This window comes from Luteimonas notoginsengisoli, from assembly GCF_042648885.1.
In the GTDB taxonomy this organism is placed as follows: Bacteria; Pseudomonadota; Gammaproteobacteria; order Xanthomonadales; family Xanthomonadaceae; genus Luteimonas; species Luteimonas notoginsengisoli.
On sequence record NZ_JBHRYF010000001.1, the window covers coordinates 112,922 to 341,800 of the forward strand.

Sequence of the window (228,879 nt, forward strand, 5' to 3'; positions counted from 1 at the left end):
ATGATGTCGAGCACTTCCGTTCTGGTGTAGTCGCGTGCCATCGCTTCATTCCCTTGGGTTGAGTACGGCATCGCTGCCGTGCGTGGTCAACCGGGCCCGTCCCTGGGCCTTCCTTGATCGGTCAACAGATCCTGTTACCGCTGCTGGTACTGCTTGCGGCCCTCGTCGTAGCGATAGTCGAGGGCCGTGCCGTCGAGGGTGCGGAGCCTGCCGTCCTCGCCGATCGTCGTGCCGTGCATCGCGACGCGGATCAGTGGCAGGTCGTGGCCGGCGTCGGCGATGAATTCGATCGTGCCGGTGCTCTTCGCGCAGGGCAGGCGGCCGGATTCGTCGTCGCAGGCGGCGCCATTGTCCTCGCCGACGACGAGGTTGCCCAGGTACGTCCAGTGCGTGTCGTCGACGTGCTGCAACTGTCCGGGATCGAACACCAGGACGTCGAACGATGCCAGCCGCGTGCCCGATTCGAGCGACCAGGTCGGGACCGCGAGCAGCCGCTTGCCGGCAGGCGTGGTGTAGTCGCGCGGCTTGCGGGATTCGTCGACGGCGTTGCCCTTCTCGTAGCCGCCGAACTCGCCGACATGGCGCTCGGCGCCTTCGAAAACCCAGGGCTTAGCCGCATCACCCGGAGCAAGCACGTAGGTCGCCTGCGCAAGCGTGACTTTGGCGTCCGGGTCCGGGTATTGCGCCTCGTCCGGCTTGCCGTAGTTGGCGGGCGTCTGGTACGCGAAGCCGGTGAAGTAGCGTTTGCCGCCCAGTTCGAAGGGATACCCGTACCAGTAGTGGGCCCAGCTCCCGTTTTCCACTTCGTACGACAGGGCGCCGTCGCCGTCCTTCTGGAAGATGAAGTACAGCACGCTGTCGGGCGCCGGCGGCGTGGTCGCGGACGGGGTGTGCAGATCGTCGGGCATGCTCGGAACATCCTGTCGTGTCGAAGGCGCGGCAACGCCTGCCGCTTGCGCGGGCGTGTCATGGGACGGTGTGGTGGCGGTCGGGGCGTCGGGCGCGCCAGCCGTGCAGGCGCCGACGAACAGGGCCGTCAATGCCAAAAGGGCGCGTTTCTCATGGGGCATGCCTGCTGTCCTTGTCCGGCTGGTGGCGGGCATCGGCCCCGTGCGCATGGCGCGCAGCCCTGGATGCCGATGTCGTGCAGGCGGCCGGGCCGATCCGTGCCCCGCTGGTCATGCGCCTGCTGCAGGCATCTTAGGCGGGCTCCGCCGGGCCAACAATCGCCCGCGCGCGCCAGGGAGTGGATTCGCGTCACGTTTCGCGACATCGGTTACGCCGTCGGCGCGCGCGTAGCACGGGTTGCGGGCTGCGGGGCGCGCCTTCGGAGCATTGGACTCGCGATGTCAGCCGCATCGTCAGGTTCCCCGCATCGATGCGGAGAAACCGAATGCCGATCCGCCGCCGGCGCGGCTCAGTCGATCGAAATGCCGGCCAGCTTCTGCAGGGCCTCGGCGTACTTGGCGCGCGTGCGCGCGATGACGTCCTGAGGCAGGCGCGGACCCGGCGCGGTCTTGCCCCAGTCCAGCGTTTCCAGGTAATCGCGCACGAACTGCTTGTCGTAGCTCGGCGGGCTGGTGCCCACGGCGTACTCGTCGGCCGGCCAGTAGCGCGAAGAGTCGGGCGTGAGCATCTCGTCCATCACGTACAGGCGGCCGTCGGCGTCGGTGCCGAATTCGAATTTGGTGTCGGCCAGGATGATCCCGCGCTGCGCGGCATAGTCGGCAGCGAACGCGTACAGCCGCAGCGTGGCGTCGCGCACCTGCTCGGCGAGCTCGGCGCCGATGCCGCGCACCATGGTGTCGAAGTCGATGTTCTCGTCGTGGTCGCCGACCGCGGCCTTGGTCGAGGGCGTGAACACCGGCTGGCGCAGCTGCTGCGCCTGGCGCAGGCCGTCGGGCAGGGTGATGCCGCTGACCCGGCCGGTCTTCTGGTAGTCCTTCCAGCCGCTGCCGATGAGGTAACCGCGCGCGATCGCCTCCACGGGCACCGGCTTGAGCCGGCGCGTGACCACGGAGCGCTGCGCGTACGGTGCGGCCTCGATGCCCGCCGGCAGCACCGAGGCGACATCGATCCCGGTCAGGTGGTTGGCGACGATGTGCGCGGTCTTGTCGAACCAGAAATTGCTGATCTGGCACAGCATCTCGCCCTTGCCGGGAATCGGGTCGGGCAGCACCACGTCGAAGGCGCTGAGCCGGTCGGTGGCGACCATCAGCAGCATCGGGTCGCCGTCGTCGCCGGGCAGGTCGAACACGTCGCGGACCTTGCCGCGGTGGCGCAGGTGGAGGCCGGGGAGGTCGGCTTCGAGCAGGGTCGTTGCCATCGTCGGAAGTTGCAGCCTACGGGCGGGCATTGTAGCGACGCGCGGCGGCGGGTGTGGGGACACGGCCGTGGCGCTTCAGGAGACGCTGGAATCCTTGTCTCCCCCAAGGGGCCTGCCCCAACGCCTTGCCTTGGCGGGAAGAGCTTCAGGCCGATGCCATCCAGCTGCGCGTGCGTGCCCTAGAATTGCCCCCATGAAACGCTGGTACGGAAAACTCCTCGGATTCATTGCCGGCTGGCTGCTGTTGCGCCACCCGGCGGGCGGGCTCATCGGCCTGCTGATCGGCCACGCGTTCGATTCGGACTGGTTCCGCGGCCCGCGCGAGGATCCCTGGCGCGTGCTCGGCCTGACCGACGCGGCCAGCGATGGTGAAGTCGACCTGGCCTATCGCCGCCTGATCACCCAGTACCACCCGGACAAGCTGACCGGCGCGGCGGACGAACTGCGCCGCAAGGCGGACGCGCGGGCGCGCGAGATCAACGCCGCCTACGATCGCATCAAGACGCTGCGCGGGCGCAGGTAGGCCCGCCATTGTGGCCACTGGCCACTCCCATGGCGCCGAGCGCCGACCCATCCTGCGCGAGAGCTGACATGCAATCGACCGTCATCGCCCCTTCCATCCTGTCCGCCGACTTCGCACGCCTTGGCGAGGAGGTCGACAACGTCGTCGCCGCTGGCGCGGACTGGGTGCATTTCGACGTGATGGACAACCATTACGTGCCCAACCTCACCATCGGGCCGCTGGTGTGCGAGGCGCTGCGCAAGCATGGCGTCACCGCGCCGATCGACGTGCACCTGATGGTCGAGCCGGTGGACCGGATCATTCCCGACTTCGCCAGGGCCGGCGCCACCGACATCAGTTTCCATCCCGAAGCCAGCCGCCACGTGCATCGCACGATCCAGCTGATCCGGGCGCAGGGCTGCCGCGCGGGACTGGTGCTGAACCCGGCCACCCCGCTGGACGTGCTCGACTACGTGCTCGAGGATCTCGACATGGTGCTGTTGATGTCGGTCAACCCCGGCTTCGGCGGGCAAAGCTTCATCGACGCGACCTTGCGCAAGATCGAACAGGTGCGCGCGCGCATCGACGCCTCCGGCAAGGCGATCCGGCTGGAGGTCGATGGCGGGGTCAAGCCGGACAACATCGCCGCCATCGCGAAGGCGGGTGCCGACACGTTCGTCGCCGGCTCGGCGATCTTCGGCCACGCCGACTACCGCGCGGTGATCGCGCAGATGCGCGAAGCGGTGTCGTCGGTGCGCTGAGCACCCCGCGGCTACAGCCGCGTCCTCGGCACTTGGGGGAGCGCCTTCGGTCGACCGCTCCGGTGACTGGCGCATGACAAGCGCGATTCACGCGCCGCCAACCCCGCGCTGCTAGCGTGTGCGTCCCCACGCGATCCGGATGCGCATGACCCCGCCACGCTGGTGCCTGATCCTCAATGGCAAGTCCGCCGGCGACGACGCCGTACGCGACGCGGTCGCCGCGATGCGCGAACGCGGGGTGCAGCTCGACGTCCGCGTGACCTGGGAGGCCGGCGACGCCGATCGCTACGTGGCCGAAGCGATCGAGAGCGGCGTCGATTGCGTGATCGCCGGCGGCGGCGACGGCACCCTGAGCGAGGCGGCCTCGACGCTCGCCCATCGCGATGAAGCGGCCGGGGCGCTGCCAGCGCTCGGGTTGCTGCCCCTGGGCACGGCCAACGATTTTGCCACGGCCGCCGGCGTTCCCGCCGAAGCGGCCGCTGCGCTGGCGCTGGTCCACGACCATCCGGCGCGTGCGGTCGACCTGCTGCGCCTGCAGGCGAATGGCGCCACGCACTGGGCCGCCAACCTCGCCAGCGGCGGCTTCGGCACCCAGGTCACGGTCGAAACCCACGACCGATTGAAGAAGGTGCTCGGCGGGCTCGCCTACCTGCTCACGGGGATGGCCAGGCTCGGCCGGATCGAGCCGATCGCCGCGCGGATGCGCGGGCCGGATTTCGCATGGCGGGGAGGCTTCATCGCCCTGGGCATCGGCAATGGGCGCCAGGCCGGGGGCGGGCAGGCGCTGTGTCCCGATGCGCTGGTCGACGACGGCCTGCTCGACGTCACCGTGGTGCCGGAACTGTCCGGAGAAATCGGCAGCACCCTGGCGACGCTGCTCAAGGACGGCAAGGAAGTCGCACTGGACCAGGTCGCGGTGCGCGCGCGCCTGCCGTGGCTGGAGATCGAGACCGACGCGCCGCTGGTGCTCAACCTCGACGGCGAGCCCGTGGAATCGACCCGCTTTCGCATCGATTGCGTGCCCGGGCGCGTGCGCATGCACCTGTCGGACGACAGCCCGCTGCTCTCTCCGGCCACGCTGGCGTGACGGCATCCGAAGCGGCTACAGTGGTGGCCATGGACTTCCGCGCACCCCCGCATCGCGTTTCCGCCGACCTGGGTTGGCGATGGTGGCTTGCAGCCGCCGTCGATCCCACCCGTCCGTCAGCACAGGAAACGCCGCGTGACCACGCCCGCATCGCCATCGCTTCGCACCCCGCACTCTTCCGCTAGCGCCAGCCCCGGGGCATATACCCGCGTGCCGGTCGTGCGCGAGGTCCTGTCTGATCTCGACACGCCGCTGTCGGTCTACCTGAAGCTCGCCGACGGCCCGCATACCTACCTGTTCGAATCGGTCGAGGGCGGCGAACGCTTCGGCCGCTATTCGATCATCGGCCTGCCGGCGCGGCGCGTGCATGCGTTCCGCGGCAGCACGCTCACGACCAGCGAATACGGCGAAGTGGTCGAAACCCGCGAGGTCGCCGACCCGCTGGCCGAGGTCGAGCGCCTGCGCGCGATGCATTCGGTGCCGAAGATCGAGGGCTTGCCGGGATTCACCGGCGGGCTGGTCGGCTGGTTCGGCTTCGAAAGCATCCAGTACATCGAACCGCGCTTCGCCGGCCCGCACGCGAAGGACGAGCTCGGCACGCCCGACATCCTGCTGATGCTCAGCGAGGAAGTCGCCGTGTTCGACAACCTCAAGGGCCGGTTGTACCTGGTCGTGCACGCCGATCCGCGCGAACCGCAGGCGCTGGCGCGCGCCAACCGGCGCCTGGACGAGCTGGTGCACCGCCTGCGCCAGGGCGGCGCCGGCTACCCGGAAATGCTGCAGCCGGCGGCGCTGGACGAAGCCGACTTCGTCTCCGGCTTCACCCGCGAAGGCTTCATCGCCGCGGTGGAGAAGTGCAAGGAATACATCCGCGCCGGCGACGTGTTCCAGGTGGTGCCGTCGCAGCGGCTGAGCGTGCCGTTCCACGCGCGGCCGGTCGATGTCTACCGCGCCCTGCGCGCGCTCAACCCATCGCCGTACATGTACTTCCTCGACGTCGGCGACACCCAGGTGGTGGGCGCCTCGCCGGAAATCCTCGCCCGGCTCGAATACGACGCCGCGGGGCACGGAACCGTCACCGTGCGCCCGCTCGCCGGCACCCGCCCGCGCGGCGCGACGCCGGAGCAGGACGCCGTGCTGGAAGCCGAACTGCTCGCCGATCCCAAGGAGCGCGCCGAGCACCTGATGCTGATCGACCTCGGCCGCAACGACGTCGGCCGCATCGCCGAGCCGGGCAGCGTGCAGGTCGGCGAGCAGTTCGTGGTCGAACGCTACAGCCACGTCATGCACATCACCAGCGAGGTGACCGGCACGCTGCGCGAAGGCCTGGGCTACGTCGACGTGCTGCGCGCCGCGTTTCCCGCCGGCACCGTCAGCGGCGCGCCGAAGATCCGCGCGCTGGAGATCATCCGCGAGCTGGAGCCGGTGAAGCGCAACGTGTATTCCGGCGCGGTCGGCTACCTCGGCTGGCACGGCGACGCCGACATGGCCATCGCCATCCGCACCGCGGTGATCCAGGGCGGACGCCTGCACGTGCAGGCCGGCGCCGGCATCGTCCACGACTCCGATCCGGAAACCGAATGGCAGGAAACCATGAGCAAGGGCCGCGCGCTGTTTCGCGCGGTGGCCCAGGCGGCGGGTGGTCTATGAGTGCGTTCGATGCCCCTGCCGGCGCGCGCGTGGCCGGGCGCGAACCAGTAGGCGCTGCGCGCGTAGCGAACGTGCCCGCCTCCTCGTGGGCCCGCGTGCTGCGCGGCTGCCTGCACTCAGGCCTTGATCACGAAATCGATGACGATCGCGCCCGCCTCGCGCTGGCGATAGACGATGTCGAGGTGGTCGCCGAAACGGTTGCGCAGCTGGTCGAGCAGCGGCAGCGGATCGTGATCGTTGACGAAGCGCATCGCCTCGCCGGGCTCGAGCGCGCCCAGCGCGCCGAAAATGGCCGAATGGCGGAAGCGGCGCGCGATGCCGCGGGCGTCGAAGGGGTGCGGCGTATAGGCGGCCGCAGGGGGTGCCGTGGCGGGGTCGGTCATGGAGGTGTCCCGGTTGACGTTGGAGCGCCAAGCCTGAGGCCACACATGCGCGGCCGCCCTGATCCAGGTCAGGATCGTCCGCGATCGCCAGGCCTTCCGTCGGTGGTCATCGGACTCGATCGAGCCGAAAGCCGAAGGCAGGCGCCGCCATGCTGCTGATGATCGACAACTACGACAGCTTCACCTTCAACCTCGTGCAGTACCTGCAGGCGCTGGGGGCGGAGGTGCAGGTGGTGCGCAACGATGCGTTGACGGTGGCGCAGGTCGCGGCGCTGCGGCCCGAGCGGATCGTGATCTCGCCGGGGCCGTGCACGCCGAACGAGGCGGGCATCTCGCTGGAACTGATCGAAACGCTCGGCGCGCGGATTCCGATCCTCGGCGTGTGCCTGGGCCACCAGGCGCTCGGCCAGGTTTATGGCGGCCGCGTGGTGCGCGCCGGGCGGATCATGCACGGCAAGACCTCGGCTATCCGCCACGCAGGCAAGGGCGTGTTCGCCGGCCTGCCCGATGGCTACGAGGCGACGCGCTATCACTCGCTGGTGGTGGAAAGGGACTCGCTGCCGGACTGCCTGGAAGTGACTGCATGGACGGAGAATGACGACGGCACCGTGGAAGCGATCATGGGTCTGCGCCACCGCGAACATCCGGTGGAAGGCGTGCAGTTCCACCCCGAGTCGATCCTGACCGAGCACGGGCATGCGCTGCTGAAGAACTTCCTGGAGCGGTGATCCACCGTTACCGCCCCTTCAAGGGGATTCCCGCCCGATCCAGCGAAGCTGACCGGGGCAGACACCACTCCTCCCCGAATCCGGGAGGTTCAGGACTTGAAGCCATGCCTATCACCCCGCAAGAAGCCCTGCAACGCACCATCGAGCACCGCGAGATCTTCCACGACGAGATGGTCGAGCTGATGCGCCAGATCATGCGCGGCGAGGTGTCGCCGGCCATGACCGCGGCCATCCTCACCGGCCTGCGGGTGAAGAAGGAGACGATCGACGAGATCGCCGGCGCGGCGACGGTGCTGCGCGAGTTCGCGCTGCCGGTCCCGGTGGCCGATACGACGCGACTGGTCGACATCGTCGGTACCGGCGGCGACGGCGCCCATACCTTCAACATCTCGACCGCCTCGATCTTCGTCGTCGCGGCGGCTGGCGCGCGCGTGGCCAAGCACGGCAACCGCAGCGTGTCGTCGAAGTCCGGCAGCGCCGACGTGCTCGAATCGCTGGGCGCGGCGATCGAACTGCAGCCCGCGCAGGTGGCGCAGTGCCTCGATGCCTGCGGCATCGGCTTCATGTTCGCGCCGATCCATCATCCGGCGATGAAGGTCGTGGCCCCGGTGCGCCGCGAGATGGGCGTGCGCACGCTGTTCAACATCCTCGGCCCGCTGACCAACCCGGCCGGCGCGCCGAACATCCTCATGGGCGTGTTCCACCCCGACCTGGTCGGCATCCAGGTGCGGGTGCTGCAGGCGCTGGGCGCGCAGCGCGCGCTGGTAGTGTGGGGGCGCGACGGCATGGACGAGCTGTCGCTGGGGGCCGCGACCCTGGTCGGCGAACTGCGCGACGGCGTGGTGCGCGAGTATGAGCTGCATCCCGAGGATTTCGGCATCGCCATGGCCGCCAGCCGCAACCTGCGCGTCAACGATGCCACCGAATCGAAAGCGATGCTGCTCGAAGCGCTGGGCAATACGGCGGGCCTGCCGCTCGAGATCGTGGCGCTGAACGCGGGCGCTGCGCTGTACGTGGTGGGGGTGGCCGGATCGATCGCCGACGGCATCGCACGGGCGCGGGAGGCGATTGCTTCCGGCGCGGCGCTGGGCAAGCTCCGCCAGTTCGTCGAAACCACGCAGCGCCTCGCCGCCGGTCACTGATCCCGGGAGGCGTTTTGTGGGAGCGGCTTCAACCGCGAGTTTCTCGGGGCAGGGCACGGGGAGGGGAAAGGCTCGCGGCTGAAGCCGCTCCCACAGATCTTTGGGGTCCCGGCCGCACGCCTGCCCGATGCCGGCCACCGCCGCAATGGTGCTATTTTGGCCGCCTGTTAGCCGCGCGCGTGATGCCGCGGCACCATCCATCAACAACGGGTCGCGTGCAGGCGCGTCGCCAGGAGCCAGCACCGCAATGTGTCCAAGCAGGGTCGCCGAGGGCGAAGAACGTGGCTGGATCGTCCCGATCGGCGGGGCCGAGGACAAGGAGATGCGGCGCCGCATCCTCAAGCGCTTCGTGCAGCTGTGCGGCGGCCGCGACGCGGACATCGCCATCATCCCCACCGCCAGCCGCCTGCCCGATACCGGCCGGCGCTACGAGGAGCTGTTCGACCGGCTGGAGGCCGGGCGTGCCCGCTCGATCGGCTTTGCGAGCCGCCAGGACGGCCAGCGCGACGACTACCTGCGCCAGCTCGAGACCGCCACGGGCGTGTTCTTCACCGGCGGTAACCAGCTGCGCATCTCCACCATCATCGGCGGCACGCCGGCGGCGAAGCTGATCCGTGAACGCAATGCGCACGGCGTGCACGTCGGCGGCACCAGCGCGGGCGCCAGCATCCTCAGCGAGCACATGATCGCGTTCGGCAAGGAAGGTTCGTCCCCGCGCGCGGGCAGCGTGCGGCTGGCACCCGGCCTCGGCCTCACCAACCGCTTCGTCATCGACCAGCACTTCCGGCAGCGCGACCGCCTCGGCCGCCTGGTCGCGGCGCTGGCGTTCAATCCTTTCGCGATCGGCATCGGCCTGGACGAGGACACCGCGGCGTTCATCCGCCCGGACAACGTGGTGGAAGTGGAGGGCAGCGGCGCACTGACCGTGGTGGACGCGGGCGACCTGCAGTTCTCCTCGATGGCCGACGCCGGCCAGAACCAGCCGGTCTGCCTGCTGGGCCTGAAAGTCCACATCCTGGTCGCGGGCGCGACGTTCGACCTGCATACGCGCTGCGCATCGCCGGGTACATTGGTCGACGACAAAAGCTGAAGAAGGGAGTGTCGATGCGTGTCCTGAACCGTTCCGTCTACGTCGGTCCGTCGCTGTACGCGCACTTCCCGGTCATCCGGCTGGAGCTCGACCTTGGTGCGCTGGAAGCCTGGCCGACCGCGAAGCTCGGGCCGGCATTCATCGACGCCCTGGTGGCCGCATTGCCCGGCCTGGCGGAACACGGCTGCTCCTATCGCGAGCCCGGCGGCTTCATCCGCCGGATGCGCGAGGGCGAGGGGACCTGGCTCGGCCACGTGCTCGAGCACGTGGCGATCGAGCTGCAGAACGCCGCCGGCGAGGACGTCACCTTCGGCAAGACGCGCAGCGTTTCCGAGGCCCGCCCCGGCGTGTACTCGGTGGTGTACGAGTACGAGCAGAAGGAGATCGGCATCGCTGCCGGCGAGCTCGCGCTGCGACTGCTCAACTCGCTGCTGCCCGAGTCGTTGCGGACGCCGGGCAGCCTGCCCGAGGGCTGGGATTGGGAAGGCGCGCGCGACGATTTCATCCGCTACGCGCAGCGCCGCGCGCTGGGCCCGTCGACCGCCTCGCTGGTGCGCGCCGCGGAGGAACGCAACATCCCGTGGCTGCGCCTGAACCAGCAGTCGCTGGTGCAATTCGGCCACGGCAAGTACCAGCAACGCATCCAGGCCACGGTCACCGGCAAGACGCCGCACATCGCGGTCGAGCTGGCCAGCGACAAGGAAGAAACCAACAAGATCCTCGGCTCGCTCGGCCTGCCGGTTCCACGCCAGGAACTGGTGTCGAGCCAGACCGACGCGCTCAAGGCGGCACGCAAGCTCGGCGGCTCGGTGGTGCTCAAACCGTACAACGGCAACCACGGCCGCGGCATCACCATCGACATCCGCGGCGACGACGAGATCCGCGAGGCGTTCAATGCCGCGCGCGAGCACTCGCGCTCGGTGATCGTCGAGACCTTCCAGCCCGGCGACGACCACCGCCTGCTGGTGATCAACGGCGAGCTGGTGGCCGCGACCAAGCGCACGCCCGGCCACGTCGTCGGCGACGGCACCCACACGATCGCCGAGCTGGTCGAGATCGTGAACCAGGACCCGCGCCGCGGCGTGGGACACGAGAAGGTGCTCACGCGCCTGGAACTCGACGCGCAGGCGAACCTGATGATGGAACGCGTCGGGCGCCACGCCGACTCCGTGCCCGAGGCGGGCGAGATCGTCTACCTGCGTTCCACCGCCAACCTGTCCACCGGCGGCACCGCCACCGACGTCACCGACATCATCCATCCCGACAACCGCGACATGGCGGTGCGCGCGGTGCGCGCGATCGGGCTGGACGTGGGCGGCGTGGATTTCATTACCCCGAACATCGCCGAGAGCTACAAGGCGATCGGCGGCGCGATCTGCGAGGTCAACGCCGCGCCAGGCTTCCGCATGCACGTCGCGCCCAGCGAAGGCACGCCGCGCGATGCCGCGGGTCCGGTGATCGAGATGCTGTTTCCACCGGGCACCCCGGCGCGGGTGCCGATCGCCGCGATCACCGGCACCAATGGCAAGACCACTACCGCGCGCATGCTCGCGCACATCACCAAGATGGCCGGCTACACGCCGGGCCTGACCACCACCGACGGCGTCTACATCGACGGCCAGCGCACGGTCGAGGGCGACATGACCGGGCCGGTCTCGGCGCGGATGGTGCTGTCCGACCCGCAGGTGGACATGGCGGTGCTGGAAACCGCGCGCGGCGGCCTGCTGCGCGCCGGCATGGGCGTGCGCCACGTCGACGTCGGCGCGGTGCTCAACGTCGCTTCCGACCACCTCGGCCTGAAAGGCATCGACACCCTGGAGCAGCTGGCCGAAATCAAGCGCGTGGTGGTCGAGGTCGCGCGCGAGTGCGCGGTGTTGAACGCCGACGACCCCAACGTGCTGCGGATGTCCGGCTACACCGATGCGAAGACCATCTGCTACGTGACCATGAATCCCTCGCATTCGCTGGTGCGCGAGCACATCCGCGCCGGCGGCCGCGCCTGCGCGCTGGAGGCCGGGGTCAACGGCCACATGATCACGCTCTACGACAAGGGCAGCCACATCCCGCTCATGTGGACCCACCTGGTGCCGGCCACCCTCGAGGGCCGCGCGCTGCACAACGTGCAGAACGCGATGTTCGCAGCGGCGATGGCGTATTCGCTGGGGATCAAGCTCGACGCGATCCGCCAGGGCCTGCGCACGTTCGACACCACGTTCTTCCAGGCGCCGGGCCGGATGAACGTATTCTCCGAACATCCGTTCAAGGTGCTGATGGACTACGGCCACAACGCGCACGCGGTCGGGATGATGGCCGACCTCGCGCAGCGGCTCGACGCAACCGGCCGCCGCATCGTGGTGCTGGCCGGCCCCGGCGACCGTCGCGACGAGGACCTGCATGCGATCGCAAGGGCGGTCGCGGGCAAGTTCGACCATTACATCGCGCGCCGCGACGATGCCCTGCGCGGTCGCGACGGCGACGAGGTGCCGCGGATCATCGCCGATGCGCTGCGTGGCCTCGGCGTATCCGAAGATGCGATCTCGATCATCCCCGACGAGCAGCAGGCCGTGGAGGCCGCGCTGCGCATGGGCCGGCCGGGTGACCTGATCCTGGTATTCGCCGATGCGCTGACGCGCTCGTGGAAGCAGATCACCAAGTTCACCCCCGACGGCGAAATGCCGCGGGCCGCGGCGAAGGCGGAGTTGCCGCCGCTGGAGGCGACGATGGACGAGCGCGCTGTCGCGGCGATGGGTGGGGTGGTTCGCGAGGAGCGCGGGCTGGTGTTCGAGCGCGAGGAAAGCGACTAGGGCCTTTGCCCGTGGAACGACAGGCCCTGCCGCATGACGACTGACTTCGACCCCGCGACCGAGCCGTACGAGGATTCGCGCCGGCTGACGGGCTGCAACGTCCATTTTTCGGGCACCGGTGCCGCGCTGGAGTCCGCGCCGGGCCTCGCGTTCGACGACGCGACGCTGACGCGCTGGCGCGACAACATCGCCCTTGCGCGCAAGGCGCTCCACTGGCCCGATGGCGCTGTGATCACGCGCCGCCATCGCAGCGGCGTCTCGCTCGCCTTCGCGGCGCCGCTCGACCGTCTCTACGCCGCCACCGAGGTCAACGAGTGGGCCTGGTGGTCGGCGGTCCTGACAGTGCCCGGAGTGTCGCGACCGGCCGTGGTCCCTGCTGCCCCTGAAGGGGAGCTCGCCAGAGCGGGCACGGCACGGACGGCGGGGGACGGCTCCGGGATGCCGCACGCGCCCGGTCATGCGGCCATGTCGGACGCTGATTCCGCATTGCACACCCTGCGCGCGCTGGCCGCCGCCGAGGCCCGTCCGGCCCTGCTGGCGCTGCAGACCGCGGCCACGGCGCGTGGCTTGCCGTGCCTGCCCGATGACGACACCGTCTCGATCGGTGCCGGCGAAGGCAGCCGCACCTGGCCGATCGATGCGCTGCCCGAGCCGGCCACCGTCGACTGGGCCGCGCTGCACGCCATCCCCACCGCGCTGGTGACCGGTTCCAACGGCAAGACCACCACCGTGCGCCTGCTGGCGGCGATGGCGCGCGCGCACGGCTGGCATACCGCGCACAGCTGCACCGATGGCGTGTTCTTCGACGGGCAGGCGCTGGAGTCGGGGGACTATTCCGGTCCCACCGGCGCCCGGACCGCGCTGCGGCAGCCGCGGGCGCAGGCCGCGGTGCTGGAAACCGCGCGCGGCGGCATGCTGCGACGCGGGCTGGCGCTGTGCCGCGCGAACGTCGCGGTGGTCACCAACGTCAGCGCCGACCATTTCGGCGAATACGGCGTGCACGATCTCGACGACCTCGCCGCGGTCAAGCTCACCGTCGCGCGTGCGATCGGGGGCGACGGATTGTTGGTTCTCAATGGCGACGACCCGGTGCTGCGTCGGCAGGCCGATGCGCTCGCCTGCCCGATCGGCTGGTTCGCCCGCGATTTCGACGCGCCGCTGCCGGGCGCGCATCGCGCGCGCGGCGGGGCGACCTGCGGCGTGCGTGGTGGACGCCTGCTGCTGTCGTTGGGCGGCGATGAACATGACCTCGGTGCGATCGATGCCATGCCGCTCACGCTCGGTGGCCGCGCCGGTTACAACGTCGCCAATGCCGCCGCCGCCGCGCTCGCGGCTGCCGCGATGGCCATCCCGGCGCCCGCCATCGCCGCAACCCTGGCGCGCTTCGGCAGCGGGCGCGGCGACAATCCCGGACGCCTGCAGCACTGGCGCTTCGGCGCGCTCGACGTGTATGTCGACTACGCGCACAACCCCGACGGCCTGCAGGGCCTGCTGCGCGCGGTCGGCGCCGACCGCCGCACGGGCAGGCTGGCGGTGATCCTCGGCCACGCCGGCAACCGCGAGGATGCCGACCTGCGCGCCGTCGCGGCCACGGCCGCCGGCTTCCATCCGGACCTGGTGGTGCTCAAGGACATCGGCGGCTACGAGCGCGGCCGCGCGTCCGGGGATATCGCGTGGATCATGCGCGACGCGCTGCACGAAGCCGGCCTCGCCGACGACGCGATCGAAATCCGGCTCGACGAGGTCGAGGCCGCAAGGCGCCCGCTGCAGTGGGCGCGCGATGGCGACCTGCTGGTGCTGCCGGTGCACGAGCTGGACGCGCGCGACAAAGTCGTGGCGTTGCTCGATACACTGCGCGCCTCCGACTGGCAGCCCGGGATGCCGCTGCCGCAGGACCAGGAAGAAGCGGAATGATCCAGCCAGCGGGCCCGCGCCCGGACGTGCTGCAGGCGATCCTGCGACGCAAGCATGAAGAAGTCGCCGAACGCGCCACACATGCGCCGATGCGCGAACTGTCCGCGCGCGCAGCCGATGCGCCGCCGACGCGCGGCTTCGCCGCCGCGATCGAGACGAAAATCGCCGCGGGCGCGCCCGCGGTGATCGCCGAGATCAAGAAGGCCAGCCCGTCGAAAGGCGTGATCCGCGGAGATGCCGGATCCGGATCCGGGGGAGGCTTCGATCCGGCGGCCATCGCCCGCAGCTATGAATCGGCGGGTGCCGCGTGCCTGTCGGTGCTCACCGACGTCGATTTCTTCCAGGGCGCCGACGCCTACCTGCAGCAGGCCCGCGCGGCCTGCACGCTGCCGGTGCTGCGCAAGGATTTCGTCGTCGATCCCTACCAGCTGGTCGAAGCCCGCGCGATCGGCGCCGACTGCGTCCTGCTGATCGTCGCCGCGCTCGACGACGACCGCCTTGCGGCGCTGTCGGAGCAGGCGCTGGACCTGGGCATGGATGTCCTGGTCGAGGTGCACGACCTGGCCGAACTGGAGCGCGCGCTGCAGGTGCCCGCGCCCTTGCTGGGGATCAACAACCGCAACCTGCGCACGTTCGAGGTGTCGCTCGACACCACGCTGGCGCTGCAGCACGCAGTGCCGGGCGACCGCCGCCTGGTGACCGAAAGCGGCATCCGCGGGCCGGCCGACGTGCAGCGCATGCGCGCGGCCGGCGTGGATGCCTTCCTGGTCGGCGAGGCGTTCATGCGCGAACCCGATCCCGGGGTCGCCCTGCGACAGATGTTCTTCGCCGCATGAGCAGCTTCGAGGAAGTGGCGGTACCGTACCGGCCGCTGGTCGTGTTCGATTTCGACCACACGCTCTACGACGGCGATTCGGGCAGCCACCTGGTGATGTGGCTGGTGCGGCGCCACTGGTGGCGCAAGCTGGCGGCGCTGCTGGCCGCGCCGGTGCTGCTGCCGATGGTGGCGTGGCTGCCGACGCGCCGGCGCGGCATTTCCGGCTTCCTGTGGATCGCCACCTTCGGCACCCACGGGCGCGCGCAGATGGATGCGCTGATCGACCGCTACGTGGCGGCGAACACCGCCGGCATCCGCGCGCGCCTGCTGCCGGCAGCGCTGAAGGTGCTCCACAGCCACCGCAGCCGCGGCGATCGCGTGCTGGTCGCCACCGGCGCGCCGCCGGAACTGGCTCGCGCGATCCTCGACTTCGTCGCCCACGAGGGTCTGCCGGTGATCGGCAGCCTGGGCAAGCCGTTCCTCGGCGGCTTCGTCACCGACCAGCATTGCCACGCCCGCAACAAGATGCGGATGATCTGGGACGCCGGCTACGATCGCATCGCGATCGCCTACAGCGACAGTCGCGCCGACCTGCCGCTGCTGCAGGCCGCGAGCCATCCGGTGGTGGTCAATCCCAAGCAGAACGCGGTGGAAGTTTTCCGTCGCGTGCTGCCGCCGGGCACGCCGGTCCTCAACTGGGGCTGCCCCGGACGCGCCGGAACGCCGGATGCCGGCCAGGAGACTCCGGTCGGGCGCGGGGCAGGGACGTCGTAACTTCGCGATCGAGACGCACCTGTGGGAGCGGCTTCAGCCGCGATCCTTTCGGATGGTCATTCCGGCAAAGCGCTCGCGGCTGAGGCTGCTTCCACGACTAAGCGACCGGCTCGCTAGGCGTCGCCCAACCGCTTGACGAAGCGCACCGACCGGTCGCCGTACCCGCAGGCGCGATAGAACGCGTGCGCGTCGGTGCGCTGCGAGCCGCTGGTCAGCTCCAGCCGGGCGGCGCCGGCGGCACGGGCGCGGCGTTCGGCTTCGCGCAGCAGCTGCCTGCCGAGGCCGCGACCCTGCGCTTCGGCAGTCACCACCAGCGCGGTGATCCGGCACGTGGTCGTGCCCAGCGGCAGGTAATACATGAAGTCCAGCGCCACCAGGCCGCAGACGCGGCCCTCGCAGCGGGCCACGACCAGGGCCTGGCGGTCGTTGTCGGTGATGATGGCGATGCGCTCGGCGGCTTCGCGCATGTCGCAGGGATAACCCAGTTCGCCGAGCAGTTCGGCGATGTCGTCGGCATCGAACAGCGACGCGCTGCGCAGGTCGGCGTCGGGAAGCGGACCACGGTCTGCGAAATGGCTCGACATCGTTCCGGCCAGGCGCGCGGGCCGTGGCCCGTCAGCGTGTCCCGTACAGCACGACGGTCTTGCCGCGCGCGTGCAGCTTGCCGTCCGCCTGCAGCTTCTTCAGTACCCGTCCGGCCATCTCGCGCGAGCAGCCGACCAGTCGTGCCAGCTCCTGGCGCGAGACGCGCAGCTGGGTGCCGTCGGGATGGCTCATCGCCTCCGGCTCGCGGGTCAGGTCGTGCAGCGTGCGGATGATGCGGTCGGTGACATCGAGGAAGGCCAGGCGCCCGGCCTTGCGGCTGGTGTCCAGCAAGCGGCGCGAGAGCTGCGCGCCGATCGCGTAGACGATCTGCGTTGCGTCGCCGATCAGCGAGCCCTCGAACAGCTGGTACAGGCGCTCGTAGCTGATCTCGGCCAGTTCGCACTGCACGCGCGTGCGCAGGATCACCTCGCGCACGTCGGACTGGATGAACAGGCCCATCTCGCCGACGAACTCGCCGGGGCCGAAATAACCCAGCACCAGTTCGCGGCCGTCGTCTTCCTCGGTAATGATGCTGACCGAGCCGCTGATGATGTAGTACAGCGTGCCGGCGGGATCCCCGGGTCGGAACACGTCGGTCCGGGTCGGGTAGCGGCGGCGGTGGCAGTGGGCCAGCAAGCGCTCGATCGTGGCCGCCGAGGGGGCCAGCGGATTCGAGTTGGCTCGATAATAAGGATTGATGAGAGCCACGGATGTCGGATTCATGAGCGGCGTCAACGGGGGATGCCCAAGAGTAGGCGGTCTCCGTTCATCCGGCAAACGCGGGCTTTCACCCTGATTCGCCCGATGGGCGCATAATTCGTCTTTCGCCCATCGAATCGAGAGGAATGACCGCCGTGGTCAAGCCGCTGCCGCGTTTGAAGCTCCAGGGCTTCAACAATCTCACCAAGGCGCTGAGCTTCAATATCTACGACGTGTGCTACGCCGTGTCCGAGGACGAGCGCCAGCGGTACATCGAGTACATCGACGAAGAGTACAACGCCGACCGGCTGACCCAGATCCTCACCGACGTGGCCGAGATCATTGGCGCCAACATCCTGAACATCGCGCGCCAGGACTACGACCCGCAGGGCGCTTCGGTGACGATCCTGATTTCCGAGCAGCCGGTGGTCGACAAGGCCGACGCCAAGGGCGTGATCTCCGATGCGGTGGTCGCGCACCTGGACAAGAGCCACATCACCGTCCACACCTATCCGGAAACGCACCCGCAGGCTGGCATCGCGACGTTCCGCGCCGACATCGACGTGGCAACCTGCGGCGTGATCTCGCCGCTGAAGGCCCTGAACTACCTGATCGAGAGCTTCGAGTCGGACATCGTCATCGCCGACTACCGCGTGCGCGGCTTCACCCGCGACATCAAGGGCAAGAAGCACTACATCGACCACAAGATCAATTCGATCCAGGATTTCCTGGCCAAGAACATCAAGGCCCGGTACGAGATGTTCGACGTCAACGTCTACCAGGAAAACATCTTCCACACCAAGATGCACCTGAAGGATTTCGACCTCGACCAGTACCTGTTCGAGGAAAAGGCGCGCAACCTGTCGTTCAAGGAACGGATGAAGATCGAGGCGCTGCTCAAGCGCGAGATCGAGGAGCTGTTCCACGGCCGCAACCTGGTCGAATAGGGCGGCGGTGACAGCCGTTCCAGGCACGCGGTGTAAAGCTGCGTGGCCCGGGACCCGGGCGGGACGACCCGCGCGGCGGAGGTTCGCCGATGGGACACAAGACCGACGACGGTCCGGCGCGAAAGCCCCGGGCCGTCGTTCTTTTCACCGTTGCGATTCTGATTTCGCAAGTTCGACATCTTAAGGAGGCCGCGATGGCCTGGATCTACCTGTTGCTGGCCGGCATGTTCGAGATTGGATTCGCGATCGGCCTGAAATACACCGAGGGATTCACCCGGCTGTGGCCGAGCCTGGCCACCGCGGCGGCCGCGGCGCTCAGCCTGTGGTTGCTGACCCAGGCGCTGCGCACGATCCCGGTGGGCACGGCGTACGCGATCTGGACCGGGATCGGTGCGGTCGGCGTGGCCACCCTGGGCATCGTGCTGTTCTCGGAAAGCGCCTCGCCGGGGCGGCTGGCCTGCATCGCGCTGATCATCGCCGGCGTAGGCGGGCTGAAGCTGGTGTCGGCGAACTGACCGCGTTGCCCTCGTGGGAGCGGCTTCGGCCGCGAGCTTTTGGCGCTGATCGCGGTGATCGCGGTGATCGCGGTGATCGCGGTGATCGAGCGAACTCGCGGCTGTAGCCGCTCCCACAAAAAAACCGGCGGCGCCCCGAGCTACATCCGGTAGGCCACGGTCTTCATCAGCTTCGAGGCGGCGGCCATGACGGCGGGGATCGGCTGCGGCAGGATCCGGGCGCCGGCCTGTTCGGCGTTGTCGGCGTGGCGGGCCTCGTCGGCCTTCATCGTGGTCAGGATCGCGCGGCTGCGCAGGTCCGCGCCCGGCAGGGTTTGCAGGTGCTCGTCCAGGTGGGCCTCGACCTGGCGCTCGGTCTCCACCACGAAGCCCAGGTTCCACCCGTCGCCGCGCAGGCCGGCCAGCGCGCCGATGGCGTAGCTGCCGGCGTACCACAGCGGATTGAACACGCTTGGTCGGCTGTCCAGCTCGCGCAGGCGGTCGGCGCACCACGCCAGGTGGTCGGTTTCTTCCTGGGCGGCTTCCATCAGGTGCGCCCGCGTCGCCGGATCGCGCGCCACCGCCGCCTGGCCCACGTACAGCGCCTGGGCGCAGACCTCGCCGACGTGGTTGATCCGCATCAGCCCGGCGGCGTGGCGGCGCTCGCCGTCCTCCAGGGCGACTTCGGGCGTGTCACCGGCCGGATTGGCGCGGGTCGCGGGCGGGTTGCCGAACACGGTCTCCAGCGCGCGCTGGGACTGGTCGAGCAAGCGATCGAGGGGGTGCTGCAGGCGGGGCGTGGACATGGCGTGGCTCGGTCGGCGAAGGGGCGTCCGGACGCGGCACTGCGGGGAAGCCCGGCGGATGCAGCCGCTGCCCCATTCTCGCCGCGCCCGGCCGGGCGCGCCAGCCGATCCCCCGCGCGCCGGGGTCGCGGGGGATCGGCGACTTGCGGCGCCCCGGCCGGACCGGTATCATTCCGCCTCTTTCGTCCCGCAATCGACATCGCGAGGCAAAATTCCGCCGCCAGCAGCGCGCCGGAATCCGCCCGACCACCGACCGAGAACCAGAGTTCGTCATGAAAACCTTCACCGCCAAGAACGAGACCGTCCAGCGCGACTGGTACGTCGTCGACGCCACCGGCAAGACCCTCGGTCGCCTCAGTGCCGAACTCGCGCACCGCCTGCGCGGCAAGCACAAGCCGGTCTACACCCCGCACGTCGACACGGGCGATTACATCGTGGTGATCAACGCCGAGAAGATCCACGTCACCGGCAACAAGCTGGCCGACAAGATGTACCACCGCTTCACCGGGTACATCGGCAACCTCAAGAGCGAAACCCTCGGGCAGGCGCTGCAGCGCCACCCGGAGCGCGTCATCGAAACCGCCGTCAAGGGCATGCTGCCGAAGAACCCGCTCGGTCGCGCGATGTACAAGAAGCTCAAGGTCTACAAGGGTGCCGAACACCCCCACGCCGCCCAGCAGCCGCAAGTCCTGGATATCTAACTCATGGCCATTTCGCAAAACTACGGCACCGGCCGTCGCAAGTCCTCCACCGCCCGCGTGTTCCTGCGCCGCGGCACCGGCAAGATCACCGTCAACGAGCGTCCGCTGGACGAGTTCTTCGGCCGCGAGACCGCGCGCATGATCGTGCGCCAGCCGCTCGAGCTGACCAAGAACACCGAGAGCTTCGACATCCTCGTGACCACCAGCGGCGGCGGCACCACCGGCCAGGCCGGCGCGATCCGCCTGGGCATCGCCCGCGCGCTGGTCGAATACGACGAGTCGCTCAAGGGCGAGCTGCGCAAGGCGGGCTTCATGACCCGCGACGCGCGCGAAGTCGAGCGCAAGAAGGTCGGCCTGCACAAGGCGCGCCGCGCCACGCAGTTCTCGAAGCGTTAAGCGCAATCGCCGCGAAGGCCCGCAGGTTGCACCGGCGGGTCTTCGAGGTCGATGCGATGCCGGGACCCCATCGGATTCCGGCGCTACAATCCATCCCATAGCCCCGTCGCCAAGCGGTAAGGCACCTGACTCTGACTCAGGCATTCGGAGGTTCGAATCCTTCCGGGGCTGCCACATCCACCGGTTCCGCCGCGTCGAGCGGCAGGCATCGGACAAGCAGGACTCCGCAAGCCCGCCTCGAGCGGGCTTGCGCATTTTCGGCCGCCGGCCCGCTCCGGCGATTGCATCCGGGCTTCGCGAGGCTATCGATGGTCGCCACCTTTCCCGCCCCGACCCTCCCCGCCAACGCGCTGCTGTCGGCGATGCGCGACCACGGTTATGCAGTGTTGGCCGCCGATGCGGTGGCCGCCCTGTGCAGCGTGCCACTCGCCGGCCTCGACGCCCTGAAGCACAGCTGGGACGACCTGCCCGCGGATCAGTACCTGCTCGACGGCGGCAGCTACCGTCGGCGGCGACACGCGTGCTTCATGGTGGACGGCGACCGGCTCGAGCGCGCGCCGCACCGCGCGCACTGGCAATCGAAGGACTACAACGCGCTGCATGGCGGCCTGCGGCGCTGGTTCGCGCCGATCGAGGGCGAGGTGGCCGACAGCGCGGCATGGTCGCGGCTGCTGCTTGGCCTGACGAGCCAGGTCGCGCAGATCGGCAACGCGCAGCCGTGGTACGTCGAGGCGCACCAGTTCCGCATCGATACCCGGGATGGTATCGGTCGCCCGACGCCGGAAGGCGCGCATCGCGACGGGGTCGATTTCGTTGCCGTGCTGATCGTCGACCGCAGCGGCATCCGCGGGGGCGAGACGCGCGTATTCGACGCAGACGGGCCCGATGGACAGCGCTTCACGCTGGAACAGCCGTGGTCGCTGCTGTTGCTGGACGATGCGCGGGTGATCCATGAATCGACGCCGATCCAGCCGGACGGCGAAGGTGGCGGCCACCGCGACACGCTGGTGCTGACCTGGCGCGCGGGCGGCTTCCAGGGCGACGACTGACCACCGCGTCGGCCGCTTCCGCGGCCTTTCCGCGTGCGTCAGGATCCGGCGGCAAAAGTTACAATCGAAACGATTTCCAGCAACCCGATCCGCGGAGTCCCGATGAAACTTGGTTCACTGAAGGAAGGCGGCCGCGACGGCACGCTCGTCGTCGTCTCGCGAGACCTGTCGCAGGCGGTACGCGCCACCGGCATCGCGCCGACCCTGCAGCGGGCGCTGGAAGACTGGTCGAACGCCGCGCCGCGGCTGGTGGCGCTGTCCGACGCGCTCAACGGCGGCACCGCCGACGGCGCCTTCGACCTCGACGTCTCCGCGCTGGCCGCGCCGCTGCCGCGCGCCTACGAGTTCGTCGACGGCAGCGCCTACCTGCCGCACGTCGAGCGCGTGCGCCGCGCGCGCGGCGCGCAGGTTCCCGAGAGCTTCTACACCGACCCGCTGATGTACCAGGCCACCAGCGCCGGCTTCAACGGCCCGCGCGACAACGTCAAGGTGGTCGACGAGGGCTACGGCATCGATCTCGAGGCCGAGATCGTGGTGGTCACCGACGACGTGCCGATGGCGGTCACGCCGGAACAGGCCGCGGCGCACATCCAGCTGGTCGGCCTGGTCAACGACGTCTCGCTGCGCAACCTGATCCCGGGCGAACTGGCCAAGGGCTTCGGCTTCCTGCAGTCCAAGCCGCGCTCGACGCTGTCGCCGGTGTTCGTCACGCCCGACGAACTGGGCGATGCGTGGCGCGGCAACAAGCTGCACCTGCCGATGCTGACCCACGTCAACGGCGAATGGTTCGGCGCGCCGGAGGCGGGCGTGGACATGCAGTTCGACTTCGCCCAGCTGGTGGCGCACGTGGCCAGGACGCGGCCGCTGGTCGCCGGCACCATCATCGGCTCCGGCACCATCGCCAACGAGGACACCAGCCTCGGCGCGTCGTGCTTCGCCGAGAAGCGCACGGTCGAGACCCTGGAGCAGGGCAAGCCGGTGACGCCCTTCATGTCGTTCGGCGACACGGTGCGCATCGAGATGCTGGATCGCGACGGGCATTCGATCTTCGGCGCGATCGAACAGCGCATCGAGCGGCAGCCGGCGCCGGACGCTTGAGTCCGGCACCCCGAACCGGGTGGCCGGCGGCCGAATGGGCCGCCGGCCGCGACGGGCGGTCTTCCGGTCGTTCGATGCGCACGTTAATGTGTGCGATTCCGCGCGGACGCGCGGTCGTACCGGGGGGAACGACGCGATGACGCCAGACCGGCTGTGCCTGCATTCGTACTGGCGTTCGAGTGCGGCCTATCGCGTGCGCATCGGCCTCAACCTCAAGGGCCTGCCGTACGACATCGCGCCGGTGCACCTGGTGCGCGACGGCGGCGAGCAGCATCGGCCGGAGTACGCGGAGGTCAATCCCCAGCACCTCGTGCCTGTGCTGCAGCACGGCCAGCGCCTGCTGCGACAGTCGCTGGCGATCCTCGAATACCTCGACGAAATGTGGCCGGCGCCGGCGCTGCTCCCGGCCACCGCGCGCGACCGGGCGCGGGTGCGCGCGCTGGCGCAGCTGATCGCGTGCGACGTCCATCCGCTCAACAACCTGCGGGTGATGCAGTACCTGGAACGGGACTGGGGCGTGCCGCAGGCGGAGCGCGACGTGTGGACGCGGCACTGGATGCAGGAAGGGTTCGCGGCGTTCGAGGCGTTGCTGCAGCATCATCCGTCCACCGGTGAATTCTGCGACGGCGACGCCCCGGGCCTCGCCGATTGCTGCCTGGTCCCGCAGGTCTACAACGCGCGCAGGTTCGGCGTCGATCTCACGCCGTACCCCACGATCGTCGCCATTGAACAGGCCTGCCTGGCCTTGCCGGCATTCGATGCCGCGCGCCCGGAGCGCCAGCCGGACGCACCCTGACGTTCGTTCGAGCCGCGGCTGTGCGTCGGGAGTGAAGCGCGCGGCGCCGACGCGGCTTCTGCTGCACGGCACGCCAGCGACGCGCGCGGGAATGACCTAATCGCGCGGCACCCACCGTGCCGGCTATCCGAACGCACGGCGCGCTGCGCCGGGCCGGAGGGATGGTTGGACGGTCGGCTCCGTCGCCGCGGCGGGTCAGTCAGCCGATCCGCGCTTGGCGCCGCAGTGAACGCTTTCGCCAAGCGGGACCTGCATGTCCCGCGACCTTCGGATTGCGTGCACCTCTGCGCGCGATCCGGACAACCCTGGGCGTTTGTCTCTACCCCGGATTACCCGCGTCGAACACATCCGCATACGGATCGTGCTCGCCGCTGCCGCCTTCGGAGAAGCGGAACTTCAACGCCAGGCCGTCGCGCGAGTCGGCGGCGCGCAGCGCGGTCTCGCGCTCGATCCTGCCTTCCTTGTAGAGCCGGAACAGGCACTGGTCGAACGATTCCATGCCTTCCTCCAGCGACTCCTCCATCGCCTGCTTGACCTCGTGCACGTGGCCGCGGCGCAGCAGGTCGCGGATCACCGGCGTATTGATCAGCACCTCGGTGGCCGGCATGCGACGGCCGTCGGTACCGACCACCAGCCGCTGCGACACCACCGCGCGCAGGTTGAGCGCCAGGTTCATCAGCACGTTCTTGTGCGCGGCCTCGGGGAAGAAGTTGAGGATGCGCTCGATGGTCTGGTCGGCGTTGTTGGAGTGCAGCGTCGCCAGGCAGATGTGGCCGGTCTCGGCGAACGCGATCGCCGCTTCCATCGTCGTTGCGTCGAGGATCTCGCCGATCAGGATCACGTCCGGCGCCTCGCGCATCGCGTTCTTCAGCGCGTTGTGGAAGGCGTGCGTGTCGAGGCCGACCTCGCGCTGGTTGACGATCGACTTCTTGTGCCGATGCAGGTATTCGATCGGATCCTCGATGGTGAGGATGTGGCCCGAGGTGCTCGAGTTGCGGAAGTCGATCATCGACGCCAGCGTGGTCGACTTGCCCGACCCGGTCGAACCCACGATCAGCACCAGCCCCCGCGGGGCCATGATGATGTCCTTCAGCACCTGCGGCAGCTGAAGTTCCTCGATGCTGGGAATGGTGCTGCGGATCGCGCGGATCACCATGCCGACCTCGCCGCGCTGCTTGAACACGTTGACGCGGAAGCGGCCCGAGTCGGCCAGCGACAGCGCCATGTTGAGTTCCAGGTCGCGTTCGAACTGCGGGACCTGGCCCTCGTCCATCAGCGAGTAGGCGATCTTCTTGACCATGCCGGTGGGCAGGCCGGTGTTGCCGAGCGGATAGAGCTTGCCCTCGACCTTGATGTAAACGGGCGCGCCGGTCGTCAGGAACATGTCGGACGCGTTCTTTTCCGTCATCAGCTTCAGGAAATAGCCGATGTCCATGAGCGAACCCCTACTGCCTGGCGAGGAATCGTTGCGATTCCGCCGGATGCTGATGACAATGGCCGCGGATCCCCGGAAGCGCGACCCCCCAATGGCCACAAGCTTCGCACAAATCAGATCGGCACTGCAGGTGTCGATGTTCGCAATCGTGCTGGCGCTCACGGCCTGCGCGAGCCTGCCGCCTCCCACCACCGAGCTGGCGACCGCGCAGCAGGCCGTGGCGCGCGCTGGCGATGCCGACGCCGACCAGTACGCCGCCGACGAACTGTCCCAGGCGCGACGCGCACTCGAAATGGCGCAGACCGCCATGGCCCAAGGGCGCGAGGACGACGCGCGTTCGCTGGCCGTGCAGGCCGCGGCCGTCGCCGACCTGGCCCATGCGCGCAGCCGCAAAGCCGTGGCCGACACCGAACTGGCGCAGCGTCGCGCCGAAATCAGCCAGCTCAAGGCGCGCCTTGGCATGGAGGACGGACAATGAGGTTCGTATCGATCGGCTTGGCCGCGCTGCTGCTCGTTGCCCCGCTGACGCAGGCGGCAGACAACCCCGATGTCACCGGCCTGTCGCAGCGCCTGCAGGCGCTGGACGCCGATCCGGGCACGACCAGCGTCGCCGCCTATGAGCGGCTGCAGGCCCGGCAAGCGGTGCAGGCGCTGTCCGAAGCTCGCGGCTCGCGCCGTGCCGCTGCCCTGAAGGTCGCCCAGGCGCGCGTGGAAACCGCCGAGGTCGCCGCGCAGGTCGCGGTCGTCCAGCGCGAGATCGACCGGCTCGATCGCGAGCGCAGCGAACTGCTGGTCGAAGCCAGCCGCCGCGACGCGGCACGCGCCCGCCAGGAGGCGGAGCGCCTGCGCATCCAGGCGCAGATCCAGGCCGAGGAAGCGGCGCGCCTGCGCGAGCAGGCCGACGCCGACGCTGCCGCCCGCGCGGACGCGGAAGGCGCCCTGGACAGCGTCGCCAGCGGACAGGCCGCCAAGCTGCGTGCCGCCCGCCAGCGGGCCGCCGAACTCGCCCGGCAGGAGGCCGAGCTCATGGGCGAGGCGCCGCCGAAGCCTGCTGACTCCGGAACCGACAAGCCCTGAGTGCCCTCAGTGGCGTTCGGTAAATATCCGTTAAAATTCAATTGTTTGGATGTTATCCCGGCGCAGCAGGATCAGCGGCCGCTGCGCAATTCCGCCGGCTTGGCGAGGCCTGACCCCACGGGAATCAGGCGCTTGCGCCACAGGCTTGCTGCCTTCCGGATGGGGGAGTAGGGTCGGATACCCAGGTGGTCGCTCACGACCGATCGGCCACCTGGCTGACCCGGAGCCGCGACGAATGATCCAGCCGCACAATCCCAGGGAGCCCGCCGCCGGAAGTGGTTTCCGGCCCGGTGCCCCGAAGAAGGTGCCCGTGCCATTCGCCCCGCTCGATGATCCCGGAACGCCCCGTGCACACGCCCGGGGCGTTCGTTTTTTGCGCTGAAGGAGGCTTCCATGTTTGAAGGGCAACCGCAGTCCGAACTCGACGCTCTGTGCAAGGCGAACCCGGAATTCCGCCAGCTCTACCACCACCACAAGGAGCTGGACAAGAAAGTCCTGGACGCCGAGCTCGGCGTGCTTGCGGTGGACGACACCACCCTGCTGCAGATGAAGCGGCAGAAGCTGGCCGCCAAGGATCGCCTGTCCCGCCTGTTCGAGTCGCTGCAGCACTGACGCCGACTCCGTCTCATTCGCGGGCGGCGGCGGCCATCCTCGTCGGTCGCCGTCGTCCGCGAGCTTCCCGGACCGCCAGCCCGTTGGTTGGCTCCGGCGCAATGCGATAATCGCGCTCCGTGCCTTCTCCGCGAGCGCAACATGCCGATCCACGCTTCCGTCCTCGAACTTATCGCCGAGACCCCGATCGTCAAGGCCCAGCGTCTGGATGCCGGCGTCTGCGAGCTTTACCTGAAGCTGGAAAACCAGAACCCCGGCGGGTCGATCAAGGACCGCATCGGCATGAGCATGATCGAGGCCGCCGAGAAGCGCGGCGACATCAAGCCGGGCGACACCCTGGTCGAAGGCACCGCGGGCAACACCGGCATCGGTCTGGCGCTGGTGGCGCAGCAGAAGGGCTATCGGCTGATCCTCGTGGTGCCCGACAAGATGAGCCGCGAGAAGATCTTCAACCTCAAGGCGATGGGCGCCGAGGTGGTGCTGACCCGCTCGGACGTGGCCAAGGGCCACCCGGACTACTACCAGGACCTGGCCGAGCGCATTGCCGGCGAGACGCCCGGCGCCTATTTCATCAACCAGTTCGGCAACCCGGACAACCCTGCCGCGCACGAGCACGGCACCGGGCCGGAGATCCTGCGGCAGATGGCGGACGTCGGCGGCGTGGACGCGGTGGTGTTCGGCTGCGGCAGCTCCGGCACCATGACCGGGCTGTCGCGCTGCTTCGCGAAGAACGCGCCGGAGGTCGAGATGGTCCTCGCCGACCCGGTCGGCTCGATCCTCGCCGAATACATCAACCAGGGCACGCTCAGCGACAAGTCGGCCAGCTGGATGGTCGAGGGCATCGGCGAGGACTTCCTGCCGACGATCTCCGATTTCTCGCGGGTGAAGAAGGCCTACGCGATCAGCGACAAGGAAAGCTTCCTCGCCGCGCGCGAGCTGCTGCAGGCCGAGGGCATCCTCGGCGGCTCGTCCACCGGCACCCTGCTGGCCGCCGCGCTCAAGTACTGCCGCGAACAGACCACGCCCAAGAAGGTGCTGCTGTTCGTCTGCGACACCGGCAACAAGTACCTGTCCAAGCTCTACAACGACTACTGGATGCTCGACAACGGCTTCCTCGAGCGCGAGCAGCACGGCGACCTGCGCGACCTGATCCTGCGTCCGTATTCGCAGCGCGACACGGTGGTGGTGGGCCCCAACGATCTGCTCGTCACCGCCTACCAGCGCATGAAGCTCTACGAAATCTCGCAGCTGCCGGTGATGGATGGCGACCGCATTGTCGGCATCCTCGACGAATCCGACGTGCTGCTGCACGTGTACGGAGACGAGGCCCGGTTTCGCGACACAGTCGCCACCGCGATGGTCAGCAAGCTGGAAGTCATCGATGTGAAGTCGCCGATCGAGGCGCTGCTGCCGGTGTTCGACCGCGGACAGGTGGCGATCGTGATGGATGGCGACCGTTTCCTCGGCCTGATCACCCGGATCGACTTGCTGAACTACCTGCGCCGGCGCGTTCAGTAAGCGGCAGCGGGCGGCGTCGCGACGGGAGGCAGCGGCGGCGCGATGATAGAATTCACGGTTGCATCGGCTGAATCGACGGGCTTTATGAACAACGACAACGGCGCGGCCCCGGCCGGCTCCCCCGACTGGGGCCTGGGCACCAAGGCCATCCACGCCGGACAGGCGCCGGACCCCAGCACCGGCGCGGTGATGCCGCCGATCTACGCCACTTCGACCTATGCCCAGGCCAGCCCGGGCGTGCACCAGGGCTTCGAGTACTCGCGCACCCACAACCCGACGCGCTTCGCCTACGAGCGCTGCGTCGCCGGGCTGGAGGGCGGCACCCGCGGCTTCGCGTTCGCCTCGGGCATGGCCGCCACGGCGACGGCGCTGGAACTGCTGGACAGCGGCGACCACGTGATCGCCATGGACGACCTCTATGGCGGCACCTACCGCTTGTTCGAGCGCGTGCGCCGGCGCAGCGCCGGCCTGGATTTCAGCTTCGTCGACCTGACCGACCCGGCCGCCTTCGAAGCCGCGATCACCCCGAAGACGAAGCTGGTCTGGGTCGAAACCCCGACCAACCCGCTGCTGAAGATCGTCGACCTCAAGGCCATCTCCACGATCGCGAGGAAGCACGGCGTGCTGATGGTGGCCGACAACACCTTCGCCTCGCCGATCCTGCAGCGCCCGCTGGAACACGGCGCCGACATCGTCATGCACTCGGCGACCAAGTACCTGAACGGCCATTCCGACATGGTCGGCGGCATGCTGGTGGTCGGCGACAACGCCGAACTGGCCGACAAGCTCGCGTTCCTGCAGAACTCGGCCGGCGCCGTGCAGGGGCCGTTCGACAGCTTCCTGGCGCTGCGTGGCCTGAAGACCCTCCACCTGCGGATGAAAGCGCACTGCGACAATGCGCAGGCGCTGGCCGAATTCCTGGCGGCGCACCCGGCGATCGAGGAAGTGATCTATCCCGGCCTCGCGGCGCATCCGCACCACGCGCTGGCCAAGCGCCAGATGGACGGCTTCGGCGGCATGCTGTCGATTCGCGTCAAGGGCGGTTTCGAGGCCGCCAAGCGCTTCTGCGAGCGGACCGGACTGTTCACCCTGGCCGAGTCGCTGGGAGGCGTGGAGAGCCTGGTCAACCACCCGGCGGTGATGACGCACGCGAGCGTGCCGGTGGAGAACCGCGCGCGGCTGGGGATTGGCGACGAGCTGGTGCGGTTGAGCGTGGGGGTGGAGTCGATCGAGGACCTGCGCGCCGATCTGGATGCCGCGCTGTCGTGAGTGTTAACGAAAGGCGGATGGACGTGCTGCAGGCACCCGAGCGGGATGTGTCGATGCATTCCCTGTTCCGTGACCTGGCAGCGAGCCTGCGCAACCCGGAATTCTGGGCGTTGTCCAGTTGGCTGGACATCGTGGTGCGCAATCGCCAGTCACGTCTCGGCATTTTCTGGTTGATGTCACCAGCGATTGTGTACATCTGGGGAATGGGGGGGTTCTTTGCGAGCATGATGCACATGCCTCTGGCCGGGTTCGTGGCTTATGTCGCGATTGGCTATCTGGTGTTCCGTGTTATCAGCAGTGCCATCACGGACTCCACGGGTGCGTTTGCAACGTCCGCCCCTTTCATACTCGATGGTCACGTACGGCTCACGGATTTCGTTCTGCGTGTAATCGCCACCGCGATGTTTCATTTCATCATTTCATTGCCGGTCGCAGCATTGGCTCTGGCAATCTATCCGGATGTGCATTGGATCGGGTTGCTTTTCAGCCTGTTCTCGATTCCCGTGGTCATCATCAATGCCATGTGGATTGGTGTTGTGTTTGCTTTGGTGGGCGCACGCTTTCCCGACTTGAAACACCTGGTCGGCAACATTTTCATGTTCGCGTTCCTGCTGACGCCGATTATCTGGCATGCCGACACCATGCCGCTTGGCAGCATCCGTGGAACGCTGATGCGTTTCAACCCGTTCTACCACATGGTCGAATTGGTGCGGGCACCAATTCTCGGGCAGGCAATCGATCCGTCCACTCCGCTGTATCTGGCGATTATGACAGTCGGCGGTTGGATCCTCGCGATCCTAGCCTATAGACGCTATGCGCGCTTCGTGCCGCTGTGGATATGAAGAAGCCATGAGCGCCAGTATCCAACTCGACCGGGTTTCATTGACGGTGCCGCTTTACGTGCAGCCCGAGCGCCGTGCGCGCAATTGGACGGCGATGTTGCTCGGTGCCGCCTTCGATCCGCCGCGCAGGGTGCATGTCCCTTTGCTTGACGAGATCAGCTTCCAAGCCCACGAAGGCGATCGAGTCGCGATCCTCGGACGCAATGGCGCTGGCAAGTCCACGTTGCTGCGGGTCCTCAATGGCGTATACCCGATGAGTTCCGGGAACATGCAGGTCAAGGGCAGTCGACAAGCCCTGCTCAACATGTCTTTGGGGTTCAATGGTGAGGCGACCGTACGCGAGAATATCTTTCTGCGCGGTACGGCGATGCGGCTCAAGGCATCGGACATGAGCGACAAGATCGAATCGATCCTGGAATTCGCCGGCCTGCAGGAAAAATCGAGCCACCGCCTGCGTACGCTCTCAACCGGGCAGAAGATGCGCTTGGGCTTTGCGATCTCCACAAGCGTCCGTCACGACATCATCCTGATGGATGAATGGGTCGGCGCCGGCGACTCGGACTTCATGGCCAAGGCAACGGAGCGCATGAAGGGGCACATGAGCGGAAGCAAGATCGTGATGCTCGCCAGCCACAGTGTCGGATTGCTTCGATCGATCTGCAACAAGGGCATCGTGCTGGAGCAAGGACGACTGGTGTACTCCGGGGACGTCATCCCTGCGCTCGAGCACTACCATGATCTGATGGCATCGCTGCGTTCGACCGTAGCCATGGGAGCGCCGGACGCTAGTGACCTGGCTACCCCGCTCGTTTATGGCTGCGCCGAGAAAATCTCCTTCGATGACGGGGTCATTCAATTGCATGGTTGGATCACCAGCACCAATGGTTCTACGGTGCAAGGGGTGGCGCTGGAAGTGGCCGGCGTGCGTTATGTGTCGACGAGCATCGTGCGCAACAGGCGGTCCGACGTCGCACGCCATTTTGGTCTGCGGGACCAGAACTGCGGATTCACGGCGAGTTTTGTCATACCGCATCTGACTGCTTTGGAGAATCTCGGCGTTGAGCTGCGGATTCTGGGCGGAGCGGATGGATCGAGTGCACACACGCCGTTGCGTGTCGCGCCCGCGGTCACCGCGTCGGTTCGCGGTAATGTTGACTGACCCTATCTTCTTGTAGTCCGAAATCTCCAAGCTGACCTCATGGCCCAATACCAATCTTTCCCCGACATCGCCGGCGATTCGCGCACGGCGGACAAGCTCAAGGCATTACGCATGCCCACGCTTGTGGAAAAAAGTTTCCTGGACGTCGGCTGCAATGAGGGCTATTTCTGTGGCTTCGCAAAGTTCATGGGCGCTGCGCGCGCGGTGGGCATTGATCATTCGCCCGAGTTCATCTATCGGGCAAAGTCGCGCTTTCCGGACTGCGAGTTCCATGCGCGTACTTGGGATTTCCTGCCCGAGGGCGAATATGACGTGATCCTGCTTGCCTCCGCCTTGCATTACGCCGAAGACCAGGCGGAATTGATCAGGCGGCTAGTCGACAAGTTGACCCCGAGTGGCGTGTTGATTCTCGAACTGGGCATCGTGTCGTCACCGAAGCCCGAGTGGGTCAAGGTCAAGCGCGGCATCGATGAGCGCTATTTCCCGACGATGGCGCAACTGAAGCGCACGCTGGTTGACTATGCGTGGAAATGGATGGGTGCCAGCGTTAACCAGGATGGAGACCCGGTCCCGCGACAGGTCGTGCACGTATCACGCCGCCGGCCAGTGGCCTATCTCCTGATGCAGCCACCGGCCTATGGCAAGACCAGCGTGGCGTCGCGGTTGTTCCCGCCGGCAAACGTGCCAATCGTCTCGGGGGATGCGCTTATCCAGCGCGTCGCAAGAAGGGAGTTGGATGCCTCCCGGTTGCTGCAGGAGATCGTCGACAAAGACTATTCTCCGTTCACCATCGACGAAACAGTTCAGCGCATTTTCAGCAAGAAGGCGAGCCCGGACTTCGTCCGTGCCTGCATCGCGGAGGCGGGCCACGGGGACTTTGCCCTGGACGGGTTCGTGCCGGTCAAATATCACTCCGAGGTCGAAAAGCAGTTTGCCGACGCTGGCTACATGCCGGTGACGCTGCGTTGGGAACGTATTGCGTCGCCCCTGATGCCGGAAGATTCACTGAACGAACACGTCGCGGCATACAACAAAAGCCTGTCTGATCGAGGTGCTGGGCTCATTGCGACCGGAGAGGTTTTGCCGCAGCACGCCATGGCTGGATACGTGGACAACGTTCACGTGGGACAGGACCGGCTCGTCGTTCGTGGCTGGGCGTTGGAGGCGGATGGTCAATTGCCGAAGCAATTGGTCATAGGGGTTGGTGCGGAGCGAACGTTTGTGACCGTGGATGACGTGCAGGACCGCAAGGACGTGCAACGTCACCTGCAATTGCCCCACGCGAAGTTCGGCTACACGATCGAGCTGAGATTGCCCGGCGTGGCCAGCCTGGTGGAGTTGGGGAAGCTGGGCTTCTCGGTGACGCTGCCATCGGGACGGCCTTTGCGCATAGCGCAGAAGGTTGTTGAATCCATGAGAGGCCCGGAACGATGAGCAGGAAGGCTTCGGTGCGGCTGCTGGCCAGGAACCTTATTTCCGGCAAATGGTCGTGGTCGGTCGACAGGTTTGCTGTTGAGATGGCCGCGATTGAGCGTTGGGGCATCTTCGACCGCAATGCCTACCTGAAAGCGTATCCCGACGTGGCGGAGAGCCAAGTCGATCCGATCCGGCATTACCTCGTGAACGGTGCAAGCGAAGGCCGTGATCCCTGCCCGTTCTTCAGCACGGCCTACTACTACGGTAGTAATCCGGATGTCCGCAAGGCCGGCGTCAATCCCCTCGTTCACTACTTCGAGCTTGGGTGGAAGGAAGGGCGGAACCCGAGCGCCGACTTCGATGGGGCGTGGTACGCGTCGAATCACCTTCCCTCTGCGGCAGGATCCATCAACCCGCTCTTGCACTACCTGACCGTTGGGCGTGCTCAAGGGCTGGAGATCCGGCCGGTGATGGATCTGGCAGGGGACACGATTCGCGAGTCCGGCGTGTTTGATCCCGATTACTACCTGGAGAGATACCCGGATATCGCGGAAAGCGGCGTCGATCCCGTGCGTCACTACCTGAAGTACGGGGCGAAGGAGGGCAGGAACCCCTGCGCATTCTTCGACACGAACTATTACCTGAAGAACAATCAGGACGTCGCGCGCAGGAAGATCAATCCATTGCTGCATTTTTGCCGCGTTGGCTGGAAAGAACTGCGAAACCCGCACCCGGACTTCGACGTGTGGTGGTACTGGTCGACGCATCTCGACCCGGCGCGGGACGACATCAACCCTCTTGCGCACTATCTTGCGGAGGGTCATGCGAACGTGTTGCAGACCCGGCCCGATCGCAACATTTCGCAGCTTACGGGAAGCGGCTGGCGTCACCAAGCAGGAGCGCCGCTGCGGCGCATCTGTCTGTTCGCTGGCTACGACCCGGACGGGATAGTCGACGACTATGTCGTGGACTACCTGCGCGAGCTTAGCCGGCATGCCGATATCCACTACTTCGCGGATTGCGACATGCAGCCGCAGGAGCTGGAAAAAATTGTCCCTTACGTCGCGAGCGCGTCCGCTGAGCGCCACGGGGAATACGATTTCGGCTCCTATTCGCGGCTCGCCAAGTCAGTTGGGTGGGATGCGATCGAGCGATATGACGAATTGATCCTGGCCAATGACAGTTGCTACCTGTTGCGTGGCCTGGACGACGTGTTCTCGAAAATGGATGCGAGGCCATGCGACTGGTGGGGTATGCAGGCTACCAAGGGAATGGCTTCCACGCGCAGGAACCCTCGCAACCGATTCCTGCAGCCGATTCCAATGGAGAGCGTTCGCCTATCGATGCTGGGGGGGTTCGAAAACGACTACCGCTATGATTTCCACATCGGCACGTACTTCGTCGCCTACCGCCCCCCCGTCATTCGCGACGCGCAGTTCCGGACCCTGCTCGAATCGGTCGTTGCGCAGGAAAACAAGCGGAACCTGATCCTGAAGTACGAGGTGGGGCTGACGAGATCGCTCGTCGCACGGGGGTTTGCGTTCGACACGTTCGTCGAGCACCTTTACCCGTTCCACCCCATTTATACGAACTGGTATTTCCGGCTGCTGGATGAAGGGTTTCCGTTTCTGAAACGCTATCTGTTGTCGGAGAACCACTACCGAGTACCGCGCCTGTTTTCTTGGCACGAACGAATCCTCCGTAAGCTTCCGCATGCGGACGTCGGAACAATACAGAAGAACTTGGATCGCGTTGTGGATCCCGCCAAGCTGCATGACAACCTGTATATCGGCGGCGTGCAGGCCGTTGATGACGCCGCCGTCCCGCGGAAGCTCCTCACCGACCAGGAATTCCTGGCGGCCGACCAGGCCAGTCCGAAGTACGGCCACTGGTGGGCCTTCCCGGTGTGCGCTTTCACGCGGGTGTTCTCCGGTAACGAGCGCGCCATCTTTGAGGAGGTGAAGGACGATGCGTCGATTCGCAAGATCGTGCTGACTCGGGGAATACACGTCGAAGTCGGCGGCACCAACGTCGAGGTGGTGTCACTGCGCAGCCCTCTCGGCCAGTACCTGCTCATGCGATGCGGCACGGCTTTCATCAAGCACAGCCCGACCCGCAACCTCGTCTACCCGTTGTCGGCGGACCTCCACAACCTCATCAATGTCTGGCATGGGATTCCTTTCAAGCGCATCGGTTACGCATCCCTTGACATGCAGCACAAGCGTCAGGCGATCGCCCGGGAGCACGCCAAATGCAGGGCGGTAATCAGCTCCTCGCAGGTCGACAGCATGGCGATGGCGTCCGCCTTCTACCCGTTGTCGTACAACGACGTCTGGCCCACCGGCTTGCCGCGCAACGATTTCATCCTGCGCAGCTTCGATCGGCTCCCTGAAGACTTCAGGGCCGAAGAGGGTAAGCTGCGCGAGTTGCTCGCGGGCCGGCGCCTGGTGCTGTTCATGCCGACATTCCGTAACGCGCAGGAAGAGGCTTACTACCGGTTCGCAGACGAGGAGATCGACTGGCTTGGCGAGTGGCTGGCACGCAACGATGCGGTGCTGGGTATGCGCGAGCACATGGCCGACAGCGCGCGTACCTACACGAGGATGCTGGAAAGGATCGACACGATTGACCTGTCGGATCAGAAGTTCCCCAACGTGGAGGTGCTGTACCGCTGTTCCTCCGCGTTGATCACCGATTATTCCAGTTGTTTCATCGACTATATGCTCACGGGAAAGCCGGCAGTGAGCTTTGCTTACGACTACGAAAGCTACGCCAACGTCGAGCGTGGTTCCTTCTACGACCTTGAGTTCGTCTTCCCTGGGCCGGTCTGTCGCACGTTCCACGGCCTCGGCACTGCGCTGGAAACGCTGTTCGAGCCGAGATCTGGAACCGAGCAGGTCCTGTTCGAATGGAAGCGTCGGCTGTTCTTCGACCAGGTTGACGATTGCAGCTCCGCCAGGCTCGTCGCCCGCGTGGGCGAACTGGTGGATTTTGACGATTTTGGCAACCGGCCGCTTGCGATGGGAGCGTGACGTGGGAACGGTGATCACCTATGGAACGTTCGACATCCTTCACGCCGGCCATATCAATCTCCTGAAGCGCGCGAGGATGCTTGGCGACAGGCTCGTGGTCGGGTTGTCGTCCGATGATTTCAACTTGGGGAAGCACAAGTCTTCACTGCTCAACTATGAGAACCGCAGGATCGTGCTGGAGTCGATCCGGTACGTGGACGAGGTGTTCCCGGAAGCCGATTGGGACCAGAAAATTGGGGACATTCAACGCTACGAGGCCGACGTCTTCGTAATGGGCGACGATTGGGCCGGCAAGTTCGACTTCCTGTCCGAATGGTGCCGGGTGGTGTATCTGCCGCGCACCGCGGATATTTCGACCACTGAGATCAAACAATCGCTGGGCGGAGATCGTTGATCCGACGGGTCGCCTTGTCCGTTGACAACACCAGAGCACGCGAGAGGGACGGCTATGCAACTCATCGTGTTGGGCATGCATCGATCGGGCACGTCCGTGCTGGCGCGAATGCTGAACCTAATGGGCGCGTTCTTTGGCTCGGAGGGGACGAGCACGGGAGCCAACAAGGAAAATCCGAAGGGATTCTGGGAGCGACGAGACGTTCGAATGTTGAACGACGACGTGCTGTTCTCGATCGGCTGCGACTGGAACCGGATCTCGGCCCTAGATCTATCCCGGATCTCGCCCGCCATGCAGCGGGACTTCGAAGCACGCGCCTTCCGCATCGTGCTCGACCTGGATGCCCATCGGCCGTGGTTGCTGAAAGAGCCCAGACTTTGCCTGTTATTACCGTTGTGGAAGCCCTGCCTGGAGTTGCCGGTCTGCATCCATATCGTCCGGGATCCGGTGGAGGTTGCCGCCAGCCTCCACACTCGCAATGACATCCCGCTGCCGGCGGGACTGGCGTTGTGGGAACAATACAATCGGCGCGCCCTGCGGGCTGCGGACGGTCTGCCGCTCATCACGGTGCAACACAGGCACTTGATGATGTCGCCCGACATCGCGGCGGAGGAACTGTTTGGCGCGCTGCGGGCAGCCGGGGTCGTAGGGCTACGCAAACCTACACCCCAGGAACTCGCCGCTTTCGTCAGGCAAGATCTCTACCGCGAGCGCGAGGCAAGTCTTCCCGATATCGGTGCGTCCCAGCGCCGCCTGTTCGAGCAGATCGTCACGGGTGAATGCCCCCGGACGATTCTGGAGGAACGTATCTCGACGAAGCAGGCGAAGGTCTTGCAGGCGTACGAATCGTCCTTGCCACCGTTCCCGAGAAGGCCTTCTGCGGAAGAGCAGCGGGAAACCACACGCAGGATCGAAACTGAAGCGATGGAACAATTGAAGGCTCAGCTCGAAGCCCGGAACCTCGAGAATGCAAAACTCAAGGGGGAATTCGGACTGCTGAAGGAATGGGCTGCCGCCGCCGATGCCGCGCGCGCCGACGCCTTGGATAGGCTGTCCCGAGAGAAGGACGAAAATGCCGTCTTGGCGGAGCAGTTCGCGGCGGCGCAACAGATGCTGTCGAGCGTCGAGCAGCTGTTGGAACGCACCCGCACGGATGCGGGTGCTGAGTCGCGCCGCTTGGAGGCGGTTGCAGCGCAGTCCAAGGCGGAACTCGAAAGCCTGGTCGAAGCATCGAACGCCCAAGAGTTGAGCCTTAGGTCTGAGCTGAATAGGGTGATCGCCGCAGCGGAGGAACAGCGGGCTACTGCGCTGTCCGAACAGGCTGAGCGCCATCGTTTGTCGCTCGATGCAGCAAGGCGGGAGCGGGAGGCCTTGCAGGGGCGCCTCGAGGGGGGGGCACGCGAGATCGCGATGCTCACGCGTCGACTGCTGCAGGCCGAAGAGACGGTGAGCAGGATGCAGCGGACGCATGACGAACTGAAGCGCAAGATTGGCCGACAGGGTGAGGAGCATGCAGCGGCCATTTCACGCAAGTCCATCGAAGCCAATGAACTGCTTGAACGCATCGACCAGGCACAGAAGCAGATCGGGTCATTGCAGGCGCGTGTGAAGCGCGCGGAGGCCGCGCATCGTCGTGTCTTAGCACAGCTCGCCGCATCGACCGTGTCGTCGGAGAAGCTCGCGATTCAGTGCGTCGAGGCGCGCCAAGCACTTGAAGCCCTGCAGTCGAGCCACAGCTGGCGCTGGTCAGCCCCCCTTCGGATCGTGTCCCGGCTGCTCCACGGGCGCGGACCACGACATTCGCTTCCCGTTGATGCCGAGGCGCCGAGACTGCTGCGTGCTTCCTCACTGTTCGATGCGGAATGGTATCTACGGCAGTATCCGGACGTTGCCGCCAGCAAAGTGGATCCGGTCGTGCACTATCTCGGCCACGGTGCGTCGGAGGGGCGGGATCCAGGTCCAGGCTTCAGCACCCGACTGTACCTTGCCCGCAACCCGGACGTCAGCACAGCTGGTATCAATCCCCTGCTGCACTATCTCCGCTATGGCGGGGCCGAAGGTCGATCAGGCGGCCTGCCGGAGAAAAGAGACGCATGAAAATGAATGTCGAGAAGATGGTGCTAGCGGCCAGGATGTCCGGTCTGTTCGACGCGCGTTGGTACGCCGAGCGCTATCCCGATGTCGATGCGATCGGAATGGACCCAGTCGAGCATTACTTCCGAATCGGCGCGGACCTGCAGCGTGATCCCTCCCCCCATTTCGACAGCGTGTTCTACCTGCGCAGCAACCCGGACGTCGCCCGAGCCGGCATGAATCCGTTCTTCCACTTCCTCCAGTACGGCAGGAAGGAAGGGCGCAAAGGTCTGCCTGGAGAGGAGGGCGTGGCGCGAGTGCCACCTCAGCCGCCGCACCAAGGTGTGGTCACGCGGGACATGCATGGGAAGTCGATCCGTTTGCGGCCGACACCGGTGTACCAGGCCTTGGGAAAGCCCCATGGCCCAGGCCCGGACGGCCCGTATCTGGTGCTCCACGGCAGCGATGCGGCTTTCGAGGGTAGGGTGCCGGATATCGGTGTGCACCTGCATGTTCATTACGTAGATCTGGTCGCAGAAATCGCCATCCACTTGGCGAATGTTCCATGCGCGTTTCAACTCTACGTGTCGGTGCACGCCGAAGAAGATGTCGACCCAGTGTCTTCAATCCTGTCCCATCGCGTGCCGCATGCGGCGTTTACTGTGCGCGTGACGCCCAACGTGGGTCGGGATATCGCGCCGTTCGTGGTCGAGTTCGGTGAGGCATTGAAGCGCCACGAACTGGTCGCGCATCTGCACACCAAGCGTAGCCCGCACAACGGAGCCAAGGTCGATTGGCGTAGCCAGCTACTTGGCGGGTTGCTCGGCAGCAAGGGTGGCGCGGGCGAGGTGTTGCGCCTGTTCCGCGACAACTCCCAGCTCGGCATGGTGTTCCCGGAGTACCACTGGTCGCTCAAGGGGCAGATTTCCTGGGGAACGAACTACGCGATCTGCGCTGAATTCGGGGATCGGCTTGGATTGCGCCTGGCAGAGGACGCCATGGTGCTGTTCCCGGCCGGTTCGATGTTCTGGGCCCGAGCTGACGCATTGGCGCCGCTATTCGAGGCGGGGCTCACCTACGCTGATTTTCCGGACGAAGAGGGGCAGGTGGACGGCACGCTCGCACACGCAATTGAGCGTCTGTTCGGCGAAGTGGTGGTGTCCACCGGGCGCAGCCTGCTGCAGGTCCGCGCGGACCGTCCGCACAACTTGCGGTCCTACTATCCGCACAAATGGCGCTATCCCATGGACAGGGCTTTGCGCGCGGGCCCCGAAGCCGCACGGTATCAGGCGCAACGTGCGCTGCGCACGAGTCGTGCACGGGTCGCAGTGTGCACCGCGCTGGCCGGAAAGTACGAATCGCTACTTCCACAATTGCGGCTGGACCCAGGCATCGACTACGTCGCCTTCTGCGATTCGCCGATCAACGACTGTGGCGTATGGGCAGTCCGACCAATGGACTATTGGAATCCCGATCCGGTTCGGATGGCGCGATACGTCAAGACGCATCCGCATAAGTACTTCCGCGACTACGACTACGTGGTCTGGGTTGATGCGAACGTCCTGATAGAGTGCGACCTGCAGAAGTACTGCGACATTCTCCGCAACTCGGAGGACGTGCCACTTGCCGGCATTCCACATCCAATGCGCGACACGATCGCAGCCGAAGCAGTGGAAGTCGTGGCGGCGAAGAAGGACGATGCTGAAGTCATTGATCGGCAGATGGCGCGCTATCGCGACGCCGGCTTCCCGGATGCGGGCGGTCTGATCGAAACGAATTTCATGATCACCGACCTCCGCCATCGGCAATCCGAGGCGATCATGCTGGGCTGGTGGAACGAGATCGAGGCCGGCAGTCGACGCGATCAGCTCAGCCTGAACTACGTGCTCTGGCGCCACGGGGCCGCTTGGGTTGCGCTGCTACAGGAGCGCAAGTCGCTACGCGATACCTACGACTTTGCCTATCTGGGTCACGGGCGCAACTCCGGGTATCCCGTGGACCTGCGTACTCATGCGCTGGGTGGTCGGCTCGTTGACCCCTACGCCGGTGCGCCGCGGACCGTCCGTGCTGCCGAGCGGCCGGCGATGGACATCGTCATCTGCATCCACGACGCCTTGGAAGATGTCACCCGCTGCGTAGAGTCCGTGCTTGCCGCGAAGCGCCCGGAGGACAACGTGCTGCTCGTCGACGATGCGTCGGGCCCTGAAACTGCGCACTTCATCGACGTCACGGCATCCCGTCACGGCGACATATCCGTTTTGCGTAATCCGGCGCCGGCGCGCGGGTACTGCAAGTCTGCGAATTCTGGCCTGCGGGCGACAACCGCGACTCTGGTGCTGTTGTTGAACAGCGATACCGTAGTTCCGGCCGGTGCGCTGGACAAGCTCGCCGCGGCGATGGCCACGCCTGGTGTCGGAATCGTTGGCCCAATGTCGAATGCGGCGAGCTTCCAGTCGGTGCCCGACGTGGAGGGCAGCGTGGGCCAGACCGCCATCAACAGTTTGCCTGGCGGGTATTCCGTCGAGGACATGGATCGCATCTGCGCCGCCTGGTCCGCCCCCGTATTGCCTAGCGTTCCACTTGTCCACGGCTTCTGCCAGTTGATCCACCGGGACGTCATCATTGCTACCGGTGGCTTCGACGAAGATGCATTTCCTCACGGATACGGTGAAGAGAACGACCTGTGTTTCCGCGCCGCAAATCTCGGCTTTGACCTGCGCATCGCGACAGACGCATTCGTGTTTCACCGCAAGTCGGCCAGCTACAGCGACGCCGAGCGGCGGACGCGGTTGATGCGGGAAGGTGCGGCGCAGCTCAAGCGGAAGCACTCCGAGGGCCGCGTAGCGCGCGCGGTCCATATCATGAAGGGACATGCCCTGCTCGAGCGCATGCGGACACAAGCGCGCGCACTGGTCACTGCGTTCGATGAATAAACAGTTTCTCGATGACAGGCACCTGCTGCGGCTTGCGGATGTCACCGCAGCTGACCTTGAGCGTAACCGCAGAGCGATCGCCGAAGGGCGCATCCACCCGAAGCAGGCGCACGTGGCGGTGTGGTTCATCCCCCCCGTCAGCCACGCGTTGAAGGGAGGTGTGCGCACGGTTTTCATGTTCGCGGAACAGTTCAGCCGAACTTACGACACGCTCAATCACTTCGTTGTCTACTCGCACAATGGCGTCAACCTCGATGCGGCACCCCTGGGCGCCTCCTTGGCCGAGAACTTCCCGGCACTTCGCTTCCTGGTGCGCGTGCATCGCCGCGGCAAGGACCGCATGGAAGATATACCGGCCTCCAACTTTGCGTTCTGCACGTTGTGGACCACAGCGTACTTGATGGCCAAATACCACCAGACCAGCGCCAAGTACTACTTGGTGCAGGACTACGAACCCAACTTCTACGCCGCCGGGACGGTATTTGGTGCGATTGAGCACACCTATCGCCTGGGATATTCCTGCATCGCCAACACGCCCGGCGTGGGCGATGCCTGTCGACGTTACACGCAGGACGTCGTGCACTTCCTTCCCGGTGTGGACACCGGGACGTTCCGGCCAAACCTGCTCAAGCAGGCGACCGGCGAGCCGAAGCACCTAGTCTTGTATGGGCGTCCAAGCAATTCGAGGAACTGTTTCGCGCTGATGGCCGAGATGATGGTCCATCTAAAGCAACGGATGGGCAAAGACATCCTGATCCAGTCGGTGGGTGAGGCTTGGCGCGAGGCTGACTATGGGCTCGAGGGCGTCGTGGAGAATTTGGGTCTACTAGGTAGCATGGCGGAGGTGGCCGACCTGTATCGCCGTGCTGACATGGGATTGGTGTTCATGATGACTCCCCATCCTTCTTATCAACCGTTTGAGTACATGGCATCCGGGTGCGTCGTAGCCACCAATGTCAACGACGCGAACGCCTGGTTACTCAATGACGACAACGCGCTGTTGCTGGAGCCGTTGGCAGACGTGGGAAGTGCCCGGATTGAGCAGGTATTGCGGGACGTTGGCGCTTGGGCGCGCCTTCGTGAAGGTGGCTTGCAGGCCATCGCCGGGCTTCGCTGGGAGGCGGCGTTCGACGTCGTCCGTAAGCGCGTAATGGAGTCGCCCGGACCGGGTGATAGCGTGTAGGCTTTGAAGCATGTTGAAGCGCGAGTAGGCCATCTGAATGGCCATCTACTGGAAGGCGACGGGGGACGATCAATGCAATGCAACGTCTGCGGAGCGACAGATTTTGTCGACATGCACACTCGAAAGAATGTCCGATGTGCGCAGTGTGGCTCGTTGGAGCGTACGCGCCTGATCTGGCTCTACTTGCAGGACATAGTGCTCCCCAAAAACGCCAAGGTTCTGCACTTTGCGCCAGAGAGAGGCTTGCACGATGCCTTTATGAAAATGGATGAGATCGGATCCTACGTTTGCGCGGACTTCGATCCAGCCCGCTACCGATTTGCAGATTGTGTGAAAATGGATCTGTGCAGCTTGGACGATCAGCCATCGCTTGAGTACGATCTCATCATCCATTCGCACGTACTGGAGCACGTCCCGTGCAATATTGCATATACGCTGTTCCATCTGCACCGGATGTTGAAGAATGACGGTGTTCATCTGTGCGTGATTCCCTTCATGAAAGGGGAGTATGACGAGTCTTTCCAGGACATCGGAAATGACGAGCGTACGCGCCGCTTCGGACAGTTCGACCACGTTAGGCGGTTTGGTGCCAATGACATCCCGTCGCACCTTGGCAAGTTGCTGAAATTGCCAGCGACTTTCGATGCGACGACGCGGTTTGCACCGGAAGTGTTGCTTGCGGCGAACATTCCGCCGGCGCATTGGAAGGGTTTCCATATCAGTACCGTGCTGCAACTCTCGCGCTCGGATATGACTCTCTTGCCCTAAGACTGGAATCCGACTTGCCCCTGCGGGTGCGGCGCTTTGCGCGTTGTTGCGACCCCGGCCGCGGGAAGGCTCGGCGACGGCGAGCCTTCAAGCTACTTATCCATCTATAACGCATTGATCGCCGGGGATGCGACTGGGTGTCTCGGTCGACCAAACACACTCCTACTGCTGGAGCCGAGATGAACGTTTTTCCGAGTGACACGTACCCTGTGCGTTGATGTGGGCTGACTCACTGTCGGTAGACCACGTCACCTCGGCAGTTCGAACCTACCCTCCCCAATCGCATGCCCGTTATCCGGCGCCGCAACGCGATGCTTGCGCAAAAGTGCCCAGAACTCGTTGCCATCTCGCTGCACATCGGCCGTTTCCTGAAGGTCCAGAGCGACGATGCCGGTCTGCACGATCCCCTTCCAGAGCTCCGAGAAAGTCGGATGACTAAACACTCCGCAATGGATGGTGGCGTGTTCTGATCCGGACGCCAGTGCGCGTTCGGCTTGGGCCAAGGCGGCTGGCAGCGTCATCGGGGCCTCCGCAATCCGCTCCGCAATCACTTCTGGCGTGCGCCAGAAATCGAGCCCAAGAAGGTTGCGCTTGAAATAGAGGAAATCGGCGACGGTGTAGAGATCCGGAGCGGTCGCTTTGAGATGGAAGTTGCGGATCAGATCAATGGCGGTCGTTTCGCGTCGAAGGTAGTCAAAGGTATAGCGCCGGTCAGGGATTGCTAGGAAAACGCACCCGCCTGGAGTAAGCAAGTTGGCCAGCTCCGATAGCCAAGCGAGTGGGTCCGGAATGTGCTCAAGGACATGCGCGGCGATGATCAAGTCGTAACGGTCATCGATACGGCTCGCAAAGTACTTGTCCTTGATCGCATGCTTGACACTAACCAACGCGTGCACCGGGCGACTGAGTCCGCCCTCCGCGGCGATCACCCGGAACTCGTCGTCTGAGTAGTAATCCATGTAGTCGACGTCTGCCTCGTGCGACTCGAACGTCGGCATGTCGAGGGCTCCAAGTTCGAGGACCTTCTTTCCTGCAAGTTCGAAACGCTGGAACAAGTAGCGGCGCCGTCGCCCGACCGCCAAGGGATAAGCTTTTTCCGTCTGTGGTGCTAGGGAGGTCTCGGGCATCCGGGTCTCCAGAATCGGGGCGTAGAATCGCCAGAATGACAGGCCAGATGTACATGTAAAGCTAATGGGAAGTTAAGGCGCCGGCGCTCGGGTCGATGTGTGAGGAAACGTTCGCGTATCCTGTCGCGCCAAGTTTGCCGTCATATGTCAACGTCTGTTCCCGCACAAGCAGATCCGATGCGAAAGACTGGTAATACATCCAAGACGAGCTACCGTGTGGAACACGCGAGAATGCAGGTACTTCCCGACGAGCCGCGGGCAACGCGGAGCCACTGCGCATCCCAGACACTCTCGGATTCAGACAAGTCGATGCTCCGGTTTTACGCGTTCGCGAAGGCCGGCCGTGACGGCTATCACAATCATTGGAGCTGGCGTCTCTGCAGAGGATGCCAGCACTGCGGTACTTGGCCTCATCGGAGGAATCGATGATGGTTGCTGTGGCCGCCGCGGTTAAGAATTCGGGCATCGTCTTGCGGATTTCCACGACGGCGAGCCGCAGTCTTGTTGAAGTGTCGTTTGCCGCCGCGGCGGATATGGAAATCGAGTGGCAACGCGGAGTGGCAGAGTGGAGGAGCCACGGTGAGCGTCCGTGCTTCGTCTCTCCCACTCCGGTGCTCCCGGAGGGGCTAAGCGCCGGCTGGTATGAGCTGCGCGGGGAGCTGGCTTCTGTAGATGGAACGCAAATGGTGCCGCATTTATTGGTGGGCTATGCGCGCGGCCATGATGGGGATGCACAGATCTCGTTGCCTCCACCGGATGCAGGTGGAAAAGTGCGCGCGCTGGTGCTTTTCAAGTTCGCCGTGACCAGCTTGCAATTCTGCCCAACCGTTGGGCCTGAGCGGTTCCGTATCCATGGAGTCAGCTTGCGGCGCATTTCACGGTTGCGTGCGCTGTGCTACATGTTGGGGTCGGGATTCGGAGATCGTGCCGCGCCTGCGATTTGGATCAGATATCTGGCCGACCTATGCGGAACAGGACTCTCTCCTGCAACAGACGCCCTGTATCGCGACTATCGCAGGCGCGTTTTGCGGGACCAGGCGGGGGGCTATGCAGGCTGGGTCGCGCGCCACGATACCCTGACCACCGAGCGAATGGAGAACTTGCGCAGGCGCGCGGAGCGCCTCGGCGCTGCCGCGCCCTTGGTCTCGATCCTGCTGCCGACCTACCAGACGCCGGAACGCTGGCTGCGGCGTTGCATCGAGAGTGTGCTGGCGCAAGCCTATCGACGCTGGCAGCTTTGCATCGCCGACGATGCATCGCCGGATCCGCGCGTCGTCGCGGTGGCACAGGAGTACGCCTCACGCGATCCGCGCATCCAGGTGCTGCGCCGGGACGCCAACGGCCACATCTCCGAGGCCTCCAACACCGCGCTGGCGATGGCGCGCGGCGATTTCGTTGCGCTGCTCGACCACGACGACGAACTGCGCCCGCACGCGCTGCTGGAACTGATCGAGGCGATCAGTGCCTATCCGGGTGTGCAACTGGCATATTCGGATGAGGACAAGCTCGACGCCGAGGGGCGCCGATATGATCCGTACTTCAAGCCCGACTTCGATCCCGACCTGCTACGTAGCCAGAACTACATCTGCCACTTCACCGCCATCCGCACGGATCTCGTGCGCGCGGTCGGTGGCTTCCGCAAGGGTTTCGAGGGTAGCCAGGACCACGACCTGATCCTGCGCTGCACCGAGCGCCTGCGGCCGGAGCAGGTTCGGCACGTGCCGAAGGTGCTCTACCACTGGCGCGCGATCCCGGGCTCGACGGCGCTCACGCGGGATGCCAAGGATTACGCGTCGTCAGCCGGGGCGCGCGCCGTGGACGAGCATCTCCAGCGCCGGCATCCGGGCGCCCGCGTGGAGGAGCTGTCGCACGGCCACTTCCGCGTGCACTGGCCGTTGCCGTCGCCGCCGCCCATGATCAGCCTTGTCGTGCCAACGCGAGACCGGGTCGAACTGCTGCGCACCTGCGTCGAGAGCATTCTGGGCAAGAGCACGTATCCCGCGTTCGAACTGGTAGTGGTCGACAACCAGTCGACGGATGCGAGCGCTCTCGACTACCTGAGGGAGCTCGAGCAACGCGAGCGCGTGCGCGTGCTGCGTTACGACGCGCCGTTCAACTATTCTGCGATCAATAACTGGGCGGTGCGGCAGTGCGGCGGCGACGTCATCGGACTCATCAACAACGACATCGAGGTGATCACGCCGGACTGGTTGGAGGAAATGGCCTCGCAGGCGATGCGGCTGGATGTAGGTGCGGTAGGCGCGATGCTGTACTACCCAGACGACACCATCCAGCACGCCGGCGTGGTGCTGGGCGTGCACGGCGTCGCCGCGCACCTGTACGCGGGCATGCCACGCGGTTTCCCCGGGCATGGCGGTCGCGCGCGCGTGGCGCAGTCGCTGTCTGCGGTGACCGGCGCATGCCTGCTGGTGCGGCGGGCCGTCTGGGATCAGGTCGGCGGTCTCGACGAATCGCTGCAGGTCGCCTTCAACGACATCGATTTCTGCCTGCGCCTGCGCGCCGCGGGCTACCGGAACATCTGGACGCCCTTTGCGGAGCTCTACCACCACGAGTCGGCTTCGCGCGGCAGCGAGGATACCGACGAGAAACGGCAGCGGTTCGCAGGCGAAGTCGAGCTGATGCAGGAGCGTTGGGGGGAGGAGTTGCCATGTGATCCGGCCTACAATCCCAACCTGTCGCTATCGAGCCTGACCTGCGAGCTCTCGAGCCCACCGCGAGGCCAGCATTTGGCGCTGTGAACCCGCTGGTGTCGGTGCACTGAGCCCTCTGGCGGTCGTGATTCCAGCGCCCTGGGGGGGCCGAAGGCAGGCTAGCTGGGTGGTCGCCAAGGACGCGGGCCGACGATAGACTGGCGCCTGTATCCGCATTGGCGCGCCTCAAGGACTCAATCCGCCTGCCTTGTGTCCAAAGGAGCGGACGCGGGGCAAGTATTCCATGGCGACGCGAGGGCTGATGATCCTGGCCGGCCTGTATTCGTGTCGGGAAGCCCCGGCGCCGCCCAAACTGGTTGCTCGGGGCTTGCGCCCACCGTGATTGACGTATCGAACCGGAGAAACCCTTAAATGAAGAAGCTGCCCGTCTCCCTGATCCTAGTCCTGCTGGTTTCGGCCTGCAGCAACGACACATCTCCCACACCATCAAACACCGCGACCGATGAAACAGTGGCGGCAGCGCAGGAGGCTCCGTCCTCCGCTCCCGAGAAGAGCGGGCCGCGCGCCGCGCCGGAGGGGGAGACGGGCGCCGAGCTGCTGGCCAGCCAAGGCGTGGTCATGGAGTTCCCGCATGAAATCGGCTACGACATCCTGGACACGAGCCGCAACGGCACGCCCAGGCATCGCGTGCTGGTGGAGGTGCTCGGCGGCGACTTCGCGAAGCAATCTGCCGACTTCGCCGCGGCCTTGGATAAAATTGGATATCGCAAGGCCAGCGAGTCAGTCGATGGCGAGCGCGTCGAGCAGGTGCAGGTGCAGGAGGGAAAGCCGACCTACTACTTGCTGATGCAGCCCGCCGGGTCAGGGCCCAAGCTGAAGAACCCCGACGCGGTCGGATCGATCCACATCATGTGGAACAAGCGATGAACCCTAGGGTTGCCGCACACCGCGCGACGGCGGTTGCTAGCGCATGACGATGATTCCGCTCAATTCGCTCGCCCGCCACGTGGAAGGCATGCAAGCAGCGATCAGCCGCGCGGCCGTGGAGGTGATTGCGAGCGGCCACTACGTACTGGGTCCGCGTGTGGTCGCCTTTGAACGTGACTTCGCGGCGTACTGCGGCGTGTCGCACTGCGTCGGCGTGGCAAACGGGACCGACGCGCTGGAGCTCGCGCTCAAGGCTGTCGGCGTCGCGCCCGGCGACACCGTTGCCGTCGCTGCGAACGCGGCGATGTACGGCACCTCGGCCGCGCTTGCGGCGGGCGCGCGAGTGGCCTTCGTCGACGTGGAGCCTTGCATCGGGACTCTGGATCCCTCTGGCTTGCGTCGCCTGCTTGAGTCGGAGCCTGCGCCCAAAGCGGTCATCGTCACTCATCTGTATGGACGACTGGCGCGGATGGACGAGATCCTGCGGCTGGCACGCGACGCCGGTGTCCGCGTCGTCGAGGACTGCGCACAGGCGCACGGTGCCCGGGCGGCGGATGGGCGCCGGGCCGGAGCGCTTGGCGATGTGGCCAGCTTCAGCTTCTATCCGACCAAGAACCTGGGCGCGCTGGGCGATGGCGGCGCCATCGTCACCGATGATGCCGGCATCGCCGCGCAGGCCTCGCGCCTGCGCCAGTACGGATGGACCGCCAAGTACACCAATACCGTGCCCGGCGGGCGAAATAGTCGGCTCGACGAGATCCAGGCGGCCATGCTCTCTGTAATGCTGCCGATGCTTGACGGCTGGAATGAGCGCCGGCGACTGACCGCGAATCGATACTCGCAAGAGATCCAAAATCCTCGGATCCAGGTGCCGCCGGTCGCCGGCGAGGATTATGTGGCCCATCTCTACGTCGTCTGCAGCCCGGAACGCGACGCATTGCGGACACACCTGACGGCCTGCGGCGTCCAGAGTGAACCTCACTATCCTGCAGCGGACCACCGCCAACCATGCCACGGCGGACGCTTTGCGGACATCGTGCTTCCGGTGACCGAGATGCAGTGCGAGCAGGTTCTGAGCCTGCCCTGTTTCCCGGAAATCACGGACGAGGAAGTGGAATCGGTGATAGACGCATGCAACCGCTTCTGAAACCGCGCTATTCGCTAGTCATTCCGGTCTACCGTAACGCGGAGTCCATCGCCGACCTGCTCGCCGCAGTCGATCGCCTGGGCAGGGAACTCGGAAGCCAGCTGGAAACCATCTTCGTAGTCGATGGCAGCCCGGACGCGAGCTATGCGTTGCTGCACGACGCCCTGCCGGGCGTTGTCTTCCCGTCAAAACTGGTCTCGCTGTCGAGAAACTTCGGGTCGTTCGCCGCGATCCGGGAAGGGCTGCGCCATGCGCGCGGGGAATACGTGGCAGTCATGGCGGCGGACCTGCAAGAACCGCCGGAACTGGTCGCCCGCTTCTTCGGCGTGCTCGGGCAGGGAGATGTGGACGTCGTGTTCGGCATCCGCGAGGCGCGCGATGACCCCTGGGCTTCGCGACTTGCCTCGGGCGTGTTCTGGGGGCTCTATCGCAGGTTCGTGCAGTCCGAAGTCCCCCCGGGCGGCGTGGACGTTTTCGCGGTAAACCGCGTCTTCCTGGAGCGGCTGGTGTCGTTCGAGGAGGCGAACGGCAGCCTGCTCGGCCTCTTGTTCTGGATGGGCGGGCGTCGCCGTTTCCTGCCCTACGTCCGCCAGCGCCGGCAGCATGGCAAGAGCGCTTGGACGTTTCGCAAAAAGTGGAACTATCTGCTCGACAGCGTGTTCGCGTTCACCGATGCGCCGATCAGGTTGCTCCTGCTCGCCGGCGTCGTGGGGTTGGGCATTTCCGCTGCGTTGGGGCTGACCGTGCTGGTGGCCAGGCTGGCGGACCTGGTTGTGGTCCCGGGTTACGCCGGCACGATGCTCGCAGTGCTGTTCTTTGGCGGGCTGAACGCGCTCGGTCTGGGGCTGGTGGGCAACTATGCCTGGCGCGCCTACGAAAACACCAAGCGGCGGCCCTTGAGCATCCCCATGCTGGTGGAGGATTTCCCGCCGCCCGCTACAGCTACCGAGCAGGATACGTGAGCATGACAAGCGCGAGCATCCATCCTTCCGCGGTCATGGGGACCGGTTGCGACGTCCATCCCAGCGCGGTCGTCGGCGCAAACGTGCGCATGGGTGACGGGGTGCGAATCGGGCCGGGCGTGCTGGTCGAAGGGCCTTGCACCATCGGCGACCGGTGCGTATTCGAGGCCGGCAGCGTCGTCGGACCCGGCGACGCCGAGGACGGCAACGTCGTCATCGAGCAGGATGCTCGGCTATCGGCTGGCGCGATCGTACGTGGCGGTCTGGTCATTGCCGGCGGTGCGCGGGTGCAGGCGGGCGCAGTCGTGCTGCGTTCGGTGCCGCCTCATGCCATCGTGGCGGGCAATCCGGCGCAAATCGTCGGCTACGTGCCCTCCTTCGGTGGCGAGGGAACCGATACGCCGGCCGCGCCGGGTGTCGCGGCACATGGCACCGGTGCGATCACCACGCGCGTGCGCGGCGTTACCCTGCATCGCCTCCCGCGCGTTCTCGACTTACGCGGCAACCTTTCGGTGGGCGAGTTCGGCCGCTCCGTCCCATTCGCGCCCAAGCGCTACTTTCTGGTGTTCGGCGTTCCCAACGCCGAGATCCGCGGCGAGCACGCGCATCGCACCTGCAAGCAGTTCCTGGTCTGCGTAAATGGCAGCTGCAGCGTGGTCGCTGACGACGGCAGGCACCGGGAGGAGTTCGTGCTCGACGACTCCGCGATCGCGCTTTATCTGCCGCCGCTCACCTGGGGAATCCAATACAAGTACTCGGCGGACGCGGTGTTGCTGGTGTTTGCTTCGGAGTTCTACGACAGCGCCGAATACATCCGTGACTACGCCGAGTTCCGGCGCCTCGCCGAGATGCAAGCATGAGCGGCGCATTCCTGCGCCCGCTGCTGGAGGCGGTGCCGCGCGAAGAGCTGGAGGCGCGGACCAGGGCCGCGGGTGTGCTTGCCCCGCATGGCTTTATCCGCGGCCTGGATGCGGACTACGATCTCGACGTCCACCTGGGACGGCTGTTTGGTGACCTCGCGCCGGAGGACGACCTGCGCTTTGCCTACGGCACCGGGGAGGATGAACGCTGGGTGCTCATGGAGCGAATGCCGTGGGATTCCCACTTCTTCGGGCGCGGCATGGCGCGGATCAACGAGGTGGTCGCGCCGCGGGGAATCTCCGCTACCGAGGCGAGCGCGACTGCAGTGCCGGCGGTACAGGCCGCGTTGGACCAGGCTCGTGCGAATGGCATCGATTACGTGCTGGCCACGGTGGACCCGCGGAACCTGGCGATGATTCGGAACATGGCCGCGACCGGCTTCGAGCTGATCGAAACCCGCTGCCACTACCACATGCCGCTCGCAGGCCCTCCCGCGGTGCGCTATCCGACGCGACTGGCGACGGCACGGGACGTACCGTCGCTGGCACGTGCCGCGCGCGAGACGATCAATCATTTCGATCGCTTCCATGCCGACCCCGCGATCGCGGCGGTCGACGCTGACCGGCTGATGGAGCGATGGGTGGAGGCGTCCGTATTGGAGGGGTTTGCCGACGCCACGGTGGTTCCCGACGTCGAAGCGCCTCAGGCCTTTTGCACGGCGAGATACCATCGCGAGCACTGGGATGGCTGGGGGCTGCGTCTCGCCCAGCCGGTGCTGAGCGCGGTCGCTCCAGTCCATCGCGGCTGGTACGTAAAGATCATCTCGGAGCTCAATGAGCACCTGCGGTCGGTTGGCGCCGAGCATTCGCACCTGATCACCCAGATCACCAACAACGCGGTCATACATTGCTGGGAGAAGCTCGGTTACCGCTTCGGAAAGGGGGAGCATGTGTTCCGCTGCCTGCTCCGGCCCGAAGGAAGCGAAAATGCTCGAACTCACTGATCTCGTCGGCTGTGGCGGCCTGCGGGTGGGGCGGGTGCGCGGGGTTGGCGGCAATGAGCGCGTGCTCGCCCACGATTGCCTTGCAGGGTCGTACGACGTAGTCGAACTGGTCGATGCCGGCACTGACAGCATCCGGCGCCTCGAGCGCGCCGGGCTGCGCTGCGTCGACGCCGGGATGGTTCAGGAATGGATCACGCCGGCTGGTGGCAGTGAGTCTGTGCGCGCCCTGCAGTCGGAGGACGGCGGCGACTGGGCCTTGCTCCCCCCGGGCCAGGAGCCGGACGGACTCGCGCAAGCATGCGTGGGTAACTTGCCGGGGGCTTCGTTCTGGCGGCTGGGGGACCGCACGCTCCTGCGCCGCGCTGGCGCGGATGAGACGCCTGAAGTGACGGCACGTCCCGTTCAGGCCGAGCTTGCGGACAAAGCGGTCGCTGCGATGCGGAACGTCGTGGGCCGAGGCGGGCGAATCCGGGTGCCGCTCGCCCAGGAGGCCTTGGCGCCGGCATTGGTGGCGGCCGGGTTCACGCCTGGAACGGCGCGGGCGAGATGGTTAATGGCCCCGTTCCTGACGCACTCCGTAGTGGCCGCCACGACCCATGGTTTCCAGGTTACCCATGCCGAGGTTGAGGTATACGGCGCGTCGAGCGGTGACATGAACCCGCTGCACTTCGACGACGAATTCGCGCGGTCGCACGGGTTCAAGGGCCGCATCACGCATGGCATGATCTTTTGCGGCTGGCTTACCCGGCTGCTTGGCACCGAATACCCGGGTGAGGGGACGATCTATCTGGCCAGCCGCACCGCGTTCCTTGCACCGGTCTATCCGGAAACACCCTACTCGGTCAGGATTTCCACGCCGGCGGCGGACCTGGCCAAGGGCACCTATTCCATCCTCGCGCAACTGCGTGGCGAGGACGGGGAGGTCGCCGCGTTGAGCTATAACGACGTGCTCAACCGCAGGGCGGCGTCACGCGGATGAAAGCGCTCCTGGTGCGGGCGCTCCGGCTGGAGCTCTTCCGTTTCGTCATTGCGGGCGGGATCAACACGTTGCTCACGCTCGCGCTGTATTGGCTTCTGCTGGCATGGTTCGAGTACCGCGTGGCGTACACCATCAGTTTCGTCGCAGGGATCGTCTCCGGCTTCGCGCTCAACACCTACGCCGTGTTCAGGGTGCCGTGGTCGTGGATGCGGCTGTTGGCATTTCCGTCGGTCCACGCCGTGAACTACGTGGTCGGGCTGGCGATCGTATGGCTGAGCGTTCGCGTGTTCGGAATCGACGAGCGCCTCGCGCCCGTCGTCGCCGCGGTGGCGATCATTCCGTTGAACTTCATGATGACCCGGTTGGTGATCAAGCCGCCGGCACAGTCAGAACAGGCAACGGACCGATAGGTCCCTCACCTCGGAGGGCTGATAGTTGGCCACCGGATCGAGGCGAAGCCGGTCGTTGAAGCCAGCGCGGCTGACCGCTACGAAATCGACGACCCTCGGCCCACGCCCCACCGGGATCCTGATCGAGTGCGTCTCGCTGAACTTCTGTTCCTCCGGGGTGCGATAGAACAACTGCGCACGATCGGCATAGTCGGCGGTGACCGTGGCCCTGACCTGAAGCACGAGGCATTCGCCCAGCGCACCGCGCATGCCGGCGGAGAAGATCACCCTCGGATCGCGTCCGCCAGACAGCTCCAGCCGACCCGGACCTGGGCGGCTCGCAGTGGCGTTGAGCACTGTGGCGGGATGGAGGATCGGACGGAACGCCGGCCCGGAGAGTGGGTCGGTGCCGGCAGACTGCGGCGGGAAATAGCGGACAAACGATGCTTCGGTTCGCACCGCATAGGCGTAGGCCCGTGAGAGATCGCCGTACGGTGCGAGCGTCGGGCAAGTGATATGGCCGCCGTGGGCGAGTTCACGGCGAAGGCAGGTGGCATCGGACGACAGGCGTGCCGCCGTGATCTTGTGGAAGGCCTGGAAATGCGAGAAGCCGCCTTGGTAGACAACGAAGAGCACCATGCAGGCCGCAGCCGCACCCGGCACCACGCGCGATCGCCGGGCGACCGCGCCGCCGACGATCATCGCCACTGCAGCAAGCCACGGCCACAAAGCCGTGACCCAGAAGAAATGGAAGCGGTGGTAGGCGAACCGGAAGACTTCCAGGTTTCCGTCGACCGATGCGGGACGCAGGTTGGCGCGCCCCGCTGCGACCAGGCACAGGTAGGTAGCGATTGCCGCCAGCAGCGAGAACGCGATGACCGACGCGGTGATGGCTGGCGGGATCATGCCTGGTGCAATGTCGGACTCCGTCTCGGCTTCCGGCTGCCGCATCAGTACTGCCGCAAAGGCGACCAGCGCGCCCAGCGCCGCGACGCACAGGACCAGAGAAATCGTGCCCCAGGAGGCGGGCAGCATCAGGCTCCTGCCGATCTTGCCGAACAGGTAGAACCAGAAATCGGCATCCAAAGGCAATGCCCAGGGCGCATCTGCGCGATGGGTCTTCCCGTGCTGCACCGACAAGATCACCCACGATTGCAGGGCCACCGTGATCACGGCTGACGCCAGCGCACCGATTGCGGGCGCGGCGATGCTCTTTCTCAGCCGCCGATGCACAACACATGCTGCCAGCAACACGAACGACATCGCCAGCGTGGCGAAGGCGCCTGAAATGTAGGAAAGCCCTGCCAGCAATCCGAGCAGAAAGCTGGCAGTTGCCTTGGTGCCCGAGCGCCACTGCCCATGGAAGGCGACGCAAAGGATCGCCAGCAGGAAGACCAGCGGCAGCGCCTGGATGTAAGCCAGGTTCTGTAGACCCCAATACGAGTCCGGCTGCAACATTAGGATCGTGGTGGAGAACGCGCACGCGGCCAGGAATCTGTCCCCCACGGCCTTGCCGAGCAGTTTCCACTGCAGCCACAGCAGGAGACCGAGGACGCAAACCATCGACAGGGATTGGTAGGCAATCGCGTTGCCGCCCAGGTAGCGCTGCGCGAGCGCGTCGAGTACGCGCGTGACCGGCGAGAGAGTGTCGTTGTCTGCGCGGAACAGGTGCTGCATATCGAGCGAAGCAATCTTGCCGCTCAGGTATTCGCGCCAATCGTCCCGGTAAGGGAGGTCAAGCCCATGGCGCAGCCAGCCCACGACCATAAGGACGAGGCTGGCGATCGGCGCCATCGATAGCAGGAACGCAAAGGCCGCCTCCCGGCGCGTTGACGAGGGTAGCGTCCGCGAGGCGGCATCCTGGCTGATGTTCAAGGCGTTCCCGGTTCCTGTCGTGGTGGGGCGGCTGGCGATCGGCTCCCGGGAGAGCGCGATGTCGGGTCAGGCGAGGGCTGCTTCGAGTTCCGGCAACACCTTGAATAAATCCCCCACCAGCCCGATGTCCGCGATCTCGAAGATCGCCGCCTCGGCATCCTTGTTGATCGCCACGATCGTGCCGGCGTCCTTGATCCCGGTCAGGTGCTGGATCGCGCCGCTGATGCCGATGGCAACGTAAAGATCGGGGGCGATGATCTTGCCGGTCTGGCCGACCTGCAGCTCGTTGGGAACGTAGCCCGCGTCGACCGCCGCCCGCGAGGCGCCGACGGCGGCGCCCAGCTTGTCGGCGAACTTGTAGATGATCTCGAAGTTCTCCTTCGAGCCGACGCCGCGGCCGCCGGAGACGACGCGCCGCGCGCTCTGCAGGTCGGGGCGATCGGACTTGCCGGCGGCCAAGCCGACATAACGGGTGTGCGACGGTGTCGCGGCTTCGACCGATACTGTTTCCACTGCGGCGCTGCCGCCGCGCGCGGCTTCGGGCCACGATGCGGTCCGCACCGTGGCGACCACGACGTGTCCCGCCGGGGCTTCGACGGTGACGATGGCGTTGCCGGCGTAAATCGGGCGTTTGAACACGTGGCTGCCTTCGACGGCCATCACGTCGGAGACCTGCGCGGTGCCCAGCAGCGCGGCGACGCAGGGCATCACGTCCTTGCCGAAAGTGGTGCTGGGGCCGAATACGTGGCTGTAGCTTTCGGCGAGCTTCGCTACCTGCGGCGCGAGGACCTGGGCGATTGCGTGCGTGTTGGCGTCATTGGCGACGGCGAGCACCCTTGCCACGCCGGCGATCTGCGCGGCTTCGGCGGCGACGGCAGCCGGATCGGCCGCCAGGACCACGATGTCGATGGCTTCCGGCGACAGCGCCTGCGCGGCTGACACGCACTTGGCGGTCGCGGCGTTGAGCTTGCCGTCCAGGTGTTCGGCAACGATCAGGACCTTGGCCATTACAGCAACCCCTTCTGCTTGAGTGCGGCGACCAGTTCGGCCGCGTCCTTCACCATCACGCCGCGGCTGCGCTTGGGCGGCGGGGCGTAGTGGGTGGTCTTGAGCGTGTCGCCCGAATCCACGCCGAGGTCGGCGAACGGAATGCTTTCCAGCGGCTTGGATTTGGCCTTCATGATGTCCGGCAGCTTGATGAAGCGCGGCTCGTTCAGGCGCAGGTCCGTGGTGACCACGGCAGGCAGGTCGACTTCCAGCGTTTCCAGGCCGGCGTCCACCTCGCGGGTCACGGTGGCCTTGCCATCTGTGACCTCAAGCCTGGAAGCGAAGGTGGCCTGCGGCCGGCCCCACAGCGTCGCCAGCATCTGGCCGGTCTGGCTGGCGTCGTCGTCGATCGCCTGCTTACCGAGGATCACGAGGTCCGGCTGCTCCTTCTCGACCAGCTTGAGCAGGGTGCGGGCGGCGGTCAGCGGCTGGATCGGCGCGTCGACCACCACGTGGATGGCGCGGTTCGCGCCCATCGCCAGGCCGTTGCGCAGGTGCGCCTGGGCATCGGCGGGGGCGATCGTGGCGACCACCACCTCGGTGGCGATGCCCTTGTCGCGCAGGCGCAGGGCCTCCTCCAGTGCGATCTCGTCGAAGGGGTTGGCCGACAGCTTGACGCCGTCGGTGACCACGCCGGAGCCATCCGGCTTGACCTGGATGCGGACGTTGTAGTCCACCACGCGCTTGTAGGCGACGAGGATCTTCATCTGGCGGGGAATCCTTGCGAATGGGGAGGCGCGCCGCGGGATCCGACGCAAGGCGGCAATTTTAGCCGCTGGGGCCCCGCGGCGCGAGCCGCGCCGCGGCGTATCACCGCCCGCGCCGGCGCGCGACGGTCCTTGGCCGAAAGGCCGCTGCCGGCGTGGCTGCACGCCAAGCTAGAATGGAGCGGTCACCTCGAGGAGCGGATCCATGGGCAAGAGCACCCGGAAGGGCAAGGTGTTTGCCAGTGCCGAAGAGGCGCTGCGCGGGGTCGTCGCCGACGACCAGACGCTGGCGGTCGGCGGCTTCGGGTTGTGCGGCATTCCCGAGGCGCTGATCGCGGCGTTGCGCGATTCCGGGGTCAAGGGCCTGACCGTGATCTCCAACAATGCCGGCGTCGACGGCTTCGGGCTCGGCCAGCTGCTGGGCACGCGCCAGATTCGCAAGATGATCTCGTCCTATGTGGGCGAGAACAAGGAATTCGAACGCCAGTTCCTGGCCGGCGAGCTGGAGCTGGAGTTCAATCCGCAGGGGACCCTGGCCGAGCGCCTGCGTGCCGGCGGCGCGGGCATCCCGGCCTTCTTCACCGCCACCGGCTACGGCACGGTCGTGGCAGAGGGCAAGGAGACGCGCGAGATCGACGGCCGGCACTATGTGTTGGAAACGGCGCTAGTGGCCGACGTGTCGCTGGTCAAGGCGTGGAAAGCCGACCAGGCGGGCAACCTGCTGTTCCGCAAGACCGCGCGCAACTTCAACCCCGCCTGCGCGATGGCGGGCAGGACCTGCATCGTCGAAGTGGAGGAAGTCGTGGACACCGGCGCCATCGACCCCGACCACGTGCACCTGCCGGGTATTTATGTCGACCGCATCGTGCACAACCCCACCCCTGAAAAACGCATCGAACAGCGCACCGTGCGCGCCGCGGGAGCGCAGTGATGGCCTGGGCACGTGAAGAGATGGCGCAGCGCGCCGCACGCGAACTCACCGATGGCGCCTACGTCAATCTGGGCATCGGCTTGCCGACGCTGGTGGCCAACTACATCCCCGAGGGCGTGGACGTCTGGCTGCAGTCGGAGAATGGATTGTTGGGCATCGGCCCGTTCCCGACCGAGGACGAGATTGACGCCGACCTGATCAACGCCGGCAAGCAGACCGTCACCGCGCGCGCCGGCGCAAGCTACTTCGGCAGCCACGACTCATTCGCGATGATCCGCGGCGGCCACATCGACCTGGCCATCCTTGGCGCGATGGAGGTCACCGACAAGGGCGACCTGGCCAACTGGATGGTGCCCGGCAAGATGGTCAAGGGCATGGGCGGCGCAATGGACCTGGTGGCCGGCGTCAAGCGGGTGGTGGTCCTGATGGAACACACTACCCGGGCGGGCTCGCCGAAGATCCTGCCTGAATGCACTCTGCCGCTGACCGGGGTCCGGGTCGTGAGCCGGATCATCACTGAACTCGCAGTCTTCGACGTGACTGGGGCAGGGCTCGTGCTCCAGGAGCTTGCGCCTGGAGTCGCGCTGGATGAGGTGCGACAGAAGACGGGTGTCCCGTTCACAGAGGCCATGGGGCGCTGAACGAACGTCCAGCGGCGCGCGCCGGTAGCCGGAATTTGCGATCGGGTTGTCGGCAGCGGCCGATTCTTCAGGCAAACTGGGAGTCTGGACCCGTCTCCGAGGAATCGTCCCCATGCGTACTTACCTGACCGCGGGCATCCTGCTCGGTTTGCTGGCAGGCTGCTCTTCCGACCAGGCCCCGGTGGCCGACCTCGCCAAGGCCGCGAGCAACACGCAGCCCGCCTCCGCTTTCGCCTTCCGCTCCCCCGCGCTGAGCTTTGCCTCGCTCCCCGATCGAGGTGAGCTGCTGGTCTACGAGAAGGGCCGCAAGACCAAGCACAAGGGCGCGTATACCGCCTATCCGGTCGCGATCAGTGAAGCCCACGCGCTGCGTGCGATGCAAAGCGGCGAGATGATCGTCAATGCGCCCAATGGCGAGCCGATCCGCCTGACCTACGAGCGCCACGAAGAAAACAAGGACGGCAACTGGACGTGGATCGGTCGCAATGCAGACGGTGCGGAGGCGATCCTCACGTTTGGCGAGAAGGCGGTCTTCGGCGTCATCCCTCAGGGTGCGACCGATACCCTGCGCCTGACCATGAGCGCCGGGCAATCGTGGCTGGTGCAGACCGATCGCAGCAAACTCGCTGGGCTCGACGGCTCGATGCGGCGCGAAGGCGGCGACCAGCTCGTTCCGCCCAAGCTGGCCGGTACGGGCTCGACCTCACTTGTCGCGAAGCGCGCGCAACCGGTGGCGGCGGGCGCTTCCGCGGCTGCGGCGTCGGTCGTAGACGTACTGTTGGGATACACCAATGGGTTTGCCTCGCAGCTCGGGGGTTCCTCCCAGGCGAATACCCGGCTGGTCAATATGGTCGCCATCACCAACCAGGCCTACGTCAATAGCGGCGTCAGCATGCGGGTGCGCCTGGTCAAGACCCTGCAGGTGAACTACGCCGACAACACCGACAATGGCGACGCGCTCGAAAAGTTGACCGGTTACAAGGCCGGCACCGACGGCGGACCGATTACGCCCGATCCTGCGTTCAATGCTTTGCGCGCCGCGCGCGAAGAAACCGGAGCTGACTTGGTCTCACTGGTCCGTGCGTTCCGCACTCCCGAGAACAATGGCTGCGGCATCGCTTGGCTGATCGGGGGCGACGAGAGTGGGATCGTCCAGGCCGACGCACCGTTCGGCTACTCGGTGGTCAGCGATGGCACCGACCTGGACGAAGGAGATGACAACACCTATTTCTGCCGCGAGGAGACGCTGGCGCACGAAATGGGCCACAACATGGGCCAGGCGCACAACCAGGAAGACAGCGACAGCACAGGCGTGCATCCGTATTCGTACGGCTATCGTGAAGCCTCATCGACTGGCTTCTACACGGTAATGGCGTATCCGCAAGCCGACGGTGATCAGTTTTCGATCCGTCATTTCGCCAATCCCAGCGTCAAGTACAGCGGTCGGGCCACAGGCGTTGCCAACCAGTCCGACAATGTCCGCAGCCTCAACCAGTCGATGCCGATCATCGCGACGTTCCGGGCCACGGTGGTTCCCGTTAGCAGTGAGTGGAACGTAGCGGGGGTGGGCGATATCAACGCCGATGGTCGCGCCGATGTGTTTTGGCACAACCCTGGAATCCAAAGGACCGACTACTGGACCATGAATGGCCCCAGCGTTGTCGATCGTGGGGGGCTGCGATACATCCAGGCCAAATATCAGGTGGCCGGCACGGGTGACTTCAATGGCGATGGTCGTCTCGACATTCTCTGGCAAGACGATGCCCAGTCCGAACTGTGGGTATGGCTCGCGAATTCGTCTGGCAGTTTCACCACCCAGTACGTCAGGTCTTATCCCAAGGGATGGAAGGTAGCGGGTGTCAGCGATTCCAATGCCGATGGGAGGGCCGATATTTTCTGGCACAACTCCTCGCTCGGCCGCCTTCAGGTCTGGCGCATGAATGGTTCTGCTTTTTCGTACGGTCCTGTGAGTAGTATTGGAAGCTATACCGTCGCAGCCATCGGAGATTTCAACGCGGATAAGCGTGCGGACATCATTTGGGTTAACACGGCTAAGACGCAGGTTTGGCAGTGGCAAGCCCAAACCAATGGGAGCTATCGTTCGATCTATATCCGATCATATCCGGCAGGGTGGACGATCGTCGGTGCGGACGATGTCAATGGTGACCGTAGAGCAGATATTTTCTGGCACAGCAGCACGAAGCAGAGCTTGCAGTACTGGTTGATGAATGGTGCTGTGTTGAGTGCTTACGGCCCTGCCAAGGCGGTCCAGTCGAAGTACAGGGTTGCGGGTGTGAAGGACTTCAACGGCGACGGTCGCGCAGATGTCTTGTGGTACGACACTTCCAAAACCCAATTGTGGATGTGGCAGGCCGCCTCGAACGGGACGTTTAATGCGTTGCAAATGAGGGCATATCCCGCCCCGAACTGAGTTGGCGTTGCCTGCGCAGAAGGCCTCCCCGAGCATTGGGAGGCCTTCATTTATTTGGGCCGACTCGCGGGATATCCGATTTTTTTGCCCGGATCCCGATCAAGCTTGGGTCCCGGGTCAAACATTCAAAGATTCTGGTAATTCGGCCCCGAGCCGCCCTCCGGCGTCACCCAGGTGATGATCTCGTAGGGATCCTTGATGTCGCAGGTCTTGCAGTGGACGCAGTTGGCGGCGTTGATCTGCAGGCGCTTGCCGTGTTCTGCGGCGGGGTCCTCGACGATTTCGTAGACGGCGGCCGGGCAGAAGCGGGTGCAGGGGTTGTCGTACTCCTCTGCGCAGCGCGTCACGCAGATGTCGGGGTCGGCGACCTTCAGGTGGACCGGCTGGTCCTCGTCGTGCTCGGTGGCCGCGAAGTACACGCCGGCGAGGCGATCGCGCGGCGGCAGGGTGCGCTGCACGTAGTCCGGCTTGGGCTCCTGCGCATCGACCAGGCGCAGTGACGGCCAGTCGGCTTTGACCTTCAGCGTCCACGGCGACAGGCCCGCGGTGGCGGTTTCCCACGCGGCGTTGAGCAGCCCCATCCACAGTCCCTTCTTGAACCCGGGCTTGATGTTGCGCACCTTGCGCAGTTCGGCCATCGCGTCGGATGCCCGCAACTTGGCGTCGAAACCTTCCGCCGAGAGCGACGAGGCCAGGTGTTCGGCGGCGAGCATGCCGCTTCGGATCGCCTGGTGCGTGCCCTTGATCTTGGGGACGTTGAGCAGGCCGGCGGTATCGCCGATCAGCAACGCGCCGGGCATCTCCACCTTGGGCAGCGACTGCCAACCGCCGCTCGCGATGGCGCGCGCGCCCGCCGAGACGATGTTGCCGCCTTCCAGCAGCGACGCGACGTACGGATGGTTCTTCCACTGCTGGAAGGCTTCCCACGGTTTGTATTCGGGGTCGCGGTAGTCCAGGCCGCTGACGTAGCCCAACGCGATCCGGTCCTGGTCAAGGTGGTAGAGGAAGCTGCCGCCGTAGGTGCTCGTGTCCAGGGGCCAGCCCAGCGAGTGGACGACCTTGCCCGGGCAGACGCGCCCGGCCGGCACCTGCCACAGCTCCTTGATTCCGATCGAATAGGCCTGCGGGTCGCTGCCGCGATCGAGGTCGAAGCGCTTCACCAGACGCTTGGTCAGGTGCCCGCGCGCGCCCTCGGCCAGCACGGTGACCTTGGCGCGGATGTCGATGCCGGCGGTGTATCCCGGCTTGTGCGAGCCGTCCCTGGCCACGCCCATGTCGCCGATGCGCACGCCGATGACCCGGCCGCTGTCGTCATGCAGCGTCTCGGCGGCGGCGAAGCCGGGATAGATCTCGACCCCCAGTGCTTCGGCCTGCGGCGCCAGCCAGGCGCACATCGCGCCGAGGCTGACGATGAAATTGCCCTTGTTGTGCATCCCGGGCGGCACGATCGGGGACTTGTAGCCGCCGGTCTTGGTCAGGAACCAGAATTCGTCGTCGGTCACCGGCACGCAGATCGGCGGCGGGGACTCGCGCCAGCCGGGCAGCAGCGCGTCGAGGGGACCCGGTTCGATGACCGCACCCGACAGGATATGCGCGCCGATGGTGCTCGACTTCTCGATCACGCAGACCGAGAGTTCCGGGTTGAGCTGCTTGAGGCGGATCGCCAGCGAGAGTCCCGCAGGACCCGCGCCCACGGTGACCACGTCATATTCCATGACGTCGCGCTCGATCTCGGGCGTGGCGTTGCGCGGCTGTTCGGTGGGTTCGCTCATGTGGGCGGCCTGGATTTCCATGCCGTGATTGTCGCGGGTTTGCGGCAGGGGCGGCAAATCGCGACGTCTTCCGCCGTTGCGGCGGTCGTCCAGCGCTGCGCCGCATCGATGCGGCGCCAGACGTGGTCGCGGGCGGTCAGCGCGGTTGCTGCTGCTCGTGCTGCTGGCCGGATGCGAGCACCCAGCCATCGATCTGTCGCGCGGTATCGGCCAGCGCCGCGTCGAACGCATCGGCCACGTCCGCGATCCCGGTGCTGGCGGCCTGGTGCGTCCCCAGGAAGGTGCGCGAGGCCACGACGCCGCGTTCGCTGGCATGCAGCAGCTTGGCGTTGACCTCGATCGTCGCCGCCGGCAGCGCCTTGCCCGCATAGTCGGCCTCGAACCTGCGCAGGTCCATGACCAGCTTGTAGTCGCCATCGACGCCGCTGCCCTGGCGGGCGACGGCGCCGATCCTGCCGGAATCTTCCAGCCCGCGAAGCACCGCATCTTCCAGCATCTGCGTCGGCGGCTTCGCCCAGCTGGCGCCCTTGTAGACCTGCAACTCGGCGGGCGTCGGACGGACGGCGATGCGCAGGCTGTCGATCATGCGTGCGGCCGTGGCGGGACTGAGCGTCAACTGCCATTGCACCGTCGGCCATGAGGGCTCGGCGCTGATGCGCGGGTCGGGCGCATAGATGGTGGCGCGTTCGCGCGTCCCGCCGCCAAGCAGGGAGCAGCCGCACAGGAGCGCGCCGGCGACGGCGATGGCGAACTGGCGCGCGCGTCCGCGGATGTTCGCTCGACGGCCCGCCACGATCGAGGCGAGGCGCGGCACGGGATGCGGCGGCGGCAGGGCTGGATGTTCCGGCTTCATTTGGGTTCGAACTCCTTGGGCGCGTCGCGACCGAGCAGGAACCGCGAAGGATTGCCCTCGAGGCGGTCGCTGATGCGGCGCAGGTCGCGGATCAGGGTCCGCAGTTCGGCCAGCGTCGGCCCGAGCTGCGACAGGCCATCGTTGGCGAAGCTGTGGATCGCGCTGCGGTTCTCGTTGAGGATGTCGTTCGCGCCGCCGGCGGCCGAGTCCAGCTTGGTCAGAGTGCTGTCGAGGCGACTGACCAGACCGGGCAGCTTCTGCACGAACTCGCGGTCGACGTCGCTGATTGCACGGTTGGTGCTGTCCAGGGTGGTGTTGAGCTGCGTGCTGGCCTGCCGTGCGTTGGCGATCAGCACGGACAGGTCTTCGCGCTGGTCCGCGATCGAGCCGGTCAGCGATTCGATGTTCTCCAGCGTGCCGGCGATGCGCGCGACGTTTTCCTCGCTTAGCACCTTGTCGAGTCGCTCCACCAGCCGGTTGGCGGTGTCGGCGATGTTCTGAAGCGCCGAGGGTTCGGTCAGGATGATCGGCACTTCGTTGCCGGGAGTCTCCAGCAGGCGCGGGCTGTTCGGGTCGCCCCCGGTGAGCTGGATGATCGGGCTGCCGGTGAGGCTGGTCATCGACAGCTTGGCACGGGTGTCGGTCTTGACCGGGGCGTCGGCCTGCAGCTTGAGCCGCGCGATCACCGCGCGCGGGTCGTTGGGAGCCAGCTTGAGGCTGTCGATGGTGCCGATGGCGATGCCGTTGTACTGCACGCTGCTGCCGTCGGTCAGGCCGGTCACCGGTTCGCGGAAGACCACATCGTACTCGCGCCAGCTCTTGTCCGAGGAGTACTTGGCCGCCCACAAACCGAAGCCGAGCAGGAACAGCGTCACCAGGATGGTGAAGGCGCCGATCAGGACGTAGTTGGCCTTGGTTTCCATCGATCAGGTTTCCTGTGCGGTACCGGCCTTCGCATCGCGTGCGGCTCGTCCGCGGGGGCCGTTGAAATATTCGCGGGTCCAGGGATGGTCGAGGTTCTCGATCTCCGACAGCGGGCCGACCGCCACCACCTTCCTGTCCGCCAGCACCGCTACGCGGTCGCAGATAGCGTACAGGGTGTCGAGGTCGTGGGTGATGAGGAACACGGTCAGTCCGAGCGCCTGCTGCAGCGTGCGGATCAGGTGGTCGAAGGCGTTGGCGCCGATCGGGTCCAGGCCGGCGGTGGGTTCGTCGAGGAACAGCAGCGGCGGGTCCAGCGCCAGCGCGCGTGCCAGTCCCGCGCGCTTGCGCATGCCGCCCGACAGCTGCGAGGGCAGCTTGTCGATGGCGTCGGCCGGCAGCCCTGCCAGCTTGACCTTCAGCAGCGCCAGCTCGTAGCGCCAGCTGTCGGGAAGGTCGGCGCTGTGTTCCTTCAGCGGCACCTGCACGTTCTCGCCGACCGTGAGCGAGGAGAACAGCGCGCCGTCCTGGAACAGCACCCCGGTATTGCGCTCGATGTGCAGGCGGTCCCGCGGGTCATCGGAGCGGGCGTCGACACCGAGCACCTCGATCTGGCCGGCATCGGGCCTGCGCAGGCCGAGGATCGAGCGCATCAGCACCGACTTTCCGGTGCCCGAGCCGCCGACGACGCCAAGGATCTCCCCCCGGCGCACATCGAGATCGAGTCCTTCGTGGACGACCTGTTCGCCGAAACGGTTGGCCAGGCCGCGGACCGAAATGATCGCTTCGCCATCGTCGGGACCGGGGGCGCTGGTCTCGGGACTGGTCAAGGCAAGGCTCCCGCGGCCCGTGCGGCGAGCGCGTTTTCCATACCCCGGCTCCAACTTCCGATCCCCACTCCCGGTTCCATCGTCACCACCCCATGTGCATGAACCAGATCGCCGCCAGCGCGTCGATGATGATGACCAGCGAAATCGTCTGCACCACGCTGGAGGTGGTGCGTTCGCCAACCGACTGCGCCGTGCCCTGCACCTGCAGGCCTTCCAGGCAGCCGATCAGGCCGATCACCACCGCAAACACCGGCGCCTTCGACATCCCGACCAGGAAATGCCGCAGCTCGATGGTGTCGTGCATGCGCGCGTAGTAGGCCTGCGGCGGGATGTCGAGGCTGAACGCGCCCACCGACATGCCGCCGAGCAGGCCGGCGACCATTGCGATGAAGGTCAGCAGCGGCAGCATCACCAGCAGCGCCAGCACGCGCGGGATCACCAGCAGGTCGATCGGATCGAGCCCGAGCGTGCGGATGGCGTCGACTTCCTCGCGGCTGACCATCGCCCCGATCTGCGCGGTAAAGGCGCTGGCGGTGCGCCCGGCGAGCAGGATCGCGGTCAGCAACACGCCGAACTCGCGAAGGAAGGCGATGTTGACCAGTTCCACCACCAGGATCGTGGCGCCGAAGTCGGCGAGGATGGTGGACCCCAGGAAGGCGATCACCGCGCCGACCAGGTACGACAGCAGCGCCACCAGCGGCATCGCGTCCAGGCCGACCTGCTCCATGTGATGCACGACCGCGGTGATCCGCAGGCGCCGCGGCTGCACGACCGTGCGGCCGAGCTTGACCAGGTTCTCGCCCAGGAAGCTGACCAGCGCGATCACTTCCTTCCAGTTGTCGGCGACCGCGAACCCCAGCCGCGCGAGCGCGGCCTGGAAGCCGTAGTCGCGCTTGCGCTTGGGTCGTTCATCGGCGACGTCCTCGATTGCCGCGACCAGCGCGCGGTGGTCGTCGCGGAACGAGAACACGTCGTAGTCGATGCCGTGCCGGCGCGCGAAGCGCAGCAGCTGCAGCACGCCGGCCGAATCCAGTCGTTCGACGGCGGTGGCGTCGACGGACTTCACTTCGCCCAGGTCGCTGCGCAAGGCCGTGCCGATCGCAAGCGCGTGTTCCAGCGTCCAGCGTCCGCGCAGGCGCAGCTGGCCGCTGCCTTGCGGGTCGACGTCGATGGTCGGTGCGTTGCCGCGGGTGACGCTCATGCGCGGTTGCGTCCTCATGTCCAGCGGGGATCCGCCCGCGGTGGCGCGACGGCGAGCATACAGGCTACCAAGACTGCATGATGCGCATGCAACGACGGGTGCCAACGTGCGGGCGCGCGTGCGATCCTGTGCCGATGTCACCGGCCTTTCCCCACACCATCGGCTACGCGGCCCGCATCGCCTTCGTGGTGGAGCTAGCCGAACGGCTGCACGCCTACGGCACCACCGCGCAGCGGCTCGAGGGCGCCCTGGTGTCGGTGTCCCAGAAGCTGGGGCTCGAGTGCGAGCCGATGGCGAACCCGACCGGGATCATGCTGTCCTTCAGCGACCCGACACGGCCCCCGGGCGAAAGCGACACGACCCGGGTGATCCGCGTGCCCCCGGGCGACAACGACCTGGCCAAACTGTGCGAGGCCGACCGCATCGCCGAAGACGTCGTGGCCGGCCAGGTGGGGCTGGCGGAAGGCTACGCCGCGCTGCGTGCGCTCGACCGGCCGCCAAGCCGCCTCGACCGGGTGGAGGTGGCGCTGGCGTTCGGCCTCGCCTCGGCGAGCGTGGCCGGCCTGCTGCGGCTGCCGTGGCTGGACATCGCCACAGCCGGACTGATCGGCCTGCTGGTCGGCCTGGTCGACTGGGTGTCCGGTCCGCGCCCGCGCCTGCGCGAAGCGGGCGAGGCGATCTCGGCGATGGTCGCGGCGACCGTGGCGATCGTCGTGGCCAGCTTCGTCGGACCGCTGAACCTCAATACCGTCGTGATCGCCGCGCTGATCGTGCTGGTGCCCGGCATGACCCTGACCAACGCCGTCAACGAGTTGACCAGCCAGCACCTGATGTCGGGCACGGCGCGCTTTGCCGGTGCGATCAGCACCATGCTCAAGCTGACCGTCGGCACGATGATCGCGCTGACCGCGGCCCAGATCCTCGGCGTCGAACCGCAGGTGCGCGCGCTGCGCCCGCAGCCGGACTGGGTGGAGTGGGGCGCGTTGTTCACCGGCGTGCTGGCATTCGCGGTGCTGTTCCGCGCCGCCCGCCGCGACTATCCGCTGGTGATGTTGTCGGCGGTGGCGGGCTACCTGATCCCGCGGCTGGTCGGGGATTCGTGGGGTAGCACGGCTGGCATCTTCCTGTCGGCGCTGCTGCTCACCGCGGCGGGCAACGGCTACGCGCGCTGGGCCAAGCGTCCGGGCGCGCTGGTCCGCGTGCCCGGCATCATCCTCATGGTGCCCGGCAGCAACAGCGTGCGCAGCCTGCTCACGCTGATCCAGCAGCAGGATTTCGCCGCTGGCCAGCAGGCGGCGATGGCGGTGCTGAACATTCTGCTGGCGCTGATCGCGGGGCTGTTGTTCGGCAACCTGCTGCTGCCGACCCGGCGGAATCTCTGATTGCCGGCTTGCGTGGCTCTGTAGGAGGGGCTTCAGCCGCGAGCTTCTGGTCCAGGCTGAATGTCCGGGTAAGGCTCGCGGCCCAAGCCGCTCCTGCAGAAAGAAGAACGCCGGCATGAGCCGGCGTTTCCATTCAAGCGGATCGGATCATTTCTTGATCAGGAAATCCTCGACCTTCTTGCCCTTCTTGGTCAGCGCGGCCATCCAGCGCGGCTGCTTGCCGCGGCCGGTCCAGGTTTCCTTCGCGTTGGCCGGGTTGCGGTACTTCGGCGCCACCTTGCCCAGCTTGCGGCCCTTTTTCGCGACCTTGCGCGTCGCCGTCGCGGTCGACTTGGTGGCGCGGCCGCCGAACAGTTCGGCGATGGTGTAGCCCTCCGCCTCGGCCAGCTGGCGCAGCTTGCTGCGTACGGTGGCGACGGGCTTGCGCTTCTTGAGCGTGGTCTTGCGCGCCTTGGCCTTGGTGATCAGCGAATCGAGTTCTTTGGCGGACAGGCTGTTCAAGTCGATCGACATCGAATGCTCCGGGATTATCTGGGGGATTGAAGCCAATCCGTGGCGGTTTCGCGATGGTAATCGCAAAACCTGATTATCCCAAACCCCAGGATTTCAGCGGCGAGCCGAAAGACACCGGGCGATTGGATGTTTTCGGCGGAAATGAAGTGCATATTCCCGCGGTCTGCAATCACGCCTTCTGAAAGAAAGGCATCGGCCGCGAGCCCTTGCCACTGGAAACGCCAGGGGAAACCCGCGACCTGGACCACGCTGCATGGCCTGCATGCACAACGCGCCGCTTCGGTCAGCGAAGGCGCGCGAACAGCGCCTCGCGGTCGAGGTTCTCGGGCCCTTCCGCGCTGCGCGCGCGATATTCGAACGTGCCCGCCGCCAGGCCGCGGTCGGACACCACCACGCGATGCGGGATGCCGATCAGTTCGATGTCGGCGAACATCTGGCCGGGGCGCAGGCCGCGGTCGTCGAGCACGGTTTCGATGCCGGCATCGACGAGTTCCCGATACAGCGCTTTGGCCGCGGCCGCCACGGTTTCATCGCGCTTGGGATTGATCACGCACACCGCCACCCGCCATGGCGCCATCGCGTCGGGCCAGAGGATGCCGTTGGCATCGAAGTTCTGCTCGATCGCCGCGGCAACGATGCGCGAGATGCCGATGCCATAGCAGCCCATCTTCAGCACCCGCGGCTTGCCGTGTTCGTCGAGCACGGTGCAGCCCATCGCCTGCGCGTACTTGTCGCCGAGCTGGAATACATGGCCGACCTCGATGCCGCGCACGATGCGCAGCTCGCCGCCGTCGGCGGCACGGTCACCTTCGACCACGCTCCGCAGGTCGGCGACGCTGTCGGGCTCGGACAGGTCGCGGCCCCAGTTCACGCCGGCCAGGTGAAAACCCGCCTCGTTGGCGCCGACGACGAAATCGGCCATTGCCGCGACTTCGCGGTCGGCGACCACGCGGATCGGCGGTTTCGGCGCGCGGGCGCCCTGCGCGGCAGCGCCATCGGCGATGACCGGGCCGAGGAAACCCGGCTCGCTGCCCAGGTGCGCGAGGATCTCGGCCTCGGTCGCCATCCGGTAGTTGGCCAGGCCCTCGACCTTGGCCAGCTTGATCTCGTTGGCGTCGTGGTCGCCGCGCACCAGCGCGAGCACAAACTGCTCCTTGCCGTCGGCGTCCGCGCCGATGACCGCGATCGACTTGACGGTACGCTGCAGGTCGATGCCCAGCAGTGCGGCGACGTCCTCGCAGGTCTTCTGCGTGGGGGTATCGAGCTTGCGCATCGCCTCGCCCGGAGAGGGACGCGGACCGGGCAGGGCGGCCTGCGCAGTCTCGATGTTGGCGGCGTAATCGGAACCGGTGGAGAAGGCGATCGCGTCCTCGCCTGAATCGGCGAGCACGTGGAATTCCTGCGAGGCATCGCCGCCGATCGCGCCGCTGTCGGCCTGCACGGCGCGGAAACGCAGCCCCAGGCGGGTGAAGATGCGCACGTACGCCGCGTGCATCGCCTCGTACGAGCGGCGCATGCCGTCGTCGTCGAGGTCGAACGAATAGGCGTCCTTCATCAGGAACTCGCGCGAGCGCATCACCCCGAAGCGCGGCCGGATCTCGTCGCGGAACTTGGTCTGGATCTGGTAGAAATTCAGCGGCAGCTGCTTGTAGCTGGCCAGTTCGCTGCGGGCGAAGTCGGTGACCACTTCTTCCGCCGTCGGCGCGTAGCAGTAGTCGGCCTCCTTGCGGTCGGTGATCTTCAGCAACTGGTTGCCGAACTTCTCCCAGCGGCCGGTCTCCTCCCACAGTTCCCTGGGCTGCACGGTCGGCATCAGCAGCTCGATCGCGCCGGCGCGATCCATTTCCTCGCGCACGATCGCCTCGACCTTGCGCAGCACGCGCAGGCCCAGCGGCGACCAGGTGTACAGGCCAGCGGCGAGCTTGCGCAGCATGCCCGCCTTGAGCATCAGCTTGTGGCTGACGATCTCGGCCTCGGCCGGGGTTTCCTTGACGGTATGCAGGTGGAATTGCGACAGGCGCATGGGGGCGTGGCGATGGCGGAAGAAGGGGCATTCTGCCATGCGGCAGTGCAGCAGGACTGGACGCCTGCCATCGCCGCCCGTCCTGTAGCGCGGTTTGCAATGCCAGCCGCCGCCGGCCACAGGAAGCTAGCGGTCGCCGCTGAGCTCGATCGCCGGATCGGGTTCGATCGGGATCCGCTCGTAGCGACGTCCCTTGGGCGCGGTGTCGGTCACGTGCAGGGCGCCGTGGTCGTCGCGCCAGCGGTACAGCACCGGCCGCGATTCCTCGAAGTTGGCCGCGGCCGCCTGCTCGGCGCGAGCCTGCTTTTCGCGGGCCAGGTTGGGCGGGTCGCGCGACAGCCACCAGGCCATCGCGACGCCGGCGGCCACGCCCAGCACGAGCGCCCACGCCAGTCGCATCAGCCGTTCCCGACGGCCATCGCGTTGGCTACCCGGCCGCGGTGGGCGGACTGCCTGCGGCGCAGTTGGCCTTGAGCAGGGCGCGCGCGAGTTCGAGCTGGCTGACGCGCTCGCTGTCGTCCAGGGTCTTGTCGGCCTTGCCATCGCCGTCGACGTCCTGCTGCACGGGATTCTTGCTCTCGAGCAGGGCGATGTTCGCGCGCGAGGTGGTGCATTGCGGCGATTCGGCCGGCTTGGCGGCGACTGCTTCGATCGGCCTGGCGTTGCCGCGGCCGCTCTCGGTGCGTTCGCTGTAGCGGCCGCTGGCCGGCGGGGTCTGCGAGTAGTGGGTGACGCCGCTGGCGTCCTTCCACTGGTAAAGCTCGCCGGCGGAAACCGCCCCCGCCGCGAGGAGCAGGGACAGGCCGAAAAGGGAGACAAGCGCGTGGCGGGGCATCGGTAGATCCTGCAGGAGGCGGTTCGCGCGGCGATTGCAGCACCGCGGGCGCGCCGGCGCAAGCCACGGCGCATCGAATCGTGACCGAGCCAACGGCCTGCCGTCGCGACGCCGGGGCGGATACACTCGCGCCCATGGACGACCAGCCCCTGCAACGCCCGCGCGGCCGCGGCATCTACCTGCTGCCCAACCTGTTCACCACCGGCGGCCTGTTCGGCGGTTTCTTCGCGATCATCGCCGCCTCGCAGGGCCGCTTCGAGGCCGCCTGCGTGGCGATCTTCATCGCCGCGATCCTCGACGGGCTCGATGGGCGCGTGGCCCGGCTGACCAACACCCAGAGCGAGTTCGGCGTGCAGTACGACTCGCTGGCCGACCTGATCAGCTTCGGCATGGCACCGGCGCTGGTGATGTACCACTGGGCGCTGGTCTCGCTGAAGCTCGACGGCAGCACGGCGGGCAAGATCGGCTGGCTGGCGGCTTTCCTCTACGCGGCCTGCGCGGCGCTGCGGCTGGCGCGCTTCAACAGCCAGGTCGGCAAGGTGGACAAGCGCTGGTTCATCGGCCTGGCCAGCCCGGCGGCGGCGGGCCTGATGGCCAGCTTCGTCTGGACCTTCCACGGCCTGGACTGGAGCGGCGACGAGCTGCGCTACGCCGCGCTGGCGGTCACCATCGTCAGCGGCCTGCTGATGGTCAGCGGGCTGCGCTACAACAGCTTCAAGGGTGGGCGCGGGCCCAAGTCGGACAAGGTGCCGTTCTTCGCCCTGCTGATCGCGGTGGCGGTGATCATCGCGCTGGTGATCGACCCGGCGAAGACGCTGCTCGCCGCCGGGGTGTTGTATGCGATGTCCGGGCCGGCGCTGTGGTTCAAGCGGCGCAGGCTGTCGACCGACGTCGAGGCGGAGCCGCCGGCGTGACCTGGGATCCGCTGCAGCGCGAGATCCTCGCCGCCCTCGGCCACACCGTGTACCGCACCGCCGCGGCCACGACGGTGGCGCTGCCCGACGATCCGCTGCTGCACGCGCTGCTGCGCGCGGCCGGTCGCGACGCCGAAGCGCCCGATGCGGCGGTGCTGTGCCGTGAATGGATGCCGACCGCGCGCCTGCGCGCGCCCTCGGCGAAGCGTGCGTTGTGGCCGCGGCTGCGCGCGCTGCGGGCGTCGACCCCTCCGCGCTGAGGGGGCGCAGGGCCATGGGCGCGACCGCTTCCGACCGGGCCGAGACGGCGCTGGGCCGCCTGCGACCGATGCGCGAGGGCGACCTCGACACGGTGATGGAGATCGAGCGTCGCGCGTATCCGTTCCCCTGGACCCACGGCATCTTCCGCGACTGCCTGCGAGCGGGCTATCCGGCGTGGATCCTGCACGACGACCGGCGCGTGCTCGGCTATGGCGTGCTCAGCGTGGCCGCCGACGAGGCGCACGTGCTCAACCTGTGCATCGAGCCGCGCGAGCAGGGCCGGGGCGTGGGCCGGCGGCTGCTGCGCGCGCTGCTGCGGCTGGCCGCCGGGCACGGCGCGCGGCGCGTGTTCCTCGAGGTACGGCCATCGAACCCGCATGCGATCGCGCTGTACGACAAGGAAGGCTTCAACGAGATCGGACGCCGGCCGCGCTATTACCCGGCGCACGTCGGGCGCGAGGATGCGATCGTGATGGCCAAGGAACTGCTGGATCCCTGAGCGCCGTCGTTCCGGCCGTCGCCCATGGCACGCGAGAGTGCCGTAGGCGCGACGGCGGGGCGCACCAGTGCAACGTCGCCGGCGACTGGCGCAGGGCAGGGGTTCTTGGCTGCGATCCCGGCAATACTTCGCGAGCGACGTGGGGCGGTCAGCCCAGCCGCGTGCGCTGCGCGGTGAGCGCTTCGAGCTTGGCGCTCCAGTCGGCCAGGCGCTGGCGCTCCTGCTCGACCACGGCCGGCGGCACGCTGCCGCCGAACTTCGCCAGCTTTGCCTCGCTCTTGCCTTTCTCGGCGACGACGCGGGCCAGTTCCTTGTCCAGCCGCACGCGTTCGGCGCCGAGATCCACCAGGCCTTCCAGCGGCACGAACAGCTGCAGGTCGCCAACCACGGCAGGCGCTGCCGCCGGCGGTTCGCCTGCCAGCGACTCGATGCGCTCGAGCCGGCACAGGAAGCGCAGCTGCGCGTCGAAGCGGGCGATTCGCGCGTCGTCCGTCGTGCTGCCGCGCACCAGCAGCGAGACCTGCCTGGCCGGCGACACGCCCAGTTCACTGCGGATGCGCCGCAGCGCGGAGATGACGTCCTTGAGCCATTCGACGTCGGCCTCGGCGCGGGCGAAAGCGGCAGCGTCGATTTCCCCGGCCTGCGGATAGGCCTCGGTCATGATCGTGTCGCCGGTCTTGCCGAGCTTCGGCGCCACCGCCTGCCAGAGCTCTTCGGTGACGAACGGCACCAGGGGGTGCAGCAGGCGCAGCACCGCTTCGAGCACATGGAACAAGGTGTGGCGCGTGGTGTTGGCGGCCGCGGCGTCGTCACCGCTGAGCGCGGGCTTGGCCAGTTCCAGGAACCAGTCGCACAGCTGGTTCCAGGCGAACTCGTACAGCCCCTGCGCCAGCAGGTCGAAGCGGTACGCGTCCAAGTGCGCGGCGGCCTCGGCGCAGGCGCGGTCAAGCTGCGCCAGGATCCATCGTTCCGCATCGGTCGTGGGCTGCGGCGCGCCTTCGAACACCACGTCGTCGCCGACGTTCATCAGCGCGAAGCGGGTCGCGTTCCACAGCTTGTTGCAGAAGTTCTTGTAGCCCTCGGCGCGCGCCAGGTCGAACTTGATGTCGCGTCCCGGGCCGGCCAGCGCGGCCATGGTGAAGCGCAGCGCATCGGCGCCGTGGGCGTTGATGCCCTGCGGGAACTCCTTGCGCGTGGCCTTTTCGATCCGCGGCGCATCCTGTGGCTTCATCAGGCCGCTGGTGCGCTTGGCGACCAGCGCGTCGATGTCGATGCCGTCGATGATGTCGATCGGATCGAGCACGTTGCCCTTGGACTTGGACATCTTCTGGCCGTGCGCATCGCGCACCAGTCCGGTGATGTACACGTCGCGGAACGGCACGCGGCCGACCAGGCGGTCGGTCATCATGATCATCCGCGCGACCCAGAAGAAGATGATGTCGAAGCCGGTGACCAGCACGCTGGTCGGCAGCGCGACGTCGAAGCCCAGTTCGCCCATGGCGTCCTCGTCGGGCCAGCCCTGGGTCGAGAACGGGAACATCGCCGAGGAGAACCACGTCTCCAGCACGTCGGGATCCTGGCGCAGGGCGGGCTCGACGCCGCCGTTGCGGGCGGCCGCCTGCACGCGCGCATCGCTTTCGCTGCGCGCCACGTACACGTTGCCGGCCTCGTCGAACCAGGCGGGGATGCGATGTCCCCACCAGAGCTGGCGGCTGATGGTCCAGTCCTGGATGTTCTCCAGCCAGTGGCGGTAGGTGTTGATCCAGTTCGGCGGGACGAGTTTCACCTCGCCGGACTCGACGAGCTCCAGGCCGCGCTTCGCCAGCCCCTCCATCTCCACGAACCACTGGTCGGTCAGGAACGGCTCGATCACCTGGCCGCTGCGGTCGCCGAAGGGCTGCATGATCGGCTTCGATTCGACCAGCGGCTCACCGTCTGCATCGGTGACCGCCAGGCCTTCGGCGGTGATTTCGGCCACGACGCGCGCACGCGCCTCGTAGCGGTCGAGGCCGCGCAGCTCCGCGGGCACCAGGTTGACCGCCGAGACATCGCCGACGTCCTCGCCGCGCGCCGCCCGGCCGGCGACGGCCGCGCTGTCCTCGTACGACAGTCCGTCGGCGCGCATCCGCGCCTGTTCGTCCATCAGCGCGTAAAGCGGGATGCCGTGGCGCTTCGCGACCTGGTAGTCGTTGAAGTCGTGCGCGCCGGTGATCTTCACCGCGCCCGAACCGAACTCCGGGTCGGGGTATTCGTCGGCGATGATCGGGACCTGGCGGCGATGCGCCTTCGGTCCGACCGGGATCTCGCACAGCTTGCCGACGATCGGCGCGTAGCGCGCGTCCGACGGATGCACCGCCACGGCGCCGTCGCCGAGCATGGTTTCCGGGCGCGTGGTGGCGATGGCGATGTAGTCGCGGGTCTCGCGCAGGGTGACGTTGCCGTCGGCGTCGCGCTCGATGTACTCGTAGGTCTCGCCGCCGGCCAGCGGATACTTGAAGTGCCACATGTGGCCGGGCACCTCGCGGTTCTCGACCTCCAGGTCCGAGATCGCGGTCTTCAGCACCGGGTCCCAGTTGACCAGGCGCTTGCCGCGGTAGACCAGGCCCGCCTCGAACAGGCGCACGAACGCCTCGGTGACCGCGTCAGACGCCAGCGGATCCATGGTGAACACGCTGCGCGACCAGTCGCCGCTCGCGCCGAGCCGGCGCATCTGGCGCTCGATGGTGTCGCCCGACTGCTGCTTCCACTCCCAGACCTTCTCGATGAATTTTTCGCGGCCGAGCGAGTCGCGGGTTTCGCCCTTGCCTTCGAGCGCGAGGTTGCGGCCCACCACCATCTCGGTCGCGATGCCGGCGTGGTCGGTGCCCATCTGCCACAGGGTGCGGAAGCCGCGCATGCGGTGGTAGCGCACCAGCGCGTCCATCAGCGTGTGCTGGAACGCATGGCCCATGTGCAGGGTGCCGGTGACGTTCGGCGGCGGCAGCAGGATGGTGTACGCCGGCCCGTCGCCCTGCGGCGCGAACACGCCACTGGCCTCCCACTGCGCATAGAGGCGGGTTTCGAAGGTTTTGGGGTCGTAGCCGGTGGAGAGGGTCATGGTGGGCAGCGAGAGTGGAGGGGCGAGGGTGCGTGCAATTCGATCTGGCTTTGTAACCTGCTTCCCCCCCCCTTTTTTTCAATAAGAGGAGGACGCGGTCTACATGTCGTACTTGTTCACTTCCAGCCCGCGCGCCTTGTACTGCTTCCAGCGCTCGCGCAGCGGACCGCGGGCCGAATCGTCGGCGGGCACCACTTCCAGCACCCGCTCGAAGCTGCCCTCGACCGCCGCGTCGCGCAGGTTGATCACCAGTGGACGCAGTGGCGCGTCCACTTCGGGCGGCGCGATCAGCACCGCCGCTTCGTCCTCGTCGACGTCGACGCCGGCGATCTGGTGCGGGATGAAGACGTCCTCGCCCATGTCCCACAGCAGGTCGTCCAGCGCCTCGGCCTGGGCCGCGTCGCGCGCAAGCACCAGCGTCCACAGGTTGGCATCGTGTGCCTTGCGCGCCAGCTCGCAGACGAGTCTCAGCGGCTCCTCGCGGAAGCGCGGCTTGGCGATCAGGTAGAAGTCGGCGCGCATGGATGGAAGCCGGGATCAGGGATTTGGAATTCGATGGCGCGGGACGCGGGAGCCGGTGGCAACGACGAGCGCTTGCCAATCACGGATCCCGCGCCCTGGATCAGCACGCCGAATCAGGCAGCGCCGGAGGCGCGGTCCAGCAGCCACTGGCTCAACAGCCCCACCGGACGGCCGGTGGCCATGCCGCGCTTGCCTTCGCCACTGGCGGTGCCGGCCACGTCCAGGTGCGCCCAGCGCTGGCCTTCGGTGAACCGGGACAGGAAGCACCCCGCGGTGACCGCGCCGGCCCAGCGGCCGCCGATGTTGTAGACGTCGGCGAAGCTCGAATCGAGCATCCCCTGGTACTCGTCCCACAGCGGCAGGCGCCAGGCGCGATCGAACACGTTCTCGCCGGCGTCGAGCAGCTCCGCGCCGAGGTCGTCGTGCTTGGTCATCAGGCCCGAGGCGAAGCGGCCCAGCGCGACCATGCAGGCGCCGGTGAGCGTGGCGACGTCAACGGTCGCCTGCGGCTCGAACTTCTGCACGTAGGTCAGCGCGTCGCACAGGATCAGGCGGCCCTCGGCATCGGTGTTGCCGACCTCGATGGTCTTGCCGGACATGCTGGTGATCACGTCGGACGGGCGATAGGCGTTGCCGTCGATTGCATTCTCGACCGCCGGCACCACCACGACCAGGTTGATCGGCAGCTTCATCTTCACCGCCGCGACGAACGTGCCGATGACCGTGGCGCCGCCGCACATGTCGAACTTCATCTCCTCGATGCCGCCCTGGGTCTTGAGGTTGACGCCGCCGGTGTCGAAGGTGATGCCCTTGCCCACCAGCGCGAACGGCTTGGCGTCGACGGCGCCCGCCTTCGTCGCGCCGTTCCATTTCAGCACCACCAGGTGCGGGCGGTTGGCCGAGCCGCGTGCGACGGCGAGCAGCGAGCCCATGCCCAGCGCCTCCATTTGCCTCTCGTCGAGGATCTCGGACTCGGCGCCGTTGGCGGCGGCGAACGCGCGCGCCTGTTCGGCGATGTAGGCCGGGTTGCAGATGTTGGGCGGCAGGTTGCCCAGGTTGCGTGCGAATTCCACGCCCTCGGCGATCGCGATGCCTTGCGCCAGCGCGGTGTCGTCGTCGCCGGCGATCGCCAGCGACTTCAGCCCGCTGTCGTCCTGCTTGGCCTTGTTCGCATCGCCCAGGGTGGCGGTGTAGCGATAGCAGGCGTGCGCGGCGGCGATGACCGCCTGGCGGATGTTCCAGGCCGCGTCGCGGCCGGGCACCTGGAGCTCGGACAGCGTGAACAGCGCGCCGTCGCCGGCGCCGCCCTTGAGCGCGCGCGCGGCGTCGCCCACGGCCTTGAGGTACTGCGGCACCGCGAACTTGGGCTTTTCGCCCAGGCCGACCACCAGCACCCGCGGCGCGGCCACGCCGGGCAGGTCGTGCAGCAGCGCGGTGCGGCCGGTCTTGCCGGACAGGTCGCCGCGCTCGAGCAGTGCCGCGAGGCGGCCGCCGCTGGCGGCGTCGAGGGCTTCCGCCGCCGGGGACAGCGACTTGTCGGCGAACACGCCGACGATGACGCAGTCGGTGGTGGCAGATGCGGGAGCGGACTGGTTCAGGGTGAATTCGAGGGTCATGGGGTCTCTTGTGTCTCTAGGAGTGCGATTGGCCGTGTCGGCGGCGGGCGCAACGGAAAGGCCGGGGACCGTGGTCGCTCATGGCCGGCATGAACGCTTCCTCACAGAACCCGTGGCGTGTTCCTTACAATTGACCGTTCAGCAAGGCAGCCATGGCTGCTGGTGCTGCGGCCGACATGACGCGGTTGGACCCCCAATTCTAAGGCAACCCCCGCCTGATGCCGAAAAAGCTCGACGCCTACCTGTTCCGCGAATTCGCCCAGGCCACGTTCGCCACCCTGGTGGTGCTGATGATCGTCAGCCTCGGCGGCGTGTTCGCCGACGTGCTGGGCGACGTCGCGCGCGGCCGGGTGCCAGCAGGAATGATGCTGGCCCAGCTGGGCCTGCAGATCCTCAATTACCTGCCGCTGATCCTGCCGCTGGGCCTGATGCTGGGCCTGCTGCTGGCGGTCGGGCGGCTGTACCGCGATTCGGAAATGCCGGTGCTGACCGCCATCGGCGTCGGCCCGCGACGCCTGCTGCGGCCGGTGCTGATGCTGGCCCTGCCGGTGGTGGGCGTGATCGCGCTGTGCTCGCTGTGGCTCGGGCCATGGGCGCGGGATCACTCGCAGAAAATGATCGACACCGGCAACCGCAGCCTGCTTGTGGCGGGACTGGAGCCGGGGCGCTTCATCGAACTGCCCGGCGGCGGCGGCGTGGTCTACGTCGGCTCGATGTCCAACGACGGCACCGCGCTGACCCGCGTCTTCGTCTACCGCCAGAACGACGAACGGCTCGACGTCACCACCGCGCGCACCGGCAAGCTCAACGTCGACGGCGAGCAGCGCTTCCTGACCCTCGGGCAGGGCTTCGAGGTTGAGGGACCGCTGGGCGCCGGGCGCGACTACCGCCTGATGCGCTACGCCAGCAACGACCTGCGGCTGCCCGATGCCAAGGGGAAATCCGACGAGAACGATCCCGAGCGCCTGCCGACGCGCGCCCTGCTCGGCGATCCGCGCCCCGAGGCCACCGCGCAGCTGCATTTCCGGCTTGGGCCGCCGCTGCTGGCGCTGGCCTTTGCGCTGCTGGCGGTCCCGCTGGGCCGCAGCTCGCCGCGGCAGACGCGCTACGGCCGGGTGATGCTCGGTTTTCTCGCCTACATGGTGGGCATGAACCTGATGTGGATGGGCACCGACTGGCTGGCCAAGGGCAAGATCCCGCTGGCCGCCGGGCTGTGGTGGCTGCTGCTGCCGCTGCTGGCGTTCGCGACTTGGGCGTACCTGCGCGACGGACGCATGCGCAAGGCGCGGTTGCCGCGGCTGGTGGCGAGGACGCCGCGATGACGCCGTTCCCGAAGATCCACGACCTGTACGTCAGTCGCATGGTGGTCACCACCGTGCTGCTGACCTGGACGGTGCTGGTGGGGCTGGACGTGGTGAACGCCATGGTCAGCGAGTTCAGCGACATCGGGAAAGGCAACTACGGCTTCATGCAGTCGCTGACCTACATCGCGTACACCGTGCCGCGCCGCGCCTACACCATGTTTCCCACCGTGGCGGTGATCGGTGCGCTGATGGCGCTGGGCCAGCTCGCCGCGAGCTCCGAGCTGACAGCGCTGCGCGCGCTGGGGCTGTCGCGTCGCCGGCTCAGCCTGTCGGTGGCCGCGCCGCTGCTGGTGCTGACCGCGCTGATGGTGGTCAACGGCGAAAGCCTGGCGCCGTGGGCACAGCGCAGCGGCGACACCCTCAAATCGTCCGCCAAGTCCAAGGACATGACCGTGGCCCAGTATTCCGGGCTCTGGGCGCGCGAGGGCAATACGTTTCTCAACGCGCAGAACGGGCAGGAGCACGCCAGCAAAGGCGACACCTGGCTGCAGCTCGACGACGTGCGCCTGTTCGAGTTCGCCAAGGACGGGCGCCTTGAATCGATCGCCCGCGTTGCCACCGCCGAGCACCGCAAGAGCGGCTGGCTGCTGCGCGGCGTCAAGCGCACCTATTTCGAGGACAACGCGGTCACCCAGACCGAGGTGATGGAAGAGCGCTGGTCCTCGCAACTCGACGCCGCGGCCCTGGCGGCCAGCGCCAGCAATATCTGGCGTCCGCGCTACATGTCGGCGCACGACCTGCGCAGCGGCATCACCTATCGCAAGCGCAACAGCCTCGACGCCAGCGAGTTCGAGGAGCACTACTGGGGCCGCTGGTTCTATCCGCTCAACGTGCTGGCGCTGTGCCTGGCGGCGATCCCGTTCGCCTTCGGCAGCCTGCGCAGCGGCGGCGCAGGCAAGCGGCTGTTCATCGGCATCGTCTTCGCGCTGGGGTTCTGGCTGCTGCAGATGCAGTTCGTCAAGCTGGCGGGCGTTTATCGCTTCGACTACCGCATCGCCTACCTGATGCCACCGCTGGTGATGCTGGCCGTCTCCGCCGCGCTGTTCCGGCGCCGGAGCGGGTGAGCGGACGCGCGGTCGAGGTCACAGGGACGGCACGGGAGCGCATGAATCGAGCCCGTTCCGGGCTTGCGGCAGATGGCGGATGCGGCGCCGGGCACCGGGATCGGACATCCGCATGCCCGGGAGCCGGAAGGATCCAGCGCGTTACCGCTGGGCCTTCTCCATTCGCATCATCCGCGTCCCGCTGGCCCGGTCATGCCAGGCCAGGCGGTCGCGATCGATCCAGGCCCACCAGAATCCCAGTCCGGCGACCAGCAGCGACACCGTGCCGACGAGATAACGCAGGCACAGCGCCCGCCAAGAAGGCGCGCCGCCGTCGGCGCCCGCCACCCGCAGCCGCCACGGCCGCATGCCCAGCGTCTGCCCGCCGCGCCGCCAGCTGACCACCGCATACACGCCGCTGAGCAGCCAGCACACCAGCCACAGCAGCCACTGCAGTCCGCTGAGCGGTGCGATGTTGTCGTGCGGATCGTGGTGGCCGGCCACCGTGTAGGCGAGGGTGAAGCACAGCGAGGCGAGCATCCACAGCGCCAGCGACGGCCAGAAATCGTAGAACAGCGCCAGCAGGCGCCAGCCGACCAGCGGGCGCGGCGGGGCGGAGTCGGGCGTGGAAGTTCCTGCTTCGGGAGCGGCGGCGGTCATGCGCGACAGGATACCGGTCGGTCCGATGCGAGCGGTCCCAGTCACTGGCCCGGTTCCGCGAACCAGTAGGAGCGGCTTCAGCCGCGAACTTTCCCCTCGCCGACATGATTGAAGGATCGCGGCTGAGGTCGCTCCCGCAAGCGGCAGTTACCGGCTGCGCCACGCGTCCGAAGCCGGCATCCGGCGTCCGCGCTACGCTTCCACGTCCGTCCTCGATCGCCGTCATGTCTACGCCCGCCGACCGCCGCGCACTCACAGCAAGCCTGCCGCCGCTGCGCGAGGCCGACGCGCGCGCGATCGAGGCGTTCCTCGATGCGATCTGGGCCGAGAGCGGGCTGGCGCGGCAGTCGCTGGACAGCTATCGGCGCGACCTCGAAGGCTTCGCCCGCTGGCGCGACGGGGCCGGCGGCGGGCTGGCCGGGGCCGATCGCACGGCGCTGTTCGAATACCTCGCCTGGCGCACCCGGCATGCCTGGTCGCCGCGCAGCAACGCGCGCCTGCTGTCGGCCCTGCGGGCGTTTTTCGGCCATCGGGTCCGGCATGGCCAGCGCCAGGACGATCCGACCGCGCTGCTCGAACCGCCCAAACTCCCGCGCTCGCTCCCCAAGGCGCTGGCCGAGAGCCAGATCGACGCCATGCTCGCGACCCCCGACGTGGGCACGCCGCTGGGCCTGCGCGACCGGGCGATGCTGGAGCTGATGTACGCCGCTGGCCTGCGCGTAAGCGAGCTGGTCGGGCTGCCGGCCACCGCGGTCAACCTGCGCCAGGGCGTGCTGCGGGTCACCGGCAAGGGCAGCAAGGAGCGGCTGGTGCCGCTGGGCGAGGAATCGCAGCACTGGCTGGAGCGCTACCTCGCCGAAGCACGGCCGCAGCTTGCCGGCAAGCGCAGCGTGCTGCCGCTGTTCCTGGGCACTCGCGGAGACGCGCCGAGCCGCCAGCAGTTCTGGGGCCTGGTCAAGCGCTACGCCGCCGCCGCCGGGATCGATCCCGGCAAGGTGAGCCCGCACGGCTTGCGCCACAGCTTCGCCACCCACCTGCTCAACCACGGCGCCGACCTGCGCGCGCTGCAGATGCTGCTCGGGCACAGCTCGCTGTCCACCACCCAGATCTACACCCTGGTCGCGCGCGAGCACCTCAAGCAGCTGCACGCCAGGCACCATCCGCGCGCCTGACGATCCATGCCCGGCGCCTGAACGCGACCTTCGGCACGGGGTCGTCGTGGCGGGGCGCATGCGACAATGCGCCATTCGCGTTCCCGCCCTGGAATTCCATGAAACCGTATCTCCTCGCCGTGCTCGGCGCCTTCAGCCTGACCGCGTGCGCCCAGACCGACAGCCCCCAGGCCGACGCCACCAAGGCGCCAGCCCCGTTGGCTGCGCAGGCAGCGGTCGCCAGCGCGCCGAAGGTCGAACCCGGATCGGCGGACGCGCGCGCGCTCGATGCGATCCGCAAGCTCAATAGCCAGATCCGGGTGGACCGGATCGGCGTGGCCCCGATTCCCGGCTTCCGCGAGGCGATCGTCGGCGGGCAGACCCTGTACGTCAGCGATGACGGCCGCTACATGCTGCAGGGCAGCCTCTACGACCTGGACGCCAAGCGCGACATGAGCGAAGCCAGCCTGGCGAAACTGCGCCGCGAGCTGCTCAAGACGATCCCGGTCAAGGACCGCATCGTGTTCGCGCCCGCCAATCCGAAGTACACCGTTTCGGTGTTCACCGACGTCGAATGCGGCTTCTGCCGCAAGCTGCATTCGCAGATCGCCGACTACAACCGCGAGGGCATCGAGGTGCAGTACCTGGCCTTCCCGCGCATGGGATTGGGCAGCCCCGACTTCCAGAAGATGGTCAACGTGTGGTGCGCGGCCGACCGCAAGCAGGCCCTGACCGATGCCAAGAACGGGCGCGACGTGCCGACGCGCAACTGCAAGAACCCGGTGACGATGGAATACGACGTCGGCCAGCGGGTCGGCCTGGCGGGGACCCCGCTGATCGTGGCCGCCGACGGCACCGCGATGCCGGGGTACATGCCGCCCAAGGAATTGCGCGCCGCGCTCGAGAAGCTGGCCGCGGAGGCCAAGGGCGGCGCGGGCGCCGCGGGCAGCAGGTAACGCGGCCGGCAGCCGCCGCCCGGTGGGCGGCGGGGCCTGCGCTTCTTCGCTCCGGTTTTCGCTGCGTTCCGAGTGCTACCCACCGATTCCCGATCCTGGTCCCGGCAGCCGCTACAATGACGCCCCCCGCAGCTCCCGACAGCCTCCGGACATGATCGTCCTCGAGGGCCAGCCGGCCCTGTCGCCGTTCCGCCGCGAACGCCTCGAATCCCGCCTCCAGGCCCTGTCGCCGGGCGTCCGCGTGGCCGGCGCATGGCACGTCTACTGGGTCGAGCCCGACGCCGGCGACACGGCCGTCGACCGCGCCGCCCTGCACCGCATCCTGCAGGCCGGCGACACCGTGTCCGCGCGCCCGGACGACGCGGTCTCGCGCTACGTCGCGCCGCGCCTGGGCACGATTTCGCCGTGGGCCAGCAAGGCCACCGAGCTGCTGCACGGCGCCGGACTGGCGGTGAAGCGGGTCGAACGCGGCCTGCGCCTCGACATCGCCGGCTGGCCGCGGGAGGCAGAGGCGGCAGCCGCGCTGGCCAACCTGCTGCACGATCCGATGACGCAGTCGCTGCTTGCCTCGCACGAAGAAGCCGGCGCGCTGTTCCGCGTGCCCGCCCGGGGCGACACGGAGCGCATCGCGCTGGCCGACCTGGAAGCCGCCAACGTCCGCCTCGGCCTGGCGCTGGCCGACGACGAGATCCAATACCTGCGCCAGCGCTTCGGCGAACTCGGGCGCGACCCCAGCGACGTCGAACTGATGATGTTCGCGCAGGCCAACTCCGAGCACTGCAGGCACAAGATCTTCAACGCCTCGTGGACCATCGACGGGCAGGACATGCGCCTGGACGGCGGACCGCACGACGACGGCACGCCGGCGTCGCTGTTCCGGATGATCAAGCACACCCACGCGCGCACGCCGCAGTACACGCTGTCCGCGTACAGTGACAACGCCGCGGTGGTGGAAGGGTATCCGGCGCGGCGCTTCCGGCCCGATCCGCAGACGCAGGCATATCGCGCCGAACCGCTGCGCGACAGCGCGTTCTGCATCAAGGTTGAAACCCACAACCATCCGACCGCGATCGCACCGTTCCCCGGCGCATCCACCGGCGCCGGCGGCGAGATCCGCGATGAGGGGGCGACCGGCCGCGGCGGCAAGCCCAAGGCGGGGCTATGCGGTTTCTCGGTCTCGCACCTGCGCATCCCTGCGCTGCCGCAGCCGTGGGAACACCCGCGCGCGCTGAACCCGCGAATGGCGCCGGCGCTGGAAATCATGCTCGATGGCCCGCTCGGCGCGGCCGCGTTCAACAACGAATTCGGCCGGCCGAACCTGCTGGGCTACTTCCGCTCGTTCGAGCTGGAGCAGCCCGCGCATGGCGACACCGCTGCGCTGATGCGGGCCTACGACAAGCCGATCATGCTCGCCGGCGGCCTGGGCGCGATCGACCGCGCGATGGTCGAAAAGACCCTGCTGTCGCCCGGCGACGCGGTGATCGTGCTCGGCGGCCCGGCGATGCTGATCGGCCTGGGTGGCGGCGCGGCGAGTTCGGTGGCCTCGGGTGAAAGTGCGCAGGACCTCGATTTCGCCTCCGTGCAGCGCGACAACCCGGAGATGGAGCGCCGCTGCCAGGAAGTGATCGACCGCTGCGTCGCGCTCGGCGACGACAACCCGATCCTGTGGTGCCACGACGTCGGCGCCGGCGGCCTGTCGAACGCGATCCCGGAGCTGCTGCACGACTCCGGCGTGGGCGGGGTGATCGACCTCGACAGGATTCCCAGCGACGACCCTTCGCTGTCGCCGCTGCAGCTGTGGTGCAACGAATCGCAGGAACGCTACGTGCTCGGCGTGGCGCAGTCGCAGCTCGCCCAATTCGCGGCGCTGTGCGAACGCGAGCGCTGCCCGTTCGCGGTGGTCGGCACGGTAACGGCGGAGGAGCGGCTGGTGGTGGGGCATGGCGTTTTCCGTCTCCCGGAAGGGGACGGAAAAGCCGCCCTGGAATCGCCGGTGCCGAACCACGATTCCGGTCTGCCCATCGACCTGCCCATGGACGTGCTCTTCGGCAAGGCGCCGAAGATGCACCGCGACGCGCGGCGCCCGCGCCACTCGCGCTGGACGTCGCTGTCGACCGACACGCTCGACCTGCACGAGGCCGGCCTGCGCGTGCTCTCGCATCCGACCGTGGCGTCGAAGAGCTTCCTGGTCACCATCGGCGACCGCAGCGTCGGCGGCCTCACCGCGCGCGACCAGATGGTCGGACCGTGGCAATTGCCGGTGGCCGACTGCGCGATCACGCTGTCGGATTTCGAAGGCCACGCCGGCGAAGCGATGGCGATGGGCGAACGCGCGCCGGTCGCGCTGATCGATTCGGCCGCCGCCGCGCGCATGGCCGTGGGCGAGGCGATCACCAACCTGTGCGCCGCGCCGGTGGCCTCGCTGGACCGGGTCAAGCTCTCGGCGAACTGGATGGCCGCCGCCGGCCATCCGGGCGAGGACGCGCGCCTGTTCGATGCGGTCGAGGCGGTCGGCATGGCGCTGTGCCCGGAGCTCGAGCTGTCGATTCCCGTCGGCAAGGATTCGCTCTCGATGCAGGCGCAGTGGCATGGGGCCGGGATCGGGGAAACGGCAGTCGGCACTCGCCAAGGCGAAGACCAGGGTTCCGCCGATCCCGCATCCCAATCCGCGGCCTCCAAGCCCGGCGAAATGCACACAAGCGTCTCGCCCGTGTCGCTGGTCGTCACCGCGTTCGCGCCGGTGCCCGACGTGCGCGCCCAGCTCACGCCGCTGCTGTCGCGCGAGGCGGACACCGAAATCTGGCTCATCGGCCTGGGCGCGGGGCGACAGCGGCTGGGCGGTTCGATCCTGTCGCAGTGCTTCGACGCCTTCGGCGGCGCGGCGCCCGACCTGGACGATCCGCAGCGCCTGCTCAGCCTGTTCGAACTGGTGCGCGATGCGCGCGAGGCGGGACTGCTGCTGGCGTACCACGACCGTTCCGACGGCGGCGCCTTCACCGCGCTGTGCGAGATGGCGTTCTGTTCGCACCTGGGGCTCGACATCTCGCTGGAAGGCTGGGGCGGCGACCGCGCCGACGACGTCTGCCGCACGCTGTTCAACGAGGAGCTGGGCGCGATCGTCCAGATCAACGGCGCCGATCGCGCCGAGTTCGCCGACCTGGTGGCGCGCCACGGCCTGATCGAATGCGCCCAGCGCATCGCCCGGCCCAGCACCGCGCCCTCGATCCGCGTCATCGACGACGGCAAGACCCTGGTGGAATGGCACTGGGAAGCGCTGTTCGACGCCTGGTGGTCGACCAGCCACGCGATGCAGCGACTGCGCGACGATCCCGCCTGCGCAGACGAGGAGTGCGCCGCCGCGCGTCGTTTCGACGCGCCGGGACTGCAGCCGAAGCTGACGTTCGACCCGGCGGAGGATGTCGCCGCGCAGTCCACGCCCGCGTCCACGTCCACGGTGGCGGGCGCCCCGTCGGTGAACGCCGGCGCCGCGCCGCGCGTGGCGATCCTGCGCGAGCAGGGCGTCAACGGCCAGGTCGAGATGGCCTCCGCGTTCGTGCGCAGCGGCTTCGAAGCAGTCGACGTGCACATGAGCGACCTGATCGCCGGCCGCGCCGACCTGTCGACGTTCGCCGGGCTGGTGGCCTGCGGCGGTTTCAGCTACGGCGACGTGCTCGGCGCGGGCCGCGGCTGGGCCACTTCGATCCTGGAGCGCGCAGCGCTGCGCGAGGCGTTCGAACGCTTCTTCGCGCGCGGCGACACGTTCTCGCTCGGCGTGTGCAACGGCTGCCAGATGATGTCGCAGCTCAGGGACATCATCCCCGGCGCCGCGCACTGGCCGCAGTTCCTGCGCAACCGCAGCGAGCAGTTCGAGGCCCGCTTCGGGATGCTCGAGGTGGTCGAGTCGCCGTCGCTGTTCTTCGGCGGCATGGCCGGCTCGCGGATCCCGGTGGCGATCGCCCACGGCGAAGGCCGCGCCGCCTTCGCCGTCGAGTCCGACCGTGCCGCCGCGCACGCTTCGCTGCGCTACGTGCAGGGCGATGGCAGCCCGGCGATCGCGTATCCGGCCAACCCCAACGGCTCCACCGACGCCATCGCCGGGCTGTGCAGCAGCGACGGCCGCGCCACGATCGTCATGCCCCATCCGGAGCGCACCCCGCGCACCGCCAACCTCAGCTGGGCCCCGGCGGACTGGCCAGACGACTCGCCGTGGCTGCGCATGTTCCGGAACGTGCGCAAGCGCATGAGCTGATCCGCGCAACGCGAAGTCCATAGAAGTCCGAAGCGGCCCGCCATCACAAATGGCGGGCCGTTTTCTTATGCCCGACCGCGGAATAAAGTGACGTTTTGCGGCACTTTGGCTTAACGGCCCAAGTTGTTGATTCCTATCGGAATCGATGACAAATTTTGTCGTTTTGTTAAACGGCCTCGGTCGGGCCGACGCCAACCGCGTGACTTGACTCACAAAATCGACCTGGGTAAGTATCGGGTACGAGCCAAGGGGATTTGGGGGACGTTCAGCCAACTGCCCAGCCGCCGTTTTGCGGGAAGCGGCCTGCCACTCCCGTGTCTTGCGTATCCATCGGAGTCGTACCAGCACGTCGATCAGGGCCGCGCGCATGCGCCGCAGCCCGCGCGTTCTTCGCCATCAAATTAGTAGGGGATAAGAGTCAATGAACCGCATTTACCGCAAGATCTGGAGTGTCGAGCGTGGTGTCGTCGTTGCATCGGAACTGGCCAAGGCGAAGGGCAAGGGCAAGGGGGCAAGGCTGCTTCAGGCGGTGCTCGTCGCCGGTGCGCTGGCCTCCTCGCCGGCGATGGCGGGCGATACCTGCGAACAGGTCGGCGACGGCGTAACGCCGCCCTCTGCCACGCAGCCCGGCTCGCTGGCATGCGGCAGCGGCGCGGTCGCCAGCGGTGCGGGATCCACGGCGCTGGGCAGCGCAGCGCAGGCCACCTCCACCAGCGCCACGGCGATCGGCAACAACGCCCGCGCGCAGGCCGCGAACGCAACCGCAACCGGCTCCAATGCCTGGGCGACAGGCGCGGCCTCCACCGCGACGGGCTCCAACTCGCGCGCCGGCTTCCGCGGCACGGCAGTGGGCATGAACGCTCAGGCCAATGCCGAAGGCGCGGTCGCGATGGGCTTCAACAGCTACGTCGCCCCGACCGCGACCGGCAGCGTGGCAATCGGTTACGGCGCCCGCGCGCTGGAAGCCGACGTGTTCTCGGTCGGCAACGGCGGCGGCGCCGGCACGGTCGGCCCCGCGACCCGCCGCATCACCAACGTCAGCGACGGCATCGCCGACAGCGATGCGGCCACCATGGGCCAGCTCAACGCCGTGGCCGACGTCGCCAGCGAAACCGCGCAGTATTTCCAGGCCACCGGCGACCTCGCCGCGTCGGCCACCGGCGCGTCTGCGACCGCCTCCGGCTCGGGTGCCAACGCCAGCGGCGAATACGCCACCGCGACCGGCGCGGAAAGTGATGCCAGCGGCCTGCAGAGCACCGCGACCGGCGCCGCATCCGTGGCTCTGGGCGACGGCAGTGTCGCGACCGGTGCGCTGAGCGAAGCCGACGGCGTGGAGTCCACCGCGGTCGGCTATTTCAGCACGGCTTCGGCCGACGGCGCGACCGCGCTGGGCGCCGAAAGCATCGCCGCGGGCATCGACGCGACGGCGGTCGGCTTTGGTTCGAATGCAAGCGGCGAAAGCGCAAGCGCGTTCGGCGAAGGTTCGGATGCATCGGGCGCTTTCAGCACCGCGACCGGCAGCGAGTCCATTGCTTCGAACACGCAGGCGACCGCGAACGGCTTCCGCAGCGAGGCCTCGGGACTCGGCGCGACCGCGCTTGGCAGCTACACCGTGGCCACCGGTCAGCTGGCTTCGGCGCTCGGCTACGGCGCTGAAGCGGCCGGCGACTACGCCACTGCCGTGGGCGTCGCCGCGACCGCGAGCGGCACCAGTGGGACGGCCGTGGGCGAGTACAGCCTGGCCACGGGCGAGGAATCCACCGCCGTCGGCGGCACCTCGTTCTTCGGCCTGATCTCGGCCGAAGCGTCCGGCACCAACTCCTCCGCGTTCGGCGCGGGCGCGGGTGCGACCGGCGAGTACAGCACCGCGGTGGGCAGCCTGTCGTGGGCCGACGGCGACGATTCGTCCGCCTTCGGTTACGGCGCCTACGCCGCCGGCAGCAACAGCGTGGCGATCGGCGCGTTGTCCGAGGCCGACCGCGATAACAGCATTTCAGTGGGAACCGTCGGTGGCGAGCGCCAGATCACCAACGTGGCGGCGGGCACCGAGGACACCGATGCGGTGAACAAGGCGCAGCTCGATGAAGTGGGCAAGACGGCGAGCAACACGGACCACTTCTTCAAGGCCACGGACGACCCGGACAACGACAGCGTGGGCTCGTACGTCGAAGGCATCAACGCCACGGCGGCGGGCGAGGCGACCAACGCGATTGGCGAAGGCGCATCGGCCTACGGCAGCGGGGCGAACGCAGTGGCTGAAGGCGCGACGGCGGTGGGCTACAACGCCCTGGCCGCGGGCCAGAACAGCGCGGCGTTCGGCCAGAACGCGCAGGCGACCGGCCCCGGAGCAGTGGCGGTGGGCGGCAACGCGGTGGACGAGAACGGTGACGCGCTGATCGTGGACGCGGACGGCAACCCGATCGACACCGGCGCGACCAGCGCTGGCGTGGGCGGCACGGCGCTGGGCGCGAGTGCGCAGGCGACCGGCTTCGCGGCCACGGCCGCCGGCGTTGGCGCCTATGCGTCCGGCGCGCAGTCGTCGGCGTTCGGCGCGGTGGCCAATGCGATCGGCGACTACAGCACGGCGGTGGGAACGCAGGCGCTGGCCCTGGGCGACGGCAGCACGGCCGTCGGCGAGTCTTCCGAGGCCAGCGGTTATGCCTCGGTCGGCGTGGGCTCGGGCGCGCAGGCGACCGGCGAGGACAGCACGGCGGTGGGCGGCACGGCCTGGGCCACGGGCGAGCAGAGCACGGCGCTCGGCCAGTTCGCGTGGGCCACCAGCGACGGGGCGACCGCGCTGGGCCAGGACACCTTCGCCTACGCCGATGGCGCGACCGCGATCGGTGCGAGCGCGTGGAGCAACGGCGAGAACAGCGTGGCGCTGGGTTCGGGCTCGCGCGCAAGCGAGGACAACGTGGTGTCGGTGGGTAACGGCACCGGCAACGGCGGCTATCCGGCCACGCGCCGGATCACCAACGTCAGCGACGGCATCGAGGACACCGATGCGGCGACCGTGGGGCAGGTGAACGAGGTCGCCAAGACCGCGGACAACACCGAGCACTTCTTCAAGGCCACGGACGACCCGGATGCCGACGGCATGGGCTCCTACGTCGAAGGCGTGAACGCCACGGCGGCGGGCGAGTCGAGCAACGCGATTGGCGAAGGCGCTTCGGCCTACGGCAGCGGCTCCAACGCGCTGGCCGATGGGGCGACGGCGGTGGGCTACAACTCGGTGGCCAGCGGCCAGAACAGCGCGGCGTTCGGCCAGAACGCGCAGGCGACCGGCCCGGCCGCGGTAGCGGTGGGCGGCAATGCGGTCGACGAGAACGGCGATCCGCTGATCACGATGAACGGCGAGCCGGTGACCACGGGCGCGACCAGCGCCGGCGTGGGCGGCACGGCGCTGGGCGCAAGCGCCAACGCCGAAGGGTTCGCCTCGACGGCAGCGGGCGTGGGTGCGTATGCGGCAGGCGCGCAGTCCTCGGCGTTCGGCGCGGTGGCCAACGCGGTGGGCGACTTCGCCACGGCGGTGGGCACCGGCGCAACCGCCGGCGGGACCAGCAGCACGGCGGTGGGCGAGTACAGCCTGGCGACGGGCGAGGAAGCCACGGCGGTGGGCGGCTCGACGTTCTTCGGCCTGATCTCGACCGAAGCCTCGGGCACCGGTTCGGCGGCGTTCGGCAACGGCGCATGGGCGACGGGCGAGTACGCCACGGCGATCGGCTGGAACAGCTGGTCGAGCGGCGAGAGCAGTACGTCGCTGGGCGAGAGCGCGTTTGCGACCGCCGACGGCGCGACGGCGCTGGGCGCGGGTGCGAACGCCGACGCGTTGAACAGCGTGGCGCTGGGTGCAGGCTCGGTGGCCGACCGCGACAACAGCGTGTCGGTGGGCGCGGCGGGCGAAGAGCGCCAGATCACCAACGTGGCGGCGGGCACCGAGGACACCGATGCGGTGAACAAGGCGCAGCTCGATGAAGTGGGCAAGACGGCGAGCAACACGGACCACTTCTTCAAGGCCACGGACGACCCGGACAACGACAGCGTGGGCTCGTACGTCGAAGGCATCAACGCCACGGCGGCGGGCGAGGCGACCAACGCGATTGGCGAAGGCGCATCGGCCTACGGCAGCGGCGCGAACGCAGTGGCTGAAGGCGCGACGGCGGTGGGCTACAACGCCCTGGCCGCGGGCCAGAACAGCGCGGCGTTCGGCCAGAACGCGCAGGCCACGGGCCCGGCCGCGGTGGCGGTGGGCGGCAACGCGGTCGACGAGAACGGCGATCCGCTGATCACCATGAACGGCGAGCCGGTGACCACGGGCGCGACCAGCGCGGGCGTGGGCGGCACGGCGCTGGGCGCAAGCGCCAATGCCGAAGGATTCATCTCCACGGCAGCCGGCGTGGGTGCGTACGCGGCGGGTACCCAGTCCTCCGCGTTCGGTTCCGTCGCCAATGCCCTCGGCGATTACAGCACCGCGATCGGTTCACAGAGCTACGCCGCCGGCAACGGCAGCACGGCGGTCGGCGGCCTGGCGGACCTGGTTCCCGGACTGGGCTTCTACGTTTCGACCCAGGCCACCGGTGAGGCCGCATCGGCCTTCGGTGCGGGTGCAGGGGCGTGGGGCGACTACAGCACCGCGACCGGCGCGCTCGCGCAGGCCGACGGTGTCGAAAGCACGGCGCTGGGTTACTTCGCCTATGCGCAGGCCGACTACGCCACTGCCACAGGCGCCGAAGCCTGGGCGGCCGGCGACCACAGCACGGCGCTGGGCTACTACAGCACGGTGCTGGGCGACGACAGCGTTGCGCTGGGCGCGAACTCCTGGGCCGAATCGGCCAACAGCGTGGCGCTGGGCAACGGCTCGGTCGCCGATCGCGACAACACCGTTTCGGTGGGTGACGTCGGCGAAGAGCGCCAGATCACCAACGTCGCCGCGGGTACGCAGGGCACCGATGCGGTGAACCTCAATCAGCTCAACGAAGCCGCCGACGGTGCGTTGCTCGCGGGCAAGTACTTCAAGGCCAGCGGCAACGAGGATGCGAGCCTGGATGTCGGTGCGCTCGTCGATGGCGAAAACGCCACGGCAGCCGGCGAAGCTTCCAACGCCATCGGCGACGGCGCGTCGGCTTACGGCAGCGGCGCGATGGCGATGGAGCTCAATGCAACGGCGATCGGCTTCAACGCCACGGCCAACGGTGCCAACAGCGCTGCTGTCGGTGCGATGGCACAGGCGGCCGGCGAATACGCCACCGCGGTGGGCGCCGAAAGCGCGGCACTGGGCGAGCAGAGCACCGCGACCGGTGCGGCGGCCTATGCGACCGGCGACGGCAGCACGGCAAACGGCACCCTGAGTGAAGCCAGCGGCATCGAGTCGACGGCGGTGGGTTACTTCAGCACCGCAAGCGCCGATGGCGCGACCGCGCTGGGTGCGGAGTCCATCGCCAGTGGCGAAGACTCGACCGCGGTCGGCTTTGCGTCGACGGCGAGCGAAATCGGGGCGAGTGCCTTCGGCGAAGGGGCTTCGGCGTCAGGCGCCTACAGCACGGCGACCGGCAGCGAGTCGATCGCGTCCAACACGCAGGCGACCGCGAACGGCTTCCGCAGCGAAGCGTCCGGCCTGGCGTCCACGGCGTCGGGCGGCTACACCACGGCGACCGGCGATTTCGCATCGGCCTTCGGCTACGGCGCAGGTGCCACGGGCACCAGCAGCACGGCGGTGGGCGAGTCGTCGCAGGCGACCGGCGAAGAGAGCACGGCAGTGGGTGGTGCGACGTTCTTTGGTCTGATCCCGACCGAAGCCAGCGGCACCGGTTCGTCGGCATTCGGCAACGGCGCATGGGCGACGGGCGAGTACGCCACGGCGATCGGCTGGAACAGCTGGTCGAGCGGCGAGAGCAGCACGTCGCTGGGCGAGAGCGCGTTTGCCACGGCGGACGGCGCGACGGCGCTGGGCGCGGGTGCGAACGCCGACGCGTTGAACAGCGTGGCGCTGGGTGCAGGCTCGGTGGCCGACCGCGACAACAGCGTGTCGGTGGGCGCGGCGGGCGAAGAGCGCCAGATCACCAACGTGGCGGCGGGCACCGAGGACACCGATGCGGTGAACAAGGCGCAGCTCGATGAAGTGGGCAAGACGGCGAGCAACACGGACCACTTCTTCAAGGCCACGGACGACCCGGACAACGACAGCGTGGGTTCGTACGTCGAAGGCATCAACGCCACGGCGGCGGGCGAGGCGACCAACGCGATCGGCGAGGGCGCATCGGCCTACGGCAGCGGCGCGAACGCAGTGGCTGAAGGCGCGACGGCGGTGGGCTACAACGCCCTGGCCGCGGGCCAGAACAGCGCGGCGTTCGGCCAGAACGCGCAGGCGACCGGCCCCGGAGCAGTGGCGGTGGGCGGCAACGCGGTGGACGAGAACGGCGATCCGCTGATCACCATGAACGGCGAACCGGTGACCACGGGCGCGACCAGCGCCGGCCTGGGCGGCACGGCGCTGGGCGCAAGCGCCAACGCCGAAGGGTTCGCCTCGACGGCAGCGGGCGTCGGTGCGTATGCGGCAGGTGCGCAGTCCTCGGCGTTCGGCGCGGTGGCCAATGCCATCGGCGACTACAGCACGGCCATGGGCACCATGTCCGTGGCCGGCGGCACCAGCAGCACGGCGGTCGGCGAATCGGCCCAGGCCACGGGCGAGGAAAGCACCGCGGTGGGTGGCACCGCCTATGGCTTCTTCGCCACCGAAGCGGCCGGTGCGGGTGCTTCCGCGTTCGGCAACGGCGCCTGGGCATCCGGCGACCAGAGCACGGCGATCGGCTGGATGAGCAGCGCCGATGGCACCAACTCGACCACGCTGGGCGCCGCCTCCTGGGCGGAAATGGACGATGCAACGGCAGTCGGCTATGGCGCGTACGCCGGAGCGGATAACAGCGTGGCGCTGGGCGCGGGTTCTGTCGCCGATCGCGACAACACCGTGTCGGTGGGCGGAGCAGGCGAGGAGCGCCAGATCACCAACGTGGCGGCGGGCACCGAGGACACCGATGCGGTGAACAAGGCGCAGCTCGACGAAGTGGGCAAGACGGCGAGCAACACCGACCACTTCTTCAAGGCCACGGACGATCCGGACGAGACCAGCGTCGGCTCGTACGTCGAGGGCATCAACGCCACGGCGGCGGGCGAAGCGACCAACGCCATCGGCGACGGCGCATCGGCCTATGGCAGCGGCGCCAATGCGATCGGTGCGAATACGGTCGCCGTGGGCCAGAACAGCAGCTCGGACGGGGACGGCAGCGTCGCCGTCGGCGGAATGGGCCAGGCCTACGACCAGTACAACTCTCCGATCTACGATGAGGACGGCAACCCGGTCCTGATCGGCACTCAGGCCGTGGCGGGTTCCACCGCCCTCGGTGCGGGCGCCCAGGCCACGGGCGAGGTCAGCACCGCGCTGGGTTACGGTGCACAGGCGCTGGGCAACAACTCGTTCGCGGGCGGCTACAAGTCGCGCGCGACCGGCGATTACAGCGTCGCGATCGGCCAGGATTCGCTGGCCAGCGGATACCTGTCCACCGCGGTGGGCTGGCTGTCCTGGGCCACGGAAGAAGGCGCAACCGCCTTCGGCGCGAACGCCTGGGCAACCGGCACCGACTCGTCGGCCTTCGGCGAAGCGGCCTGGGCCAGCGGATCGGGCGCGACGTCCATCGGCTACAACAGCTGGGCGCCGGGCAGCAGCGCAACGGCCGTGGGTCGCGGCGCCTTCGCATACGAGGACTACAGCGTGGCCGTGGGCTACCAGGCGCTGGGCAACCAGATCAACACCATCGCCATCGGTACCAACTCGCTGGCCGACGCAGAAAGCGCGATCGCGATCGGCGCGGGAAGCGAGGCGACCGGCAACAACGCGGTCGCGCTCGGTGCCGGATCCCTTGCCGATCGTGATTACAGCGTGTCGGTGGGCAGCGCGGGCAACGAACGCCAGATCACCAATGTCGCGGCCGGTACCGAGAACACCGACGCGGTCAACAAGGCGCAGCTGGACGAAGTCGCCGGCAGCGTCGGCGAACTCGCCGACACCGCGGTCCTGTACGACGACGACAGCAAGGGCACGATCACGCTGGCCGGCGAACAGGGCACGGTGATCAGCAACGTCGCGGCTGGCGAACTGTCCGCGGACAGCAGCGACGCGGTGAACGGCAGCCAGCTGTTCGAAACCAACGAGCGGGTGGGCGTGGTCGAAGGACGCGTCGACGACCTGGACGGTCGCGTGGACGACATCGAAGGCGGCGTCGCCAATGCGGTGCAGTACGACGACGACAGCAAGGCCACGGCCACGCTTGCCGGCGAAGAGGGCACGGTGATCGGCAACCTCGCGGCCGGTTCGGTCAGTTCCACCAGCACCGAAGCGATCAATGGCAGCCAGCTGTACGGCGCGCTCGACAGCACCGCGGCGATGCTAGGTGGTGGTGCCGGGGTCACCGCGTTCGGCACCATTTCCGCGCCGACCTACATCGTCCAGGGCAGCAACTACTTCAGTGTCGGCGACGCTCTCGGCGCGCTGGATGCGTCGCTGTCGCAGATCGACCAGCGCCTGACGGTGGTCGAGAACGCCGGCAGCGGCACACCGACGACCACGACAGATGACCGGGTCCAGATCGATGGTGGCAAGGAGGCGACGGTGGGCGACGGCACCAATGGCGTGGCGATCGGCTCCGATGCGGACGCCAGCGGCGAAAACGGAGTCGCCATCGGCGGCGGCGCCTATGCGGCCGGCCCCAACGACACCGCGATCGGCGGGAATGCCTCGGTTGGCGCCGACGGCAGCACGGCGGTGGGCGCCAACTCCGTCATTACCTCCACGTCCACCAATTCGGTTGCGATCGGCGAAGGCGCGAGCGTGGATGCCGCGTCCGGCACCGCGATCGGGCAGGGCGCATCGGTTACCGGGACCAACAGCGTGGCGCTGGGCCAGGGTTCGGTCGCCGACCGCGACAACACCGTTTCGGTGGGCAGCGTCGGCAACGAGCGGCAGGTCACCAACGTCGCCGACGGCACCCTGGCGACGGACGCGGTGAACAAGGGCCAGCTCGACACCGGCATCGCGGAGGCGAAGACCTACACCGACACCACCGCGACCAAGACGCTGACTTCGGCCAACGCCTACACGGATGCGAAGTTCGCCGCATGGGACGACACGTTCACCGCGTTCCAGGGTGAGATCGACCATCGCTTCCGTGACCAGGATCGCCGCATCGACCGCCAGGGCGCGATGGGTGCCGCCATGCTCAACATGGCCACCAGCGCCGCGGGCATCCGCACGCAGAATCGCGTCGGCGTCGGCGTCGGCTTTCAGAACGGCGAAAGCGCGCTTTCGGTCGGGTACCAGCGTGCGATCAGCGATCGCGCGGTGATCACCTTCGGCGGTGCGTTCAGCGGCGATGAGACGTCGGTCGGCCTGGGCGCCGGTTTCGGCTGGTAGGCAACGGGGTTCGCAGCCGCGCCGGAGAGGCGCGGCTGCGCCGGTAACACGCCTACTGCCGCTGGACGGCCGCCACGGCAGACGACCGGGATCAGGATGGCGGCGGGATGCCGCAGCGAGGTGACAACCAGGCAACGCGACCAGGCCTGGATGTCTGCACCGGATGAGCGGGCAGCGCGCTACAGGAGTTTCGATTTGACGCGGTGCAAGGCTCCAGCCACGGTGGCGATCGGCACGATCGCGCCGTGTCCCGCGGGCTTGGCCAGGAAAGTGTTTCAAACGACAGCAACACGTGCATGACATTCCACAGGAGAGGCTTTACATGACGCATCGACACACCACGATCACCCTGCTCGCAACCGTCATTGCCGGTGTGCTGGCAACGTCTGGCGCGAACGCTGCCCAGCGCGTCCCGCACCGCGGCGACGCCCCGCGCGTGGACACCAGCGCGATGGCGAGCCAGAAGACCTTCGATCGGTTCATCGTGACCTATCGGGCCGGCACCCCCGAGGCGTCCAATCGCTCCGCAGCGGAGCGCAGCGTTGCCGCTGCCGCGCAGCGCGCCGGCCTGACCTCCAGGAGCGGCGCCAAGGGTGTGGGCGCGCAGGCACTTGCCGTGAAGCAGCTGCGCAAACTGGCGGTGGGCTCGAACCTGATCAAGACAGGTCGCAAGCTCGATCGCGTCGAGGCCGAAGCGCTGATGCGCCAGATCGCGGCGAATCCCGCCGTGTCGCACGTCGAACCGGACGTGATGATGCGCGCGGTGCGCGACATCAAGGCGCCCGCTTCCCTGAAGGCCCAGACCTTCACCCCGGACGACACCTATTACGCCAAGTACCAGTGGCATCTGAAGGCTCCGGACGGCACCCTCACCCAGGGCAACGTCGCCAACCGTGGCGGCGCCAACGTCAACAACGGCTGGGACCTGGCCGACGGCAATGGCATCGTCATCGCCGTGCTCGACACCGGCCTGGTCGTCCATGAGGACATCGACAGCAGCCTGATCGCCGCGGGCTACGATTTCATCGGCGACTCGTTCGTGTCCGGCCGCGCCACCGACGGGCGCGTTGCCGGCGGCTATGACATCGGCGACTGGACCAACGAAGAGCCGTGGATGTCCGAGTGCACCGACGCCAGCAACCCGCCGTCCGCCAGCTCCTGGCACGGCACCCATGTCGCCGGCACCGCCGGTGCGGAAATCACCAACAACGCCAGGGGCATGTCTGGCGTCGCGTATGGCGCGAAGATCCTGCCGGTGCGCGTGCTCGGCCACTGCGGCGGCTACACCAGCGACATCGCCGACGGTATCGTCTGGGCGGCCGGCGGCACGGTCGCCGGGGTTCCGGCCAATGCCAATCCGGCCCAGGTCATCAACATGAGCCTGGGTGGCAGCGGAGCCTGTTCGGCCAGCAGCGTCACCGGCCTGGCCGTGGCGCAGGCGAACGCGCTCGGCGCGGTCGTCGTCGTCTCCGCGGGCAACAGCGGCGCCGACGCGGCCAACTATTCGCCGGCCAGCTGCCCGGGCGTGATCACGGTCGCCGCGACCGGCATCACCAGCAAGCGCGCTTACTATTCGAACTACGGCGCAGCGGTGGAAATCGCGGCGCCGGGCGGCGGCGTCTATCCCAACGACGGCTCGTCCGGCACGCCCGGCAACGACGGTTTCGTGTGGCAGGCGCTCGATGCCGGGCTGAAGGGCCCGGAGGGTCCGGACTACGGTGGCTACGCTGGCACCTCGCAGGCCGCACCGCATGTTGCAGGCGTGGTCGCGATGATCCAGGGCGCACGTATCGACGCCGGCCTTCCCCTGTACACGCCGGCTGAAGTGCTGGCGAACCTGCAGAGCACCGCTCACACGCCGACCGTGACCCCGAGCCCCACCCAGCCGATCGGTGCGGGCATCGTCGACGCGCTCGCTGCCGTGATGCAGGCCGTCGAAGTGCCCTGCGATCCGGATACCGAGGAGTGCGAGCCGCCGGGCCCCACCGCCACGCCGCTGACCAACAAGGTGCCGGTGACGGGCCTGGCCGGTACCGCCGGCAACGACGTGCTCTACAGCTTCGAAGCGCAGGCCGGTGCGGTGTTGAGCTTCATGACCTACGGCGGCAGCGGCAACGCGTCGATGTACGTCAGCTTCGGCGAGGAGCCCAGTGCCGACGCCTACGACAGCAAGTCGACGCGCGCCGGCAACAGCGAGACCGTGCGTTTCACCGCTCCGCAGGCGGGGACGTACTACATCAAGCTGACCGGGAGCTACAGCGGCCTGACGCTGGTCGCGCGCCAGTAAGCGACCGGTTTCCCGACAGTGTTACCACGACCCCGGCTTCGGCCGGGGTCTTTTTTTTCGTCCGTGAACCGCGACTCCCCGCGCCGGCGGGAGGCCGGTCCGCGTGTTTCGCAAGCTGCTAAAGTCGAGCCCCCATGCCGGAGCGCAACGTGAACGCGGCAGCCGACACCATTGCAAACGAGCGGAGCCTCGACAGCGGGATGGACGAACGCATCGTCGCCGCCCTGCTCGCGAAGGGCCGCCTGAAGGAAGCGGACCTGGTCCGTGCAAGGCGCCTGCAGGACGAGACCGGCGGCGACCTGCTGTCGCTCCTGGGCCGCCTGGGCCTGGTGTCCGAGCGCGACCATGCCGAAACCTGCGCCGAGGCGATGCAGTTGCCGCTGCTGGCCGGCAGGGAAACGCCGGATGCGCCGCCCGAGCTGATTGCCGAGATGCAGCCGCTGTCGTTGCGCTTCCTCAAGCAGTTCCACCTGTGCCCGCTGGGCGACCACGACGATCGCCTGCTGCTGTGGATGGCCGATCCCTACGACCGCTATGCGATCGACGCGGTGCGCTTGGCGACCGGACGCGACCTGGCGCTGTGCGTCGGCCTGCGTTCGGAGATCGACGACCTGATCGAGCGCTGGCACGGGCAGGGGCGCAGCGCGATGGGCACCATCATCGAAACCGCCGACGGCGAGACATCGGGCGACATGGACGATGTCGAGCACCTGCGCGACCTCGCCTCCGAAGCGCCGGTCATCCGCCTGGTGAACCTGGTCATCCAGCGCGCGGTCGAGATGCGCGCGTCCGACATCCACATCGAACCGTTCGAGAATCGCCTGAAGGTGCGCTACCGCGTCGACGGCGTGCTCGAGGAGGGCGAAAGCCCGCCGACCAACCTCACCGCTGCGGTGATCAGCCGCATCAAGATCATGGCGCGGCTCAACATCGCCGAGCGACGCCTGCCGCAGGACGGCCGCATCATGCTGCGCGTGCAGGGCAAGGAACTCGATCTGCGCGTGAGCACGGTGCCCACCGCGCATGGCGAGAGCGTGGTGATGCGCCTGCTGGACCGCGAGACGGTGGTGTTCGATTTCCACCGGCTCGGCTTCACCGACAACTTCCTGCCGCAGTTCGAGCACGTGCTGCAGCAGCCGCACGGCATCCTGCTGGTCACCGGGCCGACCGGTTCGGGCAAGACCACGACGCTGTACACCGCGCTGAGCAAGCTCAACACCAGCGACGTCAAGATCATCACCGTCGAGGATCCGGTCGAATACCAGATCGAGGGCATCAACCAGATCCAGGCCAAGCCGCAGATCGGGCTGGATTTCGCCAATGCGCTGCGCAGCATCGTGCGCCAGGACCCGGACATCATCATGATCGGCGAAATGCGCGACCTGGAAACCGCGCGCATCGCAATCCAGTCCGCGCTCACCGGTCACCTGGTGCTCAGCACGCTGCACACCAACAATGCCGCCGGCGGCATCACGCGCATGCTCGACATGGGCGTCGAGGACTACCTGCTGACATCGACGATCAACGGCATCCTCGCCCAGCGCCTGGTGCGTCGCCTGGAGCCCACGCACGCCGAGCGCTACCCGGCCTCGCCCGAGGAAATCGACAAGTTCAGCCTGCGCCGCTACCAGCCCGAGGGCGAGATCTTCCTGTACCGGCCCGGCGGCTCGGCGATCGCGCCCACGGGCTACCTCGGCCGCACCACGATCATGGAATTCCTGGTGATGAACGACGAACTGCGCCGCGCGGTGATGCGCCACGCGGGCATGGGCGAACTCGAACAGATCGCCCGCCAGGCCGGCATGCGCACGATGTACGAGGACGGCATCGCCAAGGCACTGGCGGGGCAGACGACGATCGAGGAAGTGTTGCGGGTGACCGAAGATGCGTGAGGCGAGCCAGCCGCGCGTGCAGGAACTCGCAGCGCGCCGGGCGGTGCCGCCTTCCGAGCGCGGGCGGCAAACCGCGATGGCCTTTCCTGACTAACTGACCGCCGATCCCAGCGAATGCCCCTCTACCACTATAAGGCCCTCAACACCCGCGGCGAGACGCTCAACGGCCAGATGGAAGCCGGCAGCGACGCCGAGGTGGTGCTGCGGCTGCAGGAACAGGGACATCTGCCGATCGAGGCCAGGCCCGCCAGCGAAGGCGGGGGCGAGCCGGCGTGGCGTGCGCTGTTCAAGGCCAAACCGTTCGCCGGCGAACGGCTGGTGCAATTCACCCAGCAGCTGGCGACGCTGCTCGGCGCGGGGCAGCCGCTGGACCGCGCGCTCACGATCCTGCTCGAACTGCCGGAAGACGAAGCCGCCCGGCGCACCGTGACCGACATCCGCGACGCCGTGCGCGGGGGCGCTTCGCTGTCCACGGCGCTGGAGCGCCAGCACGGCGCGTTCTCGCGCCTGTACATCAACATGGTGCGTGCGGGCGAGGCCGGCGGCAGCCTGCACGACACGCTGCAGCGGCTGGCCGATTACTACGAGCGCACGAACGCGCTGCGCGGGCGCGTGATCAATGCGCTGATCTATCCGGCCATCCTGCTGGTGATGGTCGGCGGATCGCTGCTTTTCCTGCTCGGCTACGTCGTGCCGCAGTTCGCCGGCATGTACGAGAGCCTCGACGCTCAGATGCCGTGGTTCACCCAGCTGGTGCTGGGCCTGGGCCTGTTCGTGCGCGACTGGTGGATCGTGGTGCTGGTGGTGCCGGCGCTGCTGGCCTGGTGGCTCGATCGCAAGCGGCGCGATCCCGCGTTCCGGGCGCGGCTGGACGAGTGGATCCTGGGTCGCAAGCTGGCCGGGTCGCTGGTCGCCAAGCTCGACACCGCCCGGCTGATGCGCACCCTCGGCACGCTGCTGAAGAACGGCGTGCCGCTGCTCACGGCGATCGGCATCGGAAGGAACGTCCTGCTCAACCGTTCGCTGGCCAGCGACGTGGCCGCGGCTGCCGAGGACGTCAAGAACGGCGTCGGCCTGTCGGCCGCGCTGGCCAAGGGCAAGCGCTTCCCGCGGCTGGCGCTGCAGATGATCCAGGTGGGCGAGGAGTCCGGCGCGCTCGACACCATGCTGCTCAAGACCGCGGACACCTTCGAGCAGGAAACCGGGCAGGCGCTGGATCGCATGCTCGCCGCGCTGGTGCCGGTGATCACGCTGCTGCTGGCCGGCATCGTCGGTGCGGTGATCCTGGCGGTGCTGATTCCGATCTATGACCTGACCAGTTCGATTTCCTAGTGGGACCGCGCCCCCTGTGTCTGTAGGAGCGGCTTCAGCCGCGAGCTTTTCAATAAGCCACGGTTGTTCAAGGGCTCGCGGCTGAAGCCGCTCCTGCAAGATCCGGACGGTCGCGCATTTGCCCGATCGTCCAGAATGACTTCCGATCCATCGGTAAAAGAGGAACAACACATGCGACGCAATCGCTCCATCACCCGCTCCCCGCGCCCCTCCGCGCAGGCGGGCTTCAGCCTGATCGAGATCATCATCGTCACCGTCCTGATCGGCGGCATCGTGGCGTTCGCCGCGACGCGAGTCCTCGGTGGCGGCGACAACGCACGCTACAAGCTGGCGCAGTCGACCGTGCAGACCATGGCCGAGAAGATCCAGTCCTACCAGATGGACACCGGCAGCCTGCCAGGGTCGCTGGAGGACCTGGTGCGCCAGCCCGGCAGCGCCACCGGCTGGCTCGGCCCCTATGCCAAGGAGGCCGACCTCAAGGATCCGTGGGGTACGCCCTACGTCTATCGTGTGCCGGGCGAGAACGGCGGCTTCGACCTGGTCAGCCTCGGCGCCGACCGCAAGGACGGCGGCACCAGCGTCGATGCCGATATCAGGTACGAGTGATGCGCGGGTCTTGCGCGGAAGTGAAATGCATTCGCGGGACGTTGAATCCAGGATGATGCGTCCGCGTCGCGCCGTGCGACCGTCTGCCGGTCTGCCTGTACGGAGCCGGCGATTCAATTGCGCAAGCCGTGGCGACGGCATCACTGTCGCTGCACCGGAGCGTTCGTCGCAGCGCGGCTTCACGCTGCTGGAAATGGTGGTGGTGATGGTGATCATTGCCGCCGCGGTGCTGCTGGGCGCGATGGCGACCACCGGCGGTACGCAGCGCATGCAGCTGCATTCGAGCACCAAGCAGATCGCCGCGAACCTGCGCTATACCCGCGCGCAGGCGATCGCCACCGGCGTGCCGCAGCGCTTCACAATCGACCCGCGCGGCCACGCGTGGCAGGCGCCGAACGGGCGCCACGGCAAGATCCCCGCCGCGCTGGACGTCAACTTCACCGGCGCGCGCCAGGCCCAGCCGGAAGCAGGCGTGGGCGCGATCCTGTTCTTCGACGACGGGGCCTCCACCGGTGGTCGCGTGCAGCTGGCCAGCGGGCGTGCGGCGTGGAATGTCGACGTCGCGTGGCTGACCGGCGAAGTGACGTTGAAGCGGGCGGAGGCGGGGCAGTGACCGGGGGGATCGAACTGTATTCGCGTATGTACACGAATCCTCACCCGCAATTCGGGGTAGCTGGCCGCCGCGCGGAAAAGCCCCGGCTATTCGTTGACGCACGCCGTGGCGACGGCACTGTTGTTGCAGCGCCGGGGATAGTCCGGCAGCGCGGCTTCACCCTGCTCGAAGTCATCATCGCGTTCGCGGTGCTGGCGCTGGCGTTGACCTTGCTGCTGGGCACGCTGTCGGGTTCGGCGCGCGAGGTGCGGGCGTCCGCGGATGCCGGACGCGCAGCGATGCACGCGCAGTCGCTGCTCGACCAGGTCGGCGTCGGTGAAGCGCTGCGACCGGGCAGCCGGGATGGCGAGTTCGAAAATGGCCGCTACCGGTGGAACCTGAGCATCGGTCGCTACGTCGATCCCACCCGGCGCGCGCGCGACACCATCGAGCCCGGCGCGCCGCAGCTGCTGCTGCTGGCCTTGCACGTCGAGTGGGGCGAGGGCGGCCCGCGCGAGCGCCTGGACCTGCAGTCGCTGCGGCTGGCGCAGCCCGATCCAGCGGGAGCGTCGCTGTGAGCGTGCCCGGGCCCGTGGACACTGGACGGGTGTCGGTTCGCCGCAGGGGATCATCGCCGCGCGATCGCGGCGGGTCGGGAACCGTTTTTCGGAATGGCATTCGTCCGTGCGTGGCAAAGCGCAGGCTGTTCATCGGTGCAAGCCGTCCCGACGGCATCATTGATGTCTTGCCGGTCGGTTCGCGGGGGCGGGGCATCCTTGATGTCTTGCCGGACGGTTCGCGGGGGCGGGGCATCATTGATGTCTTGCCGGACGGTTCGCCGGATCGGGGCATCATCGATGTCGCGCCGGCGGGTACGCGGCAGCGCGGTTTCACCCTGATCGAAGTGCTCCTGGCGACCGCGCTGCTCGCCGCGGGCCTGGCAGTGGGCTTCGCCACCGTGCGAGCCGCGACCGCCACCGCGCAGCGAGGCGAACAGCTGTCGCAGCGCAGCGAGCGCATGCGCGCAGTCGAAGGTTTCCTGCGCCGGCGCATCGCCTCGGCGCTGCCGATCGGCTTCGAAACCCTCCCGGACACCGGCGAGCAGATCCGCTTCACCGGCGAACCCACGCGCATGCGCTTCGTCGCCGACCTGCCGGACTACCTCGGCCGCGGCGGCCCGTACCTGCATGACGTGGAACTGTTCGACGACGGCGATGCCAGTCGGCTGGCGGTGTCCTTCACGATGGTCGCCGGCGCGCGGACGCTGCCCGAACGCACCCCACGTCCACCCGAAACGCTGGCCGCGGACCTGTCCGAGGTGCGCTTCCGCTATCGCGGCCTGGACCAGGAGAACGCGCCGGGCGAATGGCAGGACCAATGGGAGTCGCCCGGCCAATTGCCGCTGCAGGTGGCGATCGACATCGTCGATGCCGAGGGCCGCGCGTGGCCGTCGCTGGTGATCGCGCTGCCGCAGGCCGGCGCCGGCAGCGGAGGGCTGTTCCAGTGAGGCGCGAACGCGGCGTCGCTCTGCTGCTGGTGCTGTGGCTGACCATGCTGCTGGCCGGCGTGGTGGGGGCATTCGCGCTGACCGCGCAAATGGAAAAGCTGCAGGGCCGCACGCTCAGTCGCGGCGTGGTCGCCGAACAGGCCGCGCGTGCCGGCGTCGAGTACGCGCTGACCCGGCTCACCGAATCCGATCCCAGGCTGCGCTGGCAGCCCGACGGCCGCCGCTACGACTGGCTCTTCGGCGGCGCGCGCGTGCGCATCGAGGTGGTCGACGAATCGGGCAAGGTCGACCTCAACGCCGCCGACGTCGACCTGCTCACGCGGCTGTTCGCCGTGCTCGGCGTGGACCAGGCCGAGGCCGGGTCGATCGCCGCCGCGATCGCCGACTGGCGCGACAGCGACGATCTCACCCAGCCCCAGGGCGGCGCGGAGGATCCCGCCTACGCCAGCGCCGGATTGCCCTGGGGCGCGAAGGATGCGCCGTTCGACACGGTGGCCGAAGTCGAACAGGTGCTCGGCATGACGCCGGCGATCTACGCCAGGGTCGCGCCGCTGCTGACCATCTATAGCGGCCAGGGGCGGCCCGATCCGCAGTTCGCCGCGGCCGAAGTGCTGCAGGCGCTGGGCGAGGATCCGGCGCCGATCCTCGCCCGCCGCAATGCCCGCACGCCGTCGCCGGAAGACGCGCTCTTGGGCGGTGGCAGCGGCACGTATAGTATCGACAGCCGTGCGCGGCTCCCGAACGGCCGTCAGGCAATCTTGAGGGTCGTCGTGCGCGCGGGGATCGGCACCGTGCCCGGTTCGGCCTACACGGCACTGCGATGGGAACAGGGAGCCACTGCACCACGATGACGGCCGCGGTCGACAACCAGTCTGCGACTCCTTCGCTCCGGCAGCGCCTCGGGCGCGCGGGCGGCCGGCTGCGCCCGGGCATCGGCGGATTCTGGCGCTGGTGGACCCAGGCGCTGGCCAGCTGGCTGTCGCCGCGCCTGCGGACGCTGTTCGGCCTCGACCACGAACGCGTACTGCTGCAGCTCGCCGGCAGCGAGTTGCGGCTGGCGCTGGAGCGCGGCGACGGCGTGCAGGACATCGCGCAGCTGCCGTGGAGCGCGCAGGAAGCGGCGCGGGGCGACGACTTGCTTGCCTCGCTGCTGGTGCCGCGCGTGGCCGACATGCCGCGCTGGTTGCTGCTGCCCGCCAGTGCCGGACTGCGCCGGCGACTCGCGTTTCCCGCCGCGGCGGCCGAACGCCTGCGCGACGTCGTGGCGTTCGAGATCGACCGCCAGACGCCGTTCGCCGCGGCAGACGTGCACTTCGATGCGCGCGTGGTCGCGCGCAGCGGCGATCAGATCGAAGCCGAGCTCGTTGCCGTGCCTCGGGCCACGCTCGACGCGGCGCTGGCATCGCTCGGCGCGCTGGGCGGCACCGTCGCCGGCGTTGACATGGCGGGCGACGACGGTGCGCCGCTGGGCATCAACCTGCTCGCCGATGCCCGGCGCCATCGTCGCGCCGATCCCTGGCGCGCATGGAACTGGGCGTTCGCCGCACTGGCCGTGTTCGCCCTCGCGCTGGCGATGTGGCAACTGCTCGCCAACCGTCGCGCCGCGGCCGACGCCTTCGCCGACACCGCGAACGCACGCGCCCGGCAGGCGCGCCAGGTGGCGGTCGAAAAACGCCAACTCGTGGACCTGGTCGAAGGCATGGCGTTCCTGCAGAGCACCCGCGCGGCGCGGCCGACGACGGTGGAGGTGCTCGACGAGCTCGGCCGGCGCCTGCCCGATTCGACCTACCTGGAGAAACTCTCGATCGAGGGCGACCAGATCCTGCTGATCGGCCAGAGCAGCGAGGCCTCGGCGCTGGTCGGCCAGCTCGAAAGCTCGAAGCTGTGGCGTTCGCCGGCGCTGACCGGCGCACTGCAGCCCGATCCGCGCACGCACCGCGACCGCTTCACGATGACCGCGCAGCTCGCCATCGCAGCGACGCCCGGCAACGGAGGGAAGGCCGATGCGCGCAGCCAGCCCTGACCGCGACCGCTGGCTCGCGCTGGGCATCCTCGCCCTGCTGCTGGGCGTGGCGTACCTGTTGCTGGTGCATCCTTGGTGGACTGCGCCCATGCTGGAAGTCGATGACCGTATCGGCGACCTGCAGCAGCGCGACCTGCGCGCGCGGATGGAGCTGCGCCAGGCGCCGGAAGTGCGCAACCGCCTGCAGGCGCTGCGTGCGCAGGCGGACAGCGTTCCGGGCTTCATGCCCCAGCGCAGCCCGGAGCTGGCGACCTCGGCGCTGGTGCAGCGCCTCGAAACCGCGGTGCTGGAAGCGAGCCCCGGCAACCGCAGTTGCGCGATCATCAACCGCTCGCCGTTGACCGAAGCGCGCCAGCAGCGCTTCCCCCGCGTGGCGGTCCAGGTGCGATTGCGCTGCGGCAATCCCGAACTGGCCGCGGTGCTGCATTCGCTGGAGAGCGGATCGCCGCGGCTGTTCATCGACAACCTCAACGTACTGACCCTGGGCAATTTCCGTTCGCGCGGCGACCGGGAGGCGCAGGGCGGCGGCGGGCTCGACGTCAGCTTCGATCTGTACGGATACCTGCAGCCGCCGCCGGGAGCGCCCGCCGATGCGCGCTGACACCGCCGGCGCGAAGACCTGGCTGCTTGGGGCGGTTGCGGCGTGGGCCGTGTGCGCCTGGCTGCTGGCGCTGCTGGGCATGGGCGGCAGCGTGACGTCGCTGCCCGAGGATCCGGCATTGCTGCAACCGTTGCCGCAGGCCGCCCCGCTGCTGCCCGAACGGCTCGGCCCGTTGCCGCAGTACGCCGAGATCGGCCGCCGGCCGTTGTTCTCGGAGAACCGTCGCCCGCAGCCGTTCGTGATCAATCCCGACGGCGAGGACGACGGCAAGCGCGGCTTCGACTACGTACTGACCAGCGTGTTGATCGCCCCCGATTTCCGGATGGCGATCCTGCAGCCCAGCGAAGGCGGCGATTCGGTCCGGGTCCGGGTCGGCGCGGCGCCGGACGCGTCGCCGGGCTGGCGCCTGGTCACGCTCGAACCGCGCAAGGCCGTGTTCGAAGGCCCGGACGGCGAGCGCAAGCTCGACCTGCGGGTCTTCGATGGCGAAGGTGGCGCACCGCCGACGCCGGTGTCCACGCCGATGTCGGTGACCGATGCAGACGCCGCCACGCCGGTGCCCGGCGCAGCGGCCGCGCCCGACGACATGGGCCCCGTGCCCTCCGAGCCTGCCCCCGCAGGAAACAGCACGCGGGATCCCGGCACGCAGCGCCCGGGTTCGCCCCCCGGGGCGGACCAGCCGGACAACCGGAAGTCGTCGGACCAGATCGAAGCCATCCGCAAGCGCATCGAGGCCCGGCGCGCCAAGCTGCGGCAGGAAGAGATGACATCTTCAACGCCGGGCAACAAACCGTAGAGTGCACGCATGAATCAACGCTTCCCGATCCAGGCGTTCGCCGCCGCCCTCGTCGCCACGCTGCTGGCCGCCTGTTCCACGATGCCCGCGCCGCAGGTCAGCCGCGACGGCGCGCGCACCGCGGTCGCCGGCGCCGATGCCGGGCAGCCGGGCGCCACCGCGGCCGGGCCGGTCACGGCGCAGGCCCTGCCCGATGCCGAAGCCGGCCTGCCGCAGGCGCAGATCCGCCGTGGCACCGGACAGACGATCAACAGCGCCGTCGCCGCGTCGGCGCCACCCAACATGGTCGGCACCACCGGCGAAACCACGTTCAACTTCGAAGGCGAATCGCTGCAGGCCGTGGTCAAGGCGATCCTCGGCGACATGCTCGGACAGAACTACGTCATCGCCCCGGGCGTGCAGGGCACCGTGACGCTGGCGACGCCCAAGTCGGTGAGTCCCGCGCAGGCCCTGAGCCTGCTGGAGATGGTGCTGGGCTGGAACAACGCCCGCATGATCTACAGCGACGGCCGCTACAACATCGTGCCGGCCGACACCGCGATGGCCACCGGCGCGGTGGCGCCGCGGACCGGTTCGACCGCCGCGGCGCGCGGCTTCGAATCGCGGGTGGTGCAGCTGCGCTACATCTCGGCCACCGAGATGGAAAAGATCCTCAAGCCTTACGCGCGTCCCAACGCGATCGTCAACGTCGATTCCGGCCGCAACGTCATCACCGTGGCGGGCAGCCGCACCGAGCTGGAAAACTACCTACGCACCATCCAGATCTTCGACGTCGACTGGATGTCGAGCATGTCGGTGGGCGTGTTCCCGCTGCAGAACGGCAAGGCCAGCAAGGTGGTGCAGGACCTGGAGAAGGTGTTCGGCGAGCAGAGCAAGACGCCGGTCGCCGGGATGTTCCGCTTCATGCCGCTGGAAGGCGCGAACGCGGTGCTGGTGATCACGCCGCAGGCGTCGTACCTGGACCAGATCCAGCAGTGGCTCGAGCGCATCGACGGCGCCGGCGCCGGCGTGCAGCTGTTCTCGTACGAGCTCAAGTACATCAAGGCCAAGGACCTGGCCGATCGCCTGTCCGAGGTGTTCGGCGGCGGCAGCAGCGGCGGTGGCCGCGGCGCGGGCGGCGACGGCAACGTGAGCCTGATGCCCGGATCCGATCCGTACTCGATCAATGGCAGCGGCAGCAAGGACGGTTCGTCGCTGGGTGACGCGGGCGGCACCGATTCGGGCATGGCCGGCGGGATGGACGGCGGCAGCGGCGGTGGCCTCGGCGACGGCTCGCTGCGACTGAACCCGCGCCAGGACGGCAACGCCAGCGTGACCCTGGAAGTGGAGGGCGATCGCGTGGGCGTGTCGGCGGTCGACGAGACCAACACGCTGCTGGTACGCACTACCTCGCGCGCGTGGAAGTCGATCCGCGACGTGGTCGAGAAGCTCGACGTGATGCCGATGCAGGTGCACATCGAGGCGCAGATCGCGGAGGTCACGCTGGGGGGCGACCTGCAGTACGGTGTCAACTGGTTCTTCGAGCGCGCCGTCACCGATGCCGGCCTGCCCAACGCGGTCGACCGGACCACCTGGAGCACCCTCGCCGGGAGCATCCTGCCGGGAAGCGACACCGGCGGCGGTTTGTCCTGGACTTTCCTCGGACGCAACGCGGCGGCCGTCATCAGCGCCCTGGACAAGGTGACGGACGTGCAGATCCTGCAGTCGCCGTCGGTGGTGGTGCGCAACAACGCGGAGGCGACCTTCAACGTCGGCAGCCGCATTCCGATTTCGTCGGTGTCGTTCGATCCCGGTACGGGCAGCACGGGTACCTACAGCAACGTGCAGTACATCGAGACCGGCACCATCCTCAACGTGCGCCCGCGCGTCACCCGCGACGGCATGGTGTTCCTCGACATCGTCCAGGAAGTCAGCAGCCCGGGGCCGCAGGCCACCGCCGACAAGAACGGCAACGTCCGCATCGACACGCGCAAGCTCAAGACCGAGGCGGCGGTGCGCAGCGGTGACACGGTGATGCTTGCAGGTTTGATCCGAGACGAGGTGGGACGGGGTTCCAGCGGTTTCCCCGGACTGAGCCGGATCCCGATCATCGGCGGTCTGTTCGGGCAGCAGAAATCCAGCACCGGTCGCAGCGAGGTCATCATCCTGCTGACGCCGGTGATCATCCGCAATGCGCAGGAAGCCGTGGACCTGACCGACGAGTACAGCCGCCGCTTCCGCGCCATGGAACCGTTGAACCCGAAACGGAAGAAGTGATGCACGCGCGGGACGCGGACGCATGACCGGACTTCCGGTCGTCCTGCTGCAGGTCGGCGTCGATGATGACGCGCTCGACGCCTGCCTGGCGGCGCTCGACGCCGGCACGCCGGCGGGGACGCGCGTGTGGCTGGCCGACGACGCGCAGTCGGGACCGCGCGGCTACGCGATCATCGAGCGATGGATCGCGCGCACGCCGCTGCGTGCCGACTACACCCGGCGCCCGCGCGCGATCGGGCAGGTGGCCCACCTGGATGAAATGCTCAAGGCCTGCGGCGACGCGGACGTGATCGTGCTGGCGCCTGACGCGATCCCCGCGCCCGGATGGGCGACGCAGCTGTCCGCGTGCTTCGCACGCGACGCGGCGATCGCGACCGCCACGCCGTGGTGCAACGCCGGCGAAACCGCCGCCTGGCCTCGTTGCGGCGAAGTTGCGCTGATTCCGGCCGATCTCGGACGCATTGCCGAGGCCGCCGCGTCGATGCCGCCGCGACACCTGGAGCTGCCGGCCGCGGTTGACCACGCGGTGATGCTGCGCGGCAGCGCCCGATGCAAGGCCGGCGGCCTCGACGCGGCCAGCTATGCGTCGTGGTACGCCGCGCTCATCGACCTGTCGCTGCGCCTGTCCGGTCTGGGCTGGCGCAACGCGCTGTGCGAGACGGCCTTCGTCGCCCGTGGCGGCGAGGGAGGTCCGGCCGATGGCGACCTCGACGCGCTCGCCGCGCGCTGGCCGGCGTGGCACTCGCGGCTGGCGAACTTCCTGATGCACGATCCGCTGGCCGGGATGCGCGAAGCGCTGTCGAGGATGGAACGCGACGTCGCGGAACCGCAGGCGCAACGCGACCTGTTCCGTGGCGATGGAACCCAGGTGCCGGTGATCGCGGATGGACCGCCCGAGCCCCCGCTGGGTGCGAGCGACACCGCAACGGCGGCATCGACGGCATCGGCGCATCCGCCGGCGCCGCACGCTGACGCTGATGCGGATTCGCCGCATCCGCATGCCGGCGAGGACCCGGTGGGGGCACGCCTGTGACGGCCGCAACGACCGGCGAGGGCATCGTCGCGATCGTCGTCACCTACCAGAGCGCCGGGACGATCGACGACTGCCTGTCGCGCCTGCGCGCCGCGACCGGAGTGGTGCAGATCCGCGTGGTGGACAATGATTCGCGCGACGCCACGCTGGCGATCGTCCAGCGCCACGCGGCCGTGGATCCACGCCTGCGTTTCATCGGCAACCCCGACAACCCGGGGTTCGCCGTGGCCTGCAACCAGGGCGCGCGCGACAGCGACGCGCCGTGGCTGGCGTTCGTCAATCCCGACTGCCTGGTGGGACGCGACACGCTTGCGCGGCTGCTGCGGCATGCGCGGGCGGCCGGCGGCGAGGTTCTGCTCGGCGCCGACCTTGTCGATGTCGCCGGCGTGCGCGACGGCGCCGCGCGGCGCAACGATCCCGACTTCGCCGCGATGCTGCGCGGACCGCTGCGCAGCAGCAGCGGCCGACCGCTGGACGTCGAGGTCGATGACGCGCAGCTGTTGCAGCAGGTCGAGGCGGTCTCCGGCGCGCTGATGCTGCTGCCGCGCATGCTGTTCGATCGCATCGGCGGATTCGATGAGGGCTACCGGCTGCACGTGGAAGACCTGGACCTGTGCCGTCGCGCGCGCCTGGCCGGCGCCGTGGTGGCGGTGGCCAACGATGTGCGCGTGGTGCATGTGCGCGGCGTTTCCAGCCGGTCGCGTCCGGGCTTCTCGGAATGGCACAAGCACCGCGGCCTGTGGCGCTATTTCCGCAAGTTCGAGGCGTCGCGCCGCAGCGTCATGGTGCGCGCGGGCGCGTGGCTGGCGATCTGGCTGCACTGGGCGTCCCGGCTTCCGGGCATCGTGTTCGCGGCCCGGGAGGGCAGCGCACCGTGATCATCCAGTCGTTGCTCGACACCGACCTGTACAAGCTCACGATGATGCAGGCGGTGCTGCACCAGCATCCGGCGGCGCAGGTGAAATATCGTTTCCGCTGCCGGACGCCGGGGATCGACCTGGCGCGCCATGTCGACGAAATCCACGCCGAGATCGAAGCGCTGTGCACGCTGCGGCTGGATGCCGGCGAGCTGGCGTGGCTGCGCGGGCTGCGCTATTTCAAGCCGGACTTCGTCGATTTCCTTGGCCTGTTCCACCTCGATCGCAAGTACGTCACCTTGCGCCCGTCCGCCGACGTGCCGGGCGAGATCGTGCTGGAGGTCGAGGGGCCATGGCTGCACACGATCCCGTTCGAGGTGCCGCTGCTGGCGATCGTCAACGAGGTCTGGTTCCGCCACCAGCCGCCCGCCGACGAGGCCGAGGGGCTGCGGCGGCTCGATGCCAAGATCGCGCGCCTGCGCGAGGTTCCCGACTGCAGCATCAGCGACTTCGGGACGCGCCGGCGCTATTCGCGCGACTGGCACGCGCGGATCCTGCCGCGCCTGCGCGACGCGCTCGGACCGCAGTTCGCGGGCACCAGCAACGTCTTCTTCGCGCGCGAGTACGACCTCGTCCCGCACGGGACGATGGCGCACGAGTTCCTGCAGGCGTTCCAGGCGCTGGGGCCGCGGCTGGTGGATTCGCAGAAGGCGGCGTTCGAGGCCTGGGCGCAGGAGTACCGCGGCGACCTGGGCGTGGCGCTGTCGGACGTGGTCGGGATCGAAGCCTTCTTGCGCGACTTCGACCTGTACTTCTGCAAGCTGTTCGACGGCATCCGCCATGACTCCGGCGATCCGTTCGCCTGGGGCGAGCGCGTGATCGCCCACCTGGAAGGGCTCAGGATCGACCCGCGGACCAAGACCCTGGTGTTCAGCGACAGCCTCGACATCGACAAGGTGCTGCGCCTGCACGCGCATTTCCACGATCGCTGCAGGGTCGCGTTCGGCGTCGGGACCAACCTGACCAACGACCTCGGACCGAGGCCGCTGAACATCGTGATGAAGATGGTCCGCTGCAACGGCCAGCCCGTGGCCAAGGTCAGCGACGCGCCCGGCAAGGGCATGTGCGACGACCCCGGCTACCTGGCCTACCTGCGGCAGGTCTTCGGGCTGCCGGCCGAAGGCTGACCGGCCCTCGCGGACTTGGCCTGGCTCGTAGGAGCGACGGAAGTCGCGACCGGGATCCGCGAGGGCCGCAGGAGGCGGACGGAAGGCTTCGCGACTTCCTTCGCTCCTACATGCAAGCACCGGACGACTTTCAGCGGTGCCGGTTGATCCCGTCGCGCAGCGCCTTCGCAGCCAACGCCGCGGCTTCGTCGTAATCGTCGCCGCCGGACGCATACAGGATCGCGCGCGAGGAGCTGACCAGCAGGCCGGCGCCATCGGCGGCAAGGCCGTTCCTGACCACGGCTTCGACGTCGCCGCCCTGCGCGCCGACGCCGGGAATCAGCAGCGGCATGTCGCCGACGATCGCGCGCACTTCGCGCAGCTGTGCCGGCCAGGTCGCGCCGACGACCAGCGCGCAGTTGCCGTGGCCGTTCCAGTCGCGCGCGACCCGCTCGGCGACGTGCTGGTAGAGCGGGCGGCCGCCCACGTCCAGGTCCTGGAAGTGGCCGGCGCCCGGGTTGGAGGTGTGGCACAGGATCACCACGCCCCGGTCGGCGCGATCCAGGAACGGCTGCACGGAGTCGCGGCCGAGGTAGGGATTGGCGGTGACTGCGTCAGCCTGGAAGCGGTCGAAGGCTTCGGCGGCGTAGTGCTGCGCGGTGCTGCCGATGTCGCCGCGCTTGGCGTCCAGGATCACCGGGATGCCGGGATGCGCGGCGTGGACGTGCGCGATGAGCCGGCCAAGCGCGTCTTCGGCTCCGCGCGCGGCGAAGTGCGCGATCTGCGGCTTGAACGCGCAGGCGAACTCCGCGGTGGCGTCCACGACGTCGCGGCAGAAGGCGAATATCGCGTCGGGTTCGTCGGTGAACTTTGGCGGAAACTTCGCCGGCTCGGGATCGAGGCCGACGCAGACCAGCGAGTCCGACTCGCTCCAGCGCTGCCGCAGTGCCTGCATGAAATCCATGGTCGTCGTCTCCTTGGCGTTGAAGCCCGCGTCGAAGCGGAGTGTCCCGTGCGAGCGGCTCCAGCCGCGAGCTTCTGCTCCACGCCGGGCGGGCGGAAAGCTCGCGGCTGAAGCCGCTCCCACAAGAGCAGCTGCCGCTATTTCAGCGCCTTGAACCGCAGCCGGTGCGGGCCCGCGTCCTCGCCGAGGCGACGCTTCTTGTCTTCCTCGTACTCGCGATAGTTGCCCTGGAAGAACTCGACGTGCGAGTTGCCCTCGAAGGCCAGGATGTGGGTCGCGATGCGGTCCAGGAACCAGCGGTCATGCGAAATCACGAACGTGTTGCCCGGGAACTCCAGCAGTGCGTCTTCCAGCGCGCGCAGGGTCTCGATGTCGAGGTCGTTGGACGGCTCGTCGAGCAGCAGCACGTTGCCGCCCTGCAGCAGGGTCTTGGCCAGGTGCAGGCGGCCGCGTTCGCCGCCCGACAGCGTGCCGACCAGCTTCTGCTGGTCCTGGCCCTTGAAGTTGAAGCGGCCGATGTAGGCGCGCGACTGGATCTCGATGCCGTTGATGTTGAGGATGTCGGCGCCGCCGGACACCTCCTGGAACACGTTGTGGTTGCCCTCGAGCTTGTCGCGGCTCTGGTCGACGTAGGCGATGTTGACCGTCGGCCCCATGTCGATCGAACCGGAGTCCGGCTTCTCCTGCCCGGTGATCATCTTGAACAGCGTCGACTTGCCGGCGCCGTTGGGGCCGATGATGCCGATGATCGCGCCCGGCGGCGCGATGAAGCTCAGGTCGTCGATCAGCAGGCGGTCGCCGAAACTCTTGGAGACGTTCTTGAACTCGATCACCTTGCTGCCCAGGCGCTCGCCTGGCGGAATGAAGATCTCGTTGGTTTCCTGCCGCTTCTGGTAATCGACCGCCTGCAGTTCCTCGATCCGCGCCAGGCGCGCCTTGCCTTTCGAGCGGCCGCCCTTGGCGTTGCTGCGGGCCCATTCGAGTTCCTTCTGGATCGCCTTCTGCCGCGCCTTCTCGCCGGACTCCTCGCGCTTGAGCCGGTCTTCCTTCTGCACCAGCCAGTCGGTGTAGTTGCCCTTCCACGGGATGCCGCGGCCGCGATCCAGCTCGAGGATCCACTCGGCGGCGTTGTCGAGGAAGTAGCGGTCATGGGTCACCGCCACCACGGTGCCGGTGTAGCGGGCGAGGAACTGCTCCAGCCATTCGACCGATTCGGCGTCGAGATGGTTGGTGGGTTCGTCGAGCAGCAGCATGTCCGGCTTCTGCAGCAGCAGTCGGCACAGCGCAACGCGGCGCTTCTCGCCGCCGGACAGCTTGCCGATGATCGCTTCCCACGGCGGCAGGCGCAGCGCGTCGGCGGCCACTTCCAGCTGGTTTTCGAGGGTATGCGCGTCGCCGGCGGCGAGGATCGCCTCGAGCCGCTCCTGTTCCTTGGCCAGCTTGTCGAAGTCGGCGCCTTCCTCGGCGTAGGCGGCGTAGACCTGTTCGAGAGCGGCCTGGGCCTGCAGGACCTCCCCCACGCCTTCCTCGACCGACTCGCGCACGGTCTTTTCCGGATCCAGCTGCGGCTCCTGCGCCAGGTAGCCGACCTTGATCCCCGCCTGTGGCCGCGCCTCGCCCGAGAAATCGGTGTCCACGCCGGCCATGATCTTCAGCACCGTCGACTTGCCGGCGCCGTTCAGGCCCAGCAGGCCGATCTTGGCGCCGGGGAAGAACGACAGCGAGATGTCCTTGATGATCTGGCGCTTCGGCGGCACGGTCTTGCTGACGCCGTTCATGGTGTAGATGTATTGCGACATGGGGGCTCCGGGTAAGACAGGCCGCGCCCGCGCGGTTCGCGCTGGCGGGAGAGACATCGGGGAACCCCGATTATACGGGCTGCCGCCGCCCGTCGGGCCGCTTGCCGGTGGCTGAACGCGGCTTGCGCGCGCCCGATCCGGGAGGACTGGATTCAGCCTCGCTCGCTCATGCTCACATCACGCAAACACGTGGAGACCGCCCGCATGCACGCCCCCCTGAAATTCGCCGCCCTGTTGCTCGCCTTCGCCGCGGTGGCGATGCCCGCGTCGGCCGCGGGCCGCGACCACGATCGTGGCCACCGCGATCGCGACAATCACGGCCAGTACGACCGGCATCGTGGTGATCGCAACGACTGGAACCGCCACGAGCGCCGCGCGGACCGGCGCGATTATCGGCATGATCGGCGCGCGGACCGCCGCGACTACCGGCATGACCGCCGCCACGACCGCCGGGTGGTCTATCGCCCCGCGCCCCGCGTGATCTACCGCGAGCGCTACTACGCCCCGCGGCCGGTCATCGTGCATCGCGGCCCGCCGCGGTGGAGCCGCGGCCATCGCTACTACGATCCCGGCTACGGCCGGACCTACGTGGTCAATGACTACTACGGCTACGGCCTGCGCCAGCCGCCGCGGGGCCATTACTGGCGCCGCAGCGACTCCGGCGACTTCCTGCTGGTGGCCGTGGCGACCGGCATCATCACCGACCTGATCCTGCACCGGTAAGCAGGCCGGGGCGGATCGACAGAGGGCGCGCCGGCTGGCGCGCCCTTTTTTTCTCTCATGGCGGCGGCAGCCGCGATCGGAGGCCGGGCGCGCCGTTACGGCCCCGGCCGCTCCCGCAAGGGCCGCGGGCTACAATTGGCCCATTCCCGTGCTGCCCTGGAGAGACGATGTTTTCGCGCGACGCCCGCATCGAAGGTTACGATCCCGAACTGGCCGCGGCGATCGCGTCCGAGAACCGCCGCCAGGAAGACCACGTCGAACTGATCGCGAGCGAGAACTACGCCAGCCCGCGGGTGATGGAAGCCCAGGGCAGCCAGCTGACCAACAAGTACGCCGAGGGCTATCCCGGCAAGCGCTACTACGGCGGCTGCGAATACGTGGACATCGCCGAGCGCCTGGCCCTCGACCGGGTCAAGGCGTTGTTCGGCGCCGACTATGCGAACGTGCAGCCGCATTCGGGCTCGCAGGCCAACCAGGCGGTGTACCTGGCGCTGCTGCAGCCGGGCGACACGATCCTCGGCATGTCGTTGGCCCACGGCGGCCATCTCACCCACGGCGCGAAGCCCAACATCAGCGGCAAGCTGTTCAACGCCGTGCAGTACGGCGTCAACGACGAAGGCCTGATCGATTACGACGAGGTCGAACGCCTGGCGCTGGAGCACAAGCCGAGGATGGTCGTCTCCGGCTTCAGTGCGTATTCGCAGGTGGTCGACTGGGCGCGCTTCCGCGCCATCGCCGACAAGATCGGCGCCTACCTGTTCGTCGACATGGCCCACGTCGCGGGCCTGGTCGCCGCCGGCGTCTATCCCAACCCGGTGCCGCACGCGCACATCGTCACGTCCACCACCCACAAGACGCTGCGCGGCCCGCGCGGGGGCATCATCGTCGCCAGCCGCGCGGCAATGGGCGATGCGGCCGACGAGATCGAGAAGAAGCTGCAGTCGATCGTGTTCCCCGGCATCCAGGGCGGCCCGCTGATGCACGTGATCGCGGCCAAGGCCGTTGCGTTCAAGGAAGCGCTGGAACCCGATTTCAAGGCCTACCAGGCGCAGGTGGTGAAGAACGCGCAGGCAATGGCGAAGACCATCATCGAGCGCGGCTACAAGATCGTCTCCGGCGGCACCGAAAACCACCTGATGCTGGTCGACATGATCGGCAAGGGGATCACCGGCAAGGACGCGGAGGCCGCGCTGGGCGAGGCGCACATCACGGTCAACAAGAACGCGGTGCCCAACGACCCGCAGAAGCCCTTCGTGACTTCCGGGCTTCGCATCGGCACCCCGGCCGTGACCACGCGCGGTTACAGGGAAGACGATTGCGTCGCGCTGGCGAACTGGATCTGCGACGTGCTGGACAATCCGAAGGACGAGAAGGTCATCGCCGGCGTGCGCGAGAACGTGACGAAGCAGTGCGCGCAGTTTCCGGTGTATGGCTGAGAAGACGCGATTCGTGGCCACCAGCCGTTCGACCGTCCAGGGCGGGGACCGGATGTTCGCTGAGGCGCGTCCCGGACCCGCTATCACAAGTCGCGATGCGCGAATCACCGACCCGCAAGCCTGATGCATTGCCCCTTCTGCCAGCACGTCGACACCCGCGTCATCGATTCGCGCGTCAGCGATGACGGCGCCACGATCCGGCGCCGGCGCGAGTGCGAAGCCTGCGGGGAGCGTTTCAGCACGCTGGAAACGATCGAACTGAAGCTGCCGGCGATCATCAAGTCCGACGGGCGACGCGACACCTTCGATGCGCGCAAGCTGCGCCAGAGTTTCGACCGCGCGCTGCACAAGCGGCCCGTCTCGGAAGAGCAGATCGAGGCCGCGGTGCGCGCGGTGATCCACCAGCTGCGCATGACCACCGAGCGCGAGCTGGCATCCCGCCGCGTCGGCGAGTTCGTGATGGCCGAACTGCGCAAGCTCGACCATGTCGGCTACGTGCGCTTCGCTTCGGTGTACCGATCGTTCGAGGATGTCGCCGATTTCCGCGAGGAGCTCGACCGGCTCGAACGCGACCTGCCCGGCGAGGGCCAGCTGCCGCTGCTCGGTGCCGACGTCGTCCCGTTCGATCGGCACGCGGACAAGAACGCCGACAAGGGACGCAAGCGCTGAATCGTGGCGGCCAGGCGCATTCGCCCGGCCCCCTGATCGGCGGTACGTTCCGCACGGTAAGCCCCCTGCCACCACCACCGGAGACACGATGAGCGGGTTCACGGCCACCGATCACGCGATGATGGCGCGCGCGCTGCGCCTTGCCGAACGCGGCGCTTACACCACGCGGCCCAATCCGATGGTCGGCTGCGTGGTCGCGCACGGCGACGAGGTCGTCGGCGAGGGCTGGCACCGGCGCAAGGGCGGGCCGCATGCCGAAGTGTTCGCGCTGCAGCAGGCCGGCGAACGGGCGAGGGGCGCGACCGCCTACGTGACGCTCGAACCCTGCGCGCACACCGGCAGCACCGGGCCGTGCACGGAAGCGCTGGTGGCCGCCGGCGTCGCGCGCGTGGTGGCGGCGATGCGCGACCCGTTCGAGGCGGTCGACGGCAAGGGCTTTGAACGCCTGCGCGAGGCCTGCATTGCGGTCGAGTCCGGGCTCCTGGAAACGCAGGCCAGGGCGCTCAACAAGGGCTTCCTGTCGCGGCTCGAACGCGGCCGGCCGTGGCTGCGGATCAAGTTGGGCAGCAGCCTCGATGGCCGCACCGCGATGGCCGGCGGCGACTCGAAGTGGATCACAGGCACGCAGGCGCGGGCCGACGTGATGCACTGGCGGGCGCGCAGCGGTGCGATCCTCACCGGCTCGGGCACGGTACTGGCGGACGACCCGCAGCTCACCGTGCGCTTCCACGACGACACCGACTTCGAGCCACCGCTGCGGGTCGTGCTGGACACCGGCCTGGCCACGATCGCGCGCGGCAAGGTCCGCGCAGGCGATGCGCCGACGCTCTACCTGCATGCGCCCGACGTGAAGCCACCGCGTGACTTCGCCGCCGAGCGCGTGGCCGTGCCGCTGCGCGACGGCGAACTGGACCTCGACGCGGTGCTCGGGCTGCTGGCGGCCCGCGGCATCAACGAGATCCAGGTCGAGACTGGCGCCACCCTGGCGGGCGCATTCCTCAAGGCTGGGCTGGTCGACGAGCTGCTGGTGTACATGGCGCCGGTGCTGCTGGGCGAACGCGCCCGGCCGCTGTTCGACGGGCTGCGCATCGACCAGATGACACAGCGGCTGCAGCTGCGGCTGGTGGAAACCAGGCACGTAGGCGATGACCTGCGCCTGCTGCTGCGCCCGCAACAGTCCGGGGCCGGCTCCGCGTAACTGTGTCCACCAGGCGCTTTGGTGGGAGCGGCTTCAGCCGCGAGCTCTGGATTTTTGCACCCGCTACGGCCCCAAAGCTCGCGGCTGAAGCCGCTCCCACAAGAGCTCTGTCCGGTAAGCGTCGTCCGTAGGCAGGTGTAGGCATTGCGACGTTGCGGAGGGGCTGCGGCATCGCCCGTCTGCGGGGCTCCCCACCGCCGATGTATGCGTTATCGGGGTGTGGACAAATGGAGAACACGATGAGCAATGCAACGCCTGCGCTGTTCAAGGACCATTTCTCCGCCAGCGCCGAGGCATACGCACTGGCGCGCCCGACCTACCCGCAGGTGCTGTTCGACTGGATCGCTGCCATCGCGCCGGCACGCGACCTGGCGTGGGAAGCCGGCTGCGGCAGCGGCCAGGCCAGTCGTGATCTGGCTGTCCGCTTCGATCGCGTGCACGCCACCGACCCCAGCGCGGCGCAGGTCGCCCGCGCGCCCGCGATCGCGAACGTGCACTTCGCCGTCGAGCCCGGCGAGCGCTGCAGCCTGGGCAGTTCCAGCGTGGATGCGGTCTGCGTGGCGCAAGCGCTTCACTGGTTCGACCGGCCGGCCTTCTTCGCCGAATGCGCCCGCGTGCTGCGGCCTGGTGGGGTGCTGGTGGTGTGGGGCTACCAAGACATCGAGGTCCCGGCCCGCATCGCTGCGGCCAATGCCGAGCTGCAGGGCCGGATCTGGCCGTACTGGCCGCCGGAGCGCGCGGATATCGATGCCGGGTACGCAGGCTACGCCTGGCCGTTCGAGCCGGTGCAGGGGCCCGGATTCGACCTGGTTGCCGATTGGCCCGTGTCCCGGCTGCTGGGCTATTTCGCCAGCTATTCGGCCAGCAGGCGGTACCTCGAGGCCACCGGCCGGGATGCGGTCGCCGCCTGCGCCGCGGATTTCATCGAGGCCTGGGGAGATCCGGACACGACGCAGCGGGTGCGCTGGCCGCTGTTCGTCCATGCGCGCCGCAAGGCCGGCTAGCGACGGCGCGCATGTCGCCAGCCGGCAGGAAGACGCGTCCACACAACTTCGGCGATGAAACCCGGCGTCCGGCGCGTCAACCGGGACGCCAGCGGAATGCTGCGTCCGGCGGAGCCCGCGGGTGCCCGATGCTAGAATCGCCGCGTCGGGATGACCCCGGCGATCACCAGAACCAGACGTCTTCAGGGCGGGGCGAAATTCCCCACCGGCGGTAGGCGCGGCGCTTCCCACGAGGCCACGCGCGAGCCCGCGAGCGCTTCGGTGGCATCGGCAGCGCGCACTTCACTGTGCCGCTTCGATCCCGCGGAAGGTCAGCAGATCCGGTCCAATGCCGGAGCCGACGGTTGGAAGCCGCAAGCTTCCTCACAGTCCGGATGAAAGAAGACAGCAGCGCGCGGCCCTCGGGTCGCGCGCCGCCGCATGCCCCGGGACGTTTTTCATTGCCCAGCGCGAGGAAAACGTTTCATGTTCACAGGACTCATCGAAGGTGTCGGCCGGCTTGCCTCGCGCGAAACGCGCGGCGGCGATGCGCGGCTGCGGATCGCTGTCGGCACGCTGCCATGGAACGTGCACGCGGAACGCGTGGCGCTGGGTGAAAGCATCAGCGTCAACGGCGCCTGCCTGACCGTGGTCGCGTTCGACGACGCGCACTTTGACGTCGACGCCTCCACCGAAACGCTGGCGCTGACGACCCTGGGCGAACTGCCCGTTGGGACCGCGCTGAACCTGGAACGCGCGATGCGCGCCGACGACCGCCTCGGCGGGCACCTGGTCAGCGGCCACGTTGACGGGGTGGGGCGCGTGCGCAGCGTCGCCGACGACGCGCGCGCGCAGCGCTGGGTCTTCGATGCGCCGGCGTCGCTGCGCAAGTACATCGCGCGCAAGGGTTCGATCTGCGTCGACGGCGTCAGCCTGACGGTCAACGCGGTCGACGACACCGGCTTCGAGGTCGCGCTGATTCCGCACACGGTCGCGCACACCGCGTTCTCGCAGGCGGGCGTGGGCACCGCGGTGAACCTGGAAATCGACCTGGTCGCGCGCTACGTCGAACGGCTGCTTTCGGCGCGAACCGATTCCGCGGTTGCGGATTCGATCGACGCGGGTCCGGCGGGAGCGGGCGCATGAGCTTCGCCCCGATCCCGGAACTGCTGGAAGAGCTGCGCGCCGGGCGCATGGTCGTGGTCGTCGACGACGAGGACCGCGAGAACGAAGGCGACCTGATCATGGCCGCCGAACTGGTCAAGCCCTCCGACATCAACTTCATGGTCACCCACGCACGCGGCCTGGTGTGCCTGTCGCTGACCCGCGAGCGTTGCGCCCAGCTGGGGCTGTCGCCGATGGTGCGCGACAACACCTCCTCGCACCACACCAACTTCACCGTCAGCATCGAGGCCGCGGAGGGCGTCACCACCGGCATCTCCGCCTACGACCGCGCGCACACCGTCCGCACCGCGGTGCGGCCAGACGCGCAGCCGCGCGACCTCGCCCAGCCCGGCCACATCTTCCCGCTGGCCGCGCAGCCCGGCGGCGTGCTCGGCCGCGCCGGCCACACCGAAGCGGCGGCCGACCTGGCAATGCTCGCCGGGCTGGAGCCGGCCGGGGTACTGGTCGAGATCCTCAACGCCGACGGCAGCATGGCGCGGCGCCCGCAACTGGAAGTGTTCGCGCGCGAACATGGCCTCAAGATCGGCTCGATCGAGGACCTGATCCGCTACCGACTGGAAACCGAGCACACAGTCGAACGCGTCGACGTGCGCGAGATCGACACCGAGCACGGCACGTTCCGCCTGCACACCTATCGCGACCGGCTGAGCCACGCGCTGCACTTCGCCCTGCTGCGCGGCGAACCGGACCCGGCCACGCCGACCCTGGTGCGCGTGCACATGCAGAACCGGCTCGCCGACGGCCTGCACTGGCGGCGCGCGGACTTCGGCCCGCTGGTTGGCGACGTGCTGGCGATGATCGACCGCGAAGGGCGCGGCGCGCTGGTGCTGCTGGGCGAAGCGCATCGCAGCGAGGTCGAACAGGCCGAGGCGCTGCTGGCACGCATCCGCGAGCAGCCGCAGGCGCAGGCCACGCGCGCCGGCGCGCTGGCCGAATGGCGCAGGAACGGCGCCGGGAGCCAGATCCTCGCCGACCTCGGGCTGGGCAAGCTGCGCGTGCTGGGCACGCCGCGCAAGCAGGTGGGCCTGGCCGGCTACGGCCTGGAGGTCGTCGAATACCTGGAAGCGCCGTAGCCGGGCCTGGGGCCGCGTCGCGCATCGCGTCGCAGCGGATTCGCCCCGCTGCGGCGCGCTAAACTGTCGTTCCTCCTGCCCCCGGTTTCCTGCATGTCCCACTACGAAGGCGACCTGCGCGCCCCCGACGGCGCGCGCTTCGCGATCATCGCCAGCCGCTGGAATCCGCGCATCAGCGACACGCTGGTCGCCGGTGCGCGCGCGACGTTCGCCGCCCACGGCGTCGCCGAGGACGCAGTCGACGTGGTGCGCGTGCCCGGCGCATGGGAGATCCCGGCCGCCGCGGCGCGCATCGCCGCCGCGGGCGCGCACGCCGGCATCATCGCGCTGGGCTGCGTGATCCGCGGCGACACCCGCCATTTCGAACACGTGGCCGATGGCTGTGCCGACGGCCTGATGCGCGTGGCGCTCGACCACGGCGTGCCGGTCGCCAATGGCGTGCTCGCGGTCGACGCGCAGGAAGACGCCGAGCGCCGCGCCGGTGGCAGCCACGGCAACAAGGGCGAGGAATGCGCGCTGGTCGCGATCGAGATGGCCAGCCTGGCGGAGAAGCTGTCGTGAGCGGCCATCCGCATCGCCGCCGCGACGGCATCGACCCGGCCCGGCGCTCGCGTTCGCGCAGGCGCGCGCTGCAGGCCGTCTACGCCATGCAGCTGTCCGGCGCCGATGCGAAGAACGCGATCGCGCAGTTCGCGCACGAACAGGCGCACGAAGTCGCCGACCTCGAGTATTTCGAAGACCTGGTGCGCGGCGTCGAACAGCACCGCCGCGCGCTCGATGCGTCGCTGCAGCCGTTCCTCGACCGCGGCATCGAGGAAGTCGACCCGATCGAGCGCGCGATGCTGCGCATCGCGGCCTACGAGCTGCAGCACCGGCTCGACGTGCCATACCGGGTGATCATCGACGAGGCGCTCAAGGCGGTGAAACGCTTCGGCTCCGAACACGGCCATACCTACGTCAACGGCGTGCTCGACCGTGCCGCCGCCGAATGGCGGGCGCTGGAAATGCAGGCTGCGCGGGATCGCTGAGTGGCCGTGGCGCGTTGCCGCGAATGCACGCAGCGCGAGTCGATGCCCGGTGCCGCCCATCCCCCGCTGATGCTGCCGTCGCGCTCGTGCGGCCCGCGCGCGGACACCCTGGCTTGGACGTTACCGGTGGCCGCGCTGTTGTGGATCCCGCAGGGAGCGGCCTGAAACGCATGCCCACCGAGTTCGCCCTGATCGATGCCATCGCCCGCCGCGCCGCCGCGCGCGACGACGTGGTGCTCGGCATCGGCGACGATGCCGCGATCCTTTCCGTGCCCGCGGACCGGCAGCTGGTCGTGGCAATGGATACCCTCAATGCCGGCGTGCATTTTCCGGAAGATTCCCTGCCAGCCGACATCGGCTGGAAGGTGCTGGCGGTGAATCTGTCCGACCTCGCCGCGATGGGCGCGCGACCGGCGTGGTGCACGCTGTCGCTGTCGTTGCCCGCTTCGGACTCGCGCTGGCTCGAAGGTTTCCTCGACGGTTTTCTCGCGCTGGCCGCGCGCCACGGCGTCGCTCTGGTGGGCGGCGACACGACGCGCGGGCCGCTGTCGGTCTGCGTGACCGCACATGGTCTGGTCGAGCCGGGTCGGTCGCTGCGGCGCGACGGCGCGCGTATCGGTGACGACGTCTGGGTGACCGGTACGCTCGGCGATGCCGCGGGCGCACTGGCGCAGTGGCGCGCCGGTGGCGATCGCGACCCTGCGCTGCGCGAGCGGCTGGACCGGCCCGAGCCTCGCGTGGAGTCCGGGCTTGCGCTGGCAGGTCTTGCCCACGCGGCGATCGACGTGTCCGACGGCCTGCTCGCCGACCTGGATCACGTGTGTTCGGCCAGTCGTGTCGGCGCCGAGATCGCAGTCGGCATGCTGCCGCTATCGCCGGCGCTCGCCGCTGCCTTCGACCAGGGACAGCATCGCGCCCTGCAGTGCAGCGGCGGAGACGATTACGAGCTGTGCTTCACGGCCGCGCGCGAACGCCGCGACGACATTGCGGCGACCGGGGCCGGCGTCGCGATGACGCGAGTCGGTCGAATCGTGGCCGGCGAGGCGGTGTCCGTGGTCGACGAAGAGGGCAATCCGTGGCGATCGCCACGCCGCGGCTTCGATCATTTCGAGCCGATGTAGGGGGCGGCTTCAGCCGCGAGCTCCCCACCTCGTCACCCGGAAAAAATAGCTCGCGGCCGAAGCCGCCCCCGCGGACCCGGTATTCCCCTTTCATTCCTGCATGGGCATGGATGCTTGCGCGAGCACCGCTTGAACCCGGGCGCGCAACGTCGGCAGCACCTCGCCCTCGAACCACGGATTGTCCTTGAACCAGCGCACGTTGCGCGGGCTCGGGTGGGGTAGCGGCAGGATGGTCGGCATGTAGCTGCGCCACGCGCGCATCGTTGCCGTAAGGCTGTCCTGTCGCCGTGGGCCGAGGAAATACGCCTGCGCGTACTGGCCTACCAGCAGCGTCAGCTGCACGTCGGGAAGCAGCGGCAGCAAGCGCGGATGCCAGGTCGCCCGGCACTCGGGACGGGGCGGGGCGTCTCCGGAACCCGCCTTGCCGGGATAGCAGAATCCCATCGGCACGATGGCCACGCACCGCGGATCGTAGAACGTGGCGTCGTCGACCTGCATCCACTCGCGCAGGCGCATGCCGCTGGCGTCGCTCCACGGAATGCCGGACGCATGCACGCGCGCACCGGGCGCCTGCGATGCGATCAGGATGCGCGCACCGGGTGCGGCCTGCAGCACCGGACGCGGTCCCAGCGGCAGCGATGCCGCGCAGGCGCGACATGCGCGGAGCTCGCGCAGCAGTCCGTCCAGCGCACCGCTCACGGCGGCAACACCTTCCCGGGATTGAGGATGCCGTCGGGATCGAAGGCGGCCTTGACCGCACGCATCGCCGCCAGCGTCGGGGCGTCGAAGGCCCGGTCCATGAAATCGCGCTTGGCCACCCCGATGCCGTGCTCGCCCGACAGCGTGCCGCCCAGCGACAGCGTCAGCGCGAACAGCCGCGGCAGCGCTGCATTCGCGCGCGCCGACTGCGCGGCATCGTCGGGGTCGAACAGGATGTTGGCGTGCAGGTTGCCGTTGCCGGCGTGGCCGAACGCAACGATCGGCAGGTCGAACTCGCGGGCCAGCGCTTCGATGCCGGCGACCAGCGCGGGGATGCGCGACACCGGCACCACGACGTCCTCGTTGATCTTGCCCGCGGCGATCGTGCGCAGAGCGGGAGACAGCGCCTTGCGCGCTGCCCACAGCGCTGCGTTCGCGGCCGGGTCGGTGGCCGCGGCGAGATCGAGCAGGCCGGCCCCGCGCGCCGCGCGTTCGAGGGCGGCGACCACGTGCGGCAAGGTCTCGCGATCGCCGTCCGCCTCGATCATCAGCAGCGCCCCGGCATCGGGGATGTCGGCGCCCCCCACTTCGCGCACCAGCCGGACGCAGGCCGCGTCCATGAATTCGATCATCGCCGGGGTTTCCGGCTGCGCCATGATCCGCGCCACGGCGGCGCCGGCGCTGGCGACGTCGACGTACGACGCGCGCAGGCCGGCGCGCTGCGCCGGCACGGGCGCAAGTTTCAACGTCGCCTCGACGATCAGCGCCAGCGTGCCCTCGCTGCCGACCAGCAGGCGCGTCAGGTCGTAGCCGGTGGCGTTCTTGGTGGTGTTGCTGCCGACGCGGATGACTTCGCCGCGGCCGGTCACGGCAACCAGCCCCAGCACGTTGTCGCGCGTCGCGCCGTACTTCACCGCGTGCGGGCCGCCGGCGTTGCAGGCGAGGTTGCCGCCGACCGTGCACTGGTCGGCGCTCGCCGGGTCGGGCGGCCAGAACAGGCGATGCGGCGAAAGTGCGCGCTGCAGGTCGCCGTTGAGCACGCCGGGCTCGACCACCGCCTGCCGGTCGTCGGGGCGGACCTCGAGGATGCGCGCCATGCGTTCGAACGACACCACCACGCCGCCCGAATACGGGATCGCCGCGCCGGTGCTGCTGGTGCCCGCGCCGCGGGCGACGATCGGGATCCGATGCTCGCGACACGCGTCGACAATCGCCACCACGTCCTCGACGCAGTCCGGCAGCGCGATGGCCGACGGCATCGCCCAGCGCTTCGAACTGTCTTCGCCGTAGCGGCGCAGGTCGCCGGCCACCTGCCAGCCATCGCCCAATCGCGCGCGCAACGTGGCGTCGAGGGATGCGGGAAGGGAGGTGTCCACGGTCGTCATTGTAGAGGGGCTGCGGCGTCGCGATCGCCGGCGCGGTTCCAAGATTCGGGGTTCACGACGTGGAATCGCCGGGGCCGCGCACGGGACCGCTCAATCGTCGGCGCGGAACGCGTCGCGCAGCCAGACGAACGCCGGCGAAGCGGGGTCGCCGCTGGCATCGACCACGTCGAAACGACAGGGCGCGTCGGCGAAGCGGCGGTGCGCGACGAGGAAGGCCTGCGCCGCCTTCACCAGCTTGCGGCGCTTGCCTGCATCGACCGACGCCGCGCCGCCGCCGAAGCTCGCGTTGCGGCGATAGCGCACCTCCACGAACACCACGACGTCGCGGTCGAGCATGACCAGGTCGAGTTCGCCGAAGCGGTAGTTGGCGTTGGCCGCGATCGCGTCCAGTCCCTGGCTCAGCAGGAAGTCGCGCGCCGCGGCCTCGATTACGGCCCCGCGCGCGCGGGTGTCGGTCAACCGCCGCTGCCCAGCGACACGACGTAGCCGTTGCTGAAGGTGGACCACAGCGGCGTGCGCAGCACGTTGCCCTCGGGGCCTACGCGCAGCACGCCGGTCGCGCCCTGCACGCTGCCGTCTGGGGTCAGCGCAAGGTGTTCGAGGTAGGCGGTCAGCAGCCAGGCATCGAAGCCGAACGCGAACAGCTTCGCCGCCGGGCCGTGCGCGGTGGGCAGCGTCTTCTGCGTTTCGGCGGCATTCGGCAGGCCATTGACCTGCACCAGCCCCCAGCGCTCGGCGGGGAACTTGATGCCGTCGAGGACGCGGTCTTCTTCCGCCTTGCCGGTGCCCGACAGCAGTTGCGAAGTCGCTACGCGCGGCTTGCCGGCCAGCCCCGCGGCGGCGAGCTGCGGCGCGATCGCGCGCGCCTGGCTGCCGCGCAGCGCGATGAAGATCGCATCGACGCCGGGCCCGTTTGCCCTGGACTGGAGCAATGGCAACACGTCGGGCTTTTCGCCCACCACTGCCATGACCTGCATCGCGCCGCCGTGGGTCACCAGCTGTTTGCCGAACGCTTCGGTGCTGCGCCGCGCGTAGTCGTCACCCGAGCTCAGCACGAGGACATTCTTCACGTTCAGCGATGCCAGGTAATCCGCCGCGCTGCTGCCCTCGTCTTCCGGCGCCAGCGAAAAGCTCGCGCTGTTGGCAGGCGGCGCGACCGTGCCGCGGTTGAGCGCCAGCACCGGCACGCCCGGCTGCACGTTGCGGAACACCGCGTCCACGCTGTCGCGCCCCAGCGGCCCGAGCACCTGGTCGGCGCCGTCGGCAACCGCGCGGTGGTACGCAGCGATGGCGCCGCCGCTGCTGTTGGCGGTGTCGTAGAAGCGGATCTCGGGCCGGCTGCGGCGCTCGCCGTAGTAGCCGGCGAGCAGGCCGTCGCGCACCGAGGCCGCGGCGGTGGCCAGGTCGCCGCCCAGCGGCAGCAGCACCGCCAGCTTCGTCGGCGGCCGATAGCCATCGCGTTCGGCGGGCGGGCGGGTGCCGGCGTCGAACTGCCAGTGTGCGTTGCGCTGGCTGGTGTCTTCCGGGGCCTCGGGCTTTGGCGCGGTCGGCGCAACCTGCACCGTGGAGCAGCCGGCGGCCAACGCGGCAAGCAGCGCGATGGCGAAGATCCGTTTCGATGAATGACGCATATGCCGGCCTGGAAGCGAGAACGGCTAGGATTCTACCGTTCCGTGCAGGTCGCCGGGGCAGGCAGCCCGGAGCCGCGTTGGTCCCGATACCGTAGGCCGCTCGCAGCGCCGCAGCCAAGGAGAGAGATGTCCACCCAGGATCATGCCCAGGCAGGCGATCGCGCCGCCCGCGGGGTCAGCGGCACGCTGCACGTCGTCGCCACGCCGATCGGCAACCTCGCCGACCTGTCGCCGCGCGCGCTGGAAACGCTGCGCGCAGTGGCGGCGATCTGCGCCGAGGACACCCGGCACACCCGCCAGCTGCTGGCGCATTTCGGCATCGAGCAGTCGCTGGTCGCGCTGCACGAACACAACGAGGACGAGGTGGCCGGCCGGCTGGTGGCGCGGCTGCTGGCTGGTGAATCGCTGGCGCTGGTGTCGGACGCCGGAACGCCGCTGGTCAGCGACCCCGGTTTCCGCCTGGTGCGCGCGGCGCGGGCCGCCGGTGTGCGCGTCAGCCCCGTGCCGGGCGCCAGCGCGCTGGTGACTGCGCTGAGCGTGGCCGGGCTGCCCAGCGACCGGTTCGTGTTCGAGGGCTTCCTGCCGGCCAAGGCGGGGGCGCGCCGCGCACGCCTGGACGCGCTGGTCGGCGAGCCGCGCACGCTGCTTTTCTATGAATCCTCGCATCGCATCGAGGACACGCTGGCCGACTGCGTGGCCGCCTTCGGCGGCGAACGCCAGGCCGTGGTGGCGCGCGAGCTGACCAAGCTGTTCGAGACGGTGCTCGATGGCACGCTGGCCGAACTGCACGCACGCGTGGCGGCCGACGCCAATCAGCGCAAGGGCGAGTTCGTGCTGCTGGTGCACGGCGCCGGCGAGGATGCCGATGCGCGCGTTGCCGAGGGTCGGCGGGTGTACGCGAAGCTCGGCGAGCACCTGCCGCCGTCGACCGCGGCGAAGCTGGCGGCGGAGATCACGGGGGCGCCGCGGAAGGCGCTGTACGGGTCCTAGGGCCGGCTTTTCACCGCCGACGAAGTCTTTTCTCCCGGGTGTGGGAGGCTGATCGCTCAGCGTTTCTCCTCACGTGCCGAGGTGAAGGCGTGCTGCTTGCGAGCGATTTGGCTCGCGCACGCCTGGATGCCTCTGCGCGCTGCGCGGGGCGGGGGCGGAGTGAGGTGCCCGGGGACATCGAGGCGCGAGCGCAGCAACTGTTTCTGCTCTTTTCCAGGAGGGCTGCAGCAATAGCGGCAGGGGCAGCAAGATCAAGGGCTTTCGCGCCGTGACGGCGCGAGCCACCTTTCTTTGCTTGTGCAAAGAAACCTGGCGCAAAGAAAGCACATCCCTGTGCGGCGCCCTGCGGGTTTTGCCCGCCGGCTCCGCCGCTGCGGAGGGGCCCCGAAGGTCAAGATCAGATCTGACAGCAACAGCCAAGCCACAGCCACAGCCACAGCCACAGCCACAGCCACAGCCACAGCCACAGCCACAGCCACAGCCACAGCCACAGCCACAGCCACAGCCACAGCCACAGCCAACAGCGTCGCCGCGTCGCCGCCGGGCCGCGACGCGTCCAGTAGAGACCTGGGCGGCCAAGGTTCGCCGTGTGAGAGGGGTGTCGTGAGACAATGGCCGTGGCGGAGTCGGCCAGACAGTCGCGTCATTCGAAAGAATGCCGAGGAAAGTCCGGGCTCCACAGGGCACGGTGCCAGGTAACGCCTGGGCGGCGCGAGCCGACGGAAAGTGCAACAGAAAGATACCGCCGAACGCTCCTGCCGCTCCGGGGCACTTGCCGGACGAATGTCCGGCCAAGTGTTCCCGGACCGCCGAAAGGCGGAGGCAGGAGGTGTGGCAAGGGTGAAATGGTGCGGTAAGAGCGCACCGCGAGCCTGGCAACAGGCCGGCACGGCAAACCCCACCGGGAGCAAGGCCAAATAGGGACCTCATGACGTGGCCCGCGTCGGGTCCGGGTAGGCTGCTTGAGCGTAGCGGCGACGCTGCGCCTAGAGGAATGACTGTCCAAGACAGGACCCGGCTTATCGGCCGGCTCCGCCACTTTCCTCAGATGACCGTGAGTCCGTTAGGCCCGGTAAGTGCAGTAGCGGCTTGAGCCGGAACGTGTCTCCGGCCGCCTCGCCTGTGCAACAGCGTGTGGGTGAAGCGCGCCAGTGGCTCCTGCTGAGGTCGATGGGCACGGCATCGCGGCAGTTCCATTGGCTAATCGCAGATCTGGCTCCGCCTGTCGCGGTCACCAAGCTTCCTGTCGCTGCCGTTCTATGCCGCAACTCAACTCGTACAGACGGTTCCCGGCAAAAAGCTCGCGGCTGAAGCCGCTCCTACGAGAATCCGGAATCTGGGCGGCGCCCCTCGACCCCTGAATTCGCGACAATCCGGCGATGAACGCCCGGTTAGGTCTGAAGACAGGACAATGCGCACTTGATCATCGCCTGCGACGATCCGGACTTTGCTTCCTTCAGCAATGTCGAGACCTCGTTCAGATTGAGACGAAACGCCCAAATCTCAAAATTTGAGACGAATCAGCCGCTTGTGGATAAAGCTTGAACAAGTCTCTCAAGTGTCGCGCAAGTCATTGACGGCATTGGCGAAAAAGCGCGTTTGGCCTGTTGACAACCCTGTGGGGCGACCCTAAGGTGGCGACTCGTGGGGAAACCGGGAAATTAGTGGTTTTCGCGCGCTGAAGTCCGCCGAAGACGGACATGACGGGCCAGGGTTGTTGTGTTTCAGGGTGAGACTGCCATCACGATCGACGACAAGGGCCGGCTGGCGATCCCGACCGGCTACCGTGATGTCGTCGCGCGCGAATGCGGCAACCGCCTGGTCATTACCTACAACCCCTTCGAGTCCGGTTGCCTGTACGTCTACCCGCAGCCGGTCTGGGAAGGCGTGCGCGACCAGGTCAACAAGCTGCCGCGGACCAAGAAAAACAGCCGCCTGCTGCAGCTGAAGCTGGTCGGCGCGGCGACCTTCGCCGAACCCGACGGTAATGGCCGCATCAGCATCCCGGCCAGCCAGCGCAACGCGATCGGCATCGAGAAAAAGGCCGTGCTGGTGGGCATGGGCGACAAGTTCGAGTTGTGGAGCGAGCAGGCGCATCTCGCGCAGATCAGGCAGACGCTGGGCGATGCCGATCTGGGTGAAGAGCTGCTCGATTTGCAGTTGTGACGGGCGGTGGCGCGGACGCCCGGTCCGCCCACCTTCCTGTGCGGCATTTGCCGGTGATGTACGCGCAGGTCATGGAAGGGCTGCGGATCCTGGAAGACGGAATCTATCTCGATGGCACGTTCGGGCGGGGCGGACATGCGCGTGGCGTGCTGCAACGCCTGGGCACCGGAGGCCGGCTGCTGCTGATGGACAAGGATCCCGAAGCGATCGCGGTTGCCGAACACGAGTTTGGCGCCGACCCGCGCGTGGCGATCCATCGCGGCAGCTTCACCGACCTCGCGCACTGGAGCACGGCGCAGCACGGCCTGGACGGCGTGCTCCTGGACCTGGGCGTGTCTTCGCCGCAGCTCGACGTTGCCGGGCGCGGTTTCAGTTTCGGAAAGGACGGCCCGCTCGACATGCGCATGGACCCCGACAGCGGCGAAAGCGCGGCGCAGTGGCTGGCTCGCGCCGGCGAAGCCGAGATCGCCGACGTGCTGTGGAACTACGGCGAGGAGCGCATGAGCCGCCGCATCGCCCGCACGATCGTCGCGCGCCGCGCCGAGCAGCCGATCACCCGTACCGCGCAGCTGGCCGAGCTGGTCGCCTCGGTGATGCCGCGTGGCAAGCCGGGGCAGAAGGAGATCCATCCGGCGACGCGTTCGTTCCAGGCAATCCGCATCCACGTCAACCGCGAACTGTCGGATCTCGAAGCGGGCCTCGATGCCGCCCACGCCGCGCTCAGGCCGGGCGGGCGGCTGGCGGTGATCAGCTTCCATTCGCTGGAAGACCGCATCGTCAAGCGCTTCATCGCCAGGCACGCGAAGGCGCCCGCGGGCAATCGCCGCCTGCCGGCGGCGGAAGACTTCGTGCCGACGCTGCGCGCGATCGGCGACGCCCGGAAGGCCGATTCCACGGAACTGGCCGGCAACCCCCGCGCGCGCAGCGCGGTGCTGCGGGTGGCTGAGAAGCTGGGTGAGAACCCGGCAGCCTGCGCAGGAGGCACCCGATGACCCGCATCATCGTCGCCGTCCTGGTGCTGGCCAACATCGTCACCGCGATCGGTGTGGTCAACGCGCGCCACCAGCACCGGCAGCTGTTCGTGCAGCTCACCCGTCTGGAGCACGCGCGCGACGAACTCAACATCGACTTCGGCCGCCTGCAGCTCGAGCAGGCGACCTGGGCCGAGGCCAATCGCATCGACCAGATCGCGCGCAACCGGCTCGGGATGAAGTTCCCCGAAACCGCGGACATCGTGGTGATCAGGCCATGAGAAACCGGGAATCGGGCATCGGGAAGTCTGGCCGTTCGACCGCTGGCAGCCGGGAATCGGGCAAGCGCGAAAGCGCGCTGGTCCGCTTGCTCGGGCTCTTCAGAGCACGCGCCGCCGATCACGAACCGCGGCCCTCGCGGCGCAACCGCGCGCAGTTCAACCTGCGCGGCCGGCTGAAGCTCGTGGTCGGCACGCTGGCGGCGTGCGCGGTGGCGCTGCTGGTGCGGGCGGTCGACCTGCAGCTGGTCGACAACGCCTTCTATCAGCAGAAGGCCGACGCACGGATCCTGCGCGAGATCCCGATCCCGACCTCGCGCGGCATGATCACCGACCGCAACGGCGAACCGCTCGCGGTCTCGACCCCGGTCGCATCGCTGTGGGCCAACCCGCAGGAGCTGAGCAAGTATCCAGACCGCCTGCCGCAACTGGCCGAGGCCACCGACCTCCCATTGGACTACCTGACGCGCTACGTGTCGCAGCGCGCGGACAAGGAGTTCATGTACATCCCGCGCCACCGCCGGATCAGCCCCGGCGCCGCGCGCAGGATCCTCGCGCTCAACATCCCGGGCGTGTTCTCGCAGCGCGAATACCGCCGTTTCTACCCGCAGGGCGAGGCGATGGCGCACATCCTCGGGTTCACCAACATCGATGACGAGGGACAGGAAGGCGTCGAGCTGGCCTTCGACGACTGGCTGCGCGGCAAGCCCGGCGCGGAGAAGGTGATCCGCGACCGCCGCGGGCGCATCGTCGAGAACGTGGACCTGGTGCGCGCCGCCGAACCGGGCAAGGACCTCACCCTCAGCATCGACCGCCGCATCCAGTACCTGACCTACCGCGAACTCAAGCACGCGCTGCTCGAGAGCGGCGCCAGCAGCGCGTCGGCGGTGGTGCTCGACATCAGCACCGGCGAGGTGCTGGCGATGGCGAACCTGCCTTCGTTCAATCCCAACGCGGTCGAATCCGGCCAGCGCGAATCGCATCGCAACCGTGCCGTGACCGACCTGATCGAGCCGGGTTCGACGATGAAGCCGCTGACCGTGGCCGCGGCGCTGGAAGCCGGCGTGGTGACGCCCGGCACGCTGATCGACACCAACCCGGGCTGGATGCCCAACGGCCGCTACCGCACCACGGACACCAGCAACCACGGCGTGCTCACCGTCACCGGCGTGATCACCAAGAGCTCGAACGTGGGCGTGTCGAAGATCGTGGCCAAGCTCGACGACCAGGACTTCTACGAGTTCCTGCGCAGGTTCGGCTACGGGCAGAGCACCGAAAGCGGATTCCCCGGCGAAGCCGCGGGCCTGTTCCCGCCCCCGTCGCGCTGGAGCGGCACCACCAAGCAGACGATGTCGTACGGCTACGGCATTTCGGTCACGCCGCTGCAGATCGCCCACGCCTATGCCGCGCTCGCCAACGGCGGCAGGATGATCGAGCCGACCTTCGTCAAGGGCCAGCCGCAGGAAACGCGCCAGGTACTCGATCCGAAGATCGCGCACGAAGTGATGAAGATGATGCAGACGGTGACCGAGCCCGGTGGCACCGCCAAGGACGCCGCGATCCTGGGCTACCACGTCGCCGGCAAGACCGGCACCGCGCGCATCGCCAGCGGCGGCGGCTATTCGCGCCGCTACGCTGCATTCTTCGCTGGCGTGGTGCCGGTCGACAACCCGCGCTTTTCGATGGCGGTGGTGGTGATGGATCCCGATCCCAGCCGCCGCGGCTACTACGGCGGCCGCGTTGCCGGCCCGGTGTTCCACAACGTCATGGAAGGCTCGCTGCGGCTGATGGACGTGCCGCCGGACGACATCGAAACCTGGCTGGCGGCGCAGGCCAAGGCACAGAAGAAGCAGGGAATCGGCAGTCTCGGTTCGGGATCCGGCAACGCAGCGGGCGCACCTGCGGCGGAAGCCGGGGCGGCACCGCGGGCGACAGGCGGCCGGGCTGCAGCGAGCGCCTTGCCTTCACCGATCCCGGCGGCGCCGCTGGGAGGCGCCCGATGACCCGCGCCATGCTGCTGTCCGAACTGCTGCCCGACGTGGCCGCGGTGCCGCCGACGCTGGCGATCACCGGGCTGGTGCTCGACAGCCGCGCGATCGCGCCGGGCGACGCGTTCGTCGCGATCGGCGGGTTCGGCACCCATGGCCTGCATTTCGTCGAACAGGCGCGCGCGGCCAACGCCGGCGCGATCCTGTTCGAACCGCCGGTGCCGGGCGACGTGCCGGCGCCGCCGGACGACGCGATCGCCGTGCCCGGCCTGCGTGCGCGCATGGGGGCGATGGCGGACACTTTCCACGGCCAGCCCTCGCGCGCGATGGCGATGGTCGGCGTCACCGGCACCAGCGGCAAGACGTCCACCGTGCAGTTGCTGGCGCAGGCGTGGACGCTGCTCGGCACCCGCAGCGGCACCATCGGCACACTCGGCGCGGGGCTTTACGGCGAGGCGGTAGCGACCGGTTTCACCACTCCGCTGGTGCTGCAGATGCATGCGCTGCTGGCGGACCTGCGCGAGGCCGGCGCGGCGTCGGTGGCGATGGAAGTCAGTTCTCATGCGCTCGACCAGGGTCGCGTGGACGCAGTGCATTACGACGTGGCGGTGTTCACCAACCTCACCCGCGACCACCTCGACTACCACGGCGACATGGAAACCTACGGCGCGGCCAAGGAGCGTCTGTTCTCGCGCGGGGGCTTGCGCGCCGCCGTGGTCAACCTGGACGACGCCTTCGGGCGCGCGCTGTTCGAACGCATCCCCGAGGGCGTGCAGAAGATCGGCACCAGCGCGCGCGGCGATACGGCCGCGCGGGTGCGCGCCGAACGGCTGGCGCTCGATGCGTCCGGCATCGCCTTCGACCTGGTGATCGACGAGACGCGCGTGCAGGTGCGATCCGCGCTGCTGGGCAGCTTCAATGTCGCCAACCTGCTGGTCGTGGCCGGCGTGCTGTCGTTCCAGGACGTGGCAGCCGACGCGATCGCCAGCGTGCTGTCGCAGCTGCAGCCGATTCCCGGCCGCATGAACCGGCTCGGCGGCCACCCGGCCGCCGATGGCCGCGAACTGCCGCTGGTGGTGGTCGATTACTCGCACAAGCCCGATCCGCTGCAGCAGGCGCTGGCGTCGCTGCGCGGCCACCTGCGCGGCCGGCTGATCTGCGTGTTCGGCTGCGGCGGCGAGCGGGACCGCGGCAAGCGCCCGCAGATGGCGGCGATCGCCGAGGCCGGAGCGGACCTGGTGATCGTCACCGACGACAACCCGCGCGGCGAGGACGGCGACGCGATCGTGGCCGACATCGTCGCCGGGTTCTCCGATCCTCAGGCGGTCGTGGTCGAACGCGATCGCCGCAGGGCCATCGCCCGGGCGATCGGCGAAGCCGGCGCGGACGACATCGTGCTCATCGCCGGCAAGGGCCACGAATCCTACCAGGAAGTGGCCGGGGTGAAGCACCCGTTCGACGACCGCCAGGTCGCGCGCGAACTGCTGGAGGGCAGGGCATGAACCCGCTTCCGCTCGCGCGCATCGCCCAGTGGTCCGGCGGCCACCTGCAGGGCGGCGACATGCCGATCGACACGGTCGTGACCGACACGCGGGCGATCGCGCCCGGTGACGGCCGCTCGGCGCTGTTCGTCGCATTGAAGGGCGAGCGTTTCGACGGCCACGACCACGTGGCCCATGCCGGCGAACTCGGCGTGCGTGCCGCGCTGGTGTCCCGCCTGGTCGACTCCCCGCTGCCGCAGGTGCTGGTCGCCGACACCCAGCGCGCACTCGCCTCGCTTGCCGCGGCGATGCAGCACGCGCGCACCGGCAAGGTCGTCGCAGTCACCGGCAGCAACGGCAAGACCAGCGTCAAGACGCTGCTGCTGTCGATCCTGCAGCGCGCCGGCAAGGCCTATGCGAACCCGGGCAACCGCAACAACGAGATCGGCCTGCCGCTGGCGGTGATCGACGCGCCGGACGATGCCGACTTCGCGGTCTATGAGATGGGCGCCGGCAAGCCGGGCGACATCGCCTACCTCACCGCGGTGGCGCGGCCGGACGTGGCGCTGGTCAACAACGTCGCCCCCGCGCACCTGGAGCGCATGGGCAGCCTGCTCGGCGTGGCTGACACCAAGGCCGCGATCTACGACGCGCTGCCCGCCGATGGCGTAGCGGTGATCAACGCCGACGATGCGTTTGCACCGTACTTCGCCGAGCGCGCGCACGGACGGCGCCTGCTGCGCTTCGGCCTGGACGCGCAGGCCGACGTCAGCGCGCGCGACCTGCGCTTCGCCGAGGACGGCATGCGGTTCGTGCTGACCGCGCCGGAAGGCGAGCGCGAGGCGATGGTGCCGATGCCCGGTCGCCACAGCGTCGCCAATGCGCTGGCCGCCGCATCGCTGGCGCTGGCCTGCGGCGTCGGCCTGGAAGACATCGTCGCCGGACTGCGCGACGCGCAGCCGGTGGCCGGTCGGCTGGTGCGGCACCGCCTGCCGGGCGACGTGCTGCTGGTCGACGACAGCTACAACGCCAACCCCGGTTCGCTCAACGCCGCGGTCGACACCCTGGCGGCCGCCGCCGGCGAAGCCTGGCTGGTATTGGGCGACATGCGCGAGCTGGGCGCCGACGCGCAGTCGCTGCACGAGCAGGCGGGGCGCCGTGCGAAGGAAGCGGGCATCGCGCGGCTGTACGCCCTGGGCGCGCTGAGTGCCGCGGCCGCGACGGCGTTCGGCGAAGGCGGCCGGGTGTTCGACTCGCACGCCGTGCTCGCCGACGCGCTGCGCGCCGACATCGCCGTGTTCGCGGCTCCGAGCATTGCGTCCAGGGACGAAAAGGTCGCGGCTGAAGCCGCTACCGCACACGCAGCGCGGCTTCAGGTGCTGGTCAAGGGATCGCGCGGCAGCGCGATGGATCGCGTCGTGACGGCGCTGCTCACGAACGTGGAAGCCGCGCATGCTGCTTGAACTTACACGCTGGCTGCAGCAGCTCGACGACCTGTTCGGACTGTTCGCCTATCTCACCTTCCGCGGCATCCTCAGCGCGCTGACCGCGCTGGCGCTGTCGTTGTGGTGGGGGCCGGCGATGATCCGCAAGCTGGCGCAGTACAAGGGCGGCCAGCCGATCCGCCAGGACGGCCCCCAGACGCACTTCTCCAAGGCCGGCACGCCGACCATGGGCGGCGCGCTGATCCTGACCACGGTGCTGGCCTCGGTGCTGCTGTGGGGCGACCTGCGCAACCGCTACGTGTGGCTGGTCCTGGTAGTGATGCTCGCGTTTGGCGCGATCGGCTGGTACGACGACTGGATCAAGATCGTGCGCCGCGACCCCAACGGGCTCAAGTCGCGCTGGAAATACCTGCTGCAGTCGCTGTTCGGCCTGGCGGCCGGGCTGTTCCTGTACTTCACCGCCGACCCGACGGTGCCGGCCGCCACCACGTTCTTCGTGCCGCTGCTCAAGCAGGTCGCGATCCCGCTGGGCGTGTTCTTCGTCGTGGTCGCCTACTTCTGGATCGTCGGCTTCTCCAACGCGGTCAACCTCACCGATGGCCTCGACGGCCTGGCGATCATGCCCACGGTGCTGGTGGCCTGCGCGCTGGGCGTGTTCGCCTACGCGTCGGGGAACGCGGTGTTCTCGACCTACCTGCAGATCCCGCAGATTCCCGGGGCGGGTGAACTGGTGATCATCTGCGCGGCGATCGCCGGCGCTGGACTCGGTTTCCTGTGGTTCAACACCTATCCGGCCATGGTGTTCATGGGCGACATCGGCGCGCTGGCGCTGGGCGCGGTGCTCGGCACCATCGCCGTGATCGTGCGCCAGGAGCTGGTGCTGGTGATCATGGGCGGCGTGTTCGTGGTCGAAACGCTGTCGGTGATGATCCAGGTGGCGTCGTTCAAGCTCACCGGCAAGCGCGTGTTCCGGATGGCGCCGATCCACCACCACTTCGAACTCAAGGGCTGGCCGGAGCCGCGCGTCATCGTGCGCTTCTGGATCATCTCGGTGGTGCTGGTGCTGGTCGGCCTCGCGACGTTGAAGGTGCGCTGATGGACATGCACGCCAGCGCCGCCCGCCAGTCCCGGTTGGATGCCAGCCACGCCCAGGCCACGCGCCTGGAAGCGATCACCGGTCGCTATGACGGCTGGCTGCTCGGCGCTTGCGTCGCGCTGGCCGGACTCGGCGTGGTGATGGTCGCATCGAGCTCGATCGCGATCGGCGAGGGCCTCGATGTCGGGCCGTTCTATTTCCTCAACCGGCACCTGATGTTCCTGGCACTTGGCGTGGGACTCGCGGTGTGGGCGATGCGCACCGAGCTCAAGACGGTCGAACAGTACAACCAGCTGCTGCTGATCGGCTGCGTGCTGCTGCTGCTGGCGGTGTTCGTGCCGGGCCTGGGCGATTCGGTCAACGGCGCGCGGCGCTGGATCAACCTGGGCGTGTCCAACTTCCAGGCGGTCGAGGCGGTGAAGCTGCTCTACATCGTCTGGCTGTCGAGCTACCTGGTGCGGTTCCGCGACGAGGTCAACGCGACCTGGCCGGCGATGCTCAAGCCGCTGGGCGTGGCGGTGCTGCTGGTCGGCCTGCTGCTGCTGCAGCCTGACTTCGGTTCTTCGTCGCTGCTGCTGGCGATCACCGCCGGCATGCTGGTGCTCGGCGGCGTCAACCTGCCGCGGATGTCGCTGCCGATCGTGATCGGCCTGCCGGTGTTCGCCTTCATCGCGATCCTCGAACCCTATCGCGTGCGCCGCTTCACCTCGTTCCTCGATCCGTGGGCCGACCAGCTGGGCTCCGGATACCAGCTCAGCAATGCGCTGATGGCGGTGGGTCGCGGCGAATGGTTCGGCGTAGGCCTGGGCGCATCGGTGCAGAAGCTTTCGTACCTGCCCGAGGCGCATACCGATTTCATCTTCTCGGTGATCGCCGAGGAGCTCGGCTTCGCCGGCGTCTGCCTGGTGGTGGGCCTGTACGCGCTGCTGGTCGGGCGCGCGTTCTGGATCGGCTATCGCTGCGTCGGCATGCGTCGCCATTTCGCCGGCTATTGCGCGTTCGGCGTGGCGCTGGCGATCAGCCTGCAGGCCTTCGTCTCGATCGGCGTCAACCTCGGCATCCTGCCGACCAAGGGCCTGACCCTGCCGCTGATCTCGTCGGGCGGATCGAGCGTGCTGATGACCTGCGCCGCGCTCGGCCTGCTGCTGCGGGTGTCCTACGAACTCGATCGCGCCGAACGCCAGGTCGCACGCTTGCGCGGCGAGAGCGCGCCGGCGCCCGAACCCATGCCGCCGCGCGACAAGCCGGCGCGAAGCAAGGTGCCTGCGACCGCGCAGCCCGCTCCCACCAACGCCAATCCCGCGGCTGCGCGCGGCACCAGCCGCCTGCGCCAGCGCGTCGAACCCACCATGGGACGCATTGCATGATCCGCAGGATGCTCGACAGCCGCGACGCGGCGCCCGGCGCCGCCGCTCCCGGCGACTTCGCCAGGCGCTACTCGCGCGTCCACTTCGTCGGCATCGGCGGCGTGGGCATGAGCGGCATCGCCGAGGTGCTGTGCACGCTGGGCTACCACGTGTCCGGTTCGGACACCGCCGACAACGCGGTGACGCGCCGCCTGACGGGCCTCGGCGCCAACGTGCATCGCGGCCACGCCGCGTCCAACGTGCTGGGCACCGACTGCGTGGTCGTGTCCAGCGCGATCAGGCCCGACAACCCGGAACTGCTGGAAGCGCGCGCGCAGCGCATCCCGGTGGTGCCGCGCGCGGAGATGCTGGCCGAACTGATGCGCTTCCGCCGCGGCATCGCGGTCGCCGGCACCCACGGCAAGACCACCACGACCTCGCTGCTGGCCAGCGTGCTGGCCGAAGGCGGCCTGGATCCGACCTTCGTGATCGGTGGGCAGCTGCTCGCCGCCGGCGCCAATGCGCGCCTGGGCGGTGGCGACTGGCTGGTGGCCGAGGCCGACGAAAGCGATGGCAGCTTCCTGCGCCTGAACCCGCTGGTGGCGATCGTCACCAACATCGACGCCGACCACCTGGAGAACTACGGCGGCGATTTCGCACGGGTCAAGGCGGCGTTCTCCGAGTTCCTGCACCGCCTGCCGTTCTACGGCGTCGCGGTGCTGTGCATCGACGATCCCGAAGTCGCCGAACTGGCCAGCAACACGCCGCGCCACGTGATGACCTACGGTTTCGACGACAACGCCGAAGTGCGCGCCGAGGCCGTGGTCCAGGAAGGCGCGCGCATGCGCTTCGAGCTGTGCCTGCCCGACGGCACCTGCACGCCGGTCACGCTCGCGCTGCCGGGCCGCCACAACGTGCAGAACGCGCTGGCCGCGGCCGCGGTCGCCTGGCAGCTCGGCGTCCAGGCCGACGCCATCGCCTCGGCGCTGGAGAAGTTCCAGGGCATCGGCCGCCGCTTCAACCTGCTCGCGCAGCTCACCACCGGGCAGGGCGCGACCGTGCAGCTGGTCGACGACTACGGCCACCATCCCAAGGAGCTGGCCGCGGTATTCGCCGCGGCCCGCGGCGGCTGGCCGGACAAGCGCCTGGTGGTCGCGTTCCAGCCGCATCGCTACAGCCGCACGCGCGACCTGTTCGACGACTTCGCCGGCGTGCTGTCCGACGTCGACGCGCTGGTGCTGACCGAGGTCTATCCGGCAGGCGAAGCGCCGATCGCGGGCGCCGACGCGCGCTCGCTTGCGCGCGCGATCCGCGCCCGCGGGCGCATCGATCCGGTGGTGGTCAACAGCGCGAAGGAACTGGGCGAGGTGCTGCCCGACGTGCTGCGCGATGGCGACCTGCTGCTGATGATGGGCGCCGGCGACATCGGCCACGCCGCGCAGCAGCTGGCCGCGAACGGATTCGAAGGAGGCAGCCGATGAGCCGCAGCCTGCCGCCGCCGCGCTTCGACGCCCCCTCGGTGTTCGGCCGCGTCGCCGTGCTGATGGGCGGCACCACGTCCGAGCGCGAAGTGTCGCTGGATTCCGGCCGCAACGTGCTGGAAGCGCTGCGTGCGCGTGGCGTCGACGCCAACGGCGTCGACGGCATCCCCAACCTGGTGCGCGAGCTGCAGGACAGGCACTTCGATCGCGTCTTCAACATCCTCCACGGCGGCGACGGCGAAAGCGGCGTGCTGCAGGGCCTGCTCGAATCACTGCGCGTGCCGTACACCGGTTCGGGCGTGCTGGGCAGCGCGCTGGCGCTGGACAAGGTGCGTGCCAAGCAGGTATGGAGCGCGATCGGTTTGCCGACCCCGCGCTATGTGCGCATCCCCAAGGAAGCCGGCGCCGAAGCGGTGCACGCCGCCGCGCGCGAGCTGGGACTGCCGGTGATCGTCAAGCCGTCGCTGGAAGGCTCGAGCGTGGGCGTCAGCCGCGTGTTCGACGAGGCCGACCTCGACGCCGCGGTGGAGCTGGCCGCGCGCTACCCCGGCGAACTGCTGATGGAACAGCTGATCGAGCCCGGCGGCGCCACCGGCGGCGAATACACCATCGGTGTGCTCGATGGCCGCGCGCTGGCCAGCATCCGCATCGTGCCGGCGGGCGAGTACTACGACTACCACGCCAAGTACGTGGCCGACGACACGCAGTACCTGTGCCCGGGCCTGGATGAGGCCGGCGAAGCAGAAGCGCGCGACCAGGCTGAACGCGCCTTCGCCGCACTCGGCCTGCGCGGCTGGGCGCGCGTGGACTTCATGCGCGACCGCGACGGCCGCAACTGGCTGCTCGAGGCGAACACCGCGCCGGGCATGACCAGCCATTCACTGATGCCGAAGTCCGCGGCGGCGCTGGGCGTGCCGTTCGAGGAACTGTGCTGGCGGATCCTGGAAACCTCGATGCCGGGGGCGGCGGGATGAGCGCATTCCTGCGGATCGCTGCCTGGATGATCGCCGTGGCGCTGGTCGTGCTGCCGGTGATCGCGGTGCTGCAGGGCTGGATCGGCGCCGAGCGCTGGCCGCTGCGCACGCTGCGCATCGGCGGCGACCTGGAACGAGTCGATGAGCAGAAGCTGCGCGCCGCGGTATTGCCGTACGCGCGCAACGGCTTCTTCGCGATCCGGCTCGAGGACGCGCAGGCCGCGGTGGCGAAGCTGCCGTGGGTCGAGCGCGCCGAAGTCCGCAAGCGCTGGCCGGACGTGGTCGAGGTGCGCATCGTCGAGCACCGGCCGTTCGCGCGCTGGGGCAAGGACCAGCTGCTGTCCGAGGACGGCGACCTGTTCCCGCTCGCTGGCGCGGAAGTGCCCGGCAGCCTGCCGCGCTTCGACGTCGACGCGCCCGCCGCGCGCATTGCGGACGTGGTCGCGCTCTACAACGAGGCCAGCGAACTGTTCGCGCCAGAGGGCGTCCGCGTGCGCGAGGTGTCGCTTGATCGCCGCGGCAGCTGGTCGCTGCTGCTGTCCAACGGCGTCCGCGTCGTGGTCGGCAGCCAGGAGGCGCGCCTGCGCCTGGCGCGGTTCGCGCGCCTGCTTCCCGGATTGCTGGCGCAGAACCCGCAGCCTCTGGCCCGCGCCGACCTGCGCTACACCAACGGGTTTGCGCTGACCTGGGGCGAAGAGGCGGTGGCCGTAACGCCCGCGCCGACGGCCATGGCGCGAGCGAGGACACCGGCGAGGCGCATCGCGCTCGGCGGCCGCGGCTTCGAACGGCCGGACGGCCGGTCATCACGAATCACGAATCACGGTGCCATGACATGAACCGCAAAGGCGACAAGGCCCTCATCGTCGGCCTCGACATCGGCACCTCCAAGGTGGTGGCGCTGGTGGGCGAATACTCGCCCGGCAACCCGATCGAGGTGATCGGCATCGGCTCGCACGAATCGCGCGGCCTCAAGCGCGGCGTGGTGGTGGACATCGAGTCCACCGTGCAGTCGATCCAGCGCGCGGTGGAGGAAGCCGAGCTGATGGCCGGCTGCGAGATCCGCTCGGTCTATGCATCGATTTCCGGCAACCACGTGCAGTGCCGCAATTCGCCGGGCATCGTGCCGATCCGCGACGGCGAGGTGACGTATTCCGACCTCGACCGTGTGCTGGAAGCGGCCAAGGCGGTGGCGATCCCGGCCGACCAGAAGATCCTGCACGCCATCCCGCGCGAGTACGTGCTCGACGACTCGCAGGAAGGCATCCGCAACCCGGTCGGCATGACCGGCGTGCGCCTGGAGGTGCACGCGCACCTGGTGGTGTGCGCGCAGTCGGCGGCGGCCAACATCAGCAAGTGCGTGCAGCGCTGCGGCCTGCAGATCGACGACCTGATCCTGTCGTCGCTGGCCTCAAGCACGGCGGTGCTCACCGGCGACGAGCGCGAGCTTGGCGTGGTGCTGGTCGATATCGGCGCAGGCACCACGGATCTCGCGGTGTTCGTGCAGGGCGCGATCTGCCACACCGCGAGCCTGCCGATCGCCGGCGACAAGGTCACCGAGGACATCGCGCACATGCTGCGCACGCCCACGCCTGAAGCGGAGCAGATCAAGGTGCGCTACGCCTGCGCGCTGGCGCAGCTGGCAACTTCGGAAGAGTCGATCCAGGTGCCCAGCGTCGGCGATCGCGCGCCGCGCCGGCTGCCGCGGCAGTCGCTGGCGCAGGCGGTGCAGGCCCGCTACGAGGAGATCTTCGAGATGGTGCAGGCCGAACTGCGCCGCTCGGGCTTCGAGCAGCACGTGCGCGCCGGGATGGTGCTCACCGGCGGCGCCGCGAAGATGGAAGGCGTGGTCGAACTCGCCGAGGAAATGCTGCAGATGCCGGTGCGCGTGGGCATTCCGCAGCACGTGACGGGCCTGGGCGAAGTGGTCAACAACCCGGTGCACGCCAGCGGCGTGGGGCTGCTGCTGATGGGCAGCCAGATCGAGCATCCGCGGCGCCCGGTGATCCCCACCGGCCGCGCGGGATCGCTCTTCAACAAGTTGAAGAACTGGTATCGCGGTGAATTCTGAGCCGTCGGCAAGTGGATGCGGAAAACGGCCTTTGGGCTGGTGATCACCGGGATGGGAAGGGCAACGGCGGGCAAATCGGTGCGGGAAAGAACGGAACAGGGCGGCAAAGAGCGGCAGGCGACAGGCAAACGATTGCAGTAGAGCGACACGAAAAACCACATAAACGCCGGGCGACAGGCGGCGGGCGCGGCAGCCGAACAGCTTCCGAATCCCACCCCGGACCCGGCACTTAAAAACGAGGACACGGACATGGCGCATTTCGAACTGGTGGAAAAGATGGCTCCCAACGCCAACATCAAGGTGGTGGGCGTCGGCGGCGGCGGCGGCAACGCGGTCGCGCACATGGTCAACAGCAGCGTGGACGGGGTGGAATTCATCACCGCCAACACCGACTCGCAGGCGATCAAGAACTGCGGCGCGAAGCTGCAGCTGCAGCTTGGCAGCAACGTCACCAAGGGCCTGGGCGCCGGCGCCAACCCCGAAGTCGGCCGCCAGGCCGCGCTCGAGGACCGCGAACAGATCATGGACGCGCTGCAGGGCGCGGACATGGTGTTCATCACCGCTGGCATGGGCGGCGGCACCGGCACCGGCGCCGCGCCCGTGGTCGCGCAGTTGGCCAAGGAAATGGGCATCCTGACCGTCGCCGTGGTCACCAAGCCGTTCCCGTTCGAGGGCCGTCGCCGCATGCAGGTGGCGCTCAAGGGCATCGACGAACTGAGCCAGCACTGCGATTCGCTGATCACCATCCCCAACGAAAAGCTGATCACCGTGCTCGGTCGCAACGCGACCATGATCCAGGCCTTCCGCGCCGCCAACGACGTGCTGCTCGGCGCCGTGCAAGGCATCGCCGACCTGATCGTGCGCCCGGGACTGATCAACGTCGACTTCGCCGACGTGCGCACCGTGATGAGCGAGATGGGCCTGGCGATGATGGGCACCGGCACCGCCCGCGGCGACGATCGCGCGCAGGCCGCCGCCGAAGCCGCGATCCAGAACCCGCTGCTCGACGACGTCAACCTCGCCGGCGCCAACGGCATCCTGGTCAACATCACCGCCGGCGCGGACTTCACCATGGCGGAGTTCGACGAGGTCGGCCGCACCGTGGAGAACTTCGGCAGCGAGGACGCGACCATCGTCATCGGCACCGTGCTCGACCCGGACATGCAGGACGAGGTCCGCGTCACCGTGGTCGCCACCGGCCTGAACCGCAACGCCGGCCGCCAGGTCGGCCGCCACGAAGACCGCGGCTTCGGCCACGACATCGTGCGCAAGCCGCAGGTCGAGCTGGTCCGCAGCCAGGCCCGCCGCGACGGCACCACCGGCATGCTGATCGAGGAAGACGCCACCGCGTTCGGCTCGGGACAGAGCATCGCGTCGAGCCTGCGTGGTCGCTCCGTTGCCAGCGAACCGTCCGCGGCGCCGGCACCGGCGACGGCCGACTTCGGCAGCGACAGCTACCTGGACATTCCGGCGTTCCTGCGCCGCCAGGCCGACTGATCGTTGCAGGCGGTGCGGTGCAGGTCCGGACGATCCGGCTCGGCCATCCGTGACCGGGCGTTCGGCGGCACGCGTGGCAGTGCATCGCCAGCGCGCCAGCTCATCGCGCGCCGGCGGGCAACTGAAAGTGTGATGGTCGGCGGCGAGAGCCTTCGGCCCGCGTGGGAACGCCAAGGCGTATAACGGTGCCGGAGCCGGACCCTGGCGCGCGATGTTCCCGCGGTGAAAGATGTCCTTGTTCAACCCACCGGGCCTGCGCCGGCCCGGTGGTTTTTTCCCGCTCCCGGCGTGCGCGGCACGGCGAATGAGACCGGCGCACGACGCGTCCGATGGTCGATCGGTGCTTCGTTCAGGTTCAGTCTTGCGTGCTAATCTTCTGCCGTTTCCGCCCCCGCGGCGACACACCGGATCCCGCCCCCGCCCATGCAGCAGCGCACCATCAAGAATGTGATCCGCGCCACCGGCGTGGGGCTGCACAGCGGCGAGAAGGTCTACCTCACCCTGCGTCCGGCCCCAATCGATACCGGCATCGTCTTCCGCCGCGTCGACGTCGAGCCGGCGGTGGAGATCCCCGCCGATGCCGAGCTGGTCAGCGAGACCACGCTGTGCACCGGCCTGTCGCGCGACGGCGCCAAGGTGCAGACCGTCGAACACCTGATGTCGGCACTGGCCGGCCTGGGGCTCGACAACCTGTATGTCGACCTGTCCGCCGCCGAAGTGCCGATCATGGACGGCTCGGCCGGTCCGTTCGTGTTCCTGCTGCAGTCCGGCGGCATCGTCGAGCAGGGCGCGGCCAAGCGTTTCATCCGCATCAAGCGTCCGGTGGAAGTGCGCGACGGCGACAAGGTCGCGCGTTTCGAGCCGTATGAAGGCTTCCGCCTGGGCTTCACCATCGATTTCAACCACCCGGCGATCCCCAGCGCGCAGTCGCGCGCGGTGATCGAGTTCTCCACCGAGAACTACATCCGCGAAGTGAGCCGCGCGCGCACGTTCGGCTTCATGCGCGACCTGGAATACATGCGCGAGCGCAACCTCGGCCTCGGCGGCTCGATGGACAACGCGATCGTCCTGGACGAATTCCGCGTGCTCAACGACGACGGGCTGCGCTACGGCGACGAGTTCGTGCGCCACAAGATCCTCGACGCGGTTGGCGACCTGTACCTGGCCGGCCACGCCGTCATCGGCGCCTTCGAGGGCTACAAGTCCGGCCATGCGCTCAACAACAAGCTGGTGCGCGCGCTGCTGGCCGAACGCTCGGCGTGGGAAGAAGTGACGTTTCCCGACCCGGCCATCGTGCCGCTGGCCTACGTCGAGCCGCTGCCGGCCTGACAGGTTTCGATGCTGCCGGCGACGCGTGACCGAACCGCGTTAGGCCGGCCTCAGCTCCGCAAGGGGCCGTCCGCAGTGCCGGACCGTGCTCACAGAAGTGAGCGCCGCGTGAACTTTAACGATAATTTAACCCGAAGTTTCTAAAAAATTAGCGGGTGATTAACGTCCTGCGGGCTTCCGGCCGTTAGCATGCCTCGTCCGTCGCGGTCTGGCTTCACGAAAACGTGGCCAGGCACCCCCACCGGACATTTCAGGATCCGTCTTTCGCAGGTTCGTTCCCGGACCCGCGAATAGACGCCAGGGCATCACGCACGGCGGCACGCGCGGTGGCCGACACAGGCACGGTTGCCGGCGCCGATGGCGCTTGCGAACCGGGCGTTTGCCTCGTCGTTCGGACGACGAAGCGGGTGACATCCAGCCCGAGGGAGCGGGCGGCGTCGATCAGTCCAGTGGAAGCCAGGCGCAGCCTGGCGTGCCAGACGGGCGAATCGACAAGGTAGACGAGCCTGTCGCCATCGACATTCGCCAGCCGCGCATGCGCGGCCAGTGAAGGCGGCAGGAAGGGGCTCAAACGACGGTCCAGTTCATCCAGCCACATCGCGCGGCGGATCGGATTGCCGCCCACGGCATCGCCCAGCAGCGCTTCGAGCGCAGCGCGCGGGACCGGGGAGGACGACCGGGATCTCGAATCAGACATTGGCAGAACATGACTTTACACAGCTTCCTGACATCGGCGCGTGATCTTTCCGCCAGCTCCTGGCGATGGACGCGCCGCCACGGCCACGCATTGGCTGCTTCCTTCTCGGCCCGCACGCATGCGGGCGCCGCTCGACTGCACGCCTACAGTGCAGGCCGGCCGGCCGCGGCCATCGCGGCGCTGCTGATTGGCGGCGTGGCGCTCGGCGCGGGCGCCACCCAGGGCATCAGCGCGGCGCGCACGGCACACCTGGAAGCCCGCAACGACGCGCAGCGCACCTTGCTTGCCAGCACCCGTCGCGAGGCGCAGCACGAGGTCAACGCCCTGGCCGCGCGCCTGGGCGAACTGCAGGCCGAGGCCAACCGTCTCAACGCGCTCGGCGAGCGCCTGACTCGCATCGGCCAGCTCGGCGACGGCGAGTTCGACTTCAACAAGCCGGTGGGCGTCGGCGGCGAAGGCCCGGTGCGCGACATGGCCGCCGGCGAACTGCGCGGCGGCATGGACCGGCTCGGCGCCCAGCTGACCGATTCGGGCAAGCAGCTGTCGGTGCTCGAGTCGCTGCTGTTCAACCGCGAGCTCGACCGCAGCGCGACCCCGTCGCGGATGCCGATCCTCAATACCTACATCACCTCCGGCTACGGTGGCCGTGCCGATCCGTTCGGCGGTGGCCGGGGGTTCCACAAGGGCATCGATTTCCACGCAAGCACCGGCGATCCGGTCCTGGCCGTTGCCGATGGCGTGGTCAGCTACGCCGGCGTGCGTTCGGGCTACGGCAAGGTGGTCGAGGTCGACCACGGCAATGGCTACGTGACCCGTTACGCGCACAACTCGCGGCTGGTGGTGCAGGTCGGCGACCTCGTGCGCAGCGGCCAGCGGATCGCAAAGGCCGGCTCGACCGGGCGCTCCACCGGCGCGCACGTGCATTTCGAAGTCTGGCAGGACGGTCGGGTGCTCAACCCGCGCAAGTTCCTGGGCGAGCAGGGCGGCCAGCGCGAGCGCATGTAGGACCTGCGGTGCGGGTGCCCCGGCGGCGGCAGCTACGGCCGGTGATCGACGCTCCAGCCGTGGCGCTGGGCCGCTGGCTCCGGATAGGATGACCCGGAAACTTTGGGGGCACGGCGCGGTCGGACACCGGCGCGTGGCGACAGGCGCCAGGGGATCACCGGAGCGTGATGCCGGTTGGCGAGCCCGGAAGCGGGCTTGATACCCCCCTCGGGTGTCTCCACGTACAATGTCCCGTTGCCAAAAAAGGGCGCCCGGCGCCCTTTTTGCATTTGCGGGGATTGGTCAGGCTCGCTGCGACCTCCGGGTCCGATGATCCATTCCGCGCATCCACCCCGCGCTTCCACCTCAAGTTCCCCAACCGGTACACCCATGCTCAATCGCTTGCTCACCGGCGTCTTCGGCAGCCGCAATGAACGCCTGATCAAACAGCTCCAGCGCATCGTCACCAAGATCAACGCGCTCGAACCTGACATGCAGGCCCTTTCGGACGCCGAACTGCAGGCGAAGACCCCCGAGTTCCGCGAGCGTGTCAGCAAGGGCGAGTCGCTCGACAAGTTGCTGCCCGAAGCCTTCGCCGTCTGCCGCGAGGCCTCGGTTCGGGTGTTCGGCATGCGTCATTTCGACGTGCAGCTGGTCGGCGGCATGGTCCTGCACATGGGCAAGATCGCCGAGATGCGCACCGGCGAGGGCAAGACCCTGACCGCCACCCTGGCCGTGTACCTCAACGCGCTGGAAGGCAAGGGCGTGCACGTGGTCACCGTCAATGACTACCTGGCCCGTCGCGACGCGGCGCAGATGGGCAAGCTGTATGGCTGGCTCGGCCTGAAGACCGACGTCGTCTATCCCGGCATGCCGCATTCGGACAAGCACGCTGCGTACGCCGCCGACATCACCTACGCCACCAACAACGAGATCGGCTTCGACTACCTGCGCGACAACATGGCGCTGTCGAAGGACGACCGCTTCCAGCGCAGCCTCAACTTCGCGATCATCGACGAGGTCGATTCGATCCTGATCGACGAAGCGCGCACGCCGCTGATCATTTCCGGCCCTGCCGACGAGTCGCCGGAGCTGTACATCAAGGTCAACCGCGTCGTGCCCAAGCTCGTGCGGCAGACCGAAGAGGAAGGCGAGGGCGACTACTGGGTCGACGAAAAGGCCAAGCAGGTGCACCTGTCGGAAGACGGCCAGGAACACGCCGAGGCGTTGCTGCGCGAGGCCGGGATCCTCGACGCCGACGAGAGCCTGTACGCGCCGCAGAACATCCACGTCGTCCACCACCTCAACGCCGGCCTGCGCGCCCACGGCATCTACCAGCGCGACGTCGATTACATCGTGCGCGACGGCGAGGTGATCATCGTCGACGAGTTCACCGGCCGCACCCTGACCGGGCGCCGCTGGTCCGATGGCCTGCACCAGGCGGTCGAGGCCAAGGAAGGCGTGCCGGTGCAGCGCGAGAACCAGACGCTGGCCAGCATCACTTTCCAGAACCTGTTCCGCATGTACGGCAAGCTCGCCGGCATGACCGGCACCGCCGACACCGAGGCCTACGAGTTCCAGAGCATCTACGGCCTGGAAGTTGTGGTGATCCCCACCAACCGCCCGATGATCCGCATCGACAACCCCGACGCGGTATTCCTCAACCGCGCCGGCAAGTACCGCGCGGTGATCGCCGAACTCAAGGACGCCCATGCGCGCCAGCAGCCGGTGCTGGTCGGCACGACCTCGATCGAGGTCTCGGAAATGCTCAGCGACCAGCTGCGCGAGGCCGGCATCCCGCACGAGGTGCTCAACGCCAAGCAGCACGAGCGCGAGGCGACCATCGTCGCCCAGGCCGGCCGCCCGGGCGCGGTCACCATCGCCACCAACATGGCCGGCCGCGGCACCGACATCGTGCTGGGCGGTTCGCTCGAAGCCGAGCTGGCCGAACTGGAGGCCGAACGCGGCGAGCCGGTCGACGAGGTCACCCGTGCACGCCTGAAGTCCGAATGGCAGAAGCGCCACGACGCGGTCAAGGCCGCCGGCGGCCTGCACATCGTCGGCACCGAGCGCCATGAATCGCGCCGCATCGACAACCAGCTGCGCGGCCGTTCCGGTCGCCAGGGCGATCCGGGTTCCAGCCGCTTCTACCTGTCGCTCGAAGACAACTTGATGCGCATCTTCGCCGCCGACTGGGTGCAGCGGGTCATGGCCCGGATGGGCCTGAAGGAAGACGACATCATCGAAAGCCCGCTGGTGTCGAAGCAGATCGCCAACGCGCAGCGCAAGGTCGAAGCGCACAACTTCGACATCCGCAAGAACCTGCTCGAGTTCGACGACGTCAACAACGACCAGCGCAAGGTCGTATACGCCCAGCGCAACGAGCTGCTGGAAGCCGAGAGCGTGCACGAGAACATCGCCGGCATCCGCGCCGACGTGGTGGCCGACATCGTCGACCGCTTCGCGCCGCCCGACTCGATCGACGAACAGTGGGACCTGCCGGGCCTGGAGGCCACGCTGGCCGAGGAGTTCGGGGTGCAGGTGGGGGTCGAGCAGATGGTGCGCAGCCGCGAGGAAGTCGACGTCGAGGTCATTCAGGGCCACGTGCAGGAGACGCTCGACCGGCTGTTCGCCGACAAGGAAGCCTCGGTCGGGCCCGAGACGATGCGCATGCTGGAAAAGCACATCATGCTCAACGTCGTCGACCAGAACTGGAAGGAGCACCTGGCGCGCATGGATTACCTGCGCCAAGGCATCCACCTGCGCAGCTACGCGCAGAAGCAGCCCAAGCAGGAGTACAAGCGCGAGGCTTTCGAGCTGTTCAGCGAGATGCTGTCGAAGGTCAAGCGCGAAGTGGTTTCGCTGCTGGCGCGGGTGCGCATCCGCAGCGAGGAGGAAGTGGCCGAGCTGGAAGCGCAGGAACGCGCGCAGGCCGAAGCTGCCGCGCGCCAGATGCAGTTCCAGCATGCCGAATCCGGTGGCCTCGGCGCCGACGAGGAGGCCGAGCAGGCCCGTCTCGCGCAGGACGCCGCGGCCCACGTTCCTGCGACCCGCGAGGGCCCCAAGGTCGGCCGCAACGATGCATGCCCCTGCGGCAGCGGCAAGAAGTACAAGCACTGCCATGGGCAGCTGGCGTAGGAGCCAGGGAGCGGGGAAGGGGGCATCGTCCAAGGCGAACGCCCGGCCCCGCTGTTTCACGTCGGCACCGGCACTCGCCTGCGATTGTCCCGCGGCGAGTCCGTGCGGCCGGGAGCGCTCCGGGTTTCGCGGGCGTCCAAGCCGTCGTCCGGATCCACCCGCTTGGGAATACGCCGCGCGCTCGTGACCAGTTCTCGATCGATCTCCGATGCCCCGCGGGTCGAAGTCGTCGCCGCCGCGATCACCGACGCCCGCGGCCGCGTGCTGCTGGCGCGCCGCACCGAGGGCCGGGACCTTGCCGGCCTGTGGGAGTTCCCGGGCGGCAAGCGCGAGCCCGGCGAATCGTCGGAACAGGCCCTGGTGCGCGAGCTGCTTGAAGAGCTGGGCATCGAAGTCGAAGTCGGCCCGCCGCTGATCGCCGTCGCCCAGCAATACCCGCACAAGCGCCTGCGCCTGGACGTGCGCCGCGTGATGCGCTGGCACGGCATCCCGCGCGGCCATGAAGGCCAGGCGCTGGCATGGGTGCCGCCCGACAAGCTCCCCGGTTACGCCATGCCGCCCGCCGACCGCCCCGTGGTCGCCGCCCTGCTGCAGCCGGACCGATGCCTGGTCACTCCGGTGCCCGCTTCGCCGGCGGAGGATGGCGCTTGGCTGGACGCCCTGCAGCGCGCGCTGGCCGCCGGTGTCCGCCGCATCCAGGCGCGCCTGCCGGGAATGGACCCGGCCCGGCGCATCGCGCTGGTCACCGCCGCCGCTGGTCACTGCGCCGGGGCCGGCGCCGAACTGCTGGTCAACGGCGACGCCAATCTCGCGCGCGAGCTCGGCCTTGGCCTGCACCTGCCGGCCGCGCAGCTGCGTTCCTTGGCCACGCGCCCCGTTCCGGCCGGCACCCGCCTGTCCGCTTCCTGCCACGACGTCGCGGAGCTGGGCCTGGCCGAAGCGCTCGGCTGCGACTTCGCCATCGTCGGCCCGGTCGCCCGCACGCCGACCCACCCGGGAGCCCCGGGCATTGGCTGGCCCGCCTTCGAAGCACTGCGGGAACAGGCATCGCTGCCGCTCTACGCCATCGGCGGTCTCGGTCCCGACGACGTTGCCATTGCCCGCCAGCATGGCGCCCAGGGGATCGCCGCGATTCGCGGCCTGTGGTCCTAGGCTCGCCGGCCACGCGACGCGCGACCGGCCCCCGGTTGCCCGCCGGACGCGGTGGATCTACGTCGCAGGTGCCTGCGCGGCCAGGCTGCGATAGCGCCTGTCGAGCGCCGCGACGTGCGCGCCCAGCGCCTCGATGGCGCCGTCGTTGACGATCACGTCGTCGGCGATCGCGAGGCGTTGCCGGCGCGTGGCCTGGGCACCGATCATGCGGTCGGCGAGGTCATGGTCGATGCCGTCGCGCGCCAGCAGGCGCGCGTGCTGCACGGCCTGCGGCACGTCGATCACCAGGATGCGATCGAGCCACGGATAAGCGTCGCGGCCCCCGCCTTCGGCTAGCAGCGGAATGGCCGCGATGACGTACGGTCCCGGCGCGGCGGCGCAGGCGAGCTGCAGCGCGGCGCGCACGCGCGGATGCACGATCGCCTCCAGCCGCGTGCGCGCATCGGGATCTGCGAACACGCGCCTGCGCATCGAGGCCCGGTCCAGTTCGCCGTCGTCTGCCAGAACATCGGGGCCGAACGCCGCGACCACTTCGGCCAGTCCCGTGGAACCCGCGGCCACCGCGTCGCGTGCGGCGAGGTCCGCGTCCGCCACGGCAATGCCCAGCGCGGCGAAGCGGCGGGTGATTTCGCTCTTGCCCGAGGCCACGCCACCGGTGAGCCCAACGATGAAGTCGCTCATGGCGCGATTATGTATGAGGTCGGGCGGCGATCCGCGGCGACCCCATCCGCGGCTGCCGCGCTTCGCACGTCACGGGCCTTGGACCGGTCGACGATGGACTGGCTGGCAGGTATCCCTGCGCGTCGACGGCCGCCCACGTGGAGGGGCTTCTCGGCGATTCCCAGCCGAAAGGCGTCGCGGCCGTGGCCGCCCTTCCTTGGCATGTGGACCACGCGCTTTCCGGCCAACGGCCGGATCAAGCCGCGAGCAGCCGCCGGTATTCGGCGGCGGGCCCGCTGCCGAAGCTGCACAGCAAGGCGCGTTCCGGCAGGTGCGCCGACCAGCTGCGCAATTGCCCGACGGCGATCGCCGCCGCCAGCGCGAGCGGATAGCCGTACACCCCGCAGCTGATCGCCGGGAACGCGATCGTGGCAATCCCGCGATCGGCAGCCAGCCGCAGCGAGTTCCGGTAGCAGGCGGCCAGTAGCTCCGGCTCGTGCAGGTCGCCGCCGCGCCAGACCGGCCCGACGGTATGGATCACCCAGCGCGCCGGCAGCCGATGGCCGCCGGTGATCCGCGCCTCGCCGGTCGGGCAGCGCACGCCGGGCCGCACTTCCGGCAGCGCGCGGCATTCTTGCAGCAGGCCCGGGCCCGCCGCGCGGTGGATGGCGCCGTCCACCCCGCCGCCGCCGAGCAGCGACTCGTTGGCCGCATTGACGATCGCGTCGACCGCCAGCGTGGTGATGTCGCCCTCGACGCCTTCGATGCGCACCTGCGTCGCCGCGACTCAGTCGAGCGAAGCCAGCCAGGCGTCGTCGGAGCCTTCTTCCACGCCCTCGAGCAGGAATGTCGACAGGTAGCGCTCGCCGGTGTCGGGCAGCATCGCCAGGATCACTTCGCCGTCGCTCGCCGACTGCGCCACCTCCAGCGCCGCGGCGACCGTGGCGCCGGCGGAGAGGCCCACGAAGATCCCTTCCTCCCGCGCCAGCCGCAACGCGGTGTCGCGCGCGGTCGCGTCGTCGACGGTAAGGATGCGCGATGCGGCCTTGCGGTCGAGCACCGCGGGAACGAAGTCCGGCGTCCAGCCCTGGATCTTGTGCGGCGCCCAGTCCTTGCCCGCGAGCAGCGAAGCCCCGGCCGGCTCGGCCGCGGTCACCTTCACTTCCGGGCGCGCCACGCGCAGCACGTCAGCCACGCCGGTGAGCGTGCCGCCGGTGCCCCAGCCGCTGACGAAGTGGTCCAGCCGCCTGCCGGCGAAGTCGCGCAGGATCTCGGCCGCCGTGGTCTGCCGGTGGTAGGCGGGGTTGGCGGGATTCTCGAACTGGCGGGCGAGGAACCAGCCGTGTTTCGCTGCGAGTTCTTCCGCCTTGCGCACCATCCCGGTGCCGCGTTCGGCGGCGGTGGTGAGGATCACCTTCGCGCCATAGGCGCGCATCAGCTTGCGGCGTTCGATCGAGAAGGTTTCGGTCATCACCGCGACGAACTTGTAGCCGCGCGCGGCGCAGACCATCGCCAGCGCCACGCCGGTGTTGCCGGACGTCGCTTCGATCACGGTGTCGCCGGGCTTGAGCAGGCCGCGCGCTTCCGCGTCGAGGATGATCGCGATCGCGAGCCGGTCCTTGACCGACCCGCCGGGATTGAATGCCTCGACCTTGGCGTAGAGGGCGACGTTGGCGGGCGCAATGCGGTTCAGGCGCACGACCGGCGTGCGGCCGATGGTGCCGAGGATGCTGTCGTGGATCATGGGGGCGGCCTTGCGTGGCGGGGAAACGCCGACGTTACGCCCGCTCGCGCCGGCGCGCACGCCTACGGATGACACGCGGTGAATCGGCCAATGGAACACCGGGACCGGCGCCGCCCCGGCATCGAACACGTCCTGTCACACCTCGCGTAACGCGCGGGCAGGCCGATGGTTGACGCCCACCCCGCTTTTGGCGGCGGGCCTGATGGCACACGTGACCGTCGCATCGAGCCGATAGAATCGAGCGGTTTTCCCTTGTCATTGCCTGCCGCATGCCCCGATCCAGCCCCTCCGCGATGCCCCGCCTGCTCCTGTGCGCCCTGTTGTGCCTCGGCCTTGCCGCGTGTGACGACCAGGCGGCCGTCGCACCGGGCGCGGCGCCGGTGGAAACGGTCACCACCACGACGGTGGCGATGCAGCCCTGGCACGACCGCATCCGCGCGCTGGGAACCGTGAAGGCGCGCGAGTCGGTGGACGTTACCGCCAAGGTCAGCGAGACGGTGCAGCAGGTGCATTTCGACAGCGGCGAAGAGGTCGCAAAGGGCACGCCGCTGGTGACCCTGAGCGGACAGCAGCAGCAGGCCGCGCTGGCCGCCGCGCAGGCTGCGGCGACCGAGGCCGAACGCTTGTACAAGCGCCAGGACGAACTCGCCGCGCAGCAGCTGATCGCACGCGCCGCGCTCGATACCCAGCGTGCCACCCGCGACGCCGCGCGCGCGCAGGTCGCGCAGATCCGCGCCAACCTGCACGACCGGGTGGTCCGCGCGCCGTTCGCCGGGCGGCTCGGCATCCGCCAGGTCAGCCCCGGCGCGCTGGTGACGCCGGGCACGGTGATCGCCTCGCTCGACGACATCGCCCGCGTGCACGTCGATTTTCCGGTGCCCGAGGTGCAGATGGCGCTGGCGGAAGTGGGCCAGCGTCTGGCCGGCACCACCGGCGCGTTTCCCGGGCGGGTCTTCGAGGGCACGGTGTCGGTGGTCGACGTGCGCCTGGATCCGGCCACGCGCGCGGTCGTGGTGCGCGGCGATTTCCCCAACCCCGACCGCGCGCTGCGGCCGGGCATGCTGCTGCAGGTCGAACTGGAGCGGCCGGAGCGGCAGGCGCTGCTGGTGCCCGAGATTTCCATCGTCCAGGTCGGCCGCGATTCGTTCGTCTACCGCGTGCGCGGCGACACCGTCGAACAGGCGCCGGTGAAGATCGGCGCACGCGCCGGCGGGCAGGCCGAAGTGCTCGACGGCCTGGCGCCCGGCGACCGCATCGTCGTCGATGGCACCGGCAAGCTGCGCGCCGGTTCGAAGATCCGCGAGGTCGCCGCGCCGTCGCCGAAACCCACCGCTCGCAAGCCTGGCGCTGGCGACGAAACGCCGGCAGCCACATCCGACCTCGCTCCCGCCGCCGCGCCCGCCGCGGGAGGCTGACCGATGCTGCTGTCCGACGTCTCCATCCGCCGCCCGGTGTTCGCCACCGTGGTGAGCCTGCTGCTGATGGTGCTCGGCGTGATGGCGTTCTCGCGCCTGACGTTGCGCGAGCTGCCGGCGATCGATCCGCCGATCGTCTCGGTCGACGTCAACTACCCGGGAGCGTCGTCGGCGGTGGTCGAGACCCGCATCACCCAGGTCCTCGAGGACGCGCTGTCGGGCATCGAGGGCATCGAGACCATCCAGTCGCGCAGCGTCAACGGCCGCTCCGCGGTGACCCTGGAGTTCACCCTCAAGCGCGACATCGAGGCCGCGGCCAACGACGTCCGCGACGCGATCAGCGGCGTCGCCGACCGCCTGCCCGACGAAGCCGATCCGCCCGAGGTGGAGAAGGCCGACAGCGACTCGGACACCATCATCTGGCTCAACATGAGCTCGACCACGATGGACACGCTGGAGCTGTCGGACTATGCCGACCGCTACATCGTCGACCGCCTGTCGAGCCTGGATGGCGTGGCGCAGGTGCGTATCGGCGGCCGCCAGCGCTACGCCATGCGCATCTGGCTCGACGCGGCGGCGATGGCCGCGCGCGACATCACCGCCAACGACGTCGAAGCCGCGCTGCGCGCCGAGAACGTCGAACTGCCCGCCGGGCGGATCGAGTCGGAAACCCGCGACTTCACCCTGCGCGTGGCGCGCGGCTACACGACGCCGGCCGACTTCGCCGCGATCCCGCTGCGCAAGGGCGCTGACGGCTACGTGGTGCGGCTGGGCGACGTGGCGCAGGTGGAACTGGCCTCGGCCGAGCGCCGCGCGTATTACCAGAGCAACGGCCAGCCCAACATCGGCCTGGGCATCATCAAGACCTCGACCGCCAACGCGCTCGACGTCACCCGCGCGGCGCGCGCGATGGCGGTGGAAATCCAGAAGTCGCTGCCCGAAGGCACCAACATCTTCGTCGCCTTCGACGACACGGTCTTCATCGAAGCCTCGATCGAACGCGTCTACGCCACGCTGGGCGAGGCAATCGCGCTGGTGCTGCTGGTGATCTGGCTGTTCCTCGGCAGTTTCCGCGCGGCGATGATCCCGGCGGTGACGGTGCCGGTGTGCCTGCTGGCGGCGTTCATCCCGCTGTACCTGTTCGGCTATTCGATCAACCTGCTCACGCTGCTGGCGCTGGTGCTGTCGATCGGCCTGGTGGTGGACGATGCGATCGTGGTGCTCGAGAACATCCAGCGCCGGGTCGACCTGGGCGAGCCGCGCCTGGTGGCCTCGGTGCGCGGCACCCGGCAGGTGGCGTTCGCGGTGATCGCCACCACCACCGTGCTGGTGGCGGTGTTCCTGCCGGTGGGTTTCATGGAGGGCAACACCGGGCGGCTGTTCCGCGAGCTGTCGGTGGCGCTGGCCGGCGCGGTGGCGCTGTCGGCGTTCGTGGCGCTGACGCTGACGCCGATGATGGCCTCGAAGATGGTGCGCCCGCATGCGCAGGAGAAATCCAATCCGGTCAATCGCGGGTTCAACCGCGGCCTGGACCGGGTGGCGGGCGTCTATCGCGGCGCGCTCGTGCGACTCGTGGCGGCGCGGCCGCGGCGGATCGGGCTGGGCGTCGTGCTGACGATGCTGGCCTGCGTCGCGGCGATCTACGGTCTGGCCAGGTTCGTGCCGTCCGAACTGGCGCCGGCCGAGGACCGTGGCGCGTTCTTCGTTTCGATCGTCGGCCCCGAGGGCGCCGGCTTCGACTACACCGTGGGCCAGATCAAGCAGGTCGAATCGATCTTCGCCGAACGGGTCAAGGGCGACGACCCGGTGATCCGTCGCTACAACACCCGCGTGCCCGGCGGCTGGGGCGCCAGCGAGGAAATGCACACCGGCAACGTGATCGTGTTTCTCGAGGACTGGCAGAAGCGCGACCAGTCCACGGCGGAAGTCGCCGACTCGCTGCGCAAGGACCTGGGCGCGCTCAGCGGCGTACGCGCGCAGCCGCGCGTGGGCGGCGGCCTGGTCGGCAGCCGCGGGCAGCCGATCCAGATCGTGCTCGGCGGCCCGGAATACAGGGAAATCGCCGGTTGGCGCGACATCCTGATGCAGCGGATGGAGGCCAACCCCGGCTTCTTCTCGGTCGACTCCGACTACAAGGAAACCCGGCCGCAGATGCGCGTGCAGATCGACCGCGCGCGCGCGTCGGACCTCGGCGTGAGCGTGACCGACATCGGCCGCGCGCTGGAAACGATGATGGGCAGCCGGCAGGTCACCACCTTCGTGCAGGAGGGCGAGGAATACGACGTGCTGGTGCAGGCCGGGCGCGCGGGACGCGCGGCGCCGGCCGACCTCGACGCGATCCGCGTGCGCGCGCGCAACGGCGACCTGGTGCCGCTGTCGAACCTGGTCACGCTCGGCGAGCTGGCCGAGCCGGGCAGCCTCAACCGCTTCAACCGCCTGCGTGCGATCACGATCAGCGCCGGTCTCGCCCCGGGCTACAGCATGGGCGAAGCGCTGGCGTTCCTCGACGAGGTCACCCGCAGCGAGCTGCCCGACTACGCGCAGATCGACTGGAAGGGCGAGTCGCGCGAATACCAGAAGGCAGGCGGCGCCGTGCTGCTCACTTTCACCCTGGCGCTGCTGGTGGTGTACCTCGTGCTGGCGGCGCAGTTCGAGAGCTTCATCCATCCGTTCGTGATCATGCTGACGGTGCCGCTCGGCGTGCTCGGCGCGCTGATCGGCCTGGCCATCACCGGCGGCACGCTCAACCTGTTCAGCCAGATCGGCATCGTGATGCTGGTGGGACTGGCGGCGAAGAACGGCATCCTGATCGTCGAGTTCGCCAACCAGCTGCGCGATGCCGGCCGCAGCGTGGCCGAGGCGATCGTGGAGTCTTCGGTGGTGCGCCTGCGCCCGATCCTGATGACCTCGATTGCGACGGCGGTCGGCGCGATTCCGCTGGTGGTCGCCGGCGGTCCGGGCTCGGCCAGCCGCGCGACGATCGGCGTGGTGGTGATCTTCGGCGTGTCGTTCTCGACCCTGCTGTCGCTGTTCGTGGTGCCGGCGTTCTACGCGCTGCTGGCGCCGTACACGCGCTCGCCCGATGCGGTGGCGCAGGAACTGGAAGCGCAGGAGGCGAAGACGCCGTCGGTGGGCGGGCACGCGTAATCCCGGCGGCGAAAGGCGCGCGGAACCTGCGTCGCGCGTGATTCGTGCAGTCGTGGAAGTGGCATGCCTGTGCATGGACCGGTCGCTTGCGGAAGCACCGCCGCCACCACGATCCACAGGCCACGCTGCGCGCTCGCGTATCCTTCGCACGATGACCGACGCGGACTGGAAGACAACGACGCTCCTGGTCGGCGGCGCCCCCGTCGAGGCCGCCGTCAGCCTGCGCGCATGGCGCGACGACGACCTCGAATCGCTGCTGCTGCATGCCGACGACGCGCAGGTCGCGCGCGGCACCAGCGACCGCTTTCCGAATCCCTACACGCGCGCCGACGGCGAAGCCTTCCTGTCCGGACGCGTGGTCGACTTCAGCGCGCCGGTGTTCGCGATCGAGATCGACGGCCAGGCCTGCGGCGGCATCGGCGTGCGCGCCGGCCAGGGCGAGCGCCGCCACGGCGCCGAACTCGGCTACTGGCTGGGGCGGCGTCACTGGAGCCGCGGGCACATGACGCGCGTCGTCGGCGTGTTCGCGCCGTGGGTGATGCGCACGCTGTCGCTGTACCGGCTGCATGCGACGGTGCTCGACTTCAACACCGCGTCGGCGCGGGTCTTGCTGAAGAACGGTTTCCTCGAGGAAGGCACGCAGCGGCGCGCCGTGCTCACGCGTGGCAAGCTGCACGACCTGCGCAGCTTCGCCAGGACCCGGGACACGCTGGACGATGCCGACTGACCGCCCGCCATCGCCGTGGAAGCGCCCCCCGCCGCAGGCCGGTGCGGATGACGCCGCGCCGCCGCGCCGCCAGCGCGACGAGGAATTGCGGCTGTACGGGCTCAACGCCGTGCAGGCGGTGTTCGCGCGCCGGCCTGCGGCGATCCGCAAGATCTACTTGGCCGAAGCCCGCATCCCGCAGCTGCAGCCGCTGCTGAAATGGTGCGTCGCCCATCGGGTCGGCTACCGCGTGGTCGACGAGGCCGACCTGCACAAGCTCGCCGCCAGCAAGCACCACGAAGGCGTGGTGGCCGAGGTGCTGCGCGAGCCGCCGCAATCGCTGGCCACGTGGCTGGAGGCGCTGCCGGCCGGACCGTGCTGCGCGCTGTGGCTCGATGGCGTCGGCAACCCACACAATCTCGGAGCGATCCTGCGCTCGGCCGCGCACTTCGGGATCCGGGCGCTGCTGCTGCCGAAGGCTTCGCCGCTGGCGCTCTCGGGCGCGGCGGCGCGCGTGGCCGAAGGCGGTGCCGAAGCGGTGCCGTTCGTGCGCCTGGGACGTGAGGACAACGCCATCGCGCAGCTCCGTGGGGCCGGCTTCACGCTCGCCGCCACCGTGGTGCGCGGGGGCCAGGACCTGTTCGCCACGCCCCTGCCGCAGCGGCTGGTGTACGTGCTCGGCGCCGAAGGCGAGGGCATGGACGCGAGCCTGGCCGCCGCCTGCGACCTGCGCCTGTCGATCCCCGGCAGCGGCGCGGTCGAGAGCCTCAACGTCGCCGCCGCCACCGCGGTGTTGCTGGCACAGTGGGCGCGCGCGCGATGACTTGTGGAACGCGTGGGAGCGACTACAGTCGCGAGCTCTTCGCTGGAATGCCGGAGGCCGGGAACTCGTGGCTGAAACCGCTCATGCAGGAGGCTGTTCTTGCGAGTGGCGCAGCCCGATCGCGGTGATGCAAGGAGTGCACTCCTGATGGCACCACCGCCGGACGACGCCCGGCGCCACCTGGTGCCGCTGGCGCGCGCACTCGCGCTGTTCTACCTGCTCGCCGGCGTCGCCGCGATGTGGTGGCTGGCGCCGCGCGTGCCCTACGCGGACGGCTGGCGCTTGCTCGGCCATTTCCTGCAGGCACCGTTCCCACAAGACATCCTCGCGCCCGACAACGGCCACCACGAAGTGCTGCCCAACGCGGTGCGGGTGATCGAGCTGCACGCGTTCGCCGCGCAGCAGTGGCTGCAGGTCGTGGTCGGGATCGCGTTGGCACTGACGACGGTACTGGTGTTCTGGCGTGGCATCCGCGGGCTCGCAGCGGCACCGGCGCGGAGCGCCGCACTGCTGGCCGTGGTGCTGGGCGTGTTCTGGCTGGGCAACATCCGCGCGCTCGCGCACGGCAACGAATCGGTGCACGCGTACTGCGTCACGCTGTTCCTTGCGATCGGCCTGCACGTGCTGTCGCGGGAGCGAGGCGGGCGCGACGGCGTGGTCGACGCCGCACTTGCAGCCGCGTGCGGACTTGCCGCGGCGTTCTCCTTCGGCAGCGGCATCGCCTGTTTCGCCGGGTTCGCGGCGGTGCTCGCATTGCGACGGGCGCCGTGGCCGCAGTGGATCGCGCTTGCCGCCGGGCTGCTGCTCGCGCTGGTGCTGCTGCACTTCGACGGCGGCAGCGGGGCGCTGCCCGCCCTGGCGCCATTGCGCCAAGGCGAAACGCTGCTGCGCTGGCTGGCCGGGCCGTTCGTGTATGCCGCGTGGCCGCTGCTGGATACGCAGCTGGCGGCGCAGGTTCCGGTGACCGCGGCGCGAGTGCCCGCGCAGGCGATCGCCCACGCCTACGAAGGCGCGTTCGGACCGGTGCTGCTCGCGCGCTGGCCGCACCTGCTGTTCGGTCTGGCGGGGCTCGCTTGGCTTGCCGTGCTCGCCTGGCGGGCATGGCGCGACCGCGCGTCCGCCGCGATGGCGGGCATTGGGCTGGCCGGCATTGGCCTGGCGTGCTTCGCCGCCGCGGTCGGCGCGATGATCGCGCTGGTGCGCATCGACTATTTCAGCGTGCACCCAGGGCAACTGTTGGCGCCGCGCTACGTGGTCTGGTCGAGCCTGTTCTGGGCCGGCCTGCTGCTGGCGACGGCCGCGCAGGCGCGCCGCCCGGCACGCGCGCTGGCGCTGGTCGTGCTGGTGGCCATTACGCTGCTGCCCAGCCAGCTGTGGATGGCGAAGCTCGGCGGCGGCATGCAGGCCGTTGCCGGGCAGACGGGACTGGCCGCGGCGGTCGGCGTCGTCGAACCATCGCTGCCGCTGGGCGAAACCGTGCCGGAAGAGCTCGCAGCCGCGCTGCCGTCCGCGCGTGCGGCGCGGGTGGCGGTGTTCGCGTGGCCGGAAACACAGTGGCTCGGGCACCGGCCGGAAGCCGATGCGATGCACCCGCTCGATGCGCGAGATGTCGAGGTGGCGGTCGTCGACAACCGCCTTGATCCGGGTGCGCGTGGCCGCCGGGTCCGCTTCGTCCTCGATGACGCGCCGGGCGAACGCGTGCTGCTGCTCGACGGCGACGGCATGGTGCGCGGCCTCGCGATGCGCGACCGCGAACGAGGCTGCTGGATCGGCTGGATGCGCGGACCGGGGGTGGCCGATGGCATCGCACCACGTGTGGCCGCTACCGCTGGCCGGTAGGTCCATGGCAATGACATGTGGGAGCGGCTTCAGCCGCGAGCTTTTACTTTCTGCAAAAGGGCGAAAAGCTCGCGGCTGAAGCCGCTGCCACAAGCTGCGTCGGGACCGCTTGTTCGAACGGTTGGGCTAGGCCACGCCGCGCGGCTTCGATGTGGATGGCGCGCCGCGGCACCGCGATGTCGAAGTGCAGCACGTCCTCGGATACCAAGTTTCGTGTACAGCGCGATGGCGGGCTCGTCGCCGTGGTCGGCCTGCACGAAGATCACGTACGCGCCGCCACCCTCCGCAGTTCCATGAGCAGGGCGGTCGCGATGCCCTGCCTGCGACGGGCTTCCGACACCGCCAGGTCGTAGATGCAGATTTCGCTGCGTTCCTGCTCGAACTTGGACAGTACGTAGGCCGCGAGTCCGCCGACGACCGCGCCGTCCTTCAGCGCAGCGAGCGCGATGAAGGCGTCGCTGCCCAGCCGCCGGAGGTAGGCCTGGCCTGGTGGCGCTTCGCTGAAGGTCGGCACGTCACCGAACGCCTCGCCGAACATCGCCAGCATGGCGCGCATCGTTGCATCCTCTTCGGAACCAAGCGTGCGGACGAAGAAGGATGCGGGAGACATGGGAGCGCGTGATGATCGTCCGGTGGATGCGACGCGTCGCCGAGGTCAGCGCGTGGCGCCCGCCGCCTTCGGCGCGCTGCCGAAGCCGCCGTCGGCCTGCGCCGCCAGCCAGGTGAACACCGCGTACGCGGCGACGTTCTGCGCCAGCGCCTTCGGCTCGATCTTGTCCAGGGTGTCCTCGGCGTTGTGGTGCAGGTCGAAGTAGTCGGTGCCGTCGTGGCCCAGCCAGGCCCAGGCCATGCCGCGCTCGGTCAGCGGGCCGATGTCGGATTCGGGGTCGCCCTGGCCTGGCATCGTCTCGATGCCCAGCGGCGCGAGCGATGCCGCGATCTGTTCGAACGCGGCCTTCTCGCTCGCGCGCGCGCTGCTGTCGAAGCCGTAGATGCGGCCGGCGCCGAAGTCGCTTTCGGCGGCGATGACATGCTTCGCGACATCCTTCGCATGCGCGTCCCGATAGGCGAACCCGCCGTGCAGGCCCTGCTCCTCGTTCGCGAACGCGACCACGCGGATCGTGCGCTTTGGCTTGAGCGGCTTGAGCAGCGCGCCGGTGGCCATTGTGATGCCGATGCCGGCCGCGTCGTCGATCGCGCCGGTGCCGTGGTCCCAGGAATCCAGGTGGCCGCCGATCAGCACGATCTCGTCGGGGCGCGTGCTGCCGGTGATCTCGCCGATCACGTTCTGCGAGGTGTACTTGCCGTCCCAGCCACAATCGAGCGCTACCCGCACCCGGGTCGGCCCGAGCGCCGCCAGGCGCGCGAGCTGGTCGGCGTCGACCATCGACAGCGCCGCCGATGGAATCGGTTCGAGGCCGTCTTCGAAGCGCGTGTTGCCGGTATGCGGCGCGCGCGAGGAATCGGTGCCGGCCGAGCGCATCAGGAATGCCGCCGCGCCCTTGTGGATCGCGACCGACGGCCCGCGCCCGCGGATGCCGCCGCCGTTGCGGTAATCGCCGCCGTCGCGCTGCTTCTTCATCCGATAATCGACGAAGGCGATCTTGCCGACCAGCGATCCGTCCGGGGCCGCCTTCAGCGCGTCCAGGTCGGCGAAGCGCACGACTTCGCCTTCGACCGTGCCGCCGGGGCTGCCGCCCAGCGCGGTCAGCAGCAGCGACTGCGCATGCGTGCCCAGCACCTCGGCGTGCTCGCTGCGGCGCACCCACTTCGGAAACGTGACCGGTTCAGTCCAGACCTTGTCGTAGCCGAGCTGTTCGAACTTGGCTTTGGCCCACGCCACCGCGCGCGCGTCGGCTTCGCTGCCGGCCAGCCGCGGGCCGACCTCGGTGGTCAGCGATTCGGTGATCTTCCAGCCCAGGTCACTGGCCAATGCCTGCTCGCGCAGCTGCGCGGCCCGCTCGATCGCCGCGTCCGGGATGCGGGTAGCGGCGTGATTCGCGGCGGCGGGCAGCGCGAGGGCGAGGGCAAGCAGCAACGGGGCGAGGCGCATGGCGGTCTCCGGCGGGGATGGACGCGACGCGCGGCAGAGCGCGTGGGTCGGGAAAAAAGACGAAGCCGCGAGGGTGGCAGCCCCTGCGGCTTCGCGGCCTGTGGCACAAGTCATGCCGCGCGTGGCGGCGGTCGCATCACGGCGTCGGCGAGGTCCGGCCTTTCAGCTCATCGCGGATCTCGCGCAGCAGCAGCACGTCCTCCGGCGTCGCGGCGGGGGCGGCATCGGGCTTGCGATGGAAGCGGTTGATCGCCTTGACCACCAGGAAGATCGCGAACGCGAGGATGACGAACTGGATCACCGCGTTGAGGAATTCGCCAATGCCGATGACCACCGCCGGCACCGCCTCGCCGGCCGCATCCACCGTGGCCTGCTTCAGCGTGATCACCCACTTGGAGAAATCCACGCCGCCGATCAGCAGCCCGATCGGCGGCATGATCACCTTGTCGACCAGCGCGGTGACGATCTTGCCGAAGGCCGCGCCGATCACGACGCCGACCGCGAGGTCGACGACGCTGCCGCGCATCGCGAATTCCTTGAACTCACTCATCATGCCCATGTGCTTTCCTCGCTTGGGGTGTCGGGTCCAGCCTACACGCGCGGCGGCGCGATGCGGCACTGCAGTTCGAGCAGGTTGTCGAGCCGGCCCACGCAGCGATCGCCGGAGTGGAGCGCGGCGACGCCAGCCGGCGTGCCCATGAAGACCAGGTCGCCGGCGCGCAGGGCGTACAGCGCGGACAGCGCGATGAGGATGTCGGGCACGTCCCAGATGAACTGGTCCAGTCGCGACTGCTGGCGCAGCTCGCCGTTCACCGTCAGCGACAGGGTGCGCGCGGCAAGTTCGCCGACGGCGCCGGCCGGCAGCAGCTCGCTGACGGGGGCGGACTGGTCGAAGGCCTTGCCGGTGTCCCAGGGCAGGCCCTTGGCCTTGGCGGCGGCCTGCAGGTCGCGGCGGGTCAGGTCCAGGCCGAGGCCGTAACCGTAGACGAGGCGCTGGGCGGTGTTGCGGTCGAGCACGCCATCAGGGGCGTCGCGGCCCAGCGCGACGACCAGCTCGATCTCGTGCTGCAGGTCCGTGGTGCCTGGCGGGTACGTGGCCTGTCCGTCGACGACGATCGCATCGGCCGGCTTGAGGAAGAGCACCGGCTGCCCGCGCTCGGCCCGGGACGCCGGCGCGGCGGCGCCCATCTCGCGGGCGTGGTCGGCGAAGTTGCGGCCGACGCAGTAGATCCGGTGCACGGGGAAGCTGCCGCCGCCGCGAACCGGCACCCGCGGGCACGGCAGGGCGGGGACGACATCGCGGGGCTCGTCGGTCATGGAGATTCCTGGAGGATGCGGCGGGCCGCGCGTCGCGTGACGCGGGCGCGTTCAGCGCAGCAGCGGCTGGCCGGGTTTGACGACGTGGTATTCGGCGTCCACCACGCGCGTGCGCGCGGCCACCGGCTTGCCGCGCCCGCGCAGCAGCCGAACCAGCAGCCCGCCAGCGAGCATCGCGGTGCCCACGACCAGGCCGATCACCAGCAGTCCCGCCAGCAGCAGCACGCCGACCATGCCGAGCAGCACGCGCAGCAGCGGATGCCGCGGCTTGCGCGGCGCGAACATCGCCGACAGGCCGACGGTGGAGAAACGGGTCTGGAAGGAGCGGAACAGGCGATCGGACATGGTGCGGTCGGGGCGTTACGATGACGGACAGGTGACGGAGTATCGGCCGGGCAATGAGTGAAGATGTAAGGAGTTTGTTAAACACGGGTGAAGACGGCCTGCGGCTCCTGCCATTGACCCAGATCGAGGACGGCGGCTTCGCCGAGGCGGAAGCCACGATCGACGGCGATGCCGAATCGCTGATCCTGCATCGCGACGGCGATCGCGTCCGCGCCTGGCTCAACATCTGTCCGCACGCGGGGCGGCGGCTGGACTGGGCGCCCGGCCAGTTCCTCAAGAGTCGCGAAGGCCACCTGGTCTGCGCAGTGCACGGCGCGACGTTCGAACTGAGCGGTGGCGTCTGCGTGGCAGGCCCCTGCCGCGGCGAAGCGCTGCGCGCGGTCGCGGTGGTCGTGCGGAACGGCGACGTGGTGCTCGACAGAACCTAGGGCACTCGAAGGCGGAGCCTGCAGATTGCACCCGTCTTTGTAGGAGCGGCTTCAGCCGCGAGCTCTCGGGCGATGCCATGCAAATGGGCTGGGCGGACATTGCGCCCTTCAAAAGCTCGCGGCTGAAGCCGCTCCCACAACGATCGGCGCGGGTCGCTCGCGTCCGGCCCAGCTACGACCGGGGCACCTAGAACATCAGGTTGACCATCAGCACCACGATCGTGGTGTAGACCAGCGACAGCGGCCCGCCCACGCGCCACATGTCGCGCGCCGTGTAGCCGGCGGGGCCGGTGATCATCGAAATCGACGGGTTCGACGCGGTCATGAAGTTGTTCGATGCCGACAGCGCGACGATCAGCGCGAACGCGGTCGGATTGCCGCCTACGGCCAGCGCCAAATTGATTGCCAGCGGCACCATCACGATGGTCGCGCCGACGTGGCTGATCACCAGCGAAAACAAAGTGGTCAGCAGCGCCAGCGCCAGCTGGATCAGCCACACCGGCAGGCCCTCCGGCAAGCGCTCGATGCTGTGGCCGGCGACCCACGCCGCCGCGCCGCTGGAATCCATCGCCCAGCCCAGCGGGATCAGGCAAGCCATCAGGAAGACCGTCTTCCAGTTGATCGCCGCGTAGGCCTCGTCCATCTTCAGCACGCCGCTGACCAGCATGCCGGCCACGCCGGCCATCAGCGCGATCGAGGTCGGGATCCTGGACGACAGCGCGATCAGCATGGTGACCGCGAAGATCACCATCGCGATCTTGAACTTGTGCGGGCGCTGTTCGCCCTTCGGGTAATCGGTGACGACCACGAAGTCGCGATTGGCCGCGGTCTGCGCGAGGTCCTGCCAGATGCTGTGCAGGACCAGCATGTCGCCGGCGCGCAGCGGGACATTGCGCGCGTTCTCGCGCAGCACGTCCTTGTCGCGGTTGATCGCCAGCAGGCTGATGCCGTAGCTCTTGCGCAGGTGCAGGTCGGCGGGCGTCTTGCCGATGAACTTCGAGGTCGGCGGCACCACCGCCTCGGAAATGCCGGCGCGGCTGGGGTTGAACAGGTCGCCGAACTCACGCAGCCGCGTGCTCATGCGCAGGAACTGGTTCTGCGCGAAATCGGCCACCTGCTGTCGCGAACCCATCGCGCCGATCACGCTGCCAACCCAGATCCGCGCATCGCCCGGCGGCGCCAGCCGCGACTCGTTGCCGGTCTTCAGCGCAAGCAGCAGCGGCGCGCCGTGCAGCGCCTCGGCCTCGCCCAGCGCCATGCCCACCAGCGGACTGTCGGCGCTGACCACCAGTTCGAACACCTCGCCCTCGATGCCGTAGGACTTGGCGAAATAGCTCTGGGTGCGCGCCGGCGTCACGCCCTTGTCGGTGTCGTCGCGCAGCTGGCGGTTGCCGAAGAAATGGAAGTAGGCCAGCGCCGCGGCCAGCAGCGCCAGGCCAATCGGCATGGGCGCGAACATGCGCAAAGGCTCGAGCGTGCCGACGCCCGAGGGAAGGTTGGCGTTGGCCGCGACCAGCAGGTCGTTGAGCAGGATCAGCGGCGAGTTGCCGACCATCGTCAGGCCGCCGCCCATGATGATCGACGCCGAGACCGGCATCAGCAGCCGCGACAGGCTGACCCCGGTGCGCGCCGACAGGCGCGAGACGATCGGCAGGTAGAGCGCGGTCACCGAGGTGTTCTGCATGATCGACGAGTTGAGCCCGGCAATCGCCGACGACAGCAGCAGCAAGCGCTGCTCGACGCCGTTCGAGCGCCGCAGCAGCCAGCTCGCCAGGCGGTTGAGCGCGCCGGTGCGGTCCAGCCCCATGCCCAGGATCATCGTCGCGATCACGTTCATCACCGCGTCCGACGAGAAGCCATTGAAGATGTCCTCCGGCGCGACCAGCCCGGTCAGGCCGAGCAGCACCAGCACCACCAGCGCCACCACGTCGGCGCGCACGCGTTCGAACAGGAACAACACCATCGTCAGCACGACCAGGCCCAGTACGAGCGCCATGTCGGTGGTGAGGGTGAGGGCGGTGTCCATCAGGGCCGGGATTCGGGGCTCGGGAATCGGGAATCGAAAGTGCGCGCACCCGGTCCCGGGCATGTTCGGTTGTTCGTGCCGGCAACGCGAACCTCGACGGTGAATCGGGGAAGCCGGATGTCCATGCTCCTACGATGCCCCATTCGCGATTCCCGGCTCCCGGTCATACAGCAGATCCCACACACCATGCCCCAGCCGCTGGCCGCGTGTCTCGAAGTGCGTCTGGGGCCGCCAGTCGGGGCGCGCCACGTGGCCGCGTGGACCAGCGCGGTTGCGCAGGCCGGGCGTGGCATCGAGCACATCCCACATCTGTTCGGCGTAGTCCCGCCAGTCGGTGGCCAGGTGCAGGCGACCGCCGCAGGCGAGCTTCTTCACCAGCAGCGCGGCGAAGGCCGGCTGCAGGAGGCGGCGCTTGTTGTGGCGTTTCTTGTGCCACGGGTCGGGGAAGTAGATGCGGATCTCGTCAAGCGTGCTGTCGGCGACCTCGTGCTCGAGCACCTCGACCGCGTCATGGTGGTAGAGGCGGACGTGGTCGCTGTCGTCCTGCGCCAGCGCGTTGAGCAGTCGGCCGACGCCGGGGGCGTGGACCTCCAGGCCGATGTAGTCGCGCTCGCGGTCGCGCGCGGCGGCGTAGCGCAGCGCATCGCCATTGCCGAAGCCGATTTCCAGCACGCGCCTGGCGCTCCGGCCGAAGACGGCGTCGAAATCGCGCGGCTGGCCGCTGCTTCCGGGCGGCATGAAATCCAGGCCAAAACGCGGCCATAGCGCATCGAACGCGCGCTGCTGCGCCGGCGTGAACCGCCCCTGCCGCAGCACGAAGCTGCGCACGCGGCGGTTTCCCTCCTCGACGGTGAACGGCTTGGGCGGGGCCTTGGCGCCGTCGCTGGAGAACGGGTCGGTCATGCCTTCAGCCCTGTTTCCGGCGGGTGCGGCGGCGGGCGGGGGCGCTGCGAAACGGGAATGCGCAAACGCGCAGGGGGTGGCCACATCCACGAAAGCCCATCTTCGTGTCTACCGCCGCACCGTCATCCGGGCGCCTTGCGCCACCCTCTTCCATGGGCAGAAGGAACACGCAATGGCTTGGCGACATTATCCGATCAGCCCTTCCACCGGACTGGACGCGCTGGCGTAGCGCTTGCGCGGGATCCGCCCGGCGCGGAACGCGGAACGCCCGGCCTCGATCGCCAGCTTCATCGCGTGCGCCATCAACACCGGGTCCTTCGCGCCGGCGATCGCGGTGTTCATCAGCACGCCGTCGCAGCCCAGCTCCATCGCGATCGCCGCGTCCGAAGCAGTGCCGACGCCGGCGTCGACGATGATCGGCACCTTCGCGTTCTCGACGATCTCCACCAGGTTCCATTTGTTCTGGATGCCCAGGCCCGATCCGATCGGCGCGGCCAGCGGCATCACCGCGACGCAGCCGATCTCCTCGAGACGCTTGGCCAGGAGCGGATCGTCAGAGGTGTAGACCATCACATCGAAGCCCTCGGCGACCAGCTGCTCGGCGGCCTTGAGCGTCTGCACCACGTCGGGGAACAGCGTCCTCTGGTCGCCCAGCACCTCGAGCTTGACCAGCGCGTGGCCGTCGAGCAGCTCGCGCGCGAGCCTGCAGGTGCGCACCGCGTCCTCGGCGGTGTAGCAGCCGGCGGTGTTGGGCAGGATGGTGTAGCGATCCGGCGGCAGCACGTCGAGCAGATTGGGCTCGCCGGGGTTCTGGCCGATGTTGCTGCGGCGGATGGCGACGGTGACGATCTCCGAACCCGCGGCCTCGGTGGAGGCGCGGGTTTCGTCGAGGTCCCTGAACTTGCCGGTGCCGGTCAGCAGGCGCGAGCGATAGGTCTTGCCGGCGACGACCAGTGCATCGCCGTGGTGCGCTTGGGTATCCATCGCGGAATTATCGCGCAAAGTGCGTCGGCGATTCAGCGCGTTCACCAGGCCTGGTCAGCGCAGGGTGGGGTGGGCTGCGCGTAGCCGTGCTGGCGATCGACATTTGCCTGGGGCGGTGCCGCTCACCCACCGCCCAGCGCGTGCACGATCTCCACCTGGTCGCCGGCGTGCAGCACGTGTTCGCCATGGCGGCTGCGCGGCACGATCTCGCCGTTGATCTCCACCGCGACGCGGCGCTGTGCCAGATGCTGGCTTTCGAGCAGTTCGCCCAGGGTGGTGTGTGCGGCCAGGGGCAGGGGTTCGCCGTTGAGCAGGATGTCCATGCGCGTATTGTGGCCGCTTGCATCGGCGCCTGCACCCGCGATGCGGCGGCGCACCTTGAGCGCGCCCGGCGTTCGTGGAACCATGCCCCACCATCCGCTCCCGTACGTCGGAGCGGCCCGTTTCCCAAGGAGATTTCGCTCATGGCGTTGCTGTCCCGTCCCATCCGCAACACCCTTGCCGCCGCGCTGGCGCTCGCCGCCGCGCCGGTCTTCGCGCAGGGCGACAGTCCTTACAGCAACACCGTCTTCTTCGGCGACAGCCTCACCGACAGCGGCTATTTCCGCCCCGTGCTGCTGCAGGTGGTCGGTCCTTCGGGCGCGCTGATCGGCAAGTTCACCACCAATCCGGGGCTGGTCTGGTCCGAATACCTCGCCGACTACTACGGCACCGACGCCTCGCCCAACGGCAACGGCCAGAACGGCGACAACTACGCCGCCGGCGGCGCGCGCGTGGGCATCAACGTCAACGGCGGCCTTGGCCCGATCCCGTCGCTGGCGACGCAGATGAACAACTATCTCGCCGCCAACGGCGGCAAGGCCGATCCGAACGCGCTGTACACCGTCTGGGGAGGGGCCAACGACCTGTTCGCGGTCGCGGCCGATCCGTCGCAGGCGCAGGCGATCATCGGCGGCGCAGTCACCGCGCAGATCGGCATCGTCGGCACGCTGCAGGCGGCCGGCGCGCAGTACGTGCTGGTGCCGACCATCCCCGACATCGGCCTGACCCCGTCCTCGCGCGCCGGCGGCGCGGTCGCGATGGGCCAGGGCACCGCGCTCGCCACCGCCTACAACAACGCGCTGTTCGCCGGCCTGGCCAGCAACGGCTTGAAGGTGATCCCGGTCGACACGTTCCACTTCCTGCAGGAAGCGGTCGCCGACCCGTCCGCCTACGGCCTGGTCAACGTGACCGATGCCGGCTGCGGCATGCAGCCGGCGCCCGCCGGCGATTCGTCGCTGTTCTGCAACCCGGCGTCGTACGTCGATCCGAACGTGCAGGACAGCTACCTGTTCGCCGACGGTGTGCATCCGAGCGCCGGTGCGCACCGGATCATCAGCCAGCTGGCGATCAACATGCTCGAAGCCCCGCGCCAGATCGCGGTGCTGCCGCGTTCGGCCGCCACCACCGGCCGCGCGCGCGCCGACATCGTCGGCTCGCACGTGTCGGGCGCGCCCGAGGCCGATGGCATGCACTGGTGGACCAACCTGCGCGGCGACTTCCAGCGCTACGGCAGCGGCGACGACTATGACGGCGTGATCCCGGCGCTCGCCGGCGGCGTCGACTGGACCAGCGGCAACCTGGTGTTCGGCGGCTTCGCCGGCTACGGCCGCGGCCGCATCGACTTCGGCCACAACGGCGGCAAGTTCGAGCAGTCCGACGCGACCATTGGCGGTTTCGCCGGCTGGTACGGCGAAGGCGGCGCGTGGGTCAACGGCCAGCTCAGCTATTCGCAGCTGAACTTCGACGTCGACCGCAAGCTCCAGCTCGGCCAGGCCACCCGCGTGCATACCGGTTCGGCCGACGGCGACAACATCACGGCCGCGATCAACGCCGGCTGGAACTTCGGCAGCGACGCGCTGCAGCACGGGCCGGTACTGAGCGTGGTGTCGCAGCAGATCGACGTCGACGGCTACCGCGAAAGCCAGCCGACGCTGTCGTCGTCGCTGGCCTATGCCGACCAGAGCTTCGATTCGCTGATCGGCAGCGTCGGCTGGCAGGCCAGCTACGCCATCAACGACCACCTCGTGCCGTACGCCAAGCTCACCTACGACCACGAGTTCGAGGAGGGCGACCCCCAGGTCTTCGCCAGCGCGCAGTCGATTCCAGGCTCGCTGGAATACGCGGTGCCGGGGCTTTCGTACGACCGCAACTACACCTCGATCGTGATCGGCGCGCGCACGCGCATGCTCGGTCTGGACGCCAACGTCGGCGCCATGGCCACCGTGCAGCAGGGCGGCGGCAACAACGCCACCGTGTTCGCCACGGTAGGCAGCAGCTTCTGACGCCTGCAGCGTCTGGGCGACACGCGAAGGGCCCTCGCGGGCCCTTCTTTTTCGGCCGCGTCCGGTGCCGGGATGGATTGCCACGGCGCGAGCGGCGGGCATAAACTGGCGGCTTCCGCGGGTGTAGCTCAATGGTAGAGCTGTAGCTTCCCAAGCTACTGACGAGGGTTCGATTCCCTTCACCCGCTCCAGGTTCGGACGGCGGCGCGCCCCACGGGTGGGCCGCCGTTTTTGATATGGCGCACCTTCGATGGCGCGCGGGAAGGACGAACGATGGTCGAGCTGGGCTGGCGCGAGTGGGTGGCGTTGCCGACGCTCGGCATCCCCCGGCTGCGGGCCAAGGTGGATACCGGCGCCCGCACCTCGGCGCTGCACGTCGATGCGCAGTGGCGCTTCAGCGAAGGCGGCGCGCCATGGGTGGGCTTTCGCATCACGCCTGCGCGTGCGCGGCACGAAGTGGTGGACGCCTGCGCGCCGATCCTCGACGAGCGCGAGGTGGTGGACTCCGGCGGGCGGCGCACCCTGCGGGTCTTCCTCGCCACGCGGCTGTGGCTGGCAGGGATGGAACGCGACATCGAAATCAACCTCGCCGATCGCCGCAGCATGCGCTTCCCGATGCTGCTCGGCCGCACCGCCATCGCGGGTGCGTTCACGGTCGACCCCGCACGATCCTCGCTCCACGGCAAGCCGCCGCGTTACCAACCCGGGCCCCCCGCATGAAGCTCGCCATCCTTTCGCGCAACAGCAAGCTGTATTCGACCCGGCGCCTGGTCGAGGCCGCGCGCGAACGCCGCCACACCGTGCGCGTGCTCGACCCGTTGCGCTGCTACATGCGCATCAGCATCGAAGGCTTCGACATGCGCTACAAGGGCCGGCCGATCGCCGGCTACAACGCCGTGATCCCGCGCATCGGCGCCTCGATCACGCGCTACGGCAACGCGGTGCTGCACCAGTTCGAACTGATGGGCAGCTTCACGCCCAATCCGTCGGTGGCGATCATGCGCGCGCGCGACAAGCTGCGCTGCCACCAATTGCTCGCGGCGCAGGGCATCGGCATGCCGGTGACGGTGTTCGGCGACAACCCGGACGACACCGGCGACCTGCTGGCGATGCTCGGGCCGCCGCCGCACGTGATCAAGCTCAACGAGGGCACCCAGGGCAGCGGGGTCATGCTGACCGAAAAGCTGTCGGCCTCGCGCAGCGTGATCGAGACCCTGCGCGGGCTCTATGCCACGTTCCTGGTGCAGGAGTTCATCGAGGAAGCCAAGGGCGCGGACCTGCGCTGCTTCGTTGTCGGCGACCAGGTGGTCGCGGCCATGCGCCGGCAGGCGCCGCAGGGCGACTTCCGCTCCAACCTGCACCGCGGCGGCATCGGCAAGGCCGTGCGCGCGAGCGCTGCCGAGCAGGCGGTCGCGGTACGTGCGGCGCAGGTGCTGGGACTCGGCGTTGCCGGCGTCGACCTGATCCGCGCCCGCCGCGGCCCGCTGGTGCTGGAGGTCAATTCGTCGCCGGGGCTGGAGGGGATCGAGCAGGCCACCGGCGTCGACATCGCCGGTCGCATCATCGACCACGTCGCGGCCGGGGCTCCCCCGCTGCCCAAGCGGCGGGCGAAATCGCCGCCGCGCGCCGCTTTAATGAAAAGATAACCCTGCGTTTAACGGGCCACTAACCGTCCCGGTCGTAACGTTTCCCGAACCGCAATCGCGCGCTCTCTCCAGGCAGTCCATCGGGCCAGTCGGCGGATTACGGTTATCGGGGCAGTACCTTTTCGGCCCAAGCGACCATCTCGCTTGGGCCTTTTGTTTTGTGCCAGACTTCGAAGCCCATGCGTCCGGCAACGTGGCCGGGCCGATTGCGAGGAGGCGAATCGATGTTCAGGTGGATTCTGATTGCCGCATGCATGCTGGCCGCGGGCAACGCGGCGGCGGGCGACACCGGTACTCGCGTGAACGTCGACAATGGATTTGCGGCGCAGCGCGACGGCATCCTCAGGGAGCTGGGCGATGGCAAGACCTACAGCGAGATCGAAGCCACGGACCGCGAAAAAGTGAAGGCGGCGCTGGCGCGTATCGCGACGGTGCTCGACCAGGCCGGAGGCGTGGAGCAGCTCAAGGAACAGCAGAAGCTCGAGGTCTTCAACGACCAGGAACTTGTCAACAATATCCTGACCAAGGCCGGCGAAGACAGCCGCCTGGTCTGCAAGCGAACCAAGAAGACCGGCTCGCACATGAGCAGCAACCAGTGCATGACCGTTGCCGCGCGCAACCGCGCGGCGGAAGAATCGCAGGACATGCTCAGGCGCTCGCCGCCCCGCCAGATGCCAAAAGAAGGTTTCTAGACCACCCCATGCGCATTCTCGTCATCGAAGACAACCAGGACATCGCCGCCAACCTCGGCGATTATCTCGAAGACCGCGGCCACACCGTGGACTTCGCCGCCGATGGCGTGACCGGGCTGCACCTGGCCGTCGTGCACGACTTCGACGCGATCGTGCTCGACCTGAACCTGCCGGGCATCGACGGCCTCGAGGTCTGCCGCAAGCTGCGCAACGAAGCGCGCAAGCAGACGCCGGTGCTGATGCTGACCGCGCGCGACAGCCTGGACAACAAGCTGGCCGGTTTCGATTCCGGCGCCGACGACTACCTGGTCAAGCCGTTCGCGCTGCAGGAAGTCGAGGTGCGCCTGAATGCGTTGTCGCGGCGCGGTCGCGGCGTGCAGACGCGGGTGCTCGAGGTGGCCGACCTCGAATACAACCTCGACACTCTGGAAGTCCGCCGCGGCGGCAAGCTGCTGCAGCTCAATCCCACCGCGCTGAAGATCCTGCAGGCGCTGATGGAAGCCTCGCCGGCGGTGGTGACGCGGCAGGAACTGGAAACCCGCGTATGGGGCGAGGAACTGCCCGATTCGGACTCCCTGCGCGTGCACATCCATGGCCTGCGCGCGGTGGTCGACAAGCCGTTCCCCGTACTGCTGATCCAGACCCGCCATGGCATCGGATACCGCATCGCTGCGCCCGATGCCAGCGCCTGAGCGCGCGCTGGCGCGCAAGCGTCGATATCGGCGGCGGCTGCGCAGCCGCATCATCCTGTCATTCGTGATCTTCGGCTTCGTCCTGACGGCGCTGATCGCAAGTACTGCCGTCTATCTGCGCAACCGCGTCGAAGACCAGGTCATCAGCGCAGCGCTTACGAAGAACAACAACGTGTTCGCCGAAGGCTTCTATCGCAACCCGGATGCGATCGGCGTGCCGTTCGAGAAGATCCAGGGGCGGCAGTTCAGTACAAGCAAGCTCGACCGCGTGCCGGACGCCTGGCGCGCGCTGGCCAATGGAGTGCATGAACTGACCGAACAGGATCCGGTGACGGGCAACGAGCGGGTCTATCGACTCGCCGTGCGCAAGGACCCGGATTACTGGTTCTTTCTCGCCTACGACATCGCCGAGGAACGGGAAAGCCAGGAGCGTCTCAATCGTGCGCTGATCGGCAGCGTCGGGATCTTCACCCTGCTTTCGGCGCTGATCGGCTGGTGGTCGGCGGCGCGGGTCATGAGCCCCGTGTCCGAACTCGCCAGACGCCTGCAGGCCTCCGGCGACAGCACCCAGCCCGAGCCGCTGGCCCCGCACTTTCCCGAGGACGAGGTGGGCCAGCTCGCATCCGCGCTGGACGACTACGCCGCGCGCCTGACCGAAGTGGTGCAGCGCGACCGTGAGTTCAACGCCGATGTCAGCCACGAGCTGCGCACGCCGCTGGCGGTGGTCAAGGGCGCGGTCGAACTGTTGCTGTCCAGGCCCGACCTCGACGAGAAGACGCGGGCGCGGCTGCTGCGCATCCAGCGCGCCGAGCAGCAGTGCACCGACCTGATCAGCGCGCTGCTGCTGCTGTCGCGCAACGAGCGCGGCCATGGCGCCACCGATGTGCAGCGCGTCGCCGAGCAGCTGCTCGACGCCCATCGCACCCAGCTCGGCGGCAAGCCGCTGGCGCTGCGCCTCGAAGGCAGTCGCGAGCTGGTGGTGGATGCGCCCGAATCGGCGGTCAACGTCGCGCTGGGCAACCTGATCGGCAATGCGGTCAAGTACACCACCCAGGGCGAGGTGATCGTGCGCCTGCTCGACGGCGCGGTAGAGGTCATCGACTCCGGCCCCGGTCTGTCCGCCGAGGATGCGGCGCGCCTGTTCGAACGCGGCTACCGCGGCACCCACGCCGAGCATTCGCTCGGCGGCGGCATCGGCCTGTCGATCGTGCGCCGGCTGTGCGCGCTGTACGGATGGCGCGTGCGCGTGGTGCCGGGCGAGGAGCGCGGCGTGGTGGCGACGCTGACGTTTTCGGCGGGCAACGGCACCTTGTGAAGCGGCGCCCGCGTCCGCGGCGCCGCTGAAGGAATCCATCGCAAACTGGCCGGCGCACCAGCGCAGTTGACGTGCGCTCGACGGCGCACGAAGCCATGGCTCGCAGCCGCGCCGTGCTCATCCCTCCCGTCGCTGTGGGAGGGCAAAGCTGTGTCTACGCAGGCATCAGGGCTGCACGGGTTCCAGCCATCCGTGCCGGTCGGGCGTGCTGCCATCGAACAAGCCGAAAAACAGCGCCTGCATCCGCCGCGTCACCGGACCGGCCTTACCGGCGCCGACCTGCCGGCCGTCGACCGAGCGGATCGGGGTCACTTCCGCCGCCGTGCCGCACATGAACAGCTCGTCGCACAAGTAGAGGTATTCGCGCGGCATGTCGCGCTCGACCACTTCGATACCGGCCTCGCGCGCCAGCGTGATGAGGCTGTTGCGGGTAATGCCGTTGAGCAGCGCGGCGCTGACCGGGGTGGTGTGCAGCGCACCGTCGAAGACCAGGAAGATGTTCTCGCCGGCGCCTTCGCTGAGCAGGCCGGTCGATGCCAGCGCGATGCCTTCGCCGAAGCCGAGCCGGCGGGCTTCGCGCGCGATCAGCTGGCCCGAAAGATAGTTGCCGCCCGCCTTTGCCCCGGCCGGAATCGTGTTGGGCGCGAAGCGCTGCCAGCTCGACACGCAGGCATCGATGCCCTGCTCGAGCACGCCGTCTCCGAGATAGGCGCCCATCTGCCAGGCCGCGACGGCGACGTCGACGGGCGTTTCCGCCGACAGCCCGAACCCGCCCAGCCCGCGCCAGGCCACCGGGCGCAGGTAAGCCTTGCCCAGCGCGTTCTTCTGCAGCACGGCGCGGCAGGCGGCGTTGATCTCGTCGAGCGAGTACGGAATCGCCATGTCGTAGATCCGCGCCGAGGCGAACAGCCGCCGGTTGTGGTCGGACAGGCGGAAGATCGCCGGGCCTTGCGGCGTCTCGTAGCTGCGGATGCCCTCGAACACGGACGAACCGTAGTGCAGCGCGTGCGACATGACATGCGTGGTCGCCTCGGCCCAGGGCTTGATGGTGCCGTTTTGCCAGATCCATTCGGGGTATTGCATGGCAGCCACTCGCGCGAGGAGAGACGCGCATTTTGCCAGACGCGGGCTGCCGGCATCGGAACCGCGGAAGTGGAATGGGGTTGTCGAGCCGTTGCCGGCACCGGTCGCAGCCAAGCATGCGGGCCCGGCACTGGAAGACAAGTGTCGCCCTGCCTCGGGATGACATGGAGCGACGCTCGCTTTGCACCTCCGCCAGCTGTCTCATCCTTGAACGACGCCGTCGCTAGAGCACGATCCACCAGCAGCCCATGTGCCGCCGCAGCCCGAACACGGTGCGCGCAGGCGTCGAGCCGTTGGCCAGGGTCTGTTCGACCCGCAGCGCGACGGGGCTGCGACGCACGATCGTGGCGCCCGGGTATGCCTGGGCGTCCACGGCGCCGCTGACCGTCATGTCGCCATCGGCATCGACGCTGAGGCGCGGCGCGGGCAGGACGGCGCTGACGTCCAGCAGTGGCCGATTGGCGATCGCATCCAGTCGTCCCAGCACAGCGTAGCCGTTGCGGCTCGACATGCCGGTCCAGTTGTAGACGCCGGCCAGGCGGTTGACGTCGCGGCTGTCGATTGCCGCCGTCACCTCGAAGATCAGGTCGCGCAGGCTGCGCGAACAACCGCGCGCCCACGCCTTGCCGCCGTATGCAGGCGAGTGCATGGAAGGAGCGGGGCGCTCGGCACCGCCGACATCGCTGCAAGCGCGATCGGTAAAGATCACCTGCCCGTCGGGCGCGGTGCAGCGTCTGATCTGCGCCCCGGCGCATGCGGACCACACCATGCCCGTTGCGCAGGCCAGTACGAGGAGCAGGGTAGTGCCAAGACGCATCGCCCAAGACTAGCCGCGGGCACCGTCAACGGGAAGTGGTCCGCCGTGGGGACGAGCTTGTGATCGGAAATAGCGCCGCTCAGAAACTGACGAAATAGCAGCCGCGATAGCGGAACACCTCGAAGTCGATGACCGACTGCGCCTGGTCTCCGTCGACGACGAGCTCCAGGAAGCCCGTGCTCCCCGAGTCCGTTGCGCCATCGGCGCTGGCGATCGAGGTAGCGGCGTCGGAAAGCCCGCCGCGACCGCCCCCGTAGTAGCGCCCATCGAGGATCTCCTTGGTGCTCAGGTCCTGCAGGCGATCCATGACAGGCCTGCCCGCCTTGGCCGACATGCCTGCCCAGTGGTAGCTCTCCGCGACGCGATTGACGTCGCCGAGCGCGAGCGCGCCGCGCAGGTCGGCGGCGAGCTGGGTCGCGCTTTTGGCGCACCCCGACTCGGGAGAACGGCGTCCGACCGGGACCATGCCGACGTCCAGCGGCCGCGCAGCATCGACCGTGCCACGAAGCGGATCGTGGCGTCGCGCGGCGGCCCGATCCTCGACGATCCGCGCCATCAATTCGCGCGGAAGCGGCAGCGCATCGGCACCCAGGCGACCGCACGCCTGGTCGGTGTACATCTCCGAGCCGTCGGCGGCGATGCAGCGCTGGAGATTGCTGGAAGCATGCACCGGCGCGGCAGCGGGCAATGCAGCGGCGGCGATGACGAGGGCGGCAGTGCAGGAGAGCAGCGTATTCATGGCGGATCGATCGGCGGGGTGTGCGGATCCTCCGCCGTGACTCGTCAACGCGCCGTGCGATTTGCCGGTCCGGGCTTAACCGCGGCGAAGTTCAGCGCAGGTTCTGCAACAGGTTCAGGGTCGGTTTCGACAGATTGAGCGTGTAGAAGTGCAGCGCGGGGGCGCCACCGTCGACCAGTCGTTCGCACATCCGCGCCACCAGGTCGGCGGCGAACTCGCGGATCGCGTCGGCATCGTCGCCGAAGGCCTGCATGCGCTTGCCGACCCAGCGCGGGATCTCGGCGCCGCAGGCCTCGGAGAACCGGCGCAGCTGGGCGAAGTTGGAGATGGGCATGATCCCCGGCACCACCGGGATGTCGACGCCCAGGGCGCGTATGTCGTCCACGAAACGAAAATAGGCGTCCGCGTTGTAGAAGTACTGGGTAATCGCGCCGTCGGCGCCGGCGTCGACCTTGGCCTTGAAGTGCTTCAGGTCGGCCAGCGCGTGCTCGGCCTGCGGGTGGATCTCGGGATAGCAGCCGACCTCGATGTGGAAGTAGTCGGCGTGCTCGCTGCGGATGAAGGCGACCAGGTCGCTGGCGTAGCGGAACTCGCCGGGATGTCCCATCCCGGACGGCAGGTCGCCGCGCAGGGCGACGAGGCGCCGGCAGCCCATGGAGCGGTAGCGCTGCAGCAACGCCGCCAGTTCTGACCGCGTACCGCCGACGCAGGAAATGTGGGGCGCGGCGTCGAGGCCGTGGTGACCTTGCAGTCGGTCGATGGTTTCCGGCGTGTAGTCCAGCGTCGATCCGCCGGCACCGAAGGTGCACGACACGTACTCGGGCGCGTGCGCCTTGAGTTTCTGCGCGGTGCGGTCGAGCTGCGTGCGCTGTTCGTCGGTCTTCGGCGGATAGAACTCGAAGGAAATCGGAATCATCGGGGACTAGTCTGCGCGGCAGGGATTCGAATAATATCTCTTTATCGCGATGAATGTAAAAACGTATTCGACTGACTCAACGGCCGCCGGACCCGTCGCCGGCCGCGGAATGTCGCGTCCGTGCACTTGGCTGCCGCCTGTTGGCTAGACTCTCTTCGTTTCCCATGCCGGATGCCGCGATGTCGATCGTCCTCACGCCCTTCGCCCGCAGGCGCCTGTTCCCGGCCGAACCACGATCCAACACCATCCTCGACTGCACGCCGGGCGACTTCGAGCGTCACCTCAACGACGTGTCGCCACTGAAGCTCCTCGATGGCTACGCGCCGTTCTGCAAGCTGCACGTGCACCGCAACTGGACGCCCACCCGCTGCCTGACGATGCCAGTCACCGACGACAACCGGCACCTGCTGCGCTCGGCTTACGAAGCGCGCTCGCGCGACGAGCTGCCGGTGCTGGTGCGGTGGTTCGAGGGCGTGCAGCCGCCGGTGGCCGGCTACTTGGTGGTGATCGTCTACAGCCGCGAGCAGCTGGCGAAGGAGGGCACGTCCATCGACGTCGACTGGGGCGTGGTGGGCTGCCTGTACACCGCCGGGCCGGAAGAGATTCCAATGGCGCCGATCACCATGATGCGCAACGCTCTGGGTGTCGGGGAAGGCGGCTCGGGCGTGCCGCTGGACCACGAGGCCTACCGGCGCAGCGTCGCGTTCTGGGAAAACAACGCCAACTGGCGGCCCTGAGTCCGGCGGAGCCCGATTCCTCTACTGGGGTCGGAGTGGGGTCCCTCTCAACCAGCCGTCGGGAAGGCGGGCCAACGCAATGGCAAAAAAGCGGGCGCCCTGGGCGCCCGTTCTTCGTGCGGATGTCCGCAGCCGATCAGTAGCGATAGTGCTCCGGCTTGTACGGCCCTTCCACCGGCACGCCGAGGTAGGCGGCCTGTTCGCCGGTCAGCGTGGTCAGCTTCACGCCGATCTTCTCCAGGTGCAGGCGCGCGACTTCCTCGTCGAGCTTCTTGGGCAGGATGTAGACCTTGTTCTCGTACTCGTCCTTGTTCGCCCACAGTTCGATCTGTGCGAGCGTCTGGTTGGAGAACGAGTTCGACATCACGAAGCTCGGATGGCCGGTGGCGCAGCCCAGGTTGACCAGGCGGCCTTCGGCCAGCAGGAACAGCGCGTGGCCGTCGGCGAACACGTACTTGTCGACCTGCGGCTTGATGTTGATCTTCTGGACGCCGGCCATCGCATTGAGCGCGTCGACCTGGATCTCGTTGTCGAAGTGGCCGATGTTGCAGACGATCGCCTGGTCCTTCATGCCCTTGAGGTGTTCGAGGGTCAGCACGTCCTTGTTGCCGGTCGTGGTGACGTAGATGTCGCCGCGGCCCAGCGTGCTTTCGACCGTGTTGACCTCGAAGCCTTCCATCGCCGCCTGCAGGGCGTTGATCGGGTCGATCTCGGTGACCACCACGCGCGAGCCATAGGCACGCAGCGAGTGCGCGCAGCCCTTGCCGACGTCGCCGTAGCCGCAGACCACCGCGACCTTGCCGGCCAGCATCACATCCATCGCGCGCTTCAGGCCGTCGGCCAGCGATTCGCGACAGCCGTACAGGTTGTCGAACTTGCTCTTGGTGACAGAGTCGTTGACGTTGATCGCCGGGATCAGCAGCTTGCCCGCTTCGGCCAGCTGGTACAGGCGATGCACGCCGGTGGTGGTCTCTTCCGAGACGCCCTTCCAGTCGCGGACCACGATGGTCCAGAAGCCCGGGCGCTCGGTTGCGACGCGCTTGAGCAGGTTCTTGATCACCTGCTCCTCGTGGCTCGCGCCGGGGCTGTCGACCCAGCTGCGGTCGCCCTGTTCGAGCTCGTACCCTTTGTGGATCAGCAGCGTCACGTCGCCGCCATCGTCGACCACCAGTTGCGGGCCGAGGAAGCCGCCCTTGCCATCGGGGAACGACAGCGCTTCGAGCGTGCAGTCCCAGTATTCCTCCAGCGTCTCGCCCTTCCAGGCGAACACCGGCGTGCCGGTGGCGGCGATCGCCGCGGCGGCGTGGTCCTGGGTCGAGAAGATGTTGCACGAGGCCCAGCGCACGTCGGCGCCGATGTCCTTCAGCGTCTCGATCAGCACCGCGGTCTGGATGGTCATGTGCAGCGAGCCGGTCACGCGCACGCCCTTGAGCGGCGCCTGCGCGGCGTACTTGCGGCGGATCGACATCAGGCCCGGCATCTCGTGCTCGGCGATGTCGAGTTCCTTGCGGCCCCAGTCGGCCAGGGTGATGTCGGCGATCTTGTAGTCGCCGTCGGTCGAGAATTGCCTGGCAACAGGCTTGGTCACTGCGTTCATGGTGTCGCTCCGTTGTTTGTGAGTCCCGGCCACGATGGGTGGACTCGCATTGAACGGGCGCCGTTGTCGCTATGTCAGCTCGCCGAGCCTGAGCCTCTTCACGTCGCAGTGGACGGACGGCATGCAGCGCCCCTCGGCAGAGGGACTTGATTATATGGCTTCTTCGCGATGAAGCGATGCCCGGCCAAGCGGCTGCCGCGGGGCGCGTCAGGCCCCGCTCAGGCGGGCGGGCCTTCCGCCGCGCCGGATCACCAGTCGGTGGGTTTGTAGTCCTTGAGGAACTGTCCCCAGACATGCTCACCCGTATTCAGGCCGGCGATGATCGGGTCGACGATCCGCGCCGCGCCGTCGACGATGTCCAGCGGCGGGTGGAAGCGTTCCTCGACGACCTTGCGCGCGGCGAGTTCGGCCGGATCCTCGTCGGTGACCCAGCCGGTGTCGACGCTGTTCATGTGGATGCCGTCGCCGTGGTAATCGGCCGCGGCGGTGCGGGTCATCATGTTGAGCGCGGCCTTGGCCATGTTGGTGTGCGGATGGCGGGTGGTCTTGAAGTTGCGGTAGAACTGGCCCTCGACCGCCGACACGTTGACGATGTGCTTGTCGCGGTTGTCCATGCGCAGCATCAGCGGCTTCAGCCGCGCGTTGATGATGAACGGCGCGATCGCGTTGACCAGCTGCGTCTCCAGCAGCTCCACCGACGGCACTTCGGCCATCAGCAGACGCCACGAGTTGCGACCGCGCAGGTCGACCTGCTGCAGGTCCTGGTCGAGGCGACCTTCGGGGAACAGGTGTTTCTGCCCGAGCAATTCCTCGGCCAGCAACGGCACCTGCGACAGCTCGGCCGGGCGCGTGAGTCCGGCTGTTCGGGAAATGCCCTGGCCGATCGCGACCTGCATCGTCGCGGCGTCGCCTTGCCCGGGGCGGATTTCGGGAAGGCCGCCGTCCGGAAGCCCGCCGTCCGGAAGCATGTCGTAGCCGCGCAGGCCCTCGTAACTGCCCAGCAGCTTGCGCACCGCTTCGGGCGCGTCGTGCAGTGCCGCGGTTTCGGCCTCCATCATGTGCGCGTAGAACTCGGGCGGCCGACGCACGGTCTGGCAGGCATTGTTGATGATGAAATCCAGCCGCGGGAGCCGGGCCGACAACTCGCGACAGAACGCTTCGACGCTCGGCGTGTGCCGCAGGTCGAGGCCGAACACCTCGAGCCGATCGCTCCATTGCGCGAAGTCCGGTTCCTGCGCGTAGCGCGCGGCGGAATCGCGCGGGAAGCGCGTGGTCACGATCAGGTGCGCGCCGGCGCGCAGCAGCTTCAGCCCGGCCTGGTAGCCGATCTTGACGCGGCCGCCGGTGAGCAGCGCGACGCGGCCGCGGAGGTCCGCAAGCTCGGTGCGCTTGGCGAAATTGAATTCCGCGCAGGACGGGCACAGCTGGTCGTAGAAGTGGTGGACGCGGGTGTACTTCTGCTTGCAGACGTAGCAGTGGCGCAGTTCGGGGGAATCCTGGAAACCGGGCGTTTCCGGCGTCGCGGCGCTGCCGGCGTCGCCGTGCGCCAGGGCAGGCGACGCGGAACTGCCGGGGACGAAATAGTTAGGCGTGGTGAACACCGGCTTGCGGCGCAGGGCGCGGATCCCGGTCTGGTCGAGCACGGCTTCGGCGCGGCGGATGTTCTCGGCATTGCGCTCGCGTTCGCGCGTCTTCAGTCGCTGCCGGCGCGCATGGGGGTCGGGATGGTAGACCGCCGCCACGGCCCGGTGCAGGCGCTTGCGCTCGTCGGCTGGCAACGCGTCGAGCAGCGAGTGATCGGCGGCGACGGACTCGAGCACTTCGAGCGCAGCGCGCAGGCGTTCGGGCAGGTTGGGATCGGGCGTATCCATGGGAAGGCGGCAAGCTGGGGGGAGGAGGGTAATCGGTATTGGTGATGCGGGTGCGGTCTACCGCCATGGAAATGCGAGGCGGCAAGAACTGCGCATGGAGCGGCGTCGCAGCAGCGAGCTCGGCTTTCACTCGGTGCCTCCCGCCAGTGAGGAGAGGCAACCAGAGGTGCGTTGCCTTGCCTGCCTTCTTGAAATAAGGGAGCCTGGGGAGGGTGGAGCCACCCGCATCCGCGCACCGGGCTGCGTTCCGAATCCCCTCCGCCGCTGGCGGCGAAAAACGACAACGGGCCGCTGGCGGCCCGTTGTCATGTCCCTGTGCGAAAGGGCCGGCTGGCGTGGGCTACTTCAGCCCGGCCGCCTTGCGCAGTTCCTCGGCCTTGTCGGTCTTCTCCCACGAGAACGCGGTTGCCTTGTGCGACTTGCCGGCGGCGTCGGTGTAGACCACGTCCTTCGGCTTTCGGCCGAAGTGGCCGTAAGCGGCAGTGGCCTGGTAGACCGGGTGGATCAGGTCGAGCATCTTGACGATGCCGTACGGCCGCAGGTCGAAGTGGGCGCGGATCAGCTTCTCGATCTTGTCGTCGCTGACCTTGCCGGTACCGAAGGTAGTGACCGAGATCGAGGTCGGCTCTGCCACGCCGATCGCGTATGACACCTGCACTTCGCACTTGTCGGCGATGCCGGCGGCGACGATGTTCTTGGCGACGTAGCGCGCGGCGTACGCGGCCGAGCGGTCGACCTTCGACGGATCCTTGCCCGAGAACGCGCCGCCGCCGTGGCGGGCCATGCCGCCGTAGGTGTCGACGATGATCTTGCGTCCGGTCAGGCCGCAGTCGCCCACCGGGCCGCCGATCACGAAGATCCCGGTCGGGTTGATGTGCACCTTGTTCCTGGGCAACTTCTCGAGCATCGCTTTGGGCAGCACCGGCTTGAGGATGTGCTCGTACACGCCCTCGACCAGGTCCTTCTGCTTGATGCCCGGGTCGTGCTGGGTCGACAGCACCACCGCGTCGAGGCCGACGATCTTGTCGGCGCTGTCGTAGCGCAGGGTGACCTGCGACTTCGCGTCCGGGCGCAGCCACTTGAGCTTGCCGTTCTTGCGCACCTTGGCCTGCTGCTCGACCAGGCGGTGCGAGTAGTAGATCGGCGCCGGCATGAACTCGGGCGCCTCGTTGCAGGCGTAGCCGAACATCAGGCCCTGGTCGCCCGCACCCTGCTCTTCCGGCTTCTTCTGCTTCTTGCGGGTGCCGTCGACGCCGGCGGCGATGTCGGGCGACTGCTTGCCGATCAGGTTCAGCACGCCGCAAGTGGCGCCGTCGAAGCCGACTTCGGAGGAGTCGTAACCGATGTCCAGGATCACCTTGCGGGTCAGCGCCTCCAGGTCGATCCAGGCCGAGGTGGTGACCTCGCCGGCGACGATCGCCACGCCGGTCTTGACCATCGTTTCGCAGGCCACGCGGGCGCGCTTGTCCTGGGTCAGGATCGCGTCCAGCACGGCGTCGGAAATCTGGTCGGCAACCTTGTCCGGATGGCCTTCGGAGACCGATTCGGAGGTGAAGAGGTAGCTGGACATCGGCCTTATATCCCTTGATTCGGATGGAAAGATGGGTGCGCATGATACACGGGCGCAGCCAGGCGTGCATTGTGCCGCCGGGCAGGTTGGGCCGGGGTTAATCGGAACGATCCGGATCCCAGCGGGGTTCCCCCTGTCACCGCCGTGCCACAAATGCGCCATACGCCTGTCGCGCAGCCGGCGCAACGTGCCAGTCAATCGGGTAGGCCGGACCTAGCTCCTGCTCGAACTCCAACGACATCTTCGGCAGCGCGTTGCGGACGGGTTCCGCGGCTGGCGCGGCCGTGTCGCTCCACCGCGGTTGCGCATGGTGGCCGATACTCGCGCTTCGATGCCATCGACAGCTTCCTGGCCGGGAGCAAGCACCTGCGCGGGTTCGCCTTCGTCGATGCGCTGCGCCAGCTGCAACTGAAATGCAGCGCAGATGACACGGGGCGTGATCGAGGATGCTCCCCCGCGTGCGGCCCGATCCTGCAGCATCGGACCGGCGCGATGACGCTTTGGCAACGCCGGTTGGCGTGCAGTGCAAGGGCAACCGCGGCTGCTAGCATCCTTCGATGGATTCGATCACCCACCTGTTCTACGGCGGCGCCATCGCAGCGGCGATCGCGCCGCGCGCGCATCGGCGAGCGGCGCTGCTCGCGGGCATGGCCCTCAACACCTTGCCCGACCTCGACGTGCTGCCGTTGGCACTGTGCGACGACCCCGTGGTGCGGCTGACCTGGCATCGTGCGGCGACGCATTCGTGGCTGGTGCTGCCGCTTATCGCGTGGGCGTTGTGGGCGGGGTTCAGGCGCCGTGGCGGGCGCGTGGCCGAAGCGCCCGCGCGCTGGTTCTGGGTGATCTTCGTCACCCTGATGTCGCATCCGTTGCTCGATGCGTTCACCGTCTACGGGACCCAGCTGTTCTGGCCGCTGCCGATGCGGCCGCTGATGTGGTCGAGCCTGTTCATCATCGATCCGCTGTTCCTGCTGCCGTGGCTGGCGGCATTCGTGGTCGCGTGGTTCGCGCGAGAGCGGGTCGGGCGACATGCGCTGGCCGCAGGCATCGCGATGGGTGTGGGCTACCTGGGTTGGTCGCTGGTCGCCAAGCATCTCGTCGATCGCCAAGCCGATCGCGCGCTCGCGGCGATGGGCCTGGGCGATGCGCCGCGCTTCTCGGTGCCGATGCCGCTCAACACGCTGCTGTGGCGGGTGGTGGCGATGACGCCGAACGGGTACGTCGAGGGATTCAGGTCGGTGGTGGCCGACAGGCAGCCGATGGCGTTCCGCGGCTATCCGTCCAACAGCCAGGCGCTTGCCGAAGCCCGCGACATCGCCGCCGTGCGGGAGCTGGCCTGGTTCAACCATGGCTTCATGCGCACCCGGATAGTCGACGGCGAACTGGTCCTCAGCGACCTGCGCATGGGAACCGAACCTGACTACTTCTTCAGCTACGCCGTGGCGCAACGCGGGGGCGATGGTTGGCAGGCAATCGCGCCGCCGCGCAAGCTCGATCCGCATCGCGACTTCGGCCCGATGTGGCGGGCGACCTGGCACAGGATCTGGAACCAGCCCTGATCCCGTCGGCGCTTCGCCCGCAGCCGTGCGCGAGGCCGACGTACGCATCCAGGCGATCAGGAGGTCGCTGCGCTGCACGGAACGACCGGCTCTTGCCGGGGCTGCTTTCAGTCGCGAGCCCCGATTGGTCCCCACGAGGGAGCTCGCGACCGGAGCCGCCGCCCAGAAGGCGCCGGCCATTCAACCCGAGAAGAAATACCGGGTGATGTGGAAGAAGATCGGCGCGGCGAACACCACCGAGTCCATCCGGTCCATCATGCCGCCGTGGCCTTCGATCATGTGGCCCCAGTCCTTGGCGCCGAGGCTGCGCTTGACCGCCGACAGCGCCAGGCCACCGAACACGCCGCAGACCACGATCAGCGCCGACATCAACGTCGACTGCAGCGGCGTGAACGGCGTGATCCACCACAGCGCGGTGCCGATCGCGACCGCGGCCAGCCCGCCGCCGACCAGGCCTTCGACCGTCTTAGAAGGGCTGACCGTGGGTGCGAGCTTGCGCTTGCCGAACAGCTTGCCGAACACGTACTGCATCACGTCGCTGATCTGCACCACCAGCATCAGGTACAGCAACAGCAGCGGGCCCTGGCCTTCGTAACCGCGCAGTTCGAGGATCAATAGCGCCGGCGCATGGCTGATGCAGTAGATCGCGATCATCACGCCCCACTGGATCTTGGTGGTGCGCTCGAGGAAATCGCTGGTGTCGCCGCCCAGCACCGCCAGCGCCGGCAGCGCGAGGAAGGCGTAGACCGGGATGAAGATCGCGAACAGGCCGTACCAGTGGTCGCCGATCAGCCAGTACTGCACCGGGATCAGCACGTAGAACGCGACCACCAGCGGCAGGTGGTCGCCGGGCCGTGTCGGCGTGAGGGTGATGAACTCGCGCAGGGCGAAGAACGAGATGAACGCGAACACCACCAGGTTCGCCACCGGACCCAGCCAGAAGCACACCGCCAGCACCGCGACCATGCCCCACCACGCGCGCACGCGGGCATTGAGGTTGGCCACGACCTCGGTTCGGCCCTTGCGCTGCTGCAGGACCCAGCCGACCAGCGAGGCCAGCGCAAGCAGGGCGATGATGCCGCCGAAGACCCAGAGCAGCTTGTGTTGTGCGTTCATGCCAGCGCCACCACCGCATCGCGCGCGCGTTCGAGGAATCGGTCGCGCGCTTCACCGTTGATGCGCGGCAGCGCCTCGCCGAAACGCACGTTGCAGTACAGCGGCAGCGGGATGTGCGCGCCCTTGGGCATGCTGCGATGCAGGGTGTCGAGGTAGGCGGGAACCAGGTGAAGCTGCGGGAAAACGTCCGCGAGCCGGAACAGGCCGCCGCGGAACCGCTGCGGCAAGCGTTCGGCGGTGCGAGTGCCCTCGGGGAACAGGATCAGGGAATCGCCGCCCTGCAGCGCCTCGATCGCCGGTTCGAGCGGGTCGCCGTCGCGTTCTTCTCGGCGGCGTTCGATGAGCACGGCGCGCAGCACGCTACCCGCGACGTAGCTGCGCAGGCCCGGCTTGGCCCAATAGTCCCGAGCCGCGACCGGGCGCGTGCGCGCGCGCTGCGCCGGGGACAGCGCCGACCAGATCGCCATCGTGTCCAAGTGGCTGCTGTGGTTGGCGAAGTACAGGCATTGACCGGCAGGCGGGGCCGCTCGCCACTGGGCGCGCGCGCCGACCAGCAGGCGGGTGGTGCCGACCAGCGCCGCCGCCGCGGCGCGATCGATCACGCGCCCTCCCGCAACTGCCGCGCGATCGCGCGCAGCCGCGTCCAGCAGGTCAACGCCGAGCCCGCGGCGATCACCAGCACCGCCACGCGCAGCACATAGCCCGTTCCGGCGAGCGCGACCTCGAGCGGCGCCAGCACGCAGGCGGTGACCATCAGCCACATCCGGTGCGGCTTGGCCATCGGGCCGCGGAAATCCTGCGATGGCAGCACCGTGCCGCCGAGCGTCCGGATGTAGGCGGTCAGTGCCGCGAGCAGGGCGGCCAGCCAGCCGCACCAGGGCAGTCCGGCCGCATGGCCGAGCGCCACCAGGAACAGGCTGTCGGCAATGCGGTCGGGGACCTCGTTGTAGAGCACGCCGGTCGGCGTCTTGCGGCCGTGTTCAACGGCGACCAGGCCGTCGAACAAGTTGCACAGCAGTCGCAGCACGATGGCCAGTGCGCACAACCACGCGCCCCACGGCGGATCGAGCCGGAGCAGCGCCGCGGCGCCGAGCGCTGCGAATACGATGCTTGCGACCGAGATCGCATTGGGCGACACGCCGGCGCGTGCGAGCCATGCGCTGAAGCGCTGGACCAGCGCGTTGCTGCGCGCGGCGATCGGGCGCCGGTTGCCGGCCTTCGATGCGATCGGACCTGGATCGATCATGGTGGCGCTTCCCTGCGAATGACCGGTGGACTTTATCCGGAAAGCGGGCGGCTGCGTATCCCTCGGGGCGACGGGCGATGGCGCCGAAGTTCTCGCTCATGGCGCCCTCCCGGTAGCGCTGTCAGCGTCGAGTCTGCCACCCGGCGCACGGCGCGATCCAGCACTCGGGGGCGATCCAGCCCCGGCGAGACGCCCTCGATGCAGTTGCTGCGACCGCTTTGCCGGCGATGCAGCCTCAAGCGCTGCGCGTGGCGCGGCGCGGCGCCTTCAGGCTGCCCGCGACAGCGGTTCGCCGGCGATCAATGCATCGAAATAGTCGCGGGTCAGTGCGACCTGCATCGCCGCGGTTTCGGCACGGTTGACCACGGCGCGGAACGGCCCGTTCTCCGGCCGGTCCTTCGCGTACCAGCCCAGGTGCTTGCGCGCGATGCGCACGCCGGCCGGTTCGCCGTAGAAGTCGTGCAGCGCCTGCAGGTGGCCGAGCAGGATGTCGCGGATCGCGGCCAGTGACGGCGGCGGCAGCAGTTCGCCGGTGGCCAGGTAGTGCGCGATCTCGCCGAAGATCCACGGTCGCCCCTGCGCCGCGCGCCCGACCATCACCGCGTCGGCGCCGGTATGGCGCAGCACGAACGCGGCGCGCTGCGGAGAATCGATGTCGCCGTTGGCGATCACCGGGATCGCCAGTCGCGACTTGATCTCGGCGATGGTGTCGTACTCGGCCAGGCCGGTGTACTGCTGGTCGCGGGTGCGGCCATGCACCGCGAGCGCCGCGATGCCGCAGTCCTGCGCGATGCGCGCGATGGCGGGCGCGTTGCGGTGCGTGGCGTCCCATCCGGTGCGGATCTTCAGCGTCACCGGGACTTCCACCGCGCTCACCACCGCGTTGCAGATGCGGGCGACCAACTCCTCGTCACGCATCAGCGCCGAGCCCGCCCATGCGTTGCACACCTTCTTCGCCGGGCAGCCCATGTTGATGTCGATGACCTGGGCGCCGTGGTCGACGTTGTGGCGCGCCGCATCGGCCATGATCTCCGGCACGGTGCCCGCGATCTGGACGCCCACCGGGTCCGGCTCGTCGATGTGGTCCATCCGTCGCAGCGATTTCTCGGTGTGCCAGAAGCGCGGATCGCTGGTGGTCATCTCCGACATCGCCAGTCCCGCGCCCAGCCGCTTGCACAGCAGCCGGAACGGCTTGTCCGTGACCCCCGCCATGGGCGCAAGGATCACGTTCGGTGCGATGTCGTGGCGGCCGATGCGCATGCGGCCATTGTACCGGCGCCGACCCGCACCCCCGCGGGGAGCAGGTTCCGCCGCGAGCCGCGACGGCAAGCCGGACCGGTGATGAAACGACAATCGGGACCGATCCTGCAGGAGCTTGTACGCCGCAGGTCGCTCCGGCGAGTGGAGCGTGGCGCGGCAGCCGGTCCTAGGACCCGAACCGGGCGATGACGTCGCCGTGGCGCGGCATCGCCAGCGCCGCGCCTTCATGTTCCGTGGACAGCGCGGCATAGCGCGAAGCGAACCGGAGGTGCGCGGCGAACGCCGCGTCGGGCGCGCGCGCCAGCGCTGCGGCCAGGGCGCCGTTGAACGCATCGCCGGCGCCGGTGGTGTCGATGGGGCGCACCTGTTCGGCGGCAAGGCGATGGAAGGCCTTGTCGTCGCCGCGTCGCGCCTCCTCGGCATGCGACACGAAGCAACCGCTGGCGCCGAGGGTCACGACCACGGTGCCGGCCGGCAGCAGTTCGCGGCACAGCGCGTGCAGGCGAGCCTGGTCCAGCGCGGCGATGGCGTCGCCGTCGATGCGTTCACCGACGTGGCGGGTGACCATGCCCGCGAACTCGGTTTCGTTGGGCGTGATGATGTCGGCCAACGCCAGCAGCTCGCGCGTGGTCGCGGCGTTGGCCGGGGCGGGATTGAGCATCGTGGTGGCCCCCTGCGCCCGCCCGGCGCGCAACGCGGCGATGACCGCCTCGCACGGGGATTCGAGTTGCGCAAGCACCACGGCGGCGCGGCCAAGGACATCGGTCTGGCCCTCGACATGCGGGGTCGACAGCTCGCCGTTGGCACCGGCTCCGATCACGATGCTGTTGCGGCCTTCGCCGTCGACATAGATGCCGGCGGTCCCGGTCGGCGCGTCGCATCGCAGCGCGCGCAGGTCGATCCCGTCGTCTGCGGCGAGCGAACGCGCCAGGTCACCGCCCGGATCGTCGCCGAGCGCGCAGACGAAGCAGGTGTCCGCCCCTGCGCGGGCGCAGGCGACCGCCTGGTTGAAGCCCTTGCCGCCGGGCCCGGTGCTGTAGCGCCCGGCAAGCGTCTCTCCCGGATTGGGCAGCGTCGCCGTCGCCCAGACATGGTCGACATTGAACGAGCCGACGACGACGACGCGGCTCACCGCACGACTCCATTCGACGCCATGGTCAGGGCACCAGGTCGCCTTCGGGGATCTGCGGCCGGCGCATCGCGTCCGGATCGTGCCGATGCTTGAACAGCGGGACGAACACGACCGCCATCACCAGCGCATACAGCGCGAACGTCATCCAGATGCCGTGCCAGTCCTTGCTGCCGTCGGCGGCGGTGAAGAAGTGCTCGATCAGGAATCCCGAGGCCAGGCTGCCGAACACCGCGCCCACGCCGTTGGTCATCACCATGAACAGGCCCTGCGCGCTGGCCCGGATGCGCGAGTCGCTCTGCTGCTCGACGAACAGCGAACCGGAGATGTTGAAGAAGTCGAACGCCATGCCGTAGACGATGCACGACAGCACGATCATCCACAGCCGGTCGCCGGGGTCGCCGTAGGCGAACAGGCCGAAGCGCAGGAACCACGCCAGCATGCTCATCGTCATCACCGCCTTGATCCCGAAGCGGCGCAGGAAGAAGGGAATGGTGAGGATGAACAGCGTTTCGGAGATCTGCGAGATGGACATGATGATCGCGGGGTATTTCACCGCGATCGCGTCCTTGAACGCCGGCACGTTGGCGAAGTCGTGCAGGAAGGTGTCTCCGTAGGCATTCGTCAGCTGCAGCGCCGCGCCCAGCAGCATCGCGAAGACGAAGAACACCGCCATGTTGCGGTCCTTGAACAGGCGGAACGAGGTCAGCCCGAGCACGTCGACCAGCGCGCGGCTCTTAGTGTGACCCATCTGCGGCGGCGCCGGCGGCAGGGTGAAGGCGTACAGGCCCAGCGCCAGCGCCGCGGCCGAGGCCACGTAGAACTGCCCGGACGAGGTCTCCAGGCGCAGCAGGCTCGTCGTCCACAGTGCGGCGATGAAGCCGATGGTGCCCCAGACCCGGATCGGCGGGTAGTCGCGGACCACGTCCAGGCCATCGCGCTTGAGCGCGTTGTAGGCCACCGTGATCGCCAGCGCGATCGTCGGCATGTAACACATCATGGTCAGCATCATGACCGCGATCATCACGATCGGATCGTCGACCATGGGGACGCAGAACAGCATCACCGCGCCGCAGATATGCAGCGCCCCGTAAAGCTTTTCAGCGTTGATCCACTTGTCCGCCACGACGCCCATCAGCGCCGGCATGAACAGGGACGCGAAGCCCATCGTCGAGAACACCAGTCCGAAGTTGGTGCCCGACCACTGCTTGTTCTGGAACCAGTACGCGCCGATGGTCAGCAGCCACGCCCCCCAGACGAAGAACTGGAGGAAATTCATCACGATCAGACGCAGCTTCAGGCTCACCCGGCGTTTCTCCCCATTCGCGCCGCACTGCGCGGCAACCGCTGCGGCAGGGTAAGGGCAAACCGCGGTCGAGTGAAGCGCGGCCTAGGCGTCGCGCGCGACCACGCGGTTGCGGCCATCGCGCTTGGCCACCTGGAGGCGGCGATCGGCACTGCCCAGGAGCGCGGAAACGTCGCCGCCGTCCTGAGGATAGGCGGCCAGGCCGCCGCTGAAGGTGATCACGTGCGGGTCGCGGCCGGACTCGGGCAGGAACGGCCGGTCGCCCATCGAGCGCCGCAGCCGGTCCAGGCGCTCCCACGCGCTGCCGATCGGGCAGTGCATGAGTACCACGAACTCCTGGCCGCCGATCCGCACCAGCCGCTCCTTCTCCAGCAGGATCTCGTTGACCGCGGCCACGAAGTGGCGCAGCGCGCGGTCGCCGTTGCGCGGGCCGATCTCGTCGTTGATGCGCTTGAAGCGGTCGAGGTCGAGCAGGGCCAGCGTGAGCGAGCCGCCATCGTTGCGGATGGTCTCGAACATGCGCGGCATGCCCTGCAGCAGCCAGGCGCGGTTGGGCAGCCCGGTGAGGCCGTCATTGCCCGACATCTCCACCAGCCGCTGCATGCGATAGACGATCGCCGACGTCAGCACGCCCATCATCAGGACCAGGATCAGCCGTTCGACCTGCGTGGACAGCGCCGCCGTGCCGTAGTCGATCGAGACCAGGCTCTCCTGCGCCGGCGCGAGCGAGAAGATCGCGGCGACGAGCATCGCGTACTGCCCCAGCGCCAGGGCGGTGACGTACAGGGTGAGCCGGCCATCGTTGCGCAGCGCGGTCATGGCGATGGCGATCAGGTAGAAGCACCACACGACGATGGAATTGGTCGCCGCCACCGGGTCGCCCAGCGCGAGCAGCACCAGCACCACGGAGGTCATGGTGATGTCGTAGCTGCCGGTGGCGTAGGGCAGCCAGCCGTAACGCAGCGGCCGGCGCGCGAGCGCGAGCCAGATCTGTGCCATGAGGTTGACGAACACCGCCAGGCCCAGGCCGATCAGCACTTCGCTGGATTTCGCGCCGCCGAGTGCGGCGATCAGCGGCATGGCGAGGATCAGCAGCGACAGCAGTGCGCGCAGGCGCGCGACCAGCAGCTCGCCGCCGGCGCCGAGCGAGAGCATGATCTCGTCCGGGCGCGCCAGCAGTCGTGCCACCAGGTCCTTGATGCCCTGGATCGATCCGCGCATGTGTCCCTCCGTCTGCGAAGCATACCGTGGGCTTCGCGGGGCGCGCGGCGAGCGTGTCCTGGCCGCTAGACTGTGTGCTTCCCATTCCAGCGCCGCGGCCCATGGCCGCGGCAGGAGACTTGCCATGCAATACCGCCGCCTCGGTTCCTCCGGACTGCAGCTGTCCGCGCTGTCGTTCGGTGCCTGGGCCACGTTTGGTGGCCGGGTCGCGCGCGGCGAGGCGCGCAACCTGGTGGCTGCGGCGTGGGACCGCGGTGTCAACTTCTTCGACAACGCCGAGACTTATGCCAACGGCGCTGCCGAGCGCGTGATGGGCGACGTGATCGCCGACCTGCGCCTGCCGCGCGACGGTTTCGTGGTCTCGAGCAAGGTGTTCTTCGGCGCGGTCGACGATCCGCGGCCGACCCAGAAGGGCCTGTCGCGCAAGCACGTGCACGATGCTTGCCATGCGGCGCTGAAGCGCCTGCGCGTCGATTACCTCGACCTGTACTACTGCCATCGTCCCGATCCGGATGCGCCGGTGGCCGAAACCGTGGCCGCCATGGATGCGCTGGTGCGCCAGGGCAAGGTGCTGTACTGGGGCACCTCGGAATGGCCGGCCGAACGGATCCGCGAGGCGCACGCAGCCGCGCGCGCGGGCGGTTTCCAGGCGCCGACGATGGAACAGCCGCAGTACAACCTGCTGCACCGCGAGCGGGTCGAGGTCGAATACGCCTCGCTCTGCGACGACTTCGGCATGGGCACCACAACCTGGTCGCCGCTGGCCTCGGGCCTGCTCACCGGCAAGTACAACGACGGCGTGCCGGCCGATTCGCGGTTGGGCAGCGACGCTTACGCGTGGCTGCAGCGCGACGTGCTCGGCGACGACGCATCGCGGCGCCTGTCGCGCGCGCGCGCCTTCACCGCGCTCGCCGCCGGATTGGGCGTGGCGCCGGCGGCGCTGGCGATCGCGTGGTGCCTGCGCAACCCACGCGTGTCGAGCGTGATCCTCGGCGCCAGCCAGGTGGCGCAGCTGCTGCAGAACCTCGAGGCGCTGGACGTGGCTGCGCGCATGGGCGAGGCGGACTGGGCGCGGGTCGACGCGGCGATGGCCTGAGGGCGAGGACCCAGGCGAAACCGCTTGACAGGCAAATGAGAATCATTAGCATTGACGACTCCAATCTAGGGAGCCGATCGATGTTCGTCGCCCAGCCGCACGCATGTACCCCGTCCCACGCCGTCCATCATGCCGACGACCGCCCCGCAGCCACCGAAACCATCGAAATCGACAGCAACCGCCTGCTGAAAGGGCAGCGCGAACTGCTGATCCGCCACGGCAGCGAGTGCTATCGCCTGCGGCATACCCGCAACGACAAGCTCATCCTGACCAAGTAGGTTCCGGGCCCGGCAGGGCCTCCGCCCAGGTCATCCGCTCCGGCCCCGCGCCGGAGCGTTCATGTCTCTCCTCTTCAGGCCGCCCGCCCCCGGCAACCCCGGACGCCAGCCCGCCGATCGTTTTCCACTTTCGACGAGTCCATTCATGCGTCCCAACCTGTTGTCGTGCGCGCTGTGCCTGGCGCTGCCGGGCATGGCCCTCGCCCATGGCGAATCGCCCCTCCCCGAACCGATGCCCACCACCCCGGCCGACGCCGCGGTCACCGAATTCGACCGCGTCGTCGTCACCGCCACGCGCACCGAACGCGCCATCGCCGACGTGCCCAGCACCGTCGACGTCATCGATCGCGAGCGCATGGACGAACTCCTCGCGCGCGACCTCGAGGACCTGTTCCGCTACGAGCCCGGCATCACCGTCACCTCGGGCTTCGGTCGCTTCGGCATCGGCGGCATCCGCATCCGCGGCCTCGACGGCAACCGCGTGCGGATCCAGACCGACGGCATCCCGGTGTCGGATGCCTTCCTGATCGGCAGCTTCTCCGACGCCAACCGCAACTTCGTCGACCTCGACACGCTCAAGCGGGTCGAAGTCGTGCGCGGGCCGACCAGTTCGCTCTACGGCTCCGACGCGCTCGGCGGCGTGGTGTCGTTCATCACCAAGGATCCTTCGGACTATCTGGAGGCCGGCAAGGATGCCTACTTCGGATTGCGTTTCGGTCATGAGGGCAGCTGGGACGGACTGTCGGCCGGCGCCACCGCGGCCTTCGGCGGCGAGCGCTGGTCGGGCATGGCGGCGGTCAACCATCGCCAGGGGCAGGAGCCGGAAAACCAGGGCATGGTGGGCGGCGAGGGCGGCGATCGCACCCGGCCCAATCCGCAGGAGCGCGATGGTCGAAGCGTGCTGGCCAAGCTGATGTTCGCGCCCGGCGCCGACCAGCGCTTCCGCCTGACCGTGGAGGGCAACGAGGACAGCGCGGATACCCGGATGTTGACCTCGTACGGCTTCCAGGCGCTGACCCGGGCGACCAACTTCCTGGTGACCGGCGCCGATCACCAGACGCGCGCGCGGGTGTCGTTCGGCCACGAGATGGATGCCGTGGGTGCGGGCTTCGCCGACAGCCTCGACTGGCATGTCTACCGCCAGGACAGCGAAACCACGCAGGACACCGTCGAGGTGCGGCGCACCGCCAGCGGCGTCAACGAGCGCCGCGAGCGCGAGTTCAATTTCGACCAGCGGTTGCATGGCCTGCAGCTCAACCTGCGCAAGGAGTTCGAAGCCGGCTCCGTGCGCCACGCGCTGGCTTACGGGCTCGACGTCTCCCGCGCCGACACCCGGCAGAAGCGCGACGGGCGCGTGCACAACATCGATACCGGCACCGTGAGCAACGCGATGCTGCCGGACGTGTTCCCGGTGCGCGACTTCCCGATCAGCCGCACCACCACCACCGCGCTGTACCTGCAGGACGAGATCAGCTTCGCGGACGACGCGTTTCGCCTGATCCCGGCCGTGCGCGTGGATCGCTACCAGCTGCGTCCGGACGTGGATGCGATCTTCGCCGAGGACAATCCGAGCGTGGCGGTGGCCGGGCTCGACAAGACCAGCGTCTCGCCGAAGCTGGGCGCGGTCTGGCACTTCGCGCCGGACTGGTCGCTGTTCGGCGGCTACGCGCGCGGCTTCCGTTCGCCGCCCTACGGCGACGTCAACATCGGCTTCACCAATCTGATGTTCGGTTACACCGCGATCGCCAACCCGGACCTGAAGCCGGAAACCAGCGACGGCGTGGAACTGGGCGTGCGCTACGTCGGCGACGCGGTGTACGCCAGCCTGTCGGGCTACGACAACCGCTACCACGACTTCATCGAGTCGTTCGCCTTCGCCGGCTTCAACGACGCCGGGCTGATGGTGTTCCAGTCGCGCAACGTGTCCGACGCGCGCATCCGCGGCGTCGAGTTCCGCGGCGGCGTCGACTTCGGCGCGCTGTCCGATGCGATGGCCGGCTGGTCGCTGCGCGCGGCCGCAGCCTGGGCGCGCGGCGACAACCGCACCGACGACGTGCCGCTGGAATCGGTCGACCCGCTCACCGCGACCCTCGGCGTCGCCTACGGCAACGACACCTGGGGCGCGGAGCTGGCCGGACGCTTCGCCGCCCGCAACGACCGCCTGCCGCCGCTCGATGGCGGCGAGTACTTCGAAACGCCCGGCTACGGCGTGCTCGACCTGCTGGCGCACTGGCGATTCGCGCCCGGCGCGAAGCTCAACGCCGGCATCTTCAACCTCACCGACCGCCGCTACTTCGACCTCGGCGGCATGGGGCTGGTGAGCCGCGACAGCGACACGCTCGACCGCTACACGGCTGCCGGCCGCAATCTGTCGCTGAGCCTTGCTTTTGATTGGTGATGGTTTGGCAAAGAATTTCTTGCCCAACGAAGGCCTGAACGATTGCCGTCATCCCCGCGCAGGCGGGGATCCATGGACTTTGCTTTCTATGGTTCAACGTCCATGGATTCCCGCCTTCGCGGGAATGACGATTTTGTTATCTGAAAGTTCCGGATTTGAACCAGGTTTCACCCCGCAATCCGCCCACCAAGGAATCCCGCATGAAGTTACACCTGACAGCCACGCTGGCACTTTCGGCGTTCGCCACCGGCATCGCGGGCGCGCAGGCGCCGCACTCGACCGGGACCACGCCCGATCCGGCGCGCGACCACGATTCGATCCTCGCCATGCGCGGCGAGCACATGGTCGACTTCGCGTTCGACGAAACCGTGCTGCTGCAGCCGGGCTACGAGCGCCATCCGGCGATGCGCAGCGGCGGCGACGAGGTGGTGATCGTGGTCGAGGACACGCCCACGCGCGTGGTGCTGCAGCACATCCTGGTCGACGCCAGGAGCGGCCACGTCACCAAACACTGGCGCCAGGACTGGACCTATGAGGCGCCGACGCGTTTCGAGTTCAGCGCCGACCAGACCTGGGCCGTGCGCGCGCTGTCGCCGGAAGAAACCCGCGGCGCCTGGACCCAGTGCGTGTACGAAGTCAGCGACGCGCCGCGCTACTGCGGTACCGGCCAGTGGCGCCATGACAACGGCATCGCCACCTGGACCAGCGATTCCACCGCGCGCCCGTTGCCGCGGCGCGAGTACACCAGGCGCGACGACTACAACGTGGTGATCGGCATCAATCGCCACACCATCACGCCCAACGGCTGGACCCACGAGCAGTTCAACACCAAGGTCCTGCGCAAGCCCGATGGCAGCCAGGTCGAACTGGCGCGCGAGTTCGGCTTCAACGACTACCGGAAGACCACCGACATCGACTTCAAGCCCGCCTACGATTACTGGAAGGCCACCAGGGGCTTCTGGGCCAGGGTGCGGGCCCACTGGGACGACTTCCTGTCGCAGCCGCCGGGCGCGCACCTGAAGACGAAGATCGACGGCATGGCGATGATCATCCCGCTGTTCGAGCAGGCCGAGGCGATCCAGGGCGGCAAGGCGGTCGACGATGCCGCGATCGACGAGGTGTTCGCAAAGTGGGTCGAGCCAGCATCCACATCCGCGGTGGTTGGGCGCTGACATCGCGGAAGAAATCGCGTAGGTCGGGGCTACGCCCCCGACGCCAGCGAATCCCTCCGGCATGAACCGGGCTTCTTTCGTAGGAGCGCACCTGGGCGCGACCGCCTTCCCTGCGCCGATCGGGGTTGCGCCCCAGTGCGCACCTACGAGATGGCTCGATGCGCATGGTTGGGGAGGGGCCCGCGCGTCGGGCGCGTAGGCCCGACCTACAGCAGCGCCATCGTTCCGTTGGGCAACGTTGGCGCCGCCGGGGGCGCTGGCGGCGTTGGTGCGGTTGGTGGCACCGCGGTGCGCGCGGCTTTCGGCGCCGGCGGCGGCGGAGCCTTCGGTGCAGCCGGAGGCGCGGGCGGGGCGGGCGGGGCGGGCGGCGCCGGCGGCAACGGCAGGGGCGCCAGCTTCGGGACCGTGACCTGCGCCTTGCCGGCCTTGCGGTCGCGCAGGTAATCCACCGTCACCTTCGCACCGCCGGGCTTGTCGCCCATCGCCGCCATCGCCTCGCGCGGGCTGGATACCGCCTTGCCGTCGATGCGCTGGATCACGTCGCCGGCCTGCAGTCCGGCCAGTTCGCCGTTCGACAGCACCAGCACGCCCCGGTCGGTGCCGAAGTAGCGGCCCAGCTGTTTGTCGACCGAAGCCAGGTTGAGGCCGTTCCAGCGGAACGCCGACATCAGCGCGGGCATGTCGCAGTCGTTGCCCTTGCATGCAGCGCCGGGGCCGATACGGATGATCTCGCGGCGAACCTCGGGTGCAATCGCGGGCATGTCGGGGAAATCGAAATCGAAGTCGCCGCCAAGCCCATCCGCGGTGGAGAAGGCGAACACGCTGCGGCCCGCAGACGGTGTCACGTCGACCGAGGCTGTGCGGCCGTCGCGGACGTAGCCGATCCGGGTCTTCTTGCCTGCCTCAAGCTTACCGAGCAGCGTGCGCAGGTTCTGCGCACGCAGTCCGCCGTTGCTGCCCAGCACTTGGCGGCCATCGACGGTGACGATGCGGTCGCCGGACCTGAGTCCGGCATCCGCGGCGCCGCTGTCCGGAGTGACCCCGGCCACGCGCACGCCGCGGCCCTCGTCCGGCACAAGCAGCACGCCAAGGACCGGTCTCGATGCCACGCCGTGCGCAGTCCGGGCGGCGGTCATGGCCTGGTCGCGCGAGAGCTCGGCCACCTTGCGCGCGGCGCGCGCGAGTTCGGCCCTGGCTTCGGCCAGCAATTTGTCGGCGTCCGCCGCCGCACGTGGCGCGGTCGCCTGAGCCCGGGAGGGATCGGCGTGGCCGGCAAGTGCGAGCGCGACGGCCACGGTCAGGGATGCATGCAGGAAGGTTTTCATCGGGATCTCAAAAATGACAGCCATGGACGTGGAAGTTGACAGGGACGATCAGTCGACGCGCACCAGCGCGCCGTCGTAGCGCTCGCCGTTTGCCGCCAGCCAGCGGCGCGTGCTCTCGAAGCTGGCGAAGGCGCGCAGCAGCTGTACGCGTTTGCTCCACAGTTGGCGCTGTCGTGATCGGTCGAGTCCCGGCTGCATCAGCGCGGCATCGATGGTGCCGAGTCGCGCATCAAGTTCGGCGGCCATCATTGCGGCCGCGCCGCTGGCTACCCGGTTTTCGCGGGCGTACTGCAGCAGCGACTCCAGGCGCGCGGACTCGGCGTACAGGTGTTCGAGCGTGGCGGTGGCGGGTACTGGACCGGCATCGGCATCGGGTGTCTGCGCGGTCATGGCGGCACGTGTCGGAATGCTCGAAGGTGCGTTGTCGGCCGGCTGCGGCAGCCACGCCGGCACGACGGCCAGCGCCAGCGCCGCTGCGGCGGCCAGCGGCAGCCACCGCGGGATGCCGCGGCGTTTGTCGAGCCGGCGCGCGTCGAGCCGTCGTGCGACCGCGGCCCAGCCATCGGCGGGCGCACCCTCCAGCGGCAGCGCGGCGAACGCCTCGTGCCAGCCCGCGGGTGGATCGGCAGGACGGGAAGTGAAGTCAGGCATGGTCGTTTTCCTCGATCTGCAGCAGCGCGCGCAATCGCCGCGTGCCGCGTGCCAGCTGTGATTTCGAGAAGCTCGGCGTGCGCTGCATCAGCGCGGCGATCTCCTCGTGGGTATAGCCCTCGGCGTGGTACAGCCACAGCACGCCGCGGGTGGCGGCCGGCAGTTGCGCCAGCGCGCGCTGCAACTGCGCGGTGTCGGCGGCCGCCGGAGGCGGCGGGGCGCTGTCATCGGCCGGCTCGTGTCCGTCCACCGGCAGCTCGCCCGCCTGGCGACGCCCGCGACGCAGGTGCATCAGCGCCTCGTTGACCGCGATCTGCCGCAGCCAGCCCCAGAACGGGCTGCCGTTGCCGCGGAAGTCGCCGATCCGCGCGATCACTTTCAGCATCGTGTCCTGCAGCACGTCGGACGCCGCTTCGCGTTCGCCACAGATGCGCAGTGCCAGCGTGAAAACGGGGCGCTCGAAACGGCGATAGACCTGCTCGAAGGCCGCCCGCTCGCCGGCGCGCGCGCGGACCAGCAGCGCCTCCGGCACGTCGATCGCAAAGCTCGACGGCCGCTCGTGCGGCGGGGCGGGTCGGGACGGGGCCGGGGCGGTTTCGATCAGCATTCCCCTGCATGGATGCCGTGGCGCGCGAAAGCGTCGCAGCCGCTTCGGCGGCCGCTTGCCACCCTATACTGGGTCCATCAGACCGAAGGGGGTTGCCATGCTCAATGGATCGTTGCTCGCCATCGTCCTGCTCATCGCAGGCGTGGTCATCCTGTTCAAGACCGTGCGCGTGGTGCCGCAGGGCTACGAGTGGACCGTCGAGCGCTTCGGCCGCTACACCTACACGATGACGCCGGGCCTGCACTTCCTGGTTCCGATCATGTACAGCGTCGGCCGCAAGATCAACATGATGGAACAGGTGCTCGAGGTGCCGAGCCAGGACGTGATCACCAAGGACAACGCGGTGGTCAAGGTCGACGGCATCGTGTTCTTCCAGGTGCTGGACGCGGCCAAGGCGGCCTATGAGGTGGCGACCCTGGAGATCGCCGTCCTGAACCTGGTGATGACCAACATCCGCACCGCGATCGGCTCGATGGACCTGGACGAATCGCTGTCCAAGCGCGACGAGATCAACACCAAGGTGCTGATGGCGGTCGACGAGGCCACCCATCCGTGGGGCATCAAGGTCAACCGCATCGAGCTCAAGGACATCGCACCGCCGCGCGACCTGATCGAGGCGATGGCGCGCCAGATGAAGGCCGAGCGCGAGAAGCGCGCCAACATCCTCGATGCCGAGGGCTTCCGGCAGGCGGCGATCCTGAAGGCCGAAGGCGAGAAGCAATCGACGATCCTCGAAGCCGAGGGCGATCGCGAGGCCGCGTTCCGCGCCGCCGAAGCCCGCGAGCGCCTGGCCGAGGCCGAGGCCAAGGCGACGCAGATGGTGTCCGACGCGATCGCCGGGGGCAACGTCAACGCGATCAACTATTTCGTCGCGCAGAAATACATCGAGGCGTTCAAGGCGCTGGCCGAGGCGCCGAACCAGAAGTTCGTGATGATGCCGATGGAATCGGCCGGCGTGATCGGCTCGCTCGGCGGGATCGCCGAGCTGGCGAAGGAAGCGTTCGGGCAGCAGGGCGTGCGCGCGCCGCAGCCGCCGACGATGCCGCGGCAGGGCGCCTGAGCCATGCGCTGGGACGTTTTCACCTGGGCGGCGGTCGCGCTGCTGCTGTTCGCAGCCGAGACGATGGCGCCCGGGGCGTTCATGCTCTGGCTCGGGTTCGCCGCGGTAGTGGTGTTCCTGGGCACGCTGCTGGTGCCCGGCATCCCGCTGCTGGCGCAGGTCACGGCGTTCGTCGTGCTGAGCTTCATCTCGATCCAGGTCTACCGGACATGGTTCCGCAACCGGGAACCGCAGAGCGACCGGCCCGCGCTCAATCGCCGGACCGCGGCGCTGGTGGGGCGCGCGGTGCCGCTCGAACGCGCCATCGTGCAGGGCCGCGGTCGGGTGCAGATCGCCGATGCCTACTGGGATGTCACCGGCCCGGAACTGCCGGCGGGGACGCAGGTCCGCATCGTTGGCGCCGAGGGCATGACCCTGGTGGTCGAGTCGCTGGCCTGAGGTTGGTGGCGCAAGCTTTTTCGCCGGTTGCGGGAGAAAGCCGCGCCCTTCCAGATGGAGTGGCCGAAGCGGCCAATGAGGCAAGGCCAGCGCAGCATCCGAGGGCGAGTACGACACAAGGGCGCCTTCGCCGGCATCAGGGTTGCGCAACGAACCGCTCCCACATGGTGTTGCGCACCTCTGGGATAATGGCGTCCTTGTCCCGGACCGAGCCCGCCATGACCCAGAAGACGATCCTCAACCAAGCCCATCGCGCCCTGGGCGCGAAGATGGTCGATTTCGGTGGCTGGGACATGCCGCTGCACTACGGCTCGCAGATCGACGAGCACCACCAGGTGCGGCGCGATGCGGGCATGTTCGACGTCTCGCACATGACGGTGGTCGACCTACGCGGCGCGCGCGTGCGCGAGTTCCTGCGCAGGCTGGTCGCCAACTCGGTCGACAAGCTGCAGAAGCCAGGCAAGGCGCTGTACACCTGCATGCTCGATGCGCAGGGCGGGGTGATCGACGACCTCATCGTCTACCTCATGCCGCACGAGGATGGGCAGGAGTGGTTCCGTCTCGTGGTCAACGCCGCCACGCGCAACAAGGACATGGCGTGGATCCACCAGCAGGCGAAGGCGTTCGACGTCGACGTCCGCGAGCGCGCCGACCTGTCGATGATCGCCGTGCAGGGGCCGAACGCGCGCGACAAGACGCTGGGCCTGCTCGCGGAAGGTGACCGCGCCCGCGTCGGCAAGCTCGGCAAGTTCGCCGGCATCGAGGCGGCGACCGCCAATGGCGCGTCGCTCTTCGTCGCCCGCACCGGTTACACCGGAGAGGACGGCTTCGAGGTCATCGTGGCCGAGGGCGACGCCGTCGCCCTGTGGGATGCGTTGCTTGCCGCTGGCGTCAAGCCGGCCGGTCTCGGCGCCCGTGACACGCTGCGCCTGGAGGCCGGGCTGAACCTTTACGGCCAGGACATGGACGAGACCGTCTCGCCGTGGGAAGCAGCGCTGGGCTGGACCGTGGCGCTGGACGAGGGGCGCGACTTCATCGGTCGCCAGGCGCTCGAGGCGCAGAAGGAGCGTGGCGACGCGCGCCGCATGATCGGCCTGCTGATGGACGACAAGGGCGTGCTGCGGCACGGCCAGAAAGTGCTCACAACGCACGGGGAAGGCGAGATCCTGTCGGGCACGTTCTCGCCGACGCTGGGCAAGGCGATCGCCTTCGCCCGCGTACCGGCCGGCGACATGGATGACGCTGGCGTGCGGGTCGACATCCGCGGCCGGGAGGTCCCGGTTCGCGTGGTCAGGTTCCCGTTCGTGCGTGACGGCAAGGCGCAGGACGGCGTGTGACCCGCCGCGGCGGCAGCGCCTCGACGCATCCGCGAACGCCGCCTGCCACCTTGTCTTTCCTTCGTTAAACTAGCTTCCCTTTCCACCGACCGCAGCGCATCCGGAGCACGACCCCATGAGCGAGATCCCAGGCGACCTGAAGTTCATGAAATCCCACGAGTGGGCCCGCGTCGAAGGCGACGGCAAGGTCACCATCGGCATCTCCGACCATGCGCAGGGACTGCTCGGCGACCTGGTGTACGTCGACCTGCCGACGGTGGGCGAGCGTGCCGAAGCCGGTACCGCCTGCGCGGTGGTCGAGTCGGTCAAGGCTGCGTCCGACGTCTACTCGCCGGTGTCGGGCACCATCACCGCGGTCAACACCGCGCTGGCCGACAAGCCCGAGACCATCAACGAAGACGCCTTCGGCGAAGGCTGGATCTTCGTGGTCGAAATCGACGAGCCGGACCAGCTCAACGAGCTGCTCGATCCGGACGACTACGCCGAACTGCTGGAAGAAGAAGACCACTGAGCGGCCCCCGGGCGGTCGCGCCGCGCAGGCGCGATCGCCCATGGCGCGCGGACTGACTGCTCCGCACAAGCCTGAACTCCATTCATTCGTCACCGCGCCCCCTGCCGGACAGCAGCCGGGGCGCTTCGTGTTTGCGCTGCCTGCGGATCAGCGGGCAGCTTCCTTTCCTTGCAGATCGGCAGCCGGCGGCTGCGGCGCCTGCGTCCTGTCCGTCGCGGTGTCGGGTTCGACACGTCATGCCAATGAGCATCGCCGGCGCGGGAAGCTGCGGCTCGTCGGTGCTGTCGTGATAGACATGTGAAGACGCCGTCGCTGCGGCAGCAATGCGCGCAGCGTTACACGAGCCGGGCACCCGCGCTTGCTTGCTGGCGGGGCAGTTGCCGGACGACGCTGACGGCCGATGTCGCATCGAAGTCGGAAGTCCGAAGTCGGAAGTCGAACTCGAACTCGGAGTCGGACTCGGAGTCGGACTCGATGTCGGTACCCGGGTCCACAACTTGGCGGTCGCCGGCACGAGCGCATTCATCGCCGCCTGCCTGAGGGCGTGCGCCGGAGGCGGCATGCGCGAACCGGCGACGCTGCCCCGCAAGTTCGAGCATGCGGTCGACGACGGCGACCACTGTCGGCGGGGCGGTGCGAACGACTTCGGACGCCGTGCAATCGATGCGACTTTCGATGCGTCGTTGTTCCTCCGCGGGTTCGCGCGCCGGTTCGGATTGCGTCCGGGACGTGCGCAAAGCGGTCCTTATTTCTTGCGCAGTTTTGCGCATTCGGGCTTGTGCAGCGCCGGAAACACGCCGCCGGGCGAAGTGCTTCGATGGTCTTCCTGCGCCTTCCTTTCGTCGCACGTGACGTGGCCGTCACGCAGGTCGCGCATCGCCGCCGTTGCACTCGCGTTGCGATGCGCTTGAATAAAACAGCTTGTTTCGTGTGCTTTTTCAATCGTGCGCTGCGCGTGTTGCCTGCAACGCCGTGCGGAAGCGACATGCATCGGCGGGATGCGGGCCGCGCGCCGGCGGTCGGGCCGGGGTCGGTCGGCAAAAAAAAACCTTGCAAGGGTGTTGACAGTTGAAAAAACCGTGATTAGGTTTCGCTGCAACAGACGTCGCCGCAGAAGAGAGTGAGTCGAACCAAAGCGAAAACGCGCAGCACAACGAAGCCCTCTGCCCGGAAATTCCTCAAGGTGGAATCAGGCATCGTCTCCGCTGCGAAAGCGCAACGTCTCCCGAACCACCACCCGCGTCGCCATGCGATGCGGGTTTTTTGTGTCGCCGGCTCGCCGGCATGCGTGGTCTCCACGCAGCACGCAAACGGTCCGCGCCCCGGGCGCGGACCGCATCCGAATCCGTCCCGGCGCGCGTCGCGCGTTGGCGGTTGGTCGCGGGTCCGATACCCGAGATCCTGTTTTGAACTGGGCTGCTACACCCGATAGTTCCACTGACGAGGAGAGCCATCTCATGGCCACGAAGAAAGCAGCAAAGAAACGCCCCGCCAAGAAGGCGGCGAAGAAGGCGGTCCGCAAGACCGCCAAGAAGGCAGTTCGCAAGTCGTCCGCCCGCAAGGTCGCCAAGAAGGCGACGAAGCGGCCGGCCAAGAAGGCCACCAGGAAGGTAGCGAAGAAGAAGGTCGCCAAGAAGACAACGAAGAAGGCTGCCAAGAAGAAGGTAGCGAAGAAGAAGGTTGCCAAGAAGGCCGCCAAGCGTCCGGCGAAGAAGACCGCCAAGAAGGCTGGCAAGAAGACCGCCAAGAAGGCCGCCAAGAAGACCGCCAAGAAGGCGGCGAAGCGTCCGGCGAAGAAGGCTGCCGCCAAGAAGACGGCAAAGAAGGCTTCCAAGAAGACCGCCAAGAAGGCGGCGAAGAAGCCCGCCAAGAAGGCCAAGCGACCGGCGAAGCGTGCGAAGAAGGCCGCCTCCGTGGCGATCCCGTCCGCACCTGCGCCGATGATGTAAGAACAAGAAACCCGATCAGCCGTCATCAGGACTCTCTCTCCGCAGCCCAGGCGGAGAGGGAGTTTTTTTTGGTATTGGCCCGGCACCATGGAAAGCCCGGGCGCCCGGTTTGCGCCGGGCCTGGGAAGCAGGAGGCGTTCCGGACGCGTCATGCTTCCCGCTCGACACGCATCTCCGCGTAGTCGGCCCGCGCGCATCCATGGCTGCCGCCCGCAAGCAGGGCCCGACACGCCTGTCCGGCGATCGATTGCCACGCTTTATTTTTTTGTGTGCGCTTGCGGGCAGGGCGTGGCGCACCTACGAGTGGGATGCGATTGCGCCCGTTTAGGGCGAAGCACTTTTATGTCCGCTACCGGATCCAGCAGGACAAGCGACGTGAGCGGTTTCGCGCGACGTTCGGTACGCGGCGTTGAGCTCGCACAATCAGGATCCCGGTCCGCTCAGTGAGCTCGGATCCCCGGGCCCAACCCGGATAACAGCCAGCAACCCTCAGCGCGGGTTCGCGTTGGCCGACGAGGTCTGGGCGCCGCCGCGCTTGTCGGCGTGCGGCAGATGCGCGCGGGAAGGTTCATTGCTCTCGCCTTCGGCGTAGAGCACGTCCGGGAACGGATCGACGTCGAGCCAGCGCTGCGCGGGCAGTCCGATCGCGCGATCGAGAATGGTCGGCAGCAGGCCGGAGGGCAGGCTGCTTTCGCCGTTCCACAGGATCGCCACGCCGAGATCGCGCTGCGGAAGCAGGGCGATCGCGCCGCGGTATCCCTGCACCGCGCCGCCGTGGAAGATCACGCGATGGCCGGCGTAATCGTAGATGCGCCAGCCGATTCCGTAGCCGGCGGCGTTCAGGCGCTGGCGGCGCCATGACGAGCCGCGGGTTTCGCCGGGCGTGGCGACGACCGGCGCGTGCAGCGTTGCCAGCAGCGGCGCCGGCAGCACGTCGGGGCGATGGCCGCTCTGCGCCAGCAGCCACTGCGCCATGTCGCTGGCGCTGGCGTTGACGCCGGCGGCCGGGGCTACGCGGTAGTAGGTCGGCTTCGGTGTCAGCGAGCGCCAACCGCCACCGGCGCGCACGTGCGGTCGCGCCCAGCTCGGGCTGGCTTCAATGCCTTCGAGGCCGTAGCTGGCGTCGTTCATGCCCAGCGGCTTGAAGATGCGGCGGGTCACCGCTTCGCTGAAAAACTGCCCACTGGCGCCGTACACCACGTTGCCGACCAGGCTGAAGGCGACGTTCTGGTAGCTGTAGCACTCGCCCGGCGCGCACTTCATCGGCGCGTAGGCCAGCTTCTGCACCAGGGTGTTGTAGTCGACGTTGCTCTCGAGTTCGCGGTCGTAGGCATTGTGGGTCAGGCCGACGCGCTGGCTCAGGACCTCGGCGACGGTGAGCTGCTGCGCGGCGCCGGGATCGGAGAATTGCAGCGAGGGCATGTAATCGGCGACGCGGCTGTCCCAGCGCAGCGAACCCTCGTTGACCAGCAGACCGGTGACGGTGCCGGCGAAGGCCTTCGACAGGGAGGCGAGGCGGAACACGGTGTGGGCGTCGACCGGTTCGGCATTGCCGACGTCGGTGATGCCGTAGCCACGCGCGCTGAGCACGCGGCCGCCCTGGACGATGGCCATGGCCAGTCCGGGCACGCGCTGGTTGGCGACCAGTTCCTGGGCGATCGCCTCGAACTGGCGCACGTTGAAATCGGACGACGGTGCCATGACCTCTTCGACCGGCGGCAGGTAGGCCGGGATCGAAGCGGGCGCGGTCGGCAGGATCCGCGCGGCGGGCTGCAGGGTGGCCGCGGGCATGGAAGGCACCGGTTGGGTATTCCAGCGCAGCGGCGTCTGCGCGGAAGTGGCCAGTGCCATCGGCAGCAATACGCCGGTCAGGCCGCTTCGCCAGGTGAGCCGACGCCCCCTTTTATTGTCTTTCATCGGGCCTGCCCCCTGCGTATGCTGCCAGTGGGCCGATCATAACGCCTGATTCCCAACTTGCATGAACAAGGGGAGCTTTGATGGTTACTTTGTTGATCCTGCTCGTAATTGTGGTGGTGTTCGCACTTTGGGCCGTGGGCATCTACAACGGGCTGATCACCGCGCGCAACGCTTACAAGAATGCCTTTGCCCAGATCGACGTGCAGCTGCAGCGCCGCTTCGACCTGATCCCCAACCTCGTCGAGACCGCCAAGGGCTACCTCGAGCACGAGCGCGGCACGCTGGAAGCGGTGACCGCCGCACGCAACGCCGCCCAGGCCGGGCTCGCAGCGGCCAAGGCTTCGCCAGGCGACCCCGCGGCCATGGCCGAACTCACCCGCAGCCAGGGCATGCTCGACGGCGCGCTGGGCCGGCTGCTGGTCACGGTCGAAGCCTATCCCGAGCTCAAGGCCAGCCAGAACATGATGCAACTGACCGAGGAGCTGACCAGCACCGAGAACAAGGTCGCCTTCGCGCGCCAGGCCTTCAACGACTCGGTCATGGCCTACAACAACAAGCGCGAGGTCTTCCCCTCGAGCCTCGTGGCCGGCATGTTCAATTTCGCTCCGGCCGCGCTGCTGGAAATTCCGGCCGAACAGCAGGCACAGGTGCGTGCGGCGCCGAAGGTGGAGTTCTGACGATCGGCGCATCGGCGACGGGACGCCGGGAGTCGCGAGGCGATCAGCGCGTCCTGCCTGGATCGCGCGCCTCACTGCCTATCGCCACGCGCGTCCCAATCCCCGACTCCGACTTCGACTCCCGACTCGCTGCGCGTCGATGAACTTCTTCGAACACCAGGCCGCGGCGCGGCGCACCTCGACGCGACTGGTGGTGCTGTTCGCACTGGCGGTGATCGGCATCGTGGTTGGCGTCGACCTGGCGGTGATGGCGGTGGTCGGCGGCTCGCCCGGGGTGCTGCTGTTCGCCACGCTGGCAACGCTGGCGGTGATCGGCGGCGCGTCGATGTACCGCATCGCGTCGCTGCGCGGCGGCGGGGAGTCGGTGGCGCTGCAGTTCGGCGGCACGCCGGTGCCAGAGGACAGCACCGACCGGTACCTGCAGCGGCTGCGCAACGTGGTCGAGGAAATCGCGATCGCCTCCGGCGTGCCGATGCCGGGCCTGTACGTGCTCGAGCACGAGTCCGCGATCAACGCCTTCGCGGCCGGCTACTCGCCTTCGGATGCGGCCATCGCGGTCACGCGCGGGGCGCTGGAAAAGCTCAATCGCGACGAACTGCAGGGCGTGATCGCGCACGAGTTCAGCCACATCCTCAACGGCGACATGCGCCTGAACATCCGCCTGATCGGCGTGCTGTTCGGGATCATGGTGATGGGCATCATCGGCCGCAGGCTGATGCTGCACGGTGGCATGAGCCGTAACAGCCGCGATGGCGTGGCCATGTTCCTGGTGATGGCGCTGGTGGCGATCGTGATCGGTTACATCGGGCTGGTCTTCGGCCGCATGATCAAGGCCGGCATCAGCCGCACGCGCGAATCGCTCGCCGATGCGTCGGCGGTGCAGTTCACCCGCCAGACCGCGGGCCTGGCCGGGGCGCTGAAGAAGATCGCCGGCCTGCACGAGGGCTCGCGGCTGGGAGCGCGCGGCGAAACCGAGGAAATCAGCCACATGCTGTTCGGCGACGGGCTCGGATTCAGCGGACTGTTCGCCACCCATCCGCCGATCCTGAAGCGCATCCAGGCGCTGGAGCCCGGGTTCCGCGCCGAGAACCTCGAACGGCTGCAGTCGCAGTGGCGCGCCACGCCGCCCAATGGCTTGGAAGAGGACGCGCACATGGGGCTGGCCGGGGCGCGCGATGCGCTGCCCGCGGCGTCGTCGCGGATCAACGTCACGCCGGCGATGGTGGCTTCGCAGGTCGCGCTGCCGGAAGCCAACGACTACCGTCGCGCCGACGCGATCGTGCACGCGATTCCCGATGACCTGCGCGAACGGGCCCGCCAGCGCGACCAGGTGACCCCGCTGCTGCTCGGAATGCTGCTCGGTCGCGACCCTGCGGTGCTGGGCAAGCAGCGGATCGAGATCGCCTCGCGCCTGGGAACCCCTGTGGCGGACGCCGCGTTCGCCTGCCGCACGACGCTGGCGCAGTCGCTGCATCCGATGCAGCGGCTGCCGCTCGCGGCGCTGGCATTCCCGGTGCTGCGACTGCGGCCGCGGCCGGAACTCGACGCGTTCATGGACACGGTGTTCGCGGTGGTCAACGCGGACGGCGAGGTGTCGCTGTTCGAATACTGCCTGGGGCGGTTGCTGCAGGTGCAGGTGCGCGAGTCTCTGGACCCTGCGCGCTACGCCCGCTTCGGCCGGCGCAAGCCGGGCAACGTGAAGCAGGAATTCGCCACCCTGCTGGCGGTGGTCGCCCATGCCGGCAATTCCGACGACGCCGCCCAGGCGCAGCGCGCCTACCTGGCCGGCATGCAGAGGGTCCTGCCGCGCGACCACGTGCCGTACGCGCCCCCGGCGAACGGCGTGCTCGCGCTGGAAGCCGTGTGGGAGCCGCTCGATGCGCTCGACCCGCTCGCCAAGCAGGTCATGGTGGAAGCCATCACCGCGGCGGCCAGCCACGACGGTCGCATCTCCGTCGAGGAGGCCGAACTGCTGCGCACCATCTGCGGCGTGCTGCACTGCCCGCTGCCACCGATGCTGGAGCGCGCGTAGCTGACTCCGAGCGCAGGTTTTCGGTGGAAACATCACCGGGCGCGCGGCCATCCTGGGCGGGTGCCCGGATCAGCGGCCGATCAGGTCCGCTGCGCGCTCGGCGATCATGATCGTCGGCGCGTTGGTGTTGCCCGTCGGCAGCGTGGGCATGACCGAGGCATCGACCACGCGCAGCCCCTCGACGCCGCGCACGCACAGCTGCGGGTCGACCACCGCTGCGTCGTCGCTGCCCATGCGGCAGGTGCCGATCGGGTGGTAGACGGTCTCGGCCTTGGCGCGCACGAACTCCACCAGCTCGGCATCGTTGCGCGGCATGCGGGCCGGGAAGATCGGCGCTCCGCGGTAATCGTCGAATGCCTTCTGACCGAGGATGTCCAGCGAGATGCGCGCGCATTCGACCATGACCTTGAGGTCGCGGCCCTCGGGGTCGCTGAGGTAATTGGCCTGGATCCGCGGCTTGTCGCCGGCATGCGCGCTGACCAGCGAGATCCGGCCGCGGCTGCGCGGATGCAGGTTGCAGGCATGCATGGTGTAGCCGTCGCCGGGCAGGCGGTTGCGGCCGTGGTCGTCGATCATCGCCGGGATGAAATGCAGCTGGATGTCGGCGCGACCGTCTTCGGCCAGCGGCGAGCGCAGGAAGGCGCCGCCTTCGGCGATGTTGCTGGTGCCCGGACCGCGTCGGCCGCGCAGGAAGTAGTCGAAGGCCAGCCGAAGCTCGTTGGCGCGGTCGTAGCTGGTGCGCCGGGTCTCGTGTTGCAGGGTGCATACATCGAGATGGTCCTGCAGGTTGGCGCCCACGCCGCTGCTCGCCACCACCGTGTCGATCCCGTGCCTGCGCAGTTCGGCCTCCGGCCCGATGCCCGACAGCATCAGCAGCTGTGGCGAGTTGATGGCGCCCCCGCTCAGGATCACTTCGCGCGCGGCCCGATGGCGGAACGCCGTGCCCCGCTGCGAGCCGGCCACGCCGACGGCGCGCTGCCTGTCGAAGAGGAGGCGCTCGACCATCGCACCGGTGCGCACGGTCAGGTTCGGTCGCGGCCTTGCCGGATCGAGGTAGGCCACTGCGGCGGAACAGCGTGCGCCGTCGCGCTGGGTGACCTGGTACAGGCCGACGCCGAGCTGCGATGCGCCGTTGAAGTCGTCGTTGCGCGGCAAGCCTGCCTGCTGGGCGGCTTCGATGAAGACCTGCGAAAGCGGATTGACATTGCGCAGGTCCGAGACCGTCAGCGGGCCGTCGCCGGCGTGCAGCGCATCGCTGCCGCGCGTGTTGCCTTCCGCACGCCTGAAGTAGGGCAGCACGTGCGCCCAGTCCCAGTCGTCTGCGCCCTGTGCCGCCCAGCGGTCGTAGTCCTCGGCCACACCACGGATGTAGCACATGGCATTGATCGAGCTGGAGCCGCCGAGCACCTTGCCGCGCGGCCACCAGATCACCCGGTTGCCGAGCTGGGGTTCGGGAACGGTGTTGTAGTCCCAGTTGATGCGCCGGTTGCCGGCGATCTTGGCCAGTCCGGCCGGCATGTGGATGAAGGGATGCCAGTCGCGCCCGCCGGCTTCCAGCAGCAGCACCCTGCATCCCGGGTCTTCGGACAGGCGGTTGGCAAGCACGCAGCCGGCAGAACCCGCGCCGACGATGATGTAGTCGTAGGTGTCGCGCACGTTGTCGTGGGAGCCGGCCATCGGGTCAAGTTAGGCAGCGCCGCTAGAGCATATGCTCTGCGCGCGGTGGCGCGCGGGCGTGGTCATCGGCTAACGTGCGCGCAACCGGCGCCTGCCGGCGCGACGGAACCCGGATGAGCAAGGCAAGCGGCAGGGTGCAGGGCGGCGAATGGCGCGCGGTGTTGCTGTCGTTCGTCTATTTCTTCTCGATACTGGCGGCGTACTACGTGATCCGGCCCGTGCGCGAGCAACTCTCGGCCGCGGTGGGATCCAGCCAGCTGCCCTGGTTCTACGGCGCCACCTTCGTCGTCAGCCTGGCGCTGAGCCCGGTGTTCGCCGCACTGGTTTCGCGCTGGCCCAGGCGCATCGTGATGCCGGTTGTCTATGTCTTCTTCATCGCGTGCCTGCTGGCGTTCGTGCCCCTGTTCGGCCGGCAGGAGCTGCTGAGTCCGCGCACGCTGGGAATCGTGTTCTTCGTCTGGGTGAGCGTCTTCAACCTGTTCGTGGTGTCCGTGTTCTGGAGCTTCATGTCCGACATCTGGGATGCCGAACAGGCGCGGCGGCTGTTTCCGATCATCGCGGTGGCCGGCACGCTCGGCGCGGTGGCCGGGCCGGCGCTGACGCGCACGCTGGTCGGGGTAATCGGGGTCGCGCCGCTGCTTGTTGTTTCCGCAACGCTCCTCGGCGTGGCGCTGGTGTGCGTGGTGCTGCTCGGGCAATGGGCGCGCGTGCATGGCGCCCGCCGGCATGAGGCCGGCCACGAGGATGCGGTCGGTGGCAGCATGTGGGACGGACTGAAGCAGATCTTCTCCGACCCGTTCATGCGCGGCATGGCGATCCTGTTGCTGCTCGCCGACGGCATCGGCACGGTCAACTATGCGCTGGTGACGGATTATTCCGGCGCGACCTTCGTCGATGCGGTCGCGCGCACGCGCTTCGCCGCCAACGTGGATCTCGCGGGCAACCTGCTGACGATGGCCACGCAGCTGCTGGTCACCCGCTGGCTGTTGCCGCGCAAGGGGCCGGCCCTGGTGATCCTGGTCTGGGCGCTGGCCAGCATCGCGGTGCTGATGGTGGTGGTGTTCTCGCCGGATCCGCACGCGCCGTTGCTGGCCGGCATGCCGGCGGTGGCGATCGCGCTGATCGTCAGCCGGGGCCTGGCCTATGGCATGGCGGAACCGGCGCGCCACAGCCTGTATTCGCGCGTGCCGCGCAGCGTGCGTTACAAGGGACAGAACGCGGTCGACACTGCGGTATGGCGCTTCGGCGACGTGGCCATCGCCTCTGGCATGAATGGCCTGCGCACCCTGGGCGTTGCGACGGGCGGATTCGCCAGCCTGAGCGCGGTGGCGGCGGTTGCGGCGGCCACCATCGGCTGGCGCTTGGCCAGGCGCGTGGAAATCGGCGGAGTTCGGGCGACCGATGGCAGCGTTGCCTGATCGACGTCCTCCGCTGGCCCGGCGCGCGGATTGCGTTCCGGAGCAGCGATGACGGCACGTGGACAGGCGAATGCGCCGGCATGTTGCCTGCGTCTGGTCGCATGGATCGCGCTCGTGCTGCCAGCGTGGTTCTCCGGCGTGGCCTGGGCGACGCAGTCGGGGCCGGCAAGGCACGTATCGTCGGTTCGGATCACGGAAGCAATCACGCGTTACACGCTGGACGCTACGTCGATCGACGGCCTGCGTTCGCAGTTCCACCACGACTTGCACTTGCCGCGAGGCAAGGCGGGAACGCACGCGCGCACCCGCAGCGACATCGCGATCGCATACGAAGTCGACGGCAGCGCTGCAGGATGCCGACTGCGCCACCTCGAGGTGCGGCTCGACATCGTGGTGACGCTGCCGGAATGGGCGCCCGGGGAGGCTGTGCCGGATTGGCAGTATGCGCGATGGAAGCGGACGCTGGCGGCGCTGGAACGGCATGAGGCGACGCACCGCGCGAATGCGCGCGCGGCGGCAGAGGAGGTGCGCGTCCGCATCGTCGCGATCGGTCCACAGCCGGACTGCAGCTCGGCCAGGAGCATGGCCAGCCGCGTGCTGCGCAAGACCATGCTCAAGTACGAAATGCGGGATCGGCGCTACGATGCCAGGACACGCAATGGCACCGCGGAAGGTGTGGAGCTCTGAACCGGGGCGTCCGCCGGCCAACGAAAGCCGGCCGGTCTGCCATCGCGAAGACCAGCCATCACCGCTGACAACCCGGGAGCTGGAACATGCCGATCGTCGCCGTTGTCCTCATCGTGCTGGTCGCACTGTTGCACCTGTTCTTCCTGGTGCTCGAGATGTTCCTGTGGACGCGACCCGTCGGGATGAAGGTGTTCCGCAACACGCCGGAAAAGGCGGAGATCACGCGCGTGCTGGCGGCCAACCAGGGGCTGTACAACGGCTTCCTGGCGGTCGGGCTGTTGTGGGCGGCCGCGACTTCACAGCGGGACGTCGCGCTGTTCTTCCTCGGCTGCGTGGTGGTTGCCGGCCTGTATGGTGCGGCCACCGTTAGCCGGCGCATCCTCCACGTCCAGGCCGTGCCGGCGGTGGCCGCGATGGCGGCGCTTTGGCTGGCATAGATGCCGCGTCCGGAATGATCCTTCGCGGTGCGTGATCCATGCCGGCCGCGGGCGTTGCCCTGCATTCGCAGCCCGAGATCAGGACAGGGCAGTCGGGTCCGTATCAGCGCCGCGGTGAAATCCACATCCGGATGCAGGCGCGGAACACCGCCTCGCCGGCAGGATCGGTGATTTCCACGTCCACCGGAAGTTCATAGCCTGCGTCCGTTTCGATCGCCGGTTGCGCCGGCGTGGCGACCGCGCGCATGGTGCCGACCGCCCTGCGCAGGTACTCGACCGTCATGCTCTTGGGGATCCACCGCATCGATGGCGGCAGGCTGGCGTCGATCGCCAGGCCGCCGCTGAGTTCGGCCAGGTTGCACAGCGCGATCGCGTGCACGGTGCCGATGTGGTTGGTGACGCTGCGGCGTTGGCGCAGGCTGGCCACGCAACGGCCGGGCTCCAGCGCCTCGATGCGCGGCGCAATGCTGGCGAAGTAAGGTGCCTTCAGGCACACCGCGCGCGAGAACAGCCAGTGGCCGGCGGGCCAGCGGGTGACGCGGCGATACAGTTCGAGGACGGATGCAGGCATGGTGGTATCCGTTTGCGCCGTGGGAATCCCGACCGTTGGCGCGCGTCCCTGCGGGGCCCTGCCCGGTCGGGCACTTCAGTCGCAGGCCTGCCGTTCGTTCCGCCCCGGCGATGGGGCGAAACGCACGGTCCTGATCATCCTGGATCCGGATGCGCTGGAGCCGCATCCGCCCTGCGCTCGCGAGGGTCGCGCGGGGCTTGTACCCGAGACCGCCCCGTCAACGCCGCGAGAAGATGCCGCTGGCCGGTCACGCAGCCTCGCGCGAAGCGCGCTTGTGCTGCGGCAGATCGTAGTACGACGCCGCGCGCAGTTCATGGACATCGAAGTCGTCGACCGTGATTGCGTCGAGCGTCAGCACGCGCAGTTCCTCGAGCTGGGCGCGCTCGCTGGCCGTGATCCAGCCCTCGCGCACGCCCTCGTCCAACTGCGAGGCGAAATCCAGCGCCTCGATGTCACTGTTCTTCAGTGCCTTGAGGAACTTGCGCTCCACCGGCTCAGCCGCGATCGCCTTGGCCAGGTAGCTATCGATGCGGCCGGCCGGGTTGTTCTCGCACGGCGTGGTGAACACGCCATTGGCGAGCCGGTCGCGTGCCTCGCTCGGCGTCATCAGCAGCGCCGCGGCGCGGTGGCCGAGGCGATCGCTTGGCGCCTGCGCGCGGCGGCCCCACGGGAACACCAGTGCCCACAGCAGCCAGCCGACCGGACGGATCGGGTAGTTGCGCAGCGCTGCCGAAAGTGCGAGCTCGATCCGGTGCACCGAGTCGTGGAACGCCCATGCCAGCAGCGGCTGGTCGCCGACCGGGCAGCCTTCGTCCTTGTAGCGCTTGAGCATGGCGCTGGTGAGGTAGAGGTGGCTCAGGACATCGCCCAGTCGGCCGGACAGCGATTCCTTGAACTTGAGCTTGCCGCCCAGCAGCAGCATCGAGGCGTCGGCGATCAGCGCCAGGTTCGCCGAATAGCGGTCGAGCTTGCGGAAGTAGCGCCGCGTGTAGGCGTCGCCGGGGGCCGTGCCGATCCGGGCGCCCGTGAGGCCGAACCAGAACGAACGCACGGCGTTGGAAATCGCGAACCCAACGTGGCCGAACAGGTTGCGATCGAATTCTTCCAGTCCCGCCTGCTCGTCGGGGTTCTGCGCCGCCTTCATTTCCTTGAGCACCCACGGATGGCACAGGATCGCGCCCTGGCCGAAGATCAGCAGGCTGCGGGTCATGATGTTGGCACCCTCGACCGTGATCGCGATCGGCGCGGCCTGCCAGCTGCGGCCGGCGAAGTTGCGCGGCCCCAGGATGATGCCCTTGCCGCCGAGTACGTCCATGACGTCGCTCGAGACCTCGCGCGCCATCGTGGTGCAGTGGTACTTGGCGATCGCCGACGGCACCGCCGGGGTCTCGCCGCGATCCACCGCCATTGCGGTTGCCTGCGACAGCGCGCTGATCGCGTAGGCCTTGCCGGCGATGCGCGCCAGCGCCTCCTCGACGCCCTCGAAGCGGCCGATCGACAGGCCGAACTGCTTGCGGATGCGCGCGTACGCGCCCGTCGCGATCGCGCCCATCTTGGCGCCGCCGCTGGCCGTCGACGGCAGGGTGATGGAGCGCCCGATCGAAAGCTGCTCGTTCAGCATCTGCCAGCCCTTGCCGGCGTAATCCTCGCCGCCGAGCAGCTGGCTCAGCGGGATGAAGACTTCCTTGCCGTGGATCGGGCCGTTCTGGAACGGCGAGTTGAGCGGGAAATGGCGGCGGCCGATGTCCACGCCCTCGGCGTCGCGCGGCACGAGCGCGATGGTGATGCCGATGTCCTCGGTGTCGCCGATCAGGCCGTCCGGATCGTACAGGCGGAAGGCGAGGCCGATGAGCGTCGCGACCGGCGCCAGGGTGATGTAGCGCTTGTCGAAGGTGAGCTTGATGCCGAGCACGCTGGCGCCGTTCCATTCGCCCTGGCAGACGATGCCGTAGTCGGGGATGGAGGTGGCATCGGAACCTGCGAACGGCCCGGTCAGGCCGAAACACGGCACCTCGCGTCCGTCGGCCAAGCGCGGCAGGTAATAGTCCTTCTGTTCCTGGGTGCCGTAATGGACCAGCAGTTCGCCGGGGCCGAGCGAATTGGGCACGCCGACGGTGGAACTGACCACGCTCGACATCGAGGAGATCTTCTGGATCACCTTGTGATGCGCCAGCGCGGAGAAGCCGAGGCCGCCGTACTGCTTCGGAATGATCATGCCGAAGAACTTGTGCTGCTTGATGAAATCCCACATCTCCGGCGGCAGGTCCGCATGGACGTGGGTGATTTCCCAATCGTTGATCTGCGTGCACAGCTCCTCGACCGGGCCGTCCAGGAAAGCCTGTTCCTCGGCCGTGAGCTGCGGCGCCGGCTGCGACAGCAGCTGGTTCCAGTCCGGGTCGCCGGAGAACAGTTCGCCTTCGAACCCGACCGAGCCCGACTCGAGGGCGATCCGCTCGGTCTGCGAGAGCGGCGGCAGGATCTTGCGGTAGAACTTCAGCAGTGGCGCGGTGACCAGCGGCTTGCGGATCGCCGGGATCAGCAGCGGCAACGCGATCAGCGCCACCAGCGCGGCTGCGACCAGGACGGCGGCATGGTTGGCGCCGAAGAACCAGCACGCAACCAGCAGGGACGCGGTGAAGGCGGCCCAATACGCGAGGCGCCACCGATGGTAGGCGGCGACCGCACCGGCGAGGAGGAAGGCAAGGAAGGGAAGCAAGATGCTCATCACTGGACTCCGGTGAGCTGCCTGAACAGGAAGGGTAGCCCGCACGATGTTGCCATCACGCGATCCGCTCACCATACGCATAAGTACGGAAGTGTGCAATGGCCAGCAGTGCTGCGCTGCAGCGATCGGCTCGCGGGCGACGATACTGTTCCGGTGGGTGGCGTATGGATACACTGTCGCCATGACGTCGACCGAATCGGCACCGGCATCCGACAAGCCGGAACGCAAGGGGCGCCTGAGCGCCGAGGACTGGGCCCAGGCCGCGCTCGACCTGATCGCCGAGCAGGGCGTGGCGGCGGTCGCGGTCGAACCGCTGGCGCGTCGGCTGGGGGTGACCAAGGGCAGCTTCTACTGGCATTTCCCGTCCCGCGATGCCTTGCTGCAGGCCGCACTGGAGCGCTGGGAAAGCTTCGAGCAGGAAGCCGTGTTCGGTACCCTGGAGGCGATCCCGGATCCGCGCGAGCGCCTGCGCAACCTGTTCCAGCTGGTCGCGCACGAAGCCAAGTCGCACGTCATCTACAGCGCGATGCTCAAGGCCCTCGATCATCCGGCCGTGCAGCCGGTGATGGAGCGCGTCTCGCAGCGCCGGCTCGAATACCTCACCGCCTCGTTCCGCCAAGCCGGCCTTGGCCGCAGCGACGCCCAGCATCGCGCCCGGCTGGCCTATGCCGCCTACGTCGGATTCCTGCAGCTGCAACTGCAGTTGCAGCAGTCACGCCCGCCGCGCGAGGAGTTCGAGGCCTACGTCGAACACATGATGGCGACGCTGATTCCACCCCTTCCAAGGCAGGAAACCCACTGATGAATGCGAACTCCCTTCCTTCCCCGCCTCCCACTGCGCTGGAGGCGCTGAACGAGTGGGTCGCTGAAGTCGCGTTGCTCACCCAGCCCGAACGGATCCAGTGGTGCGACGGCAGCGACGCCGAGTTCGACGCGCTGACCGCGCAAATGCAGGCCGACGGCACCCTGTTGCCGCTCAACGACAAGACCCATCCGGGAAGCTGGCTGCACCGTTCCGACCCCGACGACGTGGCGCGCGTCGAGCACCTGACCTTCGTCTGCCACGAGCGGGAAGAGGATGCCGGCCCCAACAACCACTGGATGGCGCCGGCCGAGGCGCACGCGAAGATCGACGCGCTGTTCGAAGGCTGCATGCGCGGCCGCACGATGTACGTGATCCCGTATTGCATGGGGCCGATCGATTCTGCGCTCTCGCGCTGCGGCGTCGAGATCACCGACTCGCCGTACGTGGTCGCCAACATGCGCCTGATGACGCGCATGGGCGCGGCCGCGCTCGCCCGGATCGAGCGCGAAGGCACGTTCGTGCGCGGCCTGCATTCGACGGGCGAACTGGATCCGAACCGCCGCTACATCATGCATTTCCCCGCCGAGCTGAGCATCAAGTCCTATGGCTCCGGCTACGGTGGCAACGCACTGCTGGGCAAGAAGTGCCATGCGCTGCGCATCGCCTCGCACCAGGCCCGCAGTGAGGGCTGGCTGGCCGAGCACATGCTGATCGTCGGCATCGAGAACCCGCAGGGCGAGACGCATTACATCGCAGCCGCGTTCCCGAGCGCCTGCGGCAAAACCAACCTGTCGATGCTCATCCCGCCGGACGCCTATCGCGAGAAGGGCTGGAAGGTGTGGACGGTGGGCGACGACATCTGCTGGATGCGCCCGGGCGAGGACGGCCGGCTCTACGCCATCAACCCGGAGGCGGGCTATTTCGGCGTGGCGCCGGGGACGTCGGACAAGTCGAACCCCAACGCGCTGGCCTCGATCCAGCGCAACACGATCTTCACCAACGTGGCGGTCACCGACGACAACCAGCCGTGGTGGGAAGGCCTCGACGACCGGGTGCCGGTCAAGGACTGGCAGGGCCGGGATTTCCAGCCCGGTAACGGCCCGGCCGCGCATCCGAACTCGCGCTTCACGGTCAGCGCGAAACAGTGCCCGTCGTACTCGCCCCAGGCCGAGGCGCCGCAGGGCGTGCCGATTTCGGCGATCGTCTTCGGCGGCCGCCGCGCGTCACTGGTGCCGCTGGTGTTCGAGGCGCGCGACTGGACCCACGGCGTGCTGGTCGGCGCCTCGATGGGCTCGGAAACCACCGCCGCGGCGACCGGGCAGGTCGGCGTGATGCGCCGCGATCCGATGGCGATGAAGCCGTTCTGCGGCTACAACTTCGCCGACTACTTCAGCCACTGGCTCTCGTTTGACCAGCCCGGCGCGAAGCTGCCGAAGGTGTTCCACGTCAACTGGTTCCGCAAGGGCGACGACGGCCAGTTCCTGTGGCCGGGCTTCGGCGACAACCTGCGCGTGCTGGAATGGATGATCGGGCGCGTAAGCGGCGAAGCCGGCGCGGTCGACACGCCGATCGGCGCGCTGCCGCGGCCGGAGGACCTCGATCTCGAAGGTGTGTCGCTTTCCGAGGAAGCGGTGGAGGAGCTGTTCGGCTTCCACCGCGAAGGCTGGCGGGGGGAGTTCGACGGGATCGGCGAATTCCTCGGTGGCTTCGGCGCACGCATGCCCGATGCGCTGCATGCCGAGCAGCAGCGCATTGCAGCGGCATTGCGGGACTGAAGGCAACGTACACGCCTCGTCGTCCTCGCGAAAGCGGGGACGTTGACGTTGCCCAATGAAGCCAGGTCACCGGGTGGCCAGCGGCCCGTCTGTTGAAGGCCTCGCCTCGGCGGATGATGAACAAAGGTGGTTTCTTGGTCGGCGCTTCCGTGCTTCGGGGTCCCGTGGCGAACTCCCCTTGAGTGCGCGCGTGCACGTGCGCGGCGTGCCCGGCAGTCGTTGCTGAGCATTCCATTTCAGGGGGGGGGCGCGGCTAAGGTCGATTCACCAATGGCTCGAAGCCGAAGCCAGGGCGAGGCTCGCCAAACCCAAGGCGTGCGTGGGTGGTCGACGCTACGCTGCCGACGCGCTTGCAGCCCGCGCAGTCAGCGTCCAGCCCATGAGCAGGCCGTTCTCGTGGCTGATGGGCGCGTGGACGATATCGACCAGGCCATGCGTGGCCAAGCGCCCGGCGAATGCGTCCATCATGTCTTCGTCCAACGCGCGCTCGCACAGCTCCGCATAGCGCAGCCTGGCGTCGCACAGCGCCTCGCGATGGGCGCGGCAATGCGACAGGACGTCCGCCGGGGGGGCGCTCCGCAGCGCGCCCAGCGCCTGCGCGGAAAACGCGCGGGCTTCCTCCAGCAGGTCGGGGAACGGACTCGCGGCGGCTTCGCTGGCCAATGCCTGCATCGCGTGGTTGAAGTCGTCGCGGGCGCGATTGGCCGCGGCGTCGGCGCGCAGCCGCTCGCGGCCCTCCGCCGAAGCAGCCTGCGCCACCCAGGGAACGATCGCGACGAGCTGGTCAAGGAAGCCCTGGTCGCGCAGCAACCAGTCGGTCAGGCGCAGTTCTTCGCGCGCCACTTCGGCCAGTCGGGATCCGCGATGGTGGAGCAACAGCGCAACGCGGCCTTCCGGTTTGAGCACCCGCACGATTTCGGATATCGCGCGCGCGGCATCGCAGTACTCGATGCCGTACTGGCTGGTGGCGAAGTCGAACGACGCGTCGGCGAACGGAAGCGCCTCGGCAGACACGCCGGCGTGGAAATGCAGTGCCGCGCGGCATTGCGCTGGCTGTGAGCCCACCCAGTCGGGCATCACTTCGGCAAGGTCGATCGCGTCGACGCGCGGCATGTCATTCGCACACGCGTGGCAAACCAGTTGCGGGATGGCGCCGTTGCCGGTGGCGATGTCGAGCACGCGATGCGACGCGTCCAGCGATACCAGCTGTCGCTGCCAGAACCGGCCGATCTCGCCGGCGTAGTTGCCCTGGAACGAACCGGGCAGGGAATGCAGGACGTCCTGCTTCCAGTAGCGCGACCAAGCGGTCCGGCGATGCTCGTGGGAGGGGGCGAAATCCAGCATCGACAGAGTATAGCGGGCAGGGAATCCGGACAAAAAAAGAGGGGCCCGAAGGCCCCTCCCATCATTTGCAAAGTTAGCGAACTGATCAGAAGCGCTGTTCGTAACGCGCATACGGAGTGCGGCCGTAGGCATCGTACAGGTAGAAGTTGAACGGACGACCGTCATAACCGATCAGCTGCGGCAGCTTGTCGGTCACGTTGTTCACGCCAACGGTGAACTTCGCGTTCCACGGCAGTTCCACGCTGGCCTGGAGGTCATGCGTGAGATAGCTGTCGGTGCTGCTGGATCCCGTGCCGTTGGAGCCAATGTAGCGGGCCACATAGCCCACGCCCCAATCACCACGGCTCCACTGGTTATTCAGCGTTGCACGGGTGGACGGGAAGCCCTGCAGCCCAACTTGGTCAACGCCACCGTCGATCGTGTACTTGTTCTGCCAGCTGGCCTGCAACACATTCGTCAGCTTGCCGGCATCACCCAGATCGAAGTTGGTACGGGCGGCGAAGTCGACGCCGTCGGTCTTCACGATGCCCTGGTTGAAGTAGCAGTTGTGGATCTCGACTACCGCATTGCCGCGCCTCGGATCGCGGGTCAGCGAGCAAGGCGCGCCGGGCGCCGGAGTCGGGTCATCGCCGTTGTCGATGTCGATCAGCTTCTGCGAGCTGAAGTAGGCAATGCGATCCTCGATCTTGATGTTCCAGTAATCGACCGTGAAGTTCAGCCAATCGGTGGCGTCCCACACCAGACCCAGCGAGTACTGGCTCGACTCTTCCGCGCCAAGGCCTTCCGCCTTCTCGCGATAGGCATCGACCTGGTTGCCACCGGCGCGGTCGCACAGATTGACATCGGGTTGGCCGTAGAACGCGCAGGTGGCCGGATCGACCACGGGATCGGCGGAGAACGCCGTTTCCTGGGTGATGACGTCCAGGGTCGGGGCGACGAAGCCCCGGCCCACCGAACCACGCAGGGTCAAGCTGTCGATCGGATGCCAGCGCAGCGCGACCTTCGGGGCGAAGTTGCTGCCGTAGTCCGAGTACTTCTCGTAGCGGCCAGCGATATCGGCTTCGAGGGTGGAGGTGAACGGAAGCAGCATTTCAGCGTAGACCGAGCTGACCTCGCGACCACCGCCGGACGAAGCGCCGGAGCTGCCGAGGACCACGCCCGCCGACGAGAGCGAGTCGTAGATGTCGGCATAGTCTTCCTTGCGGAACTCGCCGCCGACGACCAGGCCGGCGCTGCCGCCACCCATTTCGAACACGTCGTTGAACGTGACGCTACCGAACGCTTCCTTGGTGGTGAACACGCTGTTGCGCGTGATGGTCGCCTTGATCGAATTCAGCACATCGATCGGGGTGGAGCCCGGATCAAAGATGTTGTAGCTGCCATCGTTGATCGCCTGTTCGGCCAGCGAGCCGACGATGTAGTTGCGACCGAACTCGTTGTAGCGGTAAGTGTTGTAGCGCACGCCTGCATCGACGTCGACGCTGTCGTTCACCGCGCCGCGGAAGCCGAGCATGATGTCGTAGACATTTGCGTCGGTTTCGTTGTCGCGATTACCCGCAGCGGCGAAGCGGTGGTAGAGATACATCGTGGAATCGGCCGGACCAACGTTCTGCACGGTGTTCGGAGCGATCGCCACGACGCCCGGCGTCGGCGCGTAGCGGCCGAAGCTGGTGGCGTTGGTGACGTTGGTGCTGAAGTAGGTCGACCAGTCGTCGTTGATCTGCACTTCGCCGTTGAGGAAGAACGCCTTGTTACCGTA

The 228,879-nt window shown here is 68.2% G+C and carries 193 protein-coding genes, 2 tRNA genes, 1 other RNA gene, 2 pseudogenes and 2 riboswitches (2 of these 200 only partly in view); of the genes and pseudogenes, 129 read left to right on the forward strand and 69 right to left on the reverse strand.

Annotated elements, in window-relative coordinates; translation table 11 throughout:
* The 3 genes from ACFOM9_RS00525 to ACFOM9_RS00535 all read right to left on the reverse strand — a co-directional run.
* Positions 1-14, reverse strand: partial view of a peptidoglycan-binding protein gene (locus ACFOM9_RS00525; protein WP_386707197.1) — the 5' end (the start) only. Its footprint begins 1,768 nt before the window's first position; 14 of the gene's 1,782 nt are visible here — the first part of the coding sequence; its start codon is at positions 12-14; its stop codon lies beyond the left edge, outside the window.
* A gap of 120 nt (positions 15-134) precedes the next feature.
* Positions 135-908, reverse strand: coding sequence for a hypothetical protein (locus tag ACFOM9_RS00530; protein WP_386705257.1), 774 nt, complete (start codon positions 906-908; stop codon positions 135-137).
* 509 nt (positions 909-1,417) lie between these two features.
* Positions 1,418-2,326 carry a phosphoribosylaminoimidazolesuccinocarboxamide synthase gene (locus tag ACFOM9_RS00535; protein WP_386705259.1) on the reverse strand — a complete coding sequence of 303 codons (909 nt, stop codon included), beginning with the start codon at positions 2,324-2,326 and terminating at the stop codon, positions 1,418-1,420.
* 193 nt (positions 2,327-2,519) lie between these two features.
* Here ACFOM9_RS00535 and ACFOM9_RS00540 point away from each other — a divergent pair, with 193 nt between their 5' ends.
* From ACFOM9_RS00540 to trpE, 4 genes are all read left to right on the forward strand, one after another.
* Positions 2,520-2,849 carry a J domain-containing protein gene (locus tag ACFOM9_RS00540; RefSeq protein WP_386705260.1) on the forward strand — a complete coding sequence of 110 codons (330 nt, stop codon included), beginning with the start codon at positions 2,520-2,522 and terminating at the stop codon, positions 2,847-2,849.
* Between the two features lie 68 nt (positions 2,850-2,917).
* Positions 2,918-3,589, forward strand: a complete 672-nt coding sequence (rpe, locus tag ACFOM9_RS00545) for a ribulose-phosphate 3-epimerase (protein WP_386705261.1) — start codon at positions 2,918-2,920, stop codon at positions 3,587-3,589.
* A 145-nt stretch (positions 3,590-3,734) separates the two neighbouring features.
* Entirely contained in the window at positions 3,735-4,676 is a 942-nt protein-coding gene (gene yegS, locus ACFOM9_RS00550) for a lipid kinase YegS (RefSeq protein WP_386705262.1), read from the forward strand.
* 210 nt (positions 4,677-4,886) lie between these two features.
* Positions 4,887-6,326, forward strand: coding sequence for an anthranilate synthase component I (gene trpE / locus ACFOM9_RS00555; protein ID WP_386707200.1), 1,440 nt, complete (start codon positions 4,887-4,889; stop codon positions 6,324-6,326).
* Between the two features lie 116 nt (positions 6,327-6,442).
* Here the strand turns inward: trpE and ACFOM9_RS00560 are convergent, their stop codons facing one another.
* On the reverse strand, positions 6,443-6,709 hold the full coding sequence (locus tag ACFOM9_RS00560) for a DUF2249 domain-containing protein (RefSeq protein ID WP_386705263.1): 267 nt from the start codon (positions 6,707-6,709) through the stop codon (positions 6,443-6,445).
* 149 nt (positions 6,710-6,858) lie between these two features.
* Between ACFOM9_RS00560 and ACFOM9_RS00565 the strand changes: the two genes are divergently transcribed.
* From ACFOM9_RS00565 to ACFOM9_RS00595, 7 genes are all read left to right on the forward strand, one after another.
* The gene (locus tag ACFOM9_RS00565) at positions 6,859-7,437 is read left to right on the forward strand and encodes an anthranilate synthase component II (RefSeq protein WP_386705265.1); all 579 of its coding nucleotides are present in this window, start codon (positions 6,859-6,861) and stop codon (positions 7,435-7,437) included.
* Positions 7,438-7,541: 104 nt separating this feature from the next.
* The gene (gene trpD, locus ACFOM9_RS00570) at positions 7,542-8,579 is read left to right on the forward strand and encodes an anthranilate phosphoribosyltransferase (protein WP_386705266.1); all 1,038 of its coding nucleotides are present in this window, start codon (positions 7,542-7,544) and stop codon (positions 8,577-8,579) included.
* A 247-nt stretch (positions 8,580-8,826) separates the two neighbouring features.
* Positions 8,827-9,669, forward strand: a complete 843-nt coding sequence (locus ACFOM9_RS00575) for a cyanophycinase (protein WP_386705267.1) — start codon at positions 8,827-8,829, stop codon at positions 9,667-9,669.
* Between the two features lie 14 nt (positions 9,670-9,683).
* Positions 9,684-12,473, forward strand: a complete 2,790-nt coding sequence (gene cphA, locus ACFOM9_RS00580) for a cyanophycin synthetase (RefSeq protein WP_386705268.1) — start codon at positions 9,684-9,686, stop codon at positions 12,471-12,473.
* 33 nt (positions 12,474-12,506) lie between these two features.
* Positions 12,507-14,387 carry a Mur ligase family protein gene (locus ACFOM9_RS00585; RefSeq protein ID WP_386705269.1) on the forward strand — a complete coding sequence of 627 codons (1,881 nt, stop codon included), beginning with the start codon at positions 12,507-12,509 and terminating at the stop codon, positions 14,385-14,387.
* Positions 14,384-15,223 carry an indole-3-glycerol phosphate synthase TrpC gene (trpC, locus tag ACFOM9_RS00590; protein ID WP_386705270.1) on the forward strand — a complete coding sequence of 280 codons (840 nt, stop codon included), beginning with the start codon at positions 14,384-14,386 and terminating at the stop codon, positions 15,221-15,223. Before ACFOM9_RS00585 ends, trpC begins: the two co-directional genes overlap by 4 nt.
* Entirely contained in the window at positions 15,220-15,978 is a 759-nt protein-coding gene (locus ACFOM9_RS00595) for a haloacid dehalogenase-like hydrolase (protein WP_386705271.1), read from the forward strand. The genes trpC and ACFOM9_RS00595 overlap by 4 nt, the downstream gene beginning before the upstream one ends.
* Positions 15,979-16,091: 113 nt before the next feature.
* Here ACFOM9_RS00595 and ACFOM9_RS00600 read toward each other — a convergent pair whose 3' ends face one another.
* Entirely contained in the window at positions 16,092-16,562 is a 471-nt protein-coding gene (locus ACFOM9_RS00600) for a GNAT family N-acetyltransferase (protein WP_386705272.1), read from the reverse strand.
* Positions 16,563-16,593: 31 nt separating this feature from the next.
* Positions 16,594-17,286 carry a cAMP-activated global transcriptional regulator CRP gene (crp, locus tag ACFOM9_RS00605; RefSeq protein WP_386705273.1) on the reverse strand — a complete coding sequence of 231 codons (693 nt, stop codon included), beginning with the start codon at positions 17,284-17,286 and terminating at the stop codon, positions 16,594-16,596.
* Between the two features lie 131 nt (positions 17,287-17,417).
* Between crp and speD the strand changes: the two genes are divergently transcribed.
* Both speD and sugE read left to right on the forward strand, forming a co-directional pair.
* Positions 17,418-18,209: an adenosylmethionine decarboxylase gene (speD, locus tag ACFOM9_RS00610; RefSeq protein WP_386707203.1), complete on the forward strand. Its 792-nt coding sequence runs from the start codon at positions 17,418-17,420 to the stop codon at positions 18,207-18,209.
* A gap of 194 nt (positions 18,210-18,403) precedes the next feature.
* The gene (gene sugE, locus ACFOM9_RS00615; RefSeq protein ID WP_386705274.1) at positions 18,404-18,724 is read left to right on the forward strand and encodes a quaternary ammonium compound efflux SMR transporter SugE; all 321 of its coding nucleotides are present in this window, start codon (positions 18,404-18,406) and stop codon (positions 18,722-18,724) included.
* Between the two features lie 140 nt (positions 18,725-18,864).
* On the opposite strand, the gene coq7 is transcribed toward sugE, so the two are convergent.
* On the reverse strand, positions 18,865-19,509 hold the full coding sequence (gene coq7 / locus ACFOM9_RS00620; RefSeq protein WP_386705275.1) for a 2-polyprenyl-3-methyl-6-methoxy-1,4-benzoquinone monooxygenase: 645 nt from the start codon (positions 19,507-19,509) through the stop codon (positions 18,865-18,867).
* Between the two features lie 272 nt (positions 19,510-19,781).
* Here coq7 and rplM point away from each other — a divergent pair, with 272 nt between their 5' ends.
* The 6 genes from rplM (at position 19,782) to maiA (ending at position 23,549) form a co-directional block, all read left to right on the forward strand.
* Positions 19,782-20,210, forward strand: coding sequence for a 50S ribosomal protein L13 (gene rplM, locus ACFOM9_RS00625; RefSeq protein ID WP_386705276.1), 429 nt, complete (start codon positions 19,782-19,784; stop codon positions 20,208-20,210).
* Between the two features lie 3 nt (positions 20,211-20,213).
* Complete coding sequence (gene rpsI / locus ACFOM9_RS00630; RefSeq protein WP_386705277.1) at positions 20,214-20,606, forward strand: 30S ribosomal protein S9; 393 nt, start codon at positions 20,214-20,216, stop codon at positions 20,604-20,606.
* A gap of 99 nt (positions 20,607-20,705) precedes the next feature.
* Positions 20,706-20,780, forward strand: a tRNA-Gln gene (locus ACFOM9_RS00635).
* Positions 20,781-20,914: 134 nt separating this feature from the next.
* Positions 20,915-21,655 carry a 2OG-Fe dioxygenase family protein gene (locus ACFOM9_RS00640; RefSeq protein WP_386705278.1) on the forward strand — a complete coding sequence of 247 codons (741 nt, stop codon included), beginning with the start codon at positions 20,915-20,917 and terminating at the stop codon, positions 21,653-21,655.
* Between the two features lie 102 nt (positions 21,656-21,757).
* Positions 21,758-22,753, forward strand: a complete 996-nt coding sequence (locus ACFOM9_RS00645; RefSeq protein WP_386705279.1) for a fumarylacetoacetate hydrolase family protein — start codon at positions 21,758-21,760, stop codon at positions 22,751-22,753.
* Between the two features lie 136 nt (positions 22,754-22,889).
* Positions 22,890-23,549 (forward strand): maleylacetoacetate isomerase, encoded by a 660-nt coding sequence (gene maiA, locus ACFOM9_RS00650; protein ID WP_386705280.1) that lies wholly within the window; start codon positions 22,890-22,892, stop codon positions 23,547-23,549.
* Between the two features lie 319 nt (positions 23,550-23,868).
* Here the strand turns inward: maiA and ACFOM9_RS00655 are convergent, their stop codons facing one another.
* Positions 23,869-24,984 (reverse strand): PilT/PilU family type 4a pilus ATPase, encoded by a 1,116-nt coding sequence (locus ACFOM9_RS00655; protein ID WP_386705281.1) that lies wholly within the window; start codon positions 24,982-24,984, stop codon positions 23,869-23,871.
* 136 nt (positions 24,985-25,120) lie between these two features.
* Here ACFOM9_RS00655 and ACFOM9_RS00660 point away from each other — a divergent pair, with 136 nt between their 5' ends.
* The 14 genes from ACFOM9_RS00660 (at position 25,121) to ACFOM9_RS00725 (ending at position 43,260) form a co-directional block, all read left to right on the forward strand.
* A complete protein-coding gene (locus ACFOM9_RS00660) occupies positions 25,121-25,462 on the forward strand; it encodes a DUF4398 domain-containing protein (RefSeq protein ID WP_386707206.1) in 342 nt (113 codons plus the stop codon).
* Entirely contained in the window at positions 25,459-26,061 is a 603-nt protein-coding gene (locus tag ACFOM9_RS00665; RefSeq protein ID WP_386705282.1) for a hypothetical protein, read from the forward strand. Before ACFOM9_RS00660 ends, ACFOM9_RS00665 begins: the two co-directional genes overlap by 4 nt.
* A 393-nt stretch (positions 26,062-26,454) precedes the next feature.
* Positions 26,455-26,673 carry a YdcH family protein gene (locus ACFOM9_RS00670; protein WP_386705283.1) on the forward strand — a complete coding sequence of 73 codons (219 nt, stop codon included), beginning with the start codon at positions 26,455-26,457 and terminating at the stop codon, positions 26,671-26,673.
* A gap of 141 nt (positions 26,674-26,814) precedes the next feature.
* Positions 26,815-28,191, forward strand: a complete 1,377-nt coding sequence (locus tag ACFOM9_RS00675) for a pyridoxal-phosphate dependent enzyme (RefSeq protein WP_386705284.1) — start codon at positions 26,815-26,817, stop codon at positions 28,189-28,191.
* A gap of 84 nt (positions 28,192-28,275) precedes the next feature.
* The gene (locus ACFOM9_RS00680; RefSeq protein WP_386705285.1) at positions 28,276-29,460 is read left to right on the forward strand and encodes a cystathionine gamma-synthase; all 1,185 of its coding nucleotides are present in this window, start codon (positions 28,276-28,278) and stop codon (positions 29,458-29,460) included.
* A gap of 17 nt (positions 29,461-29,477) precedes the next feature.
* Entirely contained in the window at positions 29,478-30,302 is an 825-nt protein-coding gene (locus tag ACFOM9_RS00685) for an ABC transporter permease (protein WP_386705286.1), read from the forward strand.
* A 7-nt stretch (positions 30,303-30,309) separates the two neighbouring features.
* Positions 30,310-31,461: an ABC transporter ATP-binding protein gene (locus ACFOM9_RS00690; protein ID WP_386705287.1), complete on the forward strand. Its 1,152-nt coding sequence runs from the start codon at positions 30,310-30,312 to the stop codon at positions 31,459-31,461.
* 39 nt (positions 31,462-31,500) lie between these two features.
* Positions 31,501-32,895, forward strand: coding sequence for a class I SAM-dependent methyltransferase (locus tag ACFOM9_RS00695; RefSeq protein ID WP_386705288.1), 1,395 nt, complete (start codon positions 31,501-31,503; stop codon positions 32,893-32,895).
* Between the two features lie 14 nt (positions 32,896-32,909).
* Entirely contained in the window at positions 32,910-35,909 is a 3,000-nt protein-coding gene (locus tag ACFOM9_RS00700; RefSeq protein WP_386705289.1) for a CDP-glycerol glycerophosphotransferase family protein, read from the forward strand.
* A 1-nt stretch (position 35,910) separates the two neighbouring features.
* Positions 35,911-36,303 carry a glycerol-3-phosphate cytidylyltransferase gene (gene tagD, locus ACFOM9_RS00705; RefSeq protein WP_386705290.1) on the forward strand — a complete coding sequence of 131 codons (393 nt, stop codon included), beginning with the start codon at positions 35,911-35,913 and terminating at the stop codon, positions 36,301-36,303.
* Positions 36,304-36,357: 54 nt separating this feature from the next.
* Positions 36,358-38,400 carry a sulfotransferase gene (locus tag ACFOM9_RS00710; protein WP_386705292.1) on the forward strand — a complete coding sequence of 681 codons (2,043 nt, stop codon included), beginning with the start codon at positions 36,358-36,360 and terminating at the stop codon, positions 38,398-38,400.
* A complete protein-coding gene (locus tag ACFOM9_RS00715) occupies positions 38,397-41,309 on the forward strand; it encodes a rhamnan synthesis F family protein (RefSeq protein ID WP_386705293.1) in 2,913 nt (970 codons plus the stop codon). Before ACFOM9_RS00710 ends, ACFOM9_RS00715 begins: the two co-directional genes overlap by 4 nt.
* A complete protein-coding gene (locus ACFOM9_RS00720) occupies positions 41,302-42,492 on the forward strand; it encodes a rhamnosyltransferase WsaF family glycosyltransferase (protein WP_386705294.1) in 1,191 nt (396 codons plus the stop codon). Before ACFOM9_RS00715 ends, ACFOM9_RS00720 begins: the two co-directional genes overlap by 8 nt.
* A gap of 111 nt (positions 42,493-42,603) precedes the next feature.
* Positions 42,604-43,260 carry a class I SAM-dependent methyltransferase gene (locus tag ACFOM9_RS00725; RefSeq protein ID WP_386705295.1) on the forward strand — a complete coding sequence of 219 codons (657 nt, stop codon included), beginning with the start codon at positions 42,604-42,606 and terminating at the stop codon, positions 43,258-43,260.
* Positions 43,261-43,508: 248 nt separating this feature from the next.
* Here ACFOM9_RS00725 and ACFOM9_RS00730 read toward each other — a convergent pair whose 3' ends face one another.
* Positions 43,509-44,387 (reverse strand): class I SAM-dependent methyltransferase, encoded by an 879-nt coding sequence (locus ACFOM9_RS00730; protein ID WP_386705296.1) that lies wholly within the window; start codon positions 44,385-44,387, stop codon positions 43,509-43,511.
* 428 nt (positions 44,388-44,815) lie between these two features.
* Here ACFOM9_RS00730 and ACFOM9_RS00735 point away from each other — a divergent pair, with 428 nt between their 5' ends.
* The 8 genes from ACFOM9_RS00735 to ACFOM9_RS00770 all read left to right on the forward strand — a co-directional run bounded on the left by ACFOM9_RS00735 (position 44,816) and on the right by ACFOM9_RS00770 (position 53,348).
* Complete coding sequence (locus tag ACFOM9_RS00735; protein WP_386705297.1) at positions 44,816-47,146, forward strand: glycosyltransferase family 2 protein; 2,331 nt, start codon at positions 44,816-44,818, stop codon at positions 47,144-47,146.
* A gap of 324 nt (positions 47,147-47,470) precedes the next feature.
* A complete protein-coding gene (locus tag ACFOM9_RS00740) occupies positions 47,471-47,986 on the forward strand; it encodes a hypothetical protein (RefSeq protein ID WP_386705298.1) in 516 nt (171 codons plus the stop codon).
* A 43-nt stretch (positions 47,987-48,029) separates the two neighbouring features.
* Complete coding sequence (locus ACFOM9_RS00745; protein ID WP_386705299.1) at positions 48,030-49,133, forward strand: DegT/DnrJ/EryC1/StrS family aminotransferase; 1,104 nt, start codon at positions 48,030-48,032, stop codon at positions 49,131-49,133.
* Entirely contained in the window at positions 49,118-50,095 is a 978-nt protein-coding gene (locus ACFOM9_RS00750) for a glycosyltransferase family 2 protein (RefSeq protein ID WP_386705301.1), read from the forward strand. Before ACFOM9_RS00745 ends, ACFOM9_RS00750 begins: the two co-directional genes overlap by 16 nt.
* A gap of 2 nt (positions 50,096-50,097) precedes the next feature.
* Complete coding sequence (locus tag ACFOM9_RS00755) at positions 50,098-50,955, forward strand: WxcM-like domain-containing protein (protein WP_386705302.1); 858 nt, start codon at positions 50,098-50,100, stop codon at positions 50,953-50,955.
* Complete coding sequence (locus tag ACFOM9_RS00760) at positions 50,952-51,959, forward strand: hypothetical protein (protein WP_386705303.1); 1,008 nt, start codon at positions 50,952-50,954, stop codon at positions 51,957-51,959. Before ACFOM9_RS00755 ends, ACFOM9_RS00760 begins: the two co-directional genes overlap by 4 nt.
* A complete protein-coding gene (locus ACFOM9_RS00765) occupies positions 51,943-52,938 on the forward strand; it encodes a MaoC/PaaZ C-terminal domain-containing protein (RefSeq protein ID WP_386705304.1) in 996 nt (331 codons plus the stop codon). The genes ACFOM9_RS00760 and ACFOM9_RS00765 overlap by 17 nt, the downstream gene beginning before the upstream one ends.
* Positions 52,935-53,348 (forward strand): GtrA family protein, encoded by a 414-nt coding sequence (locus ACFOM9_RS00770; RefSeq protein WP_386705305.1) that lies wholly within the window; start codon positions 52,935-52,937, stop codon positions 53,346-53,348. The genes ACFOM9_RS00765 and ACFOM9_RS00770 overlap by 4 nt, the downstream gene beginning before the upstream one ends.
* On the opposite strand, the gene ACFOM9_RS00775 is transcribed toward ACFOM9_RS00770, so the two are convergent.
* The 3 genes from ACFOM9_RS00775 to ACFOM9_RS00785 form a co-directional block, all read right to left on the reverse strand.
* Positions 53,325-55,202 carry a hypothetical protein gene (locus ACFOM9_RS00775; protein WP_386705306.1) on the reverse strand — a complete coding sequence of 626 codons (1,878 nt, stop codon included), beginning with the start codon at positions 55,200-55,202 and terminating at the stop codon, positions 53,325-53,327. The two genes, ACFOM9_RS00770 and ACFOM9_RS00775, sit on opposite strands and share 24 nt — an antisense overlap.
* Before the next feature lie 66 nt (positions 55,203-55,268).
* Positions 55,269-56,210 (reverse strand): electron transfer flavoprotein subunit alpha/FixB family protein, encoded by a 942-nt coding sequence (locus ACFOM9_RS00780; protein ID WP_386705307.1) that lies wholly within the window; start codon positions 56,208-56,210, stop codon positions 55,269-55,271.
* Complete coding sequence (locus tag ACFOM9_RS00785) at positions 56,210-56,956, reverse strand: electron transfer flavoprotein subunit beta/FixA family protein (protein WP_386705309.1); 747 nt, start codon at positions 56,954-56,956, stop codon at positions 56,210-56,212. Before ACFOM9_RS00785 ends, ACFOM9_RS00780 begins: the two co-directional genes overlap by 1 nt.
* Before the next feature lie 205 nt (positions 56,957-57,161).
* Between ACFOM9_RS00785 and ACFOM9_RS00790 the strand changes: the two genes are divergently transcribed.
* The 3 genes from ACFOM9_RS00790 to ACFOM9_RS00800 all read left to right on the forward strand — a co-directional run bounded on the left by ACFOM9_RS00790 (position 57,162) and on the right by ACFOM9_RS00800 (position 60,959).
* Entirely contained in the window at positions 57,162-57,887 is a 726-nt protein-coding gene (locus ACFOM9_RS00790; RefSeq protein WP_386705310.1) for a CoA transferase subunit A, read from the forward strand.
* Complete coding sequence (locus tag ACFOM9_RS00795) at positions 57,887-58,528, forward strand: CoA transferase subunit B (protein ID WP_386705311.1); 642 nt, start codon at positions 57,887-57,889, stop codon at positions 58,526-58,528. The genes ACFOM9_RS00790 and ACFOM9_RS00795 overlap by 1 nt, the downstream gene beginning before the upstream one ends.
* A gap of 112 nt (positions 58,529-58,640) precedes the next feature.
* Positions 58,641-60,959 (forward strand): FG-GAP-like repeat-containing protein, encoded by a 2,319-nt coding sequence (locus ACFOM9_RS00800; protein WP_386705312.1) that lies wholly within the window; start codon positions 58,641-58,643, stop codon positions 60,957-60,959.
* A gap of 125 nt (positions 60,960-61,084) precedes the next feature.
* On the opposite strand, the gene ACFOM9_RS00805 is transcribed toward ACFOM9_RS00800, so the two are convergent.
* From ACFOM9_RS00805 to ACFOM9_RS00825, 5 genes are all read right to left on the reverse strand, one after another.
* The gene (locus ACFOM9_RS00805) at positions 61,085-62,731 is read right to left on the reverse strand and encodes an electron transfer flavoprotein-ubiquinone oxidoreductase (protein ID WP_386707209.1); all 1,647 of its coding nucleotides are present in this window, start codon (positions 62,729-62,731) and stop codon (positions 61,085-61,087) included.
* A 136-nt stretch (positions 62,732-62,867) separates the two neighbouring features.
* Positions 62,868-63,584 carry an ABC-type transport auxiliary lipoprotein family protein gene (locus ACFOM9_RS00810; RefSeq protein WP_386705313.1) on the reverse strand — a complete coding sequence of 239 codons (717 nt, stop codon included), beginning with the start codon at positions 63,582-63,584 and terminating at the stop codon, positions 62,868-62,870.
* Positions 63,581-64,507 (reverse strand): MlaD family protein, encoded by a 927-nt coding sequence (locus ACFOM9_RS00815; protein ID WP_386705314.1) that lies wholly within the window; start codon positions 64,505-64,507, stop codon positions 63,581-63,583. Before ACFOM9_RS00815 ends, ACFOM9_RS00810 begins: the two co-directional genes overlap by 4 nt.
* A gap of 3 nt (positions 64,508-64,510) precedes the next feature.
* Positions 64,511-65,335, reverse strand: coding sequence for an ABC transporter ATP-binding protein (locus ACFOM9_RS00820; protein ID WP_386705315.1), 825 nt, complete (start codon positions 65,333-65,335; stop codon positions 64,511-64,513).
* 82 nt (positions 65,336-65,417) lie between these two features.
* Positions 65,418-66,536 (reverse strand): ABC transporter permease, encoded by a 1,119-nt coding sequence (locus ACFOM9_RS00825; protein ID WP_386705316.1) that lies wholly within the window; start codon positions 66,534-66,536, stop codon positions 65,418-65,420.
* A 134-nt stretch (positions 66,537-66,670) separates the two neighbouring features.
* Between ACFOM9_RS00825 and ACFOM9_RS00830 the strand changes: the two genes are divergently transcribed.
* Positions 66,671-67,918, forward strand: coding sequence for a threonine/serine exporter family protein (locus tag ACFOM9_RS00830; protein ID WP_386705317.1), 1,248 nt, complete (start codon positions 66,671-66,673; stop codon positions 67,916-67,918).
* A gap of 150 nt (positions 67,919-68,068) precedes the next feature.
* Here ACFOM9_RS00830 and ACFOM9_RS00835 read toward each other — a convergent pair.
* From ACFOM9_RS00835 to ACFOM9_RS00850, 4 genes and pseudogenes are all read right to left on the reverse strand, one after another.
* Positions 68,069-68,431, reverse strand: a pseudogene (locus ACFOM9_RS00835) (H-NS histone family protein); the annotation flags it as partial.
* 283 nt (positions 68,432-68,714) lie between these two features.
* Positions 68,715-70,454: a proline--tRNA ligase gene (locus tag ACFOM9_RS00840; protein ID WP_386705318.1), complete on the reverse strand. Its 1,740-nt coding sequence runs from the start codon at positions 70,452-70,454 to the stop codon at positions 68,715-68,717.
* Positions 70,455-70,580: 126 nt separating this feature from the next.
* A complete protein-coding gene (locus ACFOM9_RS00845; RefSeq protein WP_386705319.1) occupies positions 70,581-70,853 on the reverse strand; it encodes a DUF4124 domain-containing protein in 273 nt (90 codons plus the stop codon).
* Positions 70,854-70,881: 28 nt separating this feature from the next.
* The gene (locus ACFOM9_RS00850; protein WP_386705320.1) at positions 70,882-71,289 is read right to left on the reverse strand and encodes a DUF4124 domain-containing protein; all 408 of its coding nucleotides are present in this window, start codon (positions 71,287-71,289) and stop codon (positions 70,882-70,884) included.
* Positions 71,290-71,423: 134 nt separating this feature from the next.
* Between ACFOM9_RS00850 and pssA the strand changes: the two genes are divergently transcribed.
* From pssA to rimI, 3 genes are read left to right on the forward strand one after another with little or no spacing between them, the layout of a single operon-like run.
* Positions 71,424-72,203, forward strand: a complete 780-nt coding sequence (gene pssA, locus ACFOM9_RS00855; protein WP_386705321.1) for a CDP-diacylglycerol--serine O-phosphatidyltransferase — start codon at positions 71,424-71,426, stop codon at positions 72,201-72,203.
* A complete protein-coding gene (locus ACFOM9_RS00860; protein WP_386705322.1) occupies positions 72,200-72,463 on the forward strand; it encodes a hypothetical protein in 264 nt (87 codons plus the stop codon). The genes pssA and ACFOM9_RS00860 overlap by 4 nt, the downstream gene beginning before the upstream one ends.
* Before the next feature lie 14 nt (positions 72,464-72,477).
* The gene (gene rimI / locus ACFOM9_RS00865; protein WP_386705324.1) at positions 72,478-72,963 is read left to right on the forward strand and encodes a ribosomal protein S18-alanine N-acetyltransferase; all 486 of its coding nucleotides are present in this window, start codon (positions 72,478-72,480) and stop codon (positions 72,961-72,963) included.
* Positions 72,964-73,111: 148 nt separating this feature from the next.
* Here the strand turns inward: rimI and ACFOM9_RS00870 are convergent, their stop codons facing one another.
* From ACFOM9_RS00870 to ACFOM9_RS00880, 3 genes are all read right to left on the reverse strand, one after another.
* Positions 73,112-76,060 (reverse strand): valine--tRNA ligase, encoded by a 2,949-nt coding sequence (locus tag ACFOM9_RS00870; protein ID WP_386705326.1) that lies wholly within the window; start codon positions 76,058-76,060, stop codon positions 73,112-73,114.
* Positions 76,061-76,159: 99 nt separating this feature from the next.
* On the reverse strand, positions 76,160-76,582 hold the full coding sequence (locus ACFOM9_RS00875) for a DNA polymerase III subunit chi (RefSeq protein ID WP_386705328.1): 423 nt from the start codon (positions 76,580-76,582) through the stop codon (positions 76,160-76,162).
* 113 nt (positions 76,583-76,695) lie between these two features.
* Positions 76,696-78,198, reverse strand: coding sequence for a leucyl aminopeptidase (locus tag ACFOM9_RS00880; RefSeq protein ID WP_386705329.1), 1,503 nt, complete (start codon positions 78,196-78,198; stop codon positions 76,696-76,698).
* A gap of 218 nt (positions 78,199-78,416) precedes the next feature.
* Here ACFOM9_RS00880 and lptF point away from each other — a divergent pair, with 218 nt between their 5' ends.
* Positions 78,417-79,520, forward strand: coding sequence for an LPS export ABC transporter permease LptF (lptF, locus tag ACFOM9_RS00885; RefSeq protein ID WP_386705330.1), 1,104 nt, complete (start codon positions 78,417-78,419; stop codon positions 79,518-79,520).
* Positions 79,517-80,626 (forward strand): LPS export ABC transporter permease LptG, encoded by a 1,110-nt coding sequence (lptG, locus tag ACFOM9_RS00890; RefSeq protein WP_386705331.1) that lies wholly within the window; start codon positions 79,517-79,519, stop codon positions 80,624-80,626. The genes lptF and lptG overlap by 4 nt, the downstream gene beginning before the upstream one ends.
* A 141-nt stretch (positions 80,627-80,767) precedes the next feature.
* On the opposite strand, the gene ACFOM9_RS00895 is transcribed toward lptG, so the two are convergent.
* Positions 80,768-81,265 carry an RDD family protein gene (locus ACFOM9_RS00895; RefSeq protein ID WP_386705332.1) on the reverse strand — a complete coding sequence of 166 codons (498 nt, stop codon included), beginning with the start codon at positions 81,263-81,265 and terminating at the stop codon, positions 80,768-80,770.
* Between the two features lie 224 nt (positions 81,266-81,489).
* Here ACFOM9_RS00895 and xerD point away from each other — a divergent pair, with 224 nt between their 5' ends.
* The 19 genes and pseudogenes from xerD (at position 81,490) to pncB (ending at position 114,053) form a co-directional block, all read left to right on the forward strand.
* Positions 81,490-82,437, forward strand: coding sequence for a site-specific tyrosine recombinase XerD (gene xerD / locus ACFOM9_RS00900; protein ID WP_386705333.1), 948 nt, complete (start codon positions 81,490-81,492; stop codon positions 82,435-82,437).
* A 98-nt stretch (positions 82,438-82,535) separates the two neighbouring features.
* Positions 82,536-83,372 carry a DsbC family protein gene (locus tag ACFOM9_RS00905; RefSeq protein ID WP_386705334.1) on the forward strand — a complete coding sequence of 279 codons (837 nt, stop codon included), beginning with the start codon at positions 82,536-82,538 and terminating at the stop codon, positions 83,370-83,372.
* Between the two features lie 151 nt (positions 83,373-83,523).
* The gene (gene purL, locus ACFOM9_RS00910; protein ID WP_386705335.1) at positions 83,524-87,621 is read left to right on the forward strand and encodes a phosphoribosylformylglycinamidine synthase; all 4,098 of its coding nucleotides are present in this window, start codon (positions 83,524-83,526) and stop codon (positions 87,619-87,621) included.
* A gap of 421 nt (positions 87,622-88,042) precedes the next feature.
* Entirely contained in the window at positions 88,043-97,084 is a 9,042-nt protein-coding gene (locus tag ACFOM9_RS00915; RefSeq protein WP_386705336.1) for an ESPR-type extended signal peptide-containing protein, read from the forward strand.
* A 322-nt stretch (positions 97,085-97,406) separates the two neighbouring features.
* Positions 97,407-99,371, forward strand: coding sequence for a S8 family peptidase (locus ACFOM9_RS00920; RefSeq protein WP_386705337.1), 1,965 nt, complete (start codon positions 97,407-97,409; stop codon positions 99,369-99,371).
* A 200-nt stretch (positions 99,372-99,571) separates the two neighbouring features.
* Positions 99,572-101,263 carry a type II secretion system ATPase GspE gene (gspE, locus tag ACFOM9_RS00925; RefSeq protein ID WP_386707212.1) on the forward strand — a complete coding sequence of 564 codons (1,692 nt, stop codon included), beginning with the start codon at positions 99,572-99,574 and terminating at the stop codon, positions 101,261-101,263.
* A 114-nt stretch (positions 101,264-101,377) separates the two neighbouring features.
* A complete protein-coding gene (xpsF, locus tag ACFOM9_RS00930) occupies positions 101,378-102,595 on the forward strand; it encodes a type II secretion system protein XpsF (protein WP_386705339.1) in 1,218 nt (405 codons plus the stop codon).
* A 171-nt stretch (positions 102,596-102,766) separates the two neighbouring features.
* On the forward strand, positions 102,767-103,201 hold the full coding sequence (gene gspG, locus ACFOM9_RS00935) for a type II secretion system major pseudopilin GspG (RefSeq protein ID WP_386705341.1): 435 nt from the start codon (positions 102,767-102,769) through the stop codon (positions 103,199-103,201).
* A 193-nt stretch (positions 103,202-103,394) separates the two neighbouring features.
* Positions 103,395-103,814 carry a type II secretion system protein XpsH gene (gene xpsH, locus ACFOM9_RS00940; RefSeq protein ID WP_386707215.1) on the forward strand — a complete coding sequence of 140 codons (420 nt, stop codon included), beginning with the start codon at positions 103,395-103,397 and terminating at the stop codon, positions 103,812-103,814.
* A 137-nt stretch (positions 103,815-103,951) separates the two neighbouring features.
* Positions 103,952-104,371, forward strand: coding sequence for a type II secretion system protein XpsI (gene xpsI, locus ACFOM9_RS00945; RefSeq protein WP_386707218.1), 420 nt, complete (start codon positions 103,952-103,954; stop codon positions 104,369-104,371).
* 245 nt (positions 104,372-104,616) lie between these two features.
* Positions 104,617-105,300 carry a prepilin-type N-terminal cleavage/methylation domain-containing protein gene (locus ACFOM9_RS00950; protein WP_386705343.1) on the forward strand — a complete coding sequence of 228 codons (684 nt, stop codon included), beginning with the start codon at positions 104,617-104,619 and terminating at the stop codon, positions 105,298-105,300.
* The gene (locus ACFOM9_RS00955; RefSeq protein WP_386705345.1) at positions 105,297-106,151 is read left to right on the forward strand and encodes a type II secretion system minor pseudopilin; all 855 of its coding nucleotides are present in this window, start codon (positions 105,297-105,299) and stop codon (positions 106,149-106,151) included. Before ACFOM9_RS00950 ends, ACFOM9_RS00955 begins: the two co-directional genes overlap by 4 nt.
* The gene (locus ACFOM9_RS00960; RefSeq protein WP_386705347.1) at positions 106,148-107,323 is read left to right on the forward strand and encodes a PilN domain-containing protein; all 1,176 of its coding nucleotides are present in this window, start codon (positions 106,148-106,150) and stop codon (positions 107,321-107,323) included. Before ACFOM9_RS00955 ends, ACFOM9_RS00960 begins: the two co-directional genes overlap by 4 nt.
* A complete protein-coding gene (gspM, locus tag ACFOM9_RS00965; protein ID WP_386705349.1) occupies positions 107,304-107,924 on the forward strand; it encodes a type II secretion system protein GspM in 621 nt (206 codons plus the stop codon). The genes ACFOM9_RS00960 and gspM overlap by 20 nt, the downstream gene beginning before the upstream one ends.
* Complete coding sequence (locus ACFOM9_RS00970) at positions 107,914-108,720, forward strand: hypothetical protein (RefSeq protein WP_386705350.1); 807 nt, start codon at positions 107,914-107,916, stop codon at positions 108,718-108,720. Before gspM ends, ACFOM9_RS00970 begins: the two co-directional genes overlap by 11 nt.
* 9 nt (positions 108,721-108,729) lie before the next feature.
* On the forward strand, positions 108,730-110,976 hold the full coding sequence (gspD, locus tag ACFOM9_RS00975) for a type II secretion system secretin GspD (protein ID WP_386705352.1): 2,247 nt from the start codon (positions 108,730-108,732) through the stop codon (positions 110,974-110,976).
* 22 nt (positions 110,977-110,998) lie between these two features.
* Positions 110,999-111,826, forward strand: a pseudogene (locus tag ACFOM9_RS00980) (glycosyltransferase family 2 protein); the annotation flags it as partial.
* A gap of 179 nt (positions 111,827-112,005) precedes the next feature.
* Positions 112,006-112,887, forward strand: a complete 882-nt coding sequence (locus ACFOM9_RS00985; RefSeq protein WP_386705353.1) for a glycosyltransferase family 2 protein — start codon at positions 112,006-112,008, stop codon at positions 112,885-112,887.
* A complete protein-coding gene (gene pncB, locus ACFOM9_RS00990) occupies positions 112,884-114,053 on the forward strand; it encodes a nicotinate phosphoribosyltransferase (protein WP_386705354.1) in 1,170 nt (389 codons plus the stop codon). Before ACFOM9_RS00985 ends, pncB begins: the two co-directional genes overlap by 4 nt.
* A gap of 130 nt (positions 114,054-114,183) precedes the next feature.
* Here the strand turns inward: pncB and pyrF are convergent, their stop codons facing one another.
* Together pyrF and ettA are read right to left on the reverse strand one after the other, a co-directional pair.
* Positions 114,184-114,996, reverse strand: coding sequence for an orotidine-5'-phosphate decarboxylase (gene pyrF / locus ACFOM9_RS00995; RefSeq protein ID WP_386705355.1), 813 nt, complete (start codon positions 114,994-114,996; stop codon positions 114,184-114,186).
* 137 nt (positions 114,997-115,133) lie between these two features.
* The gene (gene ettA, locus ACFOM9_RS01000; RefSeq protein ID WP_386705356.1) at positions 115,134-116,795 is read right to left on the reverse strand and encodes an energy-dependent translational throttle protein EttA; all 1,662 of its coding nucleotides are present in this window, start codon (positions 116,793-116,795) and stop codon (positions 115,134-115,136) included.
* Between the two features lie 204 nt (positions 116,796-116,999).
* On the opposite strand from ettA, the gene ACFOM9_RS01005 reads away from it, so the two are divergent.
* The 10 genes from ACFOM9_RS01005 to thiL all read left to right on the forward strand — a co-directional run bounded on the left by ACFOM9_RS01005 (position 117,000) and on the right by thiL (position 126,211).
* Positions 117,000-117,518: an RcnB family protein gene (locus ACFOM9_RS01005; protein WP_386705357.1), complete on the forward strand. Its 519-nt coding sequence runs from the start codon at positions 117,000-117,002 to the stop codon at positions 117,516-117,518.
* A 167-nt stretch (positions 117,519-117,685) separates the two neighbouring features.
* Positions 117,686-118,954, forward strand: coding sequence for a serine hydroxymethyltransferase (glyA, locus tag ACFOM9_RS01010; RefSeq protein WP_386705358.1), 1,269 nt, complete (start codon positions 117,686-117,688; stop codon positions 118,952-118,954).
* Positions 118,955-119,077: 123 nt separating this feature from the next.
* The gene (gene nrdR / locus ACFOM9_RS01015) at positions 119,078-119,623 is read left to right on the forward strand and encodes a transcriptional regulator NrdR (protein WP_386705359.1); all 546 of its coding nucleotides are present in this window, start codon (positions 119,078-119,080) and stop codon (positions 119,621-119,623) included.
* A gap of 88 nt (positions 119,624-119,711) precedes the next feature.
* Positions 119,712-120,821, forward strand: a complete 1,110-nt coding sequence (gene ribD, locus ACFOM9_RS01020) for a bifunctional diaminohydroxyphosphoribosylaminopyrimidine deaminase/5-amino-6-(5-phosphoribosylamino)uracil reductase RibD (protein ID WP_386705360.1) — start codon at positions 119,712-119,714, stop codon at positions 120,819-120,821.
* A 239-nt stretch (positions 120,822-121,060) separates the two neighbouring features.
* The gene (locus tag ACFOM9_RS01025) at positions 121,061-121,825 is read left to right on the forward strand and encodes a class I SAM-dependent methyltransferase (RefSeq protein ID WP_386705361.1); all 765 of its coding nucleotides are present in this window, start codon (positions 121,061-121,063) and stop codon (positions 121,823-121,825) included.
* Positions 121,826-121,999: 174 nt separating this feature from the next.
* Positions 122,000-122,215, forward strand: a riboswitch (FMN riboswitch).
* A 75-nt stretch (positions 122,216-122,290) separates the two neighbouring features.
* Positions 122,291-122,950: a riboflavin synthase gene (locus ACFOM9_RS01030; RefSeq protein WP_386705362.1), complete on the forward strand. Its 660-nt coding sequence runs from the start codon at positions 122,291-122,293 to the stop codon at positions 122,948-122,950.
* Complete coding sequence (ribB, locus tag ACFOM9_RS01035; RefSeq protein ID WP_386705363.1) at positions 122,947-124,062, forward strand: 3,4-dihydroxy-2-butanone-4-phosphate synthase; 1,116 nt, start codon at positions 122,947-122,949, stop codon at positions 124,060-124,062. Before ACFOM9_RS01030 ends, ribB begins: the two co-directional genes overlap by 4 nt.
* A 93-nt stretch (positions 124,063-124,155) precedes the next feature.
* Positions 124,156-124,623 carry a 6,7-dimethyl-8-ribityllumazine synthase gene (gene ribH / locus ACFOM9_RS01040; protein ID WP_386705365.1) on the forward strand — a complete coding sequence of 156 codons (468 nt, stop codon included), beginning with the start codon at positions 124,156-124,158 and terminating at the stop codon, positions 124,621-124,623.
* Positions 124,572-125,090 carry a transcription antitermination factor NusB gene (gene nusB / locus ACFOM9_RS01045; RefSeq protein ID WP_386705367.1) on the forward strand — a complete coding sequence of 173 codons (519 nt, stop codon included), beginning with the start codon at positions 124,572-124,574 and terminating at the stop codon, positions 125,088-125,090. The genes ribH and nusB overlap by 52 nt, the downstream gene beginning before the upstream one ends.
* A gap of 170 nt (positions 125,091-125,260) precedes the next feature.
* Positions 125,261-126,211, forward strand: a complete 951-nt coding sequence (gene thiL / locus ACFOM9_RS01050) for a thiamine-phosphate kinase (RefSeq protein WP_386705368.1) — start codon at positions 125,261-125,263, stop codon at positions 126,209-126,211.
* A gap of 90 nt (positions 126,212-126,301) precedes the next feature.
* Here thiL and ACFOM9_RS01055 read toward each other — a convergent pair whose 3' ends face one another.
* From ACFOM9_RS01055 to ACFOM9_RS01070, 4 genes are all read right to left on the reverse strand, one after another.
* A complete protein-coding gene (locus ACFOM9_RS01055; protein ID WP_386705369.1) occupies positions 126,302-126,910 on the reverse strand; it encodes a uracil-DNA glycosylase family protein in 609 nt (202 codons plus the stop codon).
* A complete protein-coding gene (locus ACFOM9_RS01060; protein ID WP_386705370.1) occupies positions 126,907-128,295 on the reverse strand; it encodes an FAD-binding oxidoreductase in 1,389 nt (462 codons plus the stop codon). The genes ACFOM9_RS01055 and ACFOM9_RS01060 overlap by 4 nt, the downstream gene beginning before the upstream one ends.
* A 90-nt stretch (positions 128,296-128,385) precedes the next feature.
* On the reverse strand, positions 128,386-128,754 hold the full coding sequence (locus ACFOM9_RS01065; RefSeq protein WP_386705371.1) for a YraN family protein: 369 nt from the start codon (positions 128,752-128,754) through the stop codon (positions 128,386-128,388).
* Positions 128,751-129,926: a penicillin-binding protein activator gene (locus tag ACFOM9_RS01070; RefSeq protein ID WP_386705372.1), complete on the reverse strand. Its 1,176-nt coding sequence runs from the start codon at positions 129,924-129,926 to the stop codon at positions 128,751-128,753. Before ACFOM9_RS01070 ends, ACFOM9_RS01065 begins: the two co-directional genes overlap by 4 nt.
* A 126-nt stretch (positions 129,927-130,052) precedes the next feature.
* Here ACFOM9_RS01070 and rsmI point away from each other — a divergent pair, with 126 nt between their 5' ends.
* From rsmI to lpxC, 16 genes are all read left to right on the forward strand, one after another.
* On the forward strand, positions 130,053-130,916 hold the full coding sequence (rsmI, locus tag ACFOM9_RS01075) for a 16S rRNA (cytidine(1402)-2'-O)-methyltransferase (RefSeq protein WP_386705373.1): 864 nt from the start codon (positions 130,053-130,055) through the stop codon (positions 130,914-130,916).
* A gap of 622 nt (positions 130,917-131,538) precedes the next feature.
* Positions 131,539-131,954: RNase P RNA component class A (gene rnpB, locus ACFOM9_RS01080), an RNA gene on the forward strand.
* Between the two features lie 681 nt (positions 131,955-132,635).
* Positions 132,636-133,082: a division/cell wall cluster transcriptional repressor MraZ gene (gene mraZ / locus ACFOM9_RS01085; RefSeq protein WP_386705374.1), complete on the forward strand. Its 447-nt coding sequence runs from the start codon at positions 132,636-132,638 to the stop codon at positions 133,080-133,082.
* 56 nt (positions 133,083-133,138) lie between these two features.
* A complete protein-coding gene (gene rsmH, locus ACFOM9_RS01090; RefSeq protein ID WP_386705375.1) occupies positions 133,139-134,074 on the forward strand; it encodes a 16S rRNA (cytosine(1402)-N(4))-methyltransferase RsmH in 936 nt (311 codons plus the stop codon).
* On the forward strand, positions 134,071-134,334 hold the full coding sequence (gene ftsL / locus ACFOM9_RS01095; RefSeq protein ID WP_386705376.1) for a cell division protein FtsL: 264 nt from the start codon (positions 134,071-134,073) through the stop codon (positions 134,332-134,334). The genes rsmH and ftsL overlap by 4 nt, the downstream gene beginning before the upstream one ends.
* Positions 134,331-136,334 carry a peptidoglycan D,D-transpeptidase FtsI family protein gene (locus ACFOM9_RS01100; RefSeq protein ID WP_386705378.1) on the forward strand — a complete coding sequence of 668 codons (2,004 nt, stop codon included), beginning with the start codon at positions 134,331-134,333 and terminating at the stop codon, positions 136,332-136,334. The genes ftsL and ACFOM9_RS01100 overlap by 4 nt, the downstream gene beginning before the upstream one ends.
* Entirely contained in the window at positions 136,331-137,821 is a 1,491-nt protein-coding gene (locus ACFOM9_RS01105; protein WP_386705380.1) for a UDP-N-acetylmuramoyl-L-alanyl-D-glutamate--2,6-diaminopimelate ligase, read from the forward strand. Before ACFOM9_RS01100 ends, ACFOM9_RS01105 begins: the two co-directional genes overlap by 4 nt.
* Positions 137,818-139,263 (forward strand): UDP-N-acetylmuramoyl-tripeptide--D-alanyl-D-alanine ligase, encoded by a 1,446-nt coding sequence (locus tag ACFOM9_RS01110; RefSeq protein WP_386705381.1) that lies wholly within the window; start codon positions 137,818-137,820, stop codon positions 139,261-139,263. Before ACFOM9_RS01105 ends, ACFOM9_RS01110 begins: the two co-directional genes overlap by 4 nt.
* Positions 139,253-140,341, forward strand: coding sequence for a phospho-N-acetylmuramoyl-pentapeptide-transferase (mraY, locus tag ACFOM9_RS01115; RefSeq protein WP_386705382.1), 1,089 nt, complete (start codon positions 139,253-139,255; stop codon positions 140,339-140,341). Before ACFOM9_RS01110 ends, mraY begins: the two co-directional genes overlap by 11 nt.
* 5 nt (positions 140,342-140,346) lie before the next feature.
* On the forward strand, positions 140,347-141,708 hold the full coding sequence (ftsW, locus tag ACFOM9_RS01120; protein WP_386707220.1) for a putative lipid II flippase FtsW: 1,362 nt from the start codon (positions 140,347-140,349) through the stop codon (positions 141,706-141,708).
* Positions 141,705-143,168, forward strand: a complete 1,464-nt coding sequence (gene murC / locus ACFOM9_RS01125; protein ID WP_386705383.1) for a UDP-N-acetylmuramate--L-alanine ligase — start codon at positions 141,705-141,707, stop codon at positions 143,166-143,168. The genes ftsW and murC overlap by 4 nt, the downstream gene beginning before the upstream one ends.
* Entirely contained in the window at positions 143,165-144,142 is a 978-nt protein-coding gene (locus ACFOM9_RS01130; protein WP_386705384.1) for a D-alanine--D-alanine ligase, read from the forward strand. Before murC ends, ACFOM9_RS01130 begins: the two co-directional genes overlap by 4 nt.
* Positions 144,139-144,978, forward strand: coding sequence for a cell division protein FtsQ/DivIB (locus tag ACFOM9_RS01135; protein ID WP_386705386.1), 840 nt, complete (start codon positions 144,139-144,141; stop codon positions 144,976-144,978). The genes ACFOM9_RS01130 and ACFOM9_RS01135 overlap by 4 nt, the downstream gene beginning before the upstream one ends.
* Positions 144,975-146,210 carry a cell division protein FtsA gene (gene ftsA, locus ACFOM9_RS01140; RefSeq protein WP_386705387.1) on the forward strand — a complete coding sequence of 412 codons (1,236 nt, stop codon included), beginning with the start codon at positions 144,975-144,977 and terminating at the stop codon, positions 146,208-146,210. Before ACFOM9_RS01135 ends, ftsA begins: the two co-directional genes overlap by 4 nt.
* Before the next feature lie 249 nt (positions 146,211-146,459).
* A complete protein-coding gene (ftsZ, locus tag ACFOM9_RS01145; protein WP_386705389.1) occupies positions 146,460-147,707 on the forward strand; it encodes a cell division protein FtsZ in 1,248 nt (415 codons plus the stop codon).
* A gap of 423 nt (positions 147,708-148,130) precedes the next feature.
* A complete protein-coding gene (gene lpxC / locus ACFOM9_RS01150; RefSeq protein ID WP_386705390.1) occupies positions 148,131-149,036 on the forward strand; it encodes a UDP-3-O-acyl-N-acetylglucosamine deacetylase in 906 nt (301 codons plus the stop codon).
* Between the two features lie 250 nt (positions 149,037-149,286).
* On the opposite strand, the gene ACFOM9_RS01155 is transcribed toward lpxC, so the two are convergent.
* Complete coding sequence (locus ACFOM9_RS01155; RefSeq protein WP_386705391.1) at positions 149,287-149,733, reverse strand: DciA family protein; 447 nt, start codon at positions 149,731-149,733, stop codon at positions 149,287-149,289.
* Positions 149,734-149,823: 90 nt separating this feature from the next.
* Between ACFOM9_RS01155 and ACFOM9_RS01160 the strand changes: the two genes are divergently transcribed.
* The 3 genes from ACFOM9_RS01160 to ACFOM9_RS01170 all read left to right on the forward strand — a co-directional run bounded on the left by ACFOM9_RS01160 (position 149,824) and on the right by ACFOM9_RS01170 (position 155,007).
* Entirely contained in the window at positions 149,824-150,738 is a 915-nt protein-coding gene (locus ACFOM9_RS01160) for a M23 family metallopeptidase (RefSeq protein WP_386705392.1), read from the forward strand.
* 369 nt (positions 150,739-151,107) lie between these two features.
* Entirely contained in the window at positions 151,108-153,855 is a 2,748-nt protein-coding gene (gene secA, locus ACFOM9_RS01165) for a preprotein translocase subunit SecA (RefSeq protein WP_386705393.1), read from the forward strand.
* A gap of 201 nt (positions 153,856-154,056) precedes the next feature.
* Positions 154,057-155,007, forward strand: coding sequence for a Nudix family hydrolase (locus ACFOM9_RS01170; protein WP_386707223.1), 951 nt, complete (start codon positions 154,057-154,059; stop codon positions 155,005-155,007).
* A gap of 57 nt (positions 155,008-155,064) precedes the next feature.
* On the opposite strand, the gene coaE is transcribed toward ACFOM9_RS01170, so the two are convergent.
* From coaE to cysK, 3 genes are all read right to left on the reverse strand, one after another.
* A complete protein-coding gene (coaE, locus tag ACFOM9_RS01175) occupies positions 155,065-155,688 on the reverse strand; it encodes a dephospho-CoA kinase (RefSeq protein WP_386705394.1) in 624 nt (207 codons plus the stop codon).
* A 235-nt stretch (positions 155,689-155,923) separates the two neighbouring features.
* Positions 155,924-156,439: an O-acetyl-ADP-ribose deacetylase gene (locus ACFOM9_RS01180; RefSeq protein ID WP_386705395.1), complete on the reverse strand. Its 516-nt coding sequence runs from the start codon at positions 156,437-156,439 to the stop codon at positions 155,924-155,926.
* A 15-nt stretch (positions 156,440-156,454) separates the two neighbouring features.
* Positions 156,455-157,411, reverse strand: a complete 957-nt coding sequence (gene cysK / locus ACFOM9_RS01185; RefSeq protein WP_386705396.1) for a cysteine synthase A — start codon at positions 157,409-157,411, stop codon at positions 156,455-156,457.
* Between the two features lie 293 nt (positions 157,412-157,704).
* Here cysK and ACFOM9_RS01190 point away from each other — a divergent pair, with 293 nt between their 5' ends.
* The 5 genes from ACFOM9_RS01190 (at position 157,705) to ACFOM9_RS01210 (ending at position 165,341) form a co-directional block, all read left to right on the forward strand.
* A complete protein-coding gene (locus ACFOM9_RS01190) occupies positions 157,705-158,826 on the forward strand; it encodes an efflux RND transporter periplasmic adaptor subunit (RefSeq protein ID WP_386705397.1) in 1,122 nt (373 codons plus the stop codon).
* Between the two features lie 3 nt (positions 158,827-158,829).
* Positions 158,830-161,973 (forward strand): efflux RND transporter permease subunit, encoded by a 3,144-nt coding sequence (locus ACFOM9_RS01195; protein ID WP_386705398.1) that lies wholly within the window; start codon positions 158,830-158,832, stop codon positions 161,971-161,973.
* Between the two features lie 151 nt (positions 161,974-162,124).
* Positions 162,125-162,700 carry a GNAT family N-acetyltransferase gene (locus tag ACFOM9_RS01200; protein ID WP_386705399.1) on the forward strand — a complete coding sequence of 192 codons (576 nt, stop codon included), beginning with the start codon at positions 162,125-162,127 and terminating at the stop codon, positions 162,698-162,700.
* The gene (locus ACFOM9_RS01205) at positions 162,690-163,502 is read left to right on the forward strand and encodes a TrmH family RNA methyltransferase (protein ID WP_386705400.1); all 813 of its coding nucleotides are present in this window, start codon (positions 162,690-162,692) and stop codon (positions 163,500-163,502) included. Before ACFOM9_RS01200 ends, ACFOM9_RS01205 begins: the two co-directional genes overlap by 11 nt.
* A gap of 147 nt (positions 163,503-163,649) precedes the next feature.
* A complete protein-coding gene (locus tag ACFOM9_RS01210; RefSeq protein ID WP_386705401.1) occupies positions 163,650-165,341 on the forward strand; it encodes a hypothetical protein in 1,692 nt (563 codons plus the stop codon).
* Positions 165,342-165,603: 262 nt separating this feature from the next.
* On the opposite strand, the gene ACFOM9_RS01215 is transcribed toward ACFOM9_RS01210, so the two are convergent.
* From ACFOM9_RS01215 to ACFOM9_RS01235, 5 genes are all read right to left on the reverse strand, one after another.
* Positions 165,604-165,897, reverse strand: a complete 294-nt coding sequence (locus tag ACFOM9_RS01215) for a GNAT family N-acetyltransferase (protein WP_386705403.1) — start codon at positions 165,895-165,897, stop codon at positions 165,604-165,606.
* Between the two features lie 99 nt (positions 165,898-165,996).
* Positions 165,997-167,394, reverse strand: coding sequence for a M28 family peptidase (locus ACFOM9_RS01220; RefSeq protein ID WP_386705405.1), 1,398 nt, complete (start codon positions 167,392-167,394; stop codon positions 165,997-165,999).
* A gap of 136 nt (positions 167,395-167,530) precedes the next feature.
* The gene (gene mscL, locus ACFOM9_RS01225; protein ID WP_386705407.1) at positions 167,531-167,953 is read right to left on the reverse strand and encodes a large-conductance mechanosensitive channel protein MscL; all 423 of its coding nucleotides are present in this window, start codon (positions 167,951-167,953) and stop codon (positions 167,531-167,533) included.
* 32 nt (positions 167,954-167,985) lie between these two features.
* Positions 167,986-168,711, reverse strand: coding sequence for a fumarylacetoacetate hydrolase family protein (locus ACFOM9_RS01230; RefSeq protein WP_386705409.1), 726 nt, complete (start codon positions 168,709-168,711; stop codon positions 167,986-167,988).
* Positions 168,712-168,762: 51 nt separating this feature from the next.
* Positions 168,763-169,056: a hypothetical protein gene (locus ACFOM9_RS01235; RefSeq protein ID WP_386705411.1), complete on the reverse strand. Its 294-nt coding sequence runs from the start codon at positions 169,054-169,056 to the stop codon at positions 168,763-168,765.
* A 53-nt stretch (positions 169,057-169,109) separates the two neighbouring features.
* Here ACFOM9_RS01235 and ACFOM9_RS01240 point away from each other — a divergent pair, with 53 nt between their 5' ends.
* On the forward strand, positions 169,110-169,484 hold the full coding sequence (locus ACFOM9_RS01240) for a Rieske (2Fe-2S) protein (RefSeq protein ID WP_386705413.1): 375 nt from the start codon (positions 169,110-169,112) through the stop codon (positions 169,482-169,484).
* A gap of 187 nt (positions 169,485-169,671) precedes the next feature.
* Here the strand turns inward: ACFOM9_RS01240 and ACFOM9_RS01245 are convergent, their stop codons facing one another.
* The 4 genes from ACFOM9_RS01245 to thiS all read right to left on the reverse strand — a co-directional run bounded on the left by ACFOM9_RS01245 (position 169,672) and on the right by thiS (position 173,720).
* The gene (locus tag ACFOM9_RS01245; protein ID WP_386705414.1) at positions 169,672-171,510 is read right to left on the reverse strand and encodes an SLC13 family permease; all 1,839 of its coding nucleotides are present in this window, start codon (positions 171,508-171,510) and stop codon (positions 169,672-169,674) included.
* Between the two features lie 129 nt (positions 171,511-171,639).
* Positions 171,640-172,413, reverse strand: coding sequence for a tRNA (guanosine(46)-N7)-methyltransferase TrmB (trmB, locus tag ACFOM9_RS01250; RefSeq protein WP_386705415.1), 774 nt, complete (start codon positions 172,411-172,413; stop codon positions 171,640-171,642).
* Between the two features lie 186 nt (positions 172,414-172,599).
* Entirely contained in the window at positions 172,600-173,397 is a 798-nt protein-coding gene (locus ACFOM9_RS01255) for a thiazole synthase (RefSeq protein WP_386705416.1), read from the reverse strand.
* A 122-nt stretch (positions 173,398-173,519) separates the two neighbouring features.
* Positions 173,520-173,720 (reverse strand): sulfur carrier protein ThiS, encoded by a 201-nt coding sequence (thiS, locus tag ACFOM9_RS01260; RefSeq protein WP_386707226.1) that lies wholly within the window; start codon positions 173,718-173,720, stop codon positions 173,520-173,522.
* A gap of 141 nt (positions 173,721-173,861) precedes the next feature.
* On the opposite strand from thiS, the gene ACFOM9_RS01265 reads away from it, so the two are divergent.
* The 7 genes from ACFOM9_RS01265 (at position 173,862) to ACFOM9_RS01295 (ending at position 180,066) form a co-directional block, all read left to right on the forward strand.
* Positions 173,862-175,721, forward strand: a complete 1,860-nt coding sequence (locus ACFOM9_RS01265; protein ID WP_386705417.1) for an autotransporter domain-containing protein — start codon at positions 173,862-173,864, stop codon at positions 175,719-175,721.
* 117 nt (positions 175,722-175,838) lie between these two features.
* Positions 175,839-175,912: transfer RNA gene (locus ACFOM9_RS01270), tRNA-Gly, on the forward strand.
* 82 nt (positions 175,913-175,994) lie between these two features.
* Complete coding sequence (locus tag ACFOM9_RS01275; RefSeq protein WP_386705418.1) at positions 175,995-176,441, forward strand: ATP-dependent zinc protease family protein; 447 nt, start codon at positions 175,995-175,997, stop codon at positions 176,439-176,441.
* Positions 176,438-177,367, forward strand: a complete 930-nt coding sequence (gene rimK, locus ACFOM9_RS01280) for a 30S ribosomal protein S6--L-glutamate ligase (RefSeq protein WP_386705419.1) — start codon at positions 176,438-176,440, stop codon at positions 177,365-177,367. The genes ACFOM9_RS01275 and rimK overlap by 4 nt, the downstream gene beginning before the upstream one ends.
* Positions 177,368-177,546: 179 nt before the next feature.
* On the forward strand, positions 177,547-178,059 hold the full coding sequence (locus ACFOM9_RS01285) for a hypothetical protein (RefSeq protein ID WP_386705420.1): 513 nt from the start codon (positions 177,547-177,549) through the stop codon (positions 178,057-178,059).
* A gap of 8 nt (positions 178,060-178,067) precedes the next feature.
* Positions 178,068-178,751 carry a response regulator transcription factor gene (locus tag ACFOM9_RS01290; protein ID WP_386705421.1) on the forward strand — a complete coding sequence of 228 codons (684 nt, stop codon included), beginning with the start codon at positions 178,068-178,070 and terminating at the stop codon, positions 178,749-178,751.
* Entirely contained in the window at positions 178,708-180,066 is a 1,359-nt protein-coding gene (locus ACFOM9_RS01295) for a sensor histidine kinase (protein ID WP_386705422.1), read from the forward strand. Before ACFOM9_RS01290 ends, ACFOM9_RS01295 begins: the two co-directional genes overlap by 44 nt.
* A 165-nt stretch (positions 180,067-180,231) precedes the next feature.
* Here the strand turns inward: ACFOM9_RS01295 and ACFOM9_RS01300 are convergent, their stop codons facing one another.
* From ACFOM9_RS01300 to metF, 4 genes are all read right to left on the reverse strand, one after another.
* The gene (locus ACFOM9_RS01300; protein WP_386705423.1) at positions 180,232-181,149 is read right to left on the reverse strand and encodes a branched-chain amino acid transaminase; all 918 of its coding nucleotides are present in this window, start codon (positions 181,147-181,149) and stop codon (positions 180,232-180,234) included.
* Between the two features lie 223 nt (positions 181,150-181,372).
* The gene (locus tag ACFOM9_RS01305) at positions 181,373-181,798 is read right to left on the reverse strand and encodes a hypothetical protein (protein WP_386705424.1); all 426 of its coding nucleotides are present in this window, start codon (positions 181,796-181,798) and stop codon (positions 181,373-181,375) included.
* Between the two features lie 247 nt (positions 181,799-182,045).
* Entirely contained in the window at positions 182,046-182,705 is a 660-nt protein-coding gene (locus ACFOM9_RS01310; RefSeq protein WP_386705425.1) for a hypothetical protein, read from the reverse strand.
* A 91-nt stretch (positions 182,706-182,796) separates the two neighbouring features.
* A complete protein-coding gene (gene metF / locus ACFOM9_RS01315; RefSeq protein ID WP_386705426.1) occupies positions 182,797-183,621 on the reverse strand; it encodes a methylenetetrahydrofolate reductase [NAD(P)H] in 825 nt (274 codons plus the stop codon).
* A 179-nt stretch (positions 183,622-183,800) separates the two neighbouring features.
* On the opposite strand from metF, the gene ACFOM9_RS01320 reads away from it, so the two are divergent.
* Positions 183,801-184,358 (forward strand): DUF3228 family protein, encoded by a 558-nt coding sequence (locus ACFOM9_RS01320; protein ID WP_386705427.1) that lies wholly within the window; start codon positions 183,801-183,803, stop codon positions 184,356-184,358.
* Positions 184,359-184,494: 136 nt separating this feature from the next.
* On the opposite strand, the gene ahcY is transcribed toward ACFOM9_RS01320, so the two are convergent.
* The 3 genes from ahcY to metK form a co-directional block, all read right to left on the reverse strand.
* Positions 184,495-185,955: an adenosylhomocysteinase gene (gene ahcY / locus ACFOM9_RS01325; protein WP_386705428.1), complete on the reverse strand. Its 1,461-nt coding sequence runs from the start codon at positions 185,953-185,955 to the stop codon at positions 184,495-184,497.
* A gap of 48 nt (positions 185,956-186,003) precedes the next feature.
* A riboswitch (S-adenosyl-L-homocysteine riboswitch) is annotated at positions 186,004-186,096 on the reverse strand.
* A 107-nt stretch (positions 186,097-186,203) separates the two neighbouring features.
* A complete protein-coding gene (locus ACFOM9_RS01330; protein WP_386705429.1) occupies positions 186,204-187,826 on the reverse strand; it encodes an SDR family NAD(P)-dependent oxidoreductase in 1,623 nt (540 codons plus the stop codon).
* Positions 187,827-188,166: 340 nt separating this feature from the next.
* Positions 188,167-189,396 (reverse strand): methionine adenosyltransferase, encoded by a 1,230-nt coding sequence (gene metK / locus ACFOM9_RS01335; RefSeq protein WP_386705430.1) that lies wholly within the window; start codon positions 189,394-189,396, stop codon positions 188,167-188,169.
* A 557-nt stretch (positions 189,397-189,953) separates the two neighbouring features.
* Here metK and ACFOM9_RS01340 point away from each other — a divergent pair.
* Positions 189,954-190,955, forward strand: a complete 1,002-nt coding sequence (locus ACFOM9_RS01340) for a metal-dependent hydrolase (protein ID WP_386705431.1) — start codon at positions 189,954-189,956, stop codon at positions 190,953-190,955.
* A 180-nt stretch (positions 190,956-191,135) separates the two neighbouring features.
* Here ACFOM9_RS01340 and ACFOM9_RS01345 read toward each other — a convergent pair whose 3' ends face one another.
* From ACFOM9_RS01345 to ACFOM9_RS01375, 7 genes are all read right to left on the reverse strand, one after another.
* Entirely contained in the window at positions 191,136-192,071 is a 936-nt protein-coding gene (locus ACFOM9_RS01345; RefSeq protein WP_386705432.1) for a phosphatidate cytidylyltransferase, read from the reverse strand.
* Positions 192,068-192,673 (reverse strand): lysophospholipid acyltransferase family protein, encoded by a 606-nt coding sequence (locus tag ACFOM9_RS01350; protein ID WP_386705433.1) that lies wholly within the window; start codon positions 192,671-192,673, stop codon positions 192,068-192,070. Before ACFOM9_RS01350 ends, ACFOM9_RS01345 begins: the two co-directional genes overlap by 4 nt.
* A complete protein-coding gene (locus ACFOM9_RS01355; RefSeq protein WP_386705434.1) occupies positions 192,670-193,317 on the reverse strand; it encodes a CDP-alcohol phosphatidyltransferase family protein in 648 nt (215 codons plus the stop codon). Before ACFOM9_RS01355 ends, ACFOM9_RS01350 begins: the two co-directional genes overlap by 4 nt.
* Before the next feature lie 267 nt (positions 193,318-193,584).
* Positions 193,585-194,577: a tRNA dihydrouridine synthase DusB gene (gene dusB / locus ACFOM9_RS01360; protein WP_386705435.1), complete on the reverse strand. Its 993-nt coding sequence runs from the start codon at positions 194,575-194,577 to the stop codon at positions 193,585-193,587.
* A gap of 166 nt (positions 194,578-194,743) precedes the next feature.
* Positions 194,744-195,709 carry a ribokinase gene (locus tag ACFOM9_RS01365; protein WP_386705436.1) on the reverse strand — a complete coding sequence of 322 codons (966 nt, stop codon included), beginning with the start codon at positions 195,707-195,709 and terminating at the stop codon, positions 194,744-194,746.
* Between the two features lie 25 nt (positions 195,710-195,734).
* The gene (locus ACFOM9_RS01370; RefSeq protein ID WP_386705438.1) at positions 195,735-197,012 is read right to left on the reverse strand and encodes a nucleoside permease; all 1,278 of its coding nucleotides are present in this window, start codon (positions 197,010-197,012) and stop codon (positions 195,735-195,737) included.
* Positions 197,013-197,096: 84 nt separating this feature from the next.
* Positions 197,097-198,233: a GGDEF domain-containing protein gene (locus ACFOM9_RS01375; protein ID WP_386705440.1), complete on the reverse strand. Its 1,137-nt coding sequence runs from the start codon at positions 198,231-198,233 to the stop codon at positions 197,097-197,099.
* A gap of 124 nt (positions 198,234-198,357) precedes the next feature.
* Here ACFOM9_RS01375 and ACFOM9_RS01380 point away from each other — a divergent pair, with 124 nt between their 5' ends.
* The 4 genes from ACFOM9_RS01380 (at position 198,358) to ACFOM9_RS01395 (ending at position 203,177) form a co-directional block, all read left to right on the forward strand.
* Complete coding sequence (locus ACFOM9_RS01380; RefSeq protein WP_386705441.1) at positions 198,358-199,329, forward strand: aldo/keto reductase; 972 nt, start codon at positions 198,358-198,360, stop codon at positions 199,327-199,329.
* Positions 199,330-199,409: 80 nt separating this feature from the next.
* On the forward strand, positions 199,410-199,607 hold the full coding sequence (gene hemP / locus ACFOM9_RS01385; RefSeq protein ID WP_386705442.1) for a hemin uptake protein HemP: 198 nt from the start codon (positions 199,410-199,412) through the stop codon (positions 199,605-199,607).
* A gap of 145 nt (positions 199,608-199,752) precedes the next feature.
* A complete protein-coding gene (locus tag ACFOM9_RS01390) occupies positions 199,753-202,005 on the forward strand; it encodes a TonB-dependent hemoglobin/transferrin/lactoferrin family receptor (protein WP_386705443.1) in 2,253 nt (750 codons plus the stop codon).
* A gap of 200 nt (positions 202,006-202,205) precedes the next feature.
* On the forward strand, positions 202,206-203,177 hold the full coding sequence (locus tag ACFOM9_RS01395) for a DUF6607 family protein (RefSeq protein WP_386705444.1): 972 nt from the start codon (positions 202,206-202,208) through the stop codon (positions 203,175-203,177).
* A 206-nt stretch (positions 203,178-203,383) separates the two neighbouring features.
* Here the strand turns inward: ACFOM9_RS01395 and ACFOM9_RS01400 are convergent, their stop codons facing one another.
* From ACFOM9_RS01400 to ACFOM9_RS01410, 3 genes are read right to left on the reverse strand one after another with little or no spacing between them, the layout of a single operon-like run.
* On the reverse strand, positions 203,384-204,502 hold the full coding sequence (locus ACFOM9_RS01400) for a PDZ domain-containing protein (protein WP_386705445.1): 1,119 nt from the start codon (positions 204,500-204,502) through the stop codon (positions 203,384-203,386).
* Positions 204,503-204,550: 48 nt separating this feature from the next.
* Positions 204,551-205,153 (reverse strand): hypothetical protein, encoded by a 603-nt coding sequence (locus ACFOM9_RS01405; RefSeq protein ID WP_386705446.1) that lies wholly within the window; start codon positions 205,151-205,153, stop codon positions 204,551-204,553.
* Positions 205,146-205,760, reverse strand: coding sequence for an RNA polymerase sigma factor (locus ACFOM9_RS01410; protein WP_386705447.1), 615 nt, complete (start codon positions 205,758-205,760; stop codon positions 205,146-205,148). Before ACFOM9_RS01410 ends, ACFOM9_RS01405 begins: the two co-directional genes overlap by 8 nt.
* Positions 205,761-205,857: 97 nt before the next feature.
* Between ACFOM9_RS01410 and ACFOM9_RS01415 the strand changes: the two genes are divergently transcribed.
* From ACFOM9_RS01415 to gcvH, 4 genes are all read left to right on the forward strand, one after another.
* Positions 205,858-206,820, forward strand: a complete 963-nt coding sequence (locus ACFOM9_RS01415) for an SPFH domain-containing protein (protein WP_386705448.1) — start codon at positions 205,858-205,860, stop codon at positions 206,818-206,820.
* Between the two features lie 3 nt (positions 206,821-206,823).
* Positions 206,824-207,258: an NfeD family protein gene (locus ACFOM9_RS01420; protein WP_386705449.1), complete on the forward strand. Its 435-nt coding sequence runs from the start codon at positions 206,824-206,826 to the stop codon at positions 207,256-207,258.
* 218 nt (positions 207,259-207,476) lie between these two features.
* On the forward strand, positions 207,477-208,595 hold the full coding sequence (gene gcvT / locus ACFOM9_RS01425; protein WP_386705451.1) for a glycine cleavage system aminomethyltransferase GcvT: 1,119 nt from the start codon (positions 207,477-207,479) through the stop codon (positions 208,593-208,595).
* A gap of 115 nt (positions 208,596-208,710) precedes the next feature.
* A complete protein-coding gene (gene gcvH / locus ACFOM9_RS01430; protein ID WP_386705453.1) occupies positions 208,711-209,106 on the forward strand; it encodes a glycine cleavage system protein GcvH in 396 nt (131 codons plus the stop codon).
* 335 nt (positions 209,107-209,441) lie between these two features.
* Here the strand turns inward: gcvH and ACFOM9_RS01435 are convergent, their stop codons facing one another.
* Together ACFOM9_RS01435 and ACFOM9_RS01440 are read right to left on the reverse strand one after the other, a co-directional pair.
* On the reverse strand, positions 209,442-209,876 hold the full coding sequence (locus ACFOM9_RS01435) for a hypothetical protein (RefSeq protein WP_386705455.1): 435 nt from the start codon (positions 209,874-209,876) through the stop codon (positions 209,442-209,444).
* On the reverse strand, positions 209,852-210,205 hold the full coding sequence (locus ACFOM9_RS01440; protein WP_386705457.1) for a hypothetical protein: 354 nt from the start codon (positions 210,203-210,205) through the stop codon (positions 209,852-209,854). The genes ACFOM9_RS01435 and ACFOM9_RS01440 overlap by 25 nt, the downstream gene beginning before the upstream one ends.
* A 358-nt stretch (positions 210,206-210,563) precedes the next feature.
* Here ACFOM9_RS01440 and ACFOM9_RS01445 point away from each other — a divergent pair, with 358 nt between their 5' ends.
* The gene (locus tag ACFOM9_RS01445; RefSeq protein WP_386705459.1) at positions 210,564-211,055 is read left to right on the forward strand and encodes a hypothetical protein; all 492 of its coding nucleotides are present in this window, start codon (positions 210,564-210,566) and stop codon (positions 211,053-211,055) included.
* A gap of 489 nt (positions 211,056-211,544) precedes the next feature.
* Here ACFOM9_RS01445 and ACFOM9_RS01450 read toward each other — a convergent pair whose 3' ends face one another.
* Complete coding sequence (locus tag ACFOM9_RS01450) at positions 211,545-212,972, reverse strand: serine hydrolase domain-containing protein (protein WP_386705461.1); 1,428 nt, start codon at positions 212,970-212,972, stop codon at positions 211,545-211,547.
* An 80-nt stretch (positions 212,973-213,052) separates the two neighbouring features.
* On the opposite strand from ACFOM9_RS01450, the gene ACFOM9_RS01455 reads away from it, so the two are divergent.
* Together ACFOM9_RS01455 and ACFOM9_RS01460 are read left to right on the forward strand one after the other, a co-directional pair.
* Entirely contained in the window at positions 213,053-213,649 is a 597-nt protein-coding gene (locus tag ACFOM9_RS01455) for a LemA family protein (protein ID WP_386705463.1), read from the forward strand.
* A gap of 139 nt (positions 213,650-213,788) precedes the next feature.
* Positions 213,789-215,681, forward strand: a complete 1,893-nt coding sequence (locus ACFOM9_RS01460) for a M48 family metallopeptidase (RefSeq protein WP_386705465.1) — start codon at positions 213,789-213,791, stop codon at positions 215,679-215,681.
* Positions 215,682-215,750: 69 nt separating this feature from the next.
* Here ACFOM9_RS01460 and ACFOM9_RS01465 read toward each other — a convergent pair whose 3' ends face one another.
* Positions 215,751-217,358, reverse strand: a complete 1,608-nt coding sequence (locus tag ACFOM9_RS01465) for a GMC family oxidoreductase (RefSeq protein WP_386705468.1) — start codon at positions 217,356-217,358, stop codon at positions 215,751-215,753.
* Positions 217,359-217,471: 113 nt separating this feature from the next.
* On the opposite strand from ACFOM9_RS01465, the gene ACFOM9_RS01470 reads away from it, so the two are divergent.
* The 3 genes from ACFOM9_RS01470 (at position 217,472) to ACFOM9_RS01480 (ending at position 219,900) form a co-directional block, all read left to right on the forward strand.
* Positions 217,472-218,776, forward strand: a complete 1,305-nt coding sequence (locus ACFOM9_RS01470) for an NTP/NDP exchange transporter (RefSeq protein ID WP_386705471.1) — start codon at positions 217,472-217,474, stop codon at positions 218,774-218,776.
* A 48-nt stretch (positions 218,777-218,824) separates the two neighbouring features.
* Entirely contained in the window at positions 218,825-219,463 is a 639-nt protein-coding gene (locus ACFOM9_RS01475) for a DUF922 domain-containing protein (protein ID WP_386705474.1), read from the forward strand.
* Between the two features lie 86 nt (positions 219,464-219,549).
* Positions 219,550-219,900, forward strand: a complete 351-nt coding sequence (locus tag ACFOM9_RS01480) for a DUF1304 domain-containing protein (protein ID WP_386705477.1) — start codon at positions 219,550-219,552, stop codon at positions 219,898-219,900.
* Between the two features lie 103 nt (positions 219,901-220,003).
* On the opposite strand, the gene ACFOM9_RS01485 is transcribed toward ACFOM9_RS01480, so the two are convergent.
* Both ACFOM9_RS01485 and ACFOM9_RS01490 read right to left on the reverse strand, forming a co-directional pair.
* A complete protein-coding gene (locus ACFOM9_RS01485; RefSeq protein ID WP_386705480.1) occupies positions 220,004-220,471 on the reverse strand; it encodes a hotdog fold domain-containing protein in 468 nt (155 codons plus the stop codon).
* A gap of 247 nt (positions 220,472-220,718) precedes the next feature.
* Positions 220,719-223,196 (reverse strand): acyl-CoA dehydrogenase, encoded by a 2,478-nt coding sequence (locus ACFOM9_RS01490; RefSeq protein WP_386705483.1) that lies wholly within the window; start codon positions 223,194-223,196, stop codon positions 220,719-220,721.
* Between the two features lie 181 nt (positions 223,197-223,377).
* On the opposite strand from ACFOM9_RS01490, the gene ACFOM9_RS01495 reads away from it, so the two are divergent.
* Together ACFOM9_RS01495 and ACFOM9_RS01500 are read left to right on the forward strand one after the other, a co-directional pair.
* Positions 223,378-223,998 carry a TetR/AcrR family transcriptional regulator gene (locus ACFOM9_RS01495; RefSeq protein ID WP_386705485.1) on the forward strand — a complete coding sequence of 207 codons (621 nt, stop codon included), beginning with the start codon at positions 223,378-223,380 and terminating at the stop codon, positions 223,996-223,998.
* A complete protein-coding gene (locus ACFOM9_RS01500; protein ID WP_386705487.1) occupies positions 223,998-225,776 on the forward strand; it encodes a phosphoenolpyruvate carboxykinase (GTP) in 1,779 nt (592 codons plus the stop codon). Before ACFOM9_RS01495 ends, ACFOM9_RS01500 begins: the two co-directional genes overlap by 1 nt.
* A 333-nt stretch (positions 225,777-226,109) precedes the next feature.
* Here ACFOM9_RS01500 and ACFOM9_RS01505 read toward each other — a convergent pair whose 3' ends face one another.
* Entirely contained in the window at positions 226,110-227,120 is a 1,011-nt protein-coding gene (locus ACFOM9_RS01505) for a class I SAM-dependent methyltransferase (RefSeq protein WP_386705489.1), read from the reverse strand.
* A gap of 85 nt (positions 227,121-227,205) precedes the next feature.
* Positions 227,206-228,879, reverse strand: the 3' portion of a protein-coding gene (locus ACFOM9_RS01510; protein WP_386705491.1) for a TonB-dependent receptor. Its footprint extends 915 nt past the window's final position; only the last 1,674 of its 2,589 coding nucleotides appear in the window; the start codon falls outside the window, past its right edge; its stop codon occupies positions 227,206-227,208.

What these genes read in the sequence shown, in the direction of transcription:
- ACFOM9_RS00530 (WP_386705257.1), bottom strand. Translation starts at nt 908, where the DNA reads ATGCCCGACGATCTGCACACCCCGTCCGCGACCACGCCGCCGGCGCCC.
- ACFOM9_RS00535 (WP_386705259.1), bottom strand. Translation starts at nt 2,326, where the DNA reads ATGGCAACGACCCTGCTCGAAGCCGACCTCCCCGGCCTCCACCTGCGC.
- ACFOM9_RS00540 (WP_386705260.1), top strand. Translation starts at nt 2,520, where the DNA reads ATGAAACGCTGGTACGGAAAACTCCTCGGATTCATTGCCGGCTGGCTG.
- rpe (WP_386705261.1), top strand. Translation starts at nt 2,918, where the DNA reads ATGCAATCGACCGTCATCGCCCCTTCCATCCTGTCCGCCGACTTCGCA.
- yegS (WP_386705262.1), top strand. Translation starts at nt 3,735, where the DNA reads ATGACCCCGCCACGCTGGTGCCTGATCCTCAATGGCAAGTCCGCCGGC.
- ACFOM9_RS00560 (WP_386705263.1), bottom strand. Translation starts at nt 6,709, where the DNA reads ATGACCGACCCCGCCACGGCACCCCCTGCGGCCGCCTATACGCCGCAC.
- ACFOM9_RS00565 (WP_386705265.1), top strand. Translation starts at nt 6,859, where the DNA reads ATGCTGCTGATGATCGACAACTACGACAGCTTCACCTTCAACCTCGTG.
- trpD (WP_386705266.1), top strand. Translation starts at nt 7,542, where the DNA reads ATGCCTATCACCCCGCAAGAAGCCCTGCAACGCACCATCGAGCACCGC.
- ACFOM9_RS00575 (WP_386705267.1), top strand. Translation starts at nt 8,827, where the DNA reads ATGTGTCCAAGCAGGGTCGCCGAGGGCGAAGAACGTGGCTGGATCGTC.
- cphA (WP_386705268.1), top strand. Translation starts at nt 9,684, where the DNA reads ATGCGTGTCCTGAACCGTTCCGTCTACGTCGGTCCGTCGCTGTACGCG.
- ACFOM9_RS00585 (WP_386705269.1), top strand. Translation starts at nt 12,507, where the DNA reads ATGACGACTGACTTCGACCCCGCGACCGAGCCGTACGAGGATTCGCGC.
- trpC (WP_386705270.1), top strand. Translation starts at nt 14,384, where the DNA reads ATGATCCAGCCAGCGGGCCCGCGCCCGGACGTGCTGCAGGCGATCCTG.
- ACFOM9_RS00595 (WP_386705271.1), top strand. Translation starts at nt 15,220, where the DNA reads ATGAGCAGCTTCGAGGAAGTGGCGGTACCGTACCGGCCGCTGGTCGTG.
- ACFOM9_RS00600 (WP_386705272.1), bottom strand. Translation starts at nt 16,562, where the DNA reads ATGTCGAGCCATTTCGCAGACCGTGGTCCGCTTCCCGACGCCGACCTG.
- crp (WP_386705273.1), bottom strand. Translation starts at nt 17,286, where the DNA reads ATGAATCCGACATCCGTGGCTCTCATCAATCCTTATTATCGAGCCAAC.
- sugE (WP_386705274.1), top strand. Translation starts at nt 18,404, where the DNA reads ATGGCCTGGATCTACCTGTTGCTGGCCGGCATGTTCGAGATTGGATTC.
- coq7 (WP_386705275.1), bottom strand. Translation starts at nt 19,509, where the DNA reads ATGTCCACGCCCCGCCTGCAGCACCCCCTCGATCGCTTGCTCGACCAG.
- rplM (WP_386705276.1), top strand. Translation starts at nt 19,782, where the DNA reads ATGAAAACCTTCACCGCCAAGAACGAGACCGTCCAGCGCGACTGGTAC.
- rpsI (WP_386705277.1), top strand. Translation starts at nt 20,214, where the DNA reads ATGGCCATTTCGCAAAACTACGGCACCGGCCGTCGCAAGTCCTCCACC.
- ACFOM9_RS00640 (WP_386705278.1), top strand. Translation starts at nt 20,915, where the DNA reads ATGGTCGCCACCTTTCCCGCCCCGACCCTCCCCGCCAACGCGCTGCTG.
- ACFOM9_RS00645 (WP_386705279.1), top strand. Translation starts at nt 21,758, where the DNA reads ATGAAACTTGGTTCACTGAAGGAAGGCGGCCGCGACGGCACGCTCGTC.
- maiA (WP_386705280.1), top strand. Translation starts at nt 22,890, where the DNA reads ATGACGCCAGACCGGCTGTGCCTGCATTCGTACTGGCGTTCGAGTGCG.
- ACFOM9_RS00655 (WP_386705281.1), bottom strand. Translation starts at nt 24,984, where the DNA reads ATGGACATCGGCTATTTCCTGAAGCTGATGACGGAAAAGAACGCGTCC.
- ACFOM9_RS00660 (WP_386707206.1), top strand. Translation starts at nt 25,121, where the DNA reads ATGTTCGCAATCGTGCTGGCGCTCACGGCCTGCGCGAGCCTGCCGCCT.
- ACFOM9_RS00665 (WP_386705282.1), top strand. Translation starts at nt 25,459, where the DNA reads ATGAGGTTCGTATCGATCGGCTTGGCCGCGCTGCTGCTCGTTGCCCCG.
- ACFOM9_RS00670 (WP_386705283.1), top strand. Translation starts at nt 26,455, where the DNA reads ATGTTTGAAGGGCAACCGCAGTCCGAACTCGACGCTCTGTGCAAGGCG.
- ACFOM9_RS00675 (WP_386705284.1), top strand. Translation starts at nt 26,815, where the DNA reads ATGCCGATCCACGCTTCCGTCCTCGAACTTATCGCCGAGACCCCGATC.
- ACFOM9_RS00680 (WP_386705285.1), top strand. Translation starts at nt 28,276, where the DNA reads ATGAACAACGACAACGGCGCGGCCCCGGCCGGCTCCCCCGACTGGGGC.
- ACFOM9_RS00685 (WP_386705286.1), top strand. Translation starts at nt 29,478, where the DNA reads ATGGACGTGCTGCAGGCACCCGAGCGGGATGTGTCGATGCATTCCCTG.
- ACFOM9_RS00690 (WP_386705287.1), top strand. Translation starts at nt 30,310, where the DNA reads ATGAGCGCCAGTATCCAACTCGACCGGGTTTCATTGACGGTGCCGCTT.
- ACFOM9_RS00695 (WP_386705288.1), top strand. Translation starts at nt 31,501, where the DNA reads ATGGCCCAATACCAATCTTTCCCCGACATCGCCGGCGATTCGCGCACG.
- ACFOM9_RS00710 (WP_386705292.1), top strand. Translation starts at nt 36,358, where the DNA reads ATGCAACTCATCGTGTTGGGCATGCATCGATCGGGCACGTCCGTGCTG.
- ACFOM9_RS00715 (WP_386705293.1), top strand. Translation starts at nt 38,397, where the DNA reads ATGAAAATGAATGTCGAGAAGATGGTGCTAGCGGCCAGGATGTCCGGT.
- ACFOM9_RS00720 (WP_386705294.1), top strand. Translation starts at nt 41,302, where the DNA reads ATGAATAAACAGTTTCTCGATGACAGGCACCTGCTGCGGCTTGCGGAT.
- ACFOM9_RS00725 (WP_386705295.1), top strand. Translation starts at nt 42,604, where the DNA reads ATGCACACTCGAAAGAATGTCCGATGTGCGCAGTGTGGCTCGTTGGAG.
- ACFOM9_RS00730 (WP_386705296.1), bottom strand. Translation starts at nt 44,387, where the DNA reads ATGCCCGAGACCTCCCTAGCACCACAGACGGAAAAAGCTTATCCCTTG.
- ACFOM9_RS00735 (WP_386705297.1), top strand. Translation starts at nt 44,816, where the DNA reads ATGGTTGCTGTGGCCGCCGCGGTTAAGAATTCGGGCATCGTCTTGCGG.
- ACFOM9_RS00740 (WP_386705298.1), top strand. Translation starts at nt 47,471, where the DNA reads ATGAAGAAGCTGCCCGTCTCCCTGATCCTAGTCCTGCTGGTTTCGGCC.
- ACFOM9_RS00745 (WP_386705299.1), top strand. Translation starts at nt 48,030, where the DNA reads ATGACGATGATTCCGCTCAATTCGCTCGCCCGCCACGTGGAAGGCATG.
- ACFOM9_RS00750 (WP_386705301.1), top strand. Translation starts at nt 49,118, where the DNA reads ATGCAACCGCTTCTGAAACCGCGCTATTCGCTAGTCATTCCGGTCTAC.
- ACFOM9_RS00755 (WP_386705302.1), top strand. Translation starts at nt 50,098, where the DNA reads ATGACAAGCGCGAGCATCCATCCTTCCGCGGTCATGGGGACCGGTTGC.
- ACFOM9_RS00760 (WP_386705303.1), top strand. Translation starts at nt 50,952, where the DNA reads ATGAGCGGCGCATTCCTGCGCCCGCTGCTGGAGGCGGTGCCGCGCGAA.
- ACFOM9_RS00765 (WP_386705304.1), top strand. Translation starts at nt 51,943, where the DNA reads ATGCTCGAACTCACTGATCTCGTCGGCTGTGGCGGCCTGCGGGTGGGG.
- ACFOM9_RS00770 (WP_386705305.1), top strand. Translation starts at nt 52,935, where the DNA reads ATGAAAGCGCTCCTGGTGCGGGCGCTCCGGCTGGAGCTCTTCCGTTTC.
- ACFOM9_RS00780 (WP_386705307.1), bottom strand. Translation starts at nt 56,210, where the DNA reads ATGGCCAAGGTCCTGATCGTTGCCGAACACCTGGACGGCAAGCTCAAC.
- ACFOM9_RS00785 (WP_386705309.1), bottom strand. Translation starts at nt 56,956, where the DNA reads ATGAAGATCCTCGTCGCCTACAAGCGCGTGGTGGACTACAACGTCCGC.
- ACFOM9_RS00790 (WP_386705310.1), top strand. Translation starts at nt 57,162, where the DNA reads ATGGGCAAGAGCACCCGGAAGGGCAAGGTGTTTGCCAGTGCCGAAGAG.
- ACFOM9_RS00795 (WP_386705311.1), top strand. Translation starts at nt 57,887, where the DNA reads ATGGCCTGGGCACGTGAAGAGATGGCGCAGCGCGCCGCACGCGAACTC.
- ACFOM9_RS00800 (WP_386705312.1), top strand. Translation starts at nt 58,641, where the DNA reads ATGCGTACTTACCTGACCGCGGGCATCCTGCTCGGTTTGCTGGCAGGC.
- ACFOM9_RS00805 (WP_386707209.1), bottom strand. Translation starts at nt 62,731, where the DNA reads ATGAGCGAACCCACCGAACAGCCGCGCAACGCCACGCCCGAGATCGAG.
- ACFOM9_RS00810 (WP_386705313.1), bottom strand. Translation starts at nt 63,584, where the DNA reads ATGAAGCCGGAACATCCAGCCCTGCCGCCGCCGCATCCCGTGCCGCGC.
- ACFOM9_RS00815 (WP_386705314.1), bottom strand. Translation starts at nt 64,507, where the DNA reads ATGGAAACCAAGGCCAACTACGTCCTGATCGGCGCCTTCACCATCCTG.
- ACFOM9_RS00825 (WP_386705316.1), bottom strand. Translation starts at nt 66,536, where the DNA reads ATGAGCGTCACCCGCGGCAACGCACCGACCATCGACGTCGACCCGCAA.
- ACFOM9_RS00830 (WP_386705317.1), top strand. Translation starts at nt 66,671, where the DNA reads ATGTCACCGGCCTTTCCCCACACCATCGGCTACGCGGCCCGCATCGCC.
- ACFOM9_RS00840 (WP_386705318.1), bottom strand. Translation starts at nt 70,454, where the DNA reads ATGCGCCTGTCGCAATTCCACCTGCATACCGTCAAGGAAACCCCGGCC.
- ACFOM9_RS00845 (WP_386705319.1), bottom strand. Translation starts at nt 70,853, where the DNA reads ATGCGACTGGCGTGGGCGCTCGTGCTGGGCGTGGCCGCCGGCGTCGCG.
- ACFOM9_RS00850 (WP_386705320.1), bottom strand. Translation starts at nt 71,289, where the DNA reads ATGCCCCGCCACGCGCTTGTCTCCCTTTTCGGCCTGTCCCTGCTCCTC.
- pssA (WP_386705321.1), top strand. Translation starts at nt 71,424, where the DNA reads ATGGACGACCAGCCCCTGCAACGCCCGCGCGGCCGCGGCATCTACCTG.
- rimI (WP_386705324.1), top strand. Translation starts at nt 72,478, where the DNA reads ATGGGCGCGACCGCTTCCGACCGGGCCGAGACGGCGCTGGGCCGCCTG.
- ACFOM9_RS00870 (WP_386705326.1), bottom strand. Translation starts at nt 76,060, where the DNA reads ATGACCCTCTCCACCGGCTACGACCCCAAAACCTTCGAAACCCGCCTC.
- ACFOM9_RS00875 (WP_386705328.1), bottom strand. Translation starts at nt 76,582, where the DNA reads ATGCGCGCCGACTTCTACCTGATCGCCAAGCCGCGCTTCCGCGAGGAG.
- ACFOM9_RS00880 (WP_386705329.1), bottom strand. Translation starts at nt 78,198, where the DNA reads ATGACCCTCGAATTCACCCTGAACCAGTCCGCTCCCGCATCTGCCACC.
- lptF (WP_386705330.1), top strand. Translation starts at nt 78,417, where the DNA reads ATGCCGAAAAAGCTCGACGCCTACCTGTTCCGCGAATTCGCCCAGGCC.
- lptG (WP_386705331.1), top strand. Translation starts at nt 79,517, where the DNA reads ATGACGCCGTTCCCGAAGATCCACGACCTGTACGTCAGTCGCATGGTG.
- ACFOM9_RS00895 (WP_386705332.1), bottom strand. Translation starts at nt 81,265, where the DNA reads ATGACCGCCGCCGCTCCCGAAGCAGGAACTTCCACGCCCGACTCCGCC.
- xerD (WP_386705333.1), top strand. Translation starts at nt 81,490, where the DNA reads ATGTCTACGCCCGCCGACCGCCGCGCACTCACAGCAAGCCTGCCGCCG.
- ACFOM9_RS00905 (WP_386705334.1), top strand. Translation starts at nt 82,536, where the DNA reads ATGAAACCGTATCTCCTCGCCGTGCTCGGCGCCTTCAGCCTGACCGCG.
- purL (WP_386705335.1), top strand. Translation starts at nt 83,524, where the DNA reads ATGATCGTCCTCGAGGGCCAGCCGGCCCTGTCGCCGTTCCGCCGCGAA.
- ACFOM9_RS00915 (WP_386705336.1), top strand. Translation starts at nt 88,043, where the DNA reads ATGAACCGCATTTACCGCAAGATCTGGAGTGTCGAGCGTGGTGTCGTC.
- ACFOM9_RS00920 (WP_386705337.1), top strand. Translation starts at nt 97,407, where the DNA reads ATGACGCATCGACACACCACGATCACCCTGCTCGCAACCGTCATTGCC.
- gspE (WP_386707212.1), top strand. Translation starts at nt 99,572, where the DNA reads ATGGACGAACGCATCGTCGCCGCCCTGCTCGCGAAGGGCCGCCTGAAG.
- xpsF (WP_386705339.1), top strand. Translation starts at nt 101,378, where the DNA reads ATGCCCCTCTACCACTATAAGGCCCTCAACACCCGCGGCGAGACGCTC.
- gspG (WP_386705341.1), top strand. Translation starts at nt 102,767, where the DNA reads ATGCGACGCAATCGCTCCATCACCCGCTCCCCGCGCCCCTCCGCGCAG.
- xpsH (WP_386707215.1), top strand. Translation starts at nt 103,395, where the DNA reads ATGGTGGTGGTGATGGTGATCATTGCCGCCGCGGTGCTGCTGGGCGCG.
- ACFOM9_RS00960 (WP_386705347.1), top strand. Translation starts at nt 106,148, where the DNA reads ATGACGGCCGCGGTCGACAACCAGTCTGCGACTCCTTCGCTCCGGCAG.
- gspM (WP_386705349.1), top strand. Translation starts at nt 107,304, where the DNA reads ATGCGCGCAGCCAGCCCTGACCGCGACCGCTGGCTCGCGCTGGGCATC.
- ACFOM9_RS00970 (WP_386705350.1), top strand. Translation starts at nt 107,914, where the DNA reads ATGCGCGCTGACACCGCCGGCGCGAAGACCTGGCTGCTTGGGGCGGTT.
- gspD (WP_386705352.1), top strand. Translation starts at nt 108,730, where the DNA reads ATGAATCAACGCTTCCCGATCCAGGCGTTCGCCGCCGCCCTCGTCGCC.
- pyrF (WP_386705355.1), bottom strand. Translation starts at nt 114,996, where the DNA reads ATGGATTTCATGCAGGCACTGCGGCAGCGCTGGAGCGAGTCGGACTCG.
- ettA (WP_386705356.1), bottom strand. Translation starts at nt 116,795, where the DNA reads ATGTCGCAATACATCTACACCATGAACGGCGTCAGCAAGACCGTGCCG.
- ACFOM9_RS01005 (WP_386705357.1), top strand. Translation starts at nt 117,000, where the DNA reads ATGCACGCCCCCCTGAAATTCGCCGCCCTGTTGCTCGCCTTCGCCGCG.
- glyA (WP_386705358.1), top strand. Translation starts at nt 117,686, where the DNA reads ATGTTTTCGCGCGACGCCCGCATCGAAGGTTACGATCCCGAACTGGCC.
- nrdR (WP_386705359.1), top strand. Translation starts at nt 119,078, where the DNA reads ATGCATTGCCCCTTCTGCCAGCACGTCGACACCCGCGTCATCGATTCG.
- ribD (WP_386705360.1), top strand. Translation starts at nt 119,712, where the DNA reads ATGAGCGGGTTCACGGCCACCGATCACGCGATGATGGCGCGCGCGCTG.
- ACFOM9_RS01025 (WP_386705361.1), top strand. Translation starts at nt 121,061, where the DNA reads ATGAGCAATGCAACGCCTGCGCTGTTCAAGGACCATTTCTCCGCCAGC.
- ACFOM9_RS01030 (WP_386705362.1), top strand. Translation starts at nt 122,291, where the DNA reads ATGTTCACAGGACTCATCGAAGGTGTCGGCCGGCTTGCCTCGCGCGAA.
- ribB (WP_386705363.1), top strand. Translation starts at nt 122,947, where the DNA reads ATGAGCTTCGCCCCGATCCCGGAACTGCTGGAAGAGCTGCGCGCCGGG.
- ribH (WP_386705365.1), top strand. Translation starts at nt 124,156, where the DNA reads ATGTCCCACTACGAAGGCGACCTGCGCGCCCCCGACGGCGCGCGCTTC.
- nusB (WP_386705367.1), top strand. Translation starts at nt 124,572, where the DNA reads ATGCGCGCTGGTCGCGATCGAGATGGCCAGCCTGGCGGAGAAGCTGTC.
- thiL (WP_386705368.1), top strand. Translation starts at nt 125,261, where the DNA reads ATGCCCACCGAGTTCGCCCTGATCGATGCCATCGCCCGCCGCGCCGCC.
- ACFOM9_RS01060 (WP_386705370.1), bottom strand. Translation starts at nt 128,295, where the DNA reads ATGACGACCGTGGACACCTCCCTTCCCGCATCCCTCGACGCCACGTTG.
- ACFOM9_RS01070 (WP_386705372.1), bottom strand. Translation starts at nt 129,926, where the DNA reads ATGCGTCATTCATCGAAACGGATCTTCGCCATCGCGCTGCTTGCCGCG.
- rsmI (WP_386705373.1), top strand. Translation starts at nt 130,053, where the DNA reads ATGTCCACCCAGGATCATGCCCAGGCAGGCGATCGCGCCGCCCGCGGG.
- rsmH (WP_386705375.1), top strand. Translation starts at nt 133,139, where the DNA reads ATGTACGCGCAGGTCATGGAAGGGCTGCGGATCCTGGAAGACGGAATC.
- ftsL (WP_386705376.1), top strand. Translation starts at nt 134,071, where the DNA reads ATGACCCGCATCATCGTCGCCGTCCTGGTGCTGGCCAACATCGTCACC.
- ACFOM9_RS01100 (WP_386705378.1), top strand. Translation starts at nt 134,331, where the DNA reads ATGAGAAACCGGGAATCGGGCATCGGGAAGTCTGGCCGTTCGACCGCT.
- ACFOM9_RS01105 (WP_386705380.1), top strand. Translation starts at nt 136,331, where the DNA reads ATGACCCGCGCCATGCTGCTGTCCGAACTGCTGCCCGACGTGGCCGCG.
- ACFOM9_RS01110 (WP_386705381.1), top strand. Translation starts at nt 137,818, where the DNA reads ATGAACCCGCTTCCGCTCGCGCGCATCGCCCAGTGGTCCGGCGGCCAC.
- mraY (WP_386705382.1), top strand. Translation starts at nt 139,253, where the DNA reads ATGCTGCTTGAACTTACACGCTGGCTGCAGCAGCTCGACGACCTGTTC.
- ftsW (WP_386707220.1), top strand. Translation starts at nt 140,347, where the DNA reads ATGCACGCCAGCGCCGCCCGCCAGTCCCGGTTGGATGCCAGCCACGCC.
- murC (WP_386705383.1), top strand. Translation starts at nt 141,705, where the DNA reads ATGATCCGCAGGATGCTCGACAGCCGCGACGCGGCGCCCGGCGCCGCC.
- ACFOM9_RS01130 (WP_386705384.1), top strand. Translation starts at nt 143,165, where the DNA reads ATGAGCCGCAGCCTGCCGCCGCCGCGCTTCGACGCCCCCTCGGTGTTC.
- ACFOM9_RS01135 (WP_386705386.1), top strand. Translation starts at nt 144,139, where the DNA reads ATGAGCGCATTCCTGCGGATCGCTGCCTGGATGATCGCCGTGGCGCTG.
- ftsA (WP_386705387.1), top strand. Translation starts at nt 144,975, where the DNA reads ATGAACCGCAAAGGCGACAAGGCCCTCATCGTCGGCCTCGACATCGGC.
- ftsZ (WP_386705389.1), top strand. Translation starts at nt 146,460, where the DNA reads ATGGCGCATTTCGAACTGGTGGAAAAGATGGCTCCCAACGCCAACATC.
- lpxC (WP_386705390.1), top strand. Translation starts at nt 148,131, where the DNA reads ATGCAGCAGCGCACCATCAAGAATGTGATCCGCGCCACCGGCGTGGGG.
- ACFOM9_RS01155 (WP_386705391.1), bottom strand. Translation starts at nt 149,733, where the DNA reads ATGTCTGATTCGAGATCCCGGTCGTCCTCCCCGGTCCCGCGCGCTGCG.
- secA (WP_386705393.1), top strand. Translation starts at nt 151,108, where the DNA reads ATGCTCAATCGCTTGCTCACCGGCGTCTTCGGCAGCCGCAATGAACGC.
- coaE (WP_386705394.1), bottom strand. Translation starts at nt 155,688, where the DNA reads ATGAGCGACTTCATCGTTGGGCTCACCGGTGGCGTGGCCTCGGGCAAG.
- cysK (WP_386705396.1), bottom strand. Translation starts at nt 157,411, where the DNA reads ATGATCCACGACAGCATCCTCGGCACCATCGGCCGCACGCCGGTCGTG.
- ACFOM9_RS01190 (WP_386705397.1), top strand. Translation starts at nt 157,705, where the DNA reads ATGCCCCGCCTGCTCCTGTGCGCCCTGTTGTGCCTCGGCCTTGCCGCG.
- ACFOM9_RS01195 (WP_386705398.1), top strand. Translation starts at nt 158,830, where the DNA reads ATGCTGCTGTCCGACGTCTCCATCCGCCGCCCGGTGTTCGCCACCGTG.
- ACFOM9_RS01200 (WP_386705399.1), top strand. Translation starts at nt 162,125, where the DNA reads ATGACCGACGCGGACTGGAAGACAACGACGCTCCTGGTCGGCGGCGCC.
- ACFOM9_RS01205 (WP_386705400.1), top strand. Translation starts at nt 162,690, where the DNA reads ATGCCGACTGACCGCCCGCCATCGCCGTGGAAGCGCCCCCCGCCGCAG.
- ACFOM9_RS01210 (WP_386705401.1), top strand. Translation starts at nt 163,650, where the DNA reads ATGGCACCACCGCCGGACGACGCCCGGCGCCACCTGGTGCCGCTGGCG.
- ACFOM9_RS01215 (WP_386705403.1), bottom strand. Translation starts at nt 165,897, where the DNA reads ATGCGCGCCATGCTGGCGATGTTCGGCGAGGCGTTCGGTGACGTGCCG.
- ACFOM9_RS01220 (WP_386705405.1), bottom strand. Translation starts at nt 167,394, where the DNA reads ATGCGCCTCGCCCCGTTGCTGCTTGCCCTCGCCCTCGCGCTGCCCGCC.
- mscL (WP_386705407.1), bottom strand. Translation starts at nt 167,953, where the DNA reads ATGGGCATGATGAGTGAGTTCAAGGAATTCGCGATGCGCGGCAGCGTC.
- ACFOM9_RS01230 (WP_386705409.1), bottom strand. Translation starts at nt 168,711, where the DNA reads ATGACCGACGAGCCCCGCGATGTCGTCCCCGCCCTGCCGTGCCCGCGG.
- ACFOM9_RS01235 (WP_386705411.1), bottom strand. Translation starts at nt 169,056, where the DNA reads ATGTCCGATCGCCTGTTCCGCTCCTTCCAGACCCGTTTCTCCACCGTC.
- ACFOM9_RS01240 (WP_386705413.1), top strand. Translation starts at nt 169,110, where the DNA reads ATGAGTGAAGATGTAAGGAGTTTGTTAAACACGGGTGAAGACGGCCTG.
- ACFOM9_RS01245 (WP_386705414.1), bottom strand. Translation starts at nt 171,510, where the DNA reads ATGGACACCGCCCTCACCCTCACCACCGACATGGCGCTCGTACTGGGC.
- trmB (WP_386705415.1), bottom strand. Translation starts at nt 172,413, where the DNA reads ATGACCGACCCGTTCTCCAGCGACGGCGCCAAGGCCCCGCCCAAGCCG.
- ACFOM9_RS01255 (WP_386705416.1), bottom strand. Translation starts at nt 173,397, where the DNA reads ATGGATACCCAAGCGCACCACGGCGATGCACTGGTCGTCGCCGGCAAG.
- thiS (WP_386707226.1), bottom strand. Translation starts at nt 173,720, where the DNA reads ATGGACATCCTGCTCAACGGCGAACCCCTGCCCCTGGCCGCACACACC.
- ACFOM9_RS01265 (WP_386705417.1), top strand. Translation starts at nt 173,862, where the DNA reads ATGGCGTTGCTGTCCCGTCCCATCCGCAACACCCTTGCCGCCGCGCTG.
- ACFOM9_RS01275 (WP_386705418.1), top strand. Translation starts at nt 175,995, where the DNA reads ATGGTCGAGCTGGGCTGGCGCGAGTGGGTGGCGTTGCCGACGCTCGGC.
- rimK (WP_386705419.1), top strand. Translation starts at nt 176,438, where the DNA reads ATGAAGCTCGCCATCCTTTCGCGCAACAGCAAGCTGTATTCGACCCGG.
- ACFOM9_RS01285 (WP_386705420.1), top strand. Translation starts at nt 177,547, where the DNA reads ATGCGTCCGGCAACGTGGCCGGGCCGATTGCGAGGAGGCGAATCGATG.
- ACFOM9_RS01290 (WP_386705421.1), top strand. Translation starts at nt 178,068, where the DNA reads ATGCGCATTCTCGTCATCGAAGACAACCAGGACATCGCCGCCAACCTC.
- ACFOM9_RS01295 (WP_386705422.1), top strand. Translation starts at nt 178,708, where the DNA reads ATGGCATCGGATACCGCATCGCTGCGCCCGATGCCAGCGCCTGAGCGC.
- ACFOM9_RS01300 (WP_386705423.1), bottom strand. Translation starts at nt 181,149, where the DNA reads ATGCAATACCCCGAATGGATCTGGCAAAACGGCACCATCAAGCCCTGG.
- ACFOM9_RS01305 (WP_386705424.1), bottom strand. Translation starts at nt 181,798, where the DNA reads ATGCACTCGCCTGCATACGGCGGCAAGGCGTGGGCGCGCGGTTGTTCG.
- ACFOM9_RS01310 (WP_386705425.1), bottom strand. Translation starts at nt 182,705, where the DNA reads ATGAATACGCTGCTCTCCTGCACTGCCGCCCTCGTCATCGCCGCCGCT.
- metF (WP_386705426.1), bottom strand. Translation starts at nt 183,621, where the DNA reads ATGATTCCGATTTCCTTCGAGTTCTATCCGCCGAAGACCGACGAACAG.
- ACFOM9_RS01320 (WP_386705427.1), top strand. Translation starts at nt 183,801, where the DNA reads ATGTCGATCGTCCTCACGCCCTTCGCCCGCAGGCGCCTGTTCCCGGCC.
- ahcY (WP_386705428.1), bottom strand. Translation starts at nt 185,955, where the DNA reads ATGAACGCAGTGACCAAGCCTGTTGCCAGGCAATTCTCGACCGACGGC.
- ACFOM9_RS01330 (WP_386705429.1), bottom strand. Translation starts at nt 187,826, where the DNA reads ATGGATACGCCCGATCCCAACCTGCCCGAACGCCTGCGCGCTGCGCTC.
- metK (WP_386705430.1), bottom strand. Translation starts at nt 189,396, where the DNA reads ATGTCCAGCTACCTCTTCACCTCCGAATCGGTCTCCGAAGGCCATCCG.
- ACFOM9_RS01340 (WP_386705431.1), top strand. Translation starts at nt 189,954, where the DNA reads ATGGATTCGATCACCCACCTGTTCTACGGCGGCGCCATCGCAGCGGCG.
- ACFOM9_RS01345 (WP_386705432.1), bottom strand. Translation starts at nt 192,071, where the DNA reads ATGAACGCACAACACAAGCTGCTCTGGGTCTTCGGCGGCATCATCGCC.
- ACFOM9_RS01355 (WP_386705434.1), bottom strand. Translation starts at nt 193,317, where the DNA reads ATGATCGATCCAGGTCCGATCGCATCGAAGGCCGGCAACCGGCGCCCG.
- dusB (WP_386705435.1), bottom strand. Translation starts at nt 194,577, where the DNA reads ATGCGCATCGGCCGCCACGACATCGCACCGAACGTGATCCTTGCGCCC.
- ACFOM9_RS01375 (WP_386705440.1), bottom strand. Translation starts at nt 198,233, where the DNA reads ATGCGCGGATCGATCCAGGGCATCAAGGACCTGGTGGCACGACTGCTG.
- ACFOM9_RS01380 (WP_386705441.1), top strand. Translation starts at nt 198,358, where the DNA reads ATGCAATACCGCCGCCTCGGTTCCTCCGGACTGCAGCTGTCCGCGCTG.
- hemP (WP_386705442.1), top strand. Translation starts at nt 199,410, where the DNA reads ATGTTCGTCGCCCAGCCGCACGCATGTACCCCGTCCCACGCCGTCCAT.
- ACFOM9_RS01390 (WP_386705443.1), top strand. Translation starts at nt 199,753, where the DNA reads ATGCGTCCCAACCTGTTGTCGTGCGCGCTGTGCCTGGCGCTGCCGGGC.
- ACFOM9_RS01395 (WP_386705444.1), top strand. Translation starts at nt 202,206, where the DNA reads ATGAAGTTACACCTGACAGCCACGCTGGCACTTTCGGCGTTCGCCACC.
- ACFOM9_RS01400 (WP_386705445.1), bottom strand. Translation starts at nt 204,502, where the DNA reads ATGAAAACCTTCCTGCATGCATCCCTGACCGTGGCCGTCGCGCTCGCA.
- ACFOM9_RS01405 (WP_386705446.1), bottom strand. Translation starts at nt 205,153, where the DNA reads ATGCCTGACTTCACTTCCCGTCCTGCCGATCCACCCGCGGGCTGGCAC.
- ACFOM9_RS01410 (WP_386705447.1), bottom strand. Translation starts at nt 205,760, where the DNA reads ATGCTGATCGAAACCGCCCCGGCCCCGTCCCGACCCGCCCCGCCGCAC.
- ACFOM9_RS01415 (WP_386705448.1), top strand. Translation starts at nt 205,858, where the DNA reads ATGCTCAATGGATCGTTGCTCGCCATCGTCCTGCTCATCGCAGGCGTG.
- ACFOM9_RS01420 (WP_386705449.1), top strand. Translation starts at nt 206,824, where the DNA reads ATGCGCTGGGACGTTTTCACCTGGGCGGCGGTCGCGCTGCTGCTGTTC.
- gcvT (WP_386705451.1), top strand. Translation starts at nt 207,477, where the DNA reads ATGACCCAGAAGACGATCCTCAACCAAGCCCATCGCGCCCTGGGCGCG.
- gcvH (WP_386705453.1), top strand. Translation starts at nt 208,711, where the DNA reads ATGAGCGAGATCCCAGGCGACCTGAAGTTCATGAAATCCCACGAGTGG.
- ACFOM9_RS01435 (WP_386705455.1), bottom strand. Translation starts at nt 209,876, where the DNA reads ATGCGCAAAACTGCGCAAGAAATAAGGACCGCTTTGCGCACGTCCCGG.
- ACFOM9_RS01445 (WP_386705459.1), top strand. Translation starts at nt 210,564, where the DNA reads ATGGCCACGAAGAAAGCAGCAAAGAAACGCCCCGCCAAGAAGGCGGCG.
- ACFOM9_RS01450 (WP_386705461.1), bottom strand. Translation starts at nt 212,972, where the DNA reads ATGAAAGACAATAAAAGGGGGCGTCGGCTCACCTGGCGAAGCGGCCTG.
- ACFOM9_RS01455 (WP_386705463.1), top strand. Translation starts at nt 213,053, where the DNA reads ATGGTTACTTTGTTGATCCTGCTCGTAATTGTGGTGGTGTTCGCACTT.
- ACFOM9_RS01460 (WP_386705465.1), top strand. Translation starts at nt 213,789, where the DNA reads ATGAACTTCTTCGAACACCAGGCCGCGGCGCGGCGCACCTCGACGCGA.
- ACFOM9_RS01465 (WP_386705468.1), bottom strand. Translation starts at nt 217,358, where the DNA reads ATGGCCGGCTCCCACGACAACGTGCGCGACACCTACGACTACATCATC.
- ACFOM9_RS01470 (WP_386705471.1), top strand. Translation starts at nt 217,472, where the DNA reads ATGAGCAAGGCAAGCGGCAGGGTGCAGGGCGGCGAATGGCGCGCGGTG.
- ACFOM9_RS01475 (WP_386705474.1), top strand. Translation starts at nt 218,825, where the DNA reads ATGACGGCACGTGGACAGGCGAATGCGCCGGCATGTTGCCTGCGTCTG.
- ACFOM9_RS01480 (WP_386705477.1), top strand. Translation starts at nt 219,550, where the DNA reads ATGCCGATCGTCGCCGTTGTCCTCATCGTGCTGGTCGCACTGTTGCAC.
- ACFOM9_RS01485 (WP_386705480.1), bottom strand. Translation starts at nt 220,471, where the DNA reads ATGCCTGCATCCGTCCTCGAACTGTATCGCCGCGTCACCCGCTGGCCC.
- ACFOM9_RS01490 (WP_386705483.1), bottom strand. Translation starts at nt 223,196, where the DNA reads ATGAGCATCTTGCTTCCCTTCCTTGCCTTCCTCCTCGCCGGTGCGGTC.
- ACFOM9_RS01495 (WP_386705485.1), top strand. Translation starts at nt 223,378, where the DNA reads ATGACGTCGACCGAATCGGCACCGGCATCCGACAAGCCGGAACGCAAG.
- ACFOM9_RS01500 (WP_386705487.1), top strand. Translation starts at nt 223,998, where the DNA reads ATGAATGCGAACTCCCTTCCTTCCCCGCCTCCCACTGCGCTGGAGGCG.
- ACFOM9_RS01505 (WP_386705489.1), bottom strand. Translation starts at nt 227,120, where the DNA reads ATGCTGGATTTCGCCCCCTCCCACGAGCATCGCCGGACCGCTTGGTCG.